We start from the raw sequence: 230,686 nt of genomic DNA on the forward strand, positions 1-230,686 counted from the left end.
GATTTTGCAAAACATCCTTACGATCCTTTGGTAATTAATTCAACAGAAAAACTAATGGAGACCTTTGAAAAATCTTTTGCAAATGGTAAAGAAGCACTTGCTACTACAACCGAAGCAGAACTGGAAAAAAATTGGGTTTTGCGCAATGGTGATGATATTTATATGTCATTAACGAAGGGAGAATCCATTCGCCAGGCTTTTTGTCAGATCGTGCATCACAGGGCCCAACTTGGAGTGTTTTTGCGTCTTTTAAATATTCCAATTCCCGGAAGTTATGGACCAAGTGCAGATGAGATGTAGGAAAGAGGAGAAAGGAGAGAGGAGAAAGGAGTTTCAGAAACCAGAGGTTTCTGGAATTAAAATTTCCTAGGGAAATTTAAACTCCTTTTTCCTTTCTCCTCTACTCCTTTCTCCTCTCTCCTTTTTCCTATCTTTAACCCGCACAACCAATTTCATTTATGAGGAGATTCCTTTTTGTAGTAGTTTCTGCTATTCTCTGTCAGCTCACACATGCGCAAAATGCAGTTATTAAAGGATTAATTACAGATGCTGTCACACAAGAACCCTTGATAGGTGCAACGGTATTTCTCAGCAATCAAACCGGAGCGGCAACTGGAATTGATGGCACCTTCGAATTTGAATCAGAAGCCGGAACATACACGCTTACAATAAGTTATGTTGGTTACCTCAAACAATCGAACGAAATTATTATAAGCGCAGGGCAGGTATTGGTTTTGAATAATTCATTAGTGCCCGATAATGGTATTTTAAATACCGTGGTTGTGAGTGGAAGTAAGTTCGAAAAGAAATTGGGGGAAGAAACAGTTTCTATTGATGTTATTAAACAAACTCTGATTAATAACACCAACGATGTTAAATTAGATCAAACCTTACAGAGAATGCCGGGAGTTTGTGTGATAGATGGTCAGGCAAATATTCGCGGAGGTTCGGGATATAGTTTTGGCGCAGGTAGTCGGGTATTATTATTAATGGATGATCTTCCGGTTTTAACTGGTGACGCAGCATTTCCGAGTTGGGATTTTATTCCCATGGAAAATATTGAGCAGGTGGAAATAATTAAAGGCGCTTCCAGTGCTTTGTATGGTTCCAGTGCATTAAATGGAATAATTAATGTGAGGACAGCTTATCCAACATCCACTCCCGAAACAAGATTTTCTTTTTTTAATGGAATGTATTTTTCACCCAGAGATACTGCGCAAAAATGGTGGGATGATGATTTCCCATTTACTGCAGGCGCGAGTTTTGCGCATCGGCAAAAGTTCGGAAGATTTGATCTTTCTACAGGTGCATATGTATATAATCAAAACAGTTATTTTAAAGATATGTACAATCGCCGTGGCAGGGCAAATATCAATACGAGATATAGAATAAATAATAATCTTGCGGTAGGATTAAATGTAAATGCACAAATAAATCGCTCCACAAGTTTCTTTTTCTGGAGTGGAATAGATTCGGGTTTATATATACCGTTTGATGGAACTGCTACTTATAATCAGGGATTTAAGATCACTATAGATCCCTATTTTAATTATTATGACAAAAAAGGTAACAGGCATAAATTATTAATGCGTTATTACGGCAACCACAATGCAACGGCAACAACAGAACAAAGTAATTTCAACGATCTTTATTACGGCGAATATCAATACCAAAAACATTTTGAAAATATAGCTGCAGTACTTTCTGCGGGTTTGGTAGGCAGTTTTACAAAAGTGGTAGCCGAATTATATGGCGACACAACTTTCACCTCCGGTAATGAAGCCGCTTATTTGCAATTTGATAAAAAGTTTTTCGATAAATTAAATATCAGCAGCGGAATGCGTTATGAATTTAATCAGATAGCCGGATTGAAAGAATCTCGTCCTGTGTTCAGATTAGGAGCAAATTATCAGGCAGCTGAATTTACGTATATAAGAGCATCTTGGGGACAAGGGTATCGTTTCCCGACCATTGCTGAAAAATATATTTCCACTTCCATAAGTTTATTAGGCGTATTTCCAAATCCAGACCTCACATCAGAAACAGGTTGGAGTAGTGAGATCGGAATTAAACAGGGAATGAAAATTAGTTCATGGCAGGGTTTTGTCGATCTTTCCGGATTTATTTCAGAATATAATAACATGATGGAATTTACCTTCGGATATTATCCTGATGAAGGAGCATTTTTTCCCTACGGATTTAAAAGTTTAAATATTGGTGCAACACGTATTATTGGTGGTGAAATATCGGTAATTGGAGAAGGGAAATTCGGTAATATTCCTACCACATTAATTGCAGGTTACACATATATAAATCCAACTTTTCAAGACTTCGACTCACTTCAAAACGCCTTATCAAGCGCAGATGAAAATGTGCTCAAGTATCGATTTAAACACACCATTAAATTTGATGCGGAATCAACCATAAAAAAGTTCAGAATAGGGACAACTGTTTACTATTATTCCTTTATGGAGGCAGTTGATGCTGCATTTGTAGATCCGATAATTCCGGGAACTACTATTTATATTGTTCCAGGACTTCAGCAATACCGCGACGAACATAATACGGGTGATTGTATCGTGGATATTCGTGTTGCCTTTCTTATAAATCCGACCAATGAAATATCTCTCATTTGTACTAATCTATTAAATCGCGATTACTCCATACGACCTGCTATGATGGAGGCTCCGCGAAATTTAACGGTTCGGTATGCGGTTAAATTATAGCGGAATTATTATTAGTTAATTCCATTATATACGGCTTCCTGAGCATATTTCCTCACTTTAAATCATGGAAATCGCTGTAAAATGTCATTTTAATTGATCCTATTCTGATGGAATTTTGCATCAATGATTAGTTTTTATCATTATGGTTTAATTCCGGATTTTGGAAGGTGGAAAAGGTCAGTCCTGTTGGTCCCATTGGTTTTTCTATTGATAAACCTCAAATCTCTCACTGCCCAAAACATAATTCCCAATTTCAGCTTTGAAAATCATTCGGCTTTACCCGACGATTATGGTCAGTGGTATAAATGTAACGATTGGGATAATGTGAATGGATTTGGTGCATTTCTTTGGCCTTATGCGAGTCCGGATTACCTCCATACGTCCGGAGGAGTGGGAGTAGATCTTCCTGTTTCCACTTTTGGTACACTTTCTCCTCATGATGGTAATGCAATTATGGGATTGATCACTTATTACCAAACTACCCCTGATTACCGGGAATATTTATCGGTTCCTTTTACAGAACCTATGATAATAGGCAATTCTTATAATATTTCATTTTGGATATCCAATGGAGAGTCGGGTTGGTATTGCAACGGAGGTTGCGACAGAGTTGGGATAAAGTTTTCTACCGGTGAATTAACTCAGGTGGATCATGAACCGATAGGAGGTACACCACATTTTGAAATTCCCGGTATTTTCTGGACAGATGAATGGCAACAGATCAGTTTTACTTTTGTTGCTGATGCTGCGTATGACAGACTCACTTTAGGAAATTTTTATTCAGATGCGCTTACTGCTTTTAATGATTTTGCTCCATCTGGAACAAATGGTGCATATTATTTTATTGATGAAATGGTGGTTATTCCGGATGCTGTTACTACATTAATTGATACTACAATTTGTGATGGCGAATTTTATACCTTGCCAGATGGAACTACAACTAATGCAGCAGGCACTTATACTGTAACACTTACCGGAGCAGGTGGAGCGGATTCCATAATTATTACTAATTTATTTTTATCAGCTGTTTATAACGAGATTACAAACGCAGAAATATGTGAAGGAGAAAATTATATTTTACCTGATGGTTCCATCGTTTCCACAAGTGGAACGTACATAAATAATTTATTTACTATTGCCGGATGTGATTCAACTATTACCACAAATTTAACCGTACTTCCATTTTTTTCCACCTTTATCGACACCTCCATTTGTGAAGGAGAAAATTATATTTTACCGGATGGAATTATTGTTACAACAGCCGGAATTTATAATACCACACTTATTTCTGTAGGAGGATGTGATTCTATAATTACTACTACACTGACTACAATATCACCTATAATTTTAATTGTGGATGTAGAAATTTGTTCCGGTGCAGAATATATTTTACCTGATGGAATACTTGTAACAGTTGCAGGAACATATACCAGCATTTTAACAGCCGTTTCAGGATGTGATAGTACTATTATCACAAATTTATCCATGGCAACTGAATTTAATACATTTATTGACGCTGATATTTGTTTCGGAGAATCTTATATTCTGCCAGATGGCACATCAACTTCTTTAAGCGGAACCTATATAACAAATTTTGTTGCAGCCGGTGGATGTGATTCGGTAGTAACAACAACGTTAATTGTTCATGAAAACCCTGTTGCAATTTTTAATCTGCAGGATTTTGTATGCCTTGAATCCGTTCCAATAATTCTGGATGCAACTCCCGAAGGGGGGATTTATTCCGGCACCGGAGTTAGTGATGATACCTTTGATCCGGAATTGTCCGGAGTGGGTGGACCCTTTGAAATAATTTATACAGTAACGGATGTATATGGATGTTCAGATACAATTAATGATTTTATTAGCGTAATACAAAATTTTGCAAATGCAGGTTATGATACAACTATTAATGCCGGTTCTTCTTCCTTTCTCCATGGTGATTCAGGAGGAAATTATTTATGGTCGCCACCCGATGGTTTAAATTGTGTTGATTGTGCAAATCCAACAGCAACTCCTTTTTCTACAACTACCTATCTTTTAATTTCCACGGATGAATATGGATGTATGGCTTCGGATGAGGTAACAGTGAATGTAATAGGTTCTGTTGATCTGAATATTCCAAATGCATTCAGTGCGAATAACGATGGAATAAATGATATTTACCATATCATATTAAACGGGGCACAACTTATCCATTTTTCTGTTTACGACCGTTGGGGACAATTGATCTATTTTACGGAAAGTGGACCAATTGCATGGGATGGAACGTCAAGTGGCAAGGACCAGGAAATGGGGGTTTATGTGTATAGAATAGAATACGAGTTGAATGGAGTTACAATTTTGCGATCAGGAAGTATTACTTTGTTAAGATAATATTTCGTTTTGCATTTTTAATTTTGATAAGTTCTTCTTTTTAGGTCTATTTGCACGAATATCATTTATGACCTTAGCTGCACTTGCCGAAAAATTGAGAAAAAGACTTACCGAATATCGGCAGAAAAATCGTTTTGATACCAAGATAAATTCTGCAATTAATTGTATAGAGATTGCGCTTGGCCTTACAGAATTTGCATTGGACAAGAGCAGACCAATTGAAGTTTACGAGGAAAGTTGGTTTGAGGAAAGTTGGACTATTATCAAACCCTTAGAAGATACCGAATGGGAAGATATTATTGATCTTTACCGCACTCTGGGATTTAAATTAAAGGAGAGAAATTGGTTCAGACCTTAAGGATATTTATTTCACAACGGGCAACACTACAGTGCCTGTATCGTTGGATAATTTATTGATAAAAGTTTGTAATTGCATCGATTCGCGAAGACAAAGCATGATCTCATCATAATTATTATTCGTTGATTCTGCTTGTAATTCTTTTATTCTATTGTCCACATCCGACTTCATTTTAATGATCTTCTTCAATTTCAACATGGAAATGGATTTCACGATATCCTTGCGAACAAGAAATTGTTTTTCGGTGATGGGAACATCATGCATTTTAAGCCAGTTATCACTTAATTCATAAGGTGATTGCAAAAGATCCAGTGTCAAACTTTTAACTGACTCATCCTCATGCGAAATAAAAAATACCTGAGGTAAAAATTCGTTATGTTCGTAATAGGTTCTGTATTCGTCTATTATTTTTTTATAAACACCGTTTTCAATTTCAACATCCGTTAAATTGCGCAGGATACGTGCTATGGCATTTTCTCCCTCTACTTCAAAATTGCTATTCTCCAATAATAATCTAACAATATCGCGCTCCTGTGGCTCATCTAAATGGAAGGTAAATACTTTCGTTTCTTTTATTAACGGAACATCCGGTTGCGATTCATAGGATGCCTTATCGCCGGGATGTAATTTATTGGAAGCCTTTTGTCGTAAAATTTTATTTACCTCAGAGATCAATAAATGTTCTTCTACATTTAATGCTCTGGAAGTTTGTTTTAGATATAAACTTCTAACAATGGAGTCGGGGATAAGTGAAATACTCTGAACAATATCTTTAATGATTCCCGCAATTTTTACAGGATCGCCTTTAGCTTCCTCTAAATAAAGATCTGTTTTAAGGGTGATAAGATCTTTTTTATTGTCGGAAATATATTTAATGAAACCGTCGGCTCCCAATTTTTGCACGTAAGTATCCGGATCATCCTCCGCAGGAAATAAAACTACTTTTACGTTTACGCCTTCCTCAAGAGCAATTTCCAATCCGCGAATAGCTGCTTTTACTCCTGCACTATCTCCATCATATAAAATTGTGAGATTAGAAGTATAACGTTTTATTAATCTTACCTGATCCTGAGTAAGTGATGTTCCCGAAGAAGCTACCACATTTTCTATTCCACTTTGAAATAAGGAGATCACATCCATATATCCTTCCACCAAATAACACTCATTGTGTTGTGTTATAGCCTTTCTCGCCTGGTAAATTCCATATACGATCTTACTCTTAAAATAAATTTCTGTTTCCGGAGAGTTGATATATTTGGGAATTTTTTTATCTGCACTTAACGTTCTTCCCCCAAATCCCAAAACCTTTCCGCTTACACTGTGAATCGGAAATAATATCCTCCCCCTGAAAAAATCTTTATTGTATTGTGTGGTTAATCCTAATTGTTGTAATAATTCTGTTTTATAACCTGCACTAATTGCATTTTTTGTAAAAATATCTCCTTCTGCAGGGCAATAACCCAATTTGAATGTTTCTATTGTTTCAGGACGTAATCCCCTTTCTACAAAATAACTCAAACCAATATTTTTGCCTTCTTCGTTATTCAATAAATAATCGGAGAAATAATTTTGTGCGTAACTATTAATAATATATAAACTCTCTTTTCGGCTCTCCTCCACTAATTCCTCATTAGTGCGTTCTTTTTCTTCAACCTCAATATTATATTTAACTGCCAGATATTTAAGAGCCTCACGATAAGTGAAATGTTCATGCTCCATAATAAAAGAAATGGAGTTTCCGGCCTTACCGCATCCAAAACATTTATAAATACCTTTTGGGATGGAAACTGTGAAGGAAGGAGTTTTTTCGTTGTGAAAGGGACAAACACCTATAAGGTTAACACCCCTGCGTTTCAACTGCACAAAATCCCCTACAACCTCCTCAATACGAGTAGCATCAACTATTTTGGCAATCGTCTCCTTAGAAATCACAGTGCAAAAGTAAACAGAAATCAGTTCACTTTTAGGAGTAATGAGTAATGAGTTATGAGTGTCGAAAACCAAAAGATCATGCTTCGGGTTTAGTATTTAATTTGGAGAAAATAATTCTTCATTATGTAATTGTAAGCAAGTCCTACTTCCTATGTCCTATTTCCTACCTCCCTTTCCATGAGTTATAAGTGTCGAAAACCAAAAGATCATGCTTCGGGTTTAGTATTTAATTTGGAGAAAATAATTCTTCATTATGTAATTGTAAGCAAGTCCTACTTCCTATGTCCTATTTCCTACTTCCCTTTCAATGAGTAATGAGTAATGAGTAATGAGTTATGAGTGTAGTAAGCCAAATGATGATGCTTCGATTTAGAATTTAATTTGGAGAAAATAATTCTTCATTCTGTAATTATAGCAAGTCCTACTTCCTATTTCCTATGTCCTATTTCTTATTTCCCTTTCCATGAGTTATGAGTGTCGAAAACCAAAAGATCATGCTTCGGGTTTAGTATTTAATTTGGAGAAAATAATTCTTCATTATGTAATTGTAAGCAAGTCCTACTTCCTACCTCCCTTTCCATGAGTTATGAGTGTCGAAAACCAAAAGATCACGCTTCGGGTTTAGTATTTAATTTGGAGAAAATAATTCTTCATTATGTAATTGTAAGCAAGTCCTACTTCCTATGTCCTATTTCCTACTTCCCTTTCAATGAGTAATGAGTAATGAGTTATGAGTGTAGTAAGCCAAATGATGATGCTTCGATTTAGAATTTAATTTGGAGAAAATAATTCTTCATTCTGTAATTATAGCAAGTCCTACTTCCTATGTCCTATTTCCTATGTCCTATTTCTTATTTCCCTTTCCATGAGTTATGAGTATCGAAAGCCAAAAGATTTTGCTTCGGGTTTAGTATTTAATTTGGAGAAAATAATTCTTCATTCTGTAATTATAGCAAGTCCTATTTCCTATGTCCTATTTCCTACTTCCCTTTCCATGAGTTATGAGTTATGAGTTATGAGTAATGAGTGTAGTAAGCTAAAAGATTATGCTTCGGGTTAGAATTTAATTTTGAGAAAATAATTCTTCATTCTGTAATTAGCTGTCCTACTTCCTATGTCCTATGTCCTAGGTCTCTTTTTGGCATGATTGTGGAATTCACCATATAAAAAAGGAGGAATTATGAAAAATGTACTACCTAAACTAATGATTGTAATGTTATTTAATTTGCAAAGTGTATTCGCGTACCCTCCCCATGCTTACGATTACAATTTGTATAATGCATCAACATTTGAAATTAAATTAACGGGAAACGGTTTCATGACTGTTTCATTGGATGGAGAATATTTCGGAAGTCCGGTTAAAAAGTTTTCTTTAAATAATATTCCTGCAGGAAATCACTTTGTGGAAATATTCACTGAAAAAATTCAGCACAGCGGATATTATTCCAATACACAAAGAGTAAAAATTTATTCCGGAAATGTATATATTAAACCATCTTCCCTTATAAGTGCTGTGGTTGATAATTTTGGAAGGTTTTATATTAAGAATGTGCAACAATTAATGACTTATACGGAGCCATATTATGAGCCTTATGATCCTTATTGTCAGCCTGTTGTTCATCAACACGAAAATTATTACAATGCTCCCATCATTATGCAGGAACCTGCATTTAAACAACTCTTGGATGTGATAGAAGATCAGTGGTACGACGATTCCAAATTGCAGGTTGCACAACAAGCTTTGCAAAGTAATTGGTTCACCACTGCACAGGTTGCACGAATGATGAATACAATGTGGTACGAAGATACCAAATTGGAACTGGCGAAAAGCGCATATTCAAAAGTACTCGACAAATCAGATTATTATCTGGTTAACAAAGAATTCTGGTATAGCAGCAGCGTGGAATCTCTAAGTAAATATATTCTTACAGTTCGTTGATCAAGTATGAATAGGTGGCCTCCGGCGATTAATTTCACCGGAGGTTTTTTTATTTAAATTTATGCTAATTTGGTGCGATAATTCATGAATATGAAAAAAGCGCTGATTTTTTTGTTTGCAATTCAAATAATTGTAGTTGTAAATGCAACAAATTATTATATCTCTCCCGCGGGTAATAATGCAAATTCAGGAACTTCGACAATATCACCCTGGAAAACAATACAGTATGCACTTAATCAGGCCAACGATGGAGATATTCTGCATGTAATGGCCGGAACTTATACCGGTAAGCTGAGCTGGAACGATGGGGGAGTGGCGGGAAATTATATCACTCTGCAAAATTATAACAGTGATGTTGTGATACTAGAAGGTAGTACTATTGGCAACAACCAATCGCTAATGTATATCGAAAATAAAAATTACATCAAAATAGACGGACTAAAATTTACTGGTCATAATGGTTCTTATCAACCCATAATTAATCTTTATGGAAGTTGCAGTAATATCGAAATAACTAATTGCGAATTTTATGGAACAAATTGTGATGAAAGTTATGCCATTTTATGCGAAGGAAGTGGAGATAATATTTTAATTCAAAACAATTATATGCATGATCTCATGGGATTTAATGCTGCAGGTATTTTATTTGTAGGATCTCATGTTGTTACTCCATTTTCCAATATTACAGTTTCCGATAATCATTTACAAACCGTAGAACCCGCACCTAGTGAGGGAATTGCTTTAAATGGAAATATCAACGGATTTTTGATCTCAAATAATTTATTGGAAGATATTAATAACATCGGTATTGTAATGATAGGAGGGGAGGATTGGGTGAATACCAATGATGCAGTGAATTTTGCAAGAAATGGAGTATGTAAGGGAAATACAGTTATAGATGCAAACTCCATTTACGGTGGAGGATATGCTGCCGGTGTTTATGTTGATGGAGGAAAAGATATTATAGTGGAAAATAATACGATAACTGGAAGTGATGTTGGTCTGGAGATCGGTTGCGAAAATCAGGGATTTATTGCAGAAAATATTACTGTTAGAAATAATATCATATACAAAAATGAAAAGGCCGGACTTGGGTTTGGCGGGTATGATTTTCCATCTACAGGAATGGTGCAAAATTGCACTTTTACAGGAAATACCGTTTTTGACAATGACATATTAAATATCGGATTCGGACAATTATGGGTGCAATATGCCTTAAATTGTATTGTAAAAAATAATATCTTTTATACTTCAACAAATGCATGGATGGTTAATGCAGAAACCACCGACCTTACCTTTAATAATAGCTATAATTATAATTTATTTTATTTTCCCGCCGGTGCTTCAGTTGCGAAATTCTTTTTTGATAATAATTATATTGTTGGATTTGAAAATTTTAGATCAGCAACCGGAGAAGACAATGAATCAATTTTTACAGACCCTTTGATGGTTGATATTTTGGCACCTGATTTTCATTTATTACCCGGTTCGCCATGTATTAATGCTGGAGACCCGACCTATGATGATGGTCCATTAGATATTACTGATCTTGATATGGATGCTGAAATTCGGGTTGCGAATTTTATTGTAGATATTGGAAGTGATGAAAGTTCAATCTCTCCTCTTTCAATATCATCCCTAATTACTCCGGTTACTTGTTATGGTTCCTGTAATGGAATACTCACTTTAAATGGTATTGGAGGTTGTGGATCTTATACTATAGAATATAAACCATCAGGCTTGCCGTGGATGTTGTATCCCGGTCCCGTTAACGATCTTTGTGCAGGAAATTATAAAGTGAGAATTACGGATGCATGTGCTGAAACCGTAATAAATAATTTAATAATAACTCAAGATCCATTATTAAATATTTCAATTACGGGAATTGTAAATGAAACTGTTGCCGGTGCATCGAATGGAAAAATTACAGTAAACAGCAGTGGTGGATTTGGTGCAAAACAATATTCAAAAAATGGTGGTTTAAGTTGGCAGACATCCAAAAAATTTATCGGAATGAGCGCGGGGGTTTATACTATTTTGGTGAAGGATGCGCATAATTGTATCAATAGTATTATTGCTGAAGTGGGAGTGGGAATGCGGGAAGGAATAACATCAGCTTTCACCATTTATCCAAATCCAGCCACAGACGAATTTACAATTTATGTGGGGGAAGAAATGAAGGAGAAAGCATTGTTAAATATTTATTCTCTTACAGGTGAACTTGTAATGGCCGCAGATTTAAATTTGTTGGAAGGTGCAGTTTCTATCGACCCAACATTTAGTAAGGGGGTTTATTTTGTAGAAATTATATCAGGTGATTTCCGATCAATTCAAAAACTGATACTGGAATAGTACCTTAAAACAGCACAATAATTTATATTTTTGCCCGTTAACCAACCAAAAACACTGTGAAAAGATACTATTTGCTCGTTTTACCCCTGATTTTAATGTTTTCTCGATGTGCAGTTAATCAGGATTCTGTGGGCTTGGGTAATAACAATGTGTACTCTTCACAGGTGCATTCAGGATTAGTGGAAAACCTGGATACAAGACAACCATCGGGCTATACTCCCAACTTTCAGGAAGAATATGCGTCCATACAAGAACCAATATTTTACGCTGAAAGTATTGTGAAGGTTGGAACAAACAGAGGATCCGAAACTTTTGATCTGATCATTTCTCCACCTATTAAAGACGAAAAAGATAGCACCGAAGTGGAGCCTAAATTAGAACCACTTGTTGTAGCAGGAACCGGTTTAGCTGTTGCGGGTTTGGGTGCTGCGGTAGCGGGTATTTTTGGGGCGCCTATCTTATTTGCCGCCGCAGCTTTGTTACTTGCAGGTTGCGCCTTTGTAACTGCCATCGGTTGGAAAAAAATTAAAGCCGACCCTAAAAAATTCAAAGGAGAAAAATTCGCCCTTGCTAATTATATCATTATAGGAGTAATCGGGGTGTTATCTTCATTCTATCTTGTGTGGTTATTGTTTGATGTTTGATTTGCTCTGTTGACATCTTTAATGTCTGGTGATCCCCTTAATTTTTTTTCCTCATTGAAGTTTTTAATATATCATGCCTACGGCACTTGGGGGTCATATTATTTTTTCGGCTACCAATATGTCATGCCTACGGTACTTACGTGAAATTTTAGAATTTAGGGGACTTAATATGTCATTTCGGCGGAGGACGACACTTTTGTTAAATTTAATGTGTCACAACCCATTAATTATATTAGTTTGTTGGATTAAAATCAGTCCTGTAGGGACGAAATATCGGTAGGATTAAGATTAAGAATAATACATTAATCCCGTAGGGATGGCATATTGAAACTGCGAATTCCAGCTCAACGGTTAAATCCGGTAAGACAAACTTTCGATGTAAGGATTGATTCAATAAATCCTTACACTATAACAATAAATGTTATACTAAAACGATATTTCCAATTGTAAATATAGGATAAGGGTAATTGTGAGAATTAGAATTATTTTACCTTCTGTATTGTAATCGTAACTATACCCCCTTAAAACATAAGGACGCCGCACCCCTGGGGCGCAGCGCCTTTTCTTACTTGAACGTCTCTGCGACAAGACAGAGGTAAAACGCCTATACAGTTAAATTATTGTGTTTTGTTTTATGAATGTGCATAATTTTTTTATTTAATGTTATTGGATACCATTCTGTTTAGTAATTTTGTAATGCAAATTAGGTTGATGTAACTGCTTTTTTAGTTCCATCCTAAGAGGGAATCCGGTGAGAATCCGGAACAGTCCCCACTGCTGTAAATCCGCAGCCTGTGCTTAAAACTTTTGATACTTCATTGCCACTGTCCGCCTCGGCTGATGGGAAGGCAAATCAAAAGGCGGAATAGTCAGAAGACCTGCCTGTAATTGCACGATCAAAACTTTTGGGGCAAAAGTGAATGATGTGTTCAGATTAATATCTGTATTCATTGTGTATGCTATTTTGTGTTAAGTCTCTTATGTTATTGATCCAATGGATAATAATGCTTTTATTAAAATATATTTTAATTACTTAAAAATCAACCAATATGAAAAAAATTACTTACGCTTTAATTATCAGTTTTATTACAACGTCGCTGGTGGCTCAATCTTATGTGGAGAGAGTTCTTATTCTTAATGAAGGTTACTTCGATTATTTTTCGGGAGAAATATTAACTCCGGTTTCTGTCGGTGCTTACGATCCTGAAACAAACATTTATACAATGCTTGATGAGATAGAAAATGCGCGTTTTGCTTCAGATATTATTTTGGATGAAAGCAGTTATTATATTGCTGCGGATAAATATCTGCTGCAATACGATCTTTTTACGGATGAACTGGTAAATACCATTGAAATTCCCGGTATCAGAAAAATTGCCGTGGATGATAATTATATTGTTGTAACCCGCGGTGAATATTTGATGTCTTTTGATTCCTACATTCAAGTATATAATAAATCTACCTTGGCCCTTGAATTTGAAATTTCCAATGCAGAACTTAATTATACTACAGAAGGTGTTGCTATTAAAGATGGTATCGCATATATTGCAGTAAATAACGGATTTAATTTCGGATTGGAAGTTGGTATGATAGCGGAAATTGACCTTGCAGGCGAGACGCTTAACAATCTTGTAGATCTTGGTGCAAATGGCATTAATCCAGATAATTTAATGTTGGATGGTGCTAATATTTACACCCTGAACAATAAAGATTTTACAGGTAGTTCAGTATCTGCTTATAAAATTATTTCGGGGGATATTGTAACAACTGATCTTGAAAATATTTCCTCCGGATGCGGAACTTCAGCATTTGTTGATGGCAGTATTTATTATCAGGAAATGTTTGGTACCACACTTAGTAAATTTGATCCTGTTTCGGGTGCTATCATTAGCGAGAATGAATATGGTGTTAGTTTTTACGCTTTGGAATTTGATGATATTAATGATCTTACCTACAGCTCAGAGACAGATTATTTCAGTTATGGTAAAGTAAATATTTTTGACGGAGATGGTATATTAGTAAACTCCTTCGATGTAAGTGTTTCACCGGGAAACTTTGCTTTTGATGTGCGCACTTCTACGGGAATAAATAATGTTGAGGAAATTAATATATCCCTTTACCCAAATCCAACTGCTGATAAGGTTATGATCAACGCTGCAACTCCAATTAAATTTGTAATTATCACCGACATGACAGGAAAAAAATTAATGGAATATAATGACGTAAATTCCGCAAACTTTACAGCAGAAATTAAAGATCTGACTTTCGGAAGTTATTTAATTTCTATAACCACTGATACAAATACACAAACACAGATCATTTCAAAAATATAAGTTTCCGGTCCGGTATTAGAGTATCACCATACTTTAATTCCGGATCTTTTAATATTCAACCTTGTTAAATGTTTAATTCCACTTCATATACTTTCACTCTGATATTGATGTTATTCTTTATATCCTGTAAGGATGTTAAAAGAGAGCAAAATTCAGACGAAACTGGCGTACGGGTAGATATACATTATGCAAAAGGTTTTACAATAACTGAACATACTGATCATTATCTGGTATCTGTTGTAGATCCTCTGGACTCTGCAAGAATTATTCAGCAATATTATTTATATAGAAATGATGAGCCCGCGGTAAAATCAGAAGGTATAGAATATATTCACATCCCAATTAATGATCTAGCAAGTTTATCTACAACTCATTTGCCATTTTTGGAAGCATTACATGTGGAAGATAAATTGATCGCTTTTAGTGGAGTAAAATATATATATTCTGAAAAGATAAATCAACTTGTATTGGATGATCATATTCAGGATATCGGAACTGAAGGTGGAATAAATGTGGAAGAGCTTGTGTTATTGCAACCTGATATCATTATGGCATATAACAGCGGCAATCCCACATATGATCAATTTGATAAAATGAGATCATTAAAACTTAAACCGGTTTTAAATAATGAATATCTGGAATTAACACCTCTCGGACAAGCAGAATGGATCAAATTTGTCGCAACCTTTTTTGATAAATTACCCGAAGCAAAAAATTTATTTACTGTAGTTGAAACAGAATATTTGGCTATAAAAAAATTGACCGATACCATCCAAAATAAACCAACGGTATTTACCGGAACCGCATTTAAAGGTGAGTGGACCGTGCCGGGTGGAAAAAGTTTTGCTGCGACATTTTTAAAGGATGCAGGTGCTGATTATATCTGGAATACAGATGATAAAACCGGGAATTTTCCTGTTTCTTTTGAGGATGTGATTAATAAAGCTAAGGATGCTGACGTATGGCTGCATCCGGGTGCTTCAGAAACTTTGCAGGATATGGTGAATATGGATATCCGATTCAATTATTTTAATGCTTACCGCAAAGAAGAAGTATATAATAATAATAACAGGGTAAATAGTTATGGTGGAAACGATTATTGGGAAAGTGCCGTTTTTGCACCGCAGGTTGTGTTGCAGGATCTGGTGAAAATATTTCATCCTGAATTAATGGCGGATCATTCCTTTGTATACTATAAACATCTGGAGTGAAAAAACAATCTACCATATTATTATTTATTTCACTTTTTATTATCGCCGTAATTATTTTTTTGTGGGATATTATTACTGGTCCCGTTCATATTCCGTTGTCGGAAATTTTGGGTATTTTATTTAATAATAACGATCGTGATTCCGCTTCTTCCGTTATTTTATTACAATCCCGATTGCCAAAAGCAATTACTGCAGTACTTGCAGGTGCAGCTTTGCCTATTGCAGGATTAATGATGCAAACCTATTTCAGAAATCCAGTCGCAGGTCCTGATATACTGGGTGTTTCCGCAGGAGCGAGTTTGTTTGTGGCAATTGTGATGTTATCTGCAGGAACAATATTTTCAGTCGCTGCTTATAACAGTTATACTATCATTATTGCGGCCATTCTCGGATCCGCAATTATGTTATTGATAATACTTGCAGTTGCATATAAAATAAAAGACAGCATTACTCTGCTCATCTTCGGATTAATGTTTGGAATGGCAATAAGTGCCGTGGTTGGAATTTTGCAATATTACAGCGAAAAAGGAGCTTTAAAATTATTCATACTCTGGACATTCGGAAGTTTGGGTGGCGTTACCTGGTCGCAATTGTATTTGTTGACACCCTTTGTAATAATTGGTGTGATAACATCTTTGTTTTTCGCTAAAAAATTAAATCTATTGTTGCTGGGAGAAAATTATGCGAAAAGCCTTGGATTAAATCTTCAACAAATTAAATATGTAATTATCTTTTTGACAGCGCTCTTAACAGGAAGTATCACAGCTTTTTGCGGACCTATTGCTTTTGTTGGAATTGCAGTTCCCCATCTCGCGAGAATGTTGTTCCGGACAAATGATCATTATATTTTAATTCCGGCATCTGTTTTATGCGGGATCATTATTTTGCTGATATGCGATATGCTGACACTTGTAAGTGGTGATTCGGGAATATTGCCATTAAACTCTATCACCGCCTTTATGGGTGCACCCTTTATTATTTATATTCTTTGGAAAAATCAACATATGAAACGATTATTTTGACAGAGACAGAATACAAAAATATTATACAATTAAAAGATGTTTCCATTGGATATGGAAAAAATATATTGTTGCGGGATATTAATTTCGGAATACCTGAAAATAATATTGTTGCCTTGCTCGGATTGAACGGAACAGGAAAATCCTCATTATTGCGCAGCATTGCCGGATTACAGAAAATAATTTCAGGTTCAGTTTTATTGAATGAAAAATCAATTCAACATTATTCAGCAGAAGCACTCGCAAAACAACTAGGCATCGTTTTATCAGGTAGGGGAGAATTATTGCAATCGCTAACCGTACGCGAAGTTTTATATATGGCAAGAGCGCCTTATACCGGATTTATGCATGTGCTTCAACAGGAGGATAAAAGGATAATAGATGATGTTATTACAGAGTTTAACTTAGAAGGATTTGTAAACCGACCTATTTATCAACTCAGCGACGGGGAAATGCAAAAGGTTATGATAGCCAGAGTGTTGATTCAGGAAACACCGGTAATAATATTAGATGAACCTACTTCCCATCTTGATATAATGAATAAAGTGGAAATATTTTCGCGAATTAAAAAATTAAGAACTCAAAACAAAACAATTTTATTTGCTTCCCATGAATTAGATCTGGCTCTTCAAATTGCTGACTATTGTATCCTTTTAAATCATAAAGGGGAATATATTTTCGGAGAGACACAATCGCTAATTGACAATAAACAATTTGAGTATTTTTTTAATGCTCCTAACTTCAAATTCGATGCAGTAAATCGCAAATTTGAAACGAATCTTCGTTATTAAATCAAATATCTTTTTTAGCTCCGTTAACCTTTTTAACATGATAAACTGCCTGTTTGATCACAAAGATAACTTTCCGATAATGCACTGTAACTACTTCAAGATCATGTTTTGCAAATGTTGCACGCCATTGAGCATCATTTTTATTGGTGTGAGGGCAGGGGGAATAAAATAAATTGGCTACACGATCTAAAAAATAGGTGAGATATTGTTGCATTTTATTGTCATAAATATCCTCCATGATCACTAATTCTTCACATACTCTTACGGCTTCCTTTAAAAATTCTTCAGGATCTTCTATATGATGTAAAACTGTTAATATTATTCCTGTATGAAAACTGTTATCACCAAAAGGAATATTTTTTCCATCGTAAACAATTGGTTTTACAGAAGGATGATAATTACCTTCATGAATATCGAGCGGAACTATATTAAAGCCTTTTTCTTTCAGCAGATGCGCTGCCAATCCATTTCCGGATCCAATATCCAAAATGGGTGAATTTTTGGGCAAAATACTTACAAGAGGTCTTATTTTTTTAGATACAAAGGGTCTTCCAACACTATTAAAATAGAGTTTTCTGAAAAGAGGGACCTTATGAATGATGTATAATACCAATGCTGCAAGTGTAAAGAGGCAGCAAAGTTATCTTTTTTTGAAAATTAAAGAAGCAGAGTTTATACAGTAACGCAAACCTGTTGGTGTGGAAGGTGCGTCATCAAATACATGACCCAGGTGAGCTTCACAGCGTGCGCAATGAATTTCATCTCTAACATAACCGATATCGGTGTCGGTATCAGTGGCAATATTTTTAGCATTAATCGGCTGATAAAAACTCGGCCAACCGGTTCCAGAATCAAATTTATGTTTTGCATCAAATAAAGGCATTCCGCAACCCACACAGTAATAAATACCATCTTCATGATTGTCATGAAAAGGATTTTTAAAAGGTCTTTCCGTTCCCGCTTGCCTTGCAACGTAAAATTGTTGCTCCGTCATTATTTTCTGCCATTCCGCATCTGTCTTGGTGATCTTCACTCCATCCCACATATAATCCGGTGATTCCAAGGTGATCATTATCTTTTGTTCAGTAGTATCACTGTCAGACTTAGTTTCTAAAGAACTAGTTTTGCTCTGACCGCAACTGAAAATTGCCGGGATCAATGCAATGGTAAAAATCATTAAATGCTTTCTCATGATGTTATAGGTGGTTGATATTGACATATAAACGAGGTTTTTGTGAATATGGATTTTTAAACAATTGCTTTATGAAAATAGTTTCCATTACCAATCAGACTGCTGGTCGTATGGATTATAATGTCACCCCTCTGGGGTTTTGTAGATTTAAAATTATAAATTTAACTATAATAATTTCACCCCTCTGGGGTTTAAATTTAAGAATACATAAAAGTTGATACCTTCAAGTTAAAGAGATTATTTAAAATGATTAATAGAGTTTAATGCGAAGGAAAATCTACCGGGTTGTCAATCCGATTAATGTTCTTTATTCTTTGTTCTTTATTCGATATTAAAAGAGAAATAGGAAATAGGAAGTAAGACCTATGAGACAAATCCCAAATGTTATCGTTAACCCGGCTGTTAAAATTGTCAATTGTAAATTGTCAATTGTCAATTTTTTCTGCGTTTATCGTTTAAACAAACTCTTCGACGGGATACATCCTCTCCTGCATTTCCTTCACCTTTTCATCCACAATATATTCGTCGTAGGTCATAAGTTTATCTATTACTCCATTTGGTGTAATTTCGATAACTCTGTTTGCTACGGTTTGCATGAACTGATGATCATGAGATGTGAATAATATAAATCCTTTAAAATCCTGTAACGCATTATTGAATGCGGTGATACTTTCCATATCGAGATGATTGGTAGGTTCATCCAGTATTAAAGTATTTCCGCCTAATAACATACTTCTTGAGATCATACAACGCACTTTTTCGCCACCGGAAAGTACTTTACAACTTTTTAAAGATTCTTCACCGCTGAATAACATACGGCCTAAAAATCCTCTTACAAATGATTCGTCCTTATCTTTAGAATATTGACGCAACCAATCAATTAAATTAATATCACCGGTAAAAAATTCTGCGTTATCGTTTGGTAAATAATTTGGGGTGATTGTAACGCCCCATTTGAATTCACCTATATCTGCTTTTTTCTCACCGGCTAATATTTCAAGGAAATTTGTTTTTGCAAGTGGGTCGCGACTCACAATTGCAATTTTATCTCCGCGCTCTGCAATGAAAGAAATATTTTTAAACAACAATTTTCCGTTAGCTGTTTTTGATAAATTGGTAACCTGTAAAACCTGATCACCAACCTCTCTTTCCGGCGTGAAAAATATACCCGGATATTTACGTGTGGAAGGTCTTAATTCTTCTATATTTAATTTCTCCAAAGCCTTTTTACGGGATGTTGCCTGTTTTGCTTTAGATGCATTTGCACTGAATCGCGCAATAAAATCCTGTAATTCTTTGCGTTTGTCCTCAGTCTTTTTATTCTTCTGCGACATTAATTGCAACATTAATTGCGACGATTGATACCAGAAGGAATAATTACCAGTGAAAATGCTTATTTTACCATAATCAATATCTGCAACGTGCGTACAAACAGCATCTAAAAAGTGTCTGTCGTGGGAAACTACAATAACGGTATTTTCATAATCGGCAAGAAAGTTTTCCAACCATTGAATGGTATCAATATCCAGATCATTGGTAGGCTCATCCATCAACAAAATATCAGGATTTCCAAAAAGTGCCTGTGCAATTAAAACACGCACCTTTTCTTTTCCGGAAAGATCCTTCATGTATTCGTAGTGTTTATCTTCCGTAACTCCGAGATTACTCAATAATTCTGCTGCATCACTTTCTGCGGTCCAGCCATTCATTTCACCGAATTCTGCTTCAAGATCTCCAACACGCAAACCATCCGCCTCATTAAAATCAGGTTTTGCATATAATGCATCCTTTTCCTGAATAATGGCCCATAATTTTTTATGTCCCATCATAACGGTATGAATTACCGAATGCTGGTCAAATTCGCTGTGATTTTGTTTCAAAACCGCCATACGTTCACCGGGAGTAATATCCACGATGCCGGTAGTAGGTTCTATCTCCCCCGAAATAATTTTTAAAAAAGTGGATTTACCGGCGCCATTTGCACCTATAATTCCGTAACAATTGCCTTTGGTGAATTTGAGGTTTGCTTCTTCAAAAAGAATACGTTTACCATATCGAAGCGAAACATTATTAACTGTGATCATTAAAAGTCAGATTTTGCGGGTGCAAAGGTACGGATAAAATAGGGAAAAATGGCGTTTTATAGGAATTTTGTGCCTTAAAATTTCAAAAATTTGTAATACCCCAATGTAAGAAAAATAGAAATAGAGCCAGTATAAAAATTTCTCTGTCTGTTCTGAAAGTTTCCCCCGCATTGGAGCTATTGATATGCCGTCCCTACAGGACTAACGTGGTCTTGCTTTTCACTTGTTACCGATATCTCGTCCCTACAGGACTATGGATATTCTTCAAAGCCGTGGTTGGTGTTTCTCACCAACCACTGAAGGGCGAAGGAAAGCCTTCAGGATTAGGCCGTATGTCCCTAATACATACTTTAGATAGCGGCAAGCTATAAAGAGAATCAAACTCTTTTGATTTTTTAATTGGCATTTGTATCTTTAACAACAAAAAAATAAAACAATGAAAAACCATTTTATGCTATTAACAGTGACTTGTACCATCTTATTTGTTAACTCCTGTAAAGAAGAACAAACACCCGATAAATGTGAAACACTAGTCGGTGCTACTTTTAGTTCCAATACAAAAAGTGAAATGGGTTGATTTGTAAGGGTTTTGAGGAGGCGGAGTACAAATGGGGGACATTAGAAAATAAAACTTGAGTTATTCAGTCAAAGCTGAAACATAACAATCTTAGAATCAAGACTTAAAACATTTAGTGTTAAAGTCCTTTCCAGCACCTAAATTGTTTTAATTGCAAATTTACATAGTGCAATATTTTATAAGTAATCAGTAAAGATTGCACTATGTAAGATCGTTGGTATGAAAGCCTTAGTTACGAGACCAAGTCATAGTTCTTGTATGATTCATCATGTCGTTGCAATCGCCATGTGAATCATCGTTGGTAAAGTAGCAATTCATATCATCGTGACCGGTAATATTCCAACTATAATTTAAATCCCACAAATAGGAATCGTTATCACATCCCATAATATCAAAATTGCACATTGAATGTGAATCGTCGCCCCATTGCCAGTTACTATAAATTGTATCGCCGTTTATACAAATAGACATATTTCCGGATGCATCGCAGATAAATGTGTATTCTGAAAAATGAGTTGTCTGATTAACATTACCATCCACAAATGAACTGATGCGCCATGAACCAACCATGTAATTATCCGGTGTATTTGTTAACGAAGCCGGGTTGTCCTTTTTGCAACCCAATCCTGATACTAAAATCAGGATAATAGCTCCAATAATTAGATTTGATTTCATTGTTTGAGTTTTTTTGTACACCGTAAAATTAGCTGGGTTTTTTGTGAGAAAGGATATCGTGCGTTGGCAAGTGAGGTGATAAAAATCATTTACTGCTCACGATTGAATACCTTGAAAGTAGTTGACCCCAAAGACTCTATTTGTAGAGTAAATTTTACGGCAATACTAAATATGTGAAGTTATGTCATATCCTGTGGTAGCTTCCAACCTTTGAGCACATAATATTTTTTCATTGGCGTTGCTTTAAGTGGATTTATTCCGTTTTTCTTACATCATCTAAAATGTTAAATGGTTCAGGGAACTAATCCCAAAATTGGAAATAGTACATCCCAATGTCCTGCAAGAAAATAAAGATCAATCGTAATGCCATTAATAATAAACTATTACACCAATTTTCTTCAAGGGCGAAGGAAAGCCATCAAGATTAGGTGTATGTCCGTAATACATACTTTAGTTAACACGGACTAAAGTCCGTTGTTACAAGATGTATCGTCCCTTCGGGACTTGTGTTTGATGAAAAACGTAACTTACTGTCTTACATCAACTTTTATCTAGTTTCACAGTATTTTTTATCCTTTTTATCCGCCAAATCCGCGTTCCCCTTTTTTAGTTATTAGCTGGGCTAAAGTTTCGTAGGTATTGAAAACTATTTATTTGTCATCCAACAACAATCTGATGTCACCAATCAGCTTTTTAACTTCAACCGAGTCTGTTCCGTCATAATACCCCCGAATTCTGCCCTCACGGTCAACTAAAGCGAAATTCTCGGTGTGGACAAAGTCGTTCGGACCATTGTCGCCTTCAGTGGCATCCACCAAATAACTGTAGCGGGCAAGATCATACAGCTGTTTTTTTTCTCCGGTAACAAAATGCCATTTTTCTGAATTGATGTCTCGATTTTTGGCATATCTGGCTAAAACTTCAGGTGTATCGTGCTCAGGATCAACGGTATGTGAAAGAATTAACACTTCCGGTTCGTCCTTATACGCCTTGTAAACTCGAATCATCTCCTCGGTCATGATAGGACAAATTCCCAGACAGGTGGTAAAGAAAAAATCGGCAACATAGATCTTATCCTTGTAGATATCCTGTGTAATTACTTCATTGTTTTGATCAATCAATTTAAAGTCTGAAACGTAATGTGGTTGCCCCTTGTCGCCTTCAGGACCATAAAAAGGCAAAACAGGTTCTTTGTGCAGGTCAATGGTATATATGTAAGTAATTATGATGGCAAAAAGCACGATCACCGAAACAGTAACTACTGCAATTTGAAAATTGGTAAACCTTTTCATACTGCAAAATTAGGACTGAGAGTTTTGAAAATATAGAATTTGAAAATATTTGACACTTTTACAGAATACAACATTTAAACCTGTTTTAAGCAATTGAACAATATCGGCAAGTTTAAGTTTCAACTACTGAATTGGTGCGATTATCAGGCAAAACTTCAACCCTTTAGCCCATTTTAAAATTGCAATTTTTTGTATATTTACAGGATAATGGCAAAGGTAAAGCGCTACATAATGAAGGGATTTGGGCTCATAATTTTAGCCTCTGTTCTTCAATCTTATGCTTGTTCAGGCCTGTGCTCTACAAAACTTTCTGATTGTGAAGAGGAATTGAAACCCAAACATGATTGTTGTAATAGAGCAATACCATTAGAATCTGATAATGATAAAGACAAATCTGATTGTCAGGACGACCATTTTGTTTTTCTGCAAACCTTAGGGCAATTTCATTCTTTCAATGCTTTTAATTTAGATAAACCCTTTTTTGTAGCTGATATTTCTATCTCCATCTTCCAAGTGACATCGGTGTATTTTTCTCAAAATACCGTAGCTGTTTACACTGGGTTTGTCCCACCACCTCCAAAGGACGGTATTCCAATTTTTATTCAAAGTTTCCTAATTTAATTTTTATATTCGGATATTGCTTTGTGGGCACAGCTTGCAAGGTTTTTGCATTTTTATTTAAACATTTTTATATTAAAATTATTAAGAAAAATAAAACAAATAAAATGAAAGTACTTATTACAATTTCTCTAATTATAACATGTTTTTGCACCAATATTAATGCACAAACTGCAATGCAGATCAGTGGTGTTGATTGTTATGGTGAACCCGTGGATATGTTCGCTGATCTGGATGCGGGAAAGGCTATTATTTTACATTTTTATATGCCTGATTGTGGTGCATGTCCACCACCTGCAGATAAGATGCAGGAAATGGCGACAAATATTATGGTTGATTATCCTGATATGGTAAAGGGTTATGCTTTTCCATTTCAAGATATTACAACCTGCGATTATTCCATTTCATGGGTAGAAGATAACCACTTACCATTTTTTGCACCAATGGATAGCGGTGAATATCCTGTGGCATATTACGGTGGTTTCGGAATGCCTACTGTTGTTTTATTAGGTGGAGCTGATCACAGAGTGATGTTTACCACTTTAAGTTTTATCACAAGTGACACTACAGAAATGCGGGATTCAATACTAAATATGTTAGGAGCGCCAACAGATATTCTGAATAACGTATCCTCCATTTCAAATTTTAATGTATATCCAAATCCTGCTAACGAAATATTACAGATAAATGTCGATATATCAATGAATTCAGATATTAAAATTAATATTCTTGATATTACAGGCAAATTGATATTGGAAATTGCTGAGGAAAAAAATGTTGCGGGAAATATAATTAAACAAGTGAATGTATCCTCAATTTCGGAGGGTATTTATCTCGTTAAATTAACCGCAAATGGAAATTCAAGCATGAAAATGTTGACAATTACACATTAAAATAAGTATACTTTTTTTATAAATAATTATTGAGGAGGAAAATGAAAAAGAGTTTATTAATAATATTATTATCTGGAGGATTTTTAGTTTGTAAATCGCAAAATCCACTTTTAATTCCTCCGGTACTTAGCGGAACCAATTTTGATCTATCCGTTCAAAATGGTATGACACAATTTTTTCCGGGAATTAATACACCTACTTACGGTATTAATGGAAATATTCTTGGCCCTACTTTAATTGTAAATAAATGGGATTCAATCACGATCAATGTTACCAATAATTTAACCGGCACGGGAAATTCCACCACTATGCATTGGCATGGACTGCATGTTCCTGCTCATGCTGATGGCGGACCACATCAAATAATTGAACAAGGAACAACATGGAGCCCGCAGTTTCAAATATTGAATAATGCATCAACATTTTGGTATCACCCACACGGAGAAGGAAAAACTGATTTACAGGTTTCAAGGGGATTGGCCGGATTTATTATTGTGAAGGATAGTGCGGAAGCCGAACTTGGACTTCCGCGAACATATGGAGTTGACGATTTTCCATTGGTTGTGCAATCCAAAGCTTTTGATGTATTGAATCAAATTGCAATTTCAACGGAAGAGGATACTTTGATTTGCGTAAATGGAACCGTAGATCCATATTTGGATGCACCTGCGCAAATAATTCGTTTGCGATTGTTGAACGGTTCGTCCATGCGCGTTTATAATTTTGGACTTTCTAATGATCAAGAATTTGTTTTAATTGGAACGGATGGCGGTTTATTGAATGACCCAATTCCTCTTTCCAGAATATTATTGGGCCCTGGTGAACGCGCGGAAATTTTGGTGGATCTCCAAACATTAGCAGGACAAACAATTTATTTAAAGAGTTTTAGTTCAGAAATTGAAAATGGTATTTATGGTGCAGCGACAGTGACCGGAATGATGGGTGGTGAAATTCCAAATTATGACCTGAATCCCTTGAATGGTGCCGACTTTGATATATTACAAATAAATGTGGTGGAACAAAATGCAGATCCGATCTCCACTATTCCAAGTATTTTAATTGTTAATACTCCATATACTGATTATGATAATTCTCGTGTATTTAATTTGCAGCCAGACGAAATGATGGATCCTGAAGGGCAGGTGATGGGACCTTTTAATATCAATGGAGATCATTTTGATATAATGACAATTAATCAAACAGTTTATTTAAATGATGTTGAATTATGGAGAATTGTAAACAATACCGGAATTGCCCATCCATTTCACATTCATGATATTCAATTTTATATTGATAATATCAATGGCGGACCTGTTCCAATTCACTTGCAGGGTTTGAAAGACGTTGTTCTTGTTAAACCAATGGAATATGTTGAAGTAATTACAAAGTTTGACGATTTTGCCGATAATTATATTCCATATATGTATCATTGTCATATGCTGCATCATGAGGATGATGGAATGATGGGGAGTTTCAGAGTAATTGATACAAGCGCAACTTCGATCCTGGATATGGAAGGGTCAGACTTTCAGATATTTCCAAACCCGGTAACAAACACACTTTTTATTTCATTGCAATACAATTTGGAGCATGTGGAAGTTAGAATTGTTAATAATGCAGGTCAAATAATTATCGATAAAAAAAACCTCAGTGGGGATAAATTTTTTATTGATGTTTCTGTAATTCCTCCAGGGTCATACATACTGGAGTTAATTTTAAAGAAAGAGGTGCTGACAAAAATTTTTATTAAATAATATATTTAAATAATATTTAAAAACTTTTATTAATTTGAACAATTAAATTATTCATCAATTTAAAACAAATACAAATGAAAAATTGGTTACTACTTATTTTTATGGTTACAACATTTTCGTTGTCAAACCATATTTCCGGACAATGTCCTGTTGGTCAGATGGATGTTGTAATAGAAATTGAAACTGATTCCTATGGTTATGAGGGATATTGGCAATTGGTGCCTGCCGGAAATGCCTGCGGAACCGGAACCATCTGGGAGGGTGGTAACGATATTCAGGTTGGTTGCAGCGGTGCGGGTGAGCAGGATGCAACTACTGCCTTTGGTTATGGTGATAATATATCCATTACAGAGGTGGTGGGTTGCCTTAATGAAGGATTTTATGATATCAAATATATTGACGACTGGGGTGATGGCGCTTTTAAATTTAATGTATCATTAGATGAATATCCAATGTATAATTTTGTAGGAACAGGTGAGGGTAATACTTTTAATTTTGAAATTACGCCACCTCTTGCTTATGATGCAAGTATTTCTGCTATTACCAATAATCCCTATAATAATCCGGGCGTTGTAAATATTGAAGGAGAAATTTCAAATTATAGTGCAAATACGATTAATACCTTAGAGGTAATTTATAGCATAGATGGAGGAACAGAAGTTATTTCTACACTTGCTGGCTTAAATATAGAACCATTTACCACAGCCGAATTTGTTCACCCGCTTCCATGGAATATCTTGATATTGGGAACCTATGATGTAAAATTATCATCGGGAAAAATAAATGATAACGATGATTTAAACCCAGCAAATGATTTTATAAATAAAGAAATTATTATTGGTGATCCTACACCAAATATTATTGCCAATTATTTGACCTTTGTAGAAGAATATGAAGTGATTGGAAATGCGGACGACGATATTGAAAATCCAACCGATCTGGATTTTCACCCTATATTAACTGAATTTCAGGTATGGGTTACCAATAAAGGGACAGAAGGTTCTGGCGGATCAACAGTTACCTTTTGGAATGCAGGACAAGGAGGCCAAACATCAGAATGGAAACAAGATGGAAATGCATGGCATTTTATGAGTCTTCCAACAGGTATTGCATTCAGTGAAAATACAAATTTTGCAACTTCACCCGGAGTAAAGGATGCCAATCACAGTGGTGGAACATTTACAGGCCCAACTTTATGGACAAGTGATATGGATATTTATGCTGAGCCTTCGGGTGGAAATGGAAGCCATTTAGATATGTTACACCAAAGCCCTTTCGCTATGGGAATTACAGCATGGCGCGACAATGCATTTTTTGTTTTTTGCAATTATCACGGGTATGTTCATATGTATGACTTTGTAAAGGATCACGGGCCGGGAAATGATGATCATGCAGATGGAAGAGTTTGGGAATACCTGGATTTTGATATTGAAATGATAAATGATGATCTGCCTTCACATTTGGTGTTTGATAAGGCGTCGAATTATTTGTATACTATTGATGCCGGGGATGGAAGAATTATCAGAATGGATCCGGAGTCAGGTGAAGTTACCGGCACTTTTCCTCATGCTAATGAACCATTGGCTGAAGCAAATGAAATAGAAAATACCGATTGGGTGGAAATTGTTTCAGAAGGTTTAATTGAACCCGTAGGAATTGATGTTATTGATGATTATATGCTCGTTAGTGATCATGCAACCGGAGAGATTATTATTTATGATATTACCTCAGTGCCTGCCATTGAACTTAAAAGATTACAAACAGAAAGAACTGGATTAATGGGAATTAAAATTGGACCTGATGGTATGATATGGTTTGTAGATCAGGGAGAAGATGAATTAGTGAGAATAAATATTACCAATACAGTAGGCATTCATGATCATGTGTTGCAAAATAATGTTGCAGTGTATCCGAACCCATCAAATGGAATATTTACTTTAAATGTGAATGCTCCATACCAAAATATCGAAATGAAGTTCACAATTTTAAATAATCTGGGAGAAATTATTTATGATAAGGTCGCGGCAGTTGGGAATCAGCAACAAATTGATATTTCTGATTATGCTGCCGGAACATATATTCTGAAAATTGTTTCTGAAAATGGATTTGCCACTAAAAAATTGGTAATAGTGGAATAAGAAAAGTTGTTGGCATATGACCATGTATATTAAAAATATGGTGTGCGACCGATGTTTGCGCACCGTAAAAAATATTTTTGAAAGCAAAGGAATTCCGGTTTCTAAAATTACCTTAGGTGAAGTAGAGATTAAAAATAAAATTTCAGATGTTCAACTGAAATCTATCACATCAGTTTTGAACACTGAAGGATTTGAGATTCTGGACAACAAGAATTCAAAGATAATCGAGCGCATAAAAAATATCGTCATCGAACAAATTCAAAATGGAAAACATTTCGATAAAAAGATGAATTTCTCTCAGTTATTGGAAAATGCCTTATTAAAAGAGTATTCCTTTTTAAGCAATTTATTTTCCGTTACGGAAGGTATCACTATAGAAAAATATATTATCCTTCAAAAAACCGAGCGTGTGAAAGAGTTATTGGTTTACGGAGAAAAATCGCTGAGTGAAATTGCATTTGAAATGGGATATAGCAGTGTTGCGCATTTGAGCAGTCAGTTTAAAAAGACTACTGGGCTTACTCCAAGTAATTTCAGGGCACTTACAAGTCATAAAAGAAAAGGACTGGATAATATCAGGTTGGAAATTATATAAATCAAATCAAAAATTGTGTAACAGTCAGCTTGAAATATCAGGCGACCTTTGTGTTATAAAAACAAATAATTATGACACATTCTTACAAAGTCTCAAACATGACCTGCAGTGGTTGTATAACCAATGTTAAAAGCAGGTTATTGATCCACCCGGATATATTATCCGCAGAAGTGAATTTGCCGGATAACGCTGTTATCACAATGCAAAAACATATTTCGCTGGAAGAATTACAGGACATTATTGGTGCAGATTCGAAATATAGAATTTCGGAAAACGGATCAGATTCTTCCCATGCAGCAATGCATCAGAATACTGTTTCAACCTGGTTTAAAACATATAAACCACTATTGTTGATCTTTCTCTTCATTGCCGGTATTTCAACAATATCTGCAACAAGATCAGGAAGTTTTGATAGTATGATCTGGATGCAATATTTTATGGCTGGATTTTTTATCACCTTTTCATTTTTTAAATTTCTCGACCTGAAAGGGTTCGCCGAAAGTTATTCCATGTATGATGTATTGGCGAAAAAAATGCCCGCATATGGATTTGTATATCCATTCATCGAATTAGGACTGGGAATTGCCTATTTAATTAATTTTAATATGCAGATAACAAATATTGCTACTATATTAATTATGGGATTCAGCAGTATTGGTGTTATTCAAAGTGTAATGCATAAAAAAAGAATTCAATGTGCATGTCTTGGAGCTGTGTTTAATTTGCCGATGAGCACAGTAACCATTATTGAAGATCTTTTGATGGTTGTTATGGCCTTATTTATGCTTAATATTTAAAAATAATATTTATGAATACGGAAATACACGATCATACACATCACGGCCATGAAACAAAAAGACTGGCCTCGGATCCAAATCCTAAAATGGGCATGGAGGGACACGACCATCATAAAATGATGATCAGGGATTTTAAGAATCGATTTTATGTTACACTTATTCTCACTGTTCCTATAGTAATACTTTCTCCCATGATCCAGAATTGGCTTGGAATTAATTTACAGTTTAAAGGTTCGCAATATATTCTTTTATTATTATCTACAATTGTTTATTTATATGGTGGATGGCCCTTTTTAAAAGGTTGGATAGAAGAAATAAGATTCAAAAATCCGGGAATGATGTTTCTTATAGGATTTGCTATCTCCGTAGCATATATTTATAGCGTTGCGGTCGTTTTTGGTTTGCCAGGCATGGATTTTTTTTGGGAATTGGCAACACTGATTCTTATTATGCTTCTGGGGCATTGGATTGAGATGAGATCTATTGCAGGTGCATCTAAAGAGCTGGAATTACTGGTGCAATTAATGCCTTCTGAAGCACATATGGTAATGGGAGATACAATACATGATGTTGAAACGGAATCATTAAATACAAATGATATTATTTTAATTAAACCCGGTGAAAAGGTTGCAGCAGATGGGATAATAACGGAAGGTGAAAGTTATTTGAATGAATCGATGCTTACGGGGGAATCGAAACCGGTACAAAAAATAAAGGGAGATAAGGTTATCGCAGGTGCTATAAATGGCAACGGCTCCATAAAAGTTGTTGTATCGCATAACGCAAAAGATTCCTATTTGTCGCAGGTAATTAAGCTGGTTCAGGATGCACAACGCTCAAAATCCAAAACGCAACTCCTTGCCAATAGAGCTGCAAAATGGTTAACAATTATTGCAATTGTTGCAGGTATTTCAACCTTCATATTTTGGTATTCTTCCGGAAAAGAAATAGCTTTTGCCATGGAAAGAATGGTTACCGTAATTGTAATTTGTTGTCCACATGCCTTGGGTCTAGCAGTTCCTTTAGTGGTGGCAAAATCAACGGCATTATCTGCAAAAAATGGTCTGTTGATAAAGAACAGGACAGCATTTGAAAATGCCAGAAAAATTACAACACTGGTATTTGATAAAACCGGGACACTCACTATTGGTAAATTTGAGGTATCTAAAATTGTATCAGTAAATACAGCTATAAATGAAAATGAATTAATTCGTTTAGTATCAGCATTGGAACAAAATTCGGAACATCCGATCGCAACAGGAATTATTAAAAAGGTGAAGGAATTGTCAATTAATATTCCTGATGCAGAGAATTTTAAAGCAATAACCGGAAAGGGTGTGGAAGCAATGGTGGAAAATAAAAAGATCAAAGTTGTTAGTCCCGGGTATTTAAAAGAAATGAATATTACCATGCCGGGAAGTTTCATTGCAAGCGATATGGAAACTGCAGTTTTTCTACTTATCGAAAACAAATTGGCAGGATATATTTTATTATCCGATCAAATCCGCCCGGAATCCGAAGCTGCAATATCCAAATTAAAACAAAATGGAATAAAGACATTGCTTCTTACCGGCGATAACAATAAGGTGGCAAAAAGTGTGAGTGAAAAATTGGGTATTGATAGTTTTTATGGGGAAGTATTGCCTCATCAAAAATTAGAAAAAATAAAAGCATTGCAGAGTTCGGGTGAGTTTGTTGCAATGACAGGTGACGGAGTTAATGATGCGCCCGCCTTAGCAGTGGCTGATATTGGTATTGCAGTAGGAAGTGGCAGTGATATTGCAGCGGAAACCGCAGGAATCATTTTAGTAAATAGCAATCCTTCAGATGTTGTAAATTTAATTCTCTTTGGAAAGGCTACTTATAAGAAAATGATACAAAATTTGCTATGGGCAACCGGATATAATATTATTGCTCTGCCATTGGCAGCTGGTGTTTTATTCCAATGGGGAATTTTATTATCCCCGGCTGCAGGTGCAGTATTAATGAGTGCCAGTACAGTAATAGTAGCTATAAATGCAAAAACATTAAAAATTAAATTTTAACACATGCAACTTAGCAGGTCTTTTAACTCTAAAAATCAGATACAATACCTAATTATCAATAAAAAAAATCAAATGAAAAAAAATAGAATAATAATGAGTGTTTGCGCTTTGCTGTTAATTTTTGGCGGATGTAAATCAAAATCCCTACAACCCGAGGAAGTTAAACAGGAACCTGTCGATACTTCATCAATAGTTAATACGGGAGAATATTTTATGGAGACCATATTTGAACAAGGGATCTCTGCAGGAAAGGAAACTGTGATAAAATTAACTCCAAGGATCAGTTCTGATCCAAAAGCTACTGTGGAACTGCAAACTTTGCATGATAAAAAAATGCATGTTATTATTGTGAAAAACGATCTCTCCTTATTTTATCATATTCATCCGTCGCAATCCGGTACTCAAGAATATACAGTTCCATTCACCTTTAATTTCGGTGGTGATTATGTGGTTTTTGTTGATTATGCTCCTGAGGGTGCAGTACAACAATTGGAAAGAAAGGAAATTAATGTTACAGGAAAAGATTATGCTAAAAAGGAGTATGCGATGCAACGGCTATCCGCCGAGGTGGATGGATTTGTAGTGAAGTTAATTCCTGATCAGAATAAAATCGAATCTGATCATGCAATTACCTTTACATCAACCATTTCACAGAACGGAAAAATAATTGATGCCAATACACTCGATAATTATCTTGGAGCAAAGGCACATATGGTGATCATTAGTGAAGATACAAAACAATTTTTACATGTGCATCCAGAACTGAAAGGAGAACAGTTGACATTACATACAGAATTTCCCGAATCAGGGATGTTCAGGGGTTGGATACAATTTCAATATAAAGGAAAATTACATACTGTAGATTTCGTTTTTGATGTCCCAGATGGTGACGGACACGAACATGAGCATAAATCAAAGCACGAACACGAAGAAAAGGAAGAACCTGTGCATTTACATTAAAAAATTAAGCTTGGGCTTTATAAAATGAATTCAATTCAAATGTCTTTGTCAAAGCTTTTGTGTATTTCAATTTTATCCTGAAAAATGACTACAAACATTATTTAGGGTGATTTAACTCCTTTGCACATTGACCTATATTTGGATATTTTGTGTAACTTTAATATGTAACCAAGTTTGGATTCTTAATATTGGTATTTAATTTCAAGGCTAGCTATAATGGTAAATTATTTTATCACATGGGCCCTTAAAAACAGAATAATCGTCCTGCTATTTGCAGCTGGCCTAACTGTGTATGGTATTTACTCTGTCAAGAATACACCAGTTGATGCAATCCCAGACCTTTCTGAGAACCAGGTAATAATTTTTACAGAATGGATGGGCCGCAACCCTCAAATTATTGAAGATCAAATTACCTATCCATTGGTTAGTAATTTACAAGGTATTGCTAAAGTTAAAAATATTCGTGCCAGCAGTATGTTCGGGATGAGTTTTGTATTTGTGGTATTTGATGATGATACAGATATTTATTGGGCTCGTACTCGTGTATTGGAACGTTTAAATTACGCCCAAAGGTTGTTACCTGCAGGTATTATTCCAACATTGGGGCCCGACGGAACCGGTTTAGGTCATGTTTATTGGTATACATTGGACGCACCTGGTTACGATTTGGGTGAATTAAGAGCATTACAGGATTGGTATGTTAGGTTTGGACTTCAGACGGTTGAGGGCGTTAGTGAAGTAGCTTCATTTGGCGGATTCGAAAAACAATATCAGATAGTAGTTGACCCAAATAAGCTAAGGTATTACAATATTCCACTTATGGATATTGTTAATCAGGTTAAAGCAAATAATAATGATGTAGGTGGAAGAAAATTTGAACAATCAGATATTGGGTATATTATTCGTGGATTAGGTTATATCAAAGATATTAATGAAATTGAAAATATTCCTTTGAAAACAGTAAATTCAATTCCTATCCGTGTAAAGGATGTTGCAACAGTGCAGATGGGTGGAGATCTGCGATTGGGGATCATAGAAGAAAATGGCGAGGGAGAAAAAGTAGGAGGTATTGTTATCATGCGTTATGGTGAAAATGCAAAGGATGTAATTGAAAGAGTAAAAATAAAATTGGAGGATATAGAAAAGGGTTTGCCACCCGGAGTAAAATTTGAAGTTGCTTATGATCGATCAAATTTGATTGATGCAACAATTGATACCTTAAAAAAAGCTGTGATAGAAGAAATAATTCTTGTAGCCATTGTGCTTTTCATCTTTTTGTTACACGCCAGAAGTGCACTTATAGTAGTAATTACCATTCCAATATCCGTTTTGATCGCGTTTATTATGATGAGTTGGTTTGGAATAACCTCAAATATCATGTCGCTTGCGGGAGTAGCACTTGCAATCGGAGATTTAGTGGATGCAGGAATTGTAATGGTGGAAAATGCAATGAAAACAATAAGTGATGAAACAAATTAAATAAATTATGATGATAACCAACGAAGAAAGAAAAAAAAGAATTGAATCGTCCTCCAAGTTAATTGGAAAGGCAGTTTTTAATTCTATTTTAATTACGTTGGTTTCCTTTAGTCCAATATTATTTCTTACAGGACAAGAACACAAACTTTTTGCGCCACTGGTTTGGACTAAAACTTTCGCGATGATTGGTTCGGCGTTAGTGATGATATTTCTTGTTCCTGTACTAATGACTATATTTCTGAAAGGGAAAGTAAGGCCTGAAAGTAAACATCCGATTTCCAGATTTTTTATTTGGATTTATTCTCCAATAATTCGATGGTGTTTGAAATGGAAAAAAACAACTATTATTTTAAGTATTGCACTGGTTGTTGGCAGCATGCCACTTGTTTTAAATCTCGGTACAGAATTTATGCCTCCTTTAGATGAAGGGTCCTTATTATTTATGCCGGTTACAATGCCTGATGTTTCAAATTCTGAAATAAAACGGATTATGCAGGTTCAGGATAAAATAATAATGACAATTCCTGAAGTACAAAATGTTCTAGGCAAAGCAGGACGTGCAAATACTGCAACAGATAATTCTCCCATTAGTATGATAGAAACAATCATATTGTTAAAACCGGAAAAGGAATGGCGAAAAGGTATTACAAAAGATAGCATAATTAATGAACTAAATTCCAAGTTGCAGATTCCGGGTGTTATTAACGGTTGGACCCAACCTATTATAAATCGAATAAATATGCTTTCCACAGGCATACGCACAGACGTGGGAGTGAAAATTTATGGACAGAATTTAGATACTATAAATAAACTTGCACAACAATTCAAAAAACAATTGGAGGGTATAGAGGGTGCTGTAGACCTATATGTAGAGCCTATTGTGGGTGGAAAATATATCGATATTGAAATTCGTAAACAGGAGCTAGGTCGTTATGGACTTTCCGTGGATGAGGTAAACATGTTTATTGAAACAGCTATTGGGGGAATGAACGTGACTACTACAGTAGAGGGGAGGCAAAGGTTTAGTGTGAATGTTCGGTTCGCGCAGGATTATAGGGATAAAATTCAAAAGCTGGATGATCTCCAGATTCAGACAATGGATTACGGACCCATTCCACTTTCTGCTGTTGCGGATATTAAAATAACAGAAGGTCCACCAATGATTAACTCCGAAAATGCAATGTTAAGAGGAACACTTTTATTTAATGTTAGAGGCCGGGATTTAGGGAGTACCGTTGATGATGCAAAGAAAAAACTTGAAGAAGAAGTATTAAAATTACCGAAAGGTTATTTTTTGGAATGGAGTGGTCAATATGAAAATCAGGTGCGAGCCGAAGAGAGATTGAAGATGATAATACCGCTAGTTCTGGTAATTATTATAGTTATTTTGTACTTTACCTTTCACACTTTTCGTGAAGTATTAATTGTACTTGCCGCTGTACCTGTTGCGTTGGTAGGTGGTGCATATTCTCTACATTTTTTTGATGTTAACTTTTCAGTAGCTGTTGCTGTAGGCTTTATTGCCTTATTTGGAATAGCTGTGGAAACTGGAGTTTTAATGCTTGTTTACTTAAATAATTCGGTAGCTAAAAAGGTTCGTGAAAACAATAATCAAAATACAATAATTTCCAAACAAGAGGTAGAAAATGCTATTTATGATGGTGCAGCATTAAGATTGAGACCGAAGCTAATGACGGTATTGGTTGATATAATCGGTTTGATGCCAATTCTTTTAGCAACAGGAACAGGAAGTGATGTTATGAAACCAATAACCATACCTTTTGTTTTTGGATTAATAACCTCCACGTTATTTGTTCTTATTGTATTGCCGGTTTTATACGCAATGGTTAGGGAGTATGAACTAAAAAAACATGGTAAACTGGTTATAGAGGAGTTTAAAAATTAAGATTCAAAATTTATTGAATATGAATACTTTTAAAAATATTGCAATTCGGTTTATAACTATTTTTTCTTTACTTTTTTATTTTACAAATATTAAAGCGCAAATATTGACAATTGACAGCATACTTAAAATTATAGAAATTAATAATCCGGAATTGCAAATGTATGATGCACAGATCAAGGCCCTCGATGCTTATGCCACCGGAGCTTATTCATTTGACCCTCCCCGTGTAGGTGTGGGATTTTTCATGACTCCTTATAATCCTCAAATGTGGACTCAGGATGTTATGAATAATCAGCAAGGTATGGGAAATTTCATGATCTCAGCAGAACAAATGTTTACGAATCCGGCAAAACTCAAAGCAAATTCGGATTATATGAGTAATATGTCAGGTGCTGAATTTGAAATGAAAAATTTTGCAAGATATGAGCTTTTTTCCATGGCAAAAATGAGTTATTACGAATGGGTAATACTTAAGAAAAAAATAAGAGTAATCAATGAAAGCGAATCCTTACTAAATTATCTTATAAAATCTACTGAACTGCGATATACCTACGGGATGGATAAATTAAATGCTTACTATAAAGCAAAAGGTATGTTGGGAGATATTCAATTAATGGAAATTATGATTGATCAGGAAATTAGTCAGAAAAGGAATGAACTTAATACCTTGTTGAATAGAAGTGTAAACACTTTATTTGAAGTTGATTCAACCTATTCAATTGAGAGTTATGAAAAAATAATGATTGACACCTCAATTATTAGCAATAATAGAAGTGATTATAAAGTTATTTCAAAAAATATTGAAGTATTAAGATCTAAACAGATTTTCGAATATTCAAAACGGCTTCCCGATTTTGGAATTAAGTTTGATCATATGGTTCCTTTTGGAACTGATCCGCAACAATTTAGTCTTATGGCTATGGTAAGCATTCCAATTGTCCCCTGGTCATCTAAGATGTATAAGTCTTCTGTGTTAGGTTTAAATTTTGAAATTGATGCTTTGAAGGCTCAGCAACAAATATTATTAAATGAAGTGAGTGGCAATATGCAGAACCTTAAAATAATGCTTCAAAGTAAAAAACAACAATTAGAGCTGTATGAAAATAATATAATGCCCGCAATGAAAAAAAATTACGAATTAAGCCTCTTGGCTTATGAACAAAACACAGAAGAATTATTTATGGTTTTAGATGCTTGGCAAAATTATAAGCTTATTCAACTTAGTTATTACGATCAATTGATGGAGCTGCTAGCCCTTCAAATAGAATATGAAAAACAATTGCAATTACCTCTGAATTAAAGAAAAGATGTCACTATGAAAAGGAATAAACTGTATTTTGAAATAAAAAAGAATTTACGATGGTAAGCAAAATTATCAATATACTATTTATATTATCGTTTTCTTTTTACTCTTGTAACAACAGAGTTGAAAAAAACGAATATGATTCACAATCCAATAGTGAACAAAAAATTTATACCTGTCCAATGCATCCTCAAATAATTAGGAATGAACCAACTCTATGTCCTATATGCGGAATGAAATTAGTTGAAAAAATACACAACGGTGAATCAATTAACAATGAAAATCTGGCAATCTTATTAAAGCCTGTAAATCAATATGTAGTGAGTTCAATTAAAACAACAACTCCGAAAAGAGATAAAATAAAAGTGGAAATTAATGCATCGGGTGTTATAAATTACGATACCAGAAATATTAACACTGTATCTGCAAGAGTTTCTGGTCGTATTGAAAAGTTATATGTCAAATTTCGATATCAACCAATATTGAAAGGACAGAAGCTCATGGATATTTATAGTCAGGAACTTGTAACTGAACAGGAAAATTACCTATTTCTTTTAAAAAATGATGCGTCGAACGAATCAATTTTACAATCAGTGGAAACGCGATTGTTATTACTTGGCTTTTCACAAACTCAAGTTAATGCTTTAAAAGTTTCCAGAATTGTTTCACAATCAGTTACAATCTTTAGCCCTTACACCGGCCATTTACATGACATAGTTAAATCCGAAATTAACTCTGGAATGAAAGAAAGTAATTTGGCTTCCGATACAGAATTGAGTATTCGTGAAGGTATGTATTTAAAAAAGGGACAAACCATATTTAATATTTATGATATTAGTGATTTATGGGTGGACTTGAATGTTTATAGCGATGATCTTGAGCTGATCAAGGTAGGTCAAACAGTAGCACTTTATACAAATGAAGGCGACACTTTAAAAGTTGCGGCTAAAATAGATTTTATTCAACCGATTTTATCAGAACAACTGCAAACAACTATTGCGCGAGTTTATCTAAATAATATGAACAAAGAATTAATTGTCGGAACTCTATTAAAGGCCAAAATTAATAGCGGAATGAAAGAAGGTATCTTTGTACCAAATTCTTCAGTTTTAAATCTTGGTAATAATAATGTAGTTTTTCTGAAAGTGGATGGTGCTTTTAAGTCCACACTAGTTAATATCGGAATAAAAACTGCAGAAGAAATAGAAATCATTTCTGGAATATCAGAATCGGATGAAATAGCACTAAATGCTCAAATGTTAATTGATAGTGAGAGTTTTGTTAAAATAAGTAGGTAGTTAAATGGTTAGAGTAATTTTAATATTGTTTTCTGCGTTTTTTGTTTTTTCTTGTAACGGGAAAAAACAAAATGGATCTATTGAGACTATTCCGCCAGATACTAAAGGATTGATTTTAAGCGATCTTCAAATGCAACTGGGGAATATCCATACCGATTCGTTAACGGAGCAGGTATTGGGCGATGAATTGTTATTGACGGGAGTTTTGTCAATAAATCAAAACAATATTACTTCAATAAGTTCAAGGGTAATGGGACGAATTGAAAATTTGTATTTTAAAAATATTGGGGATCAGGTAATTATTGGACAACCCCTTTATGATATTTATAGTGAGGATTTACAGCTTTCAATCAAAGAGTATAAACTTGCAACGGCAAAGAAAAAGGCGTTAGATTTTAAGGCTGTTGATGTTAATGCAATTATTTCTGCAGCTAAAAACAAATTAGTATTGTATGGCTTATCCAATAAACAAATACAAGAAATTGAAAGCGCCGAATTCGTTGCCGATGTAATTACTATTTTTAGTAGTGTTTCGGGTATTATTACTTCAATCGACAACTCTGAGGGTAGTTATATTATGCAAGGTGAATCTATATATCACATTTCAGACCTTACAGAACTTTGGGCTGATGTTCAAATTTATGCGGATAATTTGGATAAGGTTAGTAAAAATTTGACAGCTACTATTTTTATTCCGGGAATTTCAGGGTTTAAAACAAGTGGATTAATAAGTTTTGTTAATCCTGAATTAAATGCAACTTCACAAATTAATGTTCTTAGGTTGGAAATTGAGAATAAAGAGGGTAAACTAACTCCCGGAATGCAAATAAACGCTTCTATTTTGTTGAATAAAATAAACGTTTTGTCTTTGCCAAATGATGCTATTATAAGGGACGCAAAGGGAGCATCTGTTTGGGTTCAAACCGGGGACAAACAATTTGAGTTAATTATGATCGAACCTGGAATCGAGACTGATGAATTTACAGAAATTAGATCAGGTCTCAAAAGAGGAGATATAGTGGTTATTTCAGGAGCATATTTGTTATATAGTGAGTATTTATTCAGGATGGGCACCAATCCTATGGAAGGACATGAGGGAATGACAATGTAAGTTGGAAAACTGCCCTTTATTTTATAATTTTGATATACAAATTTATTTTATGCTAAAAAATATACTAAGTATTTTGGTTTTAACCAATGTTTTGTCAACATCTTTCTCGCAAACAATCGCTACCAATTTTACAACCAACGACTGTGAGGGGATATCTTATGACCTATTTGATGAGTTGGATAATGGGAAAGTAGTAATTATTGCATGGGTAATGCCTTGCGGAGCTTGTATCTCTAGTTCCTTAACAGCATATAATATTGCAGAGAGTTATGAAGCAATTAATCCGGGTAGAATTTTATACTACCTTGTTGATGACTATGGAGATACTGACTGCACCGTGTTAACTAACTGGGGTGAGACCAATGGCATTGGTCCTAATTTGAATGTATTTGCTTCAGGTGATATTTCAATGGCTGATTACGGAACAGCGGGCATGCCTAAGGTGGTAGTATTAGGAGGATCGGAGCATATTGTATATTTTAATAAAAATGGTGCAGCAGCGGGTAATGTGGACGATCTGGAACAAGCAGTTTTAGATGCATTGGCTAGTGATGAAGGAACAGGACTTTCGGGAAATAATGTAATAGCTTCTCTTGCAATTTCTGCGATTTTAACTACGAACGGAATTTCGGTAAATTATGAACTTCCTTATTCAGGTTCAATAAGTTATCAAATTATTAATGCACAAGGGCAGATTGTAAATAGTATTTCTCCTAAATTTGAATCATCTGGAAGTCATGAGAATACTATCGATATGGGTATTGTTTCACAGGGAATTTATTTTCTTCGTTTTATGTTTGACAATGAAGTTAAAATAATTAAATTTAATTTGTAAGTTTTTCGTCCAAGCGGTAAATATTTATGTTGTTATGTAAAAAAATATCATGCGTGTGTTTTTTAACTATCTTCAGCTTTCTTAAAATGAACGCCCAATGCTGTGCCGCCGGAAGCGGAAGTCCGATAGCAGGCGACGGATCCCAAGGAGTTTTGCAAAAGGACCAGGCTGAATTAAATTTGAATTATCAGAATGTATATAGCACTAAATTTTTAAGTGGTGATACTGCAGATGTCAATTATTTGGACAAATATTCAAGCAATTATTTGTATTTAAGATTAGCTTATGGAGTTTCTGAAAATCTTACAATTTCGTTAGAATCCGGTTATTATATCGACAAATCTCAAGTAGGTCTTGATAAAAGAGATACAATAACTGCATCCGGCTTGGCAGATATCGTAATTTTTCCAAGATATAATATTTATAACCATACCGGTGAAAGATCAAATACAGATGTCACAATCGGATTGGGATGGAAAATACCAATTGGTAGTCATGATGATTCATTAAGGCAAATCGAACCCTTTTCGGGCGATGTATATTATATTCGTAAACCTCCAGCTGTGCAACTTTCGTCAGGGTCTAATGATTTTATTTTTTATGGATTTTTGTTTCATGGGTATCCTGCTAAAAAGGTTAACTTTTTTTCTAATTTGACCTATATTCATAAAGGATGGAATTCGTTAGGCGAGAAGAACGGCGATTACGCGAGTTTGGGATTATATGCAGGCAAAACTGTTTTCGATAATTTCGGATTAATTCTACAGATGAGAGGGGAGTGGATAGATGAAATGAAGGTGAATCCGGATTTATACCTTTATGGATATTATAACTACTCTACTACTTCAACAGGCAGTAAGAAAATTTTTGTTACACCACAAATTACCTATTCCAAAAAACAATTTATCATTTATGCCCTGAGTGAATTCCCAATTTATCAATATGTTAATGGGACCCAGATTGCTTCTCAATATCTGATAACCGCGGGTATTTCCTATCGATTTTTACCCTTTAGTAAGTTAGCTCCTCCTATAATTGACAACATAAAATAATAACATTTACCAAAAGCTAAATTTCGTTAAAATTTGGTTTTCCCAATGGTTTTCTCTATATTTGCGCTGTGCGTAAGAAAATAGTCCTCTTTTTCTCTCTTTTTCTTCTTACATTAACTTTGGTACCTTGCACTGATTTGCATACTGAAGAAAATGTGATCACATTTTCTTTTGACCAAGCGCAGGAAGATCATGAGGCGCATCAGGACGTCTGTCCACCTTTTTGCAGTTGTAATTGTTGCAGCTCATCTGCTATTTGTCAATTGATAGACTCTTACTCGGAAATAGAAACAAATATTCCGGAATCATCTAATACATATCAGTCCGAATACTTCTTCAACTACTATCCCGGTATTTGGCAGCCTCCAAAAATCAGCTAATTTTTTTTTGATTTTGTGCTAAAAATTTTGTGAATGGATGCAATTGTTTTTAGTTGTATTCAGTGCATACTCTAAATTCTACACAAATCATTTACTCCACTTCATGTAGGGTTTAATTCTCAATTCTCATTTATAATTATTAATTATATTATGATCAATAAAATCATTCAATTTTCTATTAAAAATAAGCTCGCGATCGGGTTTATGACGCTCGCGCTCATAATTTGGGGTACCATTTCGCTTATTAATCTACCGATCGATGCCGTACCTGATATTACAAATAATCAAGTGCAGGTAATAACTACAACACCAACACTCGCCACACAAGAAGTGGAACAGTTTGTAACTGCACCAATTGAACGAAGTATGGGTAATCTCCCTGATATTGAAGAAATAAGGAGTGTTAGTCGCTTTGGTTTAAGTGTTGTAACAATCGTTTTTGACGATAAAGTTGATATTTATTTTGCCCGGCAACTGGTATCGCAAAAATTAAAAGAAGCAGAAGAGCAAATACCAGCCGGAATCGGGACTCCTGAAATGTCGCCTGTAAGCACGGGGCTGGGGGAGGTTTATCAATATGTATTGCATCCTGCTGAAGGTTTTGAAGATAAATTTACTGCAATGGATCTCCGCAGTATGCAGGATTGGATAGTAGCGCGACAGTTGATTGGCACACCTGGAATTGCTGAAGTAAACTCCTTTGGAGGCTTTTTAAAACAATATGAAGTGGCTGTAGATCCGATGCGATTAAAAGCAATGAATATTACGATTCCTGAAATATTTGAAGCCCTGGAAAAAAATAATGAAAATACAGGTGGTGCTTATATCGAAAAACAACAAAGCAGTTATTATATCAGAGGCGTTGGGCTGGTAACGAGTCTTGATGATATTGGGAATATAGTTGTTAAAACAAATAGCCTTGGAATGCCAGTGTTAATCAGAGATGTGGCAAAAGTGCAATTTGGTTTTGCTCCCCGCTATGGTGCTCAAACTAGAAATGGTGAGGGTGAAGTAGTAGGTGGAATTGTTATGATGTTGAAGGGCGAAAATAGTGGTGATGTCGTTGCTCGTGTTAAAGATAGAATGGAAATTATTCAGAAAGCATTACCTGAAGGAGTTGTAATTGATGCTTATTTAGACAGAACATCTCTGGTAAATCGTGCCATAGCAACCGTAGAAAAAAACCTTCTGGAAGGAGCATTAATTGTTTTATTTATTCTTGTTTTATTTCTTGGGAATGTGAGAGCCGGACTTATAGTTGCCTCCGTTATTCCGCTGGCAATGTTATTCGCCGTTGCCCTGATGCAATTATTCGGAGTGAGTGGAAATTTAATGAGTCTTGGAGCAATTGACTTCGGGTTAATTGTAGATGGCGCCGTAATTATTGTTGAAAGTATTTTACACCGCATAACACAAAGTAAACATCATCATGTTGGAATTAAAAAACTCAGCCGTGATCAGATGGATAATGAAGTTTATCAAAGTGCAAGTAAAATGATGAACTCGGCTACTTTTGGACAGTTCATAATCCTTATCGTTTATTTGCCGATTCTTGCTTTAAGAGGCATTGAAGGAAAAATGTTCGGACCAATGGCTCAAACGGTTGGTTTTGCAATAGTTGGTGCACTCATCCTATCGCTTACCTATGTGCCGATGATGAGTGCATTATTTTTATCAAGAAAAACTGAACATAAAGAAAATATTTCTGATAAAATGATGAAAGCAATTCAGCGTGCTTACAAACCGGTAATTGAATTTGCCATTAAATTTAAAATAGGAGTTGTTGCAGTTTCTTTGGCTTTATTTATTGGCGCAGTTATGCTATATAATACATTAGGTGGCGAATTTATTCCTACTTTGGAAGAAGGTGATTTTGCATTTCATTCTATATTACCTCAGGGGAGTTCACTGTCAGAAAGTGTAAAAAATAACGAAAGGGTTGAAAAGGTGCTTTTACAGTTTCCGGAAGTGAAACAGGTAATTGCTAAGTCAGGTAGTGCCGAAGTACCTACAGATCCTATGCCCCCGGAAGCAACGGATATGATGATCATCTTAAAAGATAAAAGCGAATGGACAACTACAGATGATTATTGGGAATTAGCGGATACAATGATGAAAGAATTACAAAAAATACCGGGTGTATTTTTTGAAAGTAACCAGCCCATTCAAATGCGATTTAACGAATTAATGACCGGGGTTAGGCAGGATATTGCCGTTAAATTATTCGGGGAAAATTTGGATACGCTTTTGCAGTATGCTAATTTAATTGCAGCGGAAATTGCGACTGTTGAAGGTGCTGGTTCGCCGCAGGTGGAAAAAGTTTCCGGACTTCCTCAAATTAGTATTACTTATGACAGAAATCGGTTAGCGCAATATGGGGTAAATGTTTCAGATGTAAATAAGATCATTAAAACAGCTTTTGCCGGTGAACCTGCAGGAATTGTTTTTGAAAACGAGCGGCGATATGATATGGTTGTTCGTTTGGATTCTGCATATAGAAAAGATATTACCGATGTGGAAACATTATTTGTTCCATTGCCAAATGGAGGACAAATTCCGTTGCAACAAGTAGCAGAAGTGATCTATAAACTTGGGCCTGCTCAAATTAGCAGGGAAGATGGAAAACGCAGAATTGTAGTGGGATTAAATGTAAAAGATCGAGATGTTCAAAGTGTAGTGGAGGATATGCAGAAAAAGATTGAAGCGGATGTTAAATTACCTATTGGATATTATGTAACCTACGGAGGCCAATTTGAAAATTTAAAAGAAGCAACGCAACGCTTAACAATTGCAGTCCCTGTAGCCTTATTAATGATTCTAATTCTATTATATCTTACATTCAGTTCGATGAAACAAGCGCTTTTAATTTTTACTGCGATACCACTATCGGCAATTGGTGGTGTTATTGCGCTGTGGATGAGAGATATGCCTTTCAGTATTTCGGCAGGTATTGGGTTTATTGCTTTATTTGGAGTTGCTGTTTTAAATGGAATAGTGCTTATTAGTACTTTTAATCAACTGGCTAAGGAAGGTGTTCACGACATTTATGAAAGGGTAAGACAAGGAACAATGATTCGCTTGCGTCCGGTTTTAATGACGGCAAGTGTTGCGTCATTGGGATTTCTTCCAATGGCTCTATCGAATAGTGCGGGTGCAGAAGTTCAACGGCCACTAGCCACAGTTGTTATCGGTGGATTAATTTCGGCTACTGCACTTACTTTAATTGTTTTACCTGCGCTTTACATTTTGTTTAATCGCAAACGAAAACGCAAAATACCAGTAGCTGCAATTGTAACCTTTTTTGCGATAAATGGTTTATTTATTTCAGAAAAAATTTCCGCACAAAACGTTGTTCAATTGCCTCTTGATTCAGTTGTAAATATAGCATTGAGAAATAACCCACAAATTAAAGCCGCTGAATTAGAGATAATAAGAAATCAACAATTAAAAAAAACCAGTTTTAATTTGCCAAAAACAGAACTGTTTTTTGAAAATGAAGATATACTTGGGAATACCGACGATGGGATATTAAAAATAGGAATTCAACAAGGAATTGAATTTCCAACCACCTATATAACAAAAAACAAAATAAACAATCAAAATATTGTAATAAGTGAAACGGTATTGGCGCTTACACAAAAGGATCTTGCGAAAGAAGTGAACAGCGCCTATTTTGACTTGATATTTGCAGTAAATAAAAAGGAAATTTTACAAAAAAAAGATAGTTTATATACAAATTATGAGGAAGCAGCTAGGGCCAGATACGATGCAGGAGAAACGAATTATTTAGAAAAAATTTCTGCGGAAGCAAAACGCAAAGAAGTAAATCTGGAATATTCGAATACCGAAACAGAGATCATTATTGCGCAATCAAAATTGCAGCAATTTATGCGGGTTGATTTTATCGTATTGCCAGATGTTTCTAAAGTAACAAGATTATCCTTTGATAATGCTGCGCTAAATATGAGCCATCCATTCCTATCTTATTACCAACAACAAATTGAATTGGCATCCTACCAAAAAAGCTTGGCTAAAAATAATCTGTTGCCTGATTTTAGTTTCAGGTATTTTAATCAAAATCTATTTGGTATTGATCCCGGATATAAAGGATATAGCATTGGCATAGGTGTCCCGATCGCTTTTTGGAGTTATACAGCTCAAATAAAAGCTGCTGAAACACAAAAACAAATAGCTCTGGTAAATTATGAAAATGAAAGTATACAATTTATATCTGCTTTAGCACAATTAAACCTACAGTATGAAATAGCAAATACAACTGTTCAATATTTGGAGTCAACAGGTTTAACACAAGCAGAAGAAATATTAAGAACTGCAAAAACAGCTTATTCGGCAGGTGAAATTGGTTATTTTGAATTAATATTCGCAAACGAAGAATATTTTAACCGACAATTCAATTATTTGCAAGCCTTAGAAGATCTCAATCAAACAATTATTAATATCAATTATTTTATAAATAAATAAATTTAGTTTTATGAAAAAATATATTTTTTATTTCACAATATCATTTTCAATTATACTATTTTTTGCTGCCTGTGGCAAAGTGAGTAAAACGGCAGAAGAACACGGAGATCATGAGGAGGAAGGCCATGACGAGCATGGTGAGGAGCATGCAGGTAAATTGGCTATACTTACGCAGGACCAATTTAAATCAATTGATATTCAACTTGGGGATTTGGTTCAAAGAAATTTGACCGGAACCTTGACGGCAACCGGCTATTTAAAGGTGCCTCCTCAAAACAAGGCAGATGTTACTGCTTTAGTGGGAGGAATTGTTCAGCAGATTTTTGTGAAGGAAGGTGAATATGTGAATAAAGGCAAAACATTGGTAACCATTGTAAATAAAGATTTTATTGGAATGCAGGAAAATTACCTAACTACAAAATCAGATTTGCTTTTTGCAGAACAAGAGTTAACACGGCAAAAAGATTTAAGTGTAAGTAACGTTTCTGCGCAAAAAAACTTGCAGCAAGCTCAGGCAAATTATAGTTCATTAAAAGCTAAATTAAGTTCATTAAAACAACAATTAGCATTATTGGGTATTAATGCCGAAAATTTGGATGCCGATAAATTAACATCAGTAATTTCTGTTACAAGTCCGGTAAGCGGATATGTTAGCCATATAGACGTAAATATTGGTAGTTCCGTTGAAATGTCACGAACAATTTTGGATGTTGTGGATAATTCACAATTGCACCTCGACCTGTTTGTATTTGAACAGGATCTTATGAAAATTAAAATCAACCAAAAGGTAAATTTTACGCTTACAAATTTACCTGGCAAGAGTTTTAGCGCAACAATTTTTGCTGTTGGGAGTGCATTTGAAAACGAAACAAAGTCTATTCCCATTCATGCAATAATTACCGGCGAAAAATCCGGATTAATAGAAGGTATGAATGTTTCTGCTAATATTGAAATAGAAAATATTTCTACAACTGCAATTCCAACAAATGCAATTGTAAGTGAAGCAGGAAGAGATTATGTATTTATTTGGGCAATTGACCATCAGTTAGAAGTAAATGCCGGTGATGAACATGCACACGAAGGAGATGCACATGGACATGATGAAGCTGCTCACGCAGACGAGGAACATGCACATGCAGAAGGAGAGGAGGTTGCGCACCACGAAGAGCCTAAGGTGATCACAACAATAGAAATGAAACCGGGTGATAAATATGTGTTTGAAAAAATGCCGGTTAAACGTGGAATCACAGAGGGTGGTTATACGGAAATAACGCCACTTGGCGACTATATGGAAGGAGAAAAAATTGTAATAAACGGGGCTTTTTATTTATTGGGCTCATTGAGTAATGAGGGTGAAGCGCATGCACATTAAAATGAATGAATCATGAAATTTCAATTCAGTTTAACAATTATTAGTTTCTTACTGTTTACGGAAGTTACTTTATCACAAAATTATTACAGACTAACAAATGGGCCTGTATTAATTTCTGGGATATATAATGACAGTTTAATTATTGCTGAAAGTAATAGTTTATATTTTATTTTTGATTATCAAACCAATGAAGTAAACTTTAATTTACCTGTTAAATCATTGAAAAGTAATAACTACCAGATAGACTCACTTATAAAAAAGGAATTTGAAAATGAAATAACATTTAAGGGGAAAATTATTGGTGAATATGATGCTACTAAAGAACATCCTCCTTTATTTGTAGTAGTAGAAGGAGATTTGGAGTATGACAATTATGTTATCCCTCTTTCCTTTAATGCGACTATTACGCATTTAAAATCAGGTAGTGCAAGTTGTAATTTTTCTGCTACAATAAATATGGATATTACTAAATATTTTGATGAGATGGAGAAAAAAGGTATTGAAAAATCTATAAATATTATTTTTAACGAATTGATTTTGTACAAAATAAATTAGTATATGGGTGAAACTCTGTTCTCTCATCCTGATTGCCAAAACCGGGATGTTGAGGGCAGGGTTAACACCCGCCATTTATGTAGCCAATTTTAAAAAAAAATGTGATGAAGTTACCAATCAACGACAAAAAATTTATATTTTTATTATTCGCAGTTTCCCTTGTGATCATTTTAGAGATTCTATCTCTTACAGGGATAGAAATACCTATGCCACTTGCTCCATTCATTTATGCAGGATTTATTTTTGCAATAGGATATAAAGTATTATGGAGTGGTTTAAATGCCTTATTAAAATTACAATTCAGCAGCATCAATTTATTAATGTTGATCGCTGCTGTAGGTGCATTTTATTTAGGAGAATACCCCGAAGCTGCCGTTGTTATTGTATTGTACGTATTGGGCGAACGCTTGGAGGATATTGGAATTGAAAATAGTAAATCAGCATTGGACGAATTGGTTGCAAAAACTCCAAGAACAGCTACGATAAAAAGCAGGGGAGCCGAGATGATGATAGATCAAATAAGTATCGGCACCATAATCCAAATAAAACCAGGTAGTTATATTCCTATGGATGGCATTATTACAGAAGGATCAACAGCTGTGGACGAGGCTACCATTACAGGCGAACCAATTCCAAAAGATAAACATAAAGGTGATATTGTATTTGCAGGCACTCTTAATCAACACGGTTTTATTGAAGTGGAAACAACAAAAATATCTGCAGATACAACCTTCTCGAAGATCATTCAACTTACATTTGAAGCGCAGGCAAATAAATCGGACACACAAAAATTTATTCAGAAATTCAGCAAAAGTTACACTCCTGCAATTATATTATTAGCTGTTTTGTTATTTGTAATTCCTGTTTTTATTTTAGATCAACCATTAGAAAAGTGGTTGAATCAAGCTATTGCTTTGTTAGTTATTGCATGCCCTTGTGCATTGGTAATTTCTACTCCCGTCGCATTTTATGCGGCAATAGGAAATGCTTCTTCGAAAGGGATATTAGTTAAAGGGGGAAAATATTTAGAGGCATTGGCAAAAATTAAAGCAATTGCCTTGGATAAAACGCGTACCATAACTTATGGTAAACCGGTAGTGTCAGATATTATTCCATTAAATGTAAAGGATAAAGAAGAATTGCTCGCTTGTGCAGCAGGAGCAGAAATGTTTTCTGAACACCCTCTTGCTCAGGCAATTGTTGATGCTAGTATTGCCGAAGGATTTGCACCGCATGCTGTAAAGAATTTTAAAAGCGAAATGGGTAAGGGTTTAGTTGCAGAATGTTTGGTATGCAAGGATGAACATATTTTTATTGGTAAATTGGATTTCATAAAAGAAAATCAATCTGTTACCAAAGAGGCGGAACAAATAGTGGAAAGATTGTCCAATGAAGGTAAAACTAGTGTTGTGATCAGTTTCGGTGATGGAGTTGCCGGAATTATCGGATTAACTGATGAAATTAAGGAAGATAGTAAAGTTGCAATTCAGGAATTAATTGCATTAGGTGTAACACCAATAATGCTGACAGGCGATAATGAAAAAGCGGCAAAATACGTTGCTGATCATGTTAATATTCAGCATGTTTTTGGTAACATGTTACCGGAAAATAAAGCAAAAAAAATAAAAGAATTTTTGCAGGAATACACCTTTGTGGCCATGGTGGGAGATGGTATAAATGATGCACCTGCACTTGCACTTTCTACAGTGGGTATTGCCATGGGAGCAGCAGGAAGCGATACCGCAATTGAAACGGCAAATGTTGCTTTGATGAATGATAATTTATCCAAAATTCCATTTTTGATCCGCCTCGGTAAAAAAACATTAAACCGCATCAGAATAAACACAATAGCCGCAGTTTTGGTTAAATTTGTTTTTATTGTTTTAGCTTTTTTGGGTTTTAGTAATCTGGCATTGGCTATAACAGCGGATGTCGGTGTTACTTTGATTGTAATATTAGTTAGTTTAAATTTGATGCGTTTTAAGTAATTTTATCTAAACAAATACTTACTCAATTTTGAAACTTAATGATATACAAGGATTTATACTAAACTTCCTTTTGGGTTGTACTATCATTTCCTGCCAACACAATTCACTGTATATTGAGGAAGTAATACTTACACCCCCATTAGGATGTGGTGAAATAGATACAATTGAAAATAATACGATCCCGCGACATGAAGACACAGTATATTTTCAAAACGATGTATTCCCAATTTTGCTAACCAAGTGTGCATTAAGTGGTTGTCACGATCCGATAACCGCAAGAAATGACGTTATATTATGTTCTTACGAAAATTTAATGTCCACAACCGATATTGTTCCCTATGATACACATGAAGGTGAATTATTGGAAAATATTACTTCCACAGATCCAGATCATAGAATGCCTCCTTCGCCAAACGCACCGCTTTCTACAATCGAAATTGATATTATACTCCAGTGGGTGCAACAAGGCGCATTGAATAATAAATGTATGGAGTGAAATATTGTTATAAATCAAATTGTAAATTTTTTCAATTATAGGGCTTAGTATTTGTTTTATAGCTCAAGTTCTACCGTTATAAATTCTTTGACCCCTTCGCCTCCCGTAATCTCTAACCAGGCTGCATTTTGGCTTCCAATTAAGGATAAATTAAACGTGAAAAAATTGCAACACTTTCTTTCTGTCTTAATAAATTCAGTTAACTCATCAAGCATAACATCATCACCGGAAAACTTGAAAGCAAATCCATTGGCCAATTCCTTTTTTTCGACCATTTTTTCACGCAAACTTTGAAGAACAACTTCCTTTCTTTTTTGCAATTCCGGACTCGTGAGATTACACATAAATGCTGACTTTGTATTTGTCAATTGTTGATTTGATATCTTCGTTGATGCCGAATTTATCGAATCGTTTGCCAACGTATGATCATGCACCTTGCAAGTGCCCTCCTCACAAGAACTGCATTCTGATCCTGAATTTCTCATTTTGTCTTTTTTACTAAAACAATCCTGAATCGCTTGACAACTGCCTAAAAATAGACTAGATACCAGAACTAAAATTAAACTTGCGTTAAAAGTGGTTTTTTTCATAATTATTGCTTTTTTTTGTAAAGTTAAACCATGGAGTATAGTCTATGGTGTTCTTTAAATTCTAAAAATATTATGAAAAAATGCTTATAGGCGAATTAGCAATCAGAACTGGTTTCTCTCGAGATACCATTCGTTTTTATGAAAAACATGGGCTTATTAAAGTCCCACGTAGATCTCGAAGGGAAAATAACTACAAGGAATATTCTGAAGATATTCTAGAAAGATTATTAACCATCAAACGAGTAAAGGAGTTTGGATTTACATTGAACGAAACTTCAGAAATTCTTGATCTTATGGAAATGAAAGTAGCAACCTGTGATAATATTGCTTTAAGAATTGAGGAGAAAGTTAAAATTATAGATGAAAGAATCAGACTTATGCTCGAGTTGAGACAAAGTATGTTAACAAAAGTTTCTGAATGTTTTGGCAAATGCGGGAATTCCGAAACTGATAATTGTGCTATTTTATTGAATTAGTTTAAAATTATTGAATGATAATTTTTTCTGTGTGAACCGCACCATTCACATCCTTTATTACTATTAAAAATAAACCAGGGGTCAATTTATTTATTGGTATATTAACTATTTTATTGCCATTCAAATCTAGGTTTTTAACAATTCCTTGCTGCGCATCGTATAACCTAATAGTTTCCAAACCAATTTCACTGTTAATGTTAAATGCAGATTCAGCCGGATTTGGAAACACTTTAATTACGTTTTGAGTTGTGGCCTCTTCCAATAGAACAGGTTCAACATAGGTGCCTTCTCTATACATTACCGCATTTGAATAATTATCTTGCCACACCACATGTACCTTATTGGATGAAACTGCAACATCCGCATTTTCTAACCCATAAAAATCGAGATATGCGATTGTATCATAATCAGGTGGAAACCCGTTATTAATATCATTGGTGAACGAAATGGGAATTGTAGCTTTTGAATTCTCAACCTGTTTCCAAACCATTGCTACTGCATTTCCAAAACTTGCAATCCGAGGATAGTTTTGAACAGATAAACCTTCAAATTCCGGCGAAACACGCATGTCAGGTTCATCTGTAAATTCGGTTAATGATGAAGTGGAAAAATAAACCCTAGAATCACCTTCACCCGCACTCATAAAAACAGAATATAAATTATCACCAATAATAACGCCATCAGGTCCGCTTGCAGGACATGCAAAAACGGTCCAGTCGGTTTGATCTATCTGAATTCCATTTTCGAAACTAATTCCTCCATCAGTAGAAATTCCTGCCCAACTATTTCGGAGATTATCTAAATTGTCTCTATATAAAGTAACAACATAATTATCTTTTGCAGTTATTCCAACAGGGCAACAATCACAAACTTCTCCTCCCGAAAAATTACTTGCGGTCACATCCATATTGAAACTATTTCCAAAATCATCTGATGTAACTACAACATATTTTGGGTCGAGAAAGGATGTATTTAATTTCATAAATGCAATTGCGGGATTTCCATCTTCCTTAACGGTAACAGATGGGAACCTGGAATAATGATCACCTATCATGCCATCAACAATTTCCAGTGTATCAAATGTAATTCCACCATCATAAGAGGCAACACAATAAATACGTGCCATGTCTTCCGGTTCTTCCTTAAATACAATATATATTGTATCGCCCTTAGAGGCAATATCAGGACCTGCCCAGGAAAAAGTGGATATTGATGTTTCAGGACTGTTTAACATAAGAGGCGTAGTGAAGGAAATTCCTTCCTGTCTTGAAAAGTACATGTCGCCCTCATTTCCCCAGATCACCACTGCACCATCATCTCCGGTTAAAGCAATTCTTGGATGATCATATCCGGTTGTTTCGTCAGAAATCATAATTGGTTCACTCCAAATGATCCCTGTTTGAGCTGATAATTGTATAGAGATTAAACAAAGTATATAGGTAAAAGATCGCATAAACATTTATTGTTTTATCAAATATAATACTAAAAAGTCAAAATCCACTTACTGAATGTGAATTATGACTTAATATTAACAGGTATATTCAATTTTAAACTCATATTTCTGCCCATATTATATACACCGGTTCTTCCTGTTGCATAATTTATTTCACTGTATTTTAATCGGCTCAAATGGCTTTGATAAGCTACATCTGTGAGATTATTTACCGTAATATAAACAGAGAATAGTACCTTCTTTTCTGATAATATATCTGTTCCAAATCCTGCATTTAACAATAAATATCCGGGAGTTTTAGTCTCTGTATTGTATGCTGAAAAAATATGGTTTTGTGCAAAATAATTTTCCATTTGTATTTGAATATAACTGTTACCCAAAAAATTATTTACTTGTTTAAAATCACCCCTGAGTTCAGAGATCAATTTTGCTGCCGGGGTATACGGTAGAAATTTTGTGGAATCTGTTGCATTTTGAAGTTCGGCATTTACAAACGAAAAACTATTTTCGATATGTAACCAGTGAAAAGGATGGGGATGTATATCTAAAATTATTTCTACTCCTGCTAAATTCGTTTTTCCTTGTGCATATGTAAAAACTTCAAAAAATTCTCCTTCTGCATTAATTAAGGAGTCACTTCCGGATGCTGTGTTTAATTTCCTCAAATAAATAAAATTTTGAATAGCATTATTAAAAATATCCGCCTTAAATGAAATATGTTCCCCGTCATAAGCGAAAGATGCATCCATTTGTAAACTTGTTTCAGGGTCAAGTTCTGTATTCCCTATCTCATATCTGAATGTGCCTTCATGAACACCGTTTGAACCCAGTTCAGCAATATTTGGTGAGCGAAATCCTCGTGAAATGTTTAGTTTACTATGCATCTTTTCATTTATTTGATAGGTAGCCCCAATACTTCCTGACACCGCTGAAAAATTGCGATCAAACGCTGTAAAAATTATCTCCTCGTCCTCTTCTGAAATAAATTCTTGCGCAATCAATGACCGCATATCATAACGTAAGCCGCCAGCCAGATCAAAATTGCCGACCGTTTTTTTAGTTGCTAAGAAAACACCAATATCAAAAAGAGTGTATTCGGGAATCAGCACCTCTACCCCCAGATTTTGTGAACTTTGTTGCATACCATTAATGCCGATAGAAGAACTCCATTTATTTTTTTCGGGAAATAAATAATGAGCTGCATAATTAATTGTGTTCATTTTAAAGTATAATGCATATTCATCAGGATCAAACAAATTTTCGAATTCCTTTCTGTTGTTTTGTTGCCAGCCTAATATCAGATCCACAATACCATCGCCTACAACAATACTATTGTTCAATGCCACTTTGTAATGTTGGATGTTCTGTTTAGGCAAATGCAGATCATAACTTTTTGAAACAGAATTTTCTGCAATTACATCCTCTATGGTGCTATCATTCAGTGCAACCGGGTATATAAATAGCCCTGTAGCGCTGTCACGTTCTCCCTCTACTAATCCGACATTTAATTGATAAATTGCAGCATCAATATGACTATATCCCCATTTTTTATTCAAACCAATTGTTCCATTTGTTGCCTTCTCCTTAAACCCACTTCCAAATACATATCCATCATATTTATTTTGATATGCATGCGCCATTTTTCCGCTATATCGTGCACTCCAAATCAAACCATTTTTATTTCCGGCAATATTTCCTGAATAGCCTATCAATCCGTTATTAGTTTGATAATTACTTAAAATATTTGCCTTAATTGTTTTATCAGGCAGAGTAGGAGCACCAATAAAATGAATTACACCTGCCATTGCATCTGAGCCATACATTAAACTGGCAGGACCTTTTAATATCTCGATCCTGTTGACAGAATATTCATCAATTTCTATTCCATGCTCATAGCCCCATTGTTGCCCTTCTTGTTTAATTCCATCGTTAACAATTACAACTCTATTATATCCCAGTCCCCTTATCTGTGGTTTTCCAATGGCGGGACCTGTAGATATATTTGATATTCCTGGTTGTGTGCTTAATGCATCAATAATATTTGTAGAGGTGTTTTGTAACAAAACATTTTTAGTGATCACAGAAATTGGTGTTGGTGTTCTGTTTGCTTCCGCTGATCGGGATAATCCCGTAACAACGATCTCTTTTATTTCTGTAAATGTTTCTGTTAAAATATAATCCTTTACTTTAATATTTGAAAGATCAATTGTTTCCACAATAGATTCATATCCTATATAGGTAATTTGAACAGATACCTTTTTTGCCGGTAGATTATTTATAACAAATTTGCCATCAGCATCGGCAGTCGACCCGGTTTTAAGGTCTGGAAAATATATAGAAGCACCCGGTAATGTATTGTTATTTGCCGATTCGTAAATAGTACCGGATAGGCTAATTTGTGTATAAGCTGATGAATTATATAATATATATATTATGCTCATCGCATAGATAAATTTCTGCATAAATCAAGTAATTAAAAATTTAAAAAAATAAGTGAATTTTCACTATGCAGAAATAGGAGAGCCCCTGGAATCGGGATTCTGAAAAAATAGATCTAATGAATATTGTGTTATGCAGGATGATTCAAAGGAGATATAAATGAAATGTGTCGCAGAAATTAAAAAAATCTCCGACTCATTGCCGGCAGAAAAATTATGATCACAAATATTACATTTATCTAATTCATGAAAATGAGCGGTGTTATTATCATGTTCACTGCAGGTAACTTCATCCTTATGCCCTAATAAGTGGTAGAAATCCCGGCTGACTATCGTTGCAAAGAATAATATCAGCAGTGATAATGCAGCTATCGGCTTGTAGAAATTAGTTTTGGGCATTGATGCAAAGATAATACTACCTTGTGTATTTGAAGTTAAGGCATGTTAACAAAATTTACGCCTTAAAAGTTCCATTCCAAATCTATCTCTATTGAGCAAGTGTGCGTGCTGTGGAGGATTCATTTCTATTTACCCTGAAAGTTGCCAAGTTGAGGGAATCTTATATCTTAGGGCAAAATTTAATACATGTCGAAGTCGAACAAATTAACGGTATTCATTCTTGTTGCAATGGCATTGGGTATTTTTATTGGCGCCTTATTACATAAGAATGCCACCGGAAAAGAGTTAACATACACTCCAAATAAGGATTTTACCGGAAAGGAAAGTATTATTCTCGACTATGGGAATGTTAAACATGAAGTTGTTGTCTACACAGTTAAAACAGCTGCTGAAAAACAAATGATAACGGATAGTCTTGGTAAAGGGGTGGTAACCACTCTTGTTAATAAATCGGTAACCTTCGTACCAGGCATTATAAGTTCGGGTGATGCCAATGACCTTGATAGTAAAATAAGCGGAGCAAAAAACGGAACAGTTGAAATTACACTAATAAAGAAGATCGCCTCAAATATCTCAATACTCACCACAATTTTTTTATCCCTCATTAAAATGATAATTGCCCCGCTGGTTTTGTCAACTTTAATTGTAGGTATTGCAAAAACCGGAGATGTAAAAACTGTTGGAAGAGTAGGAGGGAAAACGATGTTGTGGTTTATTACTGCAAGCCTTGTTTCTCTCACACTTGGGATGGTATTGGTAAATGCATTTCAACCCGGGGCACAAATGAATTTGCCATTACCCGCTGATAATGTTTCCACCGGAGTGGATGGTGGTGCACTATCGTTTGTTACTTTTATTACGCATGTATTTCCTACAAGCATATTTAAAGCAATGGCAGAAAATGAAATATTACAGATCGTAGTATTCAGTTTGTTTTTTGGCGTTGCATGTGCTGCAATTGGTGAAAAAACAAAACCTATTGTAAATGCATTAGATACACTTTCGCATATCATGATAAAAATTACCATTTATGTAATGGGATTTGCACCTTATGCGGTTTTTGCAGCAATGTGTTCTGTAATTACAACTAAAGGATTAGATGTTTTAGTTACTTATGCAGTATTTATGGGTGAATTTTATCTCGGTTTATTAATATTGTGGGTCCTATTAATTTCTGCAGGATTTGCCGTACTTCGCAAAAGAGTTTTTACTTTATTGCGACGAATTAAAGAACCTTTTTTATTGGCATTCAGTACAGCAAGCAGTGAAGCTGCCTTTCCCAAATTAATTACAGAACTCGAGCGCTTCGGATGCAATAATAAGATCGTGAGTTTTACACTTCCTTTAGGTTATTCATTTAATCTTGATGGGAGCATGATGTACATGACCTTTGCAAGTATATTTATTGCACAGTGTTATGGAATTGATCTTACACTTTCGCAGGAAATTACAATGTTGCTAACCTTAATGATCACCAGTAAAGGAATTGCTGCAGTGCCTCGTGCAAGTCTGGTTGTAATTGCGGCAACAATTTCTATGTTCAATATTCCACAGGCAGGATTAATTTTATTATTGGGAATCGATACTTTTCTCGACATGGGAAGAAGCGCTACGAACGTAATCGGAAACGCAATTGCAACTGCAGCAGTGAGCAAGTGGGAGAATGCGCTAGAAGATTGACACAAGTGAGGCTCCCACTTTTTCAGTGGGGGTCTCACTGGATGAGTAATGAGTTATGAGGAATGAGTGGCGTTCTCGTCTCCTACGCCGTGGTTGTGTGTTTTTCGCCAACCACTGGAGGGAGAAGTGAAAGTTTCGGGTTTAGTCCCGAGCAATGCCGGACTCACGGTTCACGAATTTTCCCCCTGACTAAAAATTTGGTGAATGGTGAATAGTGAGTGGTGAGTTTGAATCTCGTCTGATGTAAGTTTTTCTTCTTGACTAATGACTCCTGACAATTCGACGGCAACTTTGGACTGAAAAACGGTTTTAAAACTTAACTTTACGACCTAAATCATTGACAAAGCATATTTGATGAAATTAGTAACGCAGACACCGAAAAAAGCATTAAAAGCCTTCTTAAAGCAGAAACCTCTGAGAAGCGAAATTGACGTTTTCAAAACAAACCTCATTGCTTTGCTCGACAAAATCAGCGTTATTGAAAAACGACCTAAGGATGAAAGCGAAGAACATTTAAAAAACGACCTGCGTGACTTCTTGCGGGACACTTACTACCGTGACACCAACGCCATCAATACCAAAGACAAAAAAGACCTTGTAATACACTTAGACAAAACAACAAATAGTGAAGTTGGAGTAATAATTGAAGCCAAACGACCAACCAACATTGGAGAAATGGTAACGGCTGACAATCCCAACAAAAAAGCACTTCACGAACTTATTTTTTACTACTTAGATGAAAGAAACCAAGCAGGAAACAATCAACTGAAACAGTTGGTAATTACCAATGTTCACGAATGGTTTATTATAGATGCAAACTATTTTGACAAGCATATTTACCGCAATACCCAAATCAAAAAACTGTATGAAACCAAACTCAACGACAAAAAAGACAACCCATTTTTCTATGAGGAAATTGCTAAAATAGTTTCCAAAATTGATGTTGAAATCCCTTGTGTTTACTTCGACATCAGAGAGTATGACAAGGTTTTACGCAATAACAAAAAAGAGGATGACCGTGAGCTAATTGCATTACTCAAAATACTTTCACCACAGCATTTATTAAAAATTGCAACGCCAAACGACAGCAATTCCCTCAATGAAAAATTCTACAAAGAATTGCTTCACATCATTGGACTGGAAGAAGCAAAAGAAAACGGCAAAAACATAATCCGCAGAAAAAAAGAAACCCGCTTCGCTGCTTCTCTTATTGAGGCAACTATTGAAGCCTTGGTTACTGACGACCCATTTCATCGTTTGCCCGACCAATCTATTTACGGAGAAAATAAAGAGGAAAGAGTTTTTAATGTTGCGCTTGAACTTTGCATTACCTGGATAAACCGAATTTTGTTTTTGAAGTTGTTGGAAGGACAACTCATAACTTATCATCAGGGAAATAAAGATTACCGATTCTTAAATTCCGATACTATACACGACTTTGACGAACTGTTTAAACTGTTTCATAAAGTTTTAGCGATAAATCTTGAAGACAGAAGCGAAGGAATAAAAACCAAATACAGCAGAGTTCCATATTTGAATAGTTCGCTTTTTGAAATCAGCGAATTAGAAGACCAAACCATAAAAATAAATTCGCTTGATGACAGCGGACAACTTGAATTAATTGGAACAACAATTTTAAAAGATATAAAGAAGAAGGAAGCTTCGCTGCCCACTCTTAATTATCTTTTTCAGTTTTTAGATGCTTACGATTTTGCCAGTGAAGGTGCGGAAGATGTGCAAGAAGACAACAAAACAATTATCAATGCCTCGGTGCTTGGTAAAGTGTTTGAGAAAATAAATGGCTACAAAGACGGTTCAGTGTTTACACCTGCATTTATTACAATGTATATGTGCAAACAGTCCATTCGTTTGGCTGTGGTTGAGAAATTTAACGATGCAAAAAAATGGAACATCAAACAATTTGATGAACTCTACAATAAAATTGACGACAAAAAGGAAGCAAACGAAATAATCAATTCGCTTAAAATTTGCGACCCAGCAGTAGGTTCCGGACACTTTTTAGTTTCGGCATTGAACGAAATTATTGCAGTTAAAAGTGAGTTAGGAATTTTGATAGATGAAAAAGGAAAAACGCTAAGAGATTATGAAATTGAAATTGTAAATGATGAATTGATAATTACCGATGAAAACGGAAACATCATTGCTTACAATCCAAAGAATATAGAAAGTAACCGCGTTCAAAAGACGCTATTCCAAGAAAAGCAAACCATTATTGAAAATTGTTTGTTTGGCGTTGACATCAATCCAAATTCAGTAAAAATTTGCCGTTTGCGTTTGTGGATAGAACTATTGAAAAACGCCTATTACAAGGAAGAAACTAAGTTTATAGAACTTGAAACACTTCCAAATATAGATATCAATATTAAATGCGGAAACAGTTTATTGAGCCGTTTCCCTTTAGATGCAGATTTGAGCAAAGCACTGAAAAGCATTAAGTATGATATAAAAGCATACAAAAGTTTTGTAAACGATTACAAAAACGAAAAAAGCCGTGATGTAAAAAGGGGTTTGCAGAAAATTATTGACAGCATTAAAAACGATTTCAGAACGGAAATAAGCAACAATGACCCAAAGCAAGTTAAACTAAGTAAACTAAGCGGAGAATTATTCAATTTACTTAACCAAGTAAAATTATTTGAACTTGATAGCAAACAAAAAAAGAAACAAAAGGAAACCCAAGCAAAATTAGAGCTAGAAATTACTAAACTTTCAAAAGAAATTGAGGAGATTAAAAACAATGCTATTTACAAAAATGCTTTTGAATGGAGGTTTGAATTTCCTGAAGTATTGAGTAATAACGGAGAATTTGAAGGCTTTGATGTAATAATCGGAAACCCTCCTTACATAAGACACGAGGAAATAAAACAACTTAAACCGCAATTAGAAAAAGATTTTACCGTATTCAATAGCAGTGCCGATATTCTTACTTACTTTTTTGAATTAGGAAACAAAATATTAAGACCAAAAGGCGGTTTATCTTTCATTGTTTCAAACAAGTTTTTCAAAGTGAGTTATGGCGACAACTTGCGTTCTTACCTAATTCAAAATACATTATTACAACAAATAATTGAGTTTGATAAGGTGAATGTTTTTGATGAAGCTACTGTTAAAGTTGCTATCATTCAATTCAAAAAAGAACAACTATCTAAAACATTTACCTACTTGGATGTTTTAGCCATGCCTGAGAATTTAGAAACCGTTGTAAAAGAAGAAGGCAAAGAATATAAACAAGCACTATTCAACAACGGACAATGGATTTTTCAAAGTGAAAACCTTTGGAAGATTTACCACAAAATAAATGAATGCGGTACGGCTTTATCCAACTGGGATTTGAAGATTAACTTCGGAATTAAAACTGGTTTCAATGAGGCATTTTTAATTAATGAAGAAACTAAAGACCGTTTAATTAAAGAAAATAAAAGTGCAGAAGAAATTATAAAACCATTATTCAGAGGTAGAGAAATTGATAAGTATTTTTCAAATTCTTCTAATTCATATATTATCGGAACTTTTCCAGCATTGAAATTGGATATTAAAAAATATCCATCGGTTGAAAATCATCTTTTAACATTTGGGAAAGCCAAATTAGAGCAATCGGGCAGTTTAGGTTCAAGAAAAAAATCATCAAACCAATGGTTTGAAACTCAAGACACAATTGCCTTTTGGAAAGAGTTGAGTTTGCCAAAAATAATTTGGAAACGGATAGGCTCAAAACTTCGTTTCTGTTATGATGAAACAGGTTTTTGTTCATTAGACAGCACTTGCATTGCAACAGGAAAACATTTAAAATATTTGGTTGGGGTTTTAAATTCAAAACTAATTGAAAACGAGTTAAACCGGTTTGCACCAAAAACAGGAACGGGAGATTTAATTATAAGTGTTCAAGCCTTATCACCTTTGCAAATACCAATTCCAACAATCGAACAAGAAACTAAAATGAATGATTTGGTTGACAAAATAATTGCCCAAAAACAAAAAGGCGAAGACACCAAAGCCAATGAAACCCTAATTGATAAAATGGTTTACGAGCTTTATCATATTACAGCAGACGAACAAAAATTAATTGAAAAATAAAATGGAAAACAGAAAAGAACATTGGGAAAAGGTTTACGCAACTAAACAACCACACGAAGTAAGCTGGACACAGGAACTTCCAAAAACATCATTGGACTTTGTGCATAGTTTTAATTTGCCCAAGACCGCAAGTATTATTGACATTGGCGGTGGGGATAGCAAATTAGTTGATTACCTTTTAGACGAAGGTTTTGAAAACATTTCGGTGCTTGACATTTCAGCCACAGCTATTGAAAAAGCCAAACAACGTCTGGGTGCCAAGGCAGCCAAAGTAAATTGGATAGTAAGCGATGTAACAGAGTTTCATCCTTCTTCAACTTACGACTGTTGGCACGATAGAGCAACTTTTCATTTCCTCATAACCACAGCCGACATAAACACTTATTTGACAACTGCGCGACAAGCCGTAACTGGTTTTATGGCAATAGGCACTTTCAGCGACAAAGGTCCAAAAAAATGCAGTATGCTTGATGTTCATCAATACACCGAAGACGAATTGCAACAACAACTCACAGACGGTTTTGAAAAACTAAAATGTGTAACCGTAGACCACACAACACCATTTAACACGACACAGAATTTTTTATTTTGTAGTTTCAAACGTCAAAACAACTAAACACAGCCAGCATTTTTGGTGACACATTTGCAAATAAGGCAAGTGAGGCTCCCACTTTTTCAGTGGAGGTCTCACTGGATGAGTGATGAGTAATGAGTATATCCCTACGCCGTGGTTGTGTGTTTTTCACCAACCACTGGAGGGCGAAGTGAAAGTTTCGGGTTTAGTCCCGAGCAATGCCGGACTCACGATTCACGCCTCACGCCTCACGCCTCACGATTCCCCCCCCCTGACTATTGACTCCTGCCTCCTAACTAATACTTAATTTTGCACCTTCAATTTTTATATTTCTATGAAAGACCGAAAACAAGCATCCATGATTTTTATTTTTATTACATTATTAATTGATGTAATAGGATTTGGAATAATTATTCCGGTACTTCCCGATCTGATCAAGGAATTAAATGGCGGTAATTATAGCGATGCGGCGAGAATTGGTGGGTGGTTGTTATTTGCTTTTTCTTTTATGCAATTTATTTTTTCTCCAATACTTGGTAATTTAAGTGATAAATACGGAAGAAGACCAGTTTTATTATTTGCACTCTTTGGCTTTGGTGTTGATTATTTGATCATGGCATTTTCTCCTACATTGGGTTGGTTATTTTTAGGAAGAATAATTGCTGGGATAACTGGTGCAAGTTTTTCTACTGCAAGTGCATACATTGCAGATATTTCTCCACCCGAAAAACGTGCACAAAACTTCGGATTAATAGGTGCTGCTTTTGGACTTGGATTTATAATTGGCCCCGCATTGGGTGGATTTTTGGGATCTTTTGGAACAAGAATTCCATTTTATGGAGCAGCGGCAATTACTTTTTTAAATTGGTTATATGGATATTTTGTTTTACCGGAATCTTTGCCAAAAGAAAAACGCAGAAAATTTGAATGGAAACGCGCTAACCCTGTCGGATCTTTGGTTGCATTAAAAAAATATCCCGTTACTTATGGGTTAATTGCATCTTTAGTTTGTATTTATATTGCATCACATGCCGTTCAAAGTAACTGGAGTTTTTTTACCATGGGAACCTTTGGATGGAGTGGAACTGCAGTAGGTTTATCACTTGCATTTGTAGGATTAATGGTTGGAATTGTGCAGGGTGGATTAATTCGTATAACTATACCGCGATTCGGACAAAAAAAATCGCTTTATTATGGATTGGCATTTTATACAATAGGGTTGATATTATTTGGAATTGCATCGCAAGGTTGGATGATGTATGTATTTTTAATTCCCTATTGTTTAGGTGGAATTGGAATGCCGGCCTTACAAGGAATTATCTCTAATCAAGTGCCATCCAATGAACAAGGTGAATTGCAAGGCGCATTAACCAGTTTAATGAGTTTAACTTCCATAATTGGTCCTCCATTAATGACGAATACCTATGCGTATTTCACAGGCGAAAAAACACCAGTTCATTTTGCAGGAGCAGCTTTTTTATTAGGAGCATTATTTATGTTTACAAGTTTGATATTAGCGAGAAGAACTTTGAAACATGTGGAAATAATTGAGCACAAATAAGCTTCTATTTTATAAAATTTATGATGGTGAAATGCTCACGTTTAATTACAATATTGATATAATGTTAAGAAATTATTTTTCTTAGCTTTTCTGATATAACTTGATTTCTTTTTATATTTTCATTAAGATTTTTAAGTGGAATTAATTCCCCACAATTTGTATAAACAAATTAGCTGATATTACTGTTTATAGTACTATTCCACTTCATTTGTATTAAAAATCATTCCATAAGAAATCCTATAAATTCAAAAATGGAAAATACTTTGTCTTTTATGCCAATATATCTATATAATATAGGTAAATTTATACGAACTCTAAATGAAAAAGGCAAAAAGTACACCTGAAATTAATAAAACACTTGAAAAATCTGCTAATCTTTTCCCGGTAGTTGGTATTGGTGCATCAGCAGGAGGCTTAGAAGCTTTCAAAAAATTGTTGCATGCAATTCCTGAAAGTACGGGAATCGCATACGTGTTAGTGCAGCATTTAGATCCAAGCCATGAAAGTATATTGGCAGAGCTTTTACAAAAGGTGACCAATATCCCGGTATTAGAAATTTCGGATGAGATCAAGGTTGCACCTGATCATATTTACATTATTCCAAGCAATAAAATGCTGATAGCAAATGATGGTGTTTTAGAGTTGAGCCCCAGAAAGGATTCTTCGAAGTCCAAAGGAAATCATGCAATAGATCTTTTTTTTACCTCATTGGCAGAAGTGCATCAAAGTCACGCAATTGGCGTTGTATTATCTGGCACAGCTTCTGATGGAACGCTTGGATTAAAGGCGATAAAGGAAAATGGAGGCATTACTATTGCGCAAGATGAAGAATCTGCCGCCTATTCAAGTATGCCATTAAGCGCTGTAGAAGCCGGTGTTGTAGATTTTGTTTTGAGACCTGAAGAAATCCCACTAAAAATTTTAGAATTGGTTGAAAATACCTTTTTAAATGGCAAGGATGAACTTTCGATGTTGCAGCAAAGCGAAGAGGTTTACAAACAAATTCTTTCTTTATTGCGATTGCGAAAAGGAACCGATTTTACTTATTATAAACAAACTACCATAAGGCGGAGAATTCTTCGAAGAATGGCTATCAACAAATATGAAAATCCTGCTGATTTTTTAAAAAATTTGCGCGAAAATAAAACGGAACAGGATGCACTTTATCAGGATCTTTTAATTCCTGTTACAAGTTTTTTCCGCGACCCTGCAACCTTCGAAAATTTGTGCGAAACTGTTTTTCCCGCACTTATAAAAAATAAAATAAATGCTATTTCAGGTTTTGATCCGATTCGTATTTGGATTGCGGGGTGTAGTACCGGTGAAGAAGTATATTCGCTTGCAATATGCCTGAAAGAATTTTTAGGAAACCAACAGCAAAAAGTACAAATTTTTGCCACAGATATCAGTGAACCTGCAATAACAAAAGCAAGGTTAGGGTTATACACAAAAGACGACATTATAGGGTTAACGCCACAACGGCTACAAGAATTCTTTACTAAAACGAGTAACGGTTATCAAGTAAATCAATCAATACGTGATTTGTGTGTATTTGCTGTACATAATTTTTTAAAAGATCCTCCATTTGGTAAAATTGATCTATTAAGCTGTCGGAATGTTTTGATATATTTAGAACCCTATCTGCAAAAAAAAGCATTGACCACTTTTCATTATGCACTTAATCAGGGTGGATTTCTTTTACTCGGAAAATCAGAAACCGCATCAGGTGTATCAGAACTTTTCAGTCAGATAAAGAAAAACGACAAATTATTTTCCCGTAAAGATGCTCCTAGTCGTTTTATCCAAATTGCAAGTCAGCGTATTGAACAAAATATCATCGAATTGAATGAATTTCCAAAAGTGGAAAGTATAAAAAAAGATTTTCAAAAAACAGCGGATGATATTTTATTAAATAAATATACTCCGGCAGGTGTAGTTGTGAATGAAGCTATGGATATAGTTCATTTCAGGGGTAAAACGGGAAATTATCTGGAACAGGCATCCGGTAAACCAAGTCATAATTTATTAAAAATGGCCAGGAATGGTTTGGGCTTTGAATTGCGGAATATATTACATAAAGTAAAACGCGATAAAAAGCAGATCATTAAAAAAAACATACCTGTAGATATAAATGGAGCGATGCATAATATTACGATAGAAGCAATATTGTTGCCGAATACAATTGAACCACATTATTTGATACTTTTTCATGATCATAATTCAGTAAATGATAGTATTAATGAATTGGGTATAAAAAAGTTAAAAAACAATATAACTCCTAAAGTAAAAAAAGATGATCGCGATCTGCGTATAACTCAATTGGAAATGGAGCTCGCTCAAACCAGAGAAGATATGCGCAGTATTTCAGAAGAACAGGAAGCTGCAAATGAAGAATTGCAAAGCGCTAATGAAGAATTACTAAGCAGTAGTGAGGAATTGCAGAGTTTAAATGAAGAGATGGAAACCAGCAAGGAGGAACTGCAAAGTACAAATGAAGAATTGATCATTGTTAATCAGGAAATGGTGAGTTTGAATGATCAGATCATGAGTACAAGAGATTATTCGGAGTCAATAATTGCAACTATTCATCAACCTCTGGTTGTTTTAGATAAAAACCTAAGGGTTAAAACTGCAAGTAATGCATTTTATAAAAATTTTCAAGTAAATAGGTTGGAAACAGAAGGAGAATTAATTTACGATCTTGGAAATAAACAATGGGATATTCCACAATTACGAACATTGCTGGAGTCGCTCTTACCGGAAAAGCAGAGTTTTTTTAATTTTGAAGTTGAACACACTTTTCCTGCATTAGGGCAACGTTTCATGTTATTAAATGCAAGTGAAATATTAAGGGAAAAAGGAGCAGAAAAATTAATTCTACTTGCAATACAAGACATCACAGACCTCAAAAAGGCCGAGATCGTTTTAACTAACAGCAGAGAACATTTCCGACAATTAGTGAAGGGTTTACCTGCAGGAGTTTATTCTTGTGATGATTCGGGAAAAATAAACTTTTTTAATGATGCTGCAGTAAAAATTTGGGGTCGTGAACCGGAGATAGGAGTTGAGAAGTGGTGTGGCTCCCTAAAAATGTACAAGCCGGATGGGACACCAATTCCTGCCGATAAATGTCCTATGGCCATTGCATTAAAGGAAGGCAGAACGCTAAATGGTGAGGAGCTCATCATTGAACGACCGGACGGGTCTCAATCTGTTGTATTAGAACATCCCCAACCTGAATTTAATGTTGCAAGTGAAATTACAGGTGCGATTAATATGATGATTGACGTAACCGAACAAGTAAATGCAAGAAAAAAGTTAGAAGAAAGTGAAAGCAGATATTATAATATGGTTTATTCCTCACCATCTGCAATTGGAATTTTAAAAGGACCTGAGTTAATTATTACTATTGCAAATGACGCCATTATAGAAATTTGGGGGAAAGGAAAAGATGTTATAGGCAAAACCTATTTTGAACTATTACCTGAATTGATCGATCAGGGATACCCTGAAATTTTTAATGACGTTTTTACTAAAGGAGTTGCATTCAATGCTATAGAAACACCAGTATATCTTACTAAAAATGGAATATCATATCTTAAATATTACAATTTTATTTTGTATCCGCAGCGTGATATTAATGGTACCATTGAAGGTATTGGTATAATTGCAACCGAGGTTACCTCACAAGCAGAATTAAACAAAAAAATAAAGGATAGTGAATGGGAACTGAGGCAAATGGCTGATTTTATTCCTCAAAAAATATCAACTGCTGATGCAACCGGAAATAGATATTATTTTAACAGAAATTGGTTTACGGATACAAATTTACCTATTGAAGAATTGCAAGGAATGGGGTGGAGAGAACTTATTCATGCGGAAGATACAGAAAGTGCATTAAATAAATTGAACATAAGTCTAAGTGATGGCACCGATTTTGAAATGGAGTTGCGCTTGTTAAATAAGTTGGGAGATTACCGATGGCATTTGAGCAGGTCAACAGCTGTTAAAGATGAACTTGGAGAAGTTAAAAAATGGATATGTTACTCAATAGATATACACGATAGCAAAGAGGAAAGCCATCGCAAGGATGATTTCATCAAAATGGTTAGTCATGAACTTAAAACGCCTGTTACATCTATAAAAGGTTATGTGCAGATATTATTAATGATGTTGGAACAGCACAATGAAAATCAAAATCCAGAGCAATTCAAAACATCCTTGATACGTATTGATAAACAGATCGTAAAACTAACGAGATTGATCACAGAAATGCTGGACCTATCACGACTGGAAGATAGTAAATTGGCACTACAAAACGAAGTATTTGATATCAATGCCCTTGTATCAGAAACTATTGATGATATGCGTTATACCAACACTAATTATGAGATAATTCTGCACAACGATTACCACTGTTTTGTGGAAGGTGACCGTGACAGATTAGGACAAGTATTGATCAATTTTATTGCAAATTCCATAAAATATTCCCCTGATAATAAATCAATTGATGTTCGTATTGTAAAGGCCGATAATAATTATATTGCAGTAAGTATTAAAGATTTTGGAATAGGTATTGAAGAAAAAGATCACAAAAAAATATTTGATCGGTTTTATAGGGTTGGAGGCATGAGTGAGCAAACCTATCCCGGTTTTGGAATTGGATTGTTTATTGCAAAATCGATCATTGAAAGACATCATGGCTTCATAAAGGTAGAAAGTGAAAAAAACAAGGGAGCAATATTCACTTTTTATTTACCATGCATTGAAAAAAAATAAATCCAAATGGGAAATAAACCAAATATATTAGTAATTGACGACGATCAGGATATTGGGCGTATGCTCAAAATGTTATTGGAATTTAAAGGTTTTATTGTGACCATTGCGGAAAACAAAACAAAAGCTGAGGAGATCCTTCAAAATGCGCTTACAGATATCATGATAATGGATATGCTATTGTCCGGAGAGAACGGTATAAATGTCTGTACAGATTTTAAAAGTAATGCGGAAGTAAAACATATTCCAATTCTTATGATGTCGGCTCACCCTGATGCAAAAAAGATCTGCCTGGATGCAGGAGCAAACGATTTTATTTCAAAACCTTTTGAAATGCAGGATATGTTGTTGAAGATCGATCAGTTGATAATTCAAAAGAATGAAGGAATGAAGGAATGAAGGAATGAAAAAATGAAGGAATGAAAGGCCCTCGACCTACCAGGTTTTTTTTAACCTGTGAGGTCTGAGGGAAGGGGAAGGAAGGGAAAAAATTAAGGTATGAAAGAATTAAAGAATGAAGACCCTCCAAAAACTAAAATCATGCTAAATTTTTAAAAAAAGTGCAAGAAAACACCTCATTTAGCTTAATTTATTGCAAATAATTTAATAAGGTGTTAAAAATCTGCATTTATTGCATGCCATTTTTATTAGTTTTAGGAGTTGAAATCAAGAATTATAATACTTATAACTATAAATTCTACTACATCGTATTCAAGGTAATTGTAAAGGTGCTTCCTGCCCCAAGTTCACTTTCTACCTCAATTGCTCCGCCTTGTGCTTCCATAAATTCTTTACTTATTGCTAAACCTAATCCGGTGCCGGTTTCATTTGATCCGGGGATGCGGAAATAGCGATCGAATATTTTGTTTTTATACTGAGGAGATATTCCCTGACCGGTATCGGTAATTGATATTTTTAGTTTTTTATCTATATGCATCAGTTTTATAAATATCGATGAGTTTTCATGCGAGTATCGAATTGCATTGGAAAGTAAATTGGTAAGTACCCAGGAAGTTTTTTCTGCATCTGCCTGAATTAAAGGTATATCCTGACCATAATCCGTTTCTAATTTAATGCGTTTTTGTTCGAGTGGAACCTTATTTGCACTAACTGCATAGGTTATGATCTCTTTGGCATCAGCGGGTAAAATGGAAAGCTGAATGTTTCCGCTTTCCACCTGTGTCATATTCAATAATTCACCGGTTATTTTCAAAAGTCTATTTGTATCTTCCTTTATGCTTTCTACTAAATTTATTTGTTCATTATTAAGTATACCTATTTGTTTGTTTTCTAATAATTGCAAGCTCATTTTAATTGCAGATATTGGTGTTTTAAATTCATGTGAAACTGTCGCTATAAAATTTGTTTTTGCATAATCCAGTTCTTTATATTCAGTAATATTCCGGAGCACAATTACATGCCCTATAAGTCGTTTTTTCTCCTCGCCGGTTGGTGTTATGGAGATATGTAATATTTCCTTGTCAAAATATCCTTCTTTATTATTTGCGTAGATCTTAATTGGGGTTATTTTATTATTAATAGGTGATCCTTCAACAATTAGATCCTTTATGAGTTCTCGTATGAGATCGTTGTGTACGGCCAACTCCTGTGCAGAATGTCCCATAAGCCGTTGTTGATCAATTCCAATAATTTTAGTTGCTTCTTCATTAACAAATATAATTTTAAGGTTTTCATCGAGTCCAATTACAGGGTCGTGCATATTGTTAATAAGCGTTTCAATTCGTGTTTTCTCCATCATCAACTTCGCTAAATTACTGTTGTTATATTCCTCCAGTTTAACAGCCATGGTATTAAACGATTTGGCTAACTCTCCAAACTCACTGTTACTTTGAAAATGTACTCTTTGTGAGTAATTATTTGCAGCAATTTCTTTAGTGCTCTGAGTAAGTTCCTTAATGGGATTGGCAATAGAGGAAGGCAAATTGATCAATAAAGTGAAGGCGATTAAAAAACACAGCGTTCCCGTAACAGGTATCCATATCATCGCATTTTTTGCAGTGGTTTTTGCAATTTCACTTTTGCGTTGAATTGCCTGCATGTTCAAATCCATTAAAGTAAATATACCTTTTCTGATACTTGATCGCAAGGTGGAATCCAATGTGTTTTTTTTATAATTATCGAAATTATTTCTTACTTCCTGAGTTATAGCCTGTTCTCCGATTTCGGTGATATTTTTTTCCTGTTTGTGGAGGTGCTCCTCAAATACCTTAAGCGATTCTGTTGTATTATCCTCCAATGAACTTAGCATGTACCTTGCATATTCAACAGAGTTGTAGTTAGCAACTAGAATGTATTCGGTATCTTGTTTCAGCGCATTTATATTTCTTACTCCAACTAAACTTAAAAGTATGATTAATAGGAATAATAACCCTACACCTAATGTCAGTTTCGTTTTAATTTTCATTTTATGAGAGTATTACAAGGTCAATATTATTTAACGAAAGTTCTTTTAATAGTTGATTAAATATGTTTGTGGCCATTATTATTTTTACCAGATTCAAATGGGGCTTTCCTATACAAATGGTAGTGATATTTCTTTCTCCGGCCAGTGAAATTATTGCTTTTGCAACAGTGGAACTTTCCACTTTAATTATTTCGGCACCGAGTTCAGTGGCTAATTTGAAATTATTAATCAGATGTCTTTGTTTATCCAAAGCTATTTTGGCAGCGCTTTCTTTTGGGGTTTGAACATATAATACGTACCACCTGCTATGGTAATAATTCGCTAATCTTGCGGTTTTTCTGATCACATTTTTGGCCGTTTTGTCGTTGCTGCTTATGCAGGCTAAAAAACGTTCGTGTTTAATGGAGTTTGTTTTTGTAACTTCAGTTTCTACTTTCCTTTCCACCTGTGAAGCAACTTCTTTCAAAGCCAATTCCCGTAGTTGTAAAATATGTTCACTTTTAAAGAAATTGTTTAAAGCAGTTTCAATTTTTTCAGCGTGATATATTTTTCCTTCCTTTAATCTTCCTATCAACTCATCCGCGGTTAGATCTATATTTACCACTTCATCTGCAAGCGCTAAAACACTGTCGGGAATTCGTTCTTTAACTTCAACACCGGTTATCGATTTAATTTCATCATTTAAACTCTCAATATGCTGAATATTAACAGCTGAAATAACGTTGATACCAGCATTTAATATTTCATTCACATCCTGCCATCGTTTCTCATTTTTGCTACCTTCAATATTGGTATGTGCAAGTTCATCTATTATCACAACTTCCGGCCTTAAATTTATAATAGCCTGAACGTCCAATTCTTCCAACTCTTTTCCTTTATAAAATAATTTTCGGCGCGGAATTACCGGTAATCCCTCCAATAATGCTTCTGTTTCTTTTCTGTTATGCGTTTCAATAAATCCTATTTTAACATCTATCCCGTTTTTTAATAAGGAATGTGCTTCCTGCAACATGCGGTACGACTTCCCAACACCGGCACTCATGCCAATATAGATCTTAAATTTTCCTTTTCGGGATTTTTTTATAAGATCAAGAAAATGTTGAACCGTTTTATCCTTTTCATTCATTTATAAAGAAATTGCAAGTGATGTTGTTGCAAAATAATTCATATTGCTTGGCTCATCATTTAAGATAAAGATTTCATCTTTACTGCTTAAACCTCTGAATTCAATTCGCCAAACAGTATTTTCACTAATTAAATAATCCAAATTTAATGATAAACCGGCAGTTTGAAAACCGTTTTCACTACCTGTATAAATGATCACTCCATTCTCGTCGTTATAATATTCTCCCCTTAAGGAAATACTTAAATTATCAGTGGCTGAATATTTTGTAATGATCACAGGTGAAAACCAGGCGTTATAATCGCTCGATCCTTTGGAAGTTTGTTGAAGTCCATTGTCAAAACCTATTGTCAATCCGAATTTTTCATGAATTTGAAATATTCCGTAAAAATCATGAAAGTAACGCATTTGTCTGCTTGAATCCGGAGTATCACTTCCCACGAACGAACTGCTGTTTAAGGTAATTTTTGAACTTGGTTTGTAAACTAATTGATGTCCGAAGGCAGGTAAATTATTTCCATCTACACGTTGAATCCTTTGCCAGCCATTTAATATTAAACCACTCAGCATCCATTTTTCGTTATTGCTGGTATAGGAAATTTTTACTCCACTTTCATAATATGGAGAGTTTTCTGCTGATAAACTTCTTGTTAAATTCCAACAGTCTTTTCCAATTGCGCTTTCAAAACCTATATGGGAAGAAAAAATACCTGCATCAAGCCATATATTTTTCGATTTCGATATTTTTATTCCCGCATTTGCCTCGTAGATGTTTTTTAATACACCTGGTTCTGCCGCGAGATTCGTATTGGCATAAACGCCTGTCATTAATGCAAGATTTCCTCTTACATTTGATTTGTTATAAGCCAATTTTATATAACCAAAATTTAAATTCACTTCATTGTGTCGCGAAAAACTGTAGAAAAATGGAGGTTTCATATGATTTCCCGGTTTCCCAAAATCATAACTGTAATAGGTTTCCAGATAACCTGAAATTGTTAATGGATCTGAATCATCCTCTTCTGAGTTTGTAGTTCCCAGTGAATCAGTACTTGTATTGGTTAAAATTTTGTCAACCTCTGTATTGAATGATCCGTTCAAATTCATTTGAGCTTTTACTTCTCTGGATTCAAGAATACTGAAGGATAAGCAAAGAAGGATCATTACTATTTTGTTGATATTTTTCATAATATTTATTTTAAATTATCTAACTCGAGATTTAGTTTAAGTACATTTATTTTTTCTGTTCCGAATACTCCGAACAATGGCTTTTCTGTATTATTTTCAATTAAAGTATACAAATCAGCTTCCTGTAAATTTCTTACCAATGCTATTCGTTTAACCTGCACATTGGCCGCTGCAACCGATATATTGGGATCAAGTCCGCTTCCACTCGCTGTTACCAGATCGGATGGGATCTCTGATCTATTGATACCGGGATTATGCACCAGAAAGGTATCAATTCTTGCCTGAACTTCCTCCAGGTATTGTGGATTACTTGGACCTTTATTGCTTCCACCTGAACCTGCAGCATTATAACCCACGGCAGAAGGTCGTGAATAAAAATATTTATCATCGGTAAAGGTTTGACCAATATTGCTGTAATAGATTTTACCGTCTTGTTCTATTACTTTTCCTTTTCCGTTATTTGGTGATAATTGTGCTATTCCAAATAATACTAAAGGATATACGACCATGAAGAAAACCAGACAAACGGATGTAAGTTTAATTGCCGCTAATATATTAGATTTCATATTGTTATTGATTTAAATTATAAAAGAAACTAAAATGTCGATAAGTTTTATTCCAATAAATGGGATAATTACTCCACCGGCTCCAAATATTAATAAATTTCTTCGGAGTAATGCACTGGCACCAATAGGTTTATATGCAACACCTTTTAATGCAAGCGGAATTAACATTGGGATTATTATTGCGTTGAATATTATTGCCGAAAGTATTGCACTTTCCGGACTGCTAAGATTCATAATATTTAATCCTTGTAAAGCGGGAATTGCAACAATGAACAATGCCGGAATTATTGCAAAATATTTTGCAACATCATTTGCGATACTAAAAGTGGTTAATGTTCCGCGTGTCATTAATAATTGTTTTCCAATTTCCACTATCTCAATTAATTTGGTGGGATCATTATCAAGGTCCACCATATTTCCTGCTTCTTTTGCGGCCTGTGTTCCACTGTTCATAGCCACTCCAACATCGGCTTGAGCCAGTGCAGGAGCATCATTGGTGCCATCTCCCATCATGGCAACTAATCTGCCCTCGGCTTGTTCTTTTTTGATATAATTCATTTTATCTTCCGGTTTTGCTTCGGCAATAAAATCATCCACACCCGCTTTTTCCGCTATGAATTTTGCTGTAAGAGGATTGTCGCCGGTGACCATAACAGTTTTAATTCCCATTTTCCGCAAACGCTCAAAACGTTCTTTTATTCCTGGTTTAATAATATCCTGTAATTCAATTACTCCGATCACTTTTTCATTTTCAGAAACTACCAAAGGAGTTCCCCCATTGCTCGAAATTATTTTTACTCTTTCTTTTATTTCTTCAGGAACTATATTTCCAACCTTTTCCGATAAATTGGTAATTGCATCGGAAGCACCTTTTCTGATTCGGGTATTTTCATAATCTACACCTGAAGTTCTAGTTTCAGCAGTAAATTTGATAAATCTGGGTGACGAAATATTATAACTTAATGGATTTACTCCAGCTAATTCGATAATTGATTTCCCCTCAGGAGTATCATCACTCATGGAACCCAACGTAACACATTTGATAAAATGTTTTTCATCAACTCCCGAAAGAGGATAAAAATGAGTGGCTTTGCGATTACCTATGGTAATTGTTCCTGTTTTATCCAATAATAGAACATCAATATCTCCTGCTGTTTCCACTGCTTTTCCGCTTTTGGTAATTACATTTGCTCTTAAAGCTCTATCCATTCCCGCAATACCAATTGCAGAAAGTAAACCACCTATAGTTGTTGGTATTAAACATACAAACAAGGATATAAAAGCAGCAATAGTAATTGGAGTATTTGCATAATCAGCAAAGGGTTTTAATGTAATTGTAACTATAATAAATACAAGAGTGAATCCTGCTAATAATATAGTTAATGCGATCTCATTAGGAGTTTTTTGGCGACTTGCACCTTCCACAAGAGCTATCATCTTATCTAAAAAACTTTCTCCGGGTTCAGTAGTTACCTTAACGACAATTTTATCCGATAACACCTTGGTTCCACCTGTAACAGAACTTTTATCTCCACCTGCCTCTCTGATTACAGGAGCACTTTCACCGGTAATTGCACTTTCATCTATAGTTGCAAGTCCTTCAATTATTTCACCATCAGTAGCAATAATATCTCCTGCCTCACAAATGAAAATATCACCTTTTTTTAAGTTTGAAGAAGAAATTATTTTTCCGTCGGGTAATTTTGCGGGAGTTTCTTCACGCGTTTTCCTAAGTGAATCAGCTTGTGCTTTTCCTCTTGCTTCTGCAATGGATTCTGCAAAATTTGCAAATAGTAAGGTTAATAAAAGAACTATAAAAACTGTAAGATTATACGAAAAACTGCCTTGTGATTTTTCTCCCGCCAATGTCCAGATACAAACTGCAAACATTACCGCAGTCCCGATCTCTACCGTAAACATTACCGGATTACGAAATAAAATAACAGGATTTAGTTTCACAAAAGATTGTTTAAATGCACTGCGCATCAAATCTTTTTGAAATAAGGAATTATTTGACTTTGTCATATTTTTAGATTAATATATTGAGAAATATTCTGCAATTGGTCCAAGTGTCAGCGCAGGGAAAAAAGCCAATGCTGCTAATATGGTTATAACTGCAAATACCATTAAACCAAATGTTGGAGTGTCTGTTTTTAAAGTTCCATTACTTTCAGGAATGAATTTCTTTTTAGCTAAAATTCCCGCAATTGCAACCGGGCCAATTATTGGGAGATAACGTGCTAATAACATTACTATACCGCAGGCAATATTCCAAAACGGAGTATTATCTCCCAATCCCTCAAAGCCACTTCCATTATTTGCACTTGCAGAGGAAAATTCATACAACATCTGACTAAATCCATGGTAACCCGGATTACTCAGCCAACCTGCATATAATTCAGGGTCATTTGCATACATATAACTTGCCATTGCTGTTCCGGTCAGAATTAATAATGGATGCAGCAATGCGATCATCATTGCTATTTTCATTTCTTTGGCCTCGATCTTTTTACCTAAAAATTCAGGTGTTCTTCCCACCATTAAACCGCTGATAAATACAGCCAGTATAATGAATATATAAAAATTAAGAAACCCTACTCCAACACCTCCATAAAAAGAATTGGTCATCATTCCCAATAAGGTAAACATTCCTGTTAATGGAGTCATACTATCGTGCATTGCATTCACCGAGCCATTACTGGTGCAGGTTGTACTAATTGCCCAATATGCGGAAGCAGCAGAACCAAACCGGATTTCTTTTCCCTCCATACTTCCAAAGTTTTGGGTTATCCCCATTTTTTCTATTTCTGGATTTCCGTTCATTTCATTGATAATACTGGGAGTTAGCAGCACTAAAAAACCAAGTGTCATAACACTGAATATTGTCAATGCTAATTTTTTTCTTTTTAAAACATATCCCATTGCAAAAATCATTGCTATAGGAATTAAAATAATAGATATGGATTCCACTATATTGGTAAGATAATTAGGATTCTCCAATGGGTGCGTGGAATTAGGTCCATAAAAACCGCCACCATTTGTTCCTATTTGTTTTATTGCAACAAATCCCGCAACCGGACCACGACTTACCTGAATGCTATCTCCCTGCAACGTGACCATATTATTTTTACCTTCGAAGGTCATAGGTGTTCCACTAAACAATAAGATCAACGCAACTACAAATGCTATCGGGAATAAAATTCTGGTGCAACTTTTCACAAATAAAGAATAAAAATTCCCAAGTTTTTCTGTGGATCGTTCTTTCATTGCCATAAATACAATAGCACAAATAGCTATACCTGTACCTGCACTAATAAATTGCCATAACATTAATATTAATTGCCCCAGGTAGGAGAGTCCTGATTCACCTGAATAGTGTTGCAGATTTGTGTTTGTTACAAAACTAACAGTAGTATTAAATGCAAGATCACCACCCATAGATGGATTTCCATCCGGATTTAAAGGCAACCAACTCATATTTGTAAGAACAAACATGCAGATAAGAAACCATAAAAAGTTTATGGTTAATAGTGCATATAAATTTTGTTTCCAATTTAATTGGACGGTAGGATCAATACCACTCAGTTTGAAAAACAAATTGTCGAGTGGATTAAAAATTTTGTCAAGTCCGGTTTTTTCATAATTGAAAATTTTACCGATGTATCTTCCCAGAGGAATGGCCATGGCAACCAACAAGACATACATGAGGATAACGCCAAGAATTTCAGTATTCATATAGTTAAAATTTTTCGGGTTTGAGCAGTACATAGCACATATAGCCAAAAACTGCAATGGATAAGATGAATAATGCTGTCATAATATTATTTTATCTGCAAAGGAATTTATGAGTTAAATGTTGTCGAAAAAATTAATTGTTTTATAAAACAGCGCGAATAGTATCAGCCCTGTTGTGATGAGAATAATTGTTTCCATTTAATTTGATTTAAGTGTAAATATGATCATGTATCAATTTGATAAAAGTGACTTTGGTCACCACTTACTTTGTTTTTCATTAGTCGCCGGTTGTAATAACCTGGTTATAATATTCATTTCTCAGTGTTTCCGGGAAATAATTCTTAATACTGTAGTGTTGAAATTCGAGGAAAGTGGAAACGGAAAATAAATACACATTTTTGATTGCATTTTTAATTTCCCTGTTGCCATTAATGAATAAATTTTCAACAATTTTGATACAATATTTTGCTCTTCCGGTATCACCGTTTTTGATTAACTTTTTGGTTATATCGGCAAATTGTTGCATTTGGTCATAAACATTTTTAATCGGTTTCGTTTTCATTTTATTTGCATTTTGTGATGTAACCTTGTTTTAACAATTTGCTGTCCTGATTAGCAGAAATCGGTGCAAGTCCCATTACGATTGGGTTTGAAGAAATTTGATAAGAAAGTGGATTTTAAAATACTATCGTTTTGAAAGTATTTACCCTATCGAAATGAAAGTGTTTCAACTGATCTTATATTCCTCGAGTTTGCGGTAGAGGGTAGTTAATGCGATATGAAGTAGTTCGGCGGTTTTTGTCTTGTTGCCATTAGTGTAGTTCAACACCTTTTGTATATGAAGTTTTTCCGCACTTGCCAGGTCAAATGCCGAAAGTTGTTTCGTATTTCCTTTTGGGGTAAAATTATCCTGAAATTCTGCAGGTAATGTTTCGAGAGTAATTATATCCTGATTAGAGAGAATTACACTTCTTTCGATCACATTTTTTAATTCTCTGATATTGCCATTCCAGGTATGTTGTTTTAATGCTTCAAGGCAATCTGCTGAGAGTGTTTTTATTTTTTTATTTGTTTTAGCTGCAAATAAACCAATAAAATGGAGTGCCAGATCTTCTATGTCAGCAATTCGTTCTCTTAAAGGAGGTAAGTTCACTTTAAATACAGATATACGGTAATAAAGATCCTCTCTGAAATTACCCTTTTCTATTTCTTTTTGTAGGTCTCTGTTTGTAGCGGCAATTATCCTGATATTAACTTTTGTAATGCTGCTTTCGCCTACTTTAATAAATTCGCCCGACTCAATAACCCGCAACAATTTTGCCTGTAGATCCAAGGCCATATCACCAATTTCATCTAAAAAGATGGTACCCTTATCGGCTTCTTCAAACAAACCTTTTTTATCGCGTATCGCACCGGTAAAAGCACCTGCTTTATGTCCAAACATTTCACTTTCCAATAGATGAAGACTAAAGGCCGAACAATTAATTGCGACAAAATTTTGATTACTTCGATTGCTAGCTTGGTGAATTGCTCGTGCAAATACTTCCTTACCTGTTCCGGTTTCGCCGGTTAATAAAACTGTGGTATCGGTGGAAGCAACTTTTTTGGCAAGTTCAACAGCTAGGTTTATTGCTTTTGAATTGCCGATGATATTGTCAAAGGAATGTTTATCCTCAAGTTGTGATTCCAATCGTTTTATCCGGTTTGCCAATTCCGATTTTTCAATTGCGCGATGTATCAATGGAATTATCTTATTATTATCATCACCCTTTGTGATATAATCAAAGGCGCCATTTTTTATGGCTTGCACACCATCGGGAATGTTTCCATAAGCTGTTAGAAGAATAATTTCTATTGTGGGATATCTATCCTTGATTTGTTTTACAAGGTCTACACCACTGCCATCAGGAAGCTTTACATCACAAAGTACTACATCAACATTGTTTTTATCCAGTTTTTTTAACCCAGTGGCGCAATCACCGGCCTCCATTATAGTATAACCTTCGAGATTAATTATTCTACTGAGTAGAGATCTCAGTTTTTCCTCATCGTCAATAATTAATACAGTTTTCAAAATAGGTAGAATAGAACTGTCGCAAAATTAATATATAATGCTATTCTATTTGGAATACTAAATTTAAGTAAGCAAATCCTCTATTATTACATTTCGGTCATTTTTGGATATGTTTTTCACCATTTTTTGCAAAAATATGTATAAAAATGGCTGAATGCTGCATTTTTTGCATGCCAGAAATCTTCAAGTTAGTGCAGTTTTATCCAAAAATTACTCTGTTTTCCATTTAAACTCTGCAGACCAGGCATAAAATGCTTCCATTTCTTTGGTATGCGACTTCAACCATTTTGTTACATCTGATTCTCCTGTTGAAGCGAATGCGATATAACTATAGGCTTCAATGAAACCTTTCTCCTGCATAGCTGTAAAATATGGAACATAATAATCCCAATAAAATCCATAATTTTTTTCCTCACCTTCTTTTAATGTAGAACAAAAGGTGTCGAATTTGCGAATGAATTTTTCAACCTCTGTTTCATTTTTGTATTTTTTATCGAAGTCAAGTGCTGCACTCATACTTAACATCATATCCACCATAGAAAAACTATTTTCACTTGGATCGCCGTTGGCTAAAGTGTCGCCAAGTATTCCTGCACTTATATTTATGGTGACAGATTGTTTTCCGGTTTTTTCGACATTTCCATTCATAATAACATCTAACGCCGCCAAATTTTCTTCTGCTCTAGTGCTTTGAGGTTCAATTGCAAGAAATCTGCAAAATGCCAACATAGCAGGTATTCTTTTGCCGTCATAATTTTTAAGTCTTCCAATAGCATTGTGCGAACTCGCATGGTTTGGGTTGCAGATCACTGCTTTTTCAAAAGAATGCAACGCCTCATCATATAATTTTAATGAGGATTGTGATACACCTTTATTAAAATATAATTGATAAAAATCAGGAAATTTTGATAAACCCTGATTATATATTTCTATTGCTTTTTCCGTGTTTTTTAATCCATCCATTGCATTACCATAAGTAACATAAACCACATTCAGATCTTCATCATCGGGATAAAGTTTAATTGCTTTTTCACAATTTTCTATCGATTCTTTATTTTTTCCTAACGATAATAAACTGTAAGCCTTTTCGGTAAGCGCAAATAAATTGTCTTTATCGATCGCAAGTGCTTTGTCGTATTTCGCAATTGCACCTTTGTAATCACCGTTATCGTGAAGTTCTATGCCTTCCATTACAAGGTCGTCGGCAGCGGTTTTGTTTTGGGTGAAGATATTGTTGCCAAGCATGGCGAACAATATCAATAGGGTAATTTGTTTCATTTTGAGTGTTTTAGGTTATAAATTATTTTTTTTCTACCGGGAAAAAAGATTTAGTCACTTCAATCTTTCCTACAATATTACTGTTAAATTCATCTAATTCTTCAGCCGGAATCCATAATTCGTTATGCATGACGCCACCAACATTTTGAATATCAAATTTCTTTAAATATTCCGAGTTAACAGAAAACTTTGTTACAAAACCAGATCCCGATGCATCTACATTCCAATCTCTGGCAATTTGAATGGCATATTCTTCATTCATAACCGGGTAAAAAATGGGCTGTTGCGCAAGCCTGGGTGGAAATTTTTCCCAGTTAGATTGTTCAATCAATAAGAGTTCCTGCGGACCAACCGGTCTAAATAATATGGTGGTTTCAAATTCCATTTCACAAAAAAAGAGGTTTTTATTTAATGGCAATATAATCAAGAATTTAATCAAAATTATTGATTCTATTCAATCATCAACTTGCCTGAACTTTTTAATTTTCCTGATACACTCACTTGAAAAAAATACAAACCATTTATTAAATTATTTTTTGATATCTCGATAGTATTTCCGGTGATATCAGTTATTGAATTAATTAGCTCCCCATTTAAATTGTACATCATAAATATACAATTTTCTTTGAAATCATTTTCAAATTGAAGTGTAGCGGTATTTGTCATGGGATTAGGAAAAAGGGTGTAATTGTCGGTTATTGTTTCATTCTCAATACTTGTAGTAAAATTCTCAAGCATTAGAGTAATCGGTAAATAACAGTTCACTATAGAATCTCCCGGCCAGTCGGAATCGTAAATATGAAAAAATGCACTAACCGGAGTGTTGTTCGGATATAACTCGGTTTTAAAATTTATATCAAAATTAAAAAATTGTACATATCCCGAATCAAGCGATGAAAGGACCATAAAATCTTCTGTAGTGATAATTGTAGTGTCCTCCAAAATAATATGTATAAAAGGATAAACAGACCAAACAGTATCGTTGTAAAATAAATTGCCCTCTACAATGGTATCATCAAGATAATGGAGATAAAATGTATCCGCGTCGAGATACATGTTATTGCAATCGGCCTGTTGGGCTTTGAGATTTGAAAATAGTGTTAGGATGGAGAAGGAGAGGAGGAGGAGTTTGGATTTCATATGTATTATTTTTGCTTGGTTTAATTGCTAATTAAAGATATGTATAAATAAAATATGGTTTAGAGTTTTAATGGGTTTTGCAAAAAAATGAGTTAAATATGACGAATGATCAGTTTAATTTGAGTTGTATTAGAAGAAGGATACAATTATGGCTGGGCTTCTATTATTTTTTGTTCTTCGGGAGTTATGTGATAAAGTTCGTAAACCATTTTATCAATTAGGTTTTCGTTGTCTTTGGTGTCTTCGCCCTTTTGTTTTTGTATAATTATTTTGTCAACCAATTCATCCATTTTAATTTCTTGGTCGGGTGTTGGAATTGGTATTTGTAGTGGCGATAAAGCCTGAACACTTATTATTAAATCGCCCGTTCCAGTTTTTGGTGCAAAACGGTTTAGTTCATGCTCAATTAGTTTGGAATTTAAAACGCCAACCAAATATTTTAAATGTTTTCCTGTAGCAATGCAGGTGCTGTCTAATGAACAAAATCCAGTTTCATCATAACAGAAACGAAGTTTTGAACCTATCCGTTTCCAAATTATTTTTGGCAAACTCAATTCTTTCCAAAAGGCAATTGTGTCTTGAGTTTCAAACCATTGGTTTGATGACTTTTTTCTTGAACCTACATTCCCCGATTGCTCTAATTTGGTCTTGCCAAATGTTAATAGATGATTTACTACTGATGGATATTTATTAATGTTCAATTTCAATGCAGGAAAAGTTCCGATTATGTATGAGTTTGAAGATTTTGAAAAATACTTATCAATTTCTCTACCTCTGAATAATGGTTTTATAATTTCTGCTGCACTTATATTTTCTTCAATTATTCTATTCTTAGTTTCTTCATCCAATAAAAACGCTTCATTGAAACCTGTTTTAATTCCAAAGTTTATCTTCAAATCCCAGTCAGACAAAGCCGTTCCATATTCATTTATTTTATGATAGATTTTCCAAAGGTTTTCATTTTGAAAAATCCATTGCCCATTATTGAAAAGTGCTTGTTCATATTCTTTGCCATCCTCTTTTACAACAGTTTCTAAATTCTCAGGCATAACCAAAACATCTAAGTATGTAAATGTTTTAGATAGTTTTTCCTTTTTAAATTGAATAATAGCAGCTTTTACTGTGGCTTCATCAAAAACATTCACTTTGTCGAATTCAATTATTTGTTGCAATAATGTATTTTGAATTAAGTAAGAACGCAAATTGTCGCCATAACTTACTTTAAAAAATTTGTTTGAAACAATGAAAGTTAAACCGCCATTTTGCCTTAATATTTTGTTGCCTAATTCAAAAAAGTAAGTGAGAATATCTGCACTGCTATTAAATACAGTAAAATCTTTTTGTAATTGTGGTTTTAGGTGTTTTATTTCTTCATGTCGAATATATGGAGGATTCCCAATAATTAAATCAAAGCCTTCAAATTCACCTTTATCATTAAGAACTTCAGGAAATTCAAATCGCCATTCAAATGCATTTTTAAAGATTGCATTATTTTTAATTTCTTCTAAAATAGTTTCGCATTTATTTAATTTTTCAGATGCAATTTTGACGTCATTGTTGTATTTCACCTTTTCTTTAGGTGTCATTTCAAAGAAACTAAATTGTTGAGTTAACTTATCAAAATCTCCTTTTGCTTTATACCAATTCAAATAGTCTTTACCAGTTTTAGTTATTTCGGTTCTGAAGTCAGATTTAATACCATCTATTATTTTTTGTAACCCTCGTTTTACATCTCGGCTTTTTTCATTTTTATAATCACTTACAAAATCACGGTAGGCTTTAATATCATACTTAATACTTTTTAATGCCTTACTCAAATCAGCATCCAAAGCAAACCTGCTCAATAAACTATTTCCGCATTTAATATTAATATCAATATTAGGAAGTGTTTCCAATTCTAAATAATTACTTTCTTCTTTGTAATATGCATTTTTAAGAAGTTCTATCCATAAACGCAAACGGCAAATTTTTACTGAGTTTGGATTTATATCTACACCGAATAAACAATTTTCAATAATGATTTGTTTTTCGTGAAAAAGTGTTTTTTGTAGCCTTTGAATTTCTTTATTTAGGGGTTTTCCGTTTTGGAGCTTGTATTCCAGTATATTTGTTTTTGGGTCAGTAATTATAAGCTCATCATTCACTATTTCAATTTCATACCCACTGATACTATTTCCTTCATTATCTGCCAGAATGCCTAATTCAGATTTTATGCTTATAATTTCGTTCAAAGAAGAAACCAGGAAATGCCCGGAACCAACTGCCGGATCACAAATCCGAAGAGAATTAATTATTTCATTCGCTTTAAGTACTTCCTGCGTTTTAAAAATGCGCGAAGTATAGTTTTTTACATCTTCAAATTTATCAAACATCGGTTTATCCTTATCCGATAGAGACTCATTGAATTTTTCAACTACGGCAAGTCTGATAGACTGTTTACACATATACATTGTAATGAATGCCGGTGTAAAAATGGAGCCGTCTTTATAACCGTTTATTTTTTCAAATACCTTTCCCAGCACCGAGGCATTTATGATAGTTTTATTTTCCTCCTGAATATCTTCTGTTCCTTCACTTGCAAAATCATAGGCATCCAAAAATTGAAAAAGATAATTCAGGGTTGGTAAACTGGCAGTCTTCTTTTTAACATCTTTTAGTATTGTTGTGTTAATTAATTCTAATTCCCCTCCATCATCCAGGGAATTTATTTTGATCGTCAGATCTTCCAATTCACTTATTTCAAAAAGCGAACTATTCAAATAAGGAACGCGAATGTATTTGTCTTTAAGAGCAGCACTTCTTTCGTTGATATTTACTGCTAGTACCCTATGAAAAAGTTTAAAAAGTTCGTCAAAGTCATTAATGGTTTCTGAATTTAGAAAACGATAATCTTTATTTCCCTGATGATAAGTGATCAGTTGTCCCTCCAGTAATTTTAAAAATAAAATTCTGTTTATCCAGGTAATTCCCAATTCCAGTGAGATGTTAAATATGCGTTCGTCTTTTGTTGAGCCATAAATGGATTGGTCGGGTAATCTGTGTAATACATCTTCCGTATTTAAAGCTTCAATTGTTGCTTCTACAAGTGATGCGGCATCCCGTTTTTCGATTTTTCTGCGTATAATGTTTTTTCCACCTTCTTTTGCTTCTTCCAGTCCGATGATATGGAGTAATTCTTTATAAAATTTTTCATTTAGCGAATTACTATCGTTTGGCGTTACTATTTTTAAAAGATGTTGTGGGGATAAAATTTTCAATAAAGCACTTAACTCACGGTCATCTTCTTTTTTGTTGTTGCGCAGAATGGTATTATATTCCCGTATGTCAAAATAAACACAAGGAATTTCAATATCCAGATTCGAAACAATTTTGGCTATTTCCTCATAAAAAAAAGGGTTGTCCTTTTGGTCATTTATTTTGGTATCGTAAAGTTTCTTAATTTGTGTATTTCGGTATATGTATTTATCAAAATGATTGGCATCAATAATATACCATTCATAAACATTGGTAATTATCAATTGCTTAAGTTGGTTATTACCTGCCTTAAGCCTTTCATTCATATAATAGAGAATTATTTCATGAAAGGATTTTTATTCGGATTTTCAGCAGTGACCATTTCCGCAATATTCGTCGGTCTTTTAGCCTCAATTATTACTCCTACTTCACTGTCTGTAGTTTTACCAAGATGAATTACCAGATCTTTTTTGTCTTTGGTATTGATCGTATTGGTATCTCTATAAAAAGTATCTCTCAAAAAGTCACGTAGGTTATTTTTCAGGTGTTCTTCACTTTCATCGGTAACACCCTTTTCAATCACGCTGATCTTATCGAGCAAATCGATAAGGTTGGTTTTAAAAAGGTCGATTTCGCTTCGCAGTGGTTTTTGCTTCAGGAAGGCTTTAAGTGCTTTTTTTGGGGATTGAGGGATTAGGATCATTCGATTTGCGGTAGATGAATGGGCTAAGATAGAGAATATTGGGGTTTCAGGAAGGTTAGTTTCCAGTGGTCATACATACGGTTAGAGTGCTGTGTAATTTCATAAATATATTTTAACAAAATTTAACTTATAAGTAAAATTTATACAATTTTGACTTGGATTATTGAGTTATTTAACTACATTTGCACTATAATTTTACTTATAAGTGAAACAATTAGAGTATTTTTACGTTATTGTTTTAGTTCAAATCTCCATAATATTCAGTGAAATACGAAATTGTTGAAATGCAGCAACTCTGTGGAGGACAATCAAAAGTTTACTCGGTTATTCTTGAAGGTGAGGAGATAACACTATTTGAGAAGTTCGTAGATGAATATGAATTAAAATTTAAAAATGAAGTTAAGGATATCGTGGCGAGATTATATCAGATAGGGCATATTACTGGTGCCAGAAGCTCTTTTTTTAAGCAACACGAGGGTAAGCCGGGAGATTTTGTTTGCGCATTGTATGACCTTCCTGAAAAAAATTTGCGTCTATTTTGTGTTCGATTTGGTATGGATGTAGTTATTCTTGGCGGAGGTGGAGAAAAGCCTGAAGGTGTTATAGCCTGGCAGGATGATGAAAAATTAACCATGGAAGCAACTCAAGTTATATCAATTGCAAATGACATTGCACAAAGATTAGAGAATGGAGATATTTATTGGTCTGATGACCACACGGAATTATTGGGTAACATGAAAAACTATGAAGATGAAGAAAATTAAGAAAGCGCGTGAGTATAATAGTCCCAAATTATCGGAACTTCTCGCAGAGATCACACCATTAGAAATGGAAAAAACAAAAGTGAAAATGCAAATTTCGGCGCGAATTGAAGAATTGATGGAACAAAAGGGATGGAACAAGTCAGAACTAGCTGAAAAGGTTGGAAAACATCCATCCGAAATAACAAAATGGATGAGTGGAACTCAAAATTTTACAATGGAGGTCTTGACTGAGATTGCGTTTACTTTAGGTGTTGATGTTTCTGTTTTTTTTGATAAAAAACATTTTCAGCTTATTTACAAAAGCACATTTATTGTAGCAGCAATTGTGGCTAATCCGACTTTAGAAAATAGAACACCTACAGCTAAAGGAGAAGGTGTGTATGGAATTTCCATGTTTTCTGGTATTACAAGCAGATTAATTAATCCAAAATTTCATAAAGCATAAAATGGCAAAAATTGATTTAATTGAACAAACGGTAGAAATGCAGATTCGTGGAATTGAGTTATTAAATGGCTCATGGAATTTACATGAAAATCACAATACAACTATTACAAATTTTAATATTAATGTGGAAAGCAGGGCAGATGCACCCAATAAACTGCTTTTTGTTATTGTTCATATTGATATAAAAAATGATGACCAGTCGCTTCTATTAGGCGCGTTATCCGTAAGTTGCATTTTCGAAATTGCGAATTTTGATGATGTTATTAAAATAGAATCTGATGGAAAGTTGATTATACCCCAGCCTTTAATAGATACACTTAACAGCATTTCAATCTCAACAACAAGGGGAGTTATGTTTTCAACTTATAAAGGCACTTTTTTACATGGTGCTGTGCTGCCGATCATTGATCCCAAACAACTTCAGATCAATAATCAAATAATTGAAAAATAAATTTGGTTGAATTGATTAATATCATTGAATGATTACAGTTTGTGAATAATTATTTTTACCGGAAGAAATTTTTAAATGATAAATCCCTCGTGCAAAATCAGCGATTTTCATTTCGGTTGAATTTGTTTTGAGTATAGAGTTATAAACAATTTTACCTTCAATATTTATTAATTCTATTGGTGCATTTAAAAACGTATTTCCAACATCAATAATAAAATATCCTTCTGCTGGATTTGGATAAATATTAATTGAATTAGTTATAAAATTTTCAACACCAATCTCGAATGTAACCTCCACATTATCCGTCACAAAACAACCCAAACTATCAATCACAGTTACGGTATAAAATCCGGGTGAGAGGTTCTCAATCGTTTGTGTTTCCTCGCCTGTGGACCAGAAATATGTAAATGGCGGTAAGCCACCCGTAAATATTTCTACAGTAGCAGTTCCGTTTGTTTCTCCAATTGAACACGGCGTAGAAGTAATGTTTAAAAGAATCGAATCTATTTCTTCCGCAAAAATGGTATCCAATATTCTGCATCCTGATAAATATTCCAATTCAATTGTGTAATATCCTTCATCGTTTACAGTTATTGATTGCGTTGTATCGTCGGTATTCCATAAATAATAGGAGCTAACTGTATTTGATAATAATTCGACACTTTCACCGAAACAAAATACAGTATCATTGCCAAGTACATTTTGCGTTATATCTCCCACCACCTGAATAGTATCAAAAATTGTGCGCGGGCATAGTGTGGGAGTAAACCGGAACGCAGTATCGTTTGCACCGATAAACCAAACCTGTGTACCGGTAGTTTTGGTATAATAATACTGACTACCGTCTTCATTTGAAATACCCTGCACAAAGCCAAAGGCTCCTACCTCCGGTAATTTATCTACATACAGATCAATAATATTTGTTGATTCATATAATACTGTCGTTACGTCTATAAAATGGTCAGGTGAAATTGCAAGTGTAACATCGTCATAACGCAACTGTAACTGACGATATGGTGCAGTTCCCTCAACGGAATAGTAAATGCTTCCTCCGGTAGTCGGGTCGAGGTCGTATCCTGCAAGGGCTAATAAATTATTAATGCCACCCACATCGGGAATATTGATATACCATGTATCGTGTGGTGCACCAAAGGCAATATATCCGTTACTTGCCGGGTACATAACATCATAGCTGTTTGAAAAGAAAACAAAATCAAACGGAAGTAGTAAGGTATCTACATCATCGTTATAAATAAGTGAAATACTAATTGAGTCTGTAAATGCAGGAGGGTCAAACGGAATTATTTCCCGTGTGTAATCAATTGCTGTCTGGTAGGTATAGGCAACAACCGAACTATTTCCTTCACCCACAATTGCAGGATCAAAAATACCTGAATCAGGGTCAGTTATTCCAAGCCCTTCCCAATAACCACCGCCAACTTCAGGATTTGCAATGACAGGATCATTGTTGTAACAAATTTCCGTTGGTAAACCTATGGTAGTTTCAGTTGCACAAATATTCGTAATCGTATAAATTAATGTATCGTTTTGTGGTATGGTATCACCAACAAGTATTGTCCATATTTTGACAGTATGTGCACCACAGCCTGAAAAATCTGCAGGTGCTGAAAATGTAATCGTATCTGATAAATAAGCAGTGATATATTGCGTAAAAGTTTCTGTAAAAATCTCTCCATCATCTATCTGAAAACTTACATCATAATTATTTTGATTTGCAAAACCGAAATTATGAGCAGATACACTTAATATTTCTTCGGTGCTTAGATTGCAGGAATTATCCGGCGTAAATAAATCCTGAATACCTAAATCATTTTGAGAATGTAAACAAGGTGCAAGATGCCAGAGGATGTTACGGCGTAGATCAAGATGCTCTTCGGAGTAATAATCATCAGTTGTTGCTTTAAATTGACTTGCTATAATTTGTCCGGTACCAAATATTTTTTTCAGTAAACAAATTTGTGTTCCCGATGTATCAAGCATAAGCGTATCAAAATTGGAGCCGGAGAAACTTCCCTTAGAATTTAAAAAACCAAGTATAGGAGAAAAATCTATAGGATTAATAATAGGGTAAAATGGCCCTTCATATATTTCGTGAGTTTCAGCTAAAAACGTACCAGCCCAATTAAAACTTTCATTAGAACTCCTATAAATGCTATCAAATCCTAAATAATAAGAAAATTCCGGAACTGATAAAAAATTAATATATAAATTACCTCCATTATAGACATATTCCTCTGCCGCATCCCGATAAACTTCATAAAAATCCGTAAATTCATCACTTACATCATGCGACCCTTCCATAAAAATCATACAAGTATTTGCCGAGAAAATACCCGTAGTGTCTAAGGAAACATAATAAAATTCTTCCCAATTATCTTCACCAAATACATCATTTAATAAACTATGATTAAAAGAATTATTAAGGTCATCATCGCTCAGGTATATGATCCTTTTGTCTGGTGCTTGTGTAAACCCAACATAGCAAAAAGTCATGTAACTCAGTAAAAAGGTAAGAAGTTTGTGTTTTCGAGTACCCATTTATAGTGAATTTACAAATTTTGCTGAAATTTAATGTAAAAAAAATTGGTATTCAAACTTTTACACCCAAATTTACAGGATATACTCTTACACATTAAATATTCACATTATGAAAACCAAACTTTTAATCTTTATTTTCTGCGGGTTATTTTCTCTTTCTCTGAATGGACAAAGTATTTTCACCTTAGATATTCAGTATGGAGAGAATACTGAGATCAATCCGCTTGTTTACGGCAATCACTTCTCAAGATTGTTTGACCGATGCCGTTGTTATGATCCTTGGTCTCCCGAATCACCTGTAGACAGCATTGACCAATGTATGGAATACATTGCATCCATAAAATCCAAAGTTATCCGCTACCCTTCTGGTGGTGATAATAAATGGATGCACTCTTCAAGTGATAGTGTTGGATATGGAATGTTGCAATCAGATATTGATACCCTGCTGGCAATGGACTCAATTACTGTAGGTCAATGGACAACTCAATCCGCAGAAGTTGCAGAGCAATATGACCTTAATCCTGATGGTGCACGATATATTGACCGCTTGATTGATCTTGTCGAATATTGCGATAGTGTAAACGGTTTTAAGCCGAAAGTAATCTATGTTGCAAATGTAACTATGAGCCGATGGCTGCCGAGTATTTATAATGTTTGGGGAGAAAATCTGGAGGCCATAAGATATCTGATTGATAACGGTGTCGATGTAGTTGGAATTGAAATGGGTAATGAGCATTATGATGATGAAAATTTATTCGAAACATTTATTGATTATTGGTGGCATATAAGGCCATTGCTTGATTCATTGCAGGATGATACTGATTTAAATTCGATACCAATATCATTAACTGCTGCACCTGAACCAGATTTTGCTGAATTATTCAGTTGGTCGCCCGGAAGTGTCCAACGATTCAAAGATTGGAACACGGGTCTTGCAGGAAAATCAGGCTCACCCAAATTTGACGCATATACTGTACATATTTATAATACCTCCCGTATGATGGAACCTTGTTATCAGGCTTATACAGATGATTATTATAATATTGACCCAGATGATCCAATTGTATTCGATCCAGATTTAGGGCCTGACCCATATATTACTGCTTCTTGGCAATGCGCTTTAGATAGTTTTGAAAATTTTGTAAACGATTGGTTGCCGTATATATTTAACCATTACACCATAATCGATGACAGCACATATCGGTTGGGCACAGATAAAAGATATTGGGTAACTGAATGGGGGGTGAAGCCGCCGAGTGAAGAACAGGATCCTCTCGATCCACTTTATGGTAACTTTAATAACACCTTTGTTGAGGCAGCCTTCAGTATGGAATATTTACTAAAACTGCTTGAGATTCAAGGAGCTAGTATGCCCATTGATATTGAATTTGCCACAAAACACAATACTTTGTCAGGGTATACGTATGGTTTAATAAGTACACAAGGCGTATTAGACCCTGTTGATGAACCATATTATAAACGTGCATCGTATTATTCCTTTGTAATTAATGAAAATATATTTTCAACGAGTTATGAAAGAGTGAATGCATCTCCTGTATTACTAGACGGAAGTTACGTCCCGTTTGTAAGAGGATATTTTAATGAAGGAAGCGATCTGTTTTATATGTGTTTTGTAAACGGAAGTGATGACACCGTTAAGTTTGCCATACATGAAATGACTGGCGATACAACCGCTCTCGGCTACGGAAGCTTAACCCCATCCAGTTCCTACGGATGTTATATAAAACATATCCGTGCAACGCAGTTATACGGGCACGGCGGAATGAATCAATACATGCTTGATAATTCTTTTTATAATGATACCACCATAGCACCGCTTATTGACTCTATTTATTTTACTTATAAATCCACATTTTCGCCTGATTCAATGGTATCGTTGCCACCATATAGTTTAGGATGGGTTAAATGGCAGGTATCGCCGATACCGGATCGCCTCACTGCTCAGTTTGATAATATTCAGGTTTCAACATGGCCGAATCCCGCGAATGATATTGTGAATTTCAGCATTGAAACATTTACAAACGAAGAAAATAAATTCACTGTTTCCGTTTATAATATTCTCGGTGAAAAAGTATCAGAAATGGTATTGAGCGATAATAGTGCAGAATGGCATTGCGCGAATGAAGTAAACGGGATTTACATTTATGAATTAACCTGTTCTGGAATAAAATTAGGGACTGGGAAAATTATATTGCAATAAATATAATTAAAGCTTGTGTTTTCATGGGGATACCCGGCAAAGTCGCTAGATGGAGCCGGGTTTTTTATTTTATTAATATAAATTAAATTTTCTCAATGTAAACCAATTCATTCTATGTACTCATAGAATTTTCTCATTCAAAATACTCATGATAAGTTTCCAAATGTTTTTTGATCTTATCATATTGATTAACACACGTAATTTCACCACCAACCTGCATTGGGACAATTAATTCCTGAAGCGGGAATAAATATGCATGCACCAATTCATGCGATTGTCCCATGTATGCACAATAATTGATCATGTAGACATAATCTTCAATTAAAACGTTTGCTAGAGTATGATATGCAGTGGTATCAGCAGGAAGAGTAAAATCATTCACATGCGATATCATTTGATTTATTCCGCGCGTGGTTTCAAAATTTGTTTTCCATTTTTTACCATCATTCAAATACAGTTCTGAACCGCGACAAAGAATATATTTATTTTGAGGAGCAGTTTTATATACTTCCATTTCCTCATTACCACAAGATAATAAAAGGCAAGAAAAAACTATTATTAAAAGCGGAAGTTTCAAGGCTCTTTTTTGTGTAAAGATACTAAGTGGTTGATGTTGGAGAAAGGTAATTGGTGCATTTGCATTTTTTTTACAAATCGCCTTCCGAACTGTTTACTTGTTGTTTCAATATTTGTTTTTCCTTCATATTGTTTCTAAATCCCCAAGCACAAACCATACAAATTCCCCCCATAACCCACCAAAGCGCTGCATAATTAAAATTTTCAATGATAGCTGTGCTTCCAATCGGGGAGATGATAAATGCCATTGACCAAGCAATAGTATAGGAAGCGACATAACTTCCCCGCGTAGCAGGTGATGACGTTTTTATTGCATGGGATATCATAAATGGCATGGCAAATATTTCGGAAAAACTGAGTAACGCCATCGATACCAAAAGTATGAACATACTATGTCCGATGTTGAAGAGAAAAAAGGAAAGTCCCAACATAATTGTTCCTGTTACTATCATATTCCCAGGTGTATATCGCTTTTCAATTTGAGAAACTATTATCATCTCAAAAACAAAAACAATTAGTCCGTTAAAACCGATTAACAATCCAATTACATATTCCGGTTTGAGATAAACATCCTTGTAATACAACGGAATACTGCTGAATATTTGAAAAAATGCCGCAGCATATAAAAACACCAAGGTCAAGAACATTAAAAATTGTCTGTCGCGATAAGGAGATTTTTTTACCTCACCTGCAACAGGTTTATTTTTATGTAATTGAGGTTGTTTATCCCTGAACAAAAAGAAAAATACAAGTCCCGCAATAATGCAGGTAACGCCATCTCCAACAAAAAGCCACACATAACTTATTCCTGCTAAAAGTCCTGCAATGGCGGGACCAATAGCAACACCAAGATTAATTGCCATCCGTAAAAGGGAAAAGGAGCGGGTAGTGGTTTCCGGAGTTGAAAAATAACCTATCATAGCAGAGGAAGCCGGTCGCATACTGTCATTAATCACACCGCAAATAAATACACCGATTGCCAGCAAATAAATATCTGTAAAAAATGGTAAAAAGAGATAAGAAATTCCTCCAAGGATCAAACTTAATGTTTGCACCTTAAAGGGTCCCATGCTATCGGTAAATCGTCCTCCCAAATAGGATCCAAGCATACTTCCTGCCCCGAATACCGATATAATTATACCTGCATCAGTAGTGGTGTAACCCAAAGATGTGGTCATATACACCGACATAAATGGCAAAACCATGCTTCCACTCCGATTAATGAACTGAATAATTGCCAATATCCAAACAGATTTGGTCAATCCTTTATAAGAATCCGTATAAATTTTAAGTGCGGAAGAAAACACGGGGCGAAGATACGGGAGTCAGGAGTCAATAGTCAAGAGTCAATAGTCAGGAGTGAAATTATCCGGCATTCGAGAATCTACTCATAATTCATTACTCATTACTCATTCATAAAACGAAATTTCGGACTCACGATTGACGATTCACGAATATGAGTCATGAATAATGAGTAATGAGTTTGACCCAACGTGGCCGGAAGTTTATTGTCTTTAATGATGGTATGAGGTTGGTATTGAAAATACTCCGACCGTGAAAAAAGTTTATGGTCAAAATAAAAAGCTCCAATGTTAGCAGTACCGGACTCACGCCTCACGATTGACGATTCACGAACAAATACTTATTTGGGAAAAAACCGATCATCAACCCGAGAACTCGATTGTCAATTATCAATTCTCAATTCTCAATTCCCCTCGTTCCATCTAAACCCCTCTACCTCCAATCCTGCCAGATCCAATGCACGATTTACAACGGTGGCGGCTAAATCTTCAAAATTTTTGGGTAAACTATAGAAGGAAGGGGAAGCAGGACAAATAATTCCACCTGCTAAGGTGACAGTTTCCATGTTGCGGATATGAATAAGATTATAGGGTGTGTCGCGAACCATTAGGATGAGCTTTCGCCGTTCTTTCAGGATCACATCGGCAGCTCTTGTTACCAGGTCGTTGGAAATTCCGGTAGCTATGCGACCAAGGGTTCCCATGGAGCAAGGGCATATGATCATAGTTTCATATTGTGCTGATCCTGAGGCAAATGGAGCGTTAAAGTCATTTTTTTGGAAAAATGTGAAGTCGTAGTCATTGTAACTTTCATCACCTAATTCAAATTTCCAGACTGCTTTGGCGTTATCACTCATAACTATTCCTACAGCAGAAAGCTGGGGCTTAATTTTGACAAGTTTATCCAACAAAACCTTTGCATAAATGGCTCCGCTTGCTCCTGTAATTGCTACAACTATTTTTCGTTTCAACATGTTAAGAGTTAGTTAATGATTGCAAGTTAACATTTATGGAATTATTTTTGTTTGACCAAAGTTGAAATATAAAACTAAACTATGCAGAAGAAATATTATGTTGTTGCCGTACTTGTGATTATTACGGGAACTTTACTTGCTTTTGGATTGCCCCAGAGATCCACTGAAAATATTGCCGAAGCTGCTGATACACAGCCTGTTGCTACTGATTCCGCTATTGCAGAATTTAAATGGAATTCAGTTATGGAATCTATTGAACTGCAAAAAACCAGTAAAAAGAAATTGTTCATCGATGTTTATACCACCTGGTGTGGACCCTGTAAAATGCTTGATGCTAATACTTTTTCGAATCCGGTGATTAGAAAAATTCTTTCAGAATACTATATTCCAACTAAATTTAATGCGGAAAGCGGTGATTCTATCCTGTTTAAAGGACAAACTTTTACAAATCCGAACTATTCACCACAACCGAGAAAAAGTACCCATGAATTTGCCGTTTATATTGCTTCCACCCAGAACGGACTCGGATATCCTACAATGGTATTTTTAGATGAGGAATTAAATATGATCCAGCCTATAGCAGGATATCTTACACCTCAGCAATTAGAACCGATCTTAGTGTATTTTGGAACTGATGCAAATAAAACAACCGATTGGCCTACTTATTACGCGGCTTTTAAATCCTCCATTTCTCAATAAGTTTCCCTATGATAATAGAATTATTAGTTTCTGCAGTAATATCATTTTATCCTGCTGAAAAATCTGTTGCCACCAATTCCATTCCAACTGAATTAACAGACAGTATTCATTGGACCACTCTTGATGCAGTGAATAAAACTGTATCTAAAAATATTAAAAAGAATAAGGTTAAAGATGAAAAACTAATAATGGTTGATTTTTATACTGATTGGTGTGGATGGTGCAAAAGGCTGGATAAGGAAACCTACATGGATCCGGAAGTTATTGAATTGACCAATAAATATTTTTATGCAATAAAATTTGATGCAGAGCAAATGGATTCCGTAGAGTTTGCAGGTAAGATGTACAAGATGAAAGCTGCTGGTAAAAGAGGAACACACGATTTCGCTATGGAAATGGGTTCTCGGCCCGGTGGAAGAATAGGGTATCCAACCATTAGTTTTATTGATCCCATGGGGAAAAAAATTGCAGTGGAGGCCGGATTTAAAGATGCCGCCAAAATGAAACTCACTCTAATTTATTATGGTGAAGGGCATTATAAAACGAAAGATTTTATTACTTTTCAGAAAGAATATAATCAAAGCCAGTTAACGGATTAGACACATTTATTCGCAGTATTTTCACTGTGCATTAAATGTGCTCAATAATACTGTCTTTATTTTCTGTTTTATTAGCTAAGTATATAAGGGCATCTTATATTTGCCCGTTTTTTTAATGTCTGCAAAAGCCTCCCATAATAGTAAACTAACTGGTGCGGGTGTATTAATTACACTCGGAATTGTTTTCGGTGATATTGGTACGTCGCCGATATACGTTATGAGTGCCATTTTTGGCGATCTTGAAATTTCAAAGGAGTTGATCTATGGAGGAATGAGCTGTGTGTTTTGGACACTCATTGTAATTACCACTATAAAATATGTATATCTTGCACTTAATGCTGATAACAATGGAGAAGGAGGGATTTTTGCACTTTATGCCTTATTGCGTCGTTATAAAATTAAGTGGGCGATAATCCCTGCATTAATTGGATGTGCCGCTTTGATTGCAGATGGTTTTATTACTCCTCCAATTTCGATATCCTCTGCAGTGGAGGGATTAAAAATTTTAAATCCGGAGATTAATACTGTCCCCATTGTTATCTCCATATTAATTGCCTTATTTGTTTTTCAACAATTTGGAACAAAAGTAGTGGGAAGCACTTTTGGGCCGATCATGATGGTTTGGTTTCTAATGATTGGAACCTTGGGAACAATTGAATTGGTGAAACAACCACAGGTTTTGGAAGCTTTAAATCCATATTGGGCATTTAATCTTTTAGCAAATTTTAAGGGTGGTATATGGTTGCTTGGCGGGGTTTTTCTTTGCACAACTGGAGCTGAAGCATTATACTCTGATCTTGGTCACTGCGGAAAATCAAATGTACGCATGAGTTGGAATTTTGTTATTGTTATGTTGCTTTTAAGTTATCTTGGTCAATCTGCACATGCTATTGAAATGATTGGAGAGCCCATGCATGAACACAGTTTATTTTATACTCTCATGCCCTCCTGGTTCCTTCCAATTGGAATTGTAATTACTTCAGCTGCCACCATTATTGCCAGTCAGGCATTGATCAGCGGATGTTTTACTATGGTGAATGAGGCAATGAAATTGAAACTTTGGACAAACCTTAAAGTAGTATATCCCACTACACAAAAAGGTCAAATTTATTTACCTGCAATTAACTGGTTTTTATTAACAGGATGTATTGTTGTTGTTTTAATATTCCGTGAATCACGAAATATGGAAGCTGCGTATGGTCTGGCAATTACTATTGATATGCTTATGACCACTTTATTGTTGACGAGTTTAATGCGATTGCGAAAAAAGAGTTGGATAGTGATAGGCGCATTTGCTACCGTGTATTTATTTATTGAAGGTGTGTTTTTCCTTTCTAATGCCATGAAATTCATGCATGGTGGTTGGTTTACGATGTCGCTTGCTTTAGGATTTTTCTTCTGTTTATGGATATTCTACCAAGCCAGAAAATTGCGCGCAAAACACACGGAATTTGTGGAGATCGACAGTTATTTGCCTGCAATACAAGATCTAATGCGTGATGAATCTATACCAAAAGAAGCAACCAATTTGGTGTATATGGCGATGGTAAATGATAAAAATCATATAGACTCGAATATCATTTATTCCATTTTCAGAAAAAGACCAAAACGCGCAGATGTATATTGGTTTGTGCACGTTGATATTTCCAATGATCCATATTTAGCTTCTTATTCCATTGATACCATAATTCCTAAAAAGATATTTTTTGTCAGGTTGCGATTTGGATTTAAAGTGGATCACAAAGTGAATGTGATGTTCCGAAAAATTGTGGAGGAAATGGCAGCGAATGGAGAGGTGGATATATTGAGTAATTACCCAAGTTTGCGCAAACATCATATGTATGCCGATTTTAAATTTATTCTTCTAAATACAAGAGTAGCCAGCGATAATAAATTAACCCCTTGGGAACAATTTGTCGTGAAAGGCTATCGCCTCATTAAATCAATGAGTCTTCCAACACATGAAGATTTTGGTCTCGAACTCACCAACGTCGAATCAGAAATGGTGCCTATCAGTGTGCGCGATGCCATTGAGATCAAGCTGGAGAGGATACAGAAGTGAGGGCGCGAGGCGCGCGACATAGGACACAGGACATAGGACATAGGACTTGACATAGGACATGGGAAAGGGGACATAGGAGGGCGCTTCGCGCGTATTGGGTATCGGGTATCAGGTATCAGGAAAACAAAGGGTGGTATTTTAAACATTTCGTTAATACTGTGAGGCTCTCGCTCCCAGCGAGGGTCTCAATAGCGGTAAATACCCAAAAATTTCGCAACTCGTTATCAGTGAGCTCTCGCTCCCAGCGAGGGTCTCACTAGCGGCAAAAACCCAAAAATTTCGCAACTCGTTATCAGTGAGCTCTCGCTCCCAGCGAGGGTCTCACTAACGGCAAAAACCCAAAAATTTCGCAAGAAATTTAAACTCCTTTCTCCTCTCTCCTTCCTCCTCCCTTGCATTTATGGTAAAAACCAACTATTTTTGGTAACAAATTCCTCTATTGTGAAAAAACTTCTCCTCCTTACTTTTTTCATTTCAGCATTTGCGATTGTTAAAAGTCAATCACTTATTTTTTTTGAAGATGATCATTACGGTTATGGTATTGAAAAAAACAGTGACGGTAATTTGATCGCAATTTTTGATGGTCAACTTCGAAAATTGGATGTTTTAGGTAATATCATGTGGCAAGTTGATATAGCTCTTCCATATTCTTTAAGGGATATAGAATTTTATAATTTACCGGATGGGGATATAATTTTTTTTTACGGTTCAAATATTTGTCGATATACCCTTGAAGGAGATTTAGTTTTTAGCATTCCGATCACTGATTTTACCTTTTCCGCTATTCATCAGGTATCAGATGGATTTCAAATTGTTTGTGATAGTTGGGATACTCCTACATTCAGATATTTGAAAATTTTAAACAATGGAGAAATTACCTGGAATCACGTTCTTGATTTTGGTGGTCGAATTGCTTTTGGATCAATGATCTCGCAGGGATCCAAAACACTTTTAATTTATACCGGGGCTGCCGGTGCTTATAATCCTACAATTGTGCAATTGGATACAGCAGGGACTATAGATTTTATATCACACGATTTTGATGACCATCATTTTGATGTAGAAGACCTTGACAACGAATTATTTTTATCGCGACAAGATATAGATGGTAATTATCTTCAAAAATATTCTGATAACGAAATACCTGATTGGGAGACAGTATCCTATGGCAATGGTTATTTAAGTACAGATTCTTTATTTCGTATAATTAAGTTGCCAAGTAATAATTATGTAAGGGCAATTGAATCCGAAGCATTTAATGTAGATATGGGTTTAATGGAAAGTTTTTATTATTTAGAATATTTTAATGAGGCCGGAGAAAATTTTTATATTGGTGAACCATTTTTGAAGACGGGTAACGACAAATATCATATTTATGATTTTGCTCAAATAGAAGATAATAAATTAGCATTTATCGGCAACTATGAAAATGCAGGAAACTCGACAGCCTTTATTTTAATAACTGATACCCTCGGAGTTGTGCATCAAATGAATGTTGAAGGAAAAGTATTTTATGATGAAAATTCGAATAATATTTTTGATGCAGGGGAAATATCTTTCCCCAATATTTTTATTGAAACAGATCCCGGAGCAATTTTTAGTCTGACAAATTCTGAAGGTGATTATTCATCTACGTTAATTTCAGATGGTATATATTCCAATTTCTGTTTACCTATTGCTTATTGGGATGTTTTTACACCATCCGAATATGTATTTGAACTTAATGCAATTACCGGTGGAACAACGGTAGACAACAATGATTACCATTTAAGTTATTCATCAGCTGCAACTGAGGTTGGAGTTTCTTTATATCAGTCAGGAATTGCACTTACTACTGATGGTGCTGAGCCTGCATTGAACACGACAGATATCACGGTAAATAATTTCGGTAACCAGGTTGTTGAGGAACTAACTTTAAAATTATATCATCCTATGGTAAATAGTTTGATATCCTCTTCACCATTATATGAAAGTCATTTTGATACTATAATTACCTGGACGATCTATGATTTAAAACCTTATCAACCACAGGTATTTCATCTTGTGTTCGAGGCGGATTCTTCCATTGATTTTGTTGGTAAAACTGCTGCTGTAAAAGCAGAATTGGGATCTATTGCCGGTGATATTGATGCGACAAACAATATGGATATTTATTCAAATGTATTGGATTACAGTTTTGATCCAAATCAACTTACTGTTAAACCTGTTGGTTTAGGAGTTGAAGGAAATATTTCTCCGGCAGTGGAGTGGTTGGAATACCAGATAGAATTTGAAAACACCGGAACAGGATATGCCCACGATGTAATAGTAGTTGATACCATTGAAAATGATCTCGTTTTAAGTAGTATTCAAATGTTGGCCGCAAGTCACCAATATTGGATGGAATTTATTTCTCCTAATATAATTAAATGGCATTTTAATGATATTGAACTCACTCCACCTGCATATGATATAATAAAAAGCAAAGGTTACCTGAAGTATAAAATAAACATTAAAGGTCATCCACCTGTTGGCACAAAAATTACGAATACTGCTTCAATTTTCTTTGATAAAAATTTACCAATTGTTACAAATACTACAATAAATACGATCTATTTGGATCTGCCGGTAGTTACGGAGATCGATCCAATTTATATCTTCCCAAATCCAACTACTGATCATTTTACAATATATTTTAATAATGCAACCGGTCCCTTTGATATTGTTTCTATTGCCGATGTTACAGGAAAGATCATTAGTAATTTTAAAGTGGAGGAAAATGTATATTCGATGAATTTAAATACTTCTGTATTTGCAAAAGGCATTTATTTTATTTATTACTATAATACAGAACAAAAAAACCTGGTAGCAGCGGAAAAATTAATAATAAACAATTAATAAAATAGTTTCTATTATTCAGGGATTTGTGAATTTGACGATCTGATAACAAAATTGCAATAAGTTTGATATCACTCAACCCTTCACAGACTCTTCCTTCTTCACCTTGGTAATATCTCTGTCGATATTTTCCTGAAAAATTGGAACCAAAGTATCGAGATCAAGTGCACATAATCGCGCGAGAGGATTTTTTAATGCATACACACAGCCACAATCAATATCAATAGCCGGATATTTCATTTCTTTGATATCCTGCTCTAAAGTTTCGTAGTTTCTGGTGGCATGTCCGTGAATGATGATCTTATTATTGATCTTTTCCGGTTTTATGTCCGCATAATAATTGCGGATCCAGAACATATTTTGGGTGTCTTTGTAGATATCTTCTTCCTTAAAATTAAAGCCGGCATGAACAAGAATATATTTATCAAGTTCTACATGGGTTTTAAGGTTGCGCAGAAAGGTATCGTATTTTTTGTCAAGACCTTTAAGATCGTCGATACGTTTGTAACCAAAATTGGCCAATGTTGTGGTTCCACCGTTTTTCATCCAGTTTTGAAATCTTCTCCAATCCCAGCAATACGGTATAGTTTCATCCACAGCCTGCAAAAACAACCATTCGTGATTTCCCATAAGCACAGTAATGTTATAACCTTCCTCCTGCATTTGCATGACTAGGTCAAGAACCCCTTTGCCATTAGGTCCACGGTCGATAAGATCGCCCAGAAGATACAATTCGTCTTCTTTTGTCAATTTTAAGGTAGTAAGCAGTGCCATAAAGGTGTTCAGGCAGCCATGTATATCGGATATTGCAAATTTTCTCATAATTTCAATCGTTGTAAAGCGTATTTAAACATTTTATTCTAATGGATCCCGATAAATTACCCGGGAAATTTTCCTGCAAAGATATTTCTTTTGGAGCATTAGGCAACAGATCAAAGAAATTGTCGTCCAATTTTATTTCACCGCTATCAGTGTATAAATACACGCTTTTTGCATAAACATTAGAGCTAATTGTGATTTTTTGTGTGATTTCATCAAAACTGATCTCAAATTCGGGAAACTCAAGAACGAGACTTTTTGGAGAAACGAAGTTGAAATAGTTCTCCGCGAGCAAATGTTCATTCTGTTGTAGAGATATATGTAAAATGCAATTTTCAGGATCTTCATTATTCAACAAACTGACTTTGGGAACAACGGAATATAAAATGGAGGATAATGGCTTCAATATTATCGGTAATTTTCTCTTTTCGAGAACCTCACCATCTGTTTTTAATATTAAAAATTCCAACGTGGCATTTATTTGCTCATCCAGATCATTTACGATATATGTTTTGATACTATCATTTTCATTTATTACACTTATCATCAAAGGTTCGTACTTTTGTTTCACAGTGTAATAACTCGCTTTTCTATTTCCGTAATAATCGATACTGCTCCAACTGGTAACCGGCCAGCAATCGTTGAGTTGCCAAAATAAAGTGCCCATGCAATAGGGTTTATTTCGTCGGTGTGCTTCAATGGCAATTTGCATTCCCTTTGCCTGTAATAATTGTGAAACATAAATATAATCTTCAAATTTTTCGGGAATTATATAATCCCGCGACATATATTCCGCTATCGTTTCATATCCCACCGGATGTTTCTGATGATTTTTTACGGATGCAGAATTAATATTCAATTCATTTTCAGGAATAAATTGTTTAAAGGAATTAAAAACCGGCATTCCCTGAAAACCATATTCACTCATGAAGCGGGGAATTTTATTATTATACATTTCAAAAGGTTCTTTTCCCCACCAAACTCCCCAATAATGACAATCGCCTTCGGTTAAACTTTCTTTCCGTCCCCAACCATGTGTAGGGGAGGAGGGATGATAATTTTTTACGTTCTCATATTTCGTTTCGTTGGGTATGGTTCCCGTAAATAATTCAAAATTTTCCATCCATAATTTTTGAGAATCACTTTCCGAATAAGCGTATTGTTTTTGCCAACCCCAATTATTCCAGCCTTCAAAATTTTCATTATTACCACACCACAATGCAACAGATCCATTTTTATTAATCCTTCGTGTTTGGTATCTAATTTCATTTACATATGAATTGATATTTTCATGAAAAGGGTACATGGCACAGGCAAACATATAATCCTGCCAGACTAATATACCCAGTGAATCACATAATTCATAAAAATAATCAGGTTCGTAAATTCCTCCTCCCCAAACCCGTATCATATTCATGTTCATGTTCTTTGCCTCGGTTAAAATTTTTATGTAATCCTCTTTTTGCAGGGAGGAAGGAAAACTATTAAGGGGAATATAATTAGCACCTTTAATAAAAATTGGAGTATCGTTCAATTCGAATACAAATGACTTCCCATAATTATCAGTGATCTGTTTTAATTCTATATTTCGAATTGCAAAGGTGACGTCAAACTTATCAATGATTTGTTTTTTTCTCTTCACAACAACTTCAATATTATACAAGGGTTGTTCGCCTGAACCATTGCACCACCAAATTTCAGGATCTGGTATTACAAATTTAATTAAACAAAGTTCACCATAACCTTGCTGGAAAATTTGAGGTATTTCAATACCATTCTTTTTATTGATTAGCGTGATAGAATATTTCCCAAAATCATGAAACCCGATGCTGGAACTTAATTCAAGATCTACAATAACGGAATCATTAATAACTTTTCCAGGAACTACTGATGCGGAATATATATAAGTTTCGTTATCGAATGCTATTAATTTCACAGGCTTCCAAATGCCACAGGTGACTAATCTGGGTCCCCAGTCCCATCCGTATTGATATTGTGCTTTTCGCGTAAAAACTCTTTCTTCTCCGGGTAATCTTATAGGATAATTATTCTTTAATTCATTGCCAATCCTTACGGACGAATTAAATCTGATATTTAAAGTATTCACTCCCTTTTTTAAATATCTGTTCACACGCCTGTTCCATTCTACAAACATATTGTCTGCTTTTAAAACCAGGGAATCATTTATATAAACATCAGCATAAGTATCTAAACCTTCGAAATTGATCTCAATTGTTTCCTGTTTAATAAATTTTCTATCAACATAAAAAGTTGTTTTATATTCCCAATCCTCGCGCTCCACCCATTGAACCAATTTTTCATTATCGCCATAAAAAGGATCAGTAATTATATTATTTGCAAGAAGATCGGTATGAACGCAACCCGGCACTGTTGCAGGCATCCATCCGGTGGTATCTCCAACTTTGCGGAAGATCCAGTTGGAGTTAAGATCAATTTCCACTGTTTTTTGAGCGTAACTATTTGTATTGAAGAGTCCCCAAGCAAAAAGTATGCTAAATACATATTTCATGAGGAGAATTGATTTGTGATTACTTTTATTTTATTTACTTCATCCGCATCTGTAACTATCAATTTTGTAAAATCGTAAATTCCTTCTCTGAATTGAAAGGTTTGATCAGGATCAGTCTTTTGATACATTTTAGCCGAAGTATGCACTTCAACGCAACCTGTTTCCTCAATTAATTGCAAAACATTTTCGGAAGTGATACCGGCACCGGGTAAAATATCAATTCTATTTTCTGCAACTTCGATCAATTGTTTAATTAGTTGGGTTCCTTGTAAAACAGAAGCCTGTTGACCTGAGGTAAGTATTCTTTTAAATCCGCATTTAATTGCATCCTCTAATGCAATAAAAGGGTCAGTGGTAAGATCAAAAGCGCGTTGTAAGGTGCAATGCATGGGTGATGCTAATTCAACCAATTCTTTATTTCTGGAAACATCCAAAGTAGCATCCTTATTAATTATTCCGAATATTACATTTTTTACTCCTAGTTCTTTACAATGCAGAATGTCATTTTTCATCACTTCAAATTCCGCATCCGAATAAATAAAATTTCCTCCACGGGGTCGGATCATAACCACCACATTCTCCGGATCAAAATATTTAAATGTTTCGGTGATTGTAGCATTTGATGGTGTAATTCCTCCTTCTAAATACGAAGCGCATAGTTCTAATCTATCTGCACCACCGCGAATTGCTGAGAGAACATCCTGTATGCTGAAAACACAGATTTCAAGTTTTATCATTATTGTTTAAATTTTTTAAATAGGATCGCAGATTCTTAGGGATTTCAGGGATTCCACGGATTAAAAAATAATAATTATAACTAGCTCTGCGCCCTCTGCACCTCTGCGCCCTCTGCGTGAAACATCCCCTACTTTTCAATAAAAACTATCTGACTTAAACAAAACATTCGGAATATTATTTGAATAAACCGCATAATTGAATCCCGGCTGTAAACAATATCCTCCGAATTCACCGTTTTTATTTAATGCGATAAATCCAACCTGAAAATCTTTCGTTTTTTCTTTTCTTATTTTTATCATTCTTTCCACTGCGGCCTTGCATGCCTCGTAAGGTGATTTTCCATTGCGCATTAATTCCACCACCAAATGTGTTCCTGCAATGCGTATAACTTCTTCACCGGTTCCTGTTGCAGTTGCAGCACCAATTTCGTTGTCGACATACAAACCTGCGCCAATAATTGGTGAATCTCCAACACGTCCACGCAATTTATAACTTAATCCGCTAGTGGTGCATGCACCTGATAAATTTCCATTATTATCCATTGCGATCATGCCGATGGTGTCGTGATTCTCGATATTAATAATGGGTTTATACTGTGCAGTTTTTAACCACTCTTTATATGCTTTGATAGCCTCCGGATTTTTATAATCATCCAATTCAAATCCGTTTTCTAATGCAAATTTTTGCGCACCTTCTCCAACCAACATGATATGTGGTGTTTTTTCCATCACCTTTCTCGCAACAGAGATCGGATTTTTTATTTTTTCTAAAAATGCTACAGAACCACAGTTATAATTTTCATCCATGATACAAGCATCCAATGTGGTATGTCCCTCCCGATCTGGCAAACCCGCGAGTCCAACCGATAAGGAGTGCAAGTCGTTTTCCGCAACTTTAACACCCGCTTCTACAGCATCTAAAGCCCTGCCTTTATTATTCAGAATTGCCCAAGCATCTTTATTCGCCTCCAAACCAAAATCCCATGTAGAAATTACAATGGGCTTATTAAATCCGACATTTCCGGTCAAGGAATTTCCGAGTACTTTTTGGTTGGAGAGGAGGGCAGTTCCCACTGTAAAAGGGAGAGCCGATTTAATAAATTTTCTTCTGGTGGTCATAATACTTATTTTTATTAATCTATCGAAATTTCATCAACAAATAACCAAGGCATTGAACCTGCACCTGGATTTCCTTCAGGTATTTTTCCGAAATTTTTAGCAACTACACGAACATATCTGGCACTAGTTTTTTCAAAATATACACTTACTTCTTTTCTGGATGTCTTGTCAAAATGCACTAACATTTTACCGGCAGATTTAAATTTTTTACCATCAGTGGAATATAAAACTTCCATAGATTGCGGAGGATAGATCCAACTTAATTGATCTGTTAAAAATCCTGCAGTAACAACATTAAAAGTATCTATGGAACCAAGATCGATAGTAACATCCAGATCCTTTCCACTAAACCCAAGCCATTCTCTTGCCGACCATCCTTTAGAGGTATTTGCTTGCAACCCATTTACCAGAGTAAAAGCTCCGTCTCCAGAATATTTTGGGGATGAAGGAATATTTAATTTGATATTTTGTGCTGTGGCCTTATTATAATAAATATAAACAGGAGTTTTAGGGCCATTGCGAAATCCGTGAGCTATGATCCATTGGTTGTGTGTAATTAAAAAGGGGGTGGTATATTTTAAATTATTATATGCGCCATCATCTTCCAGACTTTTTGGTGTGTCATATAATATAGTGTCTGAAAATATATTGTTGAGTTTAAGAAATAAATTATTTTGTGTATCGCTATAAAGTGTGTATTGGGTAGAATAAATTGTTTTTGAATAATTGCAGTTTATTTTATTTAACAGATCAAAATGCACCAATAAACGATCTACAAAATTTTTATAATTTTTATTCTCTTTTTGGGTCCATAAAACCTCACTCAATGCAAGTAATCTTGGAATAAGCATATATTCCACTTGTTCAGGGGTGGAAATATATTCGGTCCATAAATTAGCCTGTGCACCTAAAATATATTTTTGTTCCTCTGCATTTAAAATTGCGGGAATGGGTTCATATTGATAAACGGCATTCAGAGGAGTATATCCTCCTATTGCAATAGGTTCCGAAGTAGGGTCACCTTGGTAATAATCGAAATAACAATATTTTTGAGGCGTCATAATAGCGTAGTGCTTTTGCTGTGCTGCTGCTATTCCGCCATCCTCGCCACGCCAACTCATAATAGTTGCATTCGGTGCAATTCCGCCTTCCAGAATTTCATCCCAACCAATTATTTTTTTTCCTTTACTATTTACAAATTTATCGATACGCCTAATAAAATAACTTTGTAAGCCGGTTACATTTACCAAATTGCTATCTGCAATTAATTTCTGGCAATATGCAGATTCTTTCCAACGTATTTTATTTACTTCATCACCACCAATGTGAATATAGGTAGATGGAAACAAAGCCATTACTTCTGTTAAAACATTTTCCAAAAATGTAAAGGTTTCTTCTGTAGGACAAAATATATCGGGAAATTCTCCCCATCCTTTTTCCACAGAAATAGTAGTATCAATACAACCATATTCAGGATAAGCTGCGAGTGCTGCAACGCTATGTCCCGGCATTTCTATTTCGGGGATAATAGTAATATTTCTTGCTGCAGCATATTTTACGATCTGTTTTATTTCTACCTGCGAATAAAATCCGCCATACCGAATGGAATCATACTTTTGTTCGCGATAGTGTCCAACCATACTTCCATCGCGCCATGCACCAACTTCCGTTAATTTCGGATATTGTTTTATTTCAATACGCCATCCCTGATCATCCGTTAAGTGCCAGTGAAAGGTATTAAATTTATATAATGCGAGATAATCAATATATTTTTTAATAAAATCGATAGAAAAAAAATGTCTGGCACAATCCAGGTGCATGCCTCTGTAATCAAATCGCGGATAATCTATAATTTCCATACAAGGTATCTGGTAGGTTTTTGCGGAAGGATTTTCCACTAATTGCAACATGCTCATCAACCCATAAAAAACTCCGCCTTCATTTTTTCCCGTGATTGAAATAGCGTTTTGTGAGATCTTTAGGATATATCCACCATCCGGTAATTGCAAAGTAGAGTCGTATTGCAAAACAATTCCGCTGAGATCCCCAATTTGTTTGGTAGCGGTTTTAATGGGCAAATTGTAATAATCGATAAAAAGATCTTTGGCTGCATAGGCATCGGTATAAGATTTAAAATCGTTTGCCTGGAAATAGGTAGTGGGGGAGAAGGTGTAATAACCCGATAGCGATGTAACAGAAACAGGTTCAGGTATTATCTTGCTGTTTTGCGAAAAACTAAATTGAATACTGATTAATAAGAATAGAAAGGCAAATAACTTCATGGGGTGAAATTAAGGAAGTGTTAGGGAAACACCAATTTCCTGTCAGAATTGTTTGTAATAAACACCTGAGCCGTGTTTTGATACCCTACAAACATCCTTTATATAACTGCAGTCTGAATATTTACGTGTTGTTGCCAGTTTCAATTAAGAGGAGCTATTATTTTCTATTTTTCATCTTTTGTGACAATTTATTGTTTAATAATTTGTTGCATAAAAGAACCATTTTCATTTTTAATTTTAACATAATAAATGCCTGTTGCCAATTCATTTAGATCCAGCGATATTTCCACATCAACAGAAGTTATTGTATATAAGATTTGTCCCAGGGAATTGATCAGATAAATTGTTTTTTCATTGTGATCCTTCGTTGCTATTGTAATATTATTTGAAGTTGGATTAGGATAGATATTGAAAGTACTCATTTCCATAGATAGATCTTCTTTACAGGTAGCATTCACCGTTATAATATTAGAATTTTTAAAACAACCTGTCGCATTTTTTGTAACACGACATTTATAATTACCGGAAATTTTAGCAACATAACTCAAAGATGTTGCTCCTGGGATGGGATTGGCGCCTTTATACCATTGATACGTGCTTCCTCCAACAGGTGTTAGTGTTAAAATTACACTATCTCCAGGACAAAAGGTTGTAGCACCTACAGCCGTAATATTTGCATTTGGATTTTTATTTACGGTTACATGAATTGATGCAGAATTTGATATTCCACATAAACTGGAAGTCTGACAAGTGTAATTACCGTTGGTTGAAACAGTATAGGAATCGTTTGTTGCTCCCGGAATAGGGAATCCATTTTTTTTCCATTGTAATGATGTGCCGTTATGCGTTGCTTGCAAAACAACATCGCTGCCCTGACAAAAAGTAGTAGCACCTAATGCTTCGATAGAAATAGTAACAATAATGCCTTCATCAGCAACCCCACTGCAATTATCATCCATTAAATTACATATTTCTTCCATGCCGGGGTTTATCAAATTATTAGCATCATCACAATCAGTATTTATTAATACGGCTTCCGGAATGATGGCACAAGTATAAATACCGGAATCATTCATATCCCCATATAAATCAGCATCAACATCAATATAAAAAGTATAAAATGGTAATCCATCATCAATAAACGAATTGCAATCATCATCAATGGAATTGCAAATTTCAGTTGCTCCCGGAAATATATCTGCGTTTGCATCATCACAATCCGTGTTATCAGCAACCATATTTATTAATTCATTACAGATGTTTACTTTATTTAATGGATCACCAAATCCATCAAAATCAAGGTCCGCATACAACGAATCTGCACACATGTGATAAACAAAAATTGCCCCTTCATTTGTTTCGCCATTATCATAAAAATTAACACCTGTTAATATATCATCAAATCCGTCATTATTTATATCACCTGTAGTTGAAACACTTGTACCCAAATAAGCAAAAGCCTGATCGCTTTCCATTACTAAATATGGTGTAGTATGTATTCCTGATGCTGTACCTTTATATAAAAAAGTGCTGCCTTCAGCCGAAGAACCATGACTAAAAAGGGATGCCCCGACTATTACATCGTCATAACCATCACTGTTAAAATCACCTGCATCACTTACAGAAATTCCGAAATAGGAGACAGGTAAATTGCACTCTAATAAAGTAGCTGGCGTAGTTATAATTCCTGACGATGATCCGTGATAAATAAACGCAGCTCCTTCATCGCCCTCTCCATTGTCGTACCTATATGCACCGGCAATTACATCGTCATACCCATCATTATTTACATCTCCTGCAGCAGCGACATCATAACCCAAACTTGCAAAAGCCTGATCGCTTTCTATTTGAGCAGATGGGGTGGTATTAATTCCGGAAGCAGTGCCATTATAAAATAAAATTTTACCTTCATCTGTTTGACCATTGTCAAATAATTCAAAACCCACAACAATATCATCGTATCCATCGCCATTAATATCGCCTGCATTTGCAACCGATGTTCCGAAATGTGCCCAATCCTGATTGCCATCCATAAATGCAATTGCAGAACCGGGAATTCCTGTTGCTGAACCTAAATAAACATAAACCCGTCCCTCATCAAATTGACCTGATTCATACACCCAGGCGGAAACTACAATATCATCATATCCATCATTATTCAGATCCCCTGCTTTTGAAACACAACTTCCTAAATTTCCTCCTACCTGAGTACCATTAATTATTCTTGCTGGTGTTGTAATAATTCCGGTGGGAGAGCCGTGGTAAATATATACTCTTCCTTCATTACCTGTACCAACATCATATGACCATGCACCTACAATAATATCATCATAACCATCATTATTTACATCACCTGCTCCGGAAACAGACCTTCCGAAATTTGCATTTATCTGATTGCTTTCCAATATAGCATCAGGTATTACTGACAGACCAGTTGCAGATCCATGATAAACAAATACTACTCCCTCGTTCGATTGTCCGTTATCATAATTATATGCCCCCACGATCACATCTCCATAACCGTCGCCGTTTATATCACCTGCATCGGTAGCTGCCCAGGCATAATAAGAATCTGCCTGATTGCTTTCAATAATTTGTGTTGGTATGGGTGTTTGTGCAATCAATTTATTGGGGATTAAAACTGAAGCAAAAAATAAAATACCAAGAGTGTATTTAGTTGGATTCATTTGTAATGATTTGAATATACAGTTTATAAATATACATTCTACATTAATATTTAGTCAATTTTTGTGATAAGTGTATTAAGATATTAAATAAGTGTATAAAATTATTCAAAACCATGTAAACTGATTTTAAAGGAAGGATCATAGATGCATGCTGCGACGATAATATTTTGCAATTAGTAAAGTGCAATTTCCGATCTGGTATTTACAATTTTACACCTGAATAACACCCGTACTAAACGGTTTTATTTCTGCATTATGCTCTGCCATTTCAATTCCTATACTCACCCATTTTCTGGTGTCTAAGGGATCAATAATTCCATCAACCCAAAGTCGCGCTGCACCATAATATGGATCCATGGTTTCGTTATAGTGGTTTGTTATTTTATCGAGAAGTTCTTTTTCTTTTTCCGGAGTTATTACTTCTCCTTTCGCTTTGAGAGATGCAACTTGAATTTGCAATAAAACTTTTGCAGCCTGAGCGCCGCCCATTACTGCAATTTTTGCATTTGGCCATGCAACTATTAATCTAGGATCGTAGGCTTTTCCACACATTGCATAATTTCCGGCTCCATAACTATTGCCAACTATTACGGTGAATTTTGGCACAACGGAATTTGCCACTGCATTCACCAATTTTGCTCCATCTTTAATTATTCCTGCGTGTTCACTTTTACTTCCAACCATAAATCCGGTAACATCCTGTAGGAATAATAATGGAATTTTTTTCTGATTGCAATTCATAATAAATCGTGCAGCTTTATCTGCACTATCATTATAAATTACGCCTCCAATTTGCAATTCACCTTTTTTATTTTTTACAACTTTGCGTTGATTGGCGACAATTCCAACGCTCCATCCATCAATACGGGCATATCCGCAAATAATTGTTTTACCATAAGTTGCTTTATATTCTTCAAATTCCGAATTATCTGTAAGGCGATAAATAATTTCATGCATGTCGTACTGTTTGGTACTATCAACAGGCATTATCCCATAAATATCCTCTTCATTTAATTTCGGTTTCGCGGATTCTTTTCTATCAAAACCTGCTTTGGGATTTGCACCAATTTTATCTACAATATTTCGAATTTGTTCTAAACAGGTTTCATCATTTTCTGCGGCATAATCACAAATACCACTTAATTCAGTGGAAGAAATTGCGCCTCCAAGTGTTTCTGCATCTATATCCTCCCCAATTGCAGCTTTTACTAAATAAGGTCCGGCTAAAAATATACTGCCTGTGCCTTTTACAATTAGTGACTCATCGCTCATGATGGGAAGATAAGCTCCACCTGCCACACAAGATCCCATTATTGCTGCAATTTGAGTTATTCCCATGGAACTCATTATCGCATTATTTCTGAAAATTCGGCCGAAATTTTCTTTATCCGGAAAAATTTCATCCTGCATCGGTAAATAAACTCCGGCGCTATCCACCAAATAAATGATTGGAATTTTATTTTCCATTGCAATTTCCTGAGCCCGCAAATTCTTTTTACCGGTGATAGGAAACCATGCTCCGGCTTTAACAGTTGCATCATTGGCAACCACAATACATTGTTTTCCTGATATATATCCAACCTTTACCACCACACCACCACTCGGACAACCACCATGTTCCGCATACATTTCCCAACCCGTAAAAGCACCTATTTCTATCCAGGGTTTATCTTTGTCGAAGAGTAATTTTATACGTTCCCTTGCATGTAATTTCCCTTTTTCATGCAATTTTTCAATCGATTTTTTCCCACCACCTTCACCTACTTTACTCAATCGCTGTTTCATAGTTGAAACCAACAATTTCAAGGAGTCTTCATTTTTATTGAATTCTATGTCCATATGTTGATGGCAAAATTAAACATTCGAACGAAATAGGACATATGACATTTGACATATGACATAGGACATAGGACATAGGTCATATGACATATGACATATGACATAGGAAAACAAACGGTGGGATTTTTTTAATTTCGAAGAAATTAAAAACTCAGAACTGAAACATGTAGTGATCGACGCAGGAGATCTACTGCATGTCAGAACTCAGAACTCAGAACTCAGAACTCAGAACTCAGAACTCAGAACTCAGAACTCAGAACTCAGAACTCAGAACTCAGAACTCAGAACTCAGAACACAGAACTCAGAACTCAGAACTCAGAACTCAGAACTCAGAACTCAGAACTCAGAACTCAGAACTCAGAACACAGAACTCAGAACTCAGAACTCAGAACTCAGAACATAAAATCTACAATTTTTAGATTAACTTTGCACCGGGCAAGTCTTATACGACCAGCTCCTGCTGAATCCCCCAGGCCTTGATCGGAGCAAGGGTAGGTGGTCGTAGCGGTGCGATGTAAGCAACTTGCCCATTTTTTTTTCTTGCCGGATTCCGGAGATTTTGCATTTTTTTTCTGATCGAAAATTATATGTGGAAAAAGAAAATGTTTTTTTGCTTTTTCAAATTTTAATTTTACACTTTCAATCTCAAATACCAATAATTATGAAGTTTTTTATTGATACGGCTGACCTGAATGAAATAAAAGAAGCGGCGGCATTAGGAATTTTAGATGGGGTTACTACAAACCCTTCTTTGATGGCAAAAGTGGGAATCACAGGTGCCGATAATATTAAAAAACACTATGTTGACATCTGTAACATTGTGGATGGTGATATTAGTGCGGAGGTTATTTCTGTTGATTTTGATGGAATGGTTGCGGAAGCTAAGGAGTTATCTGCATTACATCCTAATATCGTGGTTAAAATTCCTATGATAAAAGAAGGAATAAAGGCAATTAAATGGTGTACCGATAATGGTATCAGGACAAATTGCACTTTGGTTTTTTCTGCGGGACAAGCAATTTTAGCTGCAAAAGCAGGTGCAACCTATCTTTCACCGTTTATAGGAAGGGTGGATGATATGAATTGGGATGGCGTAAATCTGATCGAACAGATCGTTCATATTTATAGAGTTTATGGTTTTGAAACAGAAGTTTTGGCAGCATCCATCAGAAATCCATTGCACATAGTGCGTTGTGCTGAGGTTGGTGCAGATGTTGTAACCTGTCCATTAAGTTCCATTATGGGCCTGTTTAAACATCCTTTGACCGATCTGGGACTTGCTCAATTTCTTGCGGATTACAAAAAAGGAAACAGTTAAGAAAATATTGTTTACAACTAGAAATGCCTCTTCCGCAAAGAAGAGGCATTTTTGTTTTTAACTTGATGCAATTTTTTAACAATTAATGCGTTTTGCTTAATAAATCACAATAATTTATATCAAATATGATAATGAGAGGAATAGTTGCCACCCTGATCACCACAACAATTTTTTCTTTTCAATCGGTATATGCAGTTTCGCAGGTACCAACGGATACCACTTTCAAGAAGGATAATCCGAAATTAATTTATACAACGCGCGATTTTTACATCGACCTTGATCCGGATTGTTATAGTACGAATGTCTGTTTACAGGATTTTTCCTTAATACTCACATTTAATATCGGTATGAATTATTCTCAGGAGGTAAAACAAATTGGATTTAAGGATGCAGAGCTCCTTTTTGCTTCCAAGAGCCCTACCGATAAAACGTATATTAATCAAACATTTAAAAAATACGAGTCAGTTTCGTTGGAAAATGGTTGGAATGTTAAGGTAATTTTTTATCCTGATAAGCCTACTACATCAGCAGTTCCGGCAGTAAGTAAATTTGAATTCAACGGAGTGGTAAAACAAACCTCCATTTCGGGAACTTTAACCTTTTATTCAAAAGCAGGACAGACTGTTGTTGCATTAAATTAATATTTTTCCTATGTATTCAATGGAATATACTGAAGGAAAACTTTATGGGGATATAAGAATTTTATTGTTATTCTTATATCCCCAATAATTTAAATATTGAAATTAAAATTAAAACTCCAAAAGCGTTTTTTTAATGATCCCGAGGCATTCATTTATTTGAACTTCTGTAATTACCAAGGGCGGAGCAAAACGAATTTTATCACCATGCGTTGGTTTTGCAAGTAATCCATTTTCCTTTAAGGCCAAACAAAAATCCCAGGCACTTTTACCTTTATATTTATCCTGCACAACGATTGCATTTAACAAACCTTTTCCTCTCACAATTTTGATGTATTCATGATTTAATGCCAATAGTCCATCTCGCAGAATTTTACCCATTTTTTCGGCATTTTCAGCAAGGTTTTCGTCCAATAGTACTTGCATTGAAGTGAGGGCTACGGCACATGCGAGTGGATTTCCGCCAAAAGTTGAACCGTGTTCCCCGGGTTTTATGGTCAGCATAATTTCATTATCGGCCAAAACGGCACTTACGGGCATTGTTCCACCGCTTAGCGCTTTCCCGAGGATTAAAATATCAGGTCTTACGTTTTCATGATCACAAGCGAGCATTTTTCCTGTTCTGGCAAGACCAGTTTGAATTTCATCGCCCATAAACAAAACATTAGCCTCTTTGCACATCGCATATGCAGAGGATAAATACCCTTCATCCGGCACGAATACTCCCGCTTCACCCTGAATAGGTTCAACTAGAAAACCGGCAACATTTTTATCTTCAAGTGCCTTTCCAAGAGCATTAAGATCATTATATTCAACTATTTGATAACCAGGCATATATGGACCAAAACCAGTGGTAGAATCAGGGTCGCTACTAAAGGAAATAATTCCTGTAGTTCGTCCATGAAAATTGCCGCTGCAAACAAGAATCTTGGCATTATGAGGTTTTATACCTTTAACATCGTAACCCCAACGTCTGCAAAGTTTCAAAGCTGTTTCCACGGCCTCTGCTCCTGAATTCATAGGTAATAACTTGTCGTAACCGAAAAGCCCGGTCATAAATTGCTCGTATTCTCCCAAAATATCATTATAAAATGCGCGACTGGTAAGCGTTAATTTTTTTGCCTGATCTATAAGAGATTGAATTATTCGAGGATGGCAATGTCCTTGATTTACCGCACTATAGGCGGAAAGAAAATCATAATATCGTTTTCCATCAACATCATAAACATAAACTCCCTCTGCTTTTTGAATGACAACCGGCATTGGGTGGTAATTATGGGCGCCATAAGTATCTTCTTTTTGAATATAGGATAGGGATTTACCGGATATGGTCTCAATTGTGGTCATAGTTATAAATTTTAAATATAAAAGGATTGATAAATTAAAGAAAATTAACTGGATCTGTCTTTATTTCAATAAAAACAAATAAGGTGCGTAGTCACCCTCTGGGATGGTCCAAAAAATCAAGATTCATATCAAGAAAATGAAATAACATATTACAAAGATAAGTCGAATCTAATAAATAGTTCAAAAAAAGTGAATTAAGCGCTCTAATACACCCCCAAGTAGGGCAGATTTATCCATTATCACCACATAATGGTCAATTCATCCAAATAAATGGTACAATTGGGTAAAACTTATCATTAATAAAGAACATTTTGAGCTAATTTTGCATTATATTTTAAACAAACCATAATAAGTGAAAAAATCGCATATTATTTTACTGATTCTAATTGCAGTTTGTATTGGTGTATTCGCCTCCAAACTTGGCAACGTGAGCTCCTATTCCAGTTATGAGGATGCTGTTGGAAAAGAAGGTTCCACCGTTCAGTTAATCGGGACATTGGCTAAAGCATATCCTGTTAATTATGATCCGGTAAAGGATCCAAATTCATTCAGTTTTCATTTAACAGATCGCGACGGTAAAGAAATTGAAGTGGTATGTTTCGACGATATGCCTCGTGATTTTGAAAAAAGTGATCAGATCGTTTTAACCGGAGCGATGAAAGGTGAGACCTTTTATGCTGATGATATGCTGGTTAAATGCCCTTCAAAATATGTAGAAAACGAAATTAAAAAATAAGGAACAGTTAAATGGACGAATTAACGCATCAGCATGCTGTTCAAACCATAAATCCACTTTTCGGACAGGTCGGACATTTATTTGTGATCATCGCATTCATCACCGCTATTTTTGCAGCGGTTTTTTATTTTTTGTCTGTTCAGTCTAAAAATGATATAGATAAACTGCAGCGAAGAAAGATTGCCCGCACTTTTTTTATAACACATGGTGCTTCTGTAATTGGTATAGTTGTTACATTATTTATAATGATATTCAATCATCATTTTGAATATCATTATGTTTGGTCGCATTCTTCACAAGATCTGCAAATGAAATATGTTCTTTCCTGTTTTTGGGAAGGGCAGGAGGGAAGTTTTTTATTGTGGAGTTTTTGGCATGTGGTATTGGGAACCGTATTGTTATTCCGGGCTAAAAATTGGGAAGCTCCGGTAATGACCATCGTGAGTTTAATGCAGGTTTTTTTAATTACCTATTTATTAGGTATTTATATAACAGACACTGTTCATATCGGAAATTCACCTTTTCTTTTATTAAAGGATAAACTTACTTCTGATCCTGTTTTTTTATTTTCTGATTACATGCGTTTTATTCCTGATGGTACAGGATTAAATGCATTATTGCAGAATTATTGGATGGTAATACATCCACCGGTTTTATTCTGTGGTTTCGCATCAATTACAATTCCTTTTGCTTTTGGAGTAGCAGGTTTATGGACAAAAAAATATACGGAATGGATCAAACCTGCAATTCCATATGCATTATTTGCGGGAATGGTTTTGGGAACAGGAATATTAATGGGTGGTGCCTGGGCATATGAGGCTTTAAGTTTTGGCGGATTTTGGGCCTGGGACCCTGTGGAGAATGCCTCACTTATTCCGTGGTTGATAATAGTTGCAGGTTTGCATAATCTTGTAATTGCAAAAGCAACAGGTCATGCAACAAGGTCGAGTTTTGTAATGATATTTCTCTCCTTTTATTTTGTTTTATATTCTTCATTTTTAACCAGAAGCGGAATTTTAGGTGATACAAGTGTGCATGCATTTGTTGAGGAAGGGTTAACAAATCACCTTCTATTATTTTTATTTGTATTTATTTTCATTTCCATTATCCCTTTGATCAGGAGCTGGAAAAAAATTCCGGTAAAGGAAAAGGAAGAATCTTTATCTTCCAGGGAATTCTGGATGTTCGTGGGCTCCTTGGTATTATTATTTGCAGGAATACACGTGATATTTTTTACTTCTATTCCTGTTTTTAATGTGTTATTTGGACATATCAACGATATTTTAGGAACTTCTTTGCGCGATGACATGAGCAAACCTGCGGATGAAATTCATTTTTATACCGGAGTTCAGATATGGGTGGGGATTTTAATTGCACTCTTATCAGCTTTTGGGCAATTTTTAAAATATAAAGCAACTGAAAATAAACAATTTATCAGGAGTATAGCATCATCTTTAATTTTTGCACTTGTCGCTGCTATAATTAGTTCTATTTTATTAGATAAGATATGGGATATCACTTCTGACCGAGGAATATTTCATTTAGTTACCAAATATTCTATTTTATTTTTTGCCGGATGGTTTTCTGTCATCGCCAATTTCCAATATCTTATCCGTGTATTAAAAGGTAAAATTAAAATTGCAGGTGGATCTATTGCCCATATTGGGTTTGGTGTTTTATTATTGGGGATATTAATTTCAAATGCCGGACAACGCGTAATTTCCGAAAATACCTTTGGTGTAAATTTTACAGGTGAGGGAATGGATAATACCTTTCAGCGTGAAAATGTACGTTTGATAAGAAATGCACCATTGCCATTGCAAAATTATTTAGTTACCTACCTGGGCGATAGTGTTTCTAACGAAGCAACTTATTATAATTTATTGTTTAGAAAAATAGATCCGGAAACACAAAAAATTACTCAGGAGTTCATGTTGCATCCTTATTTATTAATGGATAAAAAAATGCAACAACTTGCACCTAATCCTGATACGAAACATTTTTTAACTTACGATGTATTTACCCATGTTACATCACTTCCGGGCGAAGGATCAAAAAATGCACAACCACAAGTTACTGTTGATACGGTTTCTATTGGAGATACAATTAAATTTAATACGGGATATTTTATTTTAAACGATGTTTCCCGTTATATTGGTTCCAACGATTCCATTGGGGCGGGAGCACAGCTTTCTGCTCATGTAGGATCTGCTAATGAAAAACTGGAAGCACAATATATTTTATCCATGCGCGACAGTACTGTTATGCAGGGCACCGCAACTACCCAAATTGCGAATGTGAGTATCACTTTCAGTGGAATATTACCTGCACAACAACAATTTATTTTCACCACCACCGATAGTACTTTAAATGATGATTGGATAGTAATTAAATCCATAATATTTCCCATGATCAATTTGGTATGGATCGGTACTATCGTTATGGCACTTGGATTTTTGATCAGTTTAATTAAAAGAAACAGAGATAATAAAATTTCAAATAATCGTGAACCAAGTAATTAAAAATATTTCAATAATCGGAACCGGAAACGTTGCATGGCATTTGGGAAATGCATTTGCAAGATCGGGTATTGAAATAAACCATATTGCCGGTAGGGAAATGGAAAAAGCAAAACAACTCGCCGAATTATTAGGTTGCAAAAGTTTTGGTACATTGGAGGACGAAATTCCGGAATCTGATCTGTACCTTTTGGCGGTTAGAGATGATGTAATTCGAACTGTTTTTGAAAAAGTGTTTAAAAAAGGCAGGTTTATTGTTCATCATGCAGGGGCTATAAAAGCCGATATCCTGGATATGCATGATAATAAATATGGCGTTATCTGGCCAATGCAAACTCTTACTAAAAATAATGAAATTGATCTTAAAGAAACTTTGTTCGCAGTTTCAGGAAATTCGGAAGAAACTCAGGCGCAACTAAAAGAGCTTGCTTCAAAAATTTCTTCCAGGGTAATTGAGGTAAGTGATGAACAAAGATCTGTAATGCATTTATCTGCGGTATGGATCAATAATTATACAAATCATATGTATGATATTGCCTACAATTTATTAAAGGAGAATAATTTATCGTTGGAACTTTTTTATCCGTTAATGGAGGAGCATTTAAATAAATTAAAGGAAATGGCTCCTGATCAATTGCAAACGGGTCCTGCTATTCGGGGCGATATGTCCACGCTTGCTAAACATAAAAGTATGATGAACAATCATAAGGAGTGGAAGGAATTGTATGATACTTTGGCTAAAAGTATTTTGCACAAATACATAAATAAATAATTAATACTTTATTATATTCAGGTTATGGTTACTATTAAATTTATTTTTGAGGATGGGAGTGAGGATAGGCAAATTGAGATCGATTCAGGTCACACCGTTTTGGAAGCCGCTTTATTGAATGATATAAAATTAAACCACAATTGTGGTGGCGTTTGTGCATGTAGTACTTGCCATGTTTATATAGAAAAGGGAATGGACAGTTTACCCGAAACAACAGAAAAAGAGGAGGATTTTATCGACCGTGCCCGTGACCCAAGATTAAATTCCAGATTGAGTTGCCAGTGCGACCTAATGGAAGACGAAACATTTATTGAGGTTATTGTACCTGACCAATCTACAATTATTGCATCATAATTAACTAATAATATCCGTTTATACTATGAATAATTTTGAAGAACCGCCAATTTATTGGAACGACCACGAAGATATTGCCCTTAAATTACACGAACGTTTTGGAGATGATTTCGGTGAATCTAAAATATATAGGATTCGATTCACCGAATTGATAGAATGGGTGCTCGAATTACCCGATTTTAAAGGAACCCGTGAAGAATGTAATGAAGGTCATTTGGAAATGATTCAAAGCGCCTGGGTTTATGAATGGCGCGATGCGAGGAAATAGTAGGCAGTGGCAGTTGGCAGTCGTTGAAAAATGTGATTTTGTAGCGTCGCAAAATTTTGCGACGCTACAAAATCACATTTTTCAACTCAGAACTCAGAACTCAGAACTCAGAACTCAGAACTCAGAACTCAGAACTCAGAACTCAGAACTCAGAACTCAGAACTCAGAACTCAGAACAAAAAAATGAAACCCTGGTTAAAACTCATACGACCCATTAACCTGATAATACTTGCGGCAACAATGTATTTTATTGATGCATTTATTATGCAGCCCAATTTTAATACGTATGGAATTGCATTTACATTGACAGAGTTTCAATTTTTTTTATTGGTTTTTTCTACGGTATTGATCTGTGCTGCGGGATATATAATTAATGATTATTACGATGTGGAAATTGATAGTATCAATAAACCGGAAAAGCAGATCATAGGAAAATTTATTTCTCCTCAAAAAGCATTTACTTCTTATTTAATTCTTTCCGGATTAGGTTTGGCAATAGGGGTCTATCTGAGCATTATAATTGGATTCTGGAAACTTACAACCCTATTTGTAATTGCAATATTTTTATTATATTTTTATTCTTCTTCATTTAAACGAACACCTTTACTTGGAAATATCATTGTTGCATTTTTATCGGGATTGAGTATTCTGTTAATACTATTTTTTGAACCGGCATTATATCGTTTGGCTCGTCCTGCCGATTATTTTATTGCAGGTATGGTTACAAAATACATTATCGGTATAAGCATTTTTGCCTTTACGCTTACTGTTGTGAGAGAAATTGTGAAAACAATGGAAGATGTAGAAGGAGACAAAAAAATGGGAGCCAAAACCATAGCTGTAAAATGGGGTATTTTGACATCGAAAATAGTAGCTGTGTTATTTCTCGTTTTTACTATCGCTGCATTATTATATATTTTATTGGAAGTGCTAAACCGCGACCATAAAATATATTTTTATTATCTGAATGCATTGAATTTATTTTTATTATTTATCGGTTTGAAAATAATTACCGCTAAAACTAAACTGCAATTTAATGCTGTAAGCACCATGGTAAAAATTTCCATGCTTATAGGAATTTGTTTAATGCCATTGTATTACTTTATAGAATTTTAACTCATGTCGATAAAATTAGCCTCAGGATCACCTCGTAGAAGTCAACTGTTGAAGGAAGCAGGTTTTGAATTCGAAATTCTGAAAATAGATGTTGATGAATCTTTTCCACAATCTATGCCGGTGAAAGATATCCCCTTATTTCTTGCACAAAAAAAGATGCAGGAAGCAAATAACTTCAGAAAAGATAATGATATCATTATTACTGCTGATACAGTGGTAATTCTTGAGGATACGGTCATAAATAAACCTTTTGACAGCGACGATGCCTTTTCCATTTTAAGAAACCTTTCCGGAAATATGCACCTTGTGGTTTCAGGCGTTTGTATCGCTACATCCACCTATCAATATGATCTCGAAGTTACTACTAAGGTATATTTCGATACGATGACCGATGATGAAATAAAATTTTATATCAAAAATTATAAACCATTCGATAAAGCCGGTGCATATGCCATTCAGGAATGGATAGGAATTAATAAGATCTCCAAAATAGAAGGCGATTATTACAATGTAGTGGGATTTCCTATGAGTAAAATATACCCCATTCTTAAGACACTACTGGAAGGGTAATTACAATTGATTATATTTAATAATAAATGCAATGAGGTGGTTAGGCTAAATTATTCTTCTCCCAATCTCACTGTGGATTACTTCCATAACAGCTAATGAGTTTATTGCATAATTTTGCTGTATCAAAAATGAGACTAAAATTTTCCATATATTTAATTTGTTTATTAACTGCTATTCTGCACACCGGTTGCAAAAAAGACCATTCCCATCCCGATAAAACTATATTCAGATTAAATTTATCTACCCCTGTTACCTCACTTGATCCCGCTTTCGCCAGCGATCAGCCAAACACTTGGAGCGTAAATCAAATGTTTAATGGTTTGGTTCAGTTGGATACACAATTAAATGTAGTGCCCTGTATTGCAAAAAGCTGGACCATTTCTGATGACAGATTAGTATATACTTTTTATCTGAGAACGGATGTTTTTTTTCACGATAACGATTGTTTTGAAAATGGAAAGGGAAGAAAAGCAACCGCCGCTGATTTTGAATTTTCATTTAAAAGATTAATTGATCCCACCACTGCTGCAAGGGGAAATTGGGTATTTCAAAATATTGTAGATAGTATCAATCCTTTTTATGCTTTAAATGATAGTACATTTCAAATTAAATTACACAAACCCTTTGCACCTTTTTTACAGCGGTTGAGCATCCAATATTGTTCAGTGGTTCCTTCCGAAGCCATTAAAAAATATGGAACTGATTTTAGAAGTAACCCTGTTGGAACAGGTCCATTTAAATTTGTAAGATGGGAGGAAGGAGAGTTATTGATCTTACACAAATTCGAGAACTATTTTGAAAGGGATGTGGATGGAAATCGTCTGCCATATCTCGATGCGGTGAATATTCAATTCATCACAAATAAATCGACTGAATTTTTAAAATTTTTAAGTGGGGAAATTGATTTTGTAAGTGATGTGGATGCTGCACTAAAAGATAATATTCTCACAAAGGAAGGAACCCTGCAATCAAAATATGCCGATAAAATAAACTTATTAAAAGGCCCTTTTCTGAACACGGAATATTTTGCAATTTTAATGGATACCACGAAAGAAATTGTGCTGCAAAGTCCGATGCAATTTAAACAAGTTAGGCAAGCTATTAATTACGGTTTTGATAGAAATGAGATGTTACTTTTTTTAAAGAACAATCGCGGAATTGCGGCAACAGGTGGAATTGTTCCTCCAAGTTTATTGGATCAAAGCAGAGATATGAATTACGGATATTATTACAATCCCGATACTGCATTACAATTATTGGCATTAGCAGGTTTTGAAAACGGAGTAGGCTTACCGGAAATAATTTTGCATACTGTGGAACAATATCAGGATATTGCAATTTATATTAAAGATAAACTGGAGGATATAGGTATAGCCATAAAAATTGAAACAGTTGATCCCAGAATTTTAAGAGAAATGCGTTTAAATGAATCAACTGTATTATTCAGAAGCAGTTGGATAGCAGATTATGCTGACGCAGAAAATTATTTGACAGTGATGTATGGTAACAGCGAAGCACCACCCAATTACACACATTATAAAAACAAACAATTCGATAGTATTTATCAAATTGCAGTGGCAGAAAGCGATGATAAAATTCGCAAACGACTTTATTACACCATGGATAGCATCATGATTCAGGACGCTCCCATAATTCCTCTGTTTTATGATGAAGTATTCCGATTTACCCAAAAAAATATAACCGGCCTCGAGCCAAATGGGTTGAATATGCTGGACTTGAAAACGACGAGGAAGGGAATTGAGAATTGAGAGTTGAGAATTGAGAATGATCGACGGCATGATGATTAGACTTCGGAATAATTGACAATTGACAATTGATAACATATTAATTGATAATTGACAATTGATAACACAGTAATTGACAATTGACAATTGATAATTGACAATGATCGACGGAATGATGATTTTCCTTCGGATGTAAGTTAGATTAGTAGTCATGATTTTCGATGTTGTCAACATGATAATTATACTATGGAATGAAACTATTTTGTAGGAATACAATTTTCGGGTATTAACCAAAGTAAAAAATTACAAAAGTGAAAATTAATAAATTGAAAATCTTTCATGTTTAACATTCGTGTATATGGAATTCTAATTAGGGCTAATAAAATATTATTAGTAGAAGAAAACATTCGTGATCGAAGGATATTAAAATTTCCGGGAGGAGGTTTGGAATTCGGTGAGGGAACAATTGATTGTCTTCAACGGGAATTCAGGGAAGAATTGGGGATGGAAATTAAGGATATTACTCATTTCTACACTACAGATTTTTTTGTACAAAGTTTTTTAGATGCAACACAGCAGGTGATAAGTATATATTATTTATGTGCCATGGAAGATCAGAATGTTAATTATTCTCTCGATACAACAATGGAATTTAAATGGGTTGATATAAATGATATTAATGAGGAAATGTTTGCCTTGCCCATTGATAAGGTAGTTGCGAAAATAATGAAGGGGAAGGAAAGGATCGAAGGGAGAAGATTCGAAGGTGAAGGAAGGAAGGGGTTGGAAGGGGGCAAAATGAAGGAATGAACACCCTCGACCTACCAGGTTTTTTTTAACCTGTGAGGTCTGAGGGAAGGGGGAGAAGAATTAAAAATGAAAGAATGAAGGAATGAACACCCTCGACCTACCAGGTTTTTTTTAACCTGTGAGGTCTGAGGGAATGGGGAGAAGAATTAAAAATGAAAGAATGAAGGAATGAACACCCTCGACCTACCAGGTTTTTTTTAACCTGTGAGGTCTGAGGGAAGGGGGAGAAGAATTAAGAATGAAGGAATGAAATAATTAAATGGAAAAAAAAGGGAACCCGCCAGTAGTCGGGCAGGCACTGATGACGCGGATTGGGCGGATTTAAAAGGATAAAAAAATTAAATAATTTAAATAATAGTAATAATCGGAGCGAGTGAGGCTCTCGCTCTTAGCGAGGGTCTCACTAATGGATTAAATAAAAAAAACAAAAGGTTAAAAAAAAAGGGGAACCCGCCAGTAGTCGGGCAGGCACTGATGACGCGGATTAAGCGGATTTAAAAGGATAAAAAAAATGAAAAACGAACGCAGAATTTCTCTTTGCTTAAGTTCACATTCGAATATTAATTTTCGTAGAAAATTAATCCTTAAGGTTTCATGAAATATTAATGAAGACAGAAATCTATTTTTCTACCGAAAACCAAACTCACGCCTCACGCTTCACGATTCACGAAAAATAGACTTAAGGAAGAAGCAAATACATTTGAATTGCGAAATTTAAACTTCAGATTCACGATTGACGATTCAAGATTGACCGTCAGTGGTTGGTGAAAAACACACAGCCACGGCGTCTAGGACAGACTCACGCTTCACGCTTCACGAAAATTGTCATAAGGCGGAAATAATAACATTCCCCTCAGTGGTTGGTGAAAACCCACAATCAAGGCGTACTTTGCGGATTCACGAATGACGATTGACGATTCACGAAAATTAGTAATGAGTTATGAGTAATGAGGTTGTCATCCCGAAAGGAAGCGCTCCGAATTAAGCAGCATTTACCAGATTCACGATTCACGCCCTACAATATCCGTCAAAACCTTCTTTATTGCATCAAAATCAGGAATTTTCCCTGCATCTTCTAAAATTTCTATGTAACGAATAATTCCTTCTCCGTCAATAATAAATGCACTGCGTTTGGAAACACCTTTTAATTCCATTCCCCATCGGTCTTGAAGGCAACCATAAGTTTCAGAAACTGTTTTATTAAAATCGCTGAGTAATGGGAAATTGAGATTTTGTTGATTGCGATATTCCTTTAATGAATAAGGCGCATCCACACTTATTCCCAAAACCTTTGCATTTATGTTATTGTAAAATGATATATCATCTCGGGTACTGCATAATTCCTTCGTGCATGTAGAGGTAAACGCAAATGGAAAAAATAATAATAAAAAAGGAGTTCCCTTATGTTCGCTTAAACGAAAGGGATTTTTATCAGTATCATACATTAAAAAATCAGGAGCCGGCTGACCGATTTCAAGTTTCATTTTTATTTTTTTGTAAAATTAGACAATGTAAAGTTGTAAAAGATTCATTCAATTGAACGTTGTTCTAACATAGGTTTCTAAGAATTGTTCGAATCTGAATAACAATATATCATACAGTTTCTGTGCAATAGTTAATAAATGCATTTGTTTGGAAAAAATATAATTTCAACATTTGTGAACATTTAAAAACAGGCAAAATGAAAAAACTAATTATCGAATTTATCGGGACCATGTTCCTGGTTTTGGTTATCGGGGTATCCGGTAATCCCTTGGCTATCGGAGCAATTTTGATGGTTATGATCTATATGGGCGGACATATCAGTGGGGGTCATTTTAATCCTGCAGTTACTACTGCTGTATTGCTCCGTGGTAAAATAGCTGCCAAAGAGGCAATGCAATACTGGGGAGCACAAATATTTGGAGGTTTAGTTGGAGCTGCCGTTGCGCATTGGCTAAAGGGTGGACCTACTGAAGTTGCAGTTGCTGAAGGTATGTGGATGGAAGCAATAGCAGGAGAGTTACTTTTTACATTTGCATTGGCTTCAGTAGTGTTAAATGTTGCAACATCTACCGAAAACTCAGGTAATTCGTTTTATGGTTTGGCAATTGGTTTCACTGTTTTTGCAGGGGCAATGACGGTTGGAAATATTTCCGGAGGAGCTTTTAACCCGGCTGTAAGTATCAGTCACAATCTTATGGCCTTGAATTTCAGTGATTTAGGCGCTGGAAACTGGTGTGATATGTTGCTGCATATTGTTTGTGCAATGGTAGGAGGTGCAGTTGCTGCAAGTGTCTATAAAATGACCAATTCCGATTAACTTTGATCCAAATTTAATTTTTTCAAAAAAAAGAGATATATTTATCTTCGTATTATTAATTAACAAATAAAAAAACAAAGTATGAAAATTCGTTTACTATTAGCAACCTCTTTAATTACCCTCACAACTGTTTCCTACAGCCAGGTTCCGAATGGCGACATGGAGGATTGGACAGTATATACTTCAGTTGCGTCTGGAATTTCCTGTGATGTACCAGATGGTTGGGATGTGCCGGATAAAATTGCTGCCGATCTTGGAATTTCTGACAGAAACTGTGAAAGAAATTCTGATAATGTGCATGGTGGTTCTTTTGCAGCAAAACTTACTACTAAAACCTTAGATGTTTTGGGAACTCCTTTAGATGTTCCTGGTACAATTACAACAGGTGTTATTTCTTTTGATTTTGTAACATTTACACCAGCAGTTGCCGGTGGTGCAGCCATTTCAAGCAATTATGATCAATTGGGTGGATTTTACCAATACGCTCCATCTGGTTCTGACACAATGAACATTGCAGTTTTAATGTTTTTAGGAACTGACACTGTTGGTGCTGGTCAATACCGCGATCCAAACACCTCTGCAGGTTATGTTTCTTTTGTTTGTCCAATCACTTATTTTGCTCCCGTAATTCCTGACAAAATGCAAATAACCATTACATCTTCCGGTGGATTTACTTCATTGGTTCCGGGTTCTGTTTTATATGTGGATGATCTTGAAGTTACTGGTGGAGTAGGAGTTGAAGAATGGAATGGTTACGGTATCAAACGCAACGTTTATCCTAACCCTGCTTCTGATTATATCAATATCAACAACCCAGCAACAAACGACGTTACAATTGAAGTTTACAGCTTGAGCGGACAAAGAGTTGATGTTAAAACATTATCTCCTGATATGAATAGCATCAATCTTGATTCTTATTCAAGTGGTATCTATTCTTTCCGTTTAGTAGATAATGGAACTGTAGTTTATAGCAACAAGTTTGTGGTTAAAAAGTAATTTAAGAATAACTTTTTTAAAAGGCTGTTTTCGCAAGAAAGCAGCCTTTTTTTTCGCACGGAATGAAGTCCGTGGTTACAAGATGTGTCGTCCTTTCAGGACTTAGATTATATTCAACCTAATTATATAGATCCGCTTAATTCTCACGGACTGAAGTCCGTGGATACAAGATGGATCGTCCTTTCAGGACTAAGATTCTATTCAACCTCATGATATAGATCCGAAGGATCGTTACATCTTGTAAGGAGGGACTTTAGTCCCTCCGGTTATGGGCAGTGCTGAGATCATCTCATCATAATTATGCAGATCCGCTTAATTCTCACGGACTGAAGTCCGTGGTTACAAGATGGATCGTCCTTTCAGGACTTAGGTTCTATTCAACCTCATGATATAGATCCGAAGGATCGTTACATCTTGTAAGGAGGGACTTTAGTCCCTCCGGTTATGTGCAGTGCTGAGATCATACTCATCATAATAATGCAGATCCGCTTAATACTCACGTACTGAAGTCCGTGGTTACAAGATGGATCGTCCTTTCAGGACTTAGGTTCTATTCAACCTCATGATATAGATCCGAAGGATCGTTACATCTTGTAAGGAGGGACTTTAGTCCCTCCGGTTATGGGCAGTGCTGAGATCATACTCATCATAATTATGCAGATCCGCTTAATTCTCACGGACTGAAGTCCGTGGTTACAAGATGTGTCGTCCTTTCAGGACTGGATTATATTCAGCCTAATCAAATAGATCCGAAGGATCGTTACATTTTGTAAGGAGGACTTAAGGCTTACCGGTTATTATATTCTTCTTCAACCATATTTGCCAAAAGACCTCACAGGTTTTCAAAACCTCTGAGGTCGACGGGGTCGCGGCTGTTCATTAGTACATTATATCATTTGTTAATTTATTAGTCTGGTAATTTGATAATTGATCCCAGTCCGGATGTTTATAGACCGAAGGTCCGGCTGTTCATTGGTATCCGTCGAAAAGCCGGACAGGCATTGGTAAATTATTTTGGCTGTTCATCGGTACATCAAAAAAGGCCGTCTTTTCAGAACAGCCTTCTTTTTCACTTGAAAAAAACCACCTTAACTCACACTCATTTAATTTCTACTTTTTTAACGGTTGTTTCTACGCTTACTTCTTTTTTAGGGAGGTTAAGATGAAGAATACCATTTTCATAAATTGCTTCTATTTTTTCAGCTGCAACATTTTCAGGTAAGGTAAATGTGCGTTTAAAACTGCCGAAAGAAAATTCTTTTCTGCTGTAATTTTTTTCTTTTACCTCATTGCTTATTTCTTTTTTACCGGAAATGGTGAGGTATTCTTTGTCGATCTGAACATCAAAATTTTGTTTTTCAAAACCGGGAACTGCAAATTCTAATTTGAATTCTTTTTCGGTTTCAGAAACATTTACAGATGGAACAAATTCTCCCTTATCTTCAAGATATTTTTCAGGGAAATTGTTGTTGAAGAAGTTCTCAAATACATTTACTAATGCAGGAACTCCGTTTGGTCTACGTCTTACGGTTAACATATCGTTTATTTTTTTTTGTTTTAATTATTAAATAATTTTAATTCCAATTTTAAGTTGAACTGTCTAGCTATAACAGATCAATTTTTTTAGATCTTTGTTTTGCAATTGCAAGATGCTTTGGACAAACTAAATACCAAACCGATTTGAGACATGGTTGGCTGACAAAATGTAATTAAATGGAAATCTTACATACACGAATTGTCATAGCGTAGGAGAATTAATTGACAAATTTTCCGATTTTAATCTCTTTAAACTTTCAATTCCTTTAAAATCGGTCCTTGTTTGGTATGATGGGTTATAATATCACCCCTAGCGGGGTTTGTGTTTTTTATTTATTACGTTACTATAATAATGTCACCCCTAACGGGGTTTGCCTTTTGATTCAATTATGGGATATTTAAGAATTAATACTCCCACGTTTTCCGAGTTCAATAACTTCCGGTTGTAGTATTTTTCCGGCTTCAATTGAAAACCTGATCATTGTTCTCATTTTGTGAAAACCGTGCACTCCGGCAGCTCCGGGATTCATACACAACATGTTGTATTTCTGGTCGCGCATTACTTTTAAAATGTGGGAGTGCCCGCAAATAAATAATTGGGGAGGATTGACTTCTAATATTTGCCTGACCCTTCTTTCATAATGTCCGGGATAACCTCCTATATGTGTTATATAAACATCGAGTCCATTTATAATAAATCTATTGTCGAGCGGATAAATAACGCGCAGATCTTTTCCGTCAATATTTCCATACACTGCTCGCATGGGTCTTATTTTTTCCAATTTATCTGCAACTTCCACATTTCCAATATCACCCGCATGCCAGATCTCATCCGCCCAATTGCAGTGAGCTATGATCTTATCATCAAGAAAACTATGCGTGTCGGAGAGGAGGAGGATTTTTTTCATGTTAAATTATAGTTTCAGGGAGAAATCAATTACCAAATTGACAATTATTAAATTGACAATTTGTTAATTTTCAATTTATTAATTGAGCCTCAACAAGGGATTGAATTTTTTCGTAATCATCAGCGTTAATCCATACAAATTCCTTATCCTTTCTAAACCATGTCATTTGACGTTTGGCGTAGTTTCGGGTGTTTTGTTTTATTTTTTCGATGGCTGTTTTCAGGTCGGTGGTGTTTTCTAAATAATCAAAAAGTTCGGAATACCCTACTGTTTGCAATGCATTTAAATGGCGTAGTGGAAACAAATTTTCAGCCTCTTTTAATAATCCATTATCAATCATTTTATCTACGCGGTTGTTAATAATATTGTATAAAGTTTCTCTTTCTATTTCAAGACAAATCTTTATTGATTTAAATGGTCTTTCAGGAGTTTCACGGATATGAAAGGTAGATATTGGTTTTCCCGTTGCATAAAATACTTCCAATGCTCTGATCAATCGCACAGGGTTTTGAATATCAACTTTTTTATAATATTCCGGATCCACATCTTCCAGTTTAATTTGTAATGCCTCAATTCCCTGTGTTTCAAATAATTCCTGCAGAGATTCCCTTATTTCCGGATCTGCGGAAGGCAATACATCCAAACCTTCGGTGACAGCCCTAATAAATAATCCTGCGCCACCGGTCATAATTACAACATCATGCGTTTTAAATAATTCATTTAATTTCTCTAAAACATCCTTTTCATATTGTCCAACATTATAAACATCATTAACGGATAAAAAATTAATAAAATGATGTGGGATTAATTTTAATTGTTCGTCAGTAGGTTTTGCAGTTCCAATATTCATTTCCTTATAAAACTGTCTTGCATCCGCAGAAATTATATCTGTATTAAAATGTTGCGCAAGTCTTATTGCAATAGCGGTTTTACCAACTGCTGTTGGTCCGGCTATTACGATAAGATGTTTTTCATTCATAAATTAACTATCGATTGCACCTCTTCTTCGCCCTTCCCTCAGACCTCACAGATTAAAAAAATCTGGTAGGTCGAGGGTTTAATTCTTTCATTCCTTCATTATTCATTTTCTTTTCCCATCCCTCAGACCTCACAGGTTAAAAAAAACCTGGTAGGTCGAGGGTTTAATTCTTTCATTCTTTCAATCCTTCATCATTCATTTTCTTTTTCATTCCCTCAGATCTCACAGGTTAAAAAAAACCTTGTAGGCGAGGGTTGAATCATTCTTTCATTCTTTCATTCTTAATTAAATTCCCCCTTCCCTCAGACCTCACAGGTTAAAAAAAACCTGGTAGGTCGAGGGCCTAATTTTTTAACCCCAACTCAGCACCTTTATTCATCATCAATTGATATGCGGCATCATAATTATTCGGAATTACGCCATCCAAGATCGCTTCCCGTATATGATCTTTTATTATTCCAACTTCACGACCGGGTTTGAGATTAAATGTTTGCATAATTAATTCTCCGGTTATTGGTGGTTGAAAATTTCTTAGATGATCGCGTTCTTCCAGATCTATGATCTTTTGTTTCACCATCTCGAAATTTTCTTTATAACGTTTTACTTTCAGACGATTCTTTGTGGTGATATCAGCATTACACAATAATAAAAGACTTTCCATATCATCACCTGCTTCAAATAATAATCTTCGTATGGCGCTGTCGGTTACATTTTCTTTTGTGAGCGAAATTGGTCGCAGGTGCAATAAAACTAATTTCTCCACAAAACGCATTTCATTTTGTAGTGGTAATTTTAATTTTTTAAATATTTGTTTAGTCATGCGTGCGCCAACTACTTCGTGACCATGAAAGGTCCATCCGATTTTCGCATCGAATTTTTTTGTAGCGGGTTTTGCGATATCATGTAAAATTGCGGCCCAGCGCAACCAAAGATCATTTGTGTAAGGAACTAAATTATCCAGCACTTCCAAAGTGTGATAAAAATTATTTTTATGTCCCTTGCCATCAATTATTTCGGTGCCATGTAAATTATAAAATTCAGGGAAAATAATTTCCAAAAGTCCCGTTTCCGATAATAAAATAAATCCTTTGGAAGGAGTTACAGCTAAAATTATTTTATTTAATTCGTCGGTGATCCTTTCCTGAGATATAATTTTAATGCGTTCCTTATTATTGGAAATCGCATCTAAAGTACTTTGTTCAATAGTAAAATCCAATTGTGTTGCAAACCTGATCGCACGCATCATACGCAAAGGATCATCAGAAAAAGTAATATTGGGATCTGTTGGAGTGCGAAGGATTTTATCCTCGAGATCCTGCATTCCATTAAATGGATCGACCAATATCCCCCAATCTTTTTTTTGTAAAGAAATTGCCATTGCATTAATAGAAAAATCTCGACGCAACTGATCATCTTCCAATGTGCCATCTTCTACGATCGGTTTTCTTGAGTCCCGCTGGTAAGATTCTCTTCTTGCACCAACAAATTCGAGTTCTAAACCCGCATAGGTAAAATGTGCGGTCCCGAAATTTTTAAATTCATTAACCAAAGGTTTTCCGGGTAGGAGAGAGGCGATTTTTTTTGCAAGCTCAATACCACTTCCCACACAAACAAAATCGATATCTTTTTTAAAATCGCGATACAATAATTTATCACGTACATATCCCCCCACAATATAACAAGGGTAATTCAACTCCTCCGACACGGCAGTAATTTTTTCGAAAAGAAATTTTTCTTCTTTCGTAAAATGGAAATTTATTTTATGTGTCTTTGGATCAACCATTTATTAGTTCTCATATCAAAAATACATTTTTTCCCCGGGGGCAAAAAAAAAAAAGGGGGTCCCCAAAAAAAAATTTTTAAAATTTTTTTTTTTCGGGGAATTGTTGCAATTTTTAAGATTTCTGATTTTATTTTATTTTGAGATTGTTTTTAAAGAAATAATATTTAATTTTTGTAAAGGCTGAAGTTGAAAATTGAGAAGGCCGGAATAAAATTGCCATCAAACCGCCACATTATTTTCGCGTAACGCATCGTTCAGACTCACCTTTTTATCTGTGCTTTCTTTGCGAGTCCCGATGATAAGTGCACAAGGAACCTGATATTCGCCAGCAGGGAATTTTTTAGTATAAGAACCCGGTATTACTACTGATCTTGCGGGAACTCTTCCTTTATACTCAATTGGTTCATCACCGGTAACATCAATAATTTTAGTCGATTGCGTGATCACCACATTGGCGCCCAAAACTGCTTCTTCCTCAATTAAAGCTCCTTCCACGACAATACAACGCGACCCGATAAAACAATTATCCTCAATAATCACCGGACTAGCCTGAACGGGTTCCAGAACGCCACCAATGCCAACGCCGCCACTCAGGTGCACATTTTTGCCTATTTGAGCGCAACTACCTACCGTTGCCCAGGTGTCAACCATGGTGTTAGAATCAACGTAGGCGCCAATATTCACGTAAGAAGGCATCAAAATCACTCCCGGCGCAAGAAAACTGCCATATCTGGCAATTCCGTGTGGAACAACCCTAATTCCCTTCGCTGCAAACCCATTTTTCAAAGGGATCTTATCGTGAAATTCGAAAGGTGGCACCTCCATGGTATGCATCTGCTGAATAGGAAAATACAGGATCACCGCCTTTTTGATCCACTCATTCACTTCCCAGTTCCCATTAATTTTTTCAGCAATACGTATTTCACCTTTATCCAAAAGGGATATCACTTCCCGAATGGTTTCCTGAACATTTTCTTCCTTCAACAAGGCCCTGTTTGACCACGCTTTTTCAATTATTTGCTGCATGTTGCAAAATTATACATTCATTTGATTGTTTGCTTTTTATATTTTCAAAAAGTATGAAGTGCGATTCATAGAGTAATCTTTGTGCTATTTGTGGTAAAAAATTAACCACTAAGAACACAAGGGAAAACACAAGGGGCACAATGTATTTTGTGAAGAGAAATAGTGTTCTTTGTGGGTTCCTTTGTGCTCCTTGTGGTAAAAAATTACGTGTATTGATTGGTGGGACATTTAGAATTTTGTAGTATAATTAATCTAAATACCACGCATAAGATAGGTGGAATTTTAACCATAATATTACTTGTGTTAATCCAAAACTTTTTTTTCTGCAATGTATTTCGCACATTTGGCATTAATTAAGATGGGTAAAAATCTGAAATTATTAGCCGGACCAATTTTAGCAATACTTGCTGCCTATTTACTTTACTTGCAGGGAAACGAACTCATTTTATGCAAAGCTGCAGGGGTTATGGTTCTCATGGCATATTGGTGGATAACGGAGTCGGTAAATATATTTGTAACCAGCCTCATGCCGGTGATTTTGTTTCCACTCTTAGGCATAATGGATATTAAAGATGTTGCGCCTCAATATATGAAGGATGTTATTTTCCTTTATATCGGAGGATTCATTCTCACCTTCGCTATTGAAAGGTGGAATTTACACAAACGAATATCCCTTAATATTTTATTAAAATTTGGAAACACTCCCGGTCGATTATTATTCGGTTTTTCCGTTTCCACTTATTTTATAAGTATGTGGTTGAATAATACTTCCACTACCTTAATGATGTTGCCCATCGTTTTAGCAGTAGTGGATCAGATTCACGGAGGAGATGACAAAAAGAAAACAGGTCTTGCTGCTGCTTTATTACTTGCTGTATCTTTTGCATCATCTATTGGCGGAACGGCAACATTAGTTGGCACCTTACCTAATATGGTAATGAAAAACTTTTACGACGATAGTTTTCCAGACGGAACACCTCTAACATTTTCCAATTGGTTCGTAATGGTTTTTCCTATGAGTTTGTGTATGCTTGCCATCATGATCGTTTTATTTCGCATTTTATTTTTAAGGAAGAGCGACCACTTAAAACCGGATATGAATTTCTGTCGCGATGAAAAAAATAAATTAGGGAAATTGGGTTTTGAGGAAAAAGTGATAGGCATTGTTTTCGGAATTGCAATTTTACTTTGGATAACATTGGATGATAAAGATTTCGGAAGTTTCACTGTTTATGGATGGAGACATTTATTGCCGAACGGAGATTTTGTTGGGGAGAGTTATGTAGCCATTTTTATGGCGGGAGTATTATTATTTTTTCCATCTAAAAATATTAAGGATAGTACTATAGTAACCTGGGAAGAGGTGAAAAAAATTCCCATAGGCATTATCTTTTTATTTGGTGGAGGATTCGCTCTCGCAAAAGGAGTGGAAGTTTCCGGATTGGATAAATGGATAGCAGGAAATTTAATAGGTCTTCAAAATTTACCCATGTGGTTGCTAATTTTTATTTTATGTCTGATAACAACATTATTTTCTGAATTTGCCTCCAACACTGCCACAGTAAATGTATTTATGGTAATTATGATCCCTGTTGTAATTCAATTAGGATTACCTCCATTAATGATTTTAATGCCCATTACCATTGCAGCAAGTTATTCATTTATGCTTCCGGTCGGCACTCCGCCCAACACAATAGTTTTCGCCACCGAAAAAATATCCGCCCGCCAAATGATGCGCGCCGGATTTTGGCTCGACATTTCTGGTGCGTTTATAATTACGCTTTTTATTATGTTGTTGGGATATTTGTTTTTGATGTGAGAGGAGTCAAGAGCCAATAGTCAGGAGTCATTAGTCAAGTGGAAAATTAAACGGTTTAGAGAAGTTTACTGACCTATTTTCGTGAATCGTCAATCGTGAATCCGGTTCGATGTTTCCAAGAAATTTTTGGAAGGTCCATAATTTTCTTCCAAAGTCAGAGTTATCTCACCACTCCCTACTCACCACTTTTCGTGAATCGTCAATCGTGAATCGTGAATCCGGTTCGATGTATCCAAGAAATTTTTGGAAGGTCCATAATTTTCTTCCAAAGTCGGAGTTATCTCACGACTCCCTACTCACCATTCACCCAGTTACTGAAATCATTAATAATGAGTAAAAACATTAGGCCTACTAGAATCAGACTCATTACTCATTACTGATTACTCTTTCTAATCATCGCACCTTTACGCAATAACTAAAATAAAAAACCCCTCCAATTCGGAAGGGTTTTTTAAATATTATATTCTAAAAATTAATGAGCAACTACAAACTTCACAGTTTGATTAACGCCATTACTTTCCATTTTTACAAAATAAATTCCGTTAGCAAAATTTGTAACATCAACAGAGTATGAATGATTGCCTGCAGATAAATTACTGTTTGAAACTGTATTAATTTCACGTCCTAAAAGGTCAACTAGAGCAATGTTTATTTCTTCAGATGTTGCAAGATCAAAATTGATTAAAAATTCTGATTGTGCTGGATTTGGATAAATACTGAATGCAGAAACAGCATCAATAGTATTAATTGCGGTTTCATTTGCAACTTTTAATGCTACAGCTTTTTTGTATCCAACATTTTCAGTTCCCTGAACAATTAAACCACCTGCATCATTAAATAATTTAAAATAACCTGAACCAGTAATACCATCTCCACCTGTATCAAAACAATTAAATGTATAACAACCTAAACCAGGTAATGTAAGATCTTCATCAAATACAACTTCGTTTTTATCTCCATTGGTATATGGACCATCATCATAGATCTGTTCGCCAGTAGTTTCGTCAATTACTTCCCAACGCAGTTGAGTAGGATAATTATCAGTTTTAAATTCCAGGTGAATTACCATGCTAACATTATCTTCATAACTGATGGTGGTTGATACTGTATTATTATCAGTAATATCATCAGGCGATGTTATTTGAATATCGATATCAGCCTCAGCACTTGTTAATGTTATAGAACCAATTACGATCTCTTCCATTTCATAAATACTTAGATCACCTGACCAATCGTAAGAAAGTAATTCCGTTGCGCCTTCAAATGCCTTTATAGTGCAGGAAGTTAGTGGATCAAATCCCATATTCTGCATGTTGATAGATAATTCCACCTCAGCACAACCAACAGTTTCACCTGTATATGCCATGATACTTGGGTCAACAGAAGCACTTGCAACTTCGCAGCTTGCAATGGAGTTGTAAAGAGCTGTTTCAGAAACCTGACCAACTTCTTTTATGACTCTGTTCGGACAAATGCGATAAATGGTAGGGAAATAAGCAATGTCATAATTGCTCACTGCATCATAACTATCTTCACCAACATGAGTTAAAACAATAGGATAAGGTGTTCCGGTAACCCAGTCGCCTTGTGTTCCGCCACCAATTCCGTTCAATTCATCCATAGTGCTGAATCCATCGCCTTCTATCATAAATACCATGATCTCATTGGTTCCATCAGGACCATAATCTTCATACAAAGACTCAAGGTTGCCACCTGTGTGGTAACTCCAACATGGTCCGCACCATACGGCAGAGTAGTCAAGAAATACACTTTTACCCTCATTTAAAATAGTATAAAGGTTCCATTGAACTCCGTTAATATCTGTAAGGGTCCAATCGGGTGCTATGCTTCCTTCTTCTAACTGAGCTTCAGCCTTATTGCTGATCAGTAAAAGTGAAGTAGATAAGAGGATTAGGGAGAGGAATTTTTTCATCATAAGATTTAAATTAGGTAACAAATATAATGATATTCTTAATAATGTAATTTTAATGTGTATACATCTAATTGTGGAAAATAGTTTGCAGTTGGCTAATGGGCATAAAAAAACTCCTGCTATTAAACAGGAGTTTCAGTGTATTGTAGTTTGATTGAAATCAATGAAAAACAGTGAATTTAACAGCTGCGTTATTTCCGCCTTCTGTCATTTTCACAAAATAAATACCATTTGCCATGTTTGCAGTAGATACTTCAAAGGAATGTGAACCGGCAACCAATGCAGTATTGGTAATGTCAGCGATCACTTTTCCATACATATCCACAACACTGATAGCGATCTCCGCTGTTTGATTCATATTGATATCAAAGGTGAAAGAGCTATTTGCAGGGTTAGGATATAAAGAAACACCGTTTAAAGCAGTAATGTCTTCAATAGCAGTTTCATTATTCACTTTTAATGCATCAGATTTTTCAAATTTAATATTTTCGCCACCTGAAGTGATCAAACCACCATCAGCAGAAAATATTTTATAGTAGGCAGCGCCTAAAAGGCCATCACCATAAGCATCATAGCATGTAAAGGTGTAACATCCAACACCGTTTAAAGTGATATCTTCATCATAAACGATTTCACCTGCATCGCTGTTTGAATAAGGTCCGTCTTCTGCTATAACATCACCTGTGCTCTCATCAATAAGTTCCCAACGGGTTTCTGTAGGATAATCGTCAGTTTTAATTTCAAGATGGATGGTTACAGTTACATCATCTTCGTAGGTAATAGTAGTTTCTATGCTGTTATTCACATCGTTATCATCCGCGGAAGTTATGCGAATTTCAATATCAGTGCTTGCATCAATTAAAGTAATTGTTCCTAAATTAACATTGTCTACCTGGTAAGTAGTCAGGTTACCTGTCCAATCTAAGGAAGCAATTTCAGTTGCGCCTTCAAATGCAGTAATAGTGCAAGATGTAAGCGGATCAAAACCCATATTTTGAATAGTTATCTCAAGATCAACCTCTGAACAACCGATAACCGGTCCGTCGTAAGTAAGGATACTTGGGTCAACATTTACAGAAGCAGAAGCACAATCATCGATAGATGCATAAAGTGCAGCAGTGGATACTTGTCCAACTTCTTCAATTATTCTGTTTTGACAAACGCGGTAGATAGTAGGGAAATAAGCAATTTCATAATCAGAAACCACTGCATAACTTGGATCACCTGCATGTGTTAATATCATAGGATAAGGAGTTCCAGTTACCCAGTCACCTTGAGTTCCTCCACCAATACCATTCATTTCATCCATAGTACTAGCGCCATCACCTTCAATATAAAAAACCATTACTTCGTTGGTTCCATCTGGTCCGTAATCTTCGTATAATGCTTCTAAATTTCCCGTGTTATGGTAGCTCCAACATGGGCCACACCAAACTGCCGAAAAATCGAGGAATACACTTTTGCCTTGATCAAGTAAAGTGTATAAGTTCCACTGCACGCCATTGATGTCCGTTAAGGTCCAATCGGGTGCTATGGTTCCATTCTCCAACTGAGCTTTAGCATTCGTGTTGCTTAAAACTACAATACCGAGAACGAGTAGTAATGAAAGGTAAATTTTTTTCATAATTATTGATTAAAAGATTTATCTTCCAAAGATAACAATTCCTAATATTATTTATAAACCTTAACAAAGTTTATAACTAAATTTTACCCTCAGATGATATTGCAGGTGCCACAAAAAAAAATCCCGCCAAAGCAGGATTTTTATAAAGTTAAAAACGATTATTCTTTTTCGCCTCCGGTAACAGGATCTACTGCCGGTGTGCATTGTTTGAGCATCTCATCTACCTGGTCTTCACCCCAGTTTGGATGTAAGGCACTAGCAGGTTTGAAAATGGCGTAGTTTTCTTTTGACTTCTTGAACATTGCACATCCCTGTTCTTTTCCGCCACCAAATTGAGGAGGAGTATAAAATAATGACTGTCCTAACATATAATATGCTCTTGGATTAGTCGGATCAATTTGCATAGCCTCATTCATTACCATCATACTTTGCATTCCTAAGGATTGTCCGCGTGTCATTGGATCTACCATAATTCGTCCACCCAATACCATACTTCTTAAAACCAGAATCTCCGAATTTTTTGGTTGAAGTGAATCGGCAATTTTTGCGTGTTTTTCTGCAACATCCAAAATAGCGTCTGTTTTGGCATTGTCGTTATAAATAAAAACAGCTGTGCAACGGGCAAGTGCAGAATAATAATAAGGCAACCACATACTTTTTTCCGCTAATGCAATTCTCTCGAATTTATTTGCAAGAGCCATAAATTGATCACCTGATTTAAGGGTGTCCATTTCAGCAAGGGTTTTTGTCATAGCATCATTGTACTTCGCACTTTGAGCAAATACAGTTGAAGTAGTGAGTGCAAGGGTTAAAATGATTAATAGTTTTTTCATATTTATTGTTTTGATATTATTTTGATGTTTGTAAAAATTATAATTAATGCGTTTTGATTTATGAATGCATATTCCCTGCAATTATTCTGCCGATTTATCAATATCAATATCATTCACTCTTCGGTCGTCGCCATAAAGTATTGACATAAATATTCCGAAAAATAAAGTGCTTTTAACAGGAGCCTCACTTACTATCATATTTTCACCATTGGCTGAATATTGATATCCATAGATCTGATCCTGTTGTAAAACATTATCCCATGAAATAAAGAATACCGTAAAGTTACCCCATAAACTTGTTAATACACTTGCATTTAAAGCAAGGTTGTGCAGATCAGGAGAAACATCGCTGAGAAATTCTTCAGAATTTGGATTAAAATATGGCCATCCGCTTATGTATCGGTATGTAGCTCCAACCTGTGTGTTTATAGATGGTATATAATGTTTATACACTAAACTTAAAATGTTTTGAGCAGCAAATGTTGGTGTAACTTCTTCCGGATAATCGGAGAATTTTCTTTTAGTGTCGAGGAAAGAATAGGATATCCAATAATCAGCATATTTAATGGTTTTTTTATCCCGGAAGAAAAGATCAATTCCTCGTGCATAACCAAATCCATTATTGGAATAATCGAAATAAAAATTATCGAGATTAAAAGAATCCTGTGTTATAAGATCATTGTATTTTTTATAATATCCTTCTATGCGAAATGTGCGATCGTTGGTGATGTATTGATAATTTAATATATAATGTGTCGCTTTTTCATAAACGAGAGGATTGGTTTCTGCAACATATAAATAGTTGGGTTGAGGAGTCTGATAAAAATCGCCATAAGCAAAAGATATCTGCCCGTTTTTACTTGTTTTATATGCAAGCGAAACACGTGGTGCAAGATTAAATTCACCCAGTGCTTCCGAATATTCTCCACGAACGCCAATTCTTCCTGCAATATCATTTGTAATAAAAATATCACCCTCCACAAATGTGCCGTAGAAATCATCATCTATCCCGAAATTTAATAATCCTGCATTTTGTTCAAAATGTTGATTTTGATATTCAGCTCCGTAACGAATTTTAATTTTTTTGGTTATCTCATTGTTAAAAGTAATTTTCGCCTGATACGATTCATCTGCACGACCAACATCAAATCCATCCACAACAATATCATCATTATTTTTACTGTAACTGACACCGGCATTTACACTCCATTTATCGGTTAAGATCTCGCGCCATGAAACATTCAGGTAATTGTAACTGTTTCCCAATTCTATATCATCGGTTTCCGGCAGGCTGTCGATATCTGGAGTGCGCAGACTGAAATCAGAACTTTCTTTCTGAAAATACACCTTTAACAAACCTGTTTGTGAAGTTTTTTGTCGGAAGAATAAACTTCCATCTATTGCCTCCACACTATTTATCCATTCGAATGTTGCAGGGTTATATACTTCATCAAATAAAGCCAGATTAGTATAATTAATTCCGCCGCCCAAAGCAGTTTTATCCTTGTTAAATTTTTGGGTATGAAATGCACCGAGAAAAATTGGTGCAATACTCACGCCGGAAGCGGTGTATTCAGGCATATCTTCGGTATTTAAAATTACTGCAGAGGATAGAGCTTGCCCATATTCCGCAGAATATCCACCTGTACTGAAAACGGTGCCTTTGAACATAAAAGGCTGAAAACGACCTCTTGACGGCACGTCGGGAACTGTCGAAAAATAGGGATTATTTACCGGCATACCATCAATGATGGTTTTTGTTTCATAATCACTTCCGCCGCGAACATATAATCCATCGTCGTTTCCTACCTTGCTGGCGCCTGGTAAGGTTTCCAGAGCACCATAAATGTCGCCCTCTGCACCGGCAGTTGTTACAATATCCAAGGGTTTAAGAATGGTATTTTTCTTTTCATCACTTGCCTCAAATGCACCTGCGGAGATCACTACAGCATTTAATTCGTTGAACATCTCTTTTAGGACAATGTCCAAATTTAATGTTGTATTGCTTAGTATTATTGTATCTGTATAATCCTCATATCCGATAAAAGTAACCACAAGAATCTGTGTTCCGGTTTCATAAGTGGTAAATGTAAAATTTCCGATAGAATCGCTGGTAGTGCCGTCGTAAGTATCTTTTAAGATAATGTTTGCGCCTGGAAGTTTTTCCTTTTTGGTGTCGGAAACCTTGCCACTGATAGTAGTTTGGGCAAATGTTAAAGTGAATAATCCTAAAGATAAGAGGAGCGTAAATATTTTTTTCATAATAGCCTGTTGATCTGAATAACCAATTTGACGATATTTTGTTGATTATATTTTACAAAGAAACAACGCTTTTTTGGTGTAATCAAAGAACCTTAGGATAAAGGCATAAAAAATTTAGACTAACAGGATAATTAAAACGATGAATACCCGTATTGCTGAATTTTAATTAATCTTGCCACTTAAATTCACAAAATATGCCCATCGTATTTATAACAGGAGCCAGTTCGGGATTCGGAAAAGCTTGTGCGGAAAAATTTGCCTCACAAAAATATGACCTTGTAATTTGTGCGCGGAGAAAAGATAGAATGGAAAAATTAAAGGTGATGTTGGAAGCAGACTTTAATGTTAAGGTGTACATTCTTGTTTTTGATATTCGCAAAAAAATGGAGGTGGAAGAACAAATAAACACCCTTCCGACGGAATGGAAAAATATTGATGTTTTAATTAATAATGCCGGACTTGCAGCAGGTCGCGATCTTTTTCAGGATGGAGATGTGGAAGATTGGGAAAAAATGATAGACACTAATTTGAAAGGATTAATGTATGTTACAAAATTTCTGGTGGGAGGGATGATGGAAAAAAAATCAGGGCATATAATTAATATTTCTTCTGTTGCAGGATTGGAAGTTTATAAAATGGGAAATTTATACTGTGCATCCAAACATGCAGTAACAGCTTTAAGCAAAGGATTGCGTATGGACCTATTACCATATGGAATTAAAGTGACCAATATTTCGCCGGGTTTAGCTGAAACCGAATTCAGTATGGTTCGATTTAAAGGAGATGAGGAAAAAGCAAAAAATATTTATGCAGGATTTGAGCCGTTGAAGGCGGAGGATATTGCGGATGTTGTATTTTTTGCCGCAAGCAGACCAGCGCATGTTAATCTGGAGGAAATAACCATATTGCCAACTGCGCAAAGTGATGCGAATACCGTGTTGAAGAAAGTGTAGAATTTAATTGTTGATTTGTTATATCATTGGGGGATTGCTTCGACATTACTTTGTAATGTCTTGCAATGACCAATACGCCAAAATAATTTTTTAAGCATTAGGATTAACTAAGGTGCAACCATTTTGCATATAATTTTTTTTGATGTTCGGATGCATTAGAATCAACAGTTATTTTATAATTCACCTTATCTGTTTTTTGAAGTTGGATCTCAAAATTCATTATAATTCCTCCGCGATTTATAATAAAGAGCACATAAGCTCCTTCGGGAAGTTCTGTTGTAATAGTAGATAGAAGGGTAGGAGTGAACCGATAATTATTGATGGCAACTATTTCATCATTCACGTTTAATTTTCCTTTTTCACCCGCAGAATTTTTTCTTATTTGGGTGATGATGTTCTTTTCATTAAATGTTAATCCCAGGTCTATTTCAATAACATTCTGTAATGAATTTTCTAAAGTTAACCCGAGTGGGGAGAAATATTTTTGATAATTAATTTCAGCAGTGCCCAAAACATGATCGACATAAAAAGATGTAAGATCAACACCTGTATATTTTTCTAAAATTAATTTAAATTCCGCTTCAGTATATCCACGATGTTCCTTAATATAAAAAGTTTCATAAGCCTCACGCATAACCTCATCCAGGGAATGTGTAGCTTCAGAATTAGTGATTATCATCATATCCAATAACATTGCCAACACCCCACCTTTGGTATAATAATTAACCTGCGCATTATTGGAATTTTCATTTTGGCGATAATATTTTATCCATGCATCAAAACTGGCATGGCCTACCGGATGTATTTTATTTCCCGGTGCATTTTCCACGTCGTTGATATTTTTGGCAGCAATTTCCAAATATATTTCTTCGGGGAGAATATTTGCCCGGCGCAGAATAATATCATCGTAGTAATTGGTAAATCCTTCTGCTATCCAAAGTGAAGTGGTATAATTTTCAGATGTGTAATCAAATGGTCCCAAGGCTGCAGGGCGCAATCGTTTAACATTCCAGAGATGAAAATACTCATGACTCACTAAACTGATAAATTCCCGATAACTGCTTTCAGGTGTATAACCCAAACGTTTGAAAATTAAACTTGTGGAATTGAGATGTTCCAATCCACCTCTGCCATTATTGCTGTTCTGTAAAATAAACACATAACGATTATTGGAATATTGATCGGAAGTACATGGATGATGACCGAAAACTGCAAGTTCTGCATTTATTATCTTAATTATATCCGATTCTATTTTTTCTGCATTATAATTTCCCTCTCCATAAATTGCCAATTCATGTTGCACTCCCGCAGCTTCAAATTTATGTATATTGTGATTACCAATTTCAATGGGACTATCTATTAAAATATCTCTGTTTGGTGCAAAACGTTTCCATGGGTCATTATCCACCATTTCTAAAGAAGTAGAGATATTTTTCCATGCGAAATATGGGTGAAACTGAATTAATATCGGCACATCAAAATCAGCAGGATAAATAAATAGTGCTGCAGGAATAATAGAGGCGTGCGATTCATCTAAAAATCCGGTTCTCACAGTTTCCTCAAAAGCATATACTTTATATTGAAAGGTGAAATTATTTCCGGAATTATTTATTCGCCAATTGTTTTTATTTATTTTTTCTACTGTTAATTCACTGCCATCAGCACTCAATGCTTTTATTTGCTCCACATTTTTTGCATATTCCCTCACCATGTAAGAGCCCGGTGTCCAAACTGCCATTTGAAGGTTAGTTGTGTTATCAGAAGTGCCTTCCAAAATTAATTTAACCTCAAAATAATGTGTATAAGGATTTGGAGTTGAAATATGATATAAAATTTTCGAGATCATGTTTATAATTTAAAAATGCTAAAATAAATGTTTGTGTGGATATAAATGGAAGTAATCACGAAATACCGGAAAATTTACCGGATATTTATTTTAAACACGCTATATCATTCCACACTGATGATCTTTAATTCAACCCTTTGGTTTTTTTTGCGACCTGCTACTGTGGCATTGTCTGCAATAGGTTCCGTTTTGCCATATCCTTTCCAGGTTATGTGATCAGGTTTTAAACCTTTGGATATTAGATAGTCGGTGACACTTTTTGCTCTTGCATTTGATAATTTAAAACAAAAATCATCGTTTGGCAAGCCATTGGTATGACCACCGATCTCCACATAAATATTCGGATTACTTTTTAAAAATTCTACCACCTCCTCCAAAGCGACAAATGATTCATCCATGAGATCAGATTTATTTGCTTCGAAGAAAATGTTATCAAGCCTTATAATTGTTCCTGCTCTTATCGGTATCATTTCAATATCCTCATTCACTTCGGCATAAAGTGTATCGGTTGTGGTCTTTAATTCGTCGTTTATTTCTTTTATGATACTGTCTTTTTCGATGGTTGTTGTCGATGTTAATTCTTCCTCTACACGCTTATTTACTTCCTTAAGAAGTTCATCATCCGACAATGGTTTAGTTTTTATTTCTGCCCGTAATTCCGTTTTAATATCGTGTTTTATCGTTTCCAATTCGTTCTCCGTATTATAATCCACTTCCTCAAAATCTAAATTTTCTTCTAAAGTTTTTGTTACAGGAAAGTAACCTTGTTTTTTAATGGTAACATTATAATTATCCTCCGGAATAATGATCTGATATCCGCCTTCTGTTGTTGTTGCAATTCCTTTTGGTTCATCGCTTATCAACCCACCGAATTCAATTTCAGCATTGATCTCTTTTTTGGTTTCGGCATCTATTATTTTTCCTTTCATTAAAGTAACAGGTTCGGGTTGCAAAATTTCAGGTAATTTAATCCGAAAAAGATCCGCTTTTCCATAGGAGTTATTTGTGGATGAAAAATAAGCATAATCTCCGCTCGCCGGAATTGTATAATAATAATCATGGCCTGTGGAATTTATTTTTTTTCCAAGATTTACCGGCTCACTCCAGTTTAACCAGGTATCGTCAAGACGTTTGCTCATGAACATATCGTATCCACCATAACCGCTGATACCATTGGATGCAAAATAGATCGTTTTATTATCCGCAGCAATAAAAACACTTCCTTCCACGGCAGCAGAATTAATGGTGTTACCTACATTTTTTGGTTCTGTCCATACCCCGTTTTGCTGCAACCTGCTCACATAAATATCCATATCACCATAACTGTCGGGGCGAACAATATTCATAAGAATTACATTCCCCTCCGTATTCATATGATAACAGGAAAATTCATTGTCGTTATAAAAGTCATTTATTTTTAATGCTTTTGGAAATGACCATCCATTGTCACTTTTTTTGGAGACAGATATGTCCTGTTTAACCTTTTCATAATTATTTGCAAGTAATAAATTATTGCCATCCGGACTGATCCACGATACATAATTATGCTGATCGTTATTTAGTGGTTTGCCTATATTTTTCGCCTCCGTCCATTTTCCATTCTCCAGAAAAGAAACATATATATCATCTCTAAGCGCTTCACCGGTATTTTCAATATAATTTTTGCGTGCGAAATACAAAGTTTTACTATCAGGTGCTATAAATGCAAACATATCATCAGCATTGGAATTAACTGTAGGCCCCAGGTTTTCAGGATCGGGTACTTCGTCGGTATAAGTAGCTTCATTAATTTTTGCTTTAATGGGTTCATCACTTTCTGAAATTCCGATACAATCAATTTGATTCATACCGGGAATTGCTTTGGTATTTAATACTACTTTTACTTCGCTTACTAAATAATCCGTAAGTGGAATATATACCCTGAATATTCTTCCGCCCGAGGTAAATTGTGGTGTAATGGTATCATTTTTATAAACAGAATATTTTTTCCCATCGGTGGAAAATAATATAATTTCTTTTACAGAACCCGGACAATTATTTTCACCCACACCTATTTGTTTCACCTTTTGTGGATTGCTAAATCCAACATGAATAAATTCACCATTGGGATTATCCGGAGTTGATGCTGCCCATGCAACCATACTTTCACCTGATGCAGGTAATTTGTTTGGTTTACCAATTACTTGTTTGGAAGAATATTGGGTTCTGGAATATTCGGTAGAAAATCTAACAACACTTGATGCCCATTGAACCTGTTGGGCTTGAAGGGTTCTGCTGATAAAAAAAACGAACAGGAAAAGGGTATATCTAACCATTTTGATCTTGAATAAACGGCTTGTGGAATAAAATTATTTTGGAAGTGTGGTATTGTCGTCGGTTACTTCTTCATATTCGGTATAACTTCCATCATCATTATTATTTCCTGTGGTGGTTTTACTGCGTTTGCGATTAAACAGTAGTGCAAAAACTTCATCAGAAGCTTTAATACCTCTGAAAATAATATTGAGCATATAAAAGAAAGCAAAGAAACCGATAATATATTTAAGAATGGAGGTGTTAAATATTTTATCTATTGTTGTTAATATCCATGTGTGGGGAGGAATATTTGCGATCTCCGGTTTTAATAAGGTTACGATAAAAAGGACTATACAGGCCATTAAAAGGTATCCGTCGAAACGCATTACGCGAATGCGTTTTCTTTCATAGTTCATAACTGCACGCCATCTATTGCGTTCGAGATTGCTGGCTATGGTGGCATAGATCACAAAAGTACCTGTTATTGCATACGCCATTGCAGCAAGACTATAGGTTTGTTCCATGTGGGTAACAGTCACCATTGCAGCCATGGAAACCAAAATATAATAACCAAGTGTTTTAAAAACGAGAAAGGATGTTTCTTTATTAATACCAACGTCATTCAGTAAGGAAGAAATTACAGTCGCCAATATCTTCCAACCCGCTGAAAAAACAATATTGATCACCCCGAGGTAAAATATGTATTCAAAAATTTCCATTAAACGATGCAAATATACCGCAGACAAGGATAAAAAATAAAAGCCGCTCCTTAGTGAGAGCGGCCTTGTTTCACAGCCTTAGGTGAGAATAATACATTTGGGATAGCAGGGTGTTTTGTGTTTCCTCTTGTGTTTTAAGTTCTAAACCAGATACGGGTCGCTGAAGATCATTGGATTTACAATGCCGAAACGCATAGTGTAATTAAATACACCGAAAATGTTTTTGGCTTTAACTCGTTTGATCATGCGACGTCTGTGTGAATCCACAGTGCTAGTGGTTAAATACAGTTCATCAGCAATTTCCTTAGATGTTTTACCCAAGGCAATTAATTGAAGAATTTGAGTTTCGCGCTCGCTGAAAGCTACAGGATTGATTAAATCAGCTTCAAGTTGTTTTAGGTTGTTTTTCATTTGTCGTGTTGTTTTTTGATTACAGAACCAAAGGTATTTTGCTGCATAGGCCTGTGGAAACCAAATTTTGGTATAATATACTATTTCCAAGACACATATATAAAAATAACTAAACTATTAATTGATTGAAAGCTAGGCAGGCATACGCTTTCTGGAATTATGAAGGTATTTTCGGTTTTTTTAATTTTGACAAGAATATTAAGTGTTTATATTTACGAAACATTCAATTGACACATGAATATACCAGGTGACGACCTCTTTTTACTCATAAAATCGTTAAATACTAGCGAAAAACGATATTTCAAACTGTTTGCCGACAGGCAAGGTTCCGGAAAGTATAAATCGTATTTAAAGGTGTTTGATCTTATCGACGATCAGGAGGATATCTATGACGAACAACTCCTTAAGAAGAAATTAAAAGTTAAGTCAGAAATTGAAATGTTACCACGCACCAAAGTTTACCTCCACGATTTGATCATGAAAAGTATGCGGCTTTATCGTTCAGAAAAAGATATAGCCCGGGAGGTATTTGATTTGATTCATGATGAATTGTTTTATACGGAAAAGGGATTGATCGGTATGCGTGCAAAAACCATTAAACGTGCCAAGGAATTAGCGTATACACACGACCTGATGTTTTTGTTACTCGCAATAATTCAAAGGGAACGCGTATATGCACTAAAATATAGTGGGGGAGATCCCTTACAAAAAATGGAGCAGATACATAATGAAGAGATCACAGTTTTGAAGCACTTAAATAATGAAGCCGAGTTGGGGCGAATTTCGTATAGACTGTGGGTTCAATTAATTATTGACCCCTTATCAGGCGATAAAAATGTTTTGCAGGATTTTACGGCATATAAACAACATGATCTTTTACAGGATTATGATCAACTGCAAACATTTATGGAGAAAATTTCATTTTTGCGCAGTCACAGTCTTATATGCAAAATAACGAATGATGTTGCCGGTCACTTTGAATTCAATAAAAAGATTGTGGAACTTTTTAATACCTACCCTCAACAAAAATTCAATGTAAATTTTAATTATATTGATGCATTGGGAAACTATTTATCAGCATCACATAAAGCTGGAATTTATGATGAATTTGAACATGTAATAGAGCAGCTCAATAGCCTTCCCAAAGAAAAGTTCAAAGATGAAGTATCCATTGCAGTAACAGTGATAAATAATAAATTGTTATATATCATGAATACCGGAAAATTTGACCTGGGGGATGATCTGATAAAAGAATTTGAAGCGGTTTGTATAACCTATAAAAAATTGATCACGGAATCATTTTTTCTGATTAACAATTATAATATCATGGTGATGTTATTTGTAAAAAAGGAGTATGAAAGAGCGCTTATACACTGTTTGCGGGTAATCGACACTAAATCACAAGCAAGGGCAGAGTTGCAACACGGTGCGCAAATGATGCAACTGGTCTTACATTTTGAATTAAATAATTTAGTATTTCTGGAATCACTATGCCGCAATACCATTCGCAGCATGAAAAATGAAAAACGGTTTAATGAATTTGACCAGATTTTTTGCACCTATATTAAAAAATTAATTAAAACTCCGCAAAGGGAATTAAAACCGGTTTTTTCACAAATGTTCGAGGAATTTTTAATGATGAAAAAACGTTCACCGGAAAATATTCACGTATTTATGGTTGAAACTCTTGCCTGGTGTAAAAGTAAAATAGAAGGTAAACCCATTCGGGAAACCATTTATTACAAATACGAATGATCAATTGCAATAGTAACAATACAATCCTGTATAACACAGCGCCGTAGAGGCTGTTTCTTTCGTCATAACAGCGCTGGAATAACGCACTACCATTTTCCATTCAGTAACTCCTTGATCTGTTACTTGTTCTATTCTGCTTTTAAAATTTAGAGCAGTGGTGATATCAAAAAAGTTTGTTGAACCGGCAGAACCAGTACAGGATTGTCCAATTGTTTCATCCTCCCAACCGATTATTTTATATTTGTTTGAAGCCCCGCTGCAACAATCAATATGTAAGTTTGCCTGCAAATTAGCGTAATCATAAGCTATAGTATCGGATGAGAGATTACCCGCATTTCCATTGTTATAAATATTGTCAGAAATTTCGGTCCAGGTAATTGTTTTAGTGCTACCTGAGTCAGTAATATATACTGAAACTGCTTTGTTTTTGTTTATGGTACCGAGAAGAGTTCCATTAACCAGAATTTTTATTTCGCTGGCGGATGACTGGAAGCTAATATCTGTTACGGCAGAAAAGCTAAGTGTGTTTGAATTGGGCATAAGATAAGTTTAGGTGCAAATGTTGGAATTATTAATTTAATTACCAAATTGACAGGGATGTATTCCATTCTTTCTAAAAAAAACCTCATTTTTGGGGATATTCTGCTGGCAGGAAGGGACTATGAAGAACGACACAAAGATCATAAAATCAACTATTAGATTTCAAAATAAGGTTACGCAGGTTTTCACCGGCGAGTTTTGGACCTCCGGGCAAAGACAGGGAAATAATTTACATGAGATTGCCTACAGAGCATGTTTTAAACCTGCATTACCGGAGTATTTTATACAGCGTTACAGTAAAAAAGGCGATATCGTTTATGATCCATTTTCAGGTCGAGGTACCACTATAATCGAAGCTGCTTTGTCGGGTAGAAATATTATTGCGAATGATATTAATCCAATAAGCTCGATCTTATCAAAGGGCAGACTTATTATTCCAAATCTTTTATTATTAGAAAAAAGATTAAATATTATTCAAAATGAACCCGTTGAAAAGGAGGAACATCAACTTTTGATGTTTTATCATAAAGATACTTTCCACGAAATTTTGCAGTTGCGTCAATGGTTGAAAAAAAGAAAAAAGGAGAAAAAGGAAGATGCGTTGGATAGGTGGATACGCATGGTTGCCACTAACAGGCTTACCGGACATTCACCGGGATTTTTTTCTGTTTATACTTTACCACCTAATCAGGCAGTTACCAGAGAGCGACAAAAAAAGATCAATGTATCTCGCAAACAAAAACCGGAATATCGCAGCACGAAAGATCTTATTTTAAAAAATCGAGATCTCTTATCAAGGATATTAATGTAGCACAATTACATAATTTAAATTCAGCTTCCAACAATGCTGTTTTCATAAATAAAGATGCAGGAGATACTAAATCAATTAAAAATAATACGGTTCAATTAACTATAACCTCACCTCCATTTTTAGATGTGGTGCAATATTCGAAAGATAATTGGTTGCGTTGTTGGTTCAACGATCTGGATGCAAAAACAATTGAACAGAATATTACAATGTCGAAGACCATTGATGAATGGATTGTTGTTATGCAAAAAGTATTCAACGAATTATATCGCATCACAAAACCGGGAGGAATATTGGCATTTGAAGTAGGAGAGGTGCGCAAAGGAAAAATAAAGTTAGAGGAATATGTTTTGCCTATGGGATTAAAAGCGGGATTTAATTGCAAACATATTATCATTAATGCCCAAAATTTCACCAAAACTGCAAATATCTGGGGCGTTCATAATAATGTTAAAGGAACGAATAGTAATAGGATAGTGGTGTTTGAGAAAAAGGGGTAGGGGGAAATATAGAATCACAGCCCAGCCACTGTACTGTCTTCACCCAGCCAAGTGCCGCAGCAGTGTCTTCACCCGGAAAAAATCACAATATTATTTTATTATTGATTAATTTGAATACGAATTCTATCATGCTTCCAGTATGGTCATCGGATCGGCAGCGTCACCCCGAAACCGCCGCAGCAGTGTCTTCACCCGGAAAAAATCTGAGCATCAATTTAACATTGTTTATTTTGATCTCGACTACCATCATGATTTCTGATTTGGTGAGACGCTGCTGCACCTCATGGATCGGCAGCGTCTCATGGGCTAGTTTATTTAATAGGAATGAAGACACTGCCTTTGCAATTCGTTGTGGTGAGACACTGCTGCTGCCATGGATCGGCAGCGCGTTTCATAGCTAACTTATTTAAAAGGAATGAAGACACTGCCTTTGCATCAAATTTCAATTCCCATTCAAACTCCAATCATACTCATAAAAACTTACCGTATAATTAGTTGGAATAGCAGACGTTCTATATTTATTAATATAAATAATTGCAGAACCGGAAGTTTTAATAAAATCATCTTTATACCAATCGAAGATCTTTGAAATTTTTACTGTTTTAGTTTTTTCATCAATTTTAATAAAAGAATTATCATTTATAGCAATTTTTGTCTGTGTATCAAGTTGCGCTTGAACTTTATCGGGTGTATAGGCTTCATTTATTATTTTGGGACAACCTTTGGCAGCGCAAACCAATACAAAATGCACTCTTGGATCGGGACGTAATTTTTTATTTTCCAGATCGTTAAGGGTCATATAACTTCCTGCAACGGCATGTTTTTTAGTATCAAAAAATCCGGTTATATCTGTTGGTTTGGCTAAAGGCAAATTATCGATCACCGTTTTTATTACTAATAAGTTATAAGAATTAATATAAAATGCAGTGGCAGTATTTTTATCGGCTCCAGTTAAATCAGCTTTACCAATAAAATTTATTAGCTTCTGAAGAGAATCAGGATCATTTTTAATCGCTGTATAATTTACTTTTCCATCAATAATAAATTTATTAAAAAAGGAATTTGCCGAAGTGAAAAAATCTGTTAATGTCTCCGTTGGATAAACAATTGTTTCGGAAATATTTGTGTCGGGAGTTTCTGATTTAGATTTTGCAAAAAGCACAACATTACAAAAGCAAAATAGCAGAAATATTGTTTTTTTCATATTTAATAGTTAATTCTGAATTTACGTTTATAATTCAGAGCCGGTTTCTTCAAAGTTAGCCTTAATTTTGCATCCTACGAATAATGGATACCATGGATCAAATGAAAGAAAGGATAGAACATTCTATAACGCATACCGTTAAAGCTATTTTTCCCAATACAACCAATCACTACGATACGCTTTTTGGTGGAACGGCTTTGATGTGGATGGATGAAGTTGCATTTATTACGGCTACACGTTTCAGCAGACAAAAAATGGTAACAGTATCCAGCGATAGGGTAGATTTTAATAAACCGGTTCCGGCAGGTACCATTGCCGAATTAATTGGAAAAGTGAGCCATATCGGCACCACCAGTGTAATTATAAAGGTTGAGGTCTATATTGAACAAATGTACAGCGACCACAGAGAAAAGGCAATGGAAGGCACTTTTACCATGGTAGCTATAGGGGATGATAAAAAGCCGGTGAAGATCAGGTGGTGAGTGGGGAGTGGTGAGTAGTGAGTCAGTAACATTGGAGATTTTTCCTCCGTATAAAACTATTGCAACAAGTTGAACAAGTCGCAGTCACAGTCTCAGTGGGCAGTTTGTTGCCATCGAAATTTTCCTCCGGACAAAACTCAGAACACAAAACCCAGAACTCAGAACAAAAAACGAGAACTTAAAGGTTTAAAATAACTTAAGAAAAACCTGGAACTAATAAGATCAAGTCAACCTAACCGCCGTCCCGCTCGCCGAAACCATGAGCATGCCATTTCTAATAGTTTCGTAGTCAAGATCGATGCCGACAATTGCGTCAGCGTTAAGAGATTCTGCTTTTTCGCCCATTTCGCGGAGAGCTGTGTCCTTTGCTTCTCTTAAAACTTCTTCATAAGCACCTGATCTTCCGCCAACAACATCACGAACACTCGCAAAAATATCACGAAACAGGTTTGCTCCGATAATGGTTTCACCCGTTACAATGCCCAGGTACTCTTTAATTTGTTTGCCTTCAATATTATTTGTGGTGGTCAGTATCATTTTTTATGATTAAGTGTATAGATTGTTGAACAAATATAGTCAATAGGGTTGACGCAATACCATTTGAAATATTTTCGTTTATCCGAAATCAGTATATTTGTAACCAAATTCAAAAGTATGAAAAGGCTTGCCCTCTCCGTTGCGATATTAATTACACTGGCTTATGGACTTTCCTCCTGTGAAAAATGCACAGTTTGCACCGCCCAAACAATTGACGGTGATGTAGTTTCCGAATGGTGTGGCAACGAATTGGATGTGCGCGATTTTGAAAAATACTTTATCGATAGTTTGTTAAATCAGGCTGATTCCACTCCGGGATATTGTGAGCGTGGACCTGATCTTTAATGCAGCTCCCTAAAATTTTCTATTAAAAACATTAGATCCCTATAGTAGGTCTCAACCACCTTTTTATTAAATGCAGTAGAAAACACCGATGGATCCAAATAGGTAAATCGCCGGTCATGTAAAATAGCGAGGCTAAATCCTGTTTCATATACAGAAAACATTACATTATTATCGGTATGTAAATGATATTCACGTAATACATTCAATAATTGTGGAGTGGCATATTTTTTTGCAGCCTTATCATCATCACTGAAAATTGTAAGATCTTCCTGTTCTGAATTGTCAATTTTAATATCTTTTATTATTGGTAGATAATTTTTTAACAATTCATTTCCGGAACATATTATTAAATTACCATTTATCTCCGGTTTGGCATCAGCAACTATTACAATTCCGTTAAAATATTCATAGGTATGTTCAATGCCATTTTCCTTTTTGTATTTTGATGTAGCTGTTATCTCTGAAATTCGAATGTCGGTTCCATTAATATTCCCATATATGAGATTTTTTCCGGCAAAATATTCAGGTTCTCCTGTAATAATATGCGCATTTTTTAATTCCGCTAATTTTAAATGACTGGAGTGATCAACTTTTAAACCAGGATGAATAAATTCAATAATATTTGCTGTAATGGCATGGATATACGATTTTTCATATTTGCTCACAGGTATGCCGTACCAGCGCGTATACACCAAAACAAAAAGAATAATAATAACAATTGCAATTGACATCCAGGTAATCGCCTCCACAAGCATTCCAGAAAATAAAACGGTTCCGATTATGGTGTAATTAAGCAGTATTTGTTTTCTGATCTTTTCTGCTTTTTTAAGGTCGGGATAAATTTTTTCTGTATAAACTTTATCGAGATCTTTGAGGTAAGAGTCTAACATTTTGCCTGTTTATTTTTATCCCTTTTTCTTATTCGGGATCGTTTAAATTTTTTGTAATTCCTCTTTTTTTAATTGCTACTGTCAATCTGCTGACACATATCAATTTTTCATTTTCATCTGTAATTTTTATTTCCCAGATATGTATACTTGATCCCAAATGCAGAGGTAAACATTTACCATATACATATCCCTTCCGTGCACTTCTTACGTGATTTGCATTTATTTCTATTCCTAAAGAAATGTAATTATCATGGTCAATAACCAGAGCGGAAGCAACAGACCCCAAAGTTTCCGCAAGTACAACAGATGCCCCTCCATGCAATAATCCGTAAGGTTGAATTGTGCGGTGATCAACAGGCATTTTTGCCATCAGATAATTTTCGCCGAGTTCTGTAAATTCGAGACCAATATGTGAGGTCATTGTATTTTCACCCCAATGGGAAAAATGTTCAAGTGCAAGATCTTTTTTAAACCAAATTGTCATGATCAATTTCCTTCCGCTCCCGGAAATTTTTGTATAATGGTATCCACCTTATTCGGTGCTATTGTATCCTGTTTTTTGTCTAAATAGTTTTTAATTTTCCCTACTATGCTCGGAAAGAATCCCATAGAATCCGTGTTAAGAGAATCAGGTACCCAAAGTGCACAATCAAGTTGCATCATCAGCGAATCCGGAGGTGCCGTAAAACCACCGGTTACAAATTTTCTTGTTTTTGGATCCTTATTACTTTTATTCATAAATTTTCCAAAAATGGGCAAGGCGGTTGCAGCTCCCTGACCTAATGCCGTAGACCGCCAACGAATTGCCGGATCTTCAGCGCCTACCCATGCTCCCGCTACTATTCTAGAATTATAACCCACAAACCATCCATCCGTATTATCCTGCGTAGTTCCGGTTTTACCTGCAATATCCATCCCCAGACCATAAGTTCCACGCAAACGACTTGCTGTGCCTTTGTTTACAACGTTCTTCATTATCTGAATCATCATATCAGCTGTTTCCTGACTCATGGCTCGGGTCTTTTTAGCACTTTCATTCAGATATACGGTATCACCCGTAGCGGTCTCAATTCTTACAATATATTGTGGATCTACCTTTAACCCGCGATTTGCAAAACACCCGTAAGCTGTCACCATTTCTAATAATGATAAACTCGCTGTTCCCAAAGCAATAGAAGGCACTGACGGAAGTTCACTTTTTATGCCCATTTTTCTGGCCAGTTCTATCACTTTATCTTCGCCCGTATTCACTATCAGGTTAGCTGCTATGGTGTTTACAGAATAGGTCAATCCACCCATCATGGAATAATATCCCCCATAAGCTCCGTCAGAATTTCCGGGAGTCCAATTGCCATAGGTGGTCAATTTATTCGGAATGTAGGCACAAGGATCGGTGCCATTTTCAATTGCAGCTGCGTAAACGATAGGTTTAAATGTAGATCCTACCTGCCTTTTTGATCTTACGTGGTCGTATTTAAAAAATTGGTTATTTATTCCTCCAACCCAGGCCAGTATATATCCGGTTTTTGGTTCCATGGCTAAAAAACCGGTCTGCAAATAGCGCAAATGATGTTTTAAAGAATCGAGAGGGGAGAGCACAGTATCTTCCGCCCCGTTCCAGGTGAAAATGGTGGTTTCCACAGGCTCATCAAATCGTTTGTTTATCCCTTTATCACTGAATTCCTGTTCTTTTAGTCCTTTATAACGTTCGCTGCGTTTTTTGGCGGAATTTACAACATCGGTCTTAGCGTTTTTCCAGGGTTCGGTTTTGCCCCAACTCTTGTCAAATTGTTTTTGGAGATATGCCATATGTTCGGTCATGGCATCTTCGGCATATTGTTGCAATTCACCATTTATGGTGGTGTAAATTTTAAGTCCGTCGGTATAAATATCCCATTTCGTGCCGTCCTCTTTTGGATTTTTTTCTGACCATTCCTCCAATTGAGTTTTTAAATATTCGCGGAAATAGGGAGCTAAACCTTCACTCGCACTTTCACGACGGTAATTAAGAGTTATGGGTAATTGTTTAATAGAATCAGCTTCTGATTGTTTCAGATATTGATTTTTATGTGCAACCATAAGGTTTAACACTGTATTTCTGCGCACCAGTGATTTTTCTGGGTGTAAGCGCGGATTGTAAGTAGTATTTGCTTTTAATAATCCAACCAATACGGCACTTTGATCAATGGTCAGGTTAGCGGGAACTGTATTAAAAAACCGGAGTGTTCCAGCTTCAATACCATAACAATCCTCACCAAAAGGAACGGTATTAAAATACAAGGTGAGTATTTCTTCTTTGGAATAAACATCTTCCAATCTCCCTGCAATTATCATCTCCCTGAATTTATTAACAGGCATGGTAAGGGGACCATAATCTTTACGTGCATAAAGATTTTTTGATAATTGTTGGGTGATTGTGCTTCCACCTCCTGCATCATCGTTCAATATTATCGACATAATGAGCACTCTCACAAAACTCACAAAATCGACTCCATTGTGTTCGTAAAATCGCGAATCCTCGGTAGAAACAAGTGCATTTATCAGGTGATCAGGAAGGTCTTCAAATTCTGCATTGGTGCGATTTTGCAGGAAATATTTACCCAATAGAATACTGTCCTGAGAATATATCTCCGATGCTGTATAATTATTGATCTCTTTCAACTCTTTGCGGTCTGGTACTAATCCAAATGCCCCGAGTAAAATAAAAATGTATAAAACGAATAAACATCCCGCCAAAACACCGAACGATCGGAAAGAAATACGAAATACTTTAACAGGGTAGGGGTACGCTTTATTTAAAACGTCGATGTGTTTCCCAAGTAAACGTTGATAGGTGGGTTGGAACGGTCTGAATAATTTGGATAAAAATTTATTGAATGCGCCTGAATGCATAGGGCAAAGTTAGGGTTGAATTTTCTTTTTTTAGGTACATAAAAAGGAGAACTTCACAAATATATGTTTGGTTCTCCTCTGGTCCGGTATCTAAACAAAAGGGATACAACTTCGTACCCCTTTGTTTTGTGCATAGTGTAAATTTAACACTATCCATAAAAGTGAATCTCCCAATACCTCTGCAGCTTTTGTTATCCTGGTTATACCATTCAATTTTGCAGCGTTCATTTTAAGTATAATTGTATTTACATTTATTAAAATAATATTGGTGTTCATTTTTACAATATACACTATCCATATCACCCATAATTCTAATAATACCCAAACATCGTTTAAGGTAATGTAATTATTGATGATCTTGATAATTTCCACTACAGTAACAATTTTATTATCCACCACAATTTCCATTATTTTACCACCAACGATCAATAACAATACTTTGATCATTTTTTCCAAAGTTTTGGTTTTAACGTTTACGGTCAATGCATACATGTTTTCCAATATGTCGATCAACATACCGGCATTTTTATTTATATTTTTTATGATATAAATTAAGATCTTTAAGATCAATCCTGCTATTCTTTTCATCGCATAAAAATTTTATCCCCCCTTGCGGAGGTAGTTAATAGTTACAGGTTGTATAGAAATATAAAACCCGGTCTAATGCATAGCCGGGCTGAATAACACAGGACAGAATCCGTTTATTGCATCAGGTATGCATAGGTTTTGGCGGGATAAAACTTTTCGTTAAGGTGGTCATTCCATTCTTTTTTCATAATATTTATTTTCATTAAAATAAAAAACCCGAACAATAGTCCGGGCGCAAATATTTTTATACTAAAATATTCCTCATCGGATTTTATTGAACGCAATTTGTTTTGTTGAACTTTTTCTCATTCGGATGCAAATATATAGGTTTTTTTTGAAATAGGAAATAGGAAGTAGGAAGTAGGACATAGGACATAGGACATAGGACTTGATGTAGGACAAGGGAAATAGGATAGAGGACGAATTTAATTAGGAAAGAATTTATTTTAATTCCAAGGCAGCTTCAGTTTTAAAATGTAAATAAATGTGCGATTAAATTAAAACAAGTCCTGTGTCCGGTCCCAACTCAATTAAACCTTAGTGAGCCCCTCGCGAAGAGCGAGAGCCTCACTAGCATTTAAAAATATAAATACCAATATCAAACTAATCTGATATTGAAATAGAAATAAAAAATACAATCTAAATTAAACTTAATCCTATATCCCCTTTACAATGTCCTACATCAAGTCCTATGTCCTATGTCATAGGTCCTAGGTGTTGTATAGCATCACATAGGTAACACTTTTGGTCACTCCCTAGAGATCCTTGTATTTTGGGGTTGCCCTTAAGGGCGTTTAAGGGTCGATTCTATAGCAATACATAGGTAACACTTTTTCCCTTTGGCTTTAAATCAAACAAGAAGGTTATTTATTTTTTATTGTCATTGGATAATGAAGTATCTCTTTTATTTCGTCATTTTGGCGGATAATAAGCAATTGATTTTCAATATTAATTATAGCCACAACATAACTGTATTTTTAATTCAGGCTTCATAATGAAAACCTCGTTAGCCAAATGAAGTTTTAGATCGCTTCGAATAAATCTGATATAAAAATATTCCCTTCTGTTAGTGGTATTTTAATTTTTGGGTTAAGATTAGGCAGATGTATCGTGCCATTATAATAAGTAGGTGATAATTGTAACGATTTTACTTGATCTGGTGTTTTTTGCCCGTGTGCGCTGTAGCGATGATGACTATTATGGAACTGTATAAATTTTTGTTCTTGCATAGATAGATCTTCCAGATTTTTAAATGTATGCGTGTTCACAAACTTCTTCTGATAAGTATTATTAAACTGTTCGATCTTGCCGTTTCTCCAAGGTTCTCCTAAAGGAATAAAAATAACGACTACCCCTAGGCTAAGAGCAAAGCGCACAACATTTCCATAGCTTCTGGGGAATCGGTTGCTTCCCCGGAATGCTAATTCATTATCCATTTGTAAAGCGTCCGGTATGCCATGTATTTTCCAGAAGGAAGCAATGGCCTGAAGAATGTTTTCTGATGCTTTTGTGCGAACAGCTTCTACAAAACAGGTATGAGAACTTATATCTAAAATATTGACGCTATAGTATCTTCCATCACCTTTAATATATCTAGGCCCCACCAGATCTAATTGATGGGTATGAAGAAATAATTCAGGATATTCTATGGGTGATTTATAACCTGATGGCTTTGTATTTAATCCATGTTTTTTATTAATCGATTGATTGTCCATACCGAAGGAATAGGTTTAATTCCACGAAGTTCGCATTGGTATTGAATAGAAATTGCTCCGATTTGCGCCATCCTTTCGTTTACCAATTCCTTTCTGATTTGCAGAATTTGCGCCTCCAACTCAATGGATAAAGTTGAAGAGTTTTTTTTGGGTGCCTTACTTCGATCTTTAAACCAACTAAGTTCATCAGTTCTAAGGTTATATTGGTTTATCCAGTGGTGAACCCATTTGCGGCTTTTCTTAAATACAATTGCAATATGAGTTACATGTTCACCCTTTAAAAACCTTTGGACCGCCTCTTGTCTTTGCTGATACGAATTCATCACCTTTTTAGATGAGTATCAACCTTTTATGCTAAAAAAACAAAATAAAGTGTTACCTATGTAGTGCTACGATAAAAAGTGTTACCTATGTAGTGCTATTTATCACCTAGGTCCTAGGTCCTACGTCCTACGTCATATGTCCCAAACGTTGAGCTGATTCCGGACCTTATCCATCATTTTGAGTTCCGCTTCTTTCTGAGCCATGGTTTCTTCATCTGTTTTATCAAGGTGAGTATCCGGGTCAGGTGCTTTCTCCTGAATGGTTATTTCCACGAGTTTACCCTTGAGATCTTTAGGTATCTCAATATGGATATACTCCTGTTCGGATTTGATGAATTGAAAAAATTTAAACATGACGGGTGTGTTTGTGTCCTGTGAAATTAGAGAGAAGTTTTAAAAAAAACAAATTTTTTTCCCGCCTGCATCCTAATTAATCCTATTTTCGTGCTGAAATTACACTCATTATGGCGCTGATTTTAAGGGAGAGTTTACTTGATTATGCGGAGTATGCGGTGTGGAAAATAGAGGAGGAGCCTCAGTTCTATCGTTCTAAACTCATATTGAGCGATTGGGAGACGAACTATCTCGCAGCAATAAGTCACCCTAAACGCCAACTAACCTGGTTAGCGAGCAGATATCTTCTGAAATATCTTATGAATACGGAAGATTTTGTTGAATTGTTATTCGACGAACACGGAAAACCCTTTGTTTCCAATTTTGATCTTCATGTGAGTTTATCTCATAGTTTTACCTATGCAGCAGCTATAATTTCAAAGGATTACAGAGTTGGAATCGACATTGAAGAACCAAACAGAAAGATAGATATCATTAAACATAAATTTTTGTCCCAGGTTGAATTGAACCATATTGGAGATCAGGAGGAGATGAAAAAACTTTTGATCTATTGGAGCTCCAAAGAAGTGATGTATAAAATTTACGGCAAACGCAAACTCGAATTTAAGGATGATATGTACGTAAAACCCTTTTTATTAAAAGAGAGAGGAGATATTGATGGCATTTTGATGAAAGGGGGAACAGTCGCAGAATATCACATGCATTATTCACTTAAACAGGATTTCACATTAGTGGTTGGAGTGGAAAAAGAGGTTGTGGTGTTGGAAACGCTTTAACTTCGTGAAACGTGAGGCGTGAACCTGCCTGACGGCATTCAGGTCCGACCGGTATGGTGCAGTTAACACGGAATAAAGTCCGTTGTTACTAAATGGATCGTCCCTTCGGGACTGGATGTTATAGTGTGTATTTAACACGGACTAAAGTCCGTTGTTACAAGATGGATCGTCCCTTCGGGACTTTAAGTTATAGAATTAATCAAACCTTTCTTTTTAATTTAAATCCTCTATTTTTTTATCCTTTTAAATCCGCATAATCCGGGTTATCTGTGTTCCCCTTTTTTTCATTCTTTATTCCCCTTCAGATGTGTTAAAAACGTTGTGGGTTCTGAATGTGGTTTATGAGGAGCAACATGCATTGCATTACTCATTTTTCTTATTTTTTTCCGCTTTTTTCTCTTGTTTGGCTTTTTCTTCTAATGCCTTTTCACCATATTCAACAAGATCTTCATTCAATTGATTAAGATCATAAAAATCTATTATACGGGTTTTCATACCTTTATTAATATGATAATTTGTATTATCTGGAAAATAGCACACAGAACGAGTGTCGGAAAACATAATTGCTGTCAGGTGCGCATATTTGATAAAATAAGCATAACCCTGTTGGCCATTTAATACAAGGTTCGAAAATTCTGTATCGCTCATTAATTCCATTGGATAAGGAAAATGTGCCATTGCTGAATCAAGCGGAATTTCCTTATTCCAATTATTCTCGTTCATCGCTATAGTATATCCATCCAAATTAAGAATATTCTTTCTCAGAGATCTGTTGGAAAATTCAGGGTCATTTATTTTTTGCTGAACGAACCATGCACAAACGTCAATTGCATATTTAAGATCAACTTTTGTTGGAAAAAAATGAGGCAGGCGAATTCCCCAATATAATTTGTTGATGGAATTAAAATCCTCAGCAAAATCCTCGATCGGCACCAATACTAATGATCTGAAATGCATGCCTGCTCCACGTCCAACTGTTGTGTCTCTTTCATACTCGTCATCAATTGTGTAATATACATTTACTTCCGTGTCGCCATTTTTACCTACCTGAACCTGAATATCATACCTGGGAATAGTTAAAACAACTATGTTTTTAATCTCCCTTTCGTGCATACTTTTTACTTCATTATAGGTTTTATATTCTATATTGGAATGTAAAGGCCAATACTGCTCAACTGTTTCACGTAACAAGTTATTAATGGAGTCAGTTTGTTTTTTGATGCTTTCCGCAATTTCCAATTTCCCCTTTTTTACCAATAATTTATAATATCCTTCATTATAGGAAAGGGTCATTACCACTAATTTTCTTTTTGTTATTTCTATACAGTCCTCCTGATTTGCTAGCGGAGCTTTATAATTTAGAAGAATATTACCAGTTTGTGCATTAGCTGATTTACAGAAAATTATAATTGCAATGCAGAAAAAATAAAATTGAATTTTCATAAATAAAATTGTGTGTTCAAGAAATTTTAATACTTTAGAAAGGTCGTAAATAAATTCCATCCTTACTTAAGAAGTCAGCCAAACTCTTTTCTCCTCTCACCTAATTACACCCTACCGCTGACGAAGTCAGACAACTCCTTTCTCCTTTCTCCTCTACCTAATAACACCCTACCGCTGACGAAGTCAGCCCAACTCCTTTCTCCTTTCTCCTCTCTCCCTATTCCTTCACAAACGGTGTAGAAGCATTCATCCCACCCGTTTCCAATTTAATTCTATAATATCCTGCACTTAGTTCTGCAACTGGAATTGTAAGGATATTTATACCGGATGTGGTTGATATATTTTCGCTGAATACTAATTTTCCAAGAACATCATAAATTAATAATGTTCCATTTCCACTTTGCGAAATATTGTATTTAATATTTAAAATGTTGTCGGTCGGATTTGGAAATAAAGTTAATTTAAAATCATTGGAAGAATTTATAACTCCAATTTGCTGTCCATCATTTATATTAATATTATCAACGTACAAATTATTTTCGTAATCACTTATAGTGCGGAATTTTACAAACAATTGTGGTGATGTTAAATAACTTGTAAGGTCAATGGATTCATTTCTCCACTCATCATCTTCAGGCACAAATGAACTTGGTGTAACATCCGCAGTTTGAAGATCGGGATTTGCTTTTTTGTATACCGTTTCCCAGCTTGAACCACAATCTTCACTAACTAAAACCTCAAGCGTATCAGAATATACTCCGCCGTTCGTATACAAAGCATAAGCAACATCAAAAGTGAAATTAATAGTTGCCATTCCGGTAAGATCATAAGCTGGAAGTACAAATTCATCTATTTCGCCGTTCGCATCATTATCGTAATGATTCATATAAATGGAATAGGTTCCCAATGCCGCAGCATCGTTGGTTCTTTCCCAGGTGTAATAATCGTCAGGATTGCTGAGTGTATAACCGTCGTAAGGGAATCCGCTGGACTCAAATCCCTGTGATAAGGGAAGTGGGAGAGCAGTGAGATTAACAACAAAGTCTGTTTCGCTGGTATTGTCGCCGGCATCGGCATCGGTAAATCCGTTTGGATTCTCTAAGGTAACTTCGAGTGTGTGCTCGCCTTCAGTAGTAGAGATAGCAGGTAAAGAAACATTTTCAGTTGCGCCCGTAATCAATGAGCCCGACCATTCAAAGGAGGATGTAGCTCCTCCATCTATATTATAAAAGATGTCGATGGATGTAAGAACCTCAGTTCCATGATTTTTAATGGTAACCATAGGATTTACCGTAAGTTCGCAGATCGTTCCGCCTGGAAGTGATGCAATTGCCTGAGCGTCATAAGGTTGTAAACCGCAACCTTCTGAATTTGTAAGATTAAATCGTTCACCACCCGGTTCAAAAAGCGATTGAATCCGGTCCTTCTGATCCTGCGTGAAAATATTCATACAAGCATCATCGGTATAGTCCATATAATTTTGGAACATGAATCCCGGAAAATCAGGGGAACACATATCAGTTTCAGGAAAACTAGGGCAACCGTAGGTTTCCACCCTTTGGTTTGGTGTATCTCCGCAAAGATCAGAGCCGGCACAGCCACTATCGTCGCCCCAGATATGATAAAGATTCAACCAGTGGCCCACTTCATGGGTTGCAGTTCTTCCTAAATGATATGGATATCCAGCCGGCTCAAGACCAACATGTTGGAAGTGGATAACCACTCCATCTGTAGCAGCCGGACCACCTGGAAATTGCGCATATCCCAATAAAAAATCACCAATATTTCCCGACCAGAAATTTAAGTATTCATCTGCAGGCCAGGCGTCAGATCCTCCCTCAGCAGTAAATTTGATTCCTTCATCGAATCCAAAACTTGTAACATCCGTTTCAACCCTTAGAATTCCGGAAGTAGGATTTCCATCCCGGATCAATTATCGCCAGACAAAATTCTATATTACAATCCGCTGCAACTGCTCCAAATTCGTCCGGAGTATCTGTGGTATCTGCATTTAATCGTCTGAAATCTTCATTTAATATGTCGATCTGTTCCATTATTCTGGCATCAGAAATATTTTGGGTTGCAGTTTTATAAACAATATGGAAAACAACTGGAATTTTTATCGTAACCGCGCCACCCATTTTATTTTGTGACTTGCTTTTTTGAATATAGCGATTGGTAAAAGCCTCAATTTCCTGTTTCTTTTTATCGTAATCAGGATATTTTGCCTTTAATTCTGCTTCATGTTCAACAGTTGCGCATCTTGTAACCTGTGCAATTCCAGTGTGTGTAAGTAATAGAGAGACTACTAATAAAGTAAAAAATTTCTGCATAAATGAGTGGATTATTAATAAGTGTTAAAGATAGTAAATTGTAGTTAAAATGGATTTATCAATATCTTTTTGATTTGGTGCATATTACCAAACATCCAATTCAGAAAATGGAAGAATTTAACCATTAAAATATTACAAGGAAATAGCTTAAAAGGTTATGGAAAGGATAGTAGTGAATTAAAATAAAAACAGCAATTGTCCCTTTCGGGACGCTTGCTGCTTGTTTATCCCTTAAAAACAGGTCAAATATACAGCTTTATATGTTTTATCCTAATTTTTTTGAAAAAATATTTTCATTTCCATCTAATAAAGCCCCTAACCGCTCAAATAAGCTGAACTATTAAAATTCTGATAGTCAAATACGGTATATACGAAGGTTTATGGAAAACACGTTATTTGTTCATCAACACACAAAAAGTAAACACCCATAAATTGTTCGCTTATGAAACTACTCGCATTTTCCACCATTGTTGTCCTTTTATCCTTCCAGATTCCAAATGTTCCATTGGAAAAAATTGCGATTCCAGATACTGAATCAGATACTACCGATGTGTTGTCAGAAGTGCTGGCGATAAATGCAGATCCGGCGAATAAATTAAGCAGCAGTTTTCGTCAGGGTCACGTAAGTGATTTTCCCTTTACCGATTATTTTACTCAAACAGAATATGGCTACAAAATAAAATTACCGGCAACAAACAATGTTCCCACTCCAACCTGGAATGATAATAAAATTTATGTGAGCGGAGGATTTGGAAGCAAACAATTTTTAAGTTTTCACGCAGAAACAGGGGAATTAAATTGGGGAATTAATTTGGATGATGACGGTCCATCATCTTGTGTAATTGAGGATGGAGTTGTTGTTTTTAATACGGAGTCATGCACCATTTTTGCATGTGATGTAAATACAGGAAAACATTTATGGTCGTGGTGGCTCGGCGATCCATTAATGTCGACACCAACCGTTGCAAATGGAATTGTTTATTCTTCTTATCCATGTAATACCAATTATACCTATAATGTTGATGGCGAATATCTTGATCAACAAAATATTTCTTCCAATAATGTAAAAGTTACATCCCAAAACACCGGTAATTATTCTCACGCAATAATTGCAATGGAATTAAAGACAGGAAAAATACTTTGGCAAAAAAGAATAGAGGGTGATATTTTATCAGCACCAATTGAGGAAGAAGGTAAACTTCATGTTGTAACTTTTGCAGGTGTATATTATATACTCGATGCTGTTACCGGTGAATTTACCTCTGCTAAAAAATGTCGTGCTACTTCCGCTCCGGTATTACATAACGGCAGAGCGTATTACAGTCAACGTGGCGACAAAGCCGGCGAGGCAGTTTCAGAGCTGGTTACAGGTTATAATTACGAATTAAATGCAGTTGATTTCAGCACGGAAAAAAAACAAGCAGCTTATCTTGATAAAAGTGTTCAAAGCAGTTCAAAACTAAAAATGGAAAGTAACAGCAGTGATGCAGGAAATGGTTTTGGTGGTGGAGCGCCTGCTTCATCAAATTGGATGGCAGCAAATGAAAATATCGGACAAAGCAATGTGAGTTCACTCCAAAATTTTTATGGAAGTCGCGTTACAGCAACAGCAGATGTTCAATTTAATATGATGGGTGATACACTTTTTTGTATGGATAATATTACCGGAAAAGAAAAATGGAAATATGCTGTTTCAGGAAATTTAAAACAGGAAGGTGGATATTTAGCAACTGCTCCCATAGTGGCAGGAAAATATATTATTACAGGAACTCTGCAAGGAGAAATTATTTTAATGAATCAATTAACGGGAGCTGCAGAAAAAAAATATTATGTGAACGAACCGATCCGTTCACAACCTATTGCTATGAACGGATGGATCTATGTAACTACTACAGCCGGTAATTTATGTGCCATTAACACCTTTGATGTTACAATCAGCGGCTGGCCAATGTTGGGTGCCGATAATAAACACAGTAATAAAATATTGTAATTAAATTATCGCTTTACACTTCAATTCTTTTTAAGGAAGAACATGTGTTGCATCATAATTGTATATTCTGGTAATATCTTTATTGGTGATAATTCCCAAAATAATTCCTTCTTTTACAACTGGAACTGCTTGAAATTTCCCTTCAGCTAAAATTTCCAAAACATCTTTTTGTGAGGAATCCGGCTCCACCGTAACTGGATCGGGAGTCATTACTTCACTTATTTTAAATCTTTTGTTCAGGTTAAAATGTGTGATACTTACATCTTCCTTAATTATACCAGACATGAAATTAAGCATATCATTAATACTGATAATTCCAATAAGTCTATCGTCGTCAGCAACAGGTAAGTGTTGAATTTTATATGTAGTAAAAAATTCCATTACCTGATCGAAGGTATTATGTACATTGGCAACAATTACTGCGCCTGTCATGAAATCGGATGCGTTGCGTTTAAAGATCATAATTTTAAATTTTTGGAGTAAAATTCTGTTTTAATCATAAACATAGAAATGATTAATATCACTTTTTTTGGTGAGATTGGAGGGGGAGGGGAATGGTGAGTGGGGAGTAGGGAGTAGTGAGTATGCACCTCGATAGCCGGAAGTTATTACTCCTCACTAATGAGTAATGAGTTATGCCCGCCCGGATGACCCGGTCGGACGGGAGTAATGAGTTTGCGCCTCGATAGCCGGAATTTGTTTACCCTTGACTAATGACTCCTGACAGATGAGAAATGAGTGATGAGAAATGAGGTTGTCCATCGATAGCCGGAAGTTGTTTACACTTGACTAATGACTCCTGACTGATGAGAAATGAGTTATGCCCGCCCGGATGACCCGGTCGGACGGGAGTAATGAGTTTGTCCATCGATAGCCGGAAGTTGTTTACACTTGACTAATGACTCCTGACTAATAACCAATGACTCACTTGGCCGGATTCACGCCTCACGATTGACGATTCACGCCCCACCTCTCACGCCATCCCCCTCATTTCCCGCTTCCGGGTTGTAAAAACGAATATTTCGATCCGTAGTACAACATTTGTTCCGTAAAATTATCGGGATAGGAGACAGTTACATCTATCACATTTCCTGCATCATCCATAACGGGAGTTAATAGTGGATTTATAAATCCAAAATAAGGTGGAATATTTAATTTTTCTGATCTTGCTAAAACTTCTTTGTGTAAATCCTCGTCAACCTGAACGCCATACGTTTCCACAAGGTCCATTCCGGCTTTAAAATCACCTTCAGATTTTATGCGTTGAATTTCACGCAATAATTCTCCAAAAAGTTTTCTTAATGCATCATAATCATTTACCACAAAATACGTTTTTCCATTTTCGAATTTTCTTTCTATCACATTACTTGACTTTCCTTTAGCATAGGCCCAGGCTGCGATCATCTGACGATTGCGCATATGTGATTCTTCCACCGTTTTACCTGGTTCAATTCTGCGCAATTGCACCATTAATCCGTTGCGGATATAACTGTCGTATTGTGTTTTTCCCACTTCAATATCCGGAATCAAACCCCACTCCACTAATTTAGGATCCATTATATAATATAATCCAACGAGATCAGCGCGAGCTTCTTCTAAAACATTTGCGTAATTTTTTAAAGTTTCTTTTGGTGTTCCAATTCCTTTATTAATTTTTCCACTTGCATGACCAATTACCTCATGCATTGCAGTATGCATTTTTCCGGAAATAGATCCGAATTTTATTGCTCTTTCTTTTTCTTCCGCACTGTAACAAAATTCATCCAGCATTCCTGAACTTCCTGCTTGTTCGTAAGCATAACCAATATTTCCCAGGCTTACAGATTTAGAACCAAAATCGGCTCTGATCCAGTTTGCATTTGGTAAATTAACACCTATGGGAGTAGCAGGAGAGGCATCACCGGCTTCACCGGCAACATTTACAACCTTATAAGAAACACCTACAACCGAATCTTTTTTATGCTCTTTTAAAATTGGTGATTGGTCTTCAAACCATTGAGCATGCTGCGATAATGTGGACATTCTTTCTGACGCATCAAAATCTTTTAACTCCACTATCGATTCAAATGATCCTCTAAATCCTAATGGATCATTATATACTTCAATAAAAGAATTGATATAATCAATATCGCCTTCGGTTTCTTTAACCCATTCAATATTATATTCATCCCAGGTTTTAAGGTCACCGGTTTTATAATAGGAAATGAGCAGATTTAAAGCCTTGGCTTGTTGTGCATTTTCTGCAACGGTTACTGCTTTTTCTAACCAAAAAATTATTTGTTTTATAGCAGAACCATACATGCCTTCTGCAATCCATAGTCTTTCTTCAATACCTTTCTCAGTTTTTACTAATTGCGAATTTAATCCGTATGAAATTGCTGTGGTATCACTTTTATCTATTATCTTGGAGTAATATTCCTCAGCATCTTTTTGCGAAACATCAACACCATAAAAATTGGTTGCAGAGGTAAGTAAAAGATCTGCATCAGAATCAAGATTTACTTTTTTATTGTCCAGTTCGGGATCAAACATAATATTGATCACATTTTCTGAAAGTTTAGTATCTGTTGCAATTAAAAGAGACTTGAAATATTCTTTTGAAAAACCGGGCATTATTTTATCCATGGAATAATGGTGATGAATTCCATTACTGAACCAAACTCTTTTGGTATACACTAAAAAGGAACTCCATTCACCGGATGTTTTGCTCCCTGAATATTTGGTAACAATATTTTCCAGTGCTTTTCTTATCTCCAGATTATGCCTGTAATTCTGATCATAAATGATATCTCTGCCACAGTATCCTGCCTGCGTAAGGTAGTAAACCAGCGTTTTTTGTTTAACAGTTAACTTTTCCCATCCCGGAATGGTATATCTCAAAATTCCAAGATCTGCAAATTGTTCTGTTTGCCAGGTAAAACTGTCGCCAAGAATGTCTTCTGCCTGGCCTTTACCGCTTGTAAGTATTTGTTCGGGCTGCTGAGCGATGAGTTGCAGCGATGTAAATGCAATAAATAATACTATTAATTTTTTCATTAGTTCATTTTTCTGTGATTGCAAATTTCGTCAAATCGGAGCAAAAGTTATAATTCCTTGTGATTTTAGAGGATTTAGTGATTCCAAACGCCATTTTAAGCATCCCATGGCTCAAGTGTTTTGTAACTAAAAAATAATAATTGTTAAATTGCGTTATTATTATCAATTATTCCAAATTATTGGTAACTTTAAACTCTAAATCTATAAATATGAATCTTAAAACATTATTAGCTACTCTAACCCTTGTTTTTATAGTAGGAATTTCAATTTGGGCGATGACGGCCACAACTGCAGGTGCAGAACATAATAATTCAGCTGCAACGGAGCAAATGGGTTCTGAAAAACCTGCTCATTGCGATCCATCAAATTGTACACCTGATCAAGCAGCAAAATGTCCTTATGGCAACAAAGCACAAATGAGCACAACTGCCAATGCTAAATCAGATAATATTTGTCCTGAAACAAAAGAATGTCCTCCCTCAAAATGTAATACTTCCGCTAAATCGGAAAAGGCTACATTATAATTATTTAATAATATTTAATTTACAAAACAACCGCAGATTTCTACGGTTGTTTTAGTTTGTACCACTACTGAGACCCTCGCTGTGAGCGAGAGCCTCAGTAATCAAAGTGCCGCAGCAGTGTCTTCACCAGGAATTAATCTGCAGCATCTCACCGTTTTAGTGAGGAGGAAATATATACTTGTAATTAAAATAAATTAATTAAAATATCTTAAATTATTTTCCTGTGAAAACACTGTCGGGGCAGTGCTCTACGAAACCCTGCTACACCAGGATTGGCAAGTAAAAATCATAGTTTAGTTTAACGAATATCACTATTTGCAAGTAACTTAATCCTTTATTTTACAGAGAAATAAGTTCTAAACAAAATAAATTAAACATATGAAAAAGTCAACATATTTAATGTTATTGATGCTCGGCATCTTTGCATTTACAAATTCGTGCAAAAAAAGTATTTTGGATGTAAATGAGGAGTTTTATATCAGCACCTCTATGGTTGTTGTGGGTTCAAATGCAGCGTTTACGGGTGAAGAATTACTGGATGCAGTGGCTGAAAGTGATCTCATAGATAAATATGCATCACATATTAAATCGATTGAAATATTGGAAGTTAAATATTATGTTTCTTACTTTAATGGTACTTTAACACAGAAAATAAACAATGGTGTATTTAGTATTGCAGATGCAAATGGAAATGGTGTTTATCAGATGGCAAGTGTGAGTGATATCAACCTTTCACAAGCAACGATAGAGAGTGCATTAAGCTTTAATCAAACTGCAGTAGATAAATTATCTGACCTCATAAAAAACGATCCGCACAAAGCCATGGTTTATTTATCGGGAGATGTAAATGAAACACCCGTAGATTTTATAGTTACTCTAAAATTTAAAATTAAAATGGTGGCAGAAGTAATTTAGAAGACATCTCCGGTTTCATACATTTAGTGAAACACACATAGTATTTAGGGTTCTTGGGTTTTAAATAAATGCCGGCTGTAAATGCCGGCATTTTATTAAAGTTTCCGTTAAAATAGTTTGTTCCACTACTGAGACCTTCGCTGGTAGCGAGAGTCTAAGTTAACTTGCCAGTATAATTTAATAGTGAATTGCGTTGTGCTACAGATTCAAATGTTAATTCCAACCTCGAATCGGAGAACTCTAAATACTAAATACTATATACTATTTCTCATCTTTCCAATGCCATAAATGTAAACATGCAAAAGTTCTATATGGCTCCCATTTTGCAGATATTTTTAACATTCTTTGCCTCATTTCTTTTTTATCTTCCGCATTTAAATTATACATTTTTATCATCGCAGATTGTATACCAAAATCATCAACTGCAAATACATCTTCACGACCAAGTGCAAACATCAATAACATTTCAACGGTCCATTTTCCAACTCCTTTAATTTGGGTTAAATAAGTGATCACTTCTTCATTGCTCATCTTATTTAATTTTTTCGCACTCATGCCATTTTCTATTTCAAAATTTGCAACATTTAAAATATAATTCGCTTTTGCATTTGATAAACCAATTGCGCGTAAAGTCTCAAATTTGGTTTCCACAATTTGTTTTGCTGTTGGTTCTTTTCCCTTATAAAGTTCAATAAAGCGCTGGTGAAATACTGCGGCAACTTTAGTAGATAATTGCTGACTCATTATACTATAACATAAATACAAACAGATATTTTTTTCCTGTTTTAATACAAAAGAATCTCTGTTATCGATCAGGGTTTTTAACTTTTTGTCTTTGGATAGATGTATTTGATATGCCGACATAAAATTCATGAATTATTCAGGCCGCAAATTAAGAAGATTCTTGTTTATACTGTCGGGTCAATTATACCTTTTGTATCTTCGCAAAAAACTTTTTTAGATGAAGAAAATTCTTTTTTATACGTTGTTCGTTTTTGTTTCAGGAAGTGGTTTTTCTCAGGTAATGAGTCCGGAATTGCTTTGGAGCCTCGGAAGGGTAGGGGCAGAAACTATTTCACCCGATGGTAATAATGTTATATTCGGTGTAACCAATTATAATATAGAAGCTGGAACTTCTGAAAGAAATCTCTTTAAGGTTGCAACAGATGGTGGAAATCCAGTTCAATTAACAACGGCAAAAGGAGGGGAGAATGCTGTAATGACATTACCCGGTGGTAAAATGGGTTATATGTTCAATGGACAGATCTGGCAATCGGAATGGGACGGAACCGGAGCAATTCAACTTACAAAATATGAAGGTGGCCTAAATAATGTGCGTTTTTCGCCAAATGGAATGTATATCATGTATTCCAAAGAGATCAAAATGGATAAAGTGATGGCTTCAGAAATATATCCTGATCTAACCGGTTCCAATGTGCGTGTTATAAATGATCTTAATTATCGCCATTGGGATACCTGGGAAGACGGTGCATACCAACATGTTTTTTATGCGAAGTGGAATAATGGAACTATAACGGAAGAAATTGATATTATGGCGGGACAGAAATTCGATTGTCCTCAAATGCCCTTCGGTGGTACTGAAGATATGGTTTGGCATCCTGATAGTAAACGTATCGTGTATGTAACAAAACAAAAAACCGGAGCTCAGTATGCTACCAGCACGAATACGGATATTTTCGTTTACAACCTCGAAACCGGGAAAACACAAAATTTTACGGAGGGAATGATGGGTTACGATACCAATCCAAATTTATCGCCCGACGGAACTAAAATGGCCTGGTTAAGTATGGAAACTGATGGTTTTGAAGCGGATAAAAACAGATTGTACATCCTTGAGAAAAAAACAGAGACCAAAGTTGATGCAACTGCAAGTTTTGATGAATCAATAGATGCTATTCGCTGGAGTTTGGACGGAAAGTTTATATACTTTACAGCACCAATCGACGGAACAATTCAACTTTTTGAATTGGATGTTACCAATGTTTTCACCAAAGTAGATGCCGGAGGTAGAAAAGTGAACCCTGTTCGCAAGATCACTAAAGGTGATTTTGATATTACGGGTATTGTTGGTGAAGTTAAAGGCCAATTAATTGTTACCCGCACCGATATGAACCACGCAACAGAAATTTATAGCATGAATGTCACAACGGGCGATATGACTGCGCTCACAACCACTAACAAAAGTCAGTACGACAAGATAAAAATGGGTAAAACCGAACGAAAAATGGTGAAAACCAGCGATGGTAAAGAAATGCTCGTTTGGTTCATTTATCCACCGGATTTTGATCCGAATAAAAAATATCCAACCCTTTTATATTGTCAGGGCGGTCCCCAAAGTGCATTAACCCAATTTTATTCCTTCAGATGGAATTTTCAACTTATGGCTGCAAAAGGTTATATAATTGTTGCTCCTAACAGACGAGGAATGCCGGGACATGGAACTGCCTGGAATGAGGAAATTAGTGGTGATTGGGGCGGACAAGCAATTAGAGATTATTACAGCGCAATAGATTACGCTAAAACGCTTCCATATGTTGATGGTGAAAGATGCGGTGCTGTTGGAGCAAGTTATGGTGGCTATAGCGTTTACATGATGGCCGGAACACATAACGGACGATTCAAATCCTTCATTGCTCACGACGGATTGTTTAACCTGAGTTCATTTTATGGAACCACAGAGGAAGTTTGGTTTTCCGACTGGGATATGGGTGGACCTTACTGGGAAGCTGGTGAACACCAAAAAAGTTATAGCGACTTCAACCCTATTAATTTTGTAGCTAATTGGAACACTCCAATTTTGATCTACCAAGGCGGAAAAGATTTCAGAACTACAGAAGATCAGGCGTTTCAAGCATTTCAGGCCGCTCAGCTACGCGGAATCAAGTCGAGATTCGTGTATTTGCCCGACGAAAACCATTGGGTGCTGAAATGCCACAATGCATTAGCCTGGCAGCGCGAGTTTTACAAGTGGTTGGAAGAAACCTTGTAGATCTAGTAATACTTTTTAAAATGCCTTTGCAACTACAAATTGTAAAGGCATTTTTTATGAAATTTCGGGGATAACTTTCAGTAAATGTGTTTCTATTTCCAGTGAATATTTCCATGTATTTTCCACTCAGCTAAATAAGAAATTACTCTGTGAACCTGATACAATATAGTCTGTATGCATATATCATATATATTAATTGTTAATCAATGGCAAAATTGTATATTGTTAGATATCAATGTTTTAGGTAATATTATTTGCCCATAATGTACTTGCGTTATGTTAATGCAGCTATCGCAATCAAGGTTAAAATCTTAAAAGCGTGGCTTGTGTTGTTTGTATTTATTTACTCACCTGCAAAAAGAATGAGAATGTATTGGGAATATTGCGAAAAAGTTACAATTAATGAGTCTAACGTGCTTGGAATTTTAAAGCTTTTCCGACTAAATAAACTATCTCGTTCCGAATGGTATCGTCTTTACAATTACAATGCAAAACGTAGCCGAGTGGATGTCCGTTTTCTATCGTCACCACAAGGTCAAGACCTTTTGAAAGGTCAGAAAGTTTACTCTCAATTAATTTAAACTGCTCATTATGTAAATGCTCATGAACGTTTATAAATGAGTATGGCTCTGTTTCGTCTTTTGAATATGTTAAGTTATTTACGATAGTTACCATTTAATGTAGCGCAGGGTTTAAGATATTAACCTTCTTCCCTAAAAAGTGCTGCTTAACATAACGGCTAATTATGGGTAAGGAGCGGTTTCGGGTAAAGGGTTGTTATTTAAAATTCAAAAATAATCATTAATCCTTTAAATAACAACCCTTTACCCGAAAAAATAATTTACCAATGAAAAATAAACTAACCAAATTATTTAGCTACTTGCCCATAATTAATATTATGTTAAGTAGGCGTTTCTCTCGCCCCGCCACAGGTCTGTATTACGTGCTGTATTATGTGATTTTTGTACGGTAGTATTGTGGGAAATAACCACACATGACCAGTGAAGAAAAAGCAATAGAGTCAATCAATTTGCAATTGAGCAAACTTAAAACTATTGACGACTATAGCGATTCTTGGAAATTCATAACAGCGGAGAAATTAAAAAAGTATTTAGGAGAAAAATCGCTTATATATTCCTTTGTTGCCCAATTCACGCCTGATGCTAATATATCTTTCCATTCAAGCGGTTCGATTAGAATAAAATTAAGGAATGATAATATTGAAATCGTAAAAAATCACTTGCGAGATGCAATTGCATTTATCGAAGAAAACGGGTTGCACTACGAACCGAAACCACAAAAAGAAAATTTATTTAGTGGGCTAAATAACTGGAAAATTTTACTATCATTTATTGCAGTTATTGGCTTTACTATTACAACTACAATTGGAATCTACGACTGGCTATCTTCTTCCAGACCTAACCCCACGTCTATACCCGAAAATATCCCCAATAAGGTAGAAAAGGATAGCACAGAAAATAACCATCAATAAGGAAACTATACACCAAAAATACAAAAAAATAATCACATTATGAGTCTTAAACAAATTAGTGAGTTGCAACTTGAAATGTTAGGAGTTGTAATAGAAAGGAATAATGAGGGTAACCCAATAACTATTGAGGAGTTTTATAACAGATTCAATAATCATATTGATTATGACGAAGAATACACGGGGATTTACCATGATTACATTATTCCAAACTTTAACATGCCAAATGGAATAACACAGCAATTACTGCCAACTTCGATAGCAGATGAGCTATATAACAGAGAGTTTGAAAGATATAGAAAATTTGAGCAAAAGGAAATTTTAGAAGATTATAAGGAAAGTTTAGAATTAACAAAGTTAGGACACGAAGTAATTTTAATTAGAAACCAATTGTCAGATTACGAGGCAACTAAAAAACAAGCATCAAAGGCTATCAAAATAGCATGGCAATCAGCCTTAATAGCAGCGATATCAGTGATAGCGACATTGATAGATATGCTATTTTTTTAGCCTTTCTGATTTTATTATCTAATATGATTATTTTGATGTCCTTATCTTCCATAGTTCACAAATAATTTACTCCCTTCACCCCTTCTATCGTCGTTACGTTCGCGAATATGGCTCTCTCCACGACTGAAAATGCTTTTAGTAGCCCACGCCACCAACCGCATTTACATTTAGAAAATGATTAAGTTTTAATCTAAAAGGAAAGGATATTTACTTTCTATTATAATTTAAATTATCTGTGAAGATTTAAGTAGAACGTAAATTATTTTTGCAACTGTCAAATTAGTTTATCTTTATAATCAAGTTACATAAGATCGGATAAATTTTATCAAGATATTCTTAAACTACTAAACACTTTTTTATGAAAAAAACCATTACACTTTTGCTCCTCAGCTTTGTTTTTGTGTCCACCGCTACCCTGCGCGGCCAGGTGGTTGAAAACGCAATTGAAAACACCCTGTTGAAACCAAACATTGTGAAATTTAACCTTACCGGACCAGTTGTAGGATACTATACCATTGGTTATGAAAGAGTTATAAATCCAAAACAATCTACCGGAATTACTATAAGTGTTGCTCCAAACGTAGATCTTCCATTTAAAAACACTCTTTTGAACATTTTTGGAGATAATGATGAAGCTGTAACTGCTATTAACAGCACAACTTTCACAAATTTTAGTTTGATGCCCGAATACCGCTTTTATGTAGGTGTGAAAGGCGCTCCGTTTGGGTTCTATGCAGCATCATTTCTGAAATACACGCGAATGACGCATGAACAGATTTATCAATTTACCTCCGATGCCGGAGTTGTTCATAAACCATTAATTGAAACCACTTTCAACGGATTTGGAGCCGGTGAGTTGATTGGTATACAATGGCAGATCGGTAAATCTTTGACACTGGACTGGTGGATTCTAGGACCTTTTGTTGGTGTTTTAAACGGTGAATCACATGCAATTGACCCAATGGACGATATGGATGCTCAGGAAAAAGCAGATCTGGAAACAGATATTGAAAGTGTGCCTATTCCGGGTTGGAAAATTGATGCTACCGTAGTTGATGATAATATTGATGTAGATCTTGGTGGCTTGTTTTTTGGAACCAGGATATTCGGATTGAATTTGGGTGTTCGTTTTTAACAAACTCACTATAAACAAAAAAGGGGATCATATTTTTAATATGATCCCCTTTTTTATGTTCAGATGGTTAATTTCCCAGCAATTGTTTCATTTCTTCCGCCTTTTCTTTTTGATTTGTTCTTACATATATCTCCTTTAGAGCAAGCATACAATCCGTATTTTTTGGATCGATCTGATGTCCCTTTTCAAAATATGGAAGTGCCTGCATGTAGAGCTTATTTCTTTCCACAGATAACTTTTGATATTCTGCTTCCTTCTCCAAAGGCAGCGCATTCATTGTCTTATTGATTTCGATCGCAGTATTGTAATAAAGTGCACCAGCGTTCAAATTGATGTCGAATCTTTCAGGATTCAATGCCAAAGCTTTATCGTAAGCTTTAATTGCAGCTTCAAAATGTTGCTGAGCATTCATGGAGTCCAGTTTGATCAATTCACTATTAGTGGTGCCTAATACAAAGTATAGTTCAGTATTTTTTGGATCCAAACTAATGGCATTCTCCAATTTACTCACCAACACATCTAACTTGTTTTGCGAAAGGTAATAATTGAGTTCAGCAGTAATGATCTCCGGATCTTTTGGGAAATTTCTTCTACCCTCTTCTAATATCGCCAGCGCATCTGCAGTTCTTCCTGCTTCCAGGTAAATATTCGATAATTTTGAATACAGATAGGTCTCACTGTATTTCATTTCTACCAATTTCTGGTAAGCTGCCACTGCTTCTGTGGTTCTGCCGGTTCTTTCCGCCATCAGACCCATGTTAAAAATGACACCTGTATCTAAAACTGCCAATGGAAATGCATCTATCTGCAATAAATTAGCTTCATGTGCCTTAGCAAAATTTACGTAAGCAGCTTCACTGTCACCGGCACTATATGCAGTTGCACCGCGTGAAAAGTAGAGATTATACGTTGTAAACAGCTCTGCTCCTATGTCGGTTTTGTAATTTTTTACATCCGGCATATTCAGTGCATTTTTAAACGATTCCAGAGCAACTCCTACCGGATCGGCCACGTTTGAAAATTCCCCTGTGGTATCCATTGCAATTCGATTATAAATCTGTCCCCGATAAAACCAGGTTTTTGCCTGACCCATTGTTTTTTCGTTTAAAATAGCCTCATCTATTGCTTCCTTAGCCTTTGCATATTCCTCATTGAACAGTGCACTTGATGCTGTTACCACTTTACTGTTTTGGGCGTTTACAACCGTGGTAAACAAAACTGCTATCATAAAAAAACCTGTGAATAGTTTCATGTTTTTAGTAGTTTATTATATTAATTATCAATTGTTTATGTTAATTCATCTGTAATATTGGTATCGGTAGATTCACCACCATTTTCGCCTTCGTTACCCTCCTGATCGTTTAATGGATCCAAACCATTTTCAATTTCCCCTACTTCTTCTTCCGGGTCCTTTTGAATTCTTGTTACGGAAGCAATGCGGTCGCCATCTCTTAAATTTATCAGCCTCACTCCTTGCGTTGCTCTACCCATTACTCTCAGCTCATCAATTCCCATTCTGATCGCAAGTCCGGATTCACAAATTATCATTAGGTCATCTTCATTGGTAACATCCTTTATTGTGATCAGATTACCAGTTTTCGGAGTGATCTTTAATGTTGTTACACCCTTTCCTCCTCTGTTGGTGATACGATATTCCTGTTCACCTGTATCAAGATCTACCAACTGACTTCTTTTTCCGTAACCATTCTCACTCACCACAAGAACTGATTTTTCTTCATCGCCCTTTTCAACAGTTATCATGCCAACTACTTCATCGTTTTTACCGGCAAGCACTATTCCCCTTACGCCAGTAGCACTTCGACCCATTGGACGCACCTTCTCTTCCGGGAAACGAATTGCTCGTCCGCTCTTAACGGCAAGCATGATCTCGCAATTTCCATTGGTTAAACGAACTTCCAGTAATTCATCGTCATCGTTGATATTGATAGCGACAATTCCATTTGCTCTCGGGCGACTAAATGATTCTACGGTAGTCTTTTTAATTGTACCTTTTTTAGTACAGAATACCAGATAATGAGAATTTATAAATGCTTCATCCTCAAGATCATGTATATCGATATATGCCATAACCTTATCGTCAGCCGGCAATGAAATTAAGTTTTGAATCGCTCTTCCTTTTGAAGTTCTGCTTCCTTCCGGAATTTGATAAACCGGCAACCAGAAACAGCGTCCTTGCTGCGTAAAGAACAACATGGTATCGTGTGTGGAAGCTATGAGAAGATGTTCAATAAAATCTTCCTCCCTCGACGCACTTCCCTTCGCTCCTCTTCCACCGCGACCTTGTTTGCGATATTCGGTCAATGCAGTGCGTTTTACGTATCCTAAATGTGAAATGGTGATCGCCACATCTTCTTCTTCAATCAGGTCTTCTATGCTCATCTCCCCTTCATTTGCAACAATATTGGTTCTGCGTGCATCACCATATTTGGCCTTAACTTCTAAGGTTTCATCAATAATGATCTGAAAACGCATTTCCTCATTGCTTAATATTTCTTTCAAACGGCCGATCAAAGCCATTATCTCGTTGTATTCCTCGCGTATTTTGTCTCTTTCTAATCCTGTTAAACGCTGTAAACGCATTTCCAGAATTGCCTTCGCCTGAATTTCACTCAATGCAAAATTGGTAACTAAACCTTCTTTAGCCTCATCCGGAGTTTTAGAACCGCGAATCAATGCAATAACCTGGTCCAAATGATCGAGAGCAATGAGCAAACCTTCTAATATATGTGCTCTTTCTTCAGCTTTACGAAGATCGTATTGAGTTCTTTTTACAATAACTTCATGTCTGAACTCCACAAAATTGGAGATCAATTGTTTCAGATTAACCAGTTTTGGTCTGCCATGAACCAAACAGATATTATTCACACCATAAGACGACTGAAGCGGAGTGTATTTGTATAATTGATTGAGCACCACACTTGCAACAGCATCTTTCTTAACTTCCACTACAACACGCAATCCATCACGATCGGAATAGTCGTTTGCGTCAGAAATTCCCTCAATTTTTTTCTCATGAACAAGTTCAGAGATTTTGGTGATGAGCAATGCTTTATTCACCTGAAATGGTAATTCAGTGATCACAATATGTTCTCTGCCATTGGGCATAGATTCAATATTTGCAACACCTCTCACCACGATCTTTCCTCTTCCTGTCTCAAAACTTTCGCGAATTCCTTCAATTCCGTAAATGGTGGAACCTGTTGGGAAATCCGGTCCTTTGATGAATTGCATGAGTTCAGGAATGCTTATTTCCTTGTTTTTTATGTATTCGACAATACCATCACAAACCTCTGAAAGGTTATGAGGAAGGATATTTGTCGCCATACCTACAGCAATTCCTGAAGATCCATTCATTAAAAGATTTGGAATCTTAGAAGGAAGAACAGTAGGTTCTTCAAGTGTATCATCAAAATTCGGCGAAAAATCCACCGTTTCTTTTTCTATATCCGCTAAAATTTCATGCGTAATTTTCTGAAATCTCGCCTCAGTATAACGCATTGCTGCGGGACTGTCACCATCAATGGAACCAAAGTTTCCCTGGCCATCTATGAGCGTGTAACGCATACTCCATTCCTGCGCCATACGAACCATGGCATCATAAACGGAAGTGTCACCATGCGGGTGATACTTACCTAGCACCTCTCCCACTATTCTCGCCGATTTTTTATAGGGTTTGTTGTAGTCCATTCCCAGATCGTGCATACCGTATAAAACCCTTCTGTGCACGGGTTTCAGACCATCTCTTACGTCGGGAATAGCACGTGCCACAATTACCGACATGGAATAGTCGATATACGCGGTTTTCATTTCATCTTCAATATTGATCGGTATTATTTTTTCGCCTTCAGCCATATCTTTTTTCTTCTAGGTAGAGTATATTTTTTTACTTCCTGCAAAGGTAACGAAATCACCTGTCAATACACAGTTTCACGAGGTCAATTATTGTCAAGTTTTCAACATCTTTTGACCAATAATTTATAAGTGGAAAAGGAAGATGATGCGATAGAAATTTCACTATCATTTTGTTTAAATTTGGCGCAATAAAACTTTAATTATGAAAAAATACATATTCATCGCTCTTGTTATGTCACAAATCCTTTTCTTATTTGACGCTACGAAACTCCAAGCCCAAACAAATACCTTTCCCACAACTGGAAGTGCCGGAATCGGAACGCTTTCACCAAATGTTTCCTCTGCTTTGGATATTGTTTCAACATCTAAAGGTATTTTGATACCCCGAATGACAAAAGCGCAGCGAAATGCAATTGCCTCTCCTACGACAGGTTTGTTAATATATCAAACGAACAGCGCTCCCGGCTTTTATTACTACAGAGGCACACAATGGGTATCAATTTCCTACAATTCAACAGGTTGGAATCTAACTGGAAATGCTGATACCGACACCTCCCTAAATTTTGTTGGAACAACTGACGGAAAACCTTTGCGATTTAAAGTAAATGGCAGACCATCGGGAATTATTGATATGACCGCCGCATGCACGAGTTTGGGTTTTGAAAGTTTGTTGAATAATGATGTTCATTATAATTCAGCATTTGGATATAGAGCTCTTTATAGTAATACCAATGGCGATGATAATTTTGCTGCCGGAGTTATGGCAATGTATAGCAATACCAGCGGTTACAGAAATGTTGCTGTAGGCAATTATGCATTGCAATCTAACACTACTGCTAGAAATAATACTGCAATTGGTTATTATTCCATGAGCAGCAGTACTACAGGCGGATTTAATACCGCGGTTGGTTATGGAACCTTGCAAGCAAATACGGATGGTGTTGAAAATACTGCTATTGGAATTGATGTGCTTTCTTCAAATACTTTGGGAACTTCCAACGCAGCGGTGGGGGCTTCTTCCATGCAGGAAAATACAACGGGTTATGAAAATTCAGCCTTAGGGTATGAATCTCTTTTTTATAACACAAACCGGTATACAAAATACTTCTTGTGGTGGTGCATCTATGTATTTCAATACGACCGGAAGTAAAAATACCGGTGCCGGATACACGGTAATGCGGTACAATACAACGGGTTATGAAAATACAGCGATGGGAAATATAGCATTGTATAACAATACAACAGGTGGCCAAAATGCGGCTTTCGGATATAATGCAGGTGGATACAACGATGCAAATACGTATTGCACATTTATTGGATATGATGCAAACCAATCGGTAACAACAGATTTTACAAATAGCACAGCTATTGGAAATGGAAGTAGAATAACATCGAGCAATCAAATTCGAATTGGAAATCCATTCATCAACAGCATCGGAGGTTTCCAAAATTGGAGCAATATTTCTGACGGACGATATAAAAAAGATGTACAGGAAACAGTGATGGGATTAGAATTCATAAATAAATTAAGACCTGTTGTTTATCATTTGGATATGAAAGGATTAAGTACTTTTTTTAATTATGCCGACAGCAGCATTGACAAAAATGCTATGGTTGAAAAGGAAAAAATACTTTATTCCGGATTCATTGCACAAGAGGTTGAAGCAGCTGCAGCGGAAGTGAATTACAATTTCAGCGGTGTTGATGCACCAAAAAACGAAAATGATCTGTATGGCTTACGTTATGCAGAATTCGTGGTTCCACTTGTAAAATCTGTGCAGGAATTATCTGCAGAAAATGAAGCTTTAAAATCACAAAATGAATATCTGCAAAATCAAATTGACAATTTAAACCGTGCTGTTTTTGGAAGTGAAAGTAATAATTCAAATAAAAAAATAAATTCACCTGAATCAAATTCTCTGGGATTAAATATTCCAAATCCTTTTGATAACAGCACCATAATTCCATTTCAAATTTCTGCTGATTGTATCAGTGCAACAATAATAATTGCGGAATCGGCAACAGGTAAAATAATAAGTTCTATTCCAGTTTCTTGTAGTGAAAAACAAATTTCTGTAGATGCTAAATTAATGTCAGCAGGAAATTATATTTATTCTCTATTTGTGGACGGAAAATTGGTGGATGTGAAAAATATGGTGGTGGTGAAGTAGTTATTTTAACCAACCTGGAGATTTCAGGATTTTTCTGTACTTAAACAAAACAGGGGTGCTCACTTTCGTGAAACAACCCCTGATCCCCATGAAAACACACAACTATATAACGGAGCTGTGCCGAATTAGTTTGCTATAGCAACGTTAAATTTAGTTAATTTTTAGGTGTGTAGATTTTACACTAAGGTTTCGATCCCGTGAGTGAGGCTCGCACTTTTTCAGTGGGGGTCTCACTTGGGTGAGTGGTGAGTGGGGAGGATGTTCCGATTGAAGGTTTACGATCGCATCATAAAATGAGTAATGAGTTATGAGAAATGAGGGTACTCCTCGTAAGCCGAATGCATTTACTCCTGACTAATGACTATTGATTGAAAGTGGTGAGTAGTGAGTGGTGAGTAAGTTCCTCGTTTGCCTAATGTATTTACTCCTGACTAATGACCACAGGTCAGCGTACAAATTTCCTCCGCACTTAGGTCAGGGATATTCGTTATAAAACGCAACACTTCACCGGTTTTATTTTGTATTGTGTGGATGCATCTAAATGGTATTTCTGTTTTCCCATTTCTTTTAAATAAATGAACCCAACAATCTGATTCGATGGTCAGTTTTTCTGTTATAATTTTTTCCTTGATAAAATTTTCACTTATAATTTCAAGGTTACTATTGGCAAACAACAGAGTGACAAATGGTATCTTTTTTTTAGAAAGTTCTTCAAAGGTATTTCGGCCAGAAACACCTTTATCAAAGACTCTTACCGCATTTTCATTCGACGGTTGGTGCTCCAGAACCGCTGCTCGAAGTGCAGTATTTTCCGGAACAGGTATGGAACCACTATAGACATCTGCACTAATGGGTATTTCCGAAAAACCAATTGTAAATTTTAACTGGTTTAAATAGGCAGCAGCACTACCCTTTATTACATAACCACATTTTAATAACTTTCCGGATGCAGTTATAATTGTTGAATCAAACCGTAATAATTTCGAATGTTCTTCGCCAATAATTGATCCATATAATTCAACACATTTATTAAATAATTTTTCAAAATATCGATAGTCCATTGTCTTTATACGTTCACTGATCGAACTGTAACGTATACTCGATTTCGTTCCTTCCTGATTCAAAACATTGAATGCCAATGTTTCATAGGCAGACTCCATGCCTCGTAAACTATTGTCCTTATTACTTACAATACTATAGATCAGAAGTTTAAAAGAATCTCGCCTTGTAATTTTTTAGAATATTTATTGACCCCGGTCTCAAGGGCCAGTTCTTCTAATAAAGAGTCTGGTAGCACCTTTAATATGTCGCCAATAAACATATTTCAAAAATCTAACATAACTAGCTGATGTACAAGTAGTTTGTACACAAAGGGAATGTTGATTCAGTTTCTTCCGAACACCTGTGGACTAATGACTATTGACATAAAAAGGTATTTATGGAGATTACTTAAATTACATAAAAGACGCTGAATTTTAGGTCTAGCGTTGACGGACTCACGATTTACGATTGACGATTCACGAATTATGTGGTGAGTAGTGAGGATGCTCCTATTGATGGTTGACGATCGCATCAGAAAATGAGTAATGCCCGCCCGGATGACCTGGTCGGACGGGAGTTATGAGTGATGAGTTTGCTACTCGTGAGCCGAATGTTTTTACTCCTGACCATTAACTTTAGACTCGCGAGAAATCCTCCTTCGTAATGAGCTAGGTGATTAACAAAGTCGCAGTCACGATTGTTGAAAATTGTTTCATTTGTAGAGCCGCAATGCATTGCTGCTCTACAAATGAAACAATTTTCAACCCAGAACCCAGAACTCAGAACTATGTTAGTTCAACTTTTCATCAACAATTGGTGCAGTAATCTTTTTACGTTCCCCAACCTGTTGTCTCCACATGGCATAATACAATCCTTTTTCGGCCAATAGTTTTTCGTGAGAACCTGTTTCTGCCATCTCCCCTTGTTCCAGAACATAAATTCTGTCCGCGTGCATGATGGTGCTTAAACGGTGCGCAATAAGTATAGTGATCTGATTTCTTTGTTGGGTTATTCCGATTATGGTATTGGAAATTTCCTCTTCTGTTAATGAATCCAGTGAACTTGTAGCTTCATCAAATATCAGCAAACGGGGTTTTCTTAAAAGTGCACGCGCAATGCTAAGACGCTGTTTTTCTCCTCCCGATAATTTTAATCCCCCCTCACCTATTACAGTTTCAATACCCTTTTCGGCTCTTGCCAATAAATTATCGCAACTGGCTTTATGAATTACATCCAAAAGGTCTTGTTCGGTGGCTTCGGGGTTTACGAACATGAGGTTTTCTCTGATAGTACCGGAAAAAAGCTGGGTGTCTTGTGTAACAAAACCTATTTGATTTCTGAGATCGTTAAAGTCTATGGAATTTTCGTCGATCCCGTTGTATAAAATCTTGCCTTCCTGTGGTCGGTATAAGCCTACTAATAATTTCATCAATGTACTTTTACCTGAGCCTGAAGGACCAACAAATGCAATGGTTTCTCCCGATCTAACATCAAAACTGATTCCATCGATTGCATGATTAGAAGCTGTTTTGTGTTTAAAACGAACGTTTTCAAATTTGAGTTTTTCTATAGTTCCTAAATGAACAGGATTATCCGGTTTTGCCTCTGGTACCTTATTCATCAAAACATTAAAATTGTTGAGGGATGCTTCGGCTTCCCGGTATGATAAAATGATATTTCCAATATCCTGCAAAGGACCAAAAACGAAAAAAGAAAATACCTGCATGGTAACTAACTGTCCTGCATCCATCACATTTTTAAATATGAGCCACATTAAAATGAAAAGGATCAATTGTCTTAGGGTATTTACAAAGGTGCCTTGAATAAAACTGATGCTTCTGATTCGTTTAACTTTCGTGAGCTCTAATCCGAGTATTTTATAAGTATTTTTATTGAGTCGATCCACCTCCTGATGGGTTAATCCAAGGCTCTTCACCAATTCGATATTTCGCAAAGATTCGGTGGTTGCACCTGCTAAAGCAGTGGTTTTTCCAACGATGGTTTTTTGAATGATCTTTACTTTTTTACTCAAAACATTAGAGATATAGGTGAGTAAAATGATGCCTATAAAATATACAGCAGGAATATACCAATGTATATAAATTGCAGCATAAACGAATACGAAAACAATTCCCACAAAAATTCCCAGGAGCACGTTTATGAACATATTCATAAAACGCTCAACGTCGATTCTAACCTTGGAAAGAATGGATAAAGTTTCTCCACTGCGCTGATCTTCAAAGTCCTGGTAAGGTAATTTCATGGCGTGTTGTAAACCATCCGTAAATATTTTAGCACCAAATTTTTGTGTAACTACGTTAAGAAAATAATCCTGAAAGTTTTTTGCGATACGACTTATCATTGCAACAGAAACAGAACACAACAATAACATCAACACTCCGGGTTGCTGCCATGAAAATGAATAAAAGAAGGTATGCCAGGTGTATTCAGCGGAATTTGTCTGATACGTATTAGCAAGAGTTACCAGATGCCCAAGAATGATCGGGTCGACCAGAGAAAAGCCGGTATTGATCGCGGCAAGGAATAAAACAAAAAAAACGAGCCATCTAAAGGGCTGAAGATATTTAAAAAGTATTTTCATAAAAGTATTACCTGATTCGCTACAACTCAAAAGTAGGCATGGTAGTTCAGATAAAGAAAAAAGGGGTGTGCATAAGAGGAGGAAGGAGAGAGGAGTAAGGAGTTTAAATTTCTTGCGAAATTTTACCGGATCCCACTGTTTGTTTCCATGATACATGATACCCGATACAATATTGCTATCCCCTGTCCCTTTCCCTTGTCCTATGTCAAGTCATGTGTCCTATGTCCTATATCCTAAATCCTATGTCCCACTTAATGTAACTCCAAAATTTCCACATCAGGAATATCTCTTAATATAAGTTGTATATGTTTATTATGTGCTTTTGATTTGAATTCTGCAAATATTTCTAATACATCTCTGTCGATGTAAACACTGTCGGTACCAATGATCTCTACTATGGAATATTGTGGCATTTTATCGAGTGTTTCCAGAATTCGTTTTTTATTTACAAAACTCACATTAAGTGCGAGATCGAGCGTAAAATGCGGAGTATGCCCTTCACGATTTTCTTTAAGTGTAAATCCTGCTTTATAAGTATGTTTAATTAAAAAATAAATTGCATACACTACTCCTATTAACACACCAATTAAAAGATCGGTAAATAAAATAGAAATTACGGTTACCAAAAATGGAAAGAATTGTTCTTTACCTTGTTTATAAACTGCGCGTATCATTTTTGGTTTTGCGAGATTATAACCGGTTCTGATTAAAATAACTGCAAGTACACAATAGGGAATCAGATTTAATAAACTGACTGCAAATAATATCGCCAATAAAAGCCATACTCCATGCATAAATGCCGATAAGCGTGTTTTGGCACCGGCTTCCGCATTAGCCGAAGCTCTTACAATTACTGCAGTGATGGGTAATCCTCCAAAAAAACCGCTAATTAAATTTGCGGAACCTTGTGCAACTAATTCTCTGTTTTGAGGGGTAATTCTATTGTTTGGATCTAATTTATCAATAGCAGTTATACTAAGTAATGTTTCAAGCGAAGCAACAAAACAAATTATTACAGCAGTCTTCCAAATTGCTGCATTCATAAAAAGTGCAGTGTAGTCCGGAAACTTTATTTCTGAAAAAATATTTTCCGGAATGTTGACAAATTGTGCAGGTGATAATTTTAAAAACGGAATATAATGTTCAAATAAAAATGCTAATATTATTCCGAAAAAAACCACTAAAAAGGTTGTTGGTATAAATGAAAATTTATTTGCAAATGTTTTTTTCCAAATAAATATAAGCAAAAAAGAAAAACTTGCAATTACAATAGGACCAATAGAAATATGCTGCAATAAATTGCCATTCATTTTAAATCCATGTTCAAAAGTGAATACATTAAATAATTCGTTTGTCCAGAAGTCGGGTTGATCATACCCTATCAAAAGTGGAATTTGTTTTGATATTAAAATAATTCCAATCGCCGTAAGCATTCCTTTAATCACTCCTGAAGGAATAAATTGTGTAAATCCACCCAATTTTAAAACACCCAATAATATCTGCAAAACTCCGGCAAGCATGAGAGATAAAAAAAATATTTCTATTCCGCCGAGACCAGAAATTGCTGCCACGCATATGGTAGTTAAACCTGCAGCGGGTCCACTTACACTTAATTCTGATCTGCTGATAAGTGGAACAACGATGCCGCCAATAATTCCCGCAATAAGTCCGGAATACAAAGGAGCCCCACTCGCTAAAGAAATACCAAGGCAAAGTGGTAGTGCAACAAAAAAAACCGTGATACTTGATTTGAGATCGTGTTTTAAAAAGGATAAGAAGTAAAAATGAAATCTGCGTTTAACCAAACTCATAACAGACCTCAAAGGTGGATATAATCCATTAGGATTACATAAAAGTTGTAACCACTTCTTTGTTAATAAGGAGGAGGAGAAAGGAGAGAGGAGTAAGGAGTTTAAATTTCTGGCGAAATTTTACTAGATCCAACCCTTTGTTTTGCCGATACCTGATATCTGATTCTTAATACCCAAAATCCCACCATTTGTTTTCCTGATACCTGATACTTGATTCCTGATACCTTCTTATGGTGCCGTTAGTGAGACCCTCGCTGGGAGCGAGAGCCTCACTGACTCTGAATTTTTGCAAATCCCAACCTTTGTTTTCTTAGGTCTTATGCCGTTAGTGAGACCCTCGCTGGGAGCGAGAGCCTCACTGACTCCGAATTTTGCTAATCCCAACCTTTGTTACCTTAGGTCTTATACCCTTAGTGAGACCCTCGCTGGGAGCGAGAGCCTCACTGACTCCGTTTTTGTTTTCCTGATACCTGACGCAATTTCGTTAACCAATGTCGCCTTCCCTTGTCCTTAGTCAAGTCCTATGTCCTATGTCATATGTCCTTTGTCCTTTTAAAATGCCGCCCCAGTCGCCACCCAATTCACGATGGTTTGAATATAAACATCATCCAGTTTTGGTGATTTTCTAGGCATTGACTCCACTCCTTCTGCATGCTGAATAGCGGGGATCAATTTTCCGTTTACACTTTGTTCTTTAACATTTTCATAAGTGGTAAGATTAATTCCACCGGCAGGCCGTTCTGCATTATGGCAACCCGCACAGTTGAGATCTATTATTTTACTAACGTCTTTTGAGTAAGTTAGTGTAGATGTTGTTGATTTGGATGCACTACATGCTGCTAGTGTTAAAATAAATAAACTGCAAAACAAATAATAAGTTAGTCGGAATTTCATAGATCTTTTTTTGTAAAAATAGAAAAATATTCAGGTTTGCAAATTAATTCAACTTTTCCACTGCTTGGCTTCTATTTTATTTGTAACCATTTTATTTATGAATGATAACATGAATACAGTTATTATCATTGCCACCACAACAACATATCCCAACCAATCATAATGATCTAAATATCCGGAATCTTCCTGCACAACTATTAAGCCTGCAAAAAAGGCCGCTATTCCTCCTGAAAATTGTTGAACGGATGCATTGATTCCCATGAACGCACCTCTGTCGGCGGGCTCCGGAACGGCTGACATTAATGCTGATGCAGAAATTATTCGCGAGGTAATTCCAATAAAAAGAATCACATTTATCATGATCACAGCCCATAATGGTGTAGCTCCAAGATTGCAATAAATGAGAACCATTATCATGGATAAAATGGAACCGGCAATAAACATATTATATTTTCCAACCCTATCACTTAATCTTCCAATAATGGGTCCTGCAACAATGGTGAATAATCCGGTGATAACATAAATAATGGGTAAATGATCAAGTTCTATTTTAAGATTATTTACTGTAAACGCACTTCCAAAAGGCATTAACATAAATCCTCCTGTTGCAAGTAGTGTCGTTGCTGCAAAACCGGTGATATATCGTTTTTTGCTGATGGTTTGCTTAAAATGTTGAAAGGATGTAATATTCTTTTTTAATTTTAAATGATCAGCTACGGGTTTAACTTTTAAAATGATAATTACATAAACAATTACGCTGATAGAGGCAATTAAAATAAAAGGAGAATGCCAGTTTGTTTTATTTGCGAGATACAATCCAACCGGTATACCCAGCACCTGACTTGCTGCAAAGGCCATTTGAATAAATCCCATTACTCTACCCCTTACCTGCAATTGAAATACATCTGTGGTTATGGCAAATATGATAGCTCCGATCACCCCTCCAAAAATACCGGTTACAACCCTTGCAATTAATAAAGAAGTGTAATCCGGAGCAAATCCGCATAAAAAAGTGCCGATAATAAATCCGGTGTAAAAAAATAATAACAATTTCTTCCTGTCGTATTTATCGGCAAATCCCGCAGCCAATAAACCGCTTAAACCCGCACTAATTGCATATACTGACACCACCAGACTAAATTGCGCAGGTGTTATCTCTAATTCAGGTAATAAAATTGCACTTAATGGCGAAAGCACCATAAAGTCCAATATGATCGTAAACTGCAAAAACGCCAGAATGGCGATCAGGAACATTTCGTATTTGGTAAAAACCTGTTCTTTCTTAATATTCTCACTCATAAATATGGATGCTTTGCTTTAACGTGAATTCTTCTTTTTTTTGGAAGAAATGGGCAATACAAGCACCTTTAATACTCTTTTAAGCAATTTCGTTCCTTTCAAGTTTAAAGAGGCAATATTAATAGATTAAACTTTAGCTTTTTTTAAATGCATGTGCATGAAGCAAGCACCTACTCAAGTACACAAGAACCAGAGATAAAAGATTTAAAACGTCCTTTTTTACATACAATCGCACTATAACCCGTTTAAAGGTTAGAAAATAGGCGCCTTTTACCAATTAAATTTGTAGGTTATATATACCATTTCTTATCTCTAAATCGTTATTAAATTTACAAAAGGGTGAGTTTTGTTGAATAAATTAAAGATTTTTACCCCAATTTTTGAGTTTTATATAAAAAAGGGAATGAGATTTGTGTAATTTGGTAATTACGATCATCTGTTATATAAAAGTAAAATTATGAAGACCTGGAAAGAATTAGAATCGAAAACTAAACGTATCAGCGGCGCCATTACCACTACCATTGTCGGAATGTTGGTAGCAATTATGTTCATTGGTTTCACTACTCCAAAGGTTCCTGAAGGTACCGAAGGATTACTCATCGATTTCGGAACTGACATTTCAGGTTTCGGGGAATATGAACCTGCAATTGCAGAGTCATCTTCCTCAGCTCAAACTCAGCCCTTAGAGCAGGAAGCAATTACTCAGGATGTAGAAGAAAGTGTTGTGATACCCGATAAAAAGGTGATCACTAAACCTAAAGCTGATATTAAGAAAACACCGGTTGAATCAACCAAACCCGTTAATAAAGATGAATTATTTGATCCAAATAAGATCAAAAATAAAGGAGATAAAGGTTCATCCAGCGATGGAGATAAAGGTGGAACCGGAAACCAGGGAGATCCCAATGGTATTCCTGATGGTGGAAATGGTTTAGGTACTAAAGGAGATGGTTATGATGTTTCGGGACTTGGTGACCGTAAAATTAAGTCACCTCCAAAATTGAGTGTTGATCACAATGAAATTGGTGATGTAAAAATTAAGATCACTGTGGATAGAAATGGTAAAGTGACAAAAGCAGATTACGAACGCAGTGGTTCTACCATTACTGATACTTATCTGATAGCCCAGTCTAAAGCGGCCGCAATGAAAACAACTTTTGCTGTTGATAACAATGCGTCAGAATCTCAAATTGGATATATCACCTTCCACTTTAAGTTACAATAATGCTTTGAAACACAACTGTTATTGAAGTATGAAAGGAGTGCCCCCGGTAAAACGGGGGCATTTTTGCGTATAACCCTGAATAGAAAATATCAGATCTTCAAGTTTTAAGAACAAACTTCCAATTTTCTTATTCAGGGGCACCCTGAATAAGAAAATTGAGGTAATGTTTATATATTAAACTCCTCAAATTTTCTTATTCAGGGTATTTTAATTCATTTTGCACCTGTATTGTATTTTGAAGCAGAATGACTTATCAGGAAACCATAAATTATCTTTTCACCCACTTACCAATGTATCAACGCATTGGTCCTGCGGCATTTAAGAAAGATCTGACCAATACCTTTGCCTTACTTAAAATTTTGGATGACCCGCATAAAAAATTCACCAGTATTCATGTTGCGGGTACTAATGGGAAAGGTTCTGTATCAAATATGTTGGCTTCGGTGTTGCAGGAAGCAGGATATTCAACGGGTTTATATACGTCTCCTCACCTGCTCGATTTTCGTGAACGTATTCGTTTGAATGGCATAATGTGCGAAAAAGAATTTGTGATCGATTTTGTTGAAAGAATAAAGCCACACATACAGCAAATTGAACCTTCCTTTTTTGAAATAACAGTGGCAATGGCGTTTGATTACTTTGCACAAAAGGAAATTGATATTGCAGTGATAGAAGTTGGTTTGGGGGGGAGATTGGATTCTACTAATGTGATAACTCCTATCCTATCGGTTATAACCAATATCAGTTATGACCATCAGGTGATGTTGGGGAATACTTTAAAGGAAATTGCAGGAGAAAAAGCTGGGATCATTAAACAAAATATACCCGTAGTGATAGGTGAATTTAGTGAGGAAACCTTTCCTGTTTTTTTGGAAAAAGCTAACTCACTTGATGCTACATTATTTTTAGCCGATGATAATGTAGAGGTAGAAAATTTGTCTGAAGAATTAAATGCTCTGGAATTAAATATATCTTATTTAGATCAATTGATCTTCCCAAATTTAATGCTTGACCTTACGGGTAGTTATCAGTTAAAAAATATCAAAACCACCGTTCAATCTATTGAGGTATTAAGAAATATTGGTGTGGAAATTCCTGATGAAGCAATTTATGAGGGATTGAAACAGGTGAAGAAAAACACAGGATTTGCCGGACGATGGCAGATAATATCCGAACATCCTCTCATAATTTGTGATTGTGCGCATAACAGTGCGGGACTTGCGGAATTGTTCGATCAGGTTGGAAAAACACCTCACCATAATTTGCATATAGTTACAGGAGCTGTAAACGATAAGGATCTGCAGGCAAATCTACTTAAGTTTACGAAGGAAGCGATCTATTATTTTTGTAAACCCGATATTCCACGGGGCTTAGAAACAGCGGTATTGGAACAATTAGCTAAAACTGCAGGTTTACAAGGCAAAAGTTTCCTGAATGTGACCGAAGCCGTTCAAGCGGCCAGGGAAGAAATGATGCAGGATGACCTATTATTAATATGCGGCAGTATTTTTGTGGTGGCTGAGGCACTCGAATTTTTTGACCACCTCAAAATAACATTATCCAATAAAGAAAAGAGAAAATGAAACGAAATTTACTCCTCCTATCCATCATCTTTATATCGTTAAACCTTCGTGCGCAGGTTTTAACCTCCTATGAGTTTAAAATGAAAATAAAAGGGGTTTCCGATACAACCCTTTTTTTAGCACATCATTATGGAGCACAACAATATGTGATCGACACCGTAAAAATAAATAGCAATGGTGAAGCTGTTTTTTCCGGAAATGATACTTTGCCAGGCGGAATTTATTTATGTGTTGCCCCTTCTTTGAAGAATAAATATTTTGAATTTATTGTCAGTGGTAAGGAACCAAAATTTCAAATGGAAACCGATACTTTCGATTTTGTTAAAAATATGAAGGTAACCGGTTCAAAGGAGAATGCAATTTTTTATGAAGATCTCAATTTTATAAATACAAAAAAAAATGAGATAACCGTATTAAAAAATAATTTGCAAAGCGTTGGCGAAACTTCGGAAGAAGGAAAACCGATTAAGGAAGAAATGAAAGCGGTTAATAAACAAGTGGAAGATGAACGTGCGAAAATAATCAATGAAAATCCTGAATTGTTTTATTCCTCTTTTCTAAAATGTATTACGGATATTAAGATCCCTGAAGCACCTCTAAATCCGGATGGCACAAAGGATTCTACTTTTCCTATTAGATATGTTAGAGCGCATTATTTTGATAATATTAATTTTAATGACGAGCGACTTTTGCGCACAAATATGTATGATATCCGCATCAAAAAATATTTAAAGGATTATGTACAGAAAACACCTGACTCTATAAATGTTGCTGTTGATTTTATAATCAATAAAACAAAAGTAAATAAATACACTTTTCAATTTGTAACAGTAATGTTATTAAATGAATATGCCAATTCTAAGATCATGGGATTTGATGCGGTATATGTTTATCTTGTTGATAAATACTATTCCACCGGTCAGGCATTTTGGTTGGATGATGTGGGTTTATACCGCATACAGGCACAGGCCGATAAAATAAGGCCGATCCTAATTGGAAAACAGGCTCCACCATTGATCTTACAAGACTCATTAAATAATGATATTGCCTTGTATTCCATCAATAAAAAATTTACGGTTATCGTTTTCTGGAGCCCTGATTGCGGACATTGCAAAAAGGATATGCCGAAATTTGAAAAACTGTATGGTGAATTATCCCCATTGGGCGTTGAATTTTATGCGGTGTATTCGGAAGAAGAATTTGATAAATGGAAAAAATGGTTGCGCGAACATCCTTATTCCTGGATAAATGTTGCAAACATTAAAAACAAGGAAAGTTTCCAGGTTAAATACAATGTTGATCAAACCCCAATGATCTTTATTTTGGATAAGAATAAAAAAATAATTGGAAAAAAAATTGGTGTTGATCAGGTGAAGGAAATTATAATGCACCAGATCGACATGGAAAAATCGGAATAATAATTTCCAATTTTAGAAATTAAATTAATACTAGTTAATTATGGAAAATAAAAATAGCGAAAATAAATATACTGTTGTAAGAACAGAGGAAGAATGGAAAAAAATATTGAGTCCGGAACAATATCGCATTTTGCGCAAAAAAGGAACTGAACATCCTTTTTCCGGCGAATTTGATCATTTTTTTGGAGATGGAATCTATTATTGTGCCGGGTGCGGACAACAATTATTTTTATCGGATTCGAAATTTGACTCCGGTTGCGGATGGCCGGCTTTTGATAAAGAAGTGGAAAAAGGCGTAATAGAATATATTTCTGATAAAACATTTGGCATGACACGCACAGAAATATTATGCAATAAATGTGGTGGCCACCTAGGACATGTTTTCGATGATGGCCCAACCGAAACGGGTCAAAGGTTCTGCGTTAATTCGGCTTCACTGAAATTTGAGGAGAAAGGGGGGAAATAGGGAGAGGCAAGTGGTGGTGGTGAGAATGCTCTTCAAAAGCCGGATGAATTTACTCCTGACTATTGACTCTTAACGGTGAGTGGTGAGAATATTCCTGGTCGGGCTTTAATTTCGGATCATGGAATCAGTAATGAGTGATGAGTAATGAGTGTGCTCCACAAATGCCGGATGAATTTACTCCTGACTAATGATATGTGAGTGGCGAATAGTGAGTGGTGAGAATACTTCGGGTCGGGCTTTAATTTCGGATCATGGAATCAGTAATGAGTGATGAGTAATGAGTAATGAGTGTGCTCCACAAATGCCGGAAGAATTAACTCCTAAACAATAACTCTAGAATGCTGAATCGCGAGCAATAAGTATGCTCCCTTCCTGGATCTAAACTCATTTCTCATTACTCATTTCTCATTCAACGAGATTTCCTTCGATAGCACGATTGATTTTCTCCTGACTAGTGACTCTTGACGGTGAGTGGTGAATAGTGAATGGTGAGAATGCTCCTCGAAAGCCAGATGAATTAACTTCTAAATAATAACTATTGAATGCCGAATGTTAAGCAATAACCCCGCTCCTACCGAGTTCTAAACTCATTACTCATAACTCATTACTCATATAAAGAGCTTTCCTTCGATAGCCCGATTGATTTTCTCCTGACTAATGACTCTTGACTACTGACTATAAGTTCTGGGAATACCTCAATCTTTTGGGCGTCTAATACTCCTCCTCCCCTTCTATCATTTCCACCTTTTCAACGTAAATCCAAAAGTAGATCCTTCGCCGATGGTGCTTCTTACGTTTACGGTTTGGTCGTGCGCTTCAACTATGTGTTTCACAATTGCTAAACCTAATCCGGTTCCGCCCATATCGCGGGAGCGACTTTTTTCAATACGGAAAAATCGTTCGAAAACCCGGTTTAAATGTTCTTTGGAAATACCTGTTCCATTATCGGCAATTTCTATCAGAATATTTTCACCCATATTGTAAAATCCTGCATGAATATATCCTCCATCTTTTCCATATTTAATTGCATTGCTGATAAGGTTGACCAATACTTCACGTATTAATTTTTCATCTGCTTTAACATTATAAACATGGTCGCAACCTTCCTTTATCGCCAAAGTTATATTGGAATGTTTTGCCTGAATTTCCAATGATTCGTAAACCTCTTTTGTTAATTCACATACATCAAATTTTTTGAGGTCGAGTTTTAATTCACCACTTTCCAACATCGAAATATTTACAAGATCATCAATTATCATGATCATGCGTTCAACATTCTTCAAAGCTTTTTCAATATAAAGATTATTTATCGATTCGTCGCGAATACCGCCATCTGAAAGGGTTTCAAGATATCCCTGAATACTCATGATGGGCGTTTTTAATTCATGCGAAACATTTCCTAAAAATTCTTTTCTGTAATCAGCCTGTTTAATTAAAAGTTCAATTTCCGAGCTGCGTTCCTTAGCCCATTCCAATACTTCATTGTTTACTTCCGAAATTACATCCGACGACATCGTCATTTTTTCATCCGCAATTCCTTTGGTTGATTTTAATTCATGAATGTTTTTATATACCAATTTTATTTTGCGGTAAATAAATTTTTCTACTGTGTAATAAAATACAAGAAATACTGCGGTAAAAACGATGGTCGGGATTATAAGATATTGGTAAGCGGGAAAATCCAGCGAAGGAATCAAATAACCGAGCAGCTCCAGAATGAGCAAGATCAATAATATGATACAGGACGAAGCAAAAACGATCCGCCCCGGGGAGGCATTTTTCATTTAATGGTCAAATTTATAACCAATTCCTTTTATTGTTTTAATAAAATCTTCCCCTATTTTTTCCCTTATTTTTCTGATATGCACATCAATGGTTCTGTCGCCAACAATTACATCCATTCCCCAAATTCTGTTAAATATCTCCTGACGGGTAAAAACCTTTCCCGGTTTGGACGCTAAGAGTTGTATGAGCTCAAATTCCTTTTTAGCAAGTGTGATTGGAACTCCCTTCACATACACTAAAAATTTCTCCTCATCTATCGCCAGGTCGCCATAGGTAACTTTTTCAGAATGGGAATCAGCGGTTTGGGTTCTTCTAAGCAAGGCCTTTATTCTGCTAAGGAGAATGCGGGGTTTTATTGGTTTTGTGATATAATCATCTGCTCCCACATCAAAACCCTGTACCTGAGTGAAATCTTCGTTGCGCGCGGTTAGAAAAGCGATTAAGGTATTGTCAAATTCACGCATACTGCGCAGTTCACGACAAACTTCAATTCCATCCATTTCCGGCATCATGATATCCAAAAGAATCAGATTCGGTTTTTCGGAAATAGCTTTTTCCAAGGCAATTTTACCATTGGAAGCCCTTATCACCGCATAATCTTCTTTTAAAAGGTTATATTCGATCACTTCCAGAATATCCGGTTCATCATCTACAATCAATATTTTGATTTTATCGTTATGCATATTAGAATTTGATGTAAAGTTAGGGTTGAGGTATTAAGTCAATCTCAAAATTATGTTAATTTAACGTTAAAGAAACAACTACTTTACTTTGGAAGTGCAATTTAAGGATTTTAACCAAAAAAGGGTACCTTTATCATCGGAACTATGACAGAAAAAGCTTCTTCTTCTTCTCTTACTATTAAATTGATAGTCGGGTTTGGCATATCCATTATCCTTATCGGCTTTGCAGCTTATTTTGCCTTTCAAAATTTCAATAAACTTCTGGGTTCTGTGGAAACACTTTCCGCCCCGAACAATTCTGCTGAAGAATTACAGGATATCGTGAATATCATGCATGAAGCCGATGGAAACATGCGCAGTTTCATTATGACCAACGATTACACGGCGCTTCAAAATTACATGCTGGAGATGGAGGATATCAGCATTGAACTTGAAAACCTTAAACAGGATCAGGCATTTGCTCAGTCGGAAAAAACGTTGGATAGTTTGGGTGAATATTTTCAGGATAAGGCCGATCTGATGTATTCTCTCGTCATATTTAAACAGTCGAGCGAATATGAGCAGCTCAACACAAGGGCAATGCAAAAAATTTCCTCTACTGCAGAGGTGAACGAAATTCCCAACCGTGTAAATGAGGAAACTAAAACTCAGGATGAACCTGAAATAAAAAAACCGGCAATTTCTAAACCCGAAGCGGAAACAAAAAAGAACGACAAAAAAAGTAAAAAAAAGGATGAGGGTTTTCTTACAAATTTATTTTCAGGAAAAAACAAAAGAGAAAAAAAGTCAGTTGAGAATACCAATATTGTTATTTTAAGTGATTCCGTAAAAAATGAAAGTAGTAACTCCGCATATAATTATCAAATTGCTGCGAATCCTTCACTGAATATGGAAGATGTGCGTAAGATATTTAAGGAGATTGATGATGAACAAAAAGATATAATACACAACTCACAAAAAAAGAATTAGAAATTCTGGCGAGTGATAAAATAGTAATTAAAAAGATAAACGAGGTAATTGAGCGGATAAAGGTGGATCAAATAAATAATTCGGAGGCACTGTTATTAGCCGCGAGTGCGAATGCAAAAAAATCTTCCCTCACCATGCTTTATATTGGTTCCGCTGCTTTGTTTTTCGGTGTCATTTTTATGGGAGTTATTTTAATGGATATTAAAAGGAGTAACCGCTATAAATTGCAGTTGATAGAGGCCAGAAACAAAGCAGAATATCTCGCAAAAGCAAAGGAGGAGTTTCTGGCAAATATGAGTCACGAAATACGAACACCTTTGAATGCAATAATAGGATTTTCTGAACAATTGGAAAATACCACCTTGAAATCATCTCAACGAAAATATTTAAAGGCAGTTTCCAATGCTGGATCTCATTTATTGAACACGGTAAATGATATTCTCGATCTATCGAAAATTGAAGCCGGTAAACTTGCCATCGACGAACATCCCTTTTTAATGAAAGATGTAATAGAAGAAATTGCATCCATACTTGAAATTAAAGCAGAGGAAAAAGGATTACAGTTAAATACTTTCATTTATGATAATTGCGATGAACTGATAGTTGGGGATCCTTTCAGAGTTAAACAAATTCTTTATAATATCACAGGAAACGCGATCAAATTTACCGAAAAGGGATTTGTTGAATTAAAATGTGAAGGAATTAAAGGCAAAAATTCAATTGATTACAGGATTACTATCACTGATTCCGGTATAGGGATTCCTGCTGATAAAATCAATGGCATTTTCGAATCCTTTGAACAGGCGGAAAAATCTACTTCAAGAAAATATGGCGGTACAGGATTAGGATTGTCGATCTCCAAAAGAATTACGGAATTATTAAATGGAAAAATAACCGTTACCAGTGAGGTTGGGAAAGGGTCAGCTTTTACAATTGCATTGCCAATGCGTATAGCATCTACTAAAGAAAAAGAAATTAACAATAAGGATGCCGGAAAAAAATCAGACCTGCATGGGCTTGAAATTTTGATCGTTGATGATGAACCATTTAATTTAATGTTGGCGGAAATTATTTTAATAAAACATGGTGCTCATATCTCAGTAGCAAATAATGGAAAAGTTGCATTGGAAAAAATTGAGATGCAAAGTTTTGATATTATTTGCCGACCTGCATATGCCTGAGGTAGATGGTTATATGCTTGCAAATAAAATTCGTGAACAATATTTACAAGTGCCACTTATTGCATTAACTGCAAATGTTATGCAAAACGACCTGGAGAAGATCCGACAAAGCGGTTTTAACGATATCTTATTGAAACCCTATAAAGAGAAAGAGCTTCTGAATATGATAGGGAAATACGCCCCTGTTGTGATAGGTGAAAATAAAGATGAAAAGGATTCGTCTGAAAAATCTGAACAAACGGAGATTTATGATCTGGATGAAATAAAAAAATTCGCTGATAATGACACCTCAATTTTAATTTCTATAATTGAATCGTTCATCCACAATAATTCACTAAATTTATTCACCTTAAAAGATGCAGTAACAAAAAAAGACTTTCATACAATTCGGAATACTGCACATAAAATGCTTCCATCCTATAATCATTTTCACGTTTATGAAATTATTCCTGAATTAAAACAATTGGAGATCATTCAGGATAAGTCCGAAATCGATATCTGGAATCTATACACCAAAGTAGAATCCGTGAGTAAAGAATTATATGTAAAACTCGATCAGGAATGCAGCAGACTTAAAGTAGATGTTTATTGAATTTAATTTTTATATAACCACACTTAGTTTTCATCAGTCCCCGTAAGTATTTTATATAATTTCATTTTATTATATAAAGTTTTGCGGTCGATCTTAAGAATTGTTGCAGCCTTGCTTTTATTATAATTTACTTTAATTAAAGTATTAATAATCATTTCTTTTTCTGTTTTTTCAGCAAGTGATTTCAGATCGCCTGGTTGCTGTTCTATAGGTTGATGATTTAAGTTATTAACAGAAGTATCTTCTCGTTTTTCAAAAACTATTTCGTGTGGTAAAGTTTCTTTTTTTACCAACGAGCCGGAAGTAAGCAGCACTGCACGGCGAACTACATTGCGTAATTCCCGAAGATTACCCGGCCAGGAATATTTTTTAAAGATCGCTTTTACTTCATCATCAAAATCATCCACTTCTTTATTTAATTCCTGATTTGCAAGATTTAAAAAATGTTCGGCAAAAAGTCCAACATCTTCTCCCCTGTCGCGCAAAGAAGGAACTACCATCGTAAATTCATTCAACCTGTGATAAAGGTCTTCTCTGAAGGCTCCTTTTTTTACACTTTCCTGCAGATCTTCGTTTGTTGCTACAATAATTCTTACATCAATCTCCACATCCTGGTTACTGCCGATCTTTCGTATTTTTCTTTCCTGGATCGCACGCAATAATTGCACTTGAATTTCATAGGATAAATTCCCGATCTCATCAAGAAATAAAGTTCCTCCTTCAGCAAATACAAATTGTCCGGTTTTGTCAACTATTGCTCCTGTAAACGACCCTTTTATATGTCCGAATAATTCACTTGCAGCTAATTCTCTGCTCAAAGCACCACAGTCAATAGATACAAAAGGCTTATGCATCCTTTTGCTCTTTTGATGTATCATTTTTGCAACATATTCTTTTCCCGTTCCACTTTCACCGTGTATGATAACCGATAAATTGGTAGGTGCAACAACATCAATATACGACATTATTCTTTTTGCGGTATCGCTTTCACCTTCCACATATTCAAACATGTTTTTTGTGGAATTCTTTTTCGAAGTCGGATTTTTATTCTCTGAATTCTGTAATGGAGGAATTATAGCAACCGTTTCCTTTTCTCTTTTTAATGCATTATTGATGGTCAATAATATTTCATCTGGATTTACAGGTTTTGTAACATATTCATAGGCGCCGTTCTGCATGGCTTTAACAGCGATCCGAATATCAGCATAAGATGTCATAATAATTACAGGCATTCCGGGTTTTATTTCCCGTATCTCCTTTAATAATTCCAACCCATCTGTATCGGGTAAACGGAAATCGCTGAGTATAACATCAAAATTCTCTTTTTTTACCTGCAAAATTGCCTCAGCTCCTGAAAAGGCAGTGGCAGTAGCAAATTCTTTTTTGCTTAAAAAACTTTTCAGCATCAGGCAAAAAGTCGGGTCATCATCAATTATCAATACCGAAGGGCGCATATTTACATCTGTTTTTAAATGGACGCTCAAATATAATCAGATAAATTCAAACAAATTTCTCCAATTTACCAACTAAAAAAATTGATAAATTATTTTTAAATTTGAGAAGTGGCACACTAAATTTACACATTCTAATATTTTCATACTTAATCAGCGACTTATGATTCGAACTTTACAAACCCTCCTGAAAGGTGCAACGCTTCTTTTGGGATTATTTCTTTTATCCAATAATGTAAGTGCTCAATACTGCACGCCCGACTACACAGTCGGAACTGGTGATGGAGATTATATTGACGGTGTGGAGTTGGGGGATATTTCAAATTTCACCGGTGCGGGTGAAGATTTGAACGATTATACCGACCTTTCTACTCTACTCAATCCCGGTTTAGCCTATGACCTGATTTTGTATAACACACCTTCCTGGACAGAAACCTATAATGCATGGATCGACTGGAATCAGGATGAAGTGTTTACAGATGATGAAAAGTTAGCCGCTTCTGATCTTGTACTTGACCCGGGAATTACAGGTACTATAAATTTTACAGTACCCTTTACTGCATTGCCCGGTACAACTCGCATGAGGGTTATGTGCGTTTACTTTCCCGGCGAACCTATTGATCCTTGTTCTGTTGGCTATTACACCTATGGCGAAGCTGAGGATTATTCTATTAATATACCTGCAGCAGGACCTTATGATCTTGGAGTTACTTCCATTATTGGTCTGTCAAGTGGTTGCGATCTCGGTATTACCCCATTAACAGTTACTATCACAAATCTTGGTACAGAACCTTCCGGTGATTTTGATATTGCTTATCAGGTAACGGATCCTGTTCTTGGTTTATTGCCTGTTGTTACTGAAGCATATACGGGAGCCGTTATTCCTTCCCTTACTTCTATAGAATATACTTTTGCTACAAGTATTGATCTCTCCAATATTGGTGATTATTTTATAACAGCATATACTATTTATGCACCGGATATTGAACCCCTTGATGATGCTAGTGACAAGTCACTTACTTCAATTCCTACCATAGTAACTTTTCCTTATTATCAGGATTTTGAAGATGGTTCGGCAGGTTGGGTTTCGGGTGGAACAGAAAGTTCGTGGGAACTCGGCGAACCTGCTGGATTTGCCATAGTAGGACCTCCCCCTCCAACACCCGGAAGTTTAAATTCATGGACTACCTCACTTACGGACTATTATAATCTTAATGAAAAATCGTATGTGGTTTCTCCATGTCTCGATTTTTCAACCCTTTTGTTGCCATTTATTGAATTCGACCTTAATTATGATATTCAATTATATGATGATGGTGCTAAAATGCAATATTCAATCGACGGCGGTGCTACATGGTCAGATCTTGGAGGAATAGGAACCGGCGAAAACTGGTATAACCACGACGCATGTTATGCAATGTATCCAACATTTTATATCGATGATTACAATGGATGGTCGGGAAATAGTGCCGGTTGGTTACACGCCTATCATGATCTTACTTTCCTTGCAGGAGAATCTTCTGTTAAGTTGAGATTCGTTTTTGCATCCAGCAACTACTGGAATTTTAACGACGGATTTGCCTTTGATAATGTTTGGATCGGCGATCCTTATCCTAATGATGTAGGTGTTACCGATGTTGTTGACCCTACTTCAGGTCCCTCACTTACCGATATTGAAACCGTTTCCGTTGAGGTGACCAATTTTGGAACCATTACACAAACCGGTTTTCCAGTTTCCTATCGTGTGGATGCAGGTCCAATTTATACAGAAACCTTTACAGGTACTTTAGCTGCAGGTGAATCTGGAATTCATACTTTTTCTAGCACCGCTGACTTAAGTGTTGATGGAGATTACATATTTAAAGCCTGGACCTCTCTGGCACCGGATGAAGATCTATTAAATGATACACTAATTGAAACTATCAGCAACCTTGAACCACTTACCGGAACTGCAGCCTATTATATTTATAGCAATGTTACCGGTTTTGAACCTTGGTACGTAGTTTCAAACGATGCCCATATGGACGATGTTTTTGGCGTTGGCGAATGGACCACAGATTTTTATGAAACTGTTGACCCTGCTGTATTATTTGGCACAGGAACTTGTTTCATTTATTTGGAAGGATCTGATAGCCATGCCGATGAAATGGAATTATTTCTGAATGCAAATATGACTGCTATGCAGAACTGGGTTGCATCGGGCGGGCATTTATTAATAAATGCTGCTCCAAATGAGGGAGATGGAATGAACTTAGGTTTTGATGATGTTCACCTCGATTATTCGTGGTTCACAGGCAATGTGGAAGCCTCTGACCCGGGTCATCCGGTTTGGGCTGGTCCTTTTACACCAACTGCAACTTCCATGACAGGTGGATCATATGGACACGCAACAGTTTCAGGTGACGATTTAACGCCTATTCTTTACGATTCATTTAATCCTGATAAAATTGTACTTGCAGAAAAATATTGGGGAGCCGGAATTGTAATTTTCGGAGGAATGACCATGACAGACTTCCATGGCCCATTCACCGAAGCTCAGAATTTTAGAAAAAATCTCATATCCTATCTTGCAATTTGTACAATATCTGATCATGATGTTGGAGTACAATCTATTTTATCTCCACAAACAGCTTGCGGACTTACTGCTATTGAACCTGTTATCATTAAAGTTAGAAATTATGGTTTCCTTCCTCAAACAGATGTTCAGGTTTCCTATGAGTTAGATGGAGGCGGTGTAGTTACAGAAACCGTTCCGGGTACCCTTGAAGTAGGAGCATCTATAGATTACACTTTTTCAGCTACCGTAAACCTTGCAGGTATAACTGATTATGATCTGGTTTCATGGACAGAATTACCTTTAGATACCATTTATAGTAATGATACATCTAATGTTAATATCGTTAATATACCGGTAATTTCAACATTCCCTTATTTCCAAACCTGGGAATCAGGTGGAGAATCAGGATGGGTTGCCTCCGGTGCTGCTTCCACTTGGGAACTTGGATATCCTGATGGTCCCGTTATTAATACTCCACCTGTGGCAACACCAGGAAGCCAGTACTCATGGGCCACTAGTTTATTAGCAAATTATAACGATGGCGAAACAAGTTATTTAGAATCGCCTTGTTTCGATATGACCTCATTATTAATACCATATGTTGAAGTTGACCTTTGGTGGGTGACTGAAGAATTCTGGGATGGTTTACAATTGGAATATTCCACCGATGGAGGTGCTTCCTGGACACTCCTAGGAGATATTGGAACCGGTGACAACTGGTATACTAATTATGGAATTGCATTAGGTGAAGAGAATGGTTGGGTTGGGAATGGTCCTGGTTGGGTTACAGCTCATCACGATGTATCATTCCTTGCTGGTGAAACCGATGTGAAATTCCGTTTCTTCTTTGCAGCTGATGGTATATATAATTTTGATGGTATTGGTCTTGATAACTTCCGACTTCAAGATCCATTCCCGAATGATATTGGTGTTACAGATCTGGTTACACCGGTTTCTGGTGTTGATCTCACTTCTACCGAGGTGGTGTCAGTTAACGTAACAAATTTCGGACTTCTTTCACAAACACTTTTCCCAGTTTCCTATCAGGTTGACGCGGGTTTAGTTGTTACTGAAACTTTCACCGGCACACTTGATATTGGTGAAACAGAAGTATTTACTTTCGCTACCACAGCTGATCTTAGTGCTCCTGGAATTTATACCATTTGTGCATGGACTTCCCTTGCTACAGATGAGGATATCACTAATGATGAACTTCCTGGTTGTCAACCGGTGGTTAATTTTGAACCGGTGTCAGGAACAGGTGCTTACTATATTTATAGTGAATTTGTTGGTTTCGAACCAGGTTATCTGAATTCAAATTCCACAGCTATGGATGAAGTTTTCGGAGATGATGCATGGTTCCTTAATTATTATGAATCTATGGATATTTACTCCGTTTTCAGCGAGGTGAATTGTTTCATATTCTTAGAAGCCAGCGAAAATCACTGGAGCGAATTTGAGTCTTTCTTTAATGAAAATTCAGATTTAATAGAAGGATGGGTAGCATCAGGTGGTAATTTATTTATCAATGCATCTCCGTGGGAAGGTGATGGTGGTTCAGTTGGATTTGGAGGAGTTACTGTTGATTATCCTTGGTATACTTATAATACAATGGCAACAGATCCTGCACACCCTATCCTCAACGGACCTTTCATTCCTGTTACGGCTGATCTTTATGGATTTTATGTCGGTTATGCTAAAACAACAGGTTTAGGCATAACTCCAATTATAAATGACCTGTATTGTGCTGATTGTTATTTATTATCGGAAAAAACCTGGGGTGATGGTCGTGTTATATTCGGAAACATGAGCGTGCCTGAATATTATACTCCTGCTGCGGAAGCTCAAAACCTTCGTCAGAATATTATCGATTATTTGAAATTGTGTACTCCGGTTGATATTGGTGTTTCCGAATTAGTAACTCCAATAGGAGGATGCGGAATGACAGCGAACGAGGAAGTAACAATTGTGATCACCAATTATGGTCCAACCACAGTAACAAACACTCCGGTAAAATTCCAACTTGACGCTGACCCGATTGTTGTGGAAACAGCTCCTGGTCCAATACCGGTTGGAGGAACGTATACATATACTTTTGATGCAACAGCCGATATGTCTGTTGCCGGACCGCATACTCTTGTTGCCTGGACAGATTTTAGTGGAGATGAAGATGAAACAAACGACCTTTTATCTACAGATTTAGAATCATTTGCAACTCCATCAATCGAATTTGGACCAAACATGACCGTGTGTGATGAAGTTATACTTGATGCCTTAAATGTTGGAAGCACCTACTTATGGAGTACAGGTGAAACAACTCAAACAATTTCTGTTACTGTAACAGGAGTTTATTCCGTTACCATTACTAATCCAACTTCGGGTTGTTCCGTTACTGATGAAATTAGTGTAACTGTAAACTACACACCAATTGCTGACTTTAGTTCAGTAACAACAGGTTTAACGGTAGTATTTACCAACCTTTCAACCGATGGAGCTGCATATAACTGGAGTTTTGGAGATGGAGGAACATCAACTACTGCCAATCCTTCACATACATATGCAGTAGAAGGTGCTTATACAGTAACTCTTACAGTAACAAATGGTTGTGGTTCAGACTTTTATAGTTTCGTGATCGAGGTTGGAGATGCAATTAATGACATCACTTTAGCGGATGCAATTAGTGTATATCCTAACCCAACATCCGACAATACTACTGTAACTATCAACATGACAGAAGCAGAAGATCTGACACTGGAATTGGTGAATACTTTAGGTCAAACCGTATGGTCTGCTCATCCGGGTCCCATAACTACAGCAACATTTGAAATAAATATGACTCCTTTTGCAAGTGGTGTTTATCAATTAAATATTTCAAGTGAAAATGCAACAACAACTAAACAAATAATTCTTAGTAAATAATTTAGTCAGGGTTAAAATAATTTCACTCTTTAATTTAAAAGAGGCCTCCTGGAGGCCTCTTTTTTTTTATTTATATAAATAAAATACTGCAAATAAAATTGTACTGTAAATTTTAATCTTCGCTAAAGACTGCTACCCAGCTAATTTATAGGCGACAATTTAATTATTGAATATTGTTTTTGTTTACACGTAATTATTAAAATTATAATCCACCCTGAATCGGTTTATTTATTTTAATTCAAGACAGAATTTAATTCAGATTAAATTATCATACGAACAAAATATTTTTTAATCACTAATTTTTATTTCAACTAATTTATTTTAATACCGTAATTTAAAATTTAATTTTCCAATTATTAAAATACATTTAATTAATAGAATAATTGTAAATAAAATTTGATTTCCGTTTTATTGCAAGATTTTACAAACACACCTAAATTCACAATAATCCACAGGCCTGTTAAGATTGACCATTTTTTAACACAAATATTTTATAAAAAACAAAAAGTATGTATTACTTTAGGCACTTAATTGCGATTTAATCATTCAATTTTAAGGCATTATGATAAAACACCTACCAACACTTCTCAAACGTGTATTAATTTTATTGGCATTTATTTCTACACGAAGCGTTTTCGCCGGAGGCGATAACAATTATTACATTTACTCAAATGCCTATGGCGGAGCTGAGCCCTGGTATACAACTACAAATACGGAAGCTATGAACGGAGTTTTCGGAGTTGGTGGTTGGTTTCAGGATTTCTTTGAGACCTGCGATCCGGAATTCATCTTTTCTTCCAACACAAACTTTGTGTTCCTGGAAGGTTCTGATGGTTTCGCGGATGAACTGGAATCATTCCTTTCTGTGAACTCTGATCTTATTGAGACCTGGGTTAACGGTGGAGGAAGACTTCTACTTAATTCAGCACCAAATGAAGGCGACGGAATGTCATTCTATTTTGGTGATGTGAACCTTACTTATTGGGGTGGGTCAAGTGATGTAACGGCAACTGATGCGATGCATCCTATATTTAACGGCCCTTACACACCTACTGGTCTCGATTGGACAGGTTCTTCCTTTTCACATGCAAGTGTGTCAGGTACAGATATTACCCCGTTAATCGTTGACTCCTTCACTCCTACAACAGTAGCTCTTTCAGAAGGAAGATACGGTGCAGATGGTATTGTTTGTTTTGGCGGCATGACAACTTCCAATTTTCATTATCCGAGTTTTGAAGCTACTAACCTTTTGTGGAACATTATCTATTATCTGGCTTATTACGAAATTCCAGATCATGATATGGCTTCTATGACCTTGGTTAACCCTTCCAATGGATGTGGAATGGGCGTTGAAGATGTGATTGCAAATTTTAAAAACTACGGAACTAATGATGAAACAAGTGTTTCTGTAAGTTATCAATTAGGTGTAGGTCCTGTAATTACTGATATTATTGCAGGTCCGATTTTAGCAGGTTCTACTTATACGCATACTTTCTCTGTGCCTGCTGATGTAGCGGCTCTTGGAACTTACGACTTTCATGTTTGGGTTTCACTGCCTACTGATGAAGATCCGGCTAATGACGATCTCAACGTAACAGTTGAAAATATTCCGGTGATTACTTCCTTCCCATATTTTGAAGATTATGAGGATGGTGCAGCAGGATGGACTCTTGGTGGAGCATTAAGCACTTGGGAACTCGGCGATCCTGCTGGTTTTGCAATTGTTGGACCACCTCCAGCAACTCCGGGAAGCTTGAATTCATGGACTACTAGTTTAACAGGATATTATAACGACAACGAAAAATCATATGTTATTTCTCCTTGTCTCGATTTCACAACTTTGGTTTTTCCTTACCTTGAAATGGATATCAACTGGGATACACAAACATATTCTGATGGTGCCAAAGTTCAATATTCAACCGATGCCGGTTACACCTGGAGTGATCTGGGCAATGTGGGCACGGGTACAAATTGGTACAATACCTTAAATGTATACGGTATGTGGCCTGATTTCTACCTAACAGATTATAGAGGTTGGGATGGAAATAGTGGTGGCTGGAAACATGCTTACCATGATCTTTCTTTCCTTGCAGGTCAACCTTCAGTAAAGATCAGAATAGTTTATGGTGCCGATTCTTATTGGAACTACTACGACGGATTTGCTTTCGATAATTTTAAAGTTTCAGACCTTTTCCCTAACGATGTGGGCGTAACATCTATATATGAACCAAACTCTGGTCCTGGAAAAACTGCAACAGAACCTATATCTGTTGTGATTAAAAATTTTGGAACTCTTTCTCAAACCGGTTTTGATGTTTCATATCAAATGGACGGTGGTTCAGTTGTAACTGAAACCTTTACTGGAACTGTTGATCCGGGTTTAACTGCTATTCATTATTTTTCTTCAACAGAAGACTTAAGTCTGATTGGAGATTATGAATTTACAGCATGGACCGACCTTGGTACCGACGAAGATCTGTATAATGATACTATAACCGAAACGGTGAGTAGTTTACTTCCGATATCCGGTACAAGTGCATATTATATATATATAGTAATACCACAGGTGGTGAACCTTGGTATACTATAACCAATACTACAGCAATGAATGACGTTTTTGGAGTTGGTGAATGGACCCTCGACTATTATGAAACCTTGGATCCTGCAGTTGTATTTGGTTTAGGAACATGTTTTGTATTTATGGAAGGTTCCGATGGACATGCAATTGAACTCGAAAATTTCTTAACTACTAATATTGGTCTTATCGAAGATTGGGTAGCTTCCGGTGGTCATTTACTACTAAATGCTGCTCCAAACGAAGGTGATGGAATGTCATTTGGTTTTGATGGCACCACTTTAAATTATCCTTGGTATTCAGGAAACGTTGATGCATCACTTCCTGTACATCCGGTATTTTCAGGTCCTTTCACACCTACTTCAACAGCTATGTCGGGAGGATCTTACGGACACGCAAGTGTAGCTGCTGTTGATGCTACTAATATATTATATGATATTTTTTCTCCGGACAGAATAATATGTTCTGAAAAATCATGGGGAGCAGGTACAGTAATTTTTGGTGGTATGACTTCAGTAGACTTCCATTCTCCATTAACGGAGGCGGCTAATTTCCGCAAAAATTTAATTGCTTACCTGGCAACTTGTACTTTATCTGATCATGACATGGGTGTTCAGTCAGCATTGTCGCCTGTTTCTTCATGCGGTTTGTCGGGTGATGAGGATGTAACCATAAAAGTTAAAAACTATGGTTTCCTTCCACAAACAGATGTTCAGGTAAGTTACCAGATAAATCTAGGTCCAATTGTTACAGAAACTGTTCCAGGTACTATAGATGTTGGTGCGTCAGTTGACTTCACCTTCGCAGCCGGAGCAAATATGGCAGCGATTGGAACATATAATATCGTTACATGGACAGAATTGCCTTTGGATACTATTTATTCAAATGATACTACTTATTATACTGTAGATAATGTTCCAAATATTACCTCTTTCCCTTACTATCAGGATTTTGAATCCGGTAGCGGTGGATGGTTAGAAGGTGGTAGTAATTCAACCTGGGAATTAGGTAGTCCTGCAGGATTTGCAATTACAGGTGCTCCACCTGCAACTCCTGGAAGTTTATTCTCATGGACAACAGATCTCGATAGTTACTATAACAACAATGAAAAATCGTATATTCTTTCACCATGTATGGACTTTACACCCCTTGTGTTACCATATATAGAATTTGATGTGAACTGGGATATTCAGGCGTATTCTGATGGTTCAAAAGTTCAATATACTTTGGATGAAGGTGCAAGCTGGAACGATTTAGGTACAGTTGGTGAAGGTGTAAACTGGTATAACAGCTACAACTGTTATGGTATGTGGCCAACATTCTATATAAGCGATTATCGTGGATGGGATGGCAGCAGTTCTGGTTGGAAACACGCTCATTTTGATATGAGTTTCCTAGCAGGACAACCTTCTGTTCGTTTTAGATTTGTATTTGCTTCAGATACATATTATAACTTTAACGATGGTATTGCCTTCGATAACGTTAAGATTCAGGATCCTTTTGCTAATGATATTGGAGTGGTTGATGTAATTACACCAAGTTCAGCGGTAGATCTTACCGGTGCTGAAATTGTGAGCGTTTTACTTCAGAACTTCGGAACATTAGAACAAAGTGGATTTAATGTTGCTTATCAGGTTGGTGTAGCTGGAACTGTTCATACTGAATTCTTCCCTGGTGTTTTACCTGTGGGTGGAACTGCAATTATGACTTTCGTTGCTACCGAAGATTTTGCAGCTGATGGTCCTTATGCGTTCAAATCATGGACTGAACTTGTTACGGATGCAGATCTTACAAATGATACACTTAATTCAACAATCATCAATTTGTTACCTGTTACAGGGTCTGATGCATATTACATTTATTCAAATGTTTATGGCGGTTCTGAACCTTGGTATGTAACTTCTAATTCAGAAGCTATGGATGCCGTGTTTGGTGACGATGGATGGTTCCTCGAATATGTGGAAACTCTTGATGTATTTGAAGTATTTGATGAGAATACATGTTTTGTTTACCTTGAAGGTTCTGATGCACAGGCAAATGAACTGGAAACCTTCCTTGGCACCAATGGTGATTTTGTAGAAAACTGGGTTGCTTCAGGTGGAAATCTATTGTTGAATTCCGCTCCGAACGAAGGTGATGGTATGGACTTCGGATTTGATGGTGTTGATCTGTATTATGGCTGGTATTCCGGCAGTGTAACGGCATTTGATGCTGCTCATCCGATATTTAACGGACCTTTCACTCCTATCACTACTGATTATACCGGTGGTAGCTTCGGACATGCTTCCGTATCTGGTGGATCAATTGAACCTATCATTATCGATAGTTTCGATCCTTCAAGATATATACTTGCTGATAAAGGCTGGGGAGATGGACATGTAATATTCGGTGGTATGACTCCACCTTACTTCCATTCACCAAGCCCGGATGCTCAAAACTTGTTGCAAAACATTTATGATTATATAAAACTTTGCGCACCGGTTGACTTAGGTGTAATTGAATTACTTTCACCGGTAGGTGGTTGCGGAATGGGATTGGAAGAGATCAGTATCACTATTGAGAACTTTGGTCCTTCCACAGTTTCTACATTCCCTGTTAAATATCAGGTGGGCGTGGGTCCTATTGAATCAGCGTTTGCTACTGTAACTATCACTCCGGGCGGAACAGGAACCTACACATTTGATGTAGACTACGACTTTACTGCACCTGGCGACTATGATATTTGTGTTTGGACAGATATCAGCGGTGATGAAGACGAAACGAATGATATGTTGTGTGTTACTTTAACATCTTTAGCAACACCATCAATTGAACTCGGACCAAACATGACCGTTTGCGATGAAGTTATACTTGATGCCGGTAACGTAGGAAGTACTTATGTTTGGAGCACTGGTGAAACAACACAAACAATTGCTGTTACAGTAACAGGTATTTATAGTGTTACCATCACAAATCCAACCACAGGTTGTTCAATAACAGATAACGTTTCAGTTACCGTTAACTACACACCTGTAGCAAACTTCATAGCTACTGCAACAGGATTAACAGTGGTATTTACCAACACTTCAACAGACGGAGCTTCTTACAATTGGAGCTTTGGTGATGGTGGAACTTCAACAACTGCTAATCCTTCACATACTTATGCAGTTGAAGGTGCTTACACTGTAACACTCACAGTAACTAATGGTTGTGGAACTGACTTCTATAGTTTTGTTCTTGAACTTGGTGATGATGTTAAGGATATAACTTTAGCTGATGCAGTTACTGTTCATCCTAACCCAACCAGTGATGTTGCAAATGTTTCGATAGAATTTGCAGAGTCAAAAGAAATAACATTGGAATTGTTAAATAATCTCGGACAAATTGTTTGGAGTAATTCTCCTGCAACTGTTGTTTCGGCTACTTATACAATTGATATGTCAACTTTTGCAGCAGGTGTTTACCAGTTGAATATTATTAGCGGAAGTGATAGCGCTTCCAAGCCAATAGTATTAACAAAATAAACACATATAAAATTTATAAAAAGGAGCTTCAGTTTTGGAGCTCCTTTTTTTTACTTATTACTTGAACTCTAAGAAGAAGAAATTAAAAAACATTATTGCTTTAATAATTATTAAAACGCATTGATATTGAAGAGTAAAATTTAATATTATTTATAATTCAGAATAGAATCAATATTGATCATTTGTTTGAATTAACTACCGAACATATTGGACATTTTAGCACATCATGACCCCTGGCCGGACAGTACTTCCTTCCAAAATAAATAATTTGTAAATGCAGTAAGTTCCAGGTGTCTTCAGGAAAAAGACGTTTGAGATCCTTTTCAGTTTGTGCAACCGATTTGCCATTACTCAATCTCCATCGCTGAGCCAATCTATGAATATGTGTATCAACCGGAAAAGCAGGAACTCCATAGGCTTGCGACATCACAACACTGGCTGTTTTGTGACCTACACCGGGTAGTTCTTCCAATTCTTCAAAAGTATCAGGCACTTTGCCATTGTGTTTTTCTACAATAATTTCCGACAACTTTTGCAATGCCTTGGATTTTGCCGGCGACAATCCACATGGTTTTATGATCTCCTTTATTTCATCAACACCCAATTTAGCCATCTTGTATGGGTCATCTGCCTTTTTAAACAGAAGCGGAGTAACCTGGTTAACCCTTTCATCTGTGCATTGTGCAGATAAAACGACAGATACCAATAAAGTGTACGCATCTTTATGCACCAGTGGAATATCAGGATGCGGAAACAATTCGTTTAATTTGTTCTGAATAAAAACAACTTTCTCTTTTTTAGTCATTGGAGCATCAAATATCTGTATAGTAAACTAAAATATAACTGTAAGTATGTTACAAAATGGGCAATTTTGTATTTTTTTTCATCAATTCATAAATTTAACTTTACGTCACATACATTTCTCAATACTATTATGAAGCGCATACTACTCATATCGGCACTGCTGCTGACTATTTATATCCAGTCAGCCAAAGCTGAGATCATCTGGGCTAGTAAGGTGATTTCCTACTCAACCCAACTGGATCTTACTTCCTACAGCGCAAAACAGGTGTTAGGACCTCCGTCACGATTGCCAAGTTTCGGTGATTGCGGTTGCGCATGGTCACCTTCTATGTCGGAAAATTATTTTGAGGAGTACATCAGAGTAGGTTTCGAAAAAAGGATGCGCGTATCACAAATTGTGATAAATGAAAACTTTAACGCAGGTTCAATTAAGGCGATTTATCTCTTCGATCAATATAATATTGCGCACTTGGTTTATGAAAGGAATGCTACTGACAGTAAATGGGTTCTTGGTCGTATTTTCTCCCTAAACATTGCTACTACTGATTTTGCGACCAATGATCTCAAATTGGTTTTAGACACAGAAAGTATTGATGGATACAACCAAATTGATGCAATTGGCATTGCTGAAGCTGCCAGTACCGTGCCTACAGGAACAATTACTACTACCGATAAAATAGTATTTAAAGGCAAATCACAAAACATGGGTGAAGTGATAAATTCCTATGGAAGTGAAATTGCTCCTTTGGTTACTCCTGATGGCAAAACAATGTACTTCACAAGAAAGAATCATGTTGAAAATAAAGGTTCTATAATGAACGACGATATTTGGGTAAGTAACTTTGATGGCACTTCATGGTCAACCGCTTTTAACATCGACGGCCCTCTGAATAATGAAGCGAATAACTATGTGGTCGGCCTATCAGAAAACGGAACTATGCTCACTCTGGCTAATACCTATGAATTTAGTGGTGAATCAAGAATGGGTATTGCCCAAACATGGAAAAATAATTACGGAAGCTGGGTATTTCCTAAAAATCTGATAACCCCGGGTATCATAACGCATAACTTCTTCGCTGAATATTTTATGAATTCCGACAGAGATGTCATGTTATTATCGCTTGAACGTGCTGATGGCTTTGGTTTGAAGGATATTTATGTAAGTTTTAGTGATAATCAGATAGAATGGACAGATCCTGTAAATATTGGACAACATATTAACACGGCATCTAATGAAATGGCGCCGTTTTTGGCTCCGGATGGAAGAACATTGTTTTTCTCCTCCAACGGCTTACCCGGATACGGCGATCAGGATGTTTACGTTTCCGTAAGATTGGATGAAACCTGGAAGAACTGGACCACCCCTGAAAATTTGGGTTCATTCGTTAATACTAAAGGATTTGAAGCCTATTTTTCATTTCCCGACACTGCCGATTACGCCTATTTCTCATCAACAGGCAGCGATATGTTAAATGCTGATATTTTAAGAATACCACTCAAAGAAGTGGTTGAAGCAGAGGATTCGCTTATGGCTGATTTAGTAATTGACAATGTTACCATTACTGATGAGGAAATTATACTTTTTGAGGAGGAAATAATCGTTCCGGAGAAGGAAGAACTTAACGTAAATCTAAGCAATGAAATTTTATTGTTTGGAACTGTATATGACATAACTACTAATATTCCAATTAATGCCGATCTAACCTTTATTTTAACTGATTATGAAAAAGAAGCAGTTGTATTATCAACTCTTAACAATAATTACAGATTGAAGGTAACCGATAGCGTCAATTATAAAGTTACAGTCATCAGAGAGGGTTATTTGCCATTGGAAACAACTATCAATATTGAAGATTTCAGAACTCAAAAAGTTAAACGTGTTGATTTCAGGATCACTCCACTTCGAAAGGGCGAGAAGATCATCTTGGATAACGTGTATTTTGATGCAAATAAATCGGTGATCAAGTTCGAATCCTATGAGGAAATGAACAGATTATACGATTTCCTCAAGGCAAACCCTGGAAGTAAAATTGAAATTGGCGGACATACCAATGGTCTTTGTACTGAAACATATTGTGAAAAACTCAGTCTCAATAGAGCTAATGCAGTGCGCGAATATCTTATATCCAAAGGCATTGATGGAAACAGAATCACTACTTTTGGTTATGGTTCCAAAGAACCGATCGACACCAATGATACTCCGGAAGGTAGAAAAAGAAATCAAAGAGTAGAGATCACTTTCAAATAAAATCGCTACATTAGGACGATGAAGGGATTTTGGGTGTTGCTTGTAGTTACTTTTATTGCTTTTAATGCAGGATTTGCACAGGAAATAGTATGGGCCGATTCTGTGATCTCCTTCTCTTCTCAAAAAAGTGAAAAGGCGTTTTCTGCTGATCAGGCACTTGGCCGTCCAAGTAAATTTCCAAATCCCGGCCATACAACCTGTGCCTGGTCACCCGAATATTCAGACCTGAGAAGCTATGAATTTATTGAGGTCTCCTTCCCTTTAGCAATGGTAGCAAAACAAATAGCTGTTATTGAAAATAGCAATTCCGGGCATATACAAAGTATTTATACTTACGATGAAAAGCACAAGGAACAATTAGTTTATAAAAAATCCGGAGAAGTTACTATTGGTGGAGGAAGATTATTTGTACTTGCCCTCAAAGATAATAATGCACTGATAAAAGGTGTAAAATTGTTGATGGATAAACCGGAAACCTTAAATACTTATCAGATAGATGCAATTGGAATTACAACTGCAACCACCGGTTTAAAAATTGAACTTCATGAATTAAAAGACAGTCTGAACTATAAAGCCGAATCGTTAGGACCCGCAATTAATTCAGGTTTTGATGAAGTTTACCCGATAATTGCACCTGATGGTAAAACATTATACTTCGACAGGAAACTACACCCCGAAAATATTGGAGATAAAAAAAATGACGATATCTGGGTTTCTGTAAATAATGGTGGTGTATGGGCTCCAGCTGTCAATATTGGCCCTCCACTCAATAATGTCAACCATAATTTTTTATGTTCTATTTCTCCTGACGGAAATACTGCGCTTGTTGGCAGCGATTATGCAAATCCTTTAGCCGAGGATCCAGGTGTTTCTTTGACTTTTAAAACAAAAGCAGGTTGGTCAACACCTGTGGGAATCAAAGTAAATGGGTTTAAAAATCTTAATCAATATAATGAGTTCACCCTTGCAGCCGATGGTACAACTTTGATAATGTCATCAGAAACCAATGATGGATATGGTTTGCTTGATCTTTATGTGAGTTTTCTCCTACCAAATGGCAGTTTTTCTAAACCAGTTAATTTAGGAAATGACCTTAATACAGCAGGTAATGAAATGACACCATTCCTCGCTGCCGATGGAAAAACATTGTTTTTTTCATCAACTGGTTTTCCCGGTTATGGATTTCAGGATATTTACATGAGTCGTCGACTAGATAACAGTTGGACAAATTGGAGCCAACCTCTTAATTTAGGCAAAAATGTAAACACCCCTGAGTGGGAAGCGTATTATACCATGGATGCGCAGGGGGAGTATGCGTATTTTTCCACAGGGAATACCGGTGGTTCAAATCTGGATATATTCAGAATAAAGCTTCCGCCAACAGCTAAACCCGATAATATTTTATGGTTGAAGGGAATAGTGAGCGACAGAATTACCGGGTCTACAATTGCAGCAAAGATCTTATATACCGGAATGAGCGACAGCACCGCGAGAGGTAGCTCAAACACCTCCGCAACCGATGGATATGCAGTTATTTTGCCTCAATCAGACAGCTACCATATTACTATCAGCGCCGATGGATATTATTTAGCTGACACTTCACTTGTTATAACTGCTCTTTCAGATTTTAGTGAGATAATTCAAAATTTTACTCTCATCCCCAAACAAGCCGGCATTATCATTGAAATGCGCAATATTTTGTTTGGAATCAACAGCACTGTGCTTGAGGATACTTCCTTTGTTGAATTGAACAAGGTTGTAAGGTTCTTAAACCAAAATCCCGGAGTAGAAATTGAAATCAGAGGTCATACAAATAGTTTATGTGATGACAATTATTGCCTGACCCTATCTTCAAAAAGGGCCAAATCGGTTATGGATTACTTTATTTCGAAGGGAATTTCAGCAGATAGATTAACATATAAAGGTTTGGGTAAATCTATGCCAATTGCTGACAATAAAACACCAGCAGGAAGACAAATAAACCAAAGGGTGGAGTTTATGATAACAAAAACGGAATAGAGGTGAAATATTAAGAAATTCACCATTTACTTATCATAAGTACTTGACAGTGTGTGTGTTATTCCTCCACTGCAATTTTATTACTGTGATCTTTAATATAAGTTTCCACATCCCACATCCATCCAAATTTATCTTTGGTAATTCCCTTTCTGATTTCCCACATTTCCTGTTTAAGCCAATTTGATATTTTACGACCCTCAACCGGTGGTAATTCGTAGGCTACATCTTTATAACCAATTACGCCAATCGGAGCTACTGTGGCAGCGGTTCCGGTACCAAATGCATCGAGAAGACGACCCGCTCTTTGGGCGTTTAATAATTCTTCAATGGTTACATCTCTAATTTCAATTTTATAACCGGCATCTTTCAATAATGTGATACAAGAATCGCGTGTTACACCTTTTAAAATGGTTCCTTCGTCTGTAGGAATGGTAATTACAGTATCGTCAATTTGAATGAATACATTCATAGTGCCAATTTCCTGAAGTCGATTATGTGTAACACCATCTATCCATAACATCTGATCGTAACCCTTGTCTCGAATTTCTTTTAAAGGCATCATGGTTGCTGCGTAATTACCTGCAGCTTTAACACCTCCTGTTCCACCAGGAAATGCTCTTACATATTCTTCCTGCATATAAACACGAACCGGTTTTTGATAATATTTTGATACAGGACAACAAAATACTACAAATTTGAAGGTATCTGAAGGTTTTATCCCAACAAAATCATCGGTGGCAAAAATAAAGGGACGTATATACATGCTCCCGTCGTCAGTATCAGGGATCCAATTTTGTTCGATATCAACCAGGTTAAAGATCGCTTTCATAAATAATTCCTCCGGAACTTCCGGAATTGCCATCCTTACACAAGATTCGTTGATCCTGTTCCAATTCATGTCAGGTCTGAAAACTCCTGCTTTTCCCTCCTGATTTTTAAATGCTTTCATCCCTTCAAAAATCGCTTGACCGTAGTGTAATGCAGAGGTTGCGGGATGAAGATGCAAACTTGAAATTGGCTTTATTATACAATTTTGCCACATTCCATCTATATAATCAGCCACAAACATGTGATCGGTAAATACTTTACCAAATTGCAGATTTTCAAAATCTACAGAATTAATATGCGAAACTGACGACAGTTGAATATCAATTTCAAAGGATGGATTTACAGCAACTTTCATATGTTGAAAAACTTGGTTTTTTTACAAAAAAAGGTTTGATAAATTTACAATAATTTCCTAATGCCAAAAGATGATAGATAAAATCGAATTTCCAGCAGCAATAGTGGACGAAAAGGTATACCTGATCCCCTCTTCTGCAAAACTAACAATATCGCCAATTAATGCCAATCTAAATCCAATAAATCTGTCAAATAATAATGGCACTATCATCATTTATTCTGCTGAAAACAGCGGTGATATTGATCCACAGGGCTTGGAGTCCATTAATAAACTACTTGTGGCCGTGAAGTTGAACCCGGAAGAAACAGTTTTTATCAAATACGACCCTAAACAACCGGTTAACTTTAATACACTATCTAGAAACTTAACCATTTCCAAGTTAATATGTTTTGGAATTAAAGCGGAAAATATAGGATTACACATTGAATATAGAAATCATATCTATTTGAAATTCAATAATATAGATATCATTATATGTGATAATATTGAAGGTATGGAAAAACCTAAACGAGCATTGTTATGGAGTCAGTTAAAATTAATGTATAATATTTAAATATGGAATTAATTTTTGCTACAGGAAATAAAAATAAGATAAAGGAAGTTATACAACTTGTGCCCAAATCAATAAAAATCAAAAGTCTGGAGGATATTGGCTGTTATGAGGAAATTCCCGAAACCCATTTTACCATTGAAGCAAATTCCAGGGAAAAAGCGGAGTACATCTTCGAAAAATATGGCTGTAACTGTTTTTCCGAAGATTCAGGTTTAGAAGTATTTGCTTTAAATGGGGAACCTGGTGTTTTTTCTGCTCATTATTCTGGAAGCAGAGATGCTGAAGAAAACATTAACCTTCTCCTGCTCAATTTAAGAAATATGAATGATAGAAGTGCCCAATTCAAAACCGTATTTACCTTGGTAATTGAAAATAACTACAACCAATTCACAGGAATTGTGACTGGCAAAATCTCACTTTTACCTATAGGAACAAATGGTTTTGGATATGACCCCGTTTTCGTACCGGATGGCGCTGCTATTACGTTTGCACAAATGACCTCCGAAGAAAAAACGAGCATAAGTCACAGAGCAAAAGCATTTAAGTTGTTGACAGATTACCTGAATTGCAATTTTTGAATTACAAAATAAATATTTAACTTACCCCGCAAAAGAAAAAGTTTAAGCCACTTATTTAATTCTAATCGGATTATGAGACAAATCAATCTACCCGCTACCTACACCGATGAACATCTGATACGAGAGTCAGCCAAGGGAAATAGGGTTTTCCAAAAAATGCTTTACGATCGTTTTGCCTCTAAAATGTTTGGAGTTTGTTTGCGATACGCTCCCGACTACCAAATTGCTGAAGATATATTACAGGAAGGTTTTGTTAAAGCGTTTAAAAATCTGGACAGATTTCGTTTTGAGGGTAGTTTTGAAGGGTGGCTTAGAAAAATCATGGTGAACACCGCCATAGAAATGCATAGAAGGAAAAATTTATTATATCCTATTGTTGATGTGGAAAATACCGAGGTTGAATTCGTTGACGAAAGCGTTCTAAGTAAGCTGGCAGTAGACGATTTGATGAATATGATAGCAGCTCTTTCACCAGGTTATAAGACTGTTTTCAGCCTCTACGCCATAGAAGGATTTTCACATAAAGAAATTGCGGAGCAACTAAACATCAGTGAAGGTACATCTAAGAGTCAATTGGCACGTGCTCGATACATTTTAATGGAAATGGTTGAACAACGCACTGGCCTGAAACGCAAAGCAAGTGGACAATAAACATCATATTGACCAATTATTTAGCGGAGTATTTGAAAATTATGAGTTGAAGCCATCATCCGATGTTTGGAACCGCATCGAAAATGAGCTTGAAAACACACAAAAAACTCCGGTAAACATACCCTACTCAAGGTATGCAGCTTTGCTATTTATTTTTGTCAGCCTTTGTTTTATTGCTATTCCCGTAAATAAAAAGAACTCTCTTGCTCAAATCAGGAATTATAGTGAAACCCCTGTATCTCAGGAATTTATCGCAGCTGAAGCTATTTCACCGATATTAACGATCAATTCATCAGAAGGCATTGGTAATACTAATAAGATCGCTCAGGTGAATTCACGACCTGTTTCAGAGGAAAATACTAATACTATAAATACCATAATTGCCTCCAATATCAAATCGCACGTGCAAACCAACGATTTTATTTATGCACCGGCGTTTATGGATGATGAAGAGGAACTTACCGCCGAAAATATTGATATTATAGATCGGATCTATAATTCCGATGTTTCCATACCATTATTTTCCTACGATTATATTGAAAATGAGGGTGACGAGGAATATGTTGCTTTTCAATCAAAATCTGTATTCAGTAACCTTAAAGATTTTGATATGCGGGGAATGTATATTGGGGTAAGCGGAAGTTATAATCAAACATCTATTTTAGAATATGGCAATATTTTTAAGGAAGAAAGACCAATTCAACCATCGTTAAAATTCGGAACTTCTAAAGGATTTGTTTTAGGATATAATTTCTCTAATAAATTCGGCATTCAGGCGGAATATATTTATAACTCCATTCAAGGGCAAAATTATGTAATGTCGGAAGAAGGGGAAATCGTACAGAAATCACTTTCATTGAGTTATGACCTGATTCCTGTTACTGCAAAAATTAAAGTGGGACGTATTTCTGATCTGACCAACTTACCGGTAATACTCAATTATTCAGTTGGAGCTCAATACGGAATGTTACGTTCTTACAGATTACCTCAGGACAAACGATATGAAACTTCGGATAATGTATTTAAAGATGATGAGGTTTCGCTGGTATTAGGATTGGATTACGATATTTACATTCAAGATAACCTATATCTTTCTGCCGGAGCTCGAGGAACAATTTCAAACGATATTTCTCTGCACGATGAACCTTTAACCGACAATGCAAAACGAAATTTTGTATTTGGACTTAGAGGAAGTCTCAACTACGTGTTCAGGTAATAACATCTCACACCAATTTTATTCTGATTTGCTGAATTATCTTTACCGCATGAGTAAGCGGCTAAACTTTTTAATGCCAATTTTTATCTGTTTCGTATTATCGAATTCTCTTTTCGCTTCGCGGATAGAGGGTTTAGTCAGCAATGAAAACAATGAACCCCTACCCTTTTGTAATGTATATATCAAAAACAGTAATTATGCCTGTGCTACCAATGAAAACGGATTTTATAGTCTTACCGTTGAACCGGGAAATTATGTAGTGATCTTTCAATATATAGGGTATACCAAACAGGAAATTTCAGTAACCATAACAAATGAAAATAAAATACTGAATGTAATTCTTTTGGAGGAAGCAACTGCTCTTCAGGAAGTAGTAATCAGATCCGACAAGGAAGACCCTGCTTATGCAATTATTCGAAGTGCAATAGAAAAAAGATCTGCACATCTGAAGGAGATCTCCTCATTTTCGTGTGAGGTATATATCAAAGGTCTGCAAAAATTTACGGAAGCCCCTGATAAAATTTTAGGAGTTGAACTAAATACAATTCTCGACGTAGATACTAATAATACCGGAATTATTTATTTGTCTGAATCGGTTTCCAATTTTCATTTTCAATATCCCGATAAAACAAAAGAGGTCATGAAGGCTTCCATAGTTAGTGGAAATGATCAAAGTTTCAGTTGGAATGATGCCGCAAGTATGGAAATGAATTTTTATGAAAACCTTGAGACCCTAGAGGGATTTTCTCAACGAGGATTTGTATCTCCCATTGCTGATAATGCAATGTTCTTTTACGAATATAAATTGTTGAGTTCCATTTTTGACAATAATCACGAAATATATAAAATAAAGGTTATTCCAAAACGAAAAACGGATCCTGCATATTCAGGAATAATTTATATAACTGACGATGATTATCATATTAATGGCTTACAACTGGAGTTAAGAAAGGAAAACGGACTTGAATTTCTCGATACTTTCAGAGTGGAACAAGAGTACTTTTATTCTGATAACGAACATCTTTCCTTATTGTCGAATAAATTCAATTTTAATTATTCCCTATTTGGAATTAAAGGAAATGGCTTTTTTCATGCCTTTTATAAGGACTATACGATCAACCCAATATTTCCAAAAAATTTCTTTACTGCAGAGGTCACAAAAATTGAAGAAAATTCAAATAAAAAAGACTCCATTTATTGGAGTAACAGCAGACCAATAAAATTAACTTCAGAAGAACAAATTGATTATCGGAAAAAAGATTCTCTACAAATATTAAAAGAAACGCCGGCATACCAGGATTCGGTTGACAGAATATTTAATAAATTTTCTGCTAGCGATCTTATAAGCGGATATAATTATAGAAGATCGAGATCTGATCTGTTCATTAGCACAAATCCTCTGCCTGAAATAATTCAATTTAATACAGTGGAAGGTTATGTGGTCAACTTTAGAGTCAGACTTTCAAAAGAATGGGATTCTAAGGATGTTATAACATTAATACCAAACATTCGTTATGCAATTGGTGCAGATAAAGTATTTGCAAATGGTTCCATTTCGTATATGTATGATCAATTTACAAGATCAACCATATCGCTGAGAGGTGGTAGCAATGTAATGCAATTTAACGAATCAGGAATAATTCCGCTCGTAAATTCGTTTTACAGTTTACTGGTTGAAGAAAATTATTTGAAATTATACCAATCACAATATCTGGAAGCCAATTATTCAAAGGAGTTGTTTAATGGATTTTATGCCAGTTTCAGTGCAGGATTTCGCGACAGAAATTATCTGAATAACCTCGACATCATTGATTCATGGATTGATGTTCCGGATAAAACCTTTACGCCAAATTATTATCCTTTTTCTGATGAAGCTCTAAATACAGACATGCCGGCGAGAATTTCTGCAGGAATATCTATCAGATATCAGATCAAACAAAAATACATCATGCAACCGGATGAAAAATATATTTTGGAATCCAAGTATCCTCGTCTGGAATTCAGTTATGAAAAAGCGTTGGATGATCTTATTGAAAATTCTGTTCGATATGATAAAGTTGAATTAAGCATACAGGATAATATAAAATTGGGTCTGCCGGGAAATTTGCAATATCACAGTAGTATGGGTTTAATGTTCGGAACAAGGAATTTAACTGCTGCAGATAAATTTAACTTTGCCGGAAACGAGACCTTGATAAGCAGATTAACAATTGATAGTTATTTCCTACTCCCCTATTATTCGGCCCTTTCAGAAAATTATTATTACACGGCGCATCTTCAGTGGCACACCGAAGGATTCTTATTCCGGAAATTACCGCTTTTCAAACAATTAAAATTGGAACCTGTTTTCACCGCGCAGTATTTACAAAGTGATGCGATAAATAATTATTTTGAAGTTGCTGCCGGAATTGAACATATTTTTAAAATTGCCAGGATCGACTTCGCATATACACCATTTCGTTTTGATGATAGTTATCCTTCAGAACAATTTAGAATTTTATTGGGAATCGGATTTTAATATGAAAAAAATAATAACCAATAGTTTATTAATATTTTATTTGTTTAATAGTCTTATCGGTCAAAATTGTGCTCAACAATCCACCGGATTTATACCTGTTGCCGACCTTGGCAAATCTGCCTTTAATGGATTTGTTGGGGGGAAATATCCGGATGGAAATAATGATATTCCCCTTTTACACTTTAATAAAGGCATGGAAATGTGTGCGGATATCAAACCTTTGAATGCGGAAGGAATTTATGATACCGTAAATGGTAAAATAGGATTTATGGTTTTGGGTTTTAGCACAGCTGCAATGACGGGAAGATTTGTTCGGTCCATTTATGAATCACAAAACCCGGATGATAAATTGGAGATCATTATTGGAGCTCAGGGAGGTAAGGATATTAATTCAATGACGAATGCTTCTGCTAATTATTGGTTAATCGTAGATTCTATTGTAAAGGGAGAAAATATGACCTTAGAACAAATTCAGATCATTTGGATCAGCAGTGGAGATATATTATCATATCAGCAATCATTTCCGGAGCAATGTTACACACAAATAGAAAAATATCAGTTGATGCTTCAGGAAATTAAAAATAAATTTCCAAATGTTAGAGCTGCATTTATTTCCGACCGCACCTATGCTGGTTATATTGGAGATGTGGGTGAAGGACCTCAGGAATTAAAGGAGCCAAGTGCATATTATAATAGTTGGACCGTTAAATGGCTTATTGAAAAACAAATAAATGGCGAAAAGGGATTTACACAAGATGAAATTCCATTTATTGATTGGGGACCTTCCTTATGGACAGATGGAGTAAAGGGAAATAAAAATGGTTATACCTGGAACTGTGAAGATTCAGGAAAAGGTGGAATACATCCATCTTCTAAAGGAAGAATGAAAGAAGCATCGATGGTTTATTTATATTTTAAACTGCATCCTTACCTAAAAACAATTTTTGCAAATAACTGATCATTCCGATTGTAAGGTTGGAGGCTCCGTAAGTGTAGTGGTTACCTGATTATATTTATAATAAATTATTCCTATTGACACAATGATGAGTAGAATACACATCCATCTTATAACTCCACCATTCATTTTTTGCCATTCCTTAAAACTTTCTGTTCGTGTTCGTTTAATGTTTATCATTCCTGCAGCAAACATATATAACACGATACATATTAGTATGATAAAAGATTGAAAGATCAACCACTG

At 35.7% G+C, this 230,686-nt stretch carries 172 protein-coding genes, 1 pseudogene and 1 riboswitch (2 of these 174 running past the window's edge); of the genes and pseudogenes, 93 read left to right on the plus strand and 80 right to left on the minus strand.

The annotated features are described in order from the left end of the window. From IPI31_12715 to IPI31_12730, 4 genes are all read left to right on the plus strand, one after another. Nucleotides 1-300 carry the 3' portion of a DinB family protein gene (locus tag IPI31_12715; protein ID MBK7568675.1) on the plus strand. It extends 192 nt beyond the left edge of the window, so only the last 300 of its 492 coding nucleotides appear in the window; its start codon lies beyond the left edge, outside the window; the stop codon is at nucleotides 298-300. Between the two features lie 158 nt (nucleotides 301-458). After that, the gene (locus IPI31_12720; GenBank protein ID MBK7568676.1) at nucleotides 459-2,726 is read left to right on the plus strand and encodes a TonB-dependent receptor; all 2,268 of its coding nucleotides are present in this window, start codon (nucleotides 459-461) and stop codon (nucleotides 2,724-2,726) included. Between the two features lie 123 nt (nucleotides 2,727-2,849). Next, nucleotides 2,850-5,099 (plus strand): gliding motility-associated C-terminal domain-containing protein, encoded by a 2,250-nt coding sequence (locus IPI31_12725; GenBank protein ID MBK7568677.1) that lies wholly within the window; start codon nucleotides 2,850-2,852, stop codon nucleotides 5,097-5,099. Between the two features lie 67 nt (nucleotides 5,100-5,166). Beyond that, nucleotides 5,167-5,457: a hypothetical protein gene (locus IPI31_12730; protein MBK7568678.1), complete on the plus strand. Its 291-nt coding sequence runs from the start codon at nucleotides 5,167-5,169 to the stop codon at nucleotides 5,455-5,457. Between the two features lie 6 nt (nucleotides 5,458-5,463). Here the strand turns inward: IPI31_12730 and IPI31_12735 are convergent, their stop codons facing one another. Further along, a complete protein-coding gene (locus IPI31_12735) occupies nucleotides 5,464-7,389 on the minus strand; it encodes a DNA primase (GenBank protein MBK7568679.1) in 1,926 nt (641 codons plus the stop codon). A gap of 1,180 nt (nucleotides 7,390-8,569) precedes the next feature. Between IPI31_12735 and IPI31_12740 the strand changes: the two genes are divergently transcribed. From IPI31_12740 to IPI31_12770, 7 genes are all read left to right on the plus strand, one after another. Continuing rightward, entirely contained in the window at nucleotides 8,570-9,328 is a 759-nt protein-coding gene (locus IPI31_12740; protein MBK7568680.1) for a DUF4476 domain-containing protein, read from the plus strand. A 90-nt stretch (nucleotides 9,329-9,418) separates the two neighbouring features. Further along, nucleotides 9,419-11,680, plus strand: a complete 2,262-nt coding sequence (locus IPI31_12745; protein MBK7568681.1) for a right-handed parallel beta-helix repeat-containing protein — start codon at nucleotides 9,419-9,421, stop codon at nucleotides 11,678-11,680. Between the two features lie 149 nt (nucleotides 11,681-11,829). Continuing rightward, nucleotides 11,830-12,324 carry a hypothetical protein gene (locus IPI31_12750; protein ID MBK7568682.1) on the plus strand — a complete coding sequence of 165 codons (495 nt, stop codon included), beginning with the start codon at nucleotides 11,830-11,832 and terminating at the stop codon, nucleotides 12,322-12,324. A 688-nt stretch (nucleotides 12,325-13,012) separates the two neighbouring features. Continuing rightward, a riboswitch (cobalamin riboswitch) is annotated at nucleotides 13,013-13,225 on the plus strand. A 148-nt stretch (nucleotides 13,226-13,373) separates the two neighbouring features. Then, a complete protein-coding gene (locus IPI31_12755) occupies nucleotides 13,374-14,657 on the plus strand; it encodes a T9SS type A sorting domain-containing protein (protein MBK7568683.1) in 1,284 nt (427 codons plus the stop codon). 68 nt (nucleotides 14,658-14,725) lie between these two features. Beyond that, nucleotides 14,726-15,868, plus strand: a complete 1,143-nt coding sequence (locus IPI31_12760; protein MBK7568684.1) for an ABC transporter substrate-binding protein — start codon at nucleotides 14,726-14,728, stop codon at nucleotides 15,866-15,868. After that, nucleotides 15,865-16,890 carry an iron ABC transporter permease gene (locus IPI31_12765; protein ID MBK7568685.1) on the plus strand — a complete coding sequence of 342 codons (1,026 nt, stop codon included), beginning with the start codon at nucleotides 15,865-15,867 and terminating at the stop codon, nucleotides 16,888-16,890. Before IPI31_12760 ends, IPI31_12765 begins: the two co-directional genes overlap by 4 nt. Then, nucleotides 16,887-17,678: an ABC transporter ATP-binding protein gene (locus tag IPI31_12770; protein ID MBK7568686.1), complete on the plus strand. Its 792-nt coding sequence runs from the start codon at nucleotides 16,887-16,889 to the stop codon at nucleotides 17,676-17,678. The genes IPI31_12765 and IPI31_12770 overlap by 4 nt, the downstream gene beginning before the upstream one ends. Before the next feature lies 1 nt (nucleotide 17,679). Here IPI31_12770 and IPI31_12775 read toward each other — a convergent pair whose 3' ends face one another. The 5 genes from IPI31_12775 to IPI31_12795 form a co-directional block, all read right to left on the minus strand. Next, the gene (locus IPI31_12775; GenBank protein ID MBK7568687.1) at nucleotides 17,680-18,291 is read right to left on the minus strand and encodes a class I SAM-dependent methyltransferase; all 612 of its coding nucleotides are present in this window, start codon (nucleotides 18,289-18,291) and stop codon (nucleotides 17,680-17,682) included. A 27-nt stretch (nucleotides 18,292-18,318) separates the two neighbouring features. After that, nucleotides 18,319-18,870 carry a peptide-methionine (R)-S-oxide reductase MsrB gene (gene msrB, locus IPI31_12780; GenBank protein MBK7568688.1) on the minus strand — a complete coding sequence of 184 codons (552 nt, stop codon included), beginning with the start codon at nucleotides 18,868-18,870 and terminating at the stop codon, nucleotides 18,319-18,321. 455 nt (nucleotides 18,871-19,325) lie between these two features. Beyond that, a complete protein-coding gene (locus IPI31_12785) occupies nucleotides 19,326-20,954 on the minus strand; it encodes an ATP-binding cassette domain-containing protein (GenBank protein ID MBK7568689.1) in 1,629 nt (542 codons plus the stop codon). A gap of 805 nt (nucleotides 20,955-21,759) precedes the next feature. Next, entirely contained in the window at nucleotides 21,760-22,206 is a 447-nt protein-coding gene (locus IPI31_12790) for a hypothetical protein (GenBank protein MBK7568690.1), read from the minus strand. A 650-nt stretch (nucleotides 22,207-22,856) separates the two neighbouring features. Continuing rightward, nucleotides 22,857-23,498, minus strand: coding sequence for an SCO family protein (locus IPI31_12795; protein MBK7568691.1), 642 nt, complete (start codon nucleotides 23,496-23,498; stop codon nucleotides 22,857-22,859). 207 nt (nucleotides 23,499-23,705) lie between these two features. Between IPI31_12795 and IPI31_12800 the strand changes: the two genes are divergently transcribed. The 20 genes from IPI31_12800 to IPI31_12895 all read left to right on the plus strand — a co-directional run bounded on the left by IPI31_12800 (nucleotide 23,706) and on the right by IPI31_12895 (nucleotide 51,555). Then, nucleotides 23,706-24,119 carry a hypothetical protein gene (locus tag IPI31_12800; protein MBK7568692.1) on the plus strand — a complete coding sequence of 138 codons (414 nt, stop codon included), beginning with the start codon at nucleotides 23,706-23,708 and terminating at the stop codon, nucleotides 24,117-24,119. A gap of 104 nt (nucleotides 24,120-24,223) precedes the next feature. Then, a complete protein-coding gene (locus tag IPI31_12805; protein MBK7568693.1) occupies nucleotides 24,224-25,009 on the plus strand; it encodes a T9SS type A sorting domain-containing protein in 786 nt (261 codons plus the stop codon). A 41-nt stretch (nucleotides 25,010-25,050) separates the two neighbouring features. Next, nucleotides 25,051-26,763, plus strand: coding sequence for a multicopper oxidase domain-containing protein (locus IPI31_12810; protein MBK7568694.1), 1,713 nt, complete (start codon nucleotides 25,051-25,053; stop codon nucleotides 26,761-26,763). Nucleotides 26,764-26,837: 74 nt separating this feature from the next. Continuing rightward, nucleotides 26,838-28,901 carry a T9SS type A sorting domain-containing protein gene (locus tag IPI31_12815; protein MBK7568695.1) on the plus strand — a complete coding sequence of 688 codons (2,064 nt, stop codon included), beginning with the start codon at nucleotides 26,838-26,840 and terminating at the stop codon, nucleotides 28,899-28,901. 16 nt (nucleotides 28,902-28,917) lie between these two features. After that, nucleotides 28,918-29,496 carry a helix-turn-helix transcriptional regulator gene (locus IPI31_12820; protein MBK7568696.1) on the plus strand — a complete coding sequence of 193 codons (579 nt, stop codon included), beginning with the start codon at nucleotides 28,918-28,920 and terminating at the stop codon, nucleotides 29,494-29,496. A 71-nt stretch (nucleotides 29,497-29,567) separates the two neighbouring features. Continuing rightward, complete coding sequence (locus IPI31_12825; GenBank protein MBK7568697.1) at nucleotides 29,568-30,293, plus strand: cation transporter; 726 nt, start codon at nucleotides 29,568-29,570, stop codon at nucleotides 30,291-30,293. 11 nt (nucleotides 30,294-30,304) lie between these two features. Further along, nucleotides 30,305-32,338 carry a cadmium-translocating P-type ATPase gene (gene cadA, locus IPI31_12830; protein MBK7568698.1) on the plus strand — a complete coding sequence of 678 codons (2,034 nt, stop codon included), beginning with the start codon at nucleotides 30,305-30,307 and terminating at the stop codon, nucleotides 32,336-32,338. 72 nt (nucleotides 32,339-32,410) lie between these two features. Continuing rightward, on the plus strand, nucleotides 32,411-33,298 hold the full coding sequence (locus IPI31_12835) for a hypothetical protein (GenBank protein ID MBK7568699.1): 888 nt from the start codon (nucleotides 32,411-32,413) through the stop codon (nucleotides 33,296-33,298). 216 nt (nucleotides 33,299-33,514) lie between these two features. Then, nucleotides 33,515-34,777 (plus strand): efflux RND transporter permease subunit, encoded by a 1,263-nt coding sequence (locus tag IPI31_12840; protein ID MBK7568700.1) that lies wholly within the window; start codon nucleotides 33,515-33,517, stop codon nucleotides 34,775-34,777. Between the two features lie 7 nt (nucleotides 34,778-34,784). Then, the gene (locus IPI31_12845) at nucleotides 34,785-36,683 is read left to right on the plus strand and encodes an efflux RND transporter permease subunit (protein ID MBK7568701.1); all 1,899 of its coding nucleotides are present in this window, start codon (nucleotides 34,785-34,787) and stop codon (nucleotides 36,681-36,683) included. A gap of 19 nt (nucleotides 36,684-36,702) precedes the next feature. Further along, nucleotides 36,703-37,983 carry a TolC family protein gene (locus IPI31_12850; GenBank protein MBK7568702.1) on the plus strand — a complete coding sequence of 427 codons (1,281 nt, stop codon included), beginning with the start codon at nucleotides 36,703-36,705 and terminating at the stop codon, nucleotides 37,981-37,983. Between the two features lie 59 nt (nucleotides 37,984-38,042). After that, a complete protein-coding gene (locus IPI31_12855; protein MBK7568703.1) occupies nucleotides 38,043-39,284 on the plus strand; it encodes an efflux RND transporter periplasmic adaptor subunit in 1,242 nt (413 codons plus the stop codon). Between the two features lie 4 nt (nucleotides 39,285-39,288). Further along, a complete protein-coding gene (locus IPI31_12860) occupies nucleotides 39,289-40,395 on the plus strand; it encodes an efflux RND transporter periplasmic adaptor subunit (protein MBK7568704.1) in 1,107 nt (368 codons plus the stop codon). Nucleotides 40,396-40,444: 49 nt separating this feature from the next. Further along, nucleotides 40,445-41,230, plus strand: a complete 786-nt coding sequence (locus IPI31_12865) for a T9SS type A sorting domain-containing protein (protein MBK7568705.1) — start codon at nucleotides 40,445-40,447, stop codon at nucleotides 41,228-41,230. An 86-nt stretch (nucleotides 41,231-41,316) separates the two neighbouring features. Beyond that, entirely contained in the window at nucleotides 41,317-42,282 is a 966-nt protein-coding gene (locus IPI31_12870) for a hypothetical protein (GenBank protein MBK7568706.1), read from the plus strand. Nucleotides 42,283-42,812: 530 nt separating this feature from the next. Beyond that, nucleotides 42,813-47,144 (plus strand): CusA/CzcA family heavy metal efflux RND transporter, encoded by a 4,332-nt coding sequence (locus tag IPI31_12875; protein ID MBK7568707.1) that lies wholly within the window; start codon nucleotides 42,813-42,815, stop codon nucleotides 47,142-47,144. A 10-nt stretch (nucleotides 47,145-47,154) separates the two neighbouring features. Beyond that, nucleotides 47,155-48,516, plus strand: coding sequence for an efflux RND transporter periplasmic adaptor subunit (locus tag IPI31_12880; protein ID MBK7568708.1), 1,362 nt, complete (start codon nucleotides 47,155-47,157; stop codon nucleotides 48,514-48,516). A 12-nt stretch (nucleotides 48,517-48,528) separates the two neighbouring features. Beyond that, on the plus strand, nucleotides 48,529-49,071 hold the full coding sequence (locus tag IPI31_12885; protein MBK7568709.1) for a hypothetical protein: 543 nt from the start codon (nucleotides 48,529-48,531) through the stop codon (nucleotides 49,069-49,071). A 104-nt stretch (nucleotides 49,072-49,175) separates the two neighbouring features. Then, nucleotides 49,176-51,059, plus strand: a complete 1,884-nt coding sequence (locus tag IPI31_12890) for a cation-translocating P-type ATPase (protein ID MBK7568710.1) — start codon at nucleotides 49,176-49,178, stop codon at nucleotides 51,057-51,059. A gap of 28 nt (nucleotides 51,060-51,087) precedes the next feature. Continuing rightward, nucleotides 51,088-51,555: a hypothetical protein gene (locus tag IPI31_12895; GenBank protein MBK7568711.1), complete on the plus strand. Its 468-nt coding sequence runs from the start codon at nucleotides 51,088-51,090 to the stop codon at nucleotides 51,553-51,555. Nucleotides 51,556-51,611: 56 nt separating this feature from the next. On the opposite strand, the gene IPI31_12900 is transcribed toward IPI31_12895, so the two are convergent. Beyond that, nucleotides 51,612-52,040, minus strand: coding sequence for a hypothetical protein (locus tag IPI31_12900; protein MBK7568712.1), 429 nt, complete (start codon nucleotides 52,038-52,040; stop codon nucleotides 51,612-51,614). A 185-nt stretch (nucleotides 52,041-52,225) separates the two neighbouring features. Between IPI31_12900 and IPI31_12905 the strand changes: the two genes are divergently transcribed. Then, complete coding sequence (locus tag IPI31_12905) at nucleotides 52,226-52,621, plus strand: MerR family transcriptional regulator (GenBank protein ID MBK7568713.1); 396 nt, start codon at nucleotides 52,226-52,228, stop codon at nucleotides 52,619-52,621. A gap of 7 nt (nucleotides 52,622-52,628) precedes the next feature. On the opposite strand, the gene IPI31_12910 is transcribed toward IPI31_12905, so the two are convergent. The 3 genes from IPI31_12910 to IPI31_12920 form a co-directional block, all read right to left on the minus strand. After that, nucleotides 52,629-54,074, minus strand: a complete 1,446-nt coding sequence (locus tag IPI31_12910) for a T9SS type A sorting domain-containing protein (protein MBK7568714.1) — start codon at nucleotides 54,072-54,074, stop codon at nucleotides 52,629-52,631. A gap of 62 nt (nucleotides 54,075-54,136) precedes the next feature. After that, nucleotides 54,137-56,536: a TonB-dependent receptor gene (locus tag IPI31_12915; GenBank protein MBK7568715.1), complete on the minus strand. Its 2,400-nt coding sequence runs from the start codon at nucleotides 56,534-56,536 to the stop codon at nucleotides 54,137-54,139. 42 nt (nucleotides 56,537-56,578) lie between these two features. Beyond that, nucleotides 56,579-56,911, minus strand: a complete 333-nt coding sequence (locus IPI31_12920) for a hypothetical protein (protein MBK7568716.1) — start codon at nucleotides 56,909-56,911, stop codon at nucleotides 56,579-56,581. Nucleotides 56,912-57,097: 186 nt separating this feature from the next. On the opposite strand from IPI31_12920, the gene IPI31_12925 reads away from it, so the two are divergent. From IPI31_12925 to IPI31_12950, 6 genes are all read left to right on the plus strand, one after another. After that, nucleotides 57,098-58,591, plus strand: a complete 1,494-nt coding sequence (locus IPI31_12925) for a dicarboxylate/amino acid:cation symporter (protein ID MBK7568717.1) — start codon at nucleotides 57,098-57,100, stop codon at nucleotides 58,589-58,591. Nucleotides 58,592-58,945: 354 nt separating this feature from the next. Further along, nucleotides 58,946-62,686 (plus strand): Eco57I restriction-modification methylase domain-containing protein, encoded by a 3,741-nt coding sequence (locus IPI31_12930; GenBank protein ID MBK7568718.1) that lies wholly within the window; start codon nucleotides 58,946-58,948, stop codon nucleotides 62,684-62,686. A gap of 1 nt (nucleotide 62,687) precedes the next feature. After that, the gene (locus IPI31_12935; protein ID MBK7568719.1) at nucleotides 62,688-63,302 is read left to right on the plus strand and encodes a class I SAM-dependent methyltransferase; all 615 of its coding nucleotides are present in this window, start codon (nucleotides 62,688-62,690) and stop codon (nucleotides 63,300-63,302) included. Nucleotides 63,303-63,594: 292 nt separating this feature from the next. After that, nucleotides 63,595-64,821: a TCR/Tet family MFS transporter gene (locus IPI31_12940; GenBank protein MBK7568720.1), complete on the plus strand. Its 1,227-nt coding sequence runs from the start codon at nucleotides 63,595-63,597 to the stop codon at nucleotides 64,819-64,821. A gap of 318 nt (nucleotides 64,822-65,139) precedes the next feature. After that, nucleotides 65,140-69,600, plus strand: coding sequence for a PAS domain S-box protein (locus IPI31_12945; protein ID MBK7568721.1), 4,461 nt, complete (start codon nucleotides 65,140-65,142; stop codon nucleotides 69,598-69,600). A 6-nt stretch (nucleotides 69,601-69,606) separates the two neighbouring features. Then, a complete protein-coding gene (locus tag IPI31_12950) occupies nucleotides 69,607-69,996 on the plus strand; it encodes a response regulator transcription factor (GenBank protein MBK7568722.1) in 390 nt (129 codons plus the stop codon). Between the two features lie 301 nt (nucleotides 69,997-70,297). On the opposite strand, the gene IPI31_12955 is transcribed toward IPI31_12950, so the two are convergent. The 14 genes from IPI31_12955 to IPI31_13020 all read right to left on the minus strand — a co-directional run bounded on the left by IPI31_12955 (nucleotide 70,298) and on the right by IPI31_13020 (nucleotide 87,063). Then, nucleotides 70,298-72,022, minus strand: coding sequence for a HAMP domain-containing protein (locus IPI31_12955; protein ID MBK7568723.1), 1,725 nt, complete (start codon nucleotides 72,020-72,022; stop codon nucleotides 70,298-70,300). Nucleotide 72,023: 1 nt separating this feature from the next. Beyond that, nucleotides 72,024-73,148 (minus strand): sensor protein KdpD, encoded by a 1,125-nt coding sequence (locus tag IPI31_12960; GenBank protein ID MBK7568724.1) that lies wholly within the window; start codon nucleotides 73,146-73,148, stop codon nucleotides 72,024-72,026. Further along, nucleotides 73,149-74,252 carry a porin gene (locus tag IPI31_12965; GenBank protein MBK7568725.1) on the minus strand — a complete coding sequence of 368 codons (1,104 nt, stop codon included), beginning with the start codon at nucleotides 74,250-74,252 and terminating at the stop codon, nucleotides 73,149-73,151. 86 nt (nucleotides 74,253-74,338) lie between these two features. Continuing rightward, nucleotides 74,339-74,899: a K(+)-transporting ATPase subunit C gene (locus IPI31_12970; GenBank protein ID MBK7568726.1), complete on the minus strand. Its 561-nt coding sequence runs from the start codon at nucleotides 74,897-74,899 to the stop codon at nucleotides 74,339-74,341. Between the two features lie 12 nt (nucleotides 74,900-74,911). Further along, on the minus strand, nucleotides 74,912-76,924 hold the full coding sequence (gene kdpB / locus IPI31_12975; protein ID MBK7568727.1) for a potassium-transporting ATPase subunit KdpB: 2,013 nt from the start codon (nucleotides 76,922-76,924) through the stop codon (nucleotides 74,912-74,914). A 9-nt stretch (nucleotides 76,925-76,933) separates the two neighbouring features. After that, nucleotides 76,934-78,634 (minus strand): potassium-transporting ATPase subunit KdpA, encoded by a 1,701-nt coding sequence (gene kdpA, locus IPI31_12980; protein MBK7568728.1) that lies wholly within the window; start codon nucleotides 78,632-78,634, stop codon nucleotides 76,934-76,936. Nucleotides 78,635-78,638: 4 nt separating this feature from the next. Further along, nucleotides 78,639-78,716, minus strand: coding sequence for a K(+)-transporting ATPase subunit F (kdpF, locus tag IPI31_12985; protein MBK7568729.1), 78 nt, complete (start codon nucleotides 78,714-78,716; stop codon nucleotides 78,639-78,641). A gap of 195 nt (nucleotides 78,717-78,911) precedes the next feature. Next, on the minus strand, nucleotides 78,912-79,196 hold the full coding sequence (locus IPI31_12990; protein MBK7568730.1) for a hypothetical protein: 285 nt from the start codon (nucleotides 79,194-79,196) through the stop codon (nucleotides 78,912-78,914). 165 nt (nucleotides 79,197-79,361) lie between these two features. Then, a complete protein-coding gene (locus IPI31_12995) occupies nucleotides 79,362-80,708 on the minus strand; it encodes a sigma-54-dependent Fis family transcriptional regulator (GenBank protein ID MBK7568731.1) in 1,347 nt (448 codons plus the stop codon). Between the two features lie 210 nt (nucleotides 80,709-80,918). Further along, on the minus strand, nucleotides 80,919-81,986 hold the full coding sequence (locus IPI31_13000; protein MBK7568732.1) for a tetratricopeptide repeat protein: 1,068 nt from the start codon (nucleotides 81,984-81,986) through the stop codon (nucleotides 80,919-80,921). Between the two features lie 22 nt (nucleotides 81,987-82,008). Then, complete coding sequence (locus IPI31_13005) at nucleotides 82,009-82,371, minus strand: hypothetical protein (GenBank protein MBK7568733.1); 363 nt, start codon at nucleotides 82,369-82,371, stop codon at nucleotides 82,009-82,011. Nucleotides 82,372-82,436: 65 nt separating this feature from the next. Then, nucleotides 82,437-83,126 carry a T9SS type A sorting domain-containing protein gene (locus IPI31_13010; GenBank protein ID MBK7568734.1) on the minus strand — a complete coding sequence of 230 codons (690 nt, stop codon included), beginning with the start codon at nucleotides 83,124-83,126 and terminating at the stop codon, nucleotides 82,437-82,439. Nucleotides 83,127-83,272: 146 nt separating this feature from the next. Next, complete coding sequence (locus tag IPI31_13015) at nucleotides 83,273-86,686, minus strand: Eco57I restriction-modification methylase domain-containing protein (protein ID MBK7568735.1); 3,414 nt, start codon at nucleotides 86,684-86,686, stop codon at nucleotides 83,273-83,275. Between the two features lie 11 nt (nucleotides 86,687-86,697). Next, a complete protein-coding gene (locus tag IPI31_13020; GenBank protein ID MBK7568736.1) occupies nucleotides 86,698-87,063 on the minus strand; it encodes a hypothetical protein in 366 nt (121 codons plus the stop codon). A 284-nt stretch (nucleotides 87,064-87,347) separates the two neighbouring features. Between IPI31_13020 and IPI31_13025 the strand changes: the two genes are divergently transcribed. The 3 genes from IPI31_13025 to IPI31_13035 are packed head-to-tail and all read left to right on the plus strand — an operon-like array spanning nucleotide 87,348 to nucleotide 88,723. After that, complete coding sequence (locus IPI31_13025) at nucleotides 87,348-87,827, plus strand: hypothetical protein (protein MBK7568737.1); 480 nt, start codon at nucleotides 87,348-87,350, stop codon at nucleotides 87,825-87,827. Then, nucleotides 87,814-88,272: a helix-turn-helix transcriptional regulator gene (locus IPI31_13030; protein ID MBK7568738.1), complete on the plus strand. Its 459-nt coding sequence runs from the start codon at nucleotides 87,814-87,816 to the stop codon at nucleotides 88,270-88,272. The genes IPI31_13025 and IPI31_13030 overlap by 14 nt, the downstream gene beginning before the upstream one ends. 1 nt (nucleotide 88,273) lies before the next feature. After that, nucleotides 88,274-88,723: a hypothetical protein gene (locus tag IPI31_13035; GenBank protein ID MBK7568739.1), complete on the plus strand. Its 450-nt coding sequence runs from the start codon at nucleotides 88,274-88,276 to the stop codon at nucleotides 88,721-88,723. Between the two features lie 21 nt (nucleotides 88,724-88,744). Here IPI31_13035 and IPI31_13040 read toward each other — a convergent pair whose 3' ends face one another. Then, the gene (locus tag IPI31_13040) at nucleotides 88,745-91,282 is read right to left on the minus strand and encodes a T9SS type A sorting domain-containing protein (protein ID MBK7568740.1); all 2,538 of its coding nucleotides are present in this window, start codon (nucleotides 91,280-91,282) and stop codon (nucleotides 88,745-88,747) included. 109 nt (nucleotides 91,283-91,391) lie between these two features. On the opposite strand from IPI31_13040, the gene IPI31_13045 reads away from it, so the two are divergent. Continuing rightward, complete coding sequence (locus IPI31_13045; GenBank protein MBK7568741.1) at nucleotides 91,392-93,503, plus strand: T9SS type A sorting domain-containing protein; 2,112 nt, start codon at nucleotides 91,392-91,394, stop codon at nucleotides 93,501-93,503. Between the two features lie 133 nt (nucleotides 93,504-93,636). On the opposite strand, the gene IPI31_13050 is transcribed toward IPI31_13045, so the two are convergent. The 3 genes from IPI31_13050 to IPI31_13060 form a co-directional block, all read right to left on the minus strand. Continuing rightward, nucleotides 93,637-94,080, minus strand: coding sequence for a hypothetical protein (locus tag IPI31_13050; GenBank protein MBK7568742.1), 444 nt, complete (start codon nucleotides 94,078-94,080; stop codon nucleotides 93,637-93,639). Nucleotides 94,081-94,150: 70 nt separating this feature from the next. After that, nucleotides 94,151-95,386, minus strand: coding sequence for an MFS transporter (locus IPI31_13055; GenBank protein ID MBK7568743.1), 1,236 nt, complete (start codon nucleotides 95,384-95,386; stop codon nucleotides 94,151-94,153). Between the two features lie 398 nt (nucleotides 95,387-95,784). Beyond that, entirely contained in the window at nucleotides 95,785-96,354 is a 570-nt protein-coding gene (locus IPI31_13060; protein MBK7568744.1) for a UbiX family flavin prenyltransferase, read from the minus strand. An 81-nt stretch (nucleotides 96,355-96,435) separates the two neighbouring features. Here IPI31_13060 and IPI31_13065 point away from each other — a divergent pair, with 81 nt between their 5' ends. The 4 genes from IPI31_13065 (at nucleotide 96,436) to IPI31_13080 (ending at nucleotide 102,591) form a co-directional block, all read left to right on the plus strand. After that, the gene (locus tag IPI31_13065) at nucleotides 96,436-97,053 is read left to right on the plus strand and encodes a thioredoxin family protein (protein ID MBK7568745.1); all 618 of its coding nucleotides are present in this window, start codon (nucleotides 96,436-96,438) and stop codon (nucleotides 97,051-97,053) included. Nucleotides 97,054-97,061: 8 nt separating this feature from the next. Then, nucleotides 97,062-97,652 carry a DUF255 domain-containing protein gene (locus IPI31_13070; GenBank protein ID MBK7568746.1) on the plus strand — a complete coding sequence of 197 codons (591 nt, stop codon included), beginning with the start codon at nucleotides 97,062-97,064 and terminating at the stop codon, nucleotides 97,650-97,652. A gap of 115 nt (nucleotides 97,653-97,767) precedes the next feature. Continuing rightward, the gene (locus tag IPI31_13075; GenBank protein MBK7568747.1) at nucleotides 97,768-99,714 is read left to right on the plus strand and encodes a KUP/HAK/KT family potassium transporter; all 1,947 of its coding nucleotides are present in this window, start codon (nucleotides 97,768-97,770) and stop codon (nucleotides 99,712-99,714) included. Nucleotides 99,715-100,155: 441 nt separating this feature from the next. After that, nucleotides 100,156-102,591, plus strand: a complete 2,436-nt coding sequence (locus IPI31_13080) for a T9SS type A sorting domain-containing protein (GenBank protein ID MBK7568748.1) — start codon at nucleotides 100,156-100,158, stop codon at nucleotides 102,589-102,591. A 75-nt stretch (nucleotides 102,592-102,666) separates the two neighbouring features. Here IPI31_13080 and IPI31_13085 read toward each other — a convergent pair whose 3' ends face one another. From IPI31_13085 to IPI31_13120, 8 genes are all read right to left on the minus strand, one after another. Continuing rightward, nucleotides 102,667-103,413: a serine/threonine protein phosphatase gene (locus IPI31_13085; protein ID MBK7568749.1), complete on the minus strand. Its 747-nt coding sequence runs from the start codon at nucleotides 103,411-103,413 to the stop codon at nucleotides 102,667-102,669. A 4-nt stretch (nucleotides 103,414-103,417) separates the two neighbouring features. Further along, on the minus strand, nucleotides 103,418-105,940 hold the full coding sequence (locus IPI31_13090; protein MBK7568750.1) for a glycoside hydrolase family 2 protein: 2,523 nt from the start codon (nucleotides 105,938-105,940) through the stop codon (nucleotides 103,418-103,420). Then, complete coding sequence (locus IPI31_13095) at nucleotides 105,937-106,677, minus strand: copper homeostasis protein CutC (GenBank protein MBK7568751.1); 741 nt, start codon at nucleotides 106,675-106,677, stop codon at nucleotides 105,937-105,939. The genes IPI31_13090 and IPI31_13095 overlap by 4 nt, the downstream gene beginning before the upstream one ends. Before the next feature lie 135 nt (nucleotides 106,678-106,812). Further along, nucleotides 106,813-107,796, minus strand: coding sequence for a N(4)-(beta-N-acetylglucosaminyl)-L-asparaginase (locus IPI31_13100; protein MBK7568752.1), 984 nt, complete (start codon nucleotides 107,794-107,796; stop codon nucleotides 106,813-106,815). A 14-nt stretch (nucleotides 107,797-107,810) separates the two neighbouring features. Continuing rightward, nucleotides 107,811-110,078, minus strand: a complete 2,268-nt coding sequence (locus IPI31_13105) for a family 20 glycosylhydrolase (GenBank protein MBK7568753.1) — start codon at nucleotides 110,076-110,078, stop codon at nucleotides 107,811-107,813. A 188-nt stretch (nucleotides 110,079-110,266) separates the two neighbouring features. Next, a complete protein-coding gene (locus tag IPI31_13110; protein ID MBK7568754.1) occupies nucleotides 110,267-112,765 on the minus strand; it encodes an FG-GAP repeat protein in 2,499 nt (832 codons plus the stop codon). Between the two features lie 210 nt (nucleotides 112,766-112,975). Further along, nucleotides 112,976-114,604, minus strand: a complete 1,629-nt coding sequence (locus tag IPI31_13115; GenBank protein ID MBK7568755.1) for an acyl-CoA carboxylase subunit beta — start codon at nucleotides 114,602-114,604, stop codon at nucleotides 112,976-112,978. Between the two features lie 393 nt (nucleotides 114,605-114,997). Continuing rightward, the gene (locus tag IPI31_13120) at nucleotides 114,998-115,261 is read right to left on the minus strand and encodes a hypothetical protein (GenBank protein MBK7568756.1); all 264 of its coding nucleotides are present in this window, start codon (nucleotides 115,259-115,261) and stop codon (nucleotides 114,998-115,000) included. A 5-nt stretch (nucleotides 115,262-115,266) separates the two neighbouring features. Between IPI31_13120 and fsa the strand changes: the two genes are divergently transcribed. Together fsa and IPI31_13130 are read left to right on the plus strand one after the other, a co-directional pair. After that, a complete protein-coding gene (gene fsa, locus IPI31_13125; GenBank protein ID MBK7568757.1) occupies nucleotides 115,267-115,923 on the plus strand; it encodes a fructose-6-phosphate aldolase in 657 nt (218 codons plus the stop codon). A gap of 131 nt (nucleotides 115,924-116,054) precedes the next feature. Further along, nucleotides 116,055-116,564, plus strand: coding sequence for a hypothetical protein (locus tag IPI31_13130; protein MBK7568758.1), 510 nt, complete (start codon nucleotides 116,055-116,057; stop codon nucleotides 116,562-116,564). 108 nt (nucleotides 116,565-116,672) lie between these two features. Here the strand turns inward: IPI31_13130 and rocD are convergent, their stop codons facing one another. Then, nucleotides 116,673-117,908 (minus strand): ornithine--oxo-acid transaminase, encoded by a 1,236-nt coding sequence (gene rocD / locus IPI31_13135; protein MBK7568759.1) that lies wholly within the window; start codon nucleotides 117,906-117,908, stop codon nucleotides 116,673-116,675. 352 nt (nucleotides 117,909-118,260) lie between these two features. On the opposite strand from rocD, the gene IPI31_13140 reads away from it, so the two are divergent. The 9 genes from IPI31_13140 to IPI31_13180 all read left to right on the plus strand — a co-directional run bounded on the left by IPI31_13140 (nucleotide 118,261) and on the right by IPI31_13180 (nucleotide 126,798). Then, a complete protein-coding gene (locus tag IPI31_13140; protein ID MBK7568760.1) occupies nucleotides 118,261-118,644 on the plus strand; it encodes a cytochrome c maturation protein CcmE in 384 nt (127 codons plus the stop codon). 11 nt (nucleotides 118,645-118,655) lie between these two features. Continuing rightward, on the plus strand, nucleotides 118,656-121,166 hold the full coding sequence (gene ccsA, locus IPI31_13145) for a cytochrome c biogenesis protein CcsA (GenBank protein MBK7568761.1): 2,511 nt from the start codon (nucleotides 118,656-118,658) through the stop codon (nucleotides 121,164-121,166). Then, the gene (locus tag IPI31_13150) at nucleotides 121,150-121,935 is read left to right on the plus strand and encodes a DUF2520 domain-containing protein (GenBank protein MBK7568762.1); all 786 of its coding nucleotides are present in this window, start codon (nucleotides 121,150-121,152) and stop codon (nucleotides 121,933-121,935) included. Before ccsA ends, IPI31_13150 begins: the two co-directional genes overlap by 17 nt. 24 nt (nucleotides 121,936-121,959) lie before the next feature. Then, entirely contained in the window at nucleotides 121,960-122,289 is a 330-nt protein-coding gene (locus IPI31_13155; protein ID MBK7568763.1) for a (2Fe-2S)-binding protein, read from the plus strand. Between the two features lie 25 nt (nucleotides 122,290-122,314). Further along, nucleotides 122,315-122,557, plus strand: a complete 243-nt coding sequence (gene iscX / locus IPI31_13160) for a Fe-S cluster assembly protein IscX (GenBank protein MBK7568764.1) — start codon at nucleotides 122,315-122,317, stop codon at nucleotides 122,555-122,557. Between the two features lie 183 nt (nucleotides 122,558-122,740). Further along, nucleotides 122,741-123,673 carry a geranylgeranylglycerol-phosphate geranylgeranyltransferase gene (locus IPI31_13165; GenBank protein ID MBK7568765.1) on the plus strand — a complete coding sequence of 311 codons (933 nt, stop codon included), beginning with the start codon at nucleotides 122,741-122,743 and terminating at the stop codon, nucleotides 123,671-123,673. A 3-nt stretch (nucleotides 123,674-123,676) separates the two neighbouring features. Then, nucleotides 123,677-124,243, plus strand: coding sequence for a septum formation protein Maf (gene maf / locus IPI31_13170; GenBank protein MBK7568766.1), 567 nt, complete (start codon nucleotides 123,677-123,679; stop codon nucleotides 124,241-124,243). A 128-nt stretch (nucleotides 124,244-124,371) separates the two neighbouring features. Beyond that, nucleotides 124,372-126,012: an ABC transporter substrate-binding protein gene (locus IPI31_13175; GenBank protein ID MBK7568767.1), complete on the plus strand. Its 1,641-nt coding sequence runs from the start codon at nucleotides 124,372-124,374 to the stop codon at nucleotides 126,010-126,012. Between the two features lie 315 nt (nucleotides 126,013-126,327). Continuing rightward, nucleotides 126,328-126,798 carry an NUDIX hydrolase gene (locus tag IPI31_13180; GenBank protein MBK7568768.1) on the plus strand — a complete coding sequence of 157 codons (471 nt, stop codon included), beginning with the start codon at nucleotides 126,328-126,330 and terminating at the stop codon, nucleotides 126,796-126,798. Nucleotides 126,799-127,799: 1,001 nt separating this feature from the next. On the opposite strand, the gene IPI31_13185 is transcribed toward IPI31_13180, so the two are convergent. Continuing rightward, nucleotides 127,800-128,282 (minus strand): redoxin domain-containing protein, encoded by a 483-nt coding sequence (locus tag IPI31_13185; protein MBK7568769.1) that lies wholly within the window; start codon nucleotides 128,280-128,282, stop codon nucleotides 127,800-127,802. Between the two features lie 197 nt (nucleotides 128,283-128,479). On the opposite strand from IPI31_13185, the gene IPI31_13190 reads away from it, so the two are divergent. Further along, a complete protein-coding gene (locus IPI31_13190) occupies nucleotides 128,480-129,100 on the plus strand; it encodes an aquaporin (protein ID MBK7568770.1) in 621 nt (206 codons plus the stop codon). An 81-nt stretch (nucleotides 129,101-129,181) separates the two neighbouring features. Further along, a complete protein-coding gene (locus tag IPI31_13195) occupies nucleotides 129,182-130,096 on the plus strand; it encodes a T9SS type A sorting domain-containing protein (protein ID MBK7568771.1) in 915 nt (304 codons plus the stop codon). A gap of 1,099 nt (nucleotides 130,097-131,195) precedes the next feature. Here IPI31_13195 and IPI31_13200 read toward each other — a convergent pair. The 5 genes from IPI31_13200 to IPI31_13220 form a co-directional block, all read right to left on the minus strand. Beyond that, nucleotides 131,196-131,633: an Hsp20/alpha crystallin family protein gene (locus IPI31_13200; GenBank protein ID MBK7568772.1), complete on the minus strand. Its 438-nt coding sequence runs from the start codon at nucleotides 131,631-131,633 to the stop codon at nucleotides 131,196-131,198. Between the two features lie 397 nt (nucleotides 131,634-132,030). Then, nucleotides 132,031-132,540, minus strand: coding sequence for a metallophosphoesterase family protein (locus IPI31_13205; protein MBK7568773.1), 510 nt, complete (start codon nucleotides 132,538-132,540; stop codon nucleotides 132,031-132,033). 70 nt (nucleotides 132,541-132,610) lie between these two features. Beyond that, nucleotides 132,611-133,519 carry a tRNA (adenosine(37)-N6)-dimethylallyltransferase MiaA gene (gene miaA, locus IPI31_13210; GenBank protein ID MBK7568774.1) on the minus strand — a complete coding sequence of 303 codons (909 nt, stop codon included), beginning with the start codon at nucleotides 133,517-133,519 and terminating at the stop codon, nucleotides 132,611-132,613. A gap of 343 nt (nucleotides 133,520-133,862) precedes the next feature. Further along, on the minus strand, nucleotides 133,863-135,302 hold the full coding sequence (locus tag IPI31_13215) for an HD domain-containing protein (protein MBK7568775.1): 1,440 nt from the start codon (nucleotides 135,300-135,302) through the stop codon (nucleotides 133,863-133,865). 219 nt (nucleotides 135,303-135,521) lie between these two features. Beyond that, nucleotides 135,522-136,328 (minus strand): 2,3,4,5-tetrahydropyridine-2,6-dicarboxylate N-succinyltransferase, encoded by an 807-nt coding sequence (locus IPI31_13220; GenBank protein ID MBK7568776.1) that lies wholly within the window; start codon nucleotides 136,326-136,328, stop codon nucleotides 135,522-135,524. Between the two features lie 328 nt (nucleotides 136,329-136,656). Here IPI31_13220 and IPI31_13225 point away from each other — a divergent pair, with 328 nt between their 5' ends. Continuing rightward, nucleotides 136,657-138,147, plus strand: coding sequence for an SLC13/DASS family transporter (locus IPI31_13225; GenBank protein MBK7568777.1), 1,491 nt, complete (start codon nucleotides 136,657-136,659; stop codon nucleotides 138,145-138,147). A gap of 472 nt (nucleotides 138,148-138,619) precedes the next feature. Here the strand turns inward: IPI31_13225 and IPI31_13230 are convergent, their stop codons facing one another. The 4 genes from IPI31_13230 to IPI31_13245 form a co-directional block, all read right to left on the minus strand. Next, the gene (locus tag IPI31_13230) at nucleotides 138,620-140,083 is read right to left on the minus strand and encodes a T9SS type A sorting domain-containing protein (protein ID MBK7568778.1); all 1,464 of its coding nucleotides are present in this window, start codon (nucleotides 140,081-140,083) and stop codon (nucleotides 138,620-138,622) included. Nucleotides 140,084-140,240: 157 nt separating this feature from the next. Further along, a complete protein-coding gene (locus tag IPI31_13235; GenBank protein ID MBK7568779.1) occupies nucleotides 140,241-141,704 on the minus strand; it encodes a T9SS type A sorting domain-containing protein in 1,464 nt (487 codons plus the stop codon). Between the two features lie 158 nt (nucleotides 141,705-141,862). Beyond that, nucleotides 141,863-142,537 (minus strand): hypothetical protein, encoded by a 675-nt coding sequence (locus IPI31_13240; protein MBK7568780.1) that lies wholly within the window; start codon nucleotides 142,535-142,537, stop codon nucleotides 141,863-141,865. An 81-nt stretch (nucleotides 142,538-142,618) separates the two neighbouring features. Continuing rightward, entirely contained in the window at nucleotides 142,619-144,799 is a 2,181-nt protein-coding gene (locus tag IPI31_13245; protein MBK7568781.1) for a TonB-dependent receptor, read from the minus strand. A gap of 194 nt (nucleotides 144,800-144,993) precedes the next feature. Between IPI31_13245 and IPI31_13250 the strand changes: the two genes are divergently transcribed. Continuing rightward, nucleotides 144,994-145,752 (plus strand): SDR family NAD(P)-dependent oxidoreductase, encoded by a 759-nt coding sequence (locus IPI31_13250; protein ID MBK7568782.1) that lies wholly within the window; start codon nucleotides 144,994-144,996, stop codon nucleotides 145,750-145,752. A 103-nt stretch (nucleotides 145,753-145,855) separates the two neighbouring features. Here the strand turns inward: IPI31_13250 and IPI31_13255 are convergent, their stop codons facing one another. The 4 genes from IPI31_13255 to IPI31_13270 all read right to left on the minus strand — a co-directional run bounded on the left by IPI31_13255 (nucleotide 145,856) and on the right by IPI31_13270 (nucleotide 151,113). Beyond that, entirely contained in the window at nucleotides 145,856-147,598 is a 1,743-nt protein-coding gene (locus IPI31_13255; protein ID MBK7568783.1) for a M61 family metallopeptidase, read from the minus strand. Nucleotides 147,599-147,702: 104 nt separating this feature from the next. Next, nucleotides 147,703-149,913 (minus strand): OmpA family protein, encoded by a 2,211-nt coding sequence (locus IPI31_13260; GenBank protein MBK7568784.1) that lies wholly within the window; start codon nucleotides 149,911-149,913, stop codon nucleotides 147,703-147,705. A gap of 33 nt (nucleotides 149,914-149,946) precedes the next feature. After that, complete coding sequence (locus IPI31_13265) at nucleotides 149,947-150,612, minus strand: hypothetical protein (protein ID MBK7568785.1); 666 nt, start codon at nucleotides 150,610-150,612, stop codon at nucleotides 149,947-149,949. A 141-nt stretch (nucleotides 150,613-150,753) separates the two neighbouring features. After that, a complete protein-coding gene (locus IPI31_13270; GenBank protein ID MBK7568786.1) occupies nucleotides 150,754-151,113 on the minus strand; it encodes a response regulator transcription factor in 360 nt (119 codons plus the stop codon). Between the two features lie 144 nt (nucleotides 151,114-151,257). Between IPI31_13270 and IPI31_13275 the strand changes: the two genes are divergently transcribed. After that, nucleotides 151,258-152,778, plus strand: coding sequence for a hypothetical protein (locus IPI31_13275; protein MBK7568787.1), 1,521 nt, complete (start codon nucleotides 151,258-151,260; stop codon nucleotides 152,776-152,778). Here IPI31_13275 and IPI31_13280 read toward each other — a convergent pair whose 3' ends face one another. Further along, complete coding sequence (locus IPI31_13280; GenBank protein ID MBK7568788.1) at nucleotides 152,779-153,318, minus strand: hypothetical protein; 540 nt, start codon at nucleotides 153,316-153,318, stop codon at nucleotides 152,779-152,781. It abuts the gene before it with no gap. A gap of 121 nt (nucleotides 153,319-153,439) precedes the next feature. Between IPI31_13280 and IPI31_13285 the strand changes: the two are divergent. Continuing rightward, nucleotides 153,440-154,626, plus strand: a pseudogene (locus IPI31_13285) (site-specific DNA-methyltransferase). A 442-nt stretch (nucleotides 154,627-155,068) separates the two neighbouring features. On the opposite strand, the gene IPI31_13290 reads toward IPI31_13285, so the two are convergent. Continuing rightward, nucleotides 155,069-155,830, minus strand: coding sequence for a DUF547 domain-containing protein (locus IPI31_13290; GenBank protein MBK7568789.1), 762 nt, complete (start codon nucleotides 155,828-155,830; stop codon nucleotides 155,069-155,071). Between the two features lie 92 nt (nucleotides 155,831-155,922). Here IPI31_13290 and IPI31_13295 point away from each other — a divergent pair, with 92 nt between their 5' ends. Next, nucleotides 155,923-156,312: an acyl-CoA thioesterase gene (locus IPI31_13295; GenBank protein ID MBK7568790.1), complete on the plus strand. Its 390-nt coding sequence runs from the start codon at nucleotides 155,923-155,925 to the stop codon at nucleotides 156,310-156,312. A gap of 222 nt (nucleotides 156,313-156,534) precedes the next feature. Here the strand turns inward: IPI31_13295 and IPI31_13300 are convergent, their stop codons facing one another. Then, complete coding sequence (locus IPI31_13300; GenBank protein MBK7568791.1) at nucleotides 156,535-156,849, minus strand: YbjQ family protein; 315 nt, start codon at nucleotides 156,847-156,849, stop codon at nucleotides 156,535-156,537. 117 nt (nucleotides 156,850-156,966) lie between these two features. On the opposite strand from IPI31_13300, the gene IPI31_13305 reads away from it, so the two are divergent. Further along, the gene (locus tag IPI31_13305) at nucleotides 156,967-157,194 is read left to right on the plus strand and encodes a hypothetical protein (GenBank protein MBK7568792.1); all 228 of its coding nucleotides are present in this window, start codon (nucleotides 156,967-156,969) and stop codon (nucleotides 157,192-157,194) included. On the opposite strand, the gene IPI31_13310 is transcribed toward IPI31_13305, so the two are convergent. The 7 genes from IPI31_13310 to IPI31_13340 all read right to left on the minus strand — a co-directional run bounded on the left by IPI31_13310 (nucleotide 157,191) and on the right by IPI31_13340 (nucleotide 163,956). Next, nucleotides 157,191-158,084, minus strand: a complete 894-nt coding sequence (locus IPI31_13310) for a DUF3137 domain-containing protein (GenBank protein ID MBK7568793.1) — start codon at nucleotides 158,082-158,084, stop codon at nucleotides 157,191-157,193. The two genes, IPI31_13305 and IPI31_13310, sit on opposite strands and share 4 nt — an antisense overlap. Before the next feature lie 28 nt (nucleotides 158,085-158,112). Then, the gene (locus IPI31_13315; protein ID MBK7568794.1) at nucleotides 158,113-158,568 is read right to left on the minus strand and encodes a hotdog fold thioesterase; all 456 of its coding nucleotides are present in this window, start codon (nucleotides 158,566-158,568) and stop codon (nucleotides 158,113-158,115) included. Between the two features lie 2 nt (nucleotides 158,569-158,570). Further along, complete coding sequence (locus IPI31_13320; protein MBK7568795.1) at nucleotides 158,571-160,976, minus strand: transglycosylase domain-containing protein; 2,406 nt, start codon at nucleotides 160,974-160,976, stop codon at nucleotides 158,571-158,573. 90 nt (nucleotides 160,977-161,066) lie between these two features. Next, nucleotides 161,067-161,564, minus strand: a complete 498-nt coding sequence (locus tag IPI31_13325) for a hypothetical protein (protein MBK7568796.1) — start codon at nucleotides 161,562-161,564, stop codon at nucleotides 161,067-161,069. 1,022 nt (nucleotides 161,565-162,586) lie between these two features. Further along, nucleotides 162,587-163,279, minus strand: coding sequence for a transposase (locus IPI31_13330; GenBank protein ID MBK7568797.1), 693 nt, complete (start codon nucleotides 163,277-163,279; stop codon nucleotides 162,587-162,589). Then, a complete protein-coding gene (locus tag IPI31_13335; protein MBK7568798.1) occupies nucleotides 163,243-163,602 on the minus strand; it encodes a helix-turn-helix domain-containing protein in 360 nt (119 codons plus the stop codon). Before IPI31_13335 ends, IPI31_13330 begins: the two co-directional genes overlap by 37 nt. 132 nt (nucleotides 163,603-163,734) lie before the next feature. After that, a complete protein-coding gene (locus IPI31_13340) occupies nucleotides 163,735-163,956 on the minus strand; it encodes a hypothetical protein (GenBank protein ID MBK7568799.1) in 222 nt (73 codons plus the stop codon). A 110-nt stretch (nucleotides 163,957-164,066) separates the two neighbouring features. On the opposite strand from IPI31_13340, the gene IPI31_13345 reads away from it, so the two are divergent. Next, nucleotides 164,067-164,732: a 4'-phosphopantetheinyl transferase superfamily protein gene (locus tag IPI31_13345; GenBank protein MBK7568800.1), complete on the plus strand. Its 666-nt coding sequence runs from the start codon at nucleotides 164,067-164,069 to the stop codon at nucleotides 164,730-164,732. 363 nt (nucleotides 164,733-165,095) lie between these two features. Here the strand turns inward: IPI31_13345 and IPI31_13350 are convergent, their stop codons facing one another. The 3 genes from IPI31_13350 to IPI31_13360 all read right to left on the minus strand — a co-directional run bounded on the left by IPI31_13350 (nucleotide 165,096) and on the right by IPI31_13360 (nucleotide 168,508). Then, the gene (locus tag IPI31_13350) at nucleotides 165,096-166,175 is read right to left on the minus strand and encodes a hypothetical protein (GenBank protein MBK7568801.1); all 1,080 of its coding nucleotides are present in this window, start codon (nucleotides 166,173-166,175) and stop codon (nucleotides 165,096-165,098) included. A gap of 217 nt (nucleotides 166,176-166,392) precedes the next feature. Continuing rightward, the gene (locus IPI31_13355) at nucleotides 166,393-168,108 is read right to left on the minus strand and encodes a choice-of-anchor J domain-containing protein (protein MBK7568802.1); all 1,716 of its coding nucleotides are present in this window, start codon (nucleotides 168,106-168,108) and stop codon (nucleotides 166,393-166,395) included. Continuing rightward, the gene (locus tag IPI31_13360; GenBank protein MBK7568803.1) at nucleotides 168,065-168,508 is read right to left on the minus strand and encodes a hypothetical protein; all 444 of its coding nucleotides are present in this window, start codon (nucleotides 168,506-168,508) and stop codon (nucleotides 168,065-168,067) included. The genes IPI31_13355 and IPI31_13360 overlap by 44 nt, the downstream gene beginning before the upstream one ends. 442 nt (nucleotides 168,509-168,950) lie before the next feature. Between IPI31_13360 and IPI31_13365 the strand changes: the two genes are divergently transcribed. After that, the gene (locus IPI31_13365; protein MBK7568804.1) at nucleotides 168,951-170,498 is read left to right on the plus strand and encodes a PQQ-binding-like beta-propeller repeat protein; all 1,548 of its coding nucleotides are present in this window, start codon (nucleotides 168,951-168,953) and stop codon (nucleotides 170,496-170,498) included. 30 nt (nucleotides 170,499-170,528) lie between these two features. On the opposite strand, the gene IPI31_13370 is transcribed toward IPI31_13365, so the two are convergent. Both IPI31_13370 and IPI31_13375 read right to left on the minus strand, forming a co-directional pair. Further along, nucleotides 170,529-170,960 carry a CBS domain-containing protein gene (locus tag IPI31_13370; GenBank protein ID MBK7568805.1) on the minus strand — a complete coding sequence of 144 codons (432 nt, stop codon included), beginning with the start codon at nucleotides 170,958-170,960 and terminating at the stop codon, nucleotides 170,529-170,531. 525 nt (nucleotides 170,961-171,485) lie between these two features. Further along, a complete protein-coding gene (locus tag IPI31_13375; GenBank protein MBK7568806.1) occupies nucleotides 171,486-173,534 on the minus strand; it encodes a dihydrofolate reductase in 2,049 nt (682 codons plus the stop codon). Nucleotides 173,535-173,743: 209 nt separating this feature from the next. On the opposite strand from IPI31_13375, the gene IPI31_13380 reads away from it, so the two are divergent. Both IPI31_13380 and IPI31_13385 read left to right on the plus strand, forming a co-directional pair. After that, on the plus strand, nucleotides 173,744-174,058 hold the full coding sequence (locus tag IPI31_13380; protein ID MBK7568807.1) for a hypothetical protein: 315 nt from the start codon (nucleotides 173,744-173,746) through the stop codon (nucleotides 174,056-174,058). 378 nt (nucleotides 174,059-174,436) lie between these two features. Further along, the gene (locus tag IPI31_13385; protein ID MBK7568808.1) at nucleotides 174,437-174,973 is read left to right on the plus strand and encodes a hypothetical protein; all 537 of its coding nucleotides are present in this window, start codon (nucleotides 174,437-174,439) and stop codon (nucleotides 174,971-174,973) included. 261 nt (nucleotides 174,974-175,234) lie between these two features. On the opposite strand, the gene IPI31_13390 is transcribed toward IPI31_13385, so the two are convergent. Beyond that, on the minus strand, nucleotides 175,235-175,837 hold the full coding sequence (locus IPI31_13390) for a DNA-3-methyladenine glycosylase 2 family protein (GenBank protein ID MBK7568809.1): 603 nt from the start codon (nucleotides 175,835-175,837) through the stop codon (nucleotides 175,235-175,237). Between the two features lie 97 nt (nucleotides 175,838-175,934). On the opposite strand from IPI31_13390, the gene IPI31_13395 reads away from it, so the two are divergent. The 4 genes from IPI31_13395 (at nucleotide 175,935) to IPI31_13410 (ending at nucleotide 181,117) form a co-directional block, all read left to right on the plus strand. Next, entirely contained in the window at nucleotides 175,935-177,983 is a 2,049-nt protein-coding gene (locus IPI31_13395; protein MBK7568810.1) for a S9 family peptidase, read from the plus strand. A gap of 994 nt (nucleotides 177,984-178,977) precedes the next feature. Continuing rightward, complete coding sequence (locus IPI31_13400) at nucleotides 178,978-179,475, plus strand: hypothetical protein (protein ID MBK7568811.1); 498 nt, start codon at nucleotides 178,978-178,980, stop codon at nucleotides 179,473-179,475. 39 nt (nucleotides 179,476-179,514) lie between these two features. After that, a complete protein-coding gene (locus tag IPI31_13405) occupies nucleotides 179,515-179,982 on the plus strand; it encodes a hypothetical protein (GenBank protein ID MBK7568812.1) in 468 nt (155 codons plus the stop codon). A gap of 358 nt (nucleotides 179,983-180,340) precedes the next feature. Next, nucleotides 180,341-181,117 (plus strand): hypothetical protein, encoded by a 777-nt coding sequence (locus IPI31_13410; protein MBK7568813.1) that lies wholly within the window; start codon nucleotides 180,341-180,343, stop codon nucleotides 181,115-181,117. A gap of 67 nt (nucleotides 181,118-181,184) precedes the next feature. Here the strand turns inward: IPI31_13410 and IPI31_13415 are convergent, their stop codons facing one another. Next, nucleotides 181,185-182,369, minus strand: a complete 1,185-nt coding sequence (locus IPI31_13415; protein ID MBK7568814.1) for a tetratricopeptide repeat protein — start codon at nucleotides 182,367-182,369, stop codon at nucleotides 181,185-181,187. Between the two features lie 35 nt (nucleotides 182,370-182,404). Then, complete coding sequence (gyrA, locus tag IPI31_13420; GenBank protein ID MBK7568815.1) at nucleotides 182,405-184,990, minus strand: DNA gyrase subunit A; 2,586 nt, start codon at nucleotides 184,988-184,990, stop codon at nucleotides 182,405-182,407. A 202-nt stretch (nucleotides 184,991-185,192) separates the two neighbouring features. Between gyrA and IPI31_13425 the strand changes: the two genes are divergently transcribed. Both IPI31_13425 and IPI31_13430 read left to right on the plus strand, forming a co-directional pair. After that, the gene (locus IPI31_13425; protein ID MBK7568816.1) at nucleotides 185,193-186,140 is read left to right on the plus strand and encodes a hypothetical protein; all 948 of its coding nucleotides are present in this window, start codon (nucleotides 185,193-185,195) and stop codon (nucleotides 186,138-186,140) included. Beyond that, nucleotides 186,055-187,161 carry a tail fiber domain-containing protein gene (locus IPI31_13430; GenBank protein MBK7568817.1) on the plus strand — a complete coding sequence of 369 codons (1,107 nt, stop codon included), beginning with the start codon at nucleotides 186,055-186,057 and terminating at the stop codon, nucleotides 187,159-187,161. Before IPI31_13425 ends, IPI31_13430 begins: the two co-directional genes overlap by 86 nt. 431 nt (nucleotides 187,162-187,592) lie before the next feature. Here IPI31_13430 and IPI31_13435 read toward each other — a convergent pair whose 3' ends face one another. The 5 genes from IPI31_13435 to IPI31_13455 all read right to left on the minus strand — a co-directional run bounded on the left by IPI31_13435 (nucleotide 187,593) and on the right by IPI31_13455 (nucleotide 194,808). Then, the gene (locus IPI31_13435; GenBank protein ID MBK7568818.1) at nucleotides 187,593-188,321 is read right to left on the minus strand and encodes a hypothetical protein; all 729 of its coding nucleotides are present in this window, start codon (nucleotides 188,319-188,321) and stop codon (nucleotides 187,593-187,595) included. 671 nt (nucleotides 188,322-188,992) lie between these two features. After that, on the minus strand, nucleotides 188,993-190,804 hold the full coding sequence (locus IPI31_13440) for an ABC transporter ATP-binding protein (GenBank protein MBK7568819.1): 1,812 nt from the start codon (nucleotides 190,802-190,804) through the stop codon (nucleotides 188,993-188,995). Between the two features lie 251 nt (nucleotides 190,805-191,055). Further along, nucleotides 191,056-192,615: a SulP family inorganic anion transporter gene (locus IPI31_13445; GenBank protein MBK7568820.1), complete on the minus strand. Its 1,560-nt coding sequence runs from the start codon at nucleotides 192,613-192,615 to the stop codon at nucleotides 191,056-191,058. A gap of 552 nt (nucleotides 192,616-193,167) precedes the next feature. Continuing rightward, nucleotides 193,168-193,509, minus strand: a complete 342-nt coding sequence (locus IPI31_13450) for a cytochrome c (protein ID MBK7568821.1) — start codon at nucleotides 193,507-193,509, stop codon at nucleotides 193,168-193,170. Nucleotides 193,510-193,557: 48 nt separating this feature from the next. Continuing rightward, a complete protein-coding gene (locus IPI31_13455) occupies nucleotides 193,558-194,808 on the minus strand; it encodes an MFS transporter (GenBank protein MBK7568822.1) in 1,251 nt (416 codons plus the stop codon). A 457-nt stretch (nucleotides 194,809-195,265) separates the two neighbouring features. On the opposite strand from IPI31_13455, the gene IPI31_13460 reads away from it, so the two are divergent. The 4 genes from IPI31_13460 (at nucleotide 195,266) to msrB (IPI31_13475) (ending at nucleotide 199,500) form a co-directional block, all read left to right on the plus strand. Beyond that, nucleotides 195,266-196,033 (plus strand): hypothetical protein, encoded by a 768-nt coding sequence (locus IPI31_13460; protein MBK7568823.1) that lies wholly within the window; start codon nucleotides 195,266-195,268, stop codon nucleotides 196,031-196,033. Between the two features lie 245 nt (nucleotides 196,034-196,278). Continuing rightward, nucleotides 196,279-197,616: a bifunctional folylpolyglutamate synthase/dihydrofolate synthase gene (locus IPI31_13465; protein ID MBK7568824.1), complete on the plus strand. Its 1,338-nt coding sequence runs from the start codon at nucleotides 196,279-196,281 to the stop codon at nucleotides 197,614-197,616. Then, on the plus strand, nucleotides 197,613-199,034 hold the full coding sequence (locus tag IPI31_13470; protein MBK7568825.1) for a redoxin domain-containing protein: 1,422 nt from the start codon (nucleotides 197,613-197,615) through the stop codon (nucleotides 199,032-199,034). The genes IPI31_13465 and IPI31_13470 overlap by 4 nt, the downstream gene beginning before the upstream one ends. Nucleotides 199,035-199,074: 40 nt before the next feature. Next, complete coding sequence (gene msrB / locus IPI31_13475) at nucleotides 199,075-199,500, plus strand: peptide-methionine (R)-S-oxide reductase MsrB (protein ID MBK7568826.1); 426 nt, start codon at nucleotides 199,075-199,077, stop codon at nucleotides 199,498-199,500. Nucleotides 199,501-200,234: 734 nt separating this feature from the next. On the opposite strand, the gene IPI31_13480 is transcribed toward msrB (IPI31_13475), so the two are convergent. Both IPI31_13480 and IPI31_13485 read right to left on the minus strand, forming a co-directional pair. Next, a complete protein-coding gene (locus tag IPI31_13480; protein MBK7568827.1) occupies nucleotides 200,235-201,284 on the minus strand; it encodes a sensor histidine kinase in 1,050 nt (349 codons plus the stop codon). Continuing rightward, nucleotides 201,285-201,968 carry a response regulator transcription factor gene (locus tag IPI31_13485; protein MBK7568828.1) on the minus strand — a complete coding sequence of 228 codons (684 nt, stop codon included), beginning with the start codon at nucleotides 201,966-201,968 and terminating at the stop codon, nucleotides 201,285-201,287. Nucleotides 201,969-202,112: 144 nt separating this feature from the next. Here IPI31_13485 and IPI31_13490 point away from each other — a divergent pair, with 144 nt between their 5' ends. The 3 genes from IPI31_13490 to IPI31_13500 all read left to right on the plus strand — a co-directional run bounded on the left by IPI31_13490 (nucleotide 202,113) and on the right by IPI31_13500 (nucleotide 204,710). After that, on the plus strand, nucleotides 202,113-202,937 hold the full coding sequence (locus tag IPI31_13490) for a hypothetical protein (GenBank protein ID MBK7568829.1): 825 nt from the start codon (nucleotides 202,113-202,115) through the stop codon (nucleotides 202,935-202,937). 62 nt (nucleotides 202,938-202,999) lie between these two features. Continuing rightward, on the plus strand, nucleotides 203,000-204,118 hold the full coding sequence (locus IPI31_13495) for a hypothetical protein (GenBank protein ID MBK7568830.1): 1,119 nt from the start codon (nucleotides 203,000-203,002) through the stop codon (nucleotides 204,116-204,118). Next, nucleotides 204,087-204,710, plus strand: coding sequence for a response regulator (locus tag IPI31_13500; GenBank protein ID MBK7568831.1), 624 nt, complete (start codon nucleotides 204,087-204,089; stop codon nucleotides 204,708-204,710). The genes IPI31_13495 and IPI31_13500 overlap by 32 nt, the downstream gene beginning before the upstream one ends. 23 nt (nucleotides 204,711-204,733) lie before the next feature. Here the strand turns inward: IPI31_13500 and IPI31_13505 are convergent, their stop codons facing one another. Then, nucleotides 204,734-206,164, minus strand: a complete 1,431-nt coding sequence (locus tag IPI31_13505) for a sigma-54-dependent Fis family transcriptional regulator (GenBank protein ID MBK7568832.1) — start codon at nucleotides 206,162-206,164, stop codon at nucleotides 204,734-204,736. A gap of 160 nt (nucleotides 206,165-206,324) precedes the next feature. On the opposite strand from IPI31_13505, the gene IPI31_13510 reads away from it, so the two are divergent. From IPI31_13510 to IPI31_13520, 3 genes are all read left to right on the plus strand, one after another. Then, nucleotides 206,325-211,637 (plus strand): T9SS type A sorting domain-containing protein, encoded by a 5,313-nt coding sequence (locus IPI31_13510; protein ID MBK7568833.1) that lies wholly within the window; start codon nucleotides 206,325-206,327, stop codon nucleotides 211,635-211,637. A 562-nt stretch (nucleotides 211,638-212,199) separates the two neighbouring features. Next, the gene (locus tag IPI31_13515) at nucleotides 212,200-214,227 is read left to right on the plus strand and encodes a hypothetical protein (GenBank protein MBK7568834.1); all 2,028 of its coding nucleotides are present in this window, start codon (nucleotides 212,200-212,202) and stop codon (nucleotides 214,225-214,227) included. Nucleotides 214,228-214,241: 14 nt separating this feature from the next. Continuing rightward, entirely contained in the window at nucleotides 214,242-217,715 is a 3,474-nt protein-coding gene (locus IPI31_13520; protein ID MBK7568835.1) for a PKD domain-containing protein, read from the plus strand. 178 nt (nucleotides 217,716-217,893) lie between these two features. Here IPI31_13520 and nth read toward each other — a convergent pair whose 3' ends face one another. Beyond that, a complete protein-coding gene (gene nth / locus IPI31_13525) occupies nucleotides 217,894-218,520 on the minus strand; it encodes an endonuclease III (protein MBK7568836.1) in 627 nt (208 codons plus the stop codon). 129 nt (nucleotides 218,521-218,649) lie between these two features. On the opposite strand from nth, the gene IPI31_13530 reads away from it, so the two are divergent. After that, nucleotides 218,650-220,767, plus strand: coding sequence for an OmpA family protein (locus tag IPI31_13530; GenBank protein MBK7568837.1), 2,118 nt, complete (start codon nucleotides 218,650-218,652; stop codon nucleotides 220,765-220,767). An 18-nt stretch (nucleotides 220,768-220,785) separates the two neighbouring features. Continuing rightward, on the plus strand, nucleotides 220,786-222,786 hold the full coding sequence (locus IPI31_13535; protein MBK7568838.1) for a PD40 domain-containing protein: 2,001 nt from the start codon (nucleotides 220,786-220,788) through the stop codon (nucleotides 222,784-222,786). Nucleotides 222,787-222,844: 58 nt separating this feature from the next. Here the strand turns inward: IPI31_13535 and IPI31_13540 are convergent, their stop codons facing one another. Continuing rightward, a complete protein-coding gene (locus tag IPI31_13540; protein MBK7568839.1) occupies nucleotides 222,845-223,969 on the minus strand; it encodes a branched-chain amino acid aminotransferase in 1,125 nt (374 codons plus the stop codon). A 70-nt stretch (nucleotides 223,970-224,039) separates the two neighbouring features. Between IPI31_13540 and IPI31_13545 the strand changes: the two genes are divergently transcribed. From IPI31_13545 to IPI31_13570, 6 genes are all read left to right on the plus strand, one after another. Then, on the plus strand, nucleotides 224,040-224,522 hold the full coding sequence (locus IPI31_13545; GenBank protein ID MBK7568840.1) for a hypothetical protein: 483 nt from the start codon (nucleotides 224,040-224,042) through the stop codon (nucleotides 224,520-224,522). 2 nt (nucleotides 224,523-224,524) lie between these two features. Next, the gene (rdgB, locus tag IPI31_13550; protein ID MBK7568841.1) at nucleotides 224,525-225,100 is read left to right on the plus strand and encodes an RdgB/HAM1 family non-canonical purine NTP pyrophosphatase; all 576 of its coding nucleotides are present in this window, start codon (nucleotides 224,525-224,527) and stop codon (nucleotides 225,098-225,100) included. Between the two features lie 72 nt (nucleotides 225,101-225,172). Then, a complete protein-coding gene (locus IPI31_13555; GenBank protein ID MBK7568842.1) occupies nucleotides 225,173-225,751 on the plus strand; it encodes an RNA polymerase sigma factor in 579 nt (192 codons plus the stop codon). Further along, nucleotides 225,741-226,967, plus strand: a complete 1,227-nt coding sequence (locus IPI31_13560; GenBank protein MBK7568843.1) for an outer membrane beta-barrel protein — start codon at nucleotides 225,741-225,743, stop codon at nucleotides 226,965-226,967. The genes IPI31_13555 and IPI31_13560 overlap by 11 nt, the downstream gene beginning before the upstream one ends. Nucleotides 226,968-227,040: 73 nt before the next feature. After that, nucleotides 227,041-229,485 carry a carboxypeptidase-like regulatory domain-containing protein gene (locus IPI31_13565; protein MBK7568844.1) on the plus strand — a complete coding sequence of 815 codons (2,445 nt, stop codon included), beginning with the start codon at nucleotides 227,041-227,043 and terminating at the stop codon, nucleotides 229,483-229,485. A gap of 1 nt (nucleotide 229,486) precedes the next feature. Then, nucleotides 229,487-230,443, plus strand: a complete 957-nt coding sequence (locus IPI31_13570) for a hypothetical protein (GenBank protein ID MBK7568845.1) — start codon at nucleotides 229,487-229,489, stop codon at nucleotides 230,441-230,443. On the opposite strand, the gene IPI31_13575 is transcribed toward IPI31_13570, so the two are convergent. Continuing rightward, nucleotides 230,444-230,686: the 3' portion of a hypothetical protein gene (locus IPI31_13575; protein ID MBK7568846.1), read on the minus strand. 15 nt of this gene lie beyond the right edge of the window; the window shows 243 of its 258 coding nt (coding positions 16-258); its start codon lies beyond the right edge, outside the window — the gene reads right to left on this strand; the stop codon is at nucleotides 230,444-230,446.

It is taken from the genome of Bacteroidota bacterium, assembly GCA_016706865.1.
In the GTDB taxonomy this organism is placed as follows: domain Bacteria; phylum Bacteroidota; class Bacteroidia; order Chitinophagales; family BACL12; genus UBA7236.

Bases quoted from the DNA above. Each gene is read 5' to 3' on its own strand.
- IPI31_12720 (MBK7568676.1), top strand. From the start codon at position 459: ATGAGGAGATTCCTTTTTGTAGTAGTTTCTGCTATTCTCTGTCAGCTC.
- IPI31_12725 (MBK7568677.1), top strand. From the start codon at position 2,850: ATGATTAGTTTTTATCATTATGGTTTAATTCCGGATTTTGGAAGGTGG.
- IPI31_12730 (MBK7568678.1), top strand. From the start codon at position 5,167: ATGACCTTAGCTGCACTTGCCGAAAAATTGAGAAAAAGACTTACCGAA.
- IPI31_12740 (MBK7568680.1), top strand. From the start codon at position 8,570: ATGAAAAATGTACTACCTAAACTAATGATTGTAATGTTATTTAATTTG.
- IPI31_12745 (MBK7568681.1), top strand. From the start codon at position 9,419: ATGAAAAAAGCGCTGATTTTTTTGTTTGCAATTCAAATAATTGTAGTT.
- IPI31_12755 (MBK7568683.1), top strand. From the start codon at position 13,374: ATGAAAAAAATTACTTACGCTTTAATTATCAGTTTTATTACAACGTCG.
- IPI31_12760 (MBK7568684.1), top strand. From the start codon at position 14,726: ATGTTTAATTCCACTTCATATACTTTCACTCTGATATTGATGTTATTC.
- msrB (MBK7568688.1), bottom strand. From the start codon at position 18,870: ATGAGAAAGCATTTAATGATTTTTACCATTGCATTGATCCCGGCAATT.
- IPI31_12785 (MBK7568689.1), bottom strand. From the start codon at position 20,954: ATGATCACAGTTAATAATGTTTCGCTTCGATATGGTAAACGTATTCTT.
- IPI31_12790 (MBK7568690.1), bottom strand. From the start codon at position 22,206: ATGAAATCAAATCTAATTATTGGAGCTATTATCCTGATTTTAGTATCA.
- IPI31_12795 (MBK7568691.1), bottom strand. From the start codon at position 23,498: ATGAAAAGGTTTACCAATTTTCAAATTGCAGTAGTTACTGTTTCGGTG.
- IPI31_12800 (MBK7568692.1), top strand. From the start codon at position 23,706: ATGGCAAAGGTAAAGCGCTACATAATGAAGGGATTTGGGCTCATAATT.
- IPI31_12805 (MBK7568693.1), top strand. From the start codon at position 24,224: ATGAAAGTACTTATTACAATTTCTCTAATTATAACATGTTTTTGCACC.
- IPI31_12810 (MBK7568694.1), top strand. From the start codon at position 25,051: ATGAAAAAGAGTTTATTAATAATATTATTATCTGGAGGATTTTTAGTT.
- IPI31_12815 (MBK7568695.1), top strand. From the start codon at position 26,838: ATGAAAAATTGGTTACTACTTATTTTTATGGTTACAACATTTTCGTTG.
- IPI31_12820 (MBK7568696.1), top strand. From the start codon at position 28,918: ATGACCATGTATATTAAAAATATGGTGTGCGACCGATGTTTGCGCACC.
- IPI31_12825 (MBK7568697.1), top strand. From the start codon at position 29,568: ATGACACATTCTTACAAAGTCTCAAACATGACCTGCAGTGGTTGTATA.
- cadA (MBK7568698.1), top strand. From the start codon at position 30,305: ATGAATACGGAAATACACGATCATACACATCACGGCCATGAAACAAAA.
- IPI31_12835 (MBK7568699.1), top strand. From the start codon at position 32,411: ATGAAAAAAAATAGAATAATAATGAGTGTTTGCGCTTTGCTGTTAATT.
- IPI31_12840 (MBK7568700.1), top strand. From the start codon at position 33,515: ATGGTAAATTATTTTATCACATGGGCCCTTAAAAACAGAATAATCGTC.
- IPI31_12845 (MBK7568701.1), top strand. From the start codon at position 34,785: ATGATGATAACCAACGAAGAAAGAAAAAAAAGAATTGAATCGTCCTCC.
- IPI31_12850 (MBK7568702.1), top strand. From the start codon at position 36,703: ATGAATACTTTTAAAAATATTGCAATTCGGTTTATAACTATTTTTTCT.
- IPI31_12855 (MBK7568703.1), top strand. From the start codon at position 38,043: ATGGTAAGCAAAATTATCAATATACTATTTATATTATCGTTTTCTTTT.
- IPI31_12860 (MBK7568704.1), top strand. From the start codon at position 39,289: ATGGTTAGAGTAATTTTAATATTGTTTTCTGCGTTTTTTGTTTTTTCT.
- IPI31_12865 (MBK7568705.1), top strand. From the start codon at position 40,445: ATGCTAAAAAATATACTAAGTATTTTGGTTTTAACCAATGTTTTGTCA.
- IPI31_12870 (MBK7568706.1), top strand. From the start codon at position 41,317: ATGAACGCCCAATGCTGTGCCGCCGGAAGCGGAAGTCCGATAGCAGGC.
- IPI31_12875 (MBK7568707.1), top strand. From the start codon at position 42,813: ATGATCAATAAAATCATTCAATTTTCTATTAAAAATAAGCTCGCGATC.
- IPI31_12880 (MBK7568708.1), top strand. From the start codon at position 47,155: ATGAAAAAATATATTTTTTATTTCACAATATCATTTTCAATTATACTA.
- IPI31_12885 (MBK7568709.1), top strand. From the start codon at position 48,529: ATGAAATTTCAATTCAGTTTAACAATTATTAGTTTCTTACTGTTTACG.
- IPI31_12890 (MBK7568710.1), top strand. From the start codon at position 49,176: ATGAAGTTACCAATCAACGACAAAAAATTTATATTTTTATTATTCGCA.
- IPI31_12900 (MBK7568712.1), bottom strand. From the start codon at position 52,040: ATGAGAAATTCAGGATCAGAATGCAGTTCTTGTGAGGAGGGCACTTGC.
- IPI31_12905 (MBK7568713.1), top strand. From the start codon at position 52,226: ATGCTTATAGGCGAATTAGCAATCAGAACTGGTTTCTCTCGAGATACC.
- IPI31_12910 (MBK7568714.1), bottom strand. From the start codon at position 54,074: ATGCGATCTTTTACCTATATACTTTGTTTAATCTCTATACAATTATCA.
- IPI31_12915 (MBK7568715.1), bottom strand. From the start codon at position 56,536: ATGCAGAAATTTATCTATGCGATGAGCATAATATATATATTATATAAT.
- IPI31_12920 (MBK7568716.1), bottom strand. From the start codon at position 56,911: ATGCCCAAAACTAATTTCTACAAGCCGATAGCTGCATTATCACTGCTG.
- IPI31_12925 (MBK7568717.1), top strand. From the start codon at position 57,098: ATGTCGAAGTCGAACAAATTAACGGTATTCATTCTTGTTGCAATGGCA.
- IPI31_12930 (MBK7568718.1), top strand. From the start codon at position 58,946: ATGAAATTAGTAACGCAGACACCGAAAAAAGCATTAAAAGCCTTCTTA.
- IPI31_12935 (MBK7568719.1), top strand. From the start codon at position 62,688: ATGGAAAACAGAAAAGAACATTGGGAAAAGGTTTACGCAACTAAACAA.
- IPI31_12940 (MBK7568720.1), top strand. From the start codon at position 63,595: ATGAAAGACCGAAAACAAGCATCCATGATTTTTATTTTTATTACATTA.
- IPI31_12945 (MBK7568721.1), top strand. From the start codon at position 65,140: ATGAAAAAGGCAAAAAGTACACCTGAAATTAATAAAACACTTGAAAAA.
- IPI31_12950 (MBK7568722.1), top strand. From the start codon at position 69,607: ATGGGAAATAAACCAAATATATTAGTAATTGACGACGATCAGGATATT.
- IPI31_12955 (MBK7568723.1), bottom strand. From the start codon at position 72,022: ATGAAAATTAAAACGAAACTGACATTAGGTGTAGGGTTATTATTCCTA.
- IPI31_12960 (MBK7568724.1), bottom strand. From the start codon at position 73,148: ATGAATGAAAAGGATAAAACGGTTCAACATTTTCTTGATCTTATAAAA.
- IPI31_12965 (MBK7568725.1), bottom strand. From the start codon at position 74,252: ATGAATTTGAACGGATCATTCAATACAGAGGTTGACAAAATTTTAACC.
- IPI31_12970 (MBK7568726.1), bottom strand. From the start codon at position 74,899: ATGAAATCTAATATATTAGCGGCAATTAAACTTACATCCGTTTGTCTG.
- kdpB (MBK7568727.1), bottom strand. From the start codon at position 76,924: ATGACAAAGTCAAATAATTCCTTATTTCAAAAAGATTTGATGCGCAGT.
- kdpA (MBK7568728.1), bottom strand. From the start codon at position 78,634: ATGAATACTGAAATTCTTGGCGTTATCCTCATGTATGTCTTGTTGGTT.
- kdpF (MBK7568729.1), bottom strand. From the start codon at position 78,716: ATGACAGCATTATTCATCTTATCCATTGCAGTTTTTGGCTATATGTGC.
- IPI31_12990 (MBK7568730.1), bottom strand. From the start codon at position 79,196: ATGAAAACGAAACCGATTAAAAATGTTTATGACCAAATGCAACAATTT.
- IPI31_13000 (MBK7568732.1), bottom strand. From the start codon at position 81,986: ATGAAACAAATTACCCTATTGATATTGTTCGCCATGCTTGGCAACAAT.
- IPI31_13005 (MBK7568733.1), bottom strand. From the start codon at position 82,371: ATGGAATTTGAAACCACCATATTATTTAGACCGGTTGGTCCGCAGGAA.
- IPI31_13010 (MBK7568734.1), bottom strand. From the start codon at position 83,126: ATGAAATCCAAACTCCTCCTCCTCTCCTTCTCCATCCTAACACTATTT.
- IPI31_13015 (MBK7568735.1), bottom strand. From the start codon at position 86,686: ATGAATGAAAGGCTTAAGGCAGGTAATAACCAACTTAAGCAATTGATA.
- IPI31_13020 (MBK7568736.1), bottom strand. From the start codon at position 87,063: ATGATCCTAATCCCTCAATCCCCAAAAAAAGCACTTAAAGCCTTCCTG.
- IPI31_13025 (MBK7568737.1), top strand. From the start codon at position 87,348: ATGCAGCAACTCTGTGGAGGACAATCAAAAGTTTACTCGGTTATTCTT.
- IPI31_13030 (MBK7568738.1), top strand. From the start codon at position 87,814: ATGAAGAAAATTAAGAAAGCGCGTGAGTATAATAGTCCCAAATTATCG.
- IPI31_13035 (MBK7568739.1), top strand. From the start codon at position 88,274: ATGGCAAAAATTGATTTAATTGAACAAACGGTAGAAATGCAGATTCGT.
- IPI31_13040 (MBK7568740.1), bottom strand. From the start codon at position 91,282: ATGGGTACTCGAAAACACAAACTTCTTACCTTTTTACTGAGTTACATG.
- IPI31_13045 (MBK7568741.1), top strand. From the start codon at position 91,392: ATGAAAACCAAACTTTTAATCTTTATTTTCTGCGGGTTATTTTCTCTT.
- IPI31_13060 (MBK7568744.1), bottom strand. From the start codon at position 96,354: ATGTTGAAACGAAAAATAGTTGTAGCAATTACAGGAGCAAGCGGAGCC.
- IPI31_13065 (MBK7568745.1), top strand. From the start codon at position 96,436: ATGCAGAAGAAATATTATGTTGTTGCCGTACTTGTGATTATTACGGGA.
- IPI31_13070 (MBK7568746.1), top strand. From the start codon at position 97,062: ATGATAATAGAATTATTAGTTTCTGCAGTAATATCATTTTATCCTGCT.
- IPI31_13075 (MBK7568747.1), top strand. From the start codon at position 97,768: ATGTCTGCAAAAGCCTCCCATAATAGTAAACTAACTGGTGCGGGTGTA.
- IPI31_13085 (MBK7568749.1), bottom strand. From the start codon at position 103,413: ATGAGAAAATTTGCAATATCCGATATACATGGCTGCCTGAACACCTTT.
- IPI31_13090 (MBK7568750.1), bottom strand. From the start codon at position 105,940: ATGAAATATGTATTTAGCATACTTTTTGCTTGGGGACTCTTCAATACA.
- IPI31_13095 (MBK7568751.1), bottom strand. From the start codon at position 106,677: ATGATAAAACTTGAAATCTGTGTTTTCAGCATACAGGATGTTCTCTCA.
- IPI31_13100 (MBK7568752.1), bottom strand. From the start codon at position 107,796: ATGACCACCAGAAGAAAATTTATTAAATCGGCTCTCCCTTTTACAGTG.
- IPI31_13105 (MBK7568753.1), bottom strand. From the start codon at position 110,078: ATGAAGTTATTTGCCTTTCTATTCTTATTAATCAGTATTCAATTTAGT.
- IPI31_13110 (MBK7568754.1), bottom strand. From the start codon at position 112,765: ATGAATCCAACTAAATACACTCTTGGTATTTTATTTTTTGCTTCAGTT.
- IPI31_13115 (MBK7568755.1), bottom strand. From the start codon at position 114,604: ATGGACATAGAATTCAATAAAAATGAAGACTCCTTGAAATTGTTGGTT.
- fsa (MBK7568757.1), top strand. From the start codon at position 115,267: ATGAAGTTTTTTATTGATACGGCTGACCTGAATGAAATAAAAGAAGCG.
- IPI31_13130 (MBK7568758.1), top strand. From the start codon at position 116,055: ATGAGAGGAATAGTTGCCACCCTGATCACCACAACAATTTTTTCTTTT.
- rocD (MBK7568759.1), bottom strand. From the start codon at position 117,908: ATGACCACAATTGAGACCATATCCGGTAAATCCCTATCCTATATTCAA.
- ccsA (MBK7568761.1), top strand. From the start codon at position 118,656: ATGGACGAATTAACGCATCAGCATGCTGTTCAAACCATAAATCCACTT.
- IPI31_13155 (MBK7568763.1), top strand. From the start codon at position 121,960: ATGGTTACTATTAAATTTATTTTTGAGGATGGGAGTGAGGATAGGCAA.
- iscX (MBK7568764.1), top strand. From the start codon at position 122,315: ATGAATAATTTTGAAGAACCGCCAATTTATTGGAACGACCACGAAGAT.
- IPI31_13165 (MBK7568765.1), top strand. From the start codon at position 122,741: ATGAAACCCTGGTTAAAACTCATACGACCCATTAACCTGATAATACTT.
- maf (MBK7568766.1), top strand. From the start codon at position 123,677: ATGTCGATAAAATTAGCCTCAGGATCACCTCGTAGAAGTCAACTGTTG.
- IPI31_13175 (MBK7568767.1), top strand. From the start codon at position 124,372: ATGAGACTAAAATTTTCCATATATTTAATTTGTTTATTAACTGCTATT.
- IPI31_13180 (MBK7568768.1), top strand. From the start codon at position 126,328: ATGTTTAACATTCGTGTATATGGAATTCTAATTAGGGCTAATAAAATA.
- IPI31_13185 (MBK7568769.1), bottom strand. From the start codon at position 128,282: ATGAAACTTGAAATCGGTCAGCCGGCTCCTGATTTTTTAATGTATGAT.
- IPI31_13190 (MBK7568770.1), top strand. From the start codon at position 128,480: ATGAAAAAACTAATTATCGAATTTATCGGGACCATGTTCCTGGTTTTG.
- IPI31_13195 (MBK7568771.1), top strand. From the start codon at position 129,182: ATGAAAATTCGTTTACTATTAGCAACCTCTTTAATTACCCTCACAACT.
- IPI31_13200 (MBK7568772.1), bottom strand. From the start codon at position 131,633: ATGTTAACCGTAAGACGTAGACCAAACGGAGTTCCTGCATTAGTAAAT.
- IPI31_13205 (MBK7568773.1), bottom strand. From the start codon at position 132,540: ATGAAAAAAATCCTCCTCCTCTCCGACACGCATAGTTTTCTTGATGAT.
- miaA (MBK7568774.1), bottom strand. From the start codon at position 133,519: ATGAATGAAAAACATCTTATCGTAATAGCCGGACCAACAGCAGTTGGT.
- IPI31_13215 (MBK7568775.1), bottom strand. From the start codon at position 135,302: ATGGTTGATCCAAAGACACATAAAATAAATTTCCATTTTACGAAAGAA.
- IPI31_13220 (MBK7568776.1), bottom strand. From the start codon at position 136,328: ATGCAGCAAATAATTGAAAAAGCGTGGTCAAACAGGGCCTTGTTGAAG.
- IPI31_13225 (MBK7568777.1), top strand. From the start codon at position 136,657: ATGTATTTCGCACATTTGGCATTAATTAAGATGGGTAAAAATCTGAAA.
- IPI31_13230 (MBK7568778.1), bottom strand. From the start codon at position 140,083: ATGATGAAAAAATTCCTCTCCCTAATCCTCTTATCTACTTCACTTTTA.
- IPI31_13235 (MBK7568779.1), bottom strand. From the start codon at position 141,704: ATGAAAAAAATTTACCTTTCATTACTACTCGTTCTCGGTATTGTAGTT.
- IPI31_13240 (MBK7568780.1), bottom strand. From the start codon at position 142,537: ATGAAAAAACTATTAATCATTTTAACCCTTGCACTCACTACTTCAACT.
- IPI31_13245 (MBK7568781.1), bottom strand. From the start codon at position 144,799: ATGAAAAAAATATTTACGCTCCTCTTATCTTTAGGATTATTCACTTTA.
- IPI31_13250 (MBK7568782.1), top strand. From the start codon at position 144,994: ATGCCCATCGTATTTATAACAGGAGCCAGTTCGGGATTCGGAAAAGCT.
- IPI31_13255 (MBK7568783.1), bottom strand. From the start codon at position 147,598: ATGATCTCGAAAATTTTATATCATATTTCAACTCCAAATCCTTATACA.
- IPI31_13260 (MBK7568784.1), bottom strand. From the start codon at position 149,913: ATGGTTAGATATACCCTTTTCCTGTTCGTTTTTTTTATCAGCAGAACC.
- IPI31_13265 (MBK7568785.1), bottom strand. From the start codon at position 150,612: ATGGAAATTTTTGAATACATATTTTACCTCGGGGTGATCAATATTGTT.
- IPI31_13275 (MBK7568787.1), top strand. From the start codon at position 151,258: ATGAATATACCAGGTGACGACCTCTTTTTACTCATAAAATCGTTAAAT.
- IPI31_13280 (MBK7568788.1), bottom strand. From the start codon at position 153,318: ATGCCCAATTCAAACACACTTAGCTTTTCTGCCGTAACAGATATTAGC.
- IPI31_13290 (MBK7568789.1), bottom strand. From the start codon at position 155,830: ATGAAAAAAACAATATTTCTGCTATTTTGCTTTTGTAATGTTGTGCTT.
- IPI31_13295 (MBK7568790.1), top strand. From the start codon at position 155,923: ATGGATCAAATGAAAGAAAGGATAGAACATTCTATAACGCATACCGTT.
- IPI31_13300 (MBK7568791.1), bottom strand. From the start codon at position 156,849: ATGATACTGACCACCACAAATAATATTGAAGGCAAACAAATTAAAGAG.
- IPI31_13305 (MBK7568792.1), top strand. From the start codon at position 156,967: ATGAAAAGGCTTGCCCTCTCCGTTGCGATATTAATTACACTGGCTTAT.
- IPI31_13310 (MBK7568793.1), bottom strand. From the start codon at position 158,084: ATGTTAGACTCTTACCTCAAAGATCTCGATAAAGTTTATACAGAAAAA.
- IPI31_13315 (MBK7568794.1), bottom strand. From the start codon at position 158,568: ATGACAATTTGGTTTAAAAAAGATCTTGCACTTGAACATTTTTCCCAT.
- IPI31_13320 (MBK7568795.1), bottom strand. From the start codon at position 160,976: ATGCATTCAGGCGCATTCAATAAATTTTTATCCAAATTATTCAGACCG.
- IPI31_13325 (MBK7568796.1), bottom strand. From the start codon at position 161,564: ATGAAAAGAATAGCAGGATTGATCTTAAAGATCTTAATTTATATCATA.
- IPI31_13330 (MBK7568797.1), bottom strand. From the start codon at position 163,279: ATGGACAATCAATCGATTAATAAAAAACATGGATTAAATACAAAGCCA.
- IPI31_13335 (MBK7568798.1), bottom strand. From the start codon at position 163,602: ATGAATTCGTATCAGCAAAGACAAGAGGCGGTCCAAAGGTTTTTAAAG.
- IPI31_13340 (MBK7568799.1), bottom strand. From the start codon at position 163,956: ATGTTTAAATTTTTTCAATTCATCAAATCCGAACAGGAGTATATCCAT.
- IPI31_13345 (MBK7568800.1), top strand. From the start codon at position 164,067: ATGGCGCTGATTTTAAGGGAGAGTTTACTTGATTATGCGGAGTATGCG.
- IPI31_13350 (MBK7568801.1), bottom strand. From the start codon at position 166,175: ATGAAAATTCAATTTTATTTTTTCTGCATTGCAATTATAATTTTCTGT.
- IPI31_13360 (MBK7568803.1), bottom strand. From the start codon at position 168,508: ATGCAGAAATTTTTTACTTTATTAGTAGTCTCTCTATTACTTACACAC.
- IPI31_13365 (MBK7568804.1), top strand. From the start codon at position 168,951: ATGAAACTACTCGCATTTTCCACCATTGTTGTCCTTTTATCCTTCCAG.
- IPI31_13370 (MBK7568805.1), bottom strand. From the start codon at position 170,960: ATGATCTTTAAACGCAACGCATCCGATTTCATGACAGGCGCAGTAATT.
- IPI31_13375 (MBK7568806.1), bottom strand. From the start codon at position 173,534: ATGAAAAAATTAATAGTATTATTTATTGCATTTACATCGCTGCAACTC.
- IPI31_13380 (MBK7568807.1), top strand. From the start codon at position 173,744: ATGAATCTTAAAACATTATTAGCTACTCTAACCCTTGTTTTTATAGTA.
- IPI31_13385 (MBK7568808.1), top strand. From the start codon at position 174,437: ATGAAAAAGTCAACATATTTAATGTTATTGATGCTCGGCATCTTTGCA.
- IPI31_13390 (MBK7568809.1), bottom strand. From the start codon at position 175,837: ATGTCGGCATATCAAATACATCTATCCAAAGACAAAAAGTTAAAAACC.
- IPI31_13395 (MBK7568810.1), top strand. From the start codon at position 175,935: ATGAAGAAAATTCTTTTTTATACGTTGTTCGTTTTTGTTTCAGGAAGT.
- IPI31_13400 (MBK7568811.1), top strand. From the start codon at position 178,978: ATGACCAGTGAAGAAAAAGCAATAGAGTCAATCAATTTGCAATTGAGC.
- IPI31_13405 (MBK7568812.1), top strand. From the start codon at position 179,515: ATGAGTCTTAAACAAATTAGTGAGTTGCAACTTGAAATGTTAGGAGTT.
- IPI31_13410 (MBK7568813.1), top strand. From the start codon at position 180,341: ATGAAAAAAACCATTACACTTTTGCTCCTCAGCTTTGTTTTTGTGTCC.
- IPI31_13415 (MBK7568814.1), bottom strand. From the start codon at position 182,369: ATGAAACTATTCACAGGTTTTTTTATGATAGCAGTTTTGTTTACCACG.
- gyrA (MBK7568815.1), bottom strand. From the start codon at position 184,990: ATGGCTGAAGGCGAAAAAATAATACCGATCAATATTGAAGATGAAATG.
- IPI31_13425 (MBK7568816.1), top strand. From the start codon at position 185,193: ATGAAAAAATACATATTCATCGCTCTTGTTATGTCACAAATCCTTTTC.
- IPI31_13430 (MBK7568817.1), top strand. From the start codon at position 186,055: ATGAATCTCTTTTTTATAACACAAACCGGTATACAAAATACTTCTTGT.
- IPI31_13435 (MBK7568818.1), bottom strand. From the start codon at position 188,321: ATGGAGTCTGCCTATGAAACATTGGCATTCAATGTTTTGAATCAGGAA.
- IPI31_13440 (MBK7568819.1), bottom strand. From the start codon at position 190,804: ATGAAAATACTTTTTAAATATCTTCAGCCCTTTAGATGGCTCGTTTTT.
- IPI31_13445 (MBK7568820.1), bottom strand. From the start codon at position 192,615: ATGAGTTTGGTTAAACGCAGATTTCATTTTTACTTCTTATCCTTTTTA.
- IPI31_13450 (MBK7568821.1), bottom strand. From the start codon at position 193,509: ATGAAATTCCGACTAACTTATTATTTGTTTTGCAGTTTATTTATTTTA.
- IPI31_13455 (MBK7568822.1), bottom strand. From the start codon at position 194,808: ATGAGTGAGAATATTAAGAAAGAACAGGTTTTTACCAAATACGAAATG.
- IPI31_13460 (MBK7568823.1), top strand. From the start codon at position 195,266: ATGAAGACCTGGAAAGAATTAGAATCGAAAACTAAACGTATCAGCGGC.
- IPI31_13465 (MBK7568824.1), top strand. From the start codon at position 196,279: ATGACTTATCAGGAAACCATAAATTATCTTTTCACCCACTTACCAATG.
- IPI31_13470 (MBK7568825.1), top strand. From the start codon at position 197,613: ATGAAACGAAATTTACTCCTCCTATCCATCATCTTTATATCGTTAAAC.
- msrB (MBK7568826.1), top strand. From the start codon at position 199,075: ATGGAAAATAAAAATAGCGAAAATAAATATACTGTTGTAAGAACAGAG.
- IPI31_13480 (MBK7568827.1), bottom strand. From the start codon at position 201,284: ATGAAAAATGCCTCCCCGGGGCGGATCGTTTTTGCTTCGTCCTGTATC.
- IPI31_13485 (MBK7568828.1), bottom strand. From the start codon at position 201,968: ATGCATAACGATAAAATCAAAATATTGATTGTAGATGATGAACCGGAT.
- IPI31_13490 (MBK7568829.1), top strand. From the start codon at position 202,113: ATGACAGAAAAAGCTTCTTCTTCTTCTCTTACTATTAAATTGATAGTC.
- IPI31_13505 (MBK7568832.1), bottom strand. From the start codon at position 206,164: ATGCGCCCTTCGGTATTGATAATTGATGATGACCCGACTTTTTGCCTG.
- IPI31_13510 (MBK7568833.1), top strand. From the start codon at position 206,325: ATGATTCGAACTTTACAAACCCTCCTGAAAGGTGCAACGCTTCTTTTG.
- IPI31_13515 (MBK7568834.1), top strand. From the start codon at position 212,200: ATGATAAAACACCTACCAACACTTCTCAAACGTGTATTAATTTTATTG.
- IPI31_13520 (MBK7568835.1), top strand. From the start codon at position 214,242: ATGAATGACGTTTTTGGAGTTGGTGAATGGACCCTCGACTATTATGAA.
- nth (MBK7568836.1), bottom strand. From the start codon at position 218,520: ATGACTAAAAAAGAGAAAGTTGTTTTTATTCAGAACAAATTAAACGAA.
- IPI31_13530 (MBK7568837.1), top strand. From the start codon at position 218,650: ATGAAGCGCATACTACTCATATCGGCACTGCTGCTGACTATTTATATC.
- IPI31_13535 (MBK7568838.1), top strand. From the start codon at position 220,786: ATGAAGGGATTTTGGGTGTTGCTTGTAGTTACTTTTATTGCTTTTAAT.
- IPI31_13540 (MBK7568839.1), bottom strand. From the start codon at position 223,969: ATGAAAGTTGCTGTAAATCCATCCTTTGAAATTGATATTCAACTGTCG.
- IPI31_13545 (MBK7568840.1), top strand. From the start codon at position 224,040: ATGATAGATAAAATCGAATTTCCAGCAGCAATAGTGGACGAAAAGGTA.
- rdgB (MBK7568841.1), top strand. From the start codon at position 224,525: ATGGAATTAATTTTTGCTACAGGAAATAAAAATAAGATAAAGGAAGTT.
- IPI31_13555 (MBK7568842.1), top strand. From the start codon at position 225,173: ATGAGACAAATCAATCTACCCGCTACCTACACCGATGAACATCTGATA.
- IPI31_13565 (MBK7568844.1), top strand. From the start codon at position 227,041: ATGCCAATTTTTATCTGTTTCGTATTATCGAATTCTCTTTTCGCTTCG.
- IPI31_13570 (MBK7568845.1), top strand. From the start codon at position 229,487: ATGAAAAAAATAATAACCAATAGTTTATTAATATTTTATTTGTTTAAT.